Origin of the sequence: Tsuneonella mangrovi, assembly GCF_002269345.1 — a bacterium.
In the GTDB taxonomy this organism is placed as follows: Bacteria; Pseudomonadota; Alphaproteobacteria; order Sphingomonadales; family Sphingomonadaceae; genus Tsuneonella; species Tsuneonella mangrovi.
Map to the genome: position 1 here is coordinate 958,616 of NZ_CP022889.1, position 227,795 is coordinate 1,186,410.

At 63.8% G+C, this 227,795-nt stretch carries 217 protein-coding genes, 4 tRNA genes and 1 riboswitch (2 of these 222 running past the window's edge); of the genes, 95 read left to right on the plus strand and 126 right to left on the minus strand.

Annotated features, from left to right (window positions below; translation table 11 throughout):
- Positions 1–574, plus strand: the 3' portion of a protein-coding gene (locus tag CJO11_RS04810; protein ID WP_095011695.1) for a branched-chain amino acid aminotransferase. 503 nt of this gene lie to the left of the window's left edge; the window shows 574 of its 1,077 coding nt (coding positions 504–1,077); its start codon lies beyond the left edge, outside the window; its stop codon occupies positions 572–574.
- A gap of 13 nt (positions 575–587) precedes the next feature.
- Here the strand turns inward: CJO11_RS04810 and CJO11_RS04815 are convergent, their stop codons facing one another.
- Positions 588–1,493 carry a DMT family transporter gene (locus tag CJO11_RS04815; RefSeq protein ID WP_240504565.1) on the minus strand — a complete coding sequence of 302 codons (906 nt, stop codon included), beginning with the start codon at positions 1,491–1,493 and terminating at the stop codon, positions 588–590.
- Positions 1,486–3,798: an NAD(+) synthase gene (locus CJO11_RS04820; protein WP_095011696.1), complete on the minus strand. Its 2,313-nt coding sequence runs from the start codon at positions 3,796–3,798 to the stop codon at positions 1,486–1,488. Before CJO11_RS04820 ends, CJO11_RS04815 begins: the two co-directional genes overlap by 8 nt.
- Before the next feature lie 168 nt (positions 3,799–3,966).
- Here CJO11_RS04820 and yghU point away from each other — a divergent pair, with 168 nt between their 5' ends.
- Positions 3,967–4,833 (plus strand): glutathione-dependent disulfide-bond oxidoreductase, encoded by an 867-nt coding sequence (yghU, locus tag CJO11_RS04825; RefSeq protein ID WP_095011697.1) that lies wholly within the window; start codon positions 3,967–3,969, stop codon positions 4,831–4,833.
- 18 nt (positions 4,834–4,851) lie between these two features.
- On the opposite strand, the gene CJO11_RS04830 is transcribed toward yghU, so the two are convergent.
- The 3 genes from CJO11_RS04830 to CJO11_RS04840 are packed head-to-tail and all read right to left on the minus strand — an operon-like array spanning position 4,852 to position 6,509.
- Entirely contained in the window at positions 4,852–5,268 is a 417-nt protein-coding gene (locus tag CJO11_RS04830; protein WP_095011698.1) for a cytidine deaminase, read from the minus strand.
- A gap of 22 nt (positions 5,269–5,290) precedes the next feature.
- Positions 5,291–5,992 carry a glycoside hydrolase family 25 protein gene (locus CJO11_RS04835; protein ID WP_095011699.1) on the minus strand — a complete coding sequence of 234 codons (702 nt, stop codon included), beginning with the start codon at positions 5,990–5,992 and terminating at the stop codon, positions 5,291–5,293.
- A gap of 22 nt (positions 5,993–6,014) precedes the next feature.
- Positions 6,015–6,509: a UPF0262 family protein gene (locus CJO11_RS04840; protein ID WP_095011700.1), complete on the minus strand. Its 495-nt coding sequence runs from the start codon at positions 6,507–6,509 to the stop codon at positions 6,015–6,017.
- Between the two features lie 142 nt (positions 6,510–6,651).
- Here CJO11_RS04840 and CJO11_RS04845 point away from each other — a divergent pair, with 142 nt between their 5' ends.
- A complete protein-coding gene (locus CJO11_RS04845) occupies positions 6,652–8,172 on the plus strand; it encodes a replicative DNA helicase (protein WP_095011701.1) in 1,521 nt (506 codons plus the stop codon).
- Between the two features lie 15 nt (positions 8,173–8,187).
- On the opposite strand, the gene CJO11_RS04850 is transcribed toward CJO11_RS04845, so the two are convergent.
- Positions 8,188–9,381, minus strand: a complete 1,194-nt coding sequence (locus CJO11_RS04850) for a phospholipase D-like domain-containing protein (protein WP_095011702.1) — start codon at positions 9,379–9,381, stop codon at positions 8,188–8,190.
- A gap of 108 nt (positions 9,382–9,489) precedes the next feature.
- Between CJO11_RS04850 and rpoZ the strand changes: the two genes are divergently transcribed.
- The 3 genes from rpoZ (at position 9,490) to CJO11_RS04865 (ending at position 11,842) form a co-directional block, all read left to right on the plus strand.
- A complete protein-coding gene (rpoZ, locus tag CJO11_RS04855) occupies positions 9,490–9,834 on the plus strand; it encodes a DNA-directed RNA polymerase subunit omega (RefSeq protein ID WP_095011703.1) in 345 nt (114 codons plus the stop codon).
- A gap of 151 nt (positions 9,835–9,985) precedes the next feature.
- Entirely contained in the window at positions 9,986–10,717 is a 732-nt protein-coding gene (locus CJO11_RS04860; protein ID WP_095011704.1) for a ParA family protein, read from the plus strand.
- Between the two features lie 54 nt (positions 10,718–10,771).
- A complete protein-coding gene (locus CJO11_RS04865; RefSeq protein ID WP_095011705.1) occupies positions 10,772–11,842 on the plus strand; it encodes a DUF3667 domain-containing protein in 1,071 nt (356 codons plus the stop codon).
- Positions 11,843–11,906: 64 nt separating this feature from the next.
- On the opposite strand, the gene ftsH is transcribed toward CJO11_RS04865, so the two are convergent.
- The 7 genes from ftsH to CJO11_RS04900 all read right to left on the minus strand — a co-directional run bounded on the left by ftsH (position 11,907) and on the right by CJO11_RS04900 (position 22,582).
- Positions 11,907–13,865, minus strand: a complete 1,959-nt coding sequence (gene ftsH, locus CJO11_RS04870) for an ATP-dependent zinc metalloprotease FtsH (protein ID WP_095011706.1) — start codon at positions 13,863–13,865, stop codon at positions 11,907–11,909.
- 102 nt (positions 13,866–13,967) lie between these two features.
- On the minus strand, positions 13,968–14,744 hold the full coding sequence (locus CJO11_RS04875) for a class I mannose-6-phosphate isomerase (RefSeq protein WP_095011707.1): 777 nt from the start codon (positions 14,742–14,744) through the stop codon (positions 13,968–13,970).
- A 26-nt stretch (positions 14,745–14,770) separates the two neighbouring features.
- Positions 14,771–15,805: a mannose-1-phosphate guanylyltransferase gene (locus tag CJO11_RS04880; protein ID WP_240504566.1), complete on the minus strand. Its 1,035-nt coding sequence runs from the start codon at positions 15,803–15,805 to the stop codon at positions 14,771–14,773.
- A 95-nt stretch (positions 15,806–15,900) separates the two neighbouring features.
- A complete protein-coding gene (locus CJO11_RS04885) occupies positions 15,901–16,611 on the minus strand; it encodes an energy transducer TonB (protein ID WP_095011709.1) in 711 nt (236 codons plus the stop codon).
- Between the two features lie 134 nt (positions 16,612–16,745).
- The gene (locus CJO11_RS04890; protein ID WP_095011710.1) at positions 16,746–20,150 is read right to left on the minus strand and encodes a TonB-dependent receptor; all 3,405 of its coding nucleotides are present in this window, start codon (positions 20,148–20,150) and stop codon (positions 16,746–16,748) included.
- Between the two features lie 244 nt (positions 20,151–20,394).
- Positions 20,395–21,324, minus strand: coding sequence for an isopenicillin N synthase family dioxygenase (locus tag CJO11_RS04895; protein ID WP_095011711.1), 930 nt, complete (start codon positions 21,322–21,324; stop codon positions 20,395–20,397).
- 10 nt (positions 21,325–21,334) lie between these two features.
- Positions 21,335–22,582 carry a NupC/NupG family nucleoside CNT transporter gene (locus CJO11_RS04900; RefSeq protein ID WP_095011712.1) on the minus strand — a complete coding sequence of 416 codons (1,248 nt, stop codon included), beginning with the start codon at positions 22,580–22,582 and terminating at the stop codon, positions 21,335–21,337.
- A 138-nt stretch (positions 22,583–22,720) separates the two neighbouring features.
- Between CJO11_RS04900 and CJO11_RS04905 the strand changes: the two genes are divergently transcribed.
- From CJO11_RS04905 to CJO11_RS04920, 4 genes are all read left to right on the plus strand, one after another.
- Positions 22,721–23,392, plus strand: coding sequence for a queuosine precursor transporter (locus CJO11_RS04905; protein ID WP_095011713.1), 672 nt, complete (start codon positions 22,721–22,723; stop codon positions 23,390–23,392).
- 77 nt (positions 23,393–23,469) lie between these two features.
- Positions 23,470–24,762 (plus strand): acyl-CoA dehydrogenase family protein, encoded by a 1,293-nt coding sequence (locus tag CJO11_RS04910; RefSeq protein WP_095011714.1) that lies wholly within the window; start codon positions 23,470–23,472, stop codon positions 24,760–24,762.
- A 64-nt stretch (positions 24,763–24,826) separates the two neighbouring features.
- Positions 24,827–25,804 carry an NAD(P)H-dependent flavin oxidoreductase gene (locus CJO11_RS04915; protein ID WP_095011715.1) on the plus strand — a complete coding sequence of 326 codons (978 nt, stop codon included), beginning with the start codon at positions 24,827–24,829 and terminating at the stop codon, positions 25,802–25,804.
- Between the two features lie 16 nt (positions 25,805–25,820).
- On the plus strand, positions 25,821–26,123 hold the full coding sequence (locus tag CJO11_RS04920; RefSeq protein WP_095011716.1) for a YdeI/OmpD-associated family protein: 303 nt from the start codon (positions 25,821–25,823) through the stop codon (positions 26,121–26,123).
- Positions 26,124–26,139: 16 nt separating this feature from the next.
- On the opposite strand, the gene CJO11_RS04925 is transcribed toward CJO11_RS04920, so the two are convergent.
- The gene (locus CJO11_RS04925; RefSeq protein ID WP_095011717.1) at positions 26,140–27,165 is read right to left on the minus strand and encodes a helix-turn-helix transcriptional regulator; all 1,026 of its coding nucleotides are present in this window, start codon (positions 27,163–27,165) and stop codon (positions 26,140–26,142) included.
- An 86-nt stretch (positions 27,166–27,251) separates the two neighbouring features.
- On the opposite strand from CJO11_RS04925, the gene cysD reads away from it, so the two are divergent.
- The 4 genes from cysD to CJO11_RS04945 are packed head-to-tail and all read left to right on the plus strand — an operon-like array spanning position 27,252 to position 31,140.
- Positions 27,252–28,166, plus strand: a complete 915-nt coding sequence (gene cysD, locus CJO11_RS04930; RefSeq protein WP_095011718.1) for a sulfate adenylyltransferase subunit CysD — start codon at positions 27,252–27,254, stop codon at positions 28,164–28,166.
- Complete coding sequence (cysN, locus tag CJO11_RS04935; protein ID WP_095011719.1) at positions 28,166–30,076, plus strand: sulfate adenylyltransferase subunit CysN; 1,911 nt, start codon at positions 28,166–28,168, stop codon at positions 30,074–30,076. The genes cysD and cysN overlap by 1 nt, the downstream gene beginning before the upstream one ends.
- 27 nt (positions 30,077–30,103) lie before the next feature.
- Positions 30,104–30,397 carry a DUF2061 domain-containing protein gene (locus tag CJO11_RS04940; RefSeq protein ID WP_095011720.1) on the plus strand — a complete coding sequence of 98 codons (294 nt, stop codon included), beginning with the start codon at positions 30,104–30,106 and terminating at the stop codon, positions 30,395–30,397.
- Positions 30,394–31,140: a 3'(2'),5'-bisphosphate nucleotidase CysQ gene (locus CJO11_RS04945; RefSeq protein ID WP_169829136.1), complete on the plus strand. Its 747-nt coding sequence runs from the start codon at positions 30,394–30,396 to the stop codon at positions 31,138–31,140. Before CJO11_RS04940 ends, CJO11_RS04945 begins: the two co-directional genes overlap by 4 nt.
- A gap of 7 nt (positions 31,141–31,147) precedes the next feature.
- Here the strand turns inward: CJO11_RS04945 and CJO11_RS04950 are convergent, their stop codons facing one another.
- Complete coding sequence (locus CJO11_RS04950) at positions 31,148–31,705, minus strand: winged helix-turn-helix transcriptional regulator (protein WP_095011721.1); 558 nt, start codon at positions 31,703–31,705, stop codon at positions 31,148–31,150.
- A gap of 156 nt (positions 31,706–31,861) precedes the next feature.
- Here CJO11_RS04950 and CJO11_RS04955 point away from each other — a divergent pair, with 156 nt between their 5' ends.
- A complete protein-coding gene (locus CJO11_RS04955; protein WP_150124976.1) occupies positions 31,862–32,194 on the plus strand; it encodes a CC_3452 family protein in 333 nt (110 codons plus the stop codon).
- 83 nt (positions 32,195–32,277) lie between these two features.
- On the opposite strand, the gene CJO11_RS04960 is transcribed toward CJO11_RS04955, so the two are convergent.
- From CJO11_RS04960 to galE, 3 genes are all read right to left on the minus strand, one after another.
- Positions 32,278–32,901: an HAD family hydrolase gene (locus tag CJO11_RS04960; RefSeq protein WP_095011723.1), complete on the minus strand. Its 624-nt coding sequence runs from the start codon at positions 32,899–32,901 to the stop codon at positions 32,278–32,280.
- Between the two features lie 72 nt (positions 32,902–32,973).
- Positions 32,974–33,099 (minus strand): type B 50S ribosomal protein L36, encoded by a 126-nt coding sequence (gene ykgO, locus CJO11_RS04965; RefSeq protein WP_050599643.1) that lies wholly within the window; start codon positions 33,097–33,099, stop codon positions 32,974–32,976.
- A gap of 88 nt (positions 33,100–33,187) precedes the next feature.
- The gene (gene galE, locus CJO11_RS04970) at positions 33,188–34,192 is read right to left on the minus strand and encodes a UDP-glucose 4-epimerase GalE (protein WP_095011724.1); all 1,005 of its coding nucleotides are present in this window, start codon (positions 34,190–34,192) and stop codon (positions 33,188–33,190) included.
- Positions 34,193–34,305: 113 nt separating this feature from the next.
- On the opposite strand from galE, the gene CJO11_RS04975 reads away from it, so the two are divergent.
- The gene (locus CJO11_RS04975) at positions 34,306–34,917 is read left to right on the plus strand and encodes a DUF4136 domain-containing protein (RefSeq protein WP_095011725.1); all 612 of its coding nucleotides are present in this window, start codon (positions 34,306–34,308) and stop codon (positions 34,915–34,917) included.
- Complete coding sequence (locus CJO11_RS04980) at positions 34,914–36,071, plus strand: M14 family metallopeptidase (protein WP_095011726.1); 1,158 nt, start codon at positions 34,914–34,916, stop codon at positions 36,069–36,071. The genes CJO11_RS04975 and CJO11_RS04980 overlap by 4 nt, the downstream gene beginning before the upstream one ends.
- Before the next feature lie 39 nt (positions 36,072–36,110).
- On the opposite strand, the gene CJO11_RS04985 is transcribed toward CJO11_RS04980, so the two are convergent.
- Positions 36,111–36,839: a hypothetical protein gene (locus CJO11_RS04985; RefSeq protein WP_095011727.1), complete on the minus strand. Its 729-nt coding sequence runs from the start codon at positions 36,837–36,839 to the stop codon at positions 36,111–36,113.
- A 157-nt stretch (positions 36,840–36,996) separates the two neighbouring features.
- Here CJO11_RS04985 and CJO11_RS04990 point away from each other — a divergent pair, with 157 nt between their 5' ends.
- Positions 36,997–37,737 (plus strand): hypothetical protein, encoded by a 741-nt coding sequence (locus CJO11_RS04990; protein ID WP_150124977.1) that lies wholly within the window; start codon positions 36,997–36,999, stop codon positions 37,735–37,737.
- 99 nt (positions 37,738–37,836) lie between these two features.
- Here the strand turns inward: CJO11_RS04990 and CJO11_RS04995 are convergent.
- A tRNA-Arg gene (locus CJO11_RS04995) sits at positions 37,837–37,913 on the minus strand.
- 60 nt (positions 37,914–37,973) lie between these two features.
- Here CJO11_RS04995 and CJO11_RS05000 point away from each other — a divergent pair.
- Positions 37,974–38,714: a queuosine precursor transporter gene (locus CJO11_RS05000; protein ID WP_095011729.1), complete on the plus strand. Its 741-nt coding sequence runs from the start codon at positions 37,974–37,976 to the stop codon at positions 38,712–38,714.
- Positions 38,715–38,791: 77 nt separating this feature from the next.
- Here the strand turns inward: CJO11_RS05000 and CJO11_RS05005 are convergent, their stop codons facing one another.
- Positions 38,792–41,803 (minus strand): TonB-dependent receptor, encoded by a 3,012-nt coding sequence (locus CJO11_RS05005; RefSeq protein WP_095011730.1) that lies wholly within the window; start codon positions 41,801–41,803, stop codon positions 38,792–38,794.
- A gap of 428 nt (positions 41,804–42,231) precedes the next feature.
- Here CJO11_RS05005 and CJO11_RS05010 point away from each other — a divergent pair, with 428 nt between their 5' ends.
- Positions 42,232–43,146, plus strand: coding sequence for a sulfotransferase domain-containing protein (locus tag CJO11_RS05010; protein ID WP_095011731.1), 915 nt, complete (start codon positions 42,232–42,234; stop codon positions 43,144–43,146).
- Positions 43,147–43,168: 22 nt separating this feature from the next.
- On the opposite strand, the gene CJO11_RS05015 is transcribed toward CJO11_RS05010, so the two are convergent.
- From CJO11_RS05015 to pyrC, 9 genes are all read right to left on the minus strand, one after another.
- Positions 43,169–43,843 carry a response regulator transcription factor gene (locus CJO11_RS05015; RefSeq protein WP_095011732.1) on the minus strand — a complete coding sequence of 225 codons (675 nt, stop codon included), beginning with the start codon at positions 43,841–43,843 and terminating at the stop codon, positions 43,169–43,171.
- A gap of 93 nt (positions 43,844–43,936) precedes the next feature.
- On the minus strand, positions 43,937–46,708 hold the full coding sequence (locus CJO11_RS05020; protein ID WP_095011733.1) for a phosphoenolpyruvate carboxylase: 2,772 nt from the start codon (positions 46,706–46,708) through the stop codon (positions 43,937–43,939).
- Entirely contained in the window at positions 46,705–47,322 is a 618-nt protein-coding gene (eda, locus tag CJO11_RS05025) for a bifunctional 4-hydroxy-2-oxoglutarate aldolase/2-dehydro-3-deoxy-phosphogluconate aldolase (RefSeq protein WP_095011734.1), read from the minus strand. The genes CJO11_RS05020 and eda overlap by 4 nt, the downstream gene beginning before the upstream one ends.
- The gene (glk, locus tag CJO11_RS05030) at positions 47,319–48,293 is read right to left on the minus strand and encodes a glucokinase (RefSeq protein ID WP_095011735.1); all 975 of its coding nucleotides are present in this window, start codon (positions 48,291–48,293) and stop codon (positions 47,319–47,321) included. Before glk ends, eda begins: the two co-directional genes overlap by 4 nt.
- On the minus strand, positions 48,290–50,095 hold the full coding sequence (gene edd, locus CJO11_RS05035; RefSeq protein ID WP_095011736.1) for a phosphogluconate dehydratase: 1,806 nt from the start codon (positions 50,093–50,095) through the stop codon (positions 48,290–48,292). The genes glk and edd overlap by 4 nt, the downstream gene beginning before the upstream one ends.
- 6 nt (positions 50,096–50,101) lie before the next feature.
- Positions 50,102–51,544, minus strand: coding sequence for a glucose-6-phosphate dehydrogenase (zwf, locus tag CJO11_RS05040; protein ID WP_095011737.1), 1,443 nt, complete (start codon positions 51,542–51,544; stop codon positions 50,102–50,104).
- Positions 51,545–51,711: 167 nt separating this feature from the next.
- Entirely contained in the window at positions 51,712–52,599 is an 888-nt protein-coding gene (locus CJO11_RS05045; RefSeq protein ID WP_095011738.1) for an HpcH/HpaI aldolase/citrate lyase family protein, read from the minus strand.
- 22 nt (positions 52,600–52,621) lie between these two features.
- On the minus strand, positions 52,622–53,848 hold the full coding sequence (gene kynU / locus CJO11_RS05050; RefSeq protein ID WP_095011739.1) for a kynureninase: 1,227 nt from the start codon (positions 53,846–53,848) through the stop codon (positions 52,622–52,624).
- The gene (gene pyrC / locus CJO11_RS05055; RefSeq protein WP_095011740.1) at positions 53,845–54,891 is read right to left on the minus strand and encodes a dihydroorotase; all 1,047 of its coding nucleotides are present in this window, start codon (positions 54,889–54,891) and stop codon (positions 53,845–53,847) included. The genes kynU and pyrC overlap by 4 nt, the downstream gene beginning before the upstream one ends.
- Positions 54,892–54,930: 39 nt before the next feature.
- Between pyrC and ygfZ the strand changes: the two genes are divergently transcribed.
- Positions 54,931–55,659: a CAF17-like 4Fe-4S cluster assembly/insertion protein YgfZ gene (gene ygfZ / locus CJO11_RS05060; protein ID WP_095011741.1), complete on the plus strand. Its 729-nt coding sequence runs from the start codon at positions 54,931–54,933 to the stop codon at positions 55,657–55,659.
- A gap of 9 nt (positions 55,660–55,668) precedes the next feature.
- Here the strand turns inward: ygfZ and CJO11_RS05065 are convergent, their stop codons facing one another.
- The 3 genes from CJO11_RS05065 to CJO11_RS05075 are packed head-to-tail and all read right to left on the minus strand — an operon-like array spanning position 55,669 to position 58,265.
- On the minus strand, positions 55,669–56,130 hold the full coding sequence (locus tag CJO11_RS05065; protein WP_240504567.1) for a COG3650 family protein: 462 nt from the start codon (positions 56,128–56,130) through the stop codon (positions 55,669–55,671).
- Positions 56,123–57,103: an acyl-CoA dehydrogenase family protein gene (locus CJO11_RS05070; RefSeq protein ID WP_095011743.1), complete on the minus strand. Its 981-nt coding sequence runs from the start codon at positions 57,101–57,103 to the stop codon at positions 56,123–56,125. The genes CJO11_RS05065 and CJO11_RS05070 overlap by 8 nt, the downstream gene beginning before the upstream one ends.
- Positions 57,104–57,113: 10 nt before the next feature.
- Positions 57,114–58,265: an acyl-CoA dehydrogenase family protein gene (locus tag CJO11_RS05075; RefSeq protein ID WP_240504568.1), complete on the minus strand. Its 1,152-nt coding sequence runs from the start codon at positions 58,263–58,265 to the stop codon at positions 57,114–57,116.
- Between the two features lie 307 nt (positions 58,266–58,572).
- Between CJO11_RS05075 and CJO11_RS05080 the strand changes: the two genes are divergently transcribed.
- From CJO11_RS05080 to CJO11_RS05090, 3 genes are all read left to right on the plus strand, one after another.
- Positions 58,573–59,373 (plus strand): crotonase/enoyl-CoA hydratase family protein, encoded by an 801-nt coding sequence (locus CJO11_RS05080; protein ID WP_095011745.1) that lies wholly within the window; start codon positions 58,573–58,575, stop codon positions 59,371–59,373.
- Complete coding sequence (locus CJO11_RS05085) at positions 59,370–60,599, plus strand: CaiB/BaiF CoA transferase family protein (RefSeq protein ID WP_095011746.1); 1,230 nt, start codon at positions 59,370–59,372, stop codon at positions 60,597–60,599. Before CJO11_RS05080 ends, CJO11_RS05085 begins: the two co-directional genes overlap by 4 nt.
- Positions 60,600–60,785: 186 nt before the next feature.
- Positions 60,786–61,703, plus strand: coding sequence for a formylglycine-generating enzyme family protein (locus tag CJO11_RS05090; RefSeq protein ID WP_095011747.1), 918 nt, complete (start codon positions 60,786–60,788; stop codon positions 61,701–61,703).
- Positions 61,704–61,756: 53 nt separating this feature from the next.
- Here the strand turns inward: CJO11_RS05090 and CJO11_RS05095 are convergent, their stop codons facing one another.
- A complete protein-coding gene (locus CJO11_RS05095; RefSeq protein WP_169829137.1) occupies positions 61,757–62,983 on the minus strand; it encodes a L,D-transpeptidase family protein in 1,227 nt (408 codons plus the stop codon).
- 25 nt (positions 62,984–63,008) lie between these two features.
- On the opposite strand from CJO11_RS05095, the gene CJO11_RS05100 reads away from it, so the two are divergent.
- Both CJO11_RS05100 and CJO11_RS05105 read left to right on the plus strand, forming a co-directional pair.
- Positions 63,009–63,701, plus strand: a complete 693-nt coding sequence (locus tag CJO11_RS05100; protein ID WP_240504569.1) for a murein L,D-transpeptidase catalytic domain family protein — start codon at positions 63,009–63,011, stop codon at positions 63,699–63,701.
- Positions 63,702–64,025: 324 nt separating this feature from the next.
- Positions 64,026–65,813 carry a DEAD/DEAH box helicase gene (locus CJO11_RS05105; RefSeq protein WP_095011750.1) on the plus strand — a complete coding sequence of 596 codons (1,788 nt, stop codon included), beginning with the start codon at positions 64,026–64,028 and terminating at the stop codon, positions 65,811–65,813.
- A gap of 20 nt (positions 65,814–65,833) precedes the next feature.
- Here the strand turns inward: CJO11_RS05105 and CJO11_RS05110 are convergent.
- The 8 genes from CJO11_RS05110 to CJO11_RS13265 form a co-directional block, all read right to left on the minus strand.
- Positions 65,834–65,910: transfer RNA gene (locus CJO11_RS05110), tRNA-Met, on the minus strand.
- Positions 65,911–65,977: 67 nt separating this feature from the next.
- Entirely contained in the window at positions 65,978–66,544 is a 567-nt protein-coding gene (locus CJO11_RS05115) for a 2'-5' RNA ligase family protein (RefSeq protein ID WP_095011751.1), read from the minus strand.
- Positions 66,505–67,467 (minus strand): endolytic transglycosylase MltG, encoded by a 963-nt coding sequence (gene mltG, locus CJO11_RS05120; RefSeq protein WP_095011752.1) that lies wholly within the window; start codon positions 67,465–67,467, stop codon positions 66,505–66,507. The genes CJO11_RS05115 and mltG overlap by 40 nt, the downstream gene beginning before the upstream one ends.
- A gap of 1 nt (position 67,468) precedes the next feature.
- The gene (gene fabF, locus CJO11_RS05125) at positions 67,469–68,728 is read right to left on the minus strand and encodes a beta-ketoacyl-ACP synthase II (protein WP_095011753.1); all 1,260 of its coding nucleotides are present in this window, start codon (positions 68,726–68,728) and stop codon (positions 67,469–67,471) included.
- Positions 68,729–68,827: 99 nt separating this feature from the next.
- Positions 68,828–69,064 (minus strand): acyl carrier protein, encoded by a 237-nt coding sequence (locus tag CJO11_RS05130; RefSeq protein WP_095011754.1) that lies wholly within the window; start codon positions 69,062–69,064, stop codon positions 68,828–68,830.
- Between the two features lie 118 nt (positions 69,065–69,182).
- Positions 69,183–71,012 carry an aspartate--tRNA ligase gene (gene aspS / locus CJO11_RS05135; RefSeq protein WP_095011755.1) on the minus strand — a complete coding sequence of 610 codons (1,830 nt, stop codon included), beginning with the start codon at positions 71,010–71,012 and terminating at the stop codon, positions 69,183–69,185.
- A 68-nt stretch (positions 71,013–71,080) separates the two neighbouring features.
- Positions 71,081–72,217, minus strand: a complete 1,137-nt coding sequence (locus CJO11_RS05140; protein ID WP_169829138.1) for a GNAT family N-acetyltransferase — start codon at positions 72,215–72,217, stop codon at positions 71,081–71,083.
- Positions 72,214–73,089, minus strand: a complete 876-nt coding sequence (locus CJO11_RS13265; protein WP_169829139.1) for a cupin-like domain-containing protein — start codon at positions 73,087–73,089, stop codon at positions 72,214–72,216. Before CJO11_RS13265 ends, CJO11_RS05140 begins: the two co-directional genes overlap by 4 nt.
- A 131-nt stretch (positions 73,090–73,220) precedes the next feature.
- Between CJO11_RS13265 and rnd the strand changes: the two genes are divergently transcribed.
- A complete protein-coding gene (gene rnd, locus CJO11_RS05145) occupies positions 73,221–74,429 on the plus strand; it encodes a ribonuclease D (protein ID WP_095011757.1) in 1,209 nt (402 codons plus the stop codon).
- Positions 74,426–75,322, plus strand: coding sequence for a hydrogen peroxide-inducible genes activator (locus CJO11_RS05150; protein WP_095011758.1), 897 nt, complete (start codon positions 74,426–74,428; stop codon positions 75,320–75,322). Before rnd ends, CJO11_RS05150 begins: the two co-directional genes overlap by 4 nt.
- A gap of 9 nt (positions 75,323–75,331) precedes the next feature.
- Here CJO11_RS05150 and CJO11_RS05155 read toward each other — a convergent pair whose 3' ends face one another.
- Together CJO11_RS05155 and CJO11_RS05160 are read right to left on the minus strand one after the other, a co-directional pair.
- Positions 75,332–76,741: a DEAD/DEAH box helicase gene (locus CJO11_RS05155; protein WP_095013225.1), complete on the minus strand. Its 1,410-nt coding sequence runs from the start codon at positions 76,739–76,741 to the stop codon at positions 75,332–75,334.
- Between the two features lie 137 nt (positions 76,742–76,878).
- Positions 76,879–77,526: a hypothetical protein gene (locus CJO11_RS05160; protein WP_095011759.1), complete on the minus strand. Its 648-nt coding sequence runs from the start codon at positions 77,524–77,526 to the stop codon at positions 76,879–76,881.
- Positions 77,527–77,585: 59 nt separating this feature from the next.
- Here CJO11_RS05160 and CJO11_RS05165 point away from each other — a divergent pair, with 59 nt between their 5' ends.
- Together CJO11_RS05165 and CJO11_RS05170 are read left to right on the plus strand one after the other, a co-directional pair.
- Positions 77,586–79,061 carry an FAD-binding oxidoreductase gene (locus tag CJO11_RS05165; protein WP_095011760.1) on the plus strand — a complete coding sequence of 492 codons (1,476 nt, stop codon included), beginning with the start codon at positions 77,586–77,588 and terminating at the stop codon, positions 79,059–79,061.
- Positions 79,062–79,141: 80 nt separating this feature from the next.
- The gene (locus CJO11_RS05170) at positions 79,142–79,939 is read left to right on the plus strand and encodes a SapC family protein (protein ID WP_095011761.1); all 798 of its coding nucleotides are present in this window, start codon (positions 79,142–79,144) and stop codon (positions 79,937–79,939) included.
- 223 nt (positions 79,940–80,162) lie between these two features.
- Here the strand turns inward: CJO11_RS05170 and CJO11_RS05175 are convergent, their stop codons facing one another.
- Complete coding sequence (locus CJO11_RS05175) at positions 80,163–81,098, minus strand: N-formylglutamate amidohydrolase (RefSeq protein ID WP_095011762.1); 936 nt, start codon at positions 81,096–81,098, stop codon at positions 80,163–80,165.
- A gap of 108 nt (positions 81,099–81,206) precedes the next feature.
- Here CJO11_RS05175 and cpdR point away from each other — a divergent pair, with 108 nt between their 5' ends.
- From cpdR to CJO11_RS05190, 3 genes are all read left to right on the plus strand, one after another.
- Positions 81,207–81,596: a cell cycle two-component system response regulator CpdR gene (cpdR, locus tag CJO11_RS05180; protein WP_095011763.1), complete on the plus strand. Its 390-nt coding sequence runs from the start codon at positions 81,207–81,209 to the stop codon at positions 81,594–81,596.
- Between the two features lie 69 nt (positions 81,597–81,665).
- Positions 81,666–81,740: transfer RNA gene (locus CJO11_RS05185), tRNA-Val, on the plus strand.
- Between the two features lie 116 nt (positions 81,741–81,856).
- Complete coding sequence (locus CJO11_RS05190) at positions 81,857–83,080, plus strand: NADP-dependent isocitrate dehydrogenase (protein ID WP_095011764.1); 1,224 nt, start codon at positions 81,857–81,859, stop codon at positions 83,078–83,080.
- A gap of 61 nt (positions 83,081–83,141) precedes the next feature.
- On the opposite strand, the gene CJO11_RS05195 is transcribed toward CJO11_RS05190, so the two are convergent.
- A complete protein-coding gene (locus CJO11_RS05195) occupies positions 83,142–84,347 on the minus strand; it encodes an FAD-dependent oxidoreductase (protein WP_095011765.1) in 1,206 nt (401 codons plus the stop codon).
- Between the two features lie 38 nt (positions 84,348–84,385).
- Here CJO11_RS05195 and CJO11_RS05200 point away from each other — a divergent pair, with 38 nt between their 5' ends.
- Complete coding sequence (locus CJO11_RS05200; protein ID WP_095011766.1) at positions 84,386–86,146, plus strand: cation:proton antiporter domain-containing protein; 1,761 nt, start codon at positions 84,386–84,388, stop codon at positions 86,144–86,146.
- Between the two features lie 6 nt (positions 86,147–86,152).
- Here the strand turns inward: CJO11_RS05200 and alaS are convergent, their stop codons facing one another.
- The 6 genes from alaS to smpB form a co-directional block, all read right to left on the minus strand.
- Positions 86,153–88,819, minus strand: coding sequence for an alanine--tRNA ligase (gene alaS / locus CJO11_RS05205; protein ID WP_095013226.1), 2,667 nt, complete (start codon positions 88,817–88,819; stop codon positions 86,153–86,155).
- Between the two features lie 74 nt (positions 88,820–88,893).
- Positions 88,894–89,718, minus strand: coding sequence for a class I SAM-dependent methyltransferase (locus CJO11_RS05210; RefSeq protein WP_095011767.1), 825 nt, complete (start codon positions 89,716–89,718; stop codon positions 88,894–88,896).
- Positions 89,719–89,947: 229 nt separating this feature from the next.
- A complete protein-coding gene (gene recA / locus CJO11_RS05215; protein ID WP_095011768.1) occupies positions 89,948–91,018 on the minus strand; it encodes a recombinase RecA in 1,071 nt (356 codons plus the stop codon).
- 267 nt (positions 91,019–91,285) lie between these two features.
- Entirely contained in the window at positions 91,286–93,715 is a 2,430-nt protein-coding gene (locus tag CJO11_RS05220) for a response regulator (RefSeq protein WP_095011769.1), read from the minus strand.
- Between the two features lie 2 nt (positions 93,716–93,717).
- Complete coding sequence (locus CJO11_RS05225; protein ID WP_095011770.1) at positions 93,718–94,254, minus strand: DUF2062 domain-containing protein; 537 nt, start codon at positions 94,252–94,254, stop codon at positions 93,718–93,720.
- 127 nt (positions 94,255–94,381) lie between these two features.
- Positions 94,382–94,864, minus strand: a complete 483-nt coding sequence (gene smpB, locus CJO11_RS05230; RefSeq protein ID WP_095013227.1) for an SsrA-binding protein SmpB — start codon at positions 94,862–94,864, stop codon at positions 94,382–94,384.
- Positions 94,865–94,992: 128 nt separating this feature from the next.
- On the opposite strand from smpB, the gene CJO11_RS05235 reads away from it, so the two are divergent.
- Positions 94,993–96,954 carry an alpha/beta hydrolase family protein gene (locus CJO11_RS05235; RefSeq protein WP_095011771.1) on the plus strand — a complete coding sequence of 654 codons (1,962 nt, stop codon included), beginning with the start codon at positions 94,993–94,995 and terminating at the stop codon, positions 96,952–96,954.
- Between the two features lie 314 nt (positions 96,955–97,268).
- Positions 97,269–99,011: an alpha/beta hydrolase family protein gene (locus tag CJO11_RS05240; protein WP_240504570.1), complete on the plus strand. Its 1,743-nt coding sequence runs from the start codon at positions 97,269–97,271 to the stop codon at positions 99,009–99,011.
- Between the two features lie 24 nt (positions 99,012–99,035).
- On the opposite strand, the gene dapA is transcribed toward CJO11_RS05240, so the two are convergent.
- Entirely contained in the window at positions 99,036–99,917 is an 882-nt protein-coding gene (gene dapA, locus CJO11_RS05245) for a 4-hydroxy-tetrahydrodipicolinate synthase (protein WP_095011773.1), read from the minus strand.
- A gap of 113 nt (positions 99,918–100,030) precedes the next feature.
- Here dapA and CJO11_RS05250 point away from each other — a divergent pair, with 113 nt between their 5' ends.
- From CJO11_RS05250 to CJO11_RS05300, 11 genes are all read left to right on the plus strand, one after another.
- Positions 100,031–101,992 (plus strand): lytic transglycosylase domain-containing protein, encoded by a 1,962-nt coding sequence (locus CJO11_RS05250; RefSeq protein ID WP_240504571.1) that lies wholly within the window; start codon positions 100,031–100,033, stop codon positions 101,990–101,992.
- Positions 101,993–102,158: 166 nt separating this feature from the next.
- A complete protein-coding gene (locus CJO11_RS05255; RefSeq protein WP_150124978.1) occupies positions 102,159–102,671 on the plus strand; it encodes a hypothetical protein in 513 nt (170 codons plus the stop codon).
- Positions 102,672–102,728: 57 nt separating this feature from the next.
- On the plus strand, positions 102,729–103,205 hold the full coding sequence (gene greB / locus CJO11_RS05260) for a transcription elongation factor GreB (RefSeq protein ID WP_095011776.1): 477 nt from the start codon (positions 102,729–102,731) through the stop codon (positions 103,203–103,205).
- On the plus strand, positions 103,198–103,689 hold the full coding sequence (locus CJO11_RS05265) for an invasion associated locus B family protein (protein WP_095011777.1): 492 nt from the start codon (positions 103,198–103,200) through the stop codon (positions 103,687–103,689). Before greB ends, CJO11_RS05265 begins: the two co-directional genes overlap by 8 nt.
- A 69-nt stretch (positions 103,690–103,758) precedes the next feature.
- Entirely contained in the window at positions 103,759–104,991 is a 1,233-nt protein-coding gene (gene rlmN / locus CJO11_RS05270; RefSeq protein WP_095011778.1) for a dual-specificity RNA methyltransferase RlmN, read from the plus strand.
- 144 nt (positions 104,992–105,135) lie between these two features.
- A complete protein-coding gene (locus CJO11_RS05275) occupies positions 105,136–105,489 on the plus strand; it encodes a glycine zipper 2TM domain-containing protein (RefSeq protein WP_095011779.1) in 354 nt (117 codons plus the stop codon).
- Positions 105,490–105,734: 245 nt separating this feature from the next.
- Positions 105,735–106,499 carry an SDR family oxidoreductase gene (locus CJO11_RS05280; RefSeq protein WP_095011780.1) on the plus strand — a complete coding sequence of 255 codons (765 nt, stop codon included), beginning with the start codon at positions 105,735–105,737 and terminating at the stop codon, positions 106,497–106,499.
- Positions 106,496–107,173, plus strand: a complete 678-nt coding sequence (locus CJO11_RS05285; RefSeq protein ID WP_095011781.1) for a cytochrome b/b6 domain-containing protein — start codon at positions 106,496–106,498, stop codon at positions 107,171–107,173. Before CJO11_RS05280 ends, CJO11_RS05285 begins: the two co-directional genes overlap by 4 nt.
- Positions 107,170–107,910, plus strand: coding sequence for a molybdopterin-dependent oxidoreductase (locus CJO11_RS05290; RefSeq protein WP_095011782.1), 741 nt, complete (start codon positions 107,170–107,172; stop codon positions 107,908–107,910). Before CJO11_RS05285 ends, CJO11_RS05290 begins: the two co-directional genes overlap by 4 nt.
- A 56-nt stretch (positions 107,911–107,966) precedes the next feature.
- Positions 107,967–109,220 carry a class I SAM-dependent methyltransferase gene (locus tag CJO11_RS05295; protein ID WP_205651109.1) on the plus strand — a complete coding sequence of 418 codons (1,254 nt, stop codon included), beginning with the start codon at positions 107,967–107,969 and terminating at the stop codon, positions 109,218–109,220.
- Positions 109,217–110,548, plus strand: coding sequence for an MATE family efflux transporter (locus CJO11_RS05300; RefSeq protein WP_095011783.1), 1,332 nt, complete (start codon positions 109,217–109,219; stop codon positions 110,546–110,548). The genes CJO11_RS05295 and CJO11_RS05300 overlap by 4 nt, the downstream gene beginning before the upstream one ends.
- Here CJO11_RS05300 and CJO11_RS05305 read toward each other — a convergent pair whose 3' ends face one another.
- The gene (locus CJO11_RS05305) at positions 110,549–110,980 is read right to left on the minus strand and encodes a DUF2147 domain-containing protein (RefSeq protein ID WP_095011784.1); all 432 of its coding nucleotides are present in this window, start codon (positions 110,978–110,980) and stop codon (positions 110,549–110,551) included.
- Between the two features lie 145 nt (positions 110,981–111,125).
- Between CJO11_RS05305 and CJO11_RS05310 the strand changes: the two genes are divergently transcribed.
- Positions 111,126–112,343 (plus strand): argininosuccinate synthase, encoded by a 1,218-nt coding sequence (locus CJO11_RS05310; RefSeq protein WP_095011785.1) that lies wholly within the window; start codon positions 111,126–111,128, stop codon positions 112,341–112,343.
- An 814-nt stretch (positions 112,344–113,157) separates the two neighbouring features.
- Positions 113,158–113,697, plus strand: a complete 540-nt coding sequence (locus CJO11_RS05315) for a septal ring lytic transglycosylase RlpA family protein (protein WP_095011786.1) — start codon at positions 113,158–113,160, stop codon at positions 113,695–113,697.
- 182 nt (positions 113,698–113,879) lie between these two features.
- Here the strand turns inward: CJO11_RS05315 and CJO11_RS05320 are convergent, their stop codons facing one another.
- Complete coding sequence (locus CJO11_RS05320) at positions 113,880–114,809, minus strand: hypothetical protein (RefSeq protein WP_095011787.1); 930 nt, start codon at positions 114,807–114,809, stop codon at positions 113,880–113,882.
- 245 nt (positions 114,810–115,054) lie between these two features.
- Here CJO11_RS05320 and CJO11_RS05325 point away from each other — a divergent pair, with 245 nt between their 5' ends.
- On the plus strand, positions 115,055–115,621 hold the full coding sequence (locus CJO11_RS05325) for an SLATT domain-containing protein (RefSeq protein ID WP_150124979.1): 567 nt from the start codon (positions 115,055–115,057) through the stop codon (positions 115,619–115,621).
- A 1-nt stretch (position 115,622) separates the two neighbouring features.
- Positions 115,623–116,984, plus strand: coding sequence for a reverse transcriptase domain-containing protein (locus tag CJO11_RS05330; RefSeq protein ID WP_095011789.1), 1,362 nt, complete (start codon positions 115,623–115,625; stop codon positions 116,982–116,984).
- Positions 116,985–117,116: 132 nt separating this feature from the next.
- Here CJO11_RS05330 and uvrA read toward each other — a convergent pair whose 3' ends face one another.
- Complete coding sequence (uvrA, locus tag CJO11_RS05335; RefSeq protein WP_095011790.1) at positions 117,117–120,068, minus strand: excinuclease ABC subunit UvrA; 2,952 nt, start codon at positions 120,066–120,068, stop codon at positions 117,117–117,119.
- A 267-nt stretch (positions 120,069–120,335) separates the two neighbouring features.
- Between uvrA and CJO11_RS05340 the strand changes: the two genes are divergently transcribed.
- The 3 genes from CJO11_RS05340 to CJO11_RS05350 all read left to right on the plus strand — a co-directional run bounded on the left by CJO11_RS05340 (position 120,336) and on the right by CJO11_RS05350 (position 125,913).
- Positions 120,336–121,679 (plus strand): MFS transporter, encoded by a 1,344-nt coding sequence (locus CJO11_RS05340; protein ID WP_150124980.1) that lies wholly within the window; start codon positions 120,336–120,338, stop codon positions 121,677–121,679.
- A 149-nt stretch (positions 121,680–121,828) separates the two neighbouring features.
- Positions 121,829–123,871 (plus strand): calcium-binding protein, encoded by a 2,043-nt coding sequence (locus CJO11_RS05345; RefSeq protein WP_095011792.1) that lies wholly within the window; start codon positions 121,829–121,831, stop codon positions 123,869–123,871.
- Positions 123,872–124,071: 200 nt separating this feature from the next.
- Positions 124,072–125,913, plus strand: coding sequence for a calcium-binding protein (locus CJO11_RS05350; RefSeq protein ID WP_095013229.1), 1,842 nt, complete (start codon positions 124,072–124,074; stop codon positions 125,911–125,913).
- A 12-nt stretch (positions 125,914–125,925) separates the two neighbouring features.
- Here the strand turns inward: CJO11_RS05350 and CJO11_RS05355 are convergent, their stop codons facing one another.
- Positions 125,926–127,641, minus strand: a complete 1,716-nt coding sequence (locus CJO11_RS05355; RefSeq protein WP_095011793.1) for a thiamine pyrophosphate-dependent enzyme — start codon at positions 127,639–127,641, stop codon at positions 125,926–125,928.
- A gap of 185 nt (positions 127,642–127,826) precedes the next feature.
- On the opposite strand from CJO11_RS05355, the gene CJO11_RS05360 reads away from it, so the two are divergent.
- From CJO11_RS05360 to CJO11_RS05375, 4 genes are all read left to right on the plus strand, one after another.
- Positions 127,827–129,869: a M13 family metallopeptidase gene (locus tag CJO11_RS05360; protein WP_240504572.1), complete on the plus strand. Its 2,043-nt coding sequence runs from the start codon at positions 127,827–127,829 to the stop codon at positions 129,867–129,869.
- A gap of 41 nt (positions 129,870–129,910) precedes the next feature.
- Positions 129,911–130,456 (plus strand): RNA 2',3'-cyclic phosphodiesterase, encoded by a 546-nt coding sequence (gene thpR / locus CJO11_RS05365; RefSeq protein WP_240504573.1) that lies wholly within the window; start codon positions 129,911–129,913, stop codon positions 130,454–130,456.
- Between the two features lie 94 nt (positions 130,457–130,550).
- Positions 130,551–131,063: a Csu type fimbrial protein gene (locus CJO11_RS05370; protein ID WP_095011794.1), complete on the plus strand. Its 513-nt coding sequence runs from the start codon at positions 130,551–130,553 to the stop codon at positions 131,061–131,063.
- Between the two features lie 135 nt (positions 131,064–131,198).
- Positions 131,199–133,460, plus strand: a complete 2,262-nt coding sequence (locus tag CJO11_RS05375) for a M3 family metallopeptidase (protein WP_240504574.1) — start codon at positions 131,199–131,201, stop codon at positions 133,458–133,460.
- Positions 133,461–133,463: 3 nt separating this feature from the next.
- On the opposite strand, the gene CJO11_RS05380 is transcribed toward CJO11_RS05375, so the two are convergent.
- The 4 genes from CJO11_RS05380 to CJO11_RS05395 are packed head-to-tail and all read right to left on the minus strand — an operon-like array spanning position 133,464 to position 137,801.
- The gene (locus CJO11_RS05380; protein ID WP_095011795.1) at positions 133,464–134,192 is read right to left on the minus strand and encodes an ABC transporter ATP-binding protein; all 729 of its coding nucleotides are present in this window, start codon (positions 134,190–134,192) and stop codon (positions 133,464–133,466) included.
- Entirely contained in the window at positions 134,189–135,142 is a 954-nt protein-coding gene (locus tag CJO11_RS05385) for a FecCD family ABC transporter permease (RefSeq protein ID WP_095011796.1), read from the minus strand. Before CJO11_RS05385 ends, CJO11_RS05380 begins: the two co-directional genes overlap by 4 nt.
- Entirely contained in the window at positions 135,139–135,939 is an 801-nt protein-coding gene (locus tag CJO11_RS05390; protein ID WP_240504575.1) for an ABC transporter substrate-binding protein, read from the minus strand. Before CJO11_RS05390 ends, CJO11_RS05385 begins: the two co-directional genes overlap by 4 nt.
- 2 nt (positions 135,940–135,941) lie before the next feature.
- On the minus strand, positions 135,942–137,801 hold the full coding sequence (locus CJO11_RS05395; protein WP_095011797.1) for a TonB-dependent receptor plug domain-containing protein: 1,860 nt from the start codon (positions 137,799–137,801) through the stop codon (positions 135,942–135,944).
- A gap of 96 nt (positions 137,802–137,897) precedes the next feature.
- Positions 137,898–138,083: riboswitch (cobalamin riboswitch) on the minus strand.
- Between the two features lie 297 nt (positions 138,084–138,380).
- Here CJO11_RS05395 and CJO11_RS05400 point away from each other — a divergent pair.
- From CJO11_RS05400 to CJO11_RS05445, 11 genes are all read left to right on the plus strand, one after another.
- On the plus strand, positions 138,381–139,391 hold the full coding sequence (locus CJO11_RS05400; RefSeq protein WP_240504576.1) for a cell wall hydrolase: 1,011 nt from the start codon (positions 138,381–138,383) through the stop codon (positions 139,389–139,391).
- 154 nt (positions 139,392–139,545) lie between these two features.
- Positions 139,546–139,860 (plus strand): hypothetical protein, encoded by a 315-nt coding sequence (locus tag CJO11_RS05405; RefSeq protein ID WP_095011798.1) that lies wholly within the window; start codon positions 139,546–139,548, stop codon positions 139,858–139,860.
- Positions 139,861–139,994: 134 nt separating this feature from the next.
- Positions 139,995–141,926 (plus strand): putative bifunctional diguanylate cyclase/phosphodiesterase, encoded by a 1,932-nt coding sequence (locus CJO11_RS05410; RefSeq protein ID WP_095011799.1) that lies wholly within the window; start codon positions 139,995–139,997, stop codon positions 141,924–141,926.
- Positions 141,927–141,974: 48 nt separating this feature from the next.
- The gene (locus CJO11_RS13270; RefSeq protein ID WP_169829140.1) at positions 141,975–142,133 is read left to right on the plus strand and encodes a hypothetical protein; all 159 of its coding nucleotides are present in this window, start codon (positions 141,975–141,977) and stop codon (positions 142,131–142,133) included.
- Positions 142,134–142,338: 205 nt separating this feature from the next.
- A complete protein-coding gene (gene mdh, locus CJO11_RS05415; protein WP_095011800.1) occupies positions 142,339–143,313 on the plus strand; it encodes a malate dehydrogenase in 975 nt (324 codons plus the stop codon).
- A gap of 38 nt (positions 143,314–143,351) precedes the next feature.
- Positions 143,352–144,242: a succinate--CoA ligase subunit alpha gene (gene sucD, locus CJO11_RS05420; protein WP_095011801.1), complete on the plus strand. Its 891-nt coding sequence runs from the start codon at positions 143,352–143,354 to the stop codon at positions 144,240–144,242.
- A 27-nt stretch (positions 144,243–144,269) separates the two neighbouring features.
- Complete coding sequence (locus CJO11_RS05425; protein WP_095011802.1) at positions 144,270–147,128, plus strand: 2-oxoglutarate dehydrogenase E1 component; 2,859 nt, start codon at positions 144,270–144,272, stop codon at positions 147,126–147,128.
- A gap of 15 nt (positions 147,129–147,143) precedes the next feature.
- Complete coding sequence (gene odhB, locus CJO11_RS05430) at positions 147,144–148,409, plus strand: 2-oxoglutarate dehydrogenase complex dihydrolipoyllysine-residue succinyltransferase (RefSeq protein WP_095011803.1); 1,266 nt, start codon at positions 147,144–147,146, stop codon at positions 148,407–148,409.
- Positions 148,410–148,419: 10 nt separating this feature from the next.
- Positions 148,420–149,817, plus strand: a complete 1,398-nt coding sequence (gene lpdA, locus CJO11_RS05435; RefSeq protein ID WP_095011804.1) for a dihydrolipoyl dehydrogenase — start codon at positions 148,420–148,422, stop codon at positions 149,815–149,817.
- 82 nt (positions 149,818–149,899) lie between these two features.
- Complete coding sequence (locus tag CJO11_RS05440; RefSeq protein ID WP_095011805.1) at positions 149,900–151,228, plus strand: amidase family protein; 1,329 nt, start codon at positions 149,900–149,902, stop codon at positions 151,226–151,228.
- Between the two features lie 32 nt (positions 151,229–151,260).
- Entirely contained in the window at positions 151,261–151,863 is a 603-nt protein-coding gene (locus tag CJO11_RS05445; protein WP_095011806.1) for a trimeric intracellular cation channel family protein, read from the plus strand.
- Between the two features lie 12 nt (positions 151,864–151,875).
- Here the strand turns inward: CJO11_RS05445 and CJO11_RS05450 are convergent, their stop codons facing one another.
- The 34 genes from CJO11_RS05450 to rpsL all read right to left on the minus strand — a co-directional run bounded on the left by CJO11_RS05450 (position 151,876) and on the right by rpsL (position 174,191).
- Complete coding sequence (locus CJO11_RS05450) at positions 151,876–152,598, minus strand: hypothetical protein (RefSeq protein ID WP_095011807.1); 723 nt, start codon at positions 152,596–152,598, stop codon at positions 151,876–151,878.
- Positions 152,599–152,710: 112 nt separating this feature from the next.
- Positions 152,711–153,295 (minus strand): hypothetical protein, encoded by a 585-nt coding sequence (locus CJO11_RS05455; RefSeq protein ID WP_095011808.1) that lies wholly within the window; start codon positions 153,293–153,295, stop codon positions 152,711–152,713.
- Positions 153,296–153,503: 208 nt separating this feature from the next.
- Positions 153,504–153,926, minus strand: coding sequence for a 50S ribosomal protein L17 (rplQ, locus tag CJO11_RS05460; RefSeq protein WP_095011809.1), 423 nt, complete (start codon positions 153,924–153,926; stop codon positions 153,504–153,506).
- Positions 153,927–154,077: 151 nt separating this feature from the next.
- Entirely contained in the window at positions 154,078–155,130 is a 1,053-nt protein-coding gene (locus CJO11_RS05465) for a DNA-directed RNA polymerase subunit alpha (protein ID WP_095011810.1), read from the minus strand.
- Positions 155,131–155,233: 103 nt separating this feature from the next.
- Positions 155,234–155,623 carry a 30S ribosomal protein S11 gene (gene rpsK, locus CJO11_RS05470; protein WP_090478760.1) on the minus strand — a complete coding sequence of 130 codons (390 nt, stop codon included), beginning with the start codon at positions 155,621–155,623 and terminating at the stop codon, positions 155,234–155,236.
- A 61-nt stretch (positions 155,624–155,684) separates the two neighbouring features.
- Positions 155,685–156,053 (minus strand): 30S ribosomal protein S13, encoded by a 369-nt coding sequence (gene rpsM, locus CJO11_RS05475; protein ID WP_095011811.1) that lies wholly within the window; start codon positions 156,051–156,053, stop codon positions 155,685–155,687.
- A 330-nt stretch (positions 156,054–156,383) separates the two neighbouring features.
- Positions 156,384–157,118 (minus strand): SRPBCC family protein, encoded by a 735-nt coding sequence (locus CJO11_RS05480; protein WP_240504577.1) that lies wholly within the window; start codon positions 157,116–157,118, stop codon positions 156,384–156,386.
- Between the two features lie 55 nt (positions 157,119–157,173).
- On the minus strand, positions 157,174–157,821 hold the full coding sequence (locus CJO11_RS05485; RefSeq protein WP_095011813.1) for an adenylate kinase: 648 nt from the start codon (positions 157,819–157,821) through the stop codon (positions 157,174–157,176).
- 31 nt (positions 157,822–157,852) lie between these two features.
- Positions 157,853–159,217 (minus strand): preprotein translocase subunit SecY, encoded by a 1,365-nt coding sequence (gene secY / locus CJO11_RS05490; RefSeq protein WP_095011814.1) that lies wholly within the window; start codon positions 159,215–159,217, stop codon positions 157,853–157,855.
- 120 nt (positions 159,218–159,337) lie between these two features.
- Positions 159,338–159,829, minus strand: coding sequence for a 50S ribosomal protein L15 (gene rplO / locus CJO11_RS05495; RefSeq protein WP_095011815.1), 492 nt, complete (start codon positions 159,827–159,829; stop codon positions 159,338–159,340).
- A 67-nt stretch (positions 159,830–159,896) separates the two neighbouring features.
- A complete protein-coding gene (gene rpmD, locus CJO11_RS05500) occupies positions 159,897–160,082 on the minus strand; it encodes a 50S ribosomal protein L30 (protein ID WP_095011816.1) in 186 nt (61 codons plus the stop codon).
- Between the two features lie 5 nt (positions 160,083–160,087).
- A complete protein-coding gene (gene rpsE / locus CJO11_RS05505) occupies positions 160,088–160,858 on the minus strand; it encodes a 30S ribosomal protein S5 (RefSeq protein ID WP_095011817.1) in 771 nt (256 codons plus the stop codon).
- Positions 160,858–161,202 (minus strand): 50S ribosomal protein L18, encoded by a 345-nt coding sequence (gene rplR / locus CJO11_RS05510; RefSeq protein ID WP_095011818.1) that lies wholly within the window; start codon positions 161,200–161,202, stop codon positions 160,858–160,860. The genes rpsE and rplR overlap by 1 nt, the downstream gene beginning before the upstream one ends.
- 1 nt (position 161,203) lies before the next feature.
- The gene (rplF, locus tag CJO11_RS05515; RefSeq protein WP_095011819.1) at positions 161,204–161,737 is read right to left on the minus strand and encodes a 50S ribosomal protein L6; all 534 of its coding nucleotides are present in this window, start codon (positions 161,735–161,737) and stop codon (positions 161,204–161,206) included.
- A complete protein-coding gene (rpsH, locus tag CJO11_RS05520) occupies positions 161,737–162,132 on the minus strand; it encodes a 30S ribosomal protein S8 (RefSeq protein ID WP_095011820.1) in 396 nt (131 codons plus the stop codon). The genes rplF and rpsH overlap by 1 nt, the downstream gene beginning before the upstream one ends.
- 11 nt (positions 162,133–162,143) lie before the next feature.
- Positions 162,144–162,449, minus strand: coding sequence for a 30S ribosomal protein S14 (gene rpsN / locus CJO11_RS05525; RefSeq protein ID WP_095011821.1), 306 nt, complete (start codon positions 162,447–162,449; stop codon positions 162,144–162,146).
- 26 nt (positions 162,450–162,475) lie between these two features.
- Positions 162,476–163,057: a 50S ribosomal protein L5 gene (rplE, locus tag CJO11_RS05530; RefSeq protein ID WP_095011822.1), complete on the minus strand. Its 582-nt coding sequence runs from the start codon at positions 163,055–163,057 to the stop codon at positions 162,476–162,478.
- Complete coding sequence (rplX, locus tag CJO11_RS05535) at positions 163,050–163,370, minus strand: 50S ribosomal protein L24 (protein WP_095011823.1); 321 nt, start codon at positions 163,368–163,370, stop codon at positions 163,050–163,052. The genes rplE and rplX overlap by 8 nt, the downstream gene beginning before the upstream one ends.
- A complete protein-coding gene (rplN, locus tag CJO11_RS05540; RefSeq protein WP_095011824.1) occupies positions 163,370–163,738 on the minus strand; it encodes a 50S ribosomal protein L14 in 369 nt (122 codons plus the stop codon). Before rplN ends, rplX begins: the two co-directional genes overlap by 1 nt.
- Positions 163,739–163,825: 87 nt before the next feature.
- Positions 163,826–164,116, minus strand: a complete 291-nt coding sequence (rpsQ, locus tag CJO11_RS05545; RefSeq protein WP_095011825.1) for a 30S ribosomal protein S17 — start codon at positions 164,114–164,116, stop codon at positions 163,826–163,828.
- A 9-nt stretch (positions 164,117–164,125) separates the two neighbouring features.
- Positions 164,126–164,359, minus strand: a complete 234-nt coding sequence (rpmC, locus tag CJO11_RS05550) for a 50S ribosomal protein L29 (protein ID WP_276270990.1) — start codon at positions 164,357–164,359, stop codon at positions 164,126–164,128.
- On the minus strand, positions 164,356–164,790 hold the full coding sequence (gene rplP, locus CJO11_RS05555) for a 50S ribosomal protein L16 (RefSeq protein WP_095011827.1): 435 nt from the start codon (positions 164,788–164,790) through the stop codon (positions 164,356–164,358). Before rplP ends, rpmC begins: the two co-directional genes overlap by 4 nt.
- A 15-nt stretch (positions 164,791–164,805) precedes the next feature.
- Positions 164,806–165,501 (minus strand): 30S ribosomal protein S3, encoded by a 696-nt coding sequence (gene rpsC / locus CJO11_RS05560; protein ID WP_095011828.1) that lies wholly within the window; start codon positions 165,499–165,501, stop codon positions 164,806–164,808.
- Between the two features lie 3 nt (positions 165,502–165,504).
- Positions 165,505–165,882 (minus strand): 50S ribosomal protein L22, encoded by a 378-nt coding sequence (rplV, locus tag CJO11_RS05565; protein ID WP_095011829.1) that lies wholly within the window; start codon positions 165,880–165,882, stop codon positions 165,505–165,507.
- Complete coding sequence (gene rpsS, locus CJO11_RS05570) at positions 165,882–166,157, minus strand: 30S ribosomal protein S19 (RefSeq protein WP_095011830.1); 276 nt, start codon at positions 166,155–166,157, stop codon at positions 165,882–165,884. The genes rplV and rpsS overlap by 1 nt, the downstream gene beginning before the upstream one ends.
- 6 nt (positions 166,158–166,163) lie before the next feature.
- On the minus strand, positions 166,164–167,000 hold the full coding sequence (rplB, locus tag CJO11_RS05575; RefSeq protein ID WP_095011831.1) for a 50S ribosomal protein L2: 837 nt from the start codon (positions 166,998–167,000) through the stop codon (positions 166,164–166,166).
- A 14-nt stretch (positions 167,001–167,014) separates the two neighbouring features.
- On the minus strand, positions 167,015–167,326 hold the full coding sequence (locus CJO11_RS05580; RefSeq protein ID WP_095011832.1) for a 50S ribosomal protein L23: 312 nt from the start codon (positions 167,324–167,326) through the stop codon (positions 167,015–167,017).
- A complete protein-coding gene (gene rplD / locus CJO11_RS05585; RefSeq protein WP_095011833.1) occupies positions 167,319–167,942 on the minus strand; it encodes a 50S ribosomal protein L4 in 624 nt (207 codons plus the stop codon). The genes CJO11_RS05580 and rplD overlap by 8 nt, the downstream gene beginning before the upstream one ends.
- Before the next feature lie 2 nt (positions 167,943–167,944).
- Positions 167,945–168,832 (minus strand): 50S ribosomal protein L3, encoded by an 888-nt coding sequence (gene rplC / locus CJO11_RS05590; RefSeq protein WP_095011834.1) that lies wholly within the window; start codon positions 168,830–168,832, stop codon positions 167,945–167,947.
- 182 nt (positions 168,833–169,014) lie between these two features.
- Positions 169,015–169,326, minus strand: coding sequence for a 30S ribosomal protein S10 (rpsJ, locus tag CJO11_RS05595; protein ID WP_034905023.1), 312 nt, complete (start codon positions 169,324–169,326; stop codon positions 169,015–169,017).
- A gap of 319 nt (positions 169,327–169,645) precedes the next feature.
- Positions 169,646–170,836: an elongation factor Tu gene (tuf, locus tag CJO11_RS05600; protein WP_095011835.1), complete on the minus strand. Its 1,191-nt coding sequence runs from the start codon at positions 170,834–170,836 to the stop codon at positions 169,646–169,648.
- A 97-nt stretch (positions 170,837–170,933) separates the two neighbouring features.
- Positions 170,934–173,027: an elongation factor G gene (gene fusA, locus CJO11_RS05605; RefSeq protein WP_095011836.1), complete on the minus strand. Its 2,094-nt coding sequence runs from the start codon at positions 173,025–173,027 to the stop codon at positions 170,934–170,936.
- A 154-nt stretch (positions 173,028–173,181) separates the two neighbouring features.
- Positions 173,182–173,652, minus strand: coding sequence for a 30S ribosomal protein S7 (gene rpsG / locus CJO11_RS05610; RefSeq protein ID WP_095011837.1), 471 nt, complete (start codon positions 173,650–173,652; stop codon positions 173,182–173,184).
- A 167-nt stretch (positions 173,653–173,819) separates the two neighbouring features.
- Positions 173,820–174,191, minus strand: coding sequence for a 30S ribosomal protein S12 (gene rpsL / locus CJO11_RS05615; protein WP_006831873.1), 372 nt, complete (start codon positions 174,189–174,191; stop codon positions 173,820–173,822).
- 638 nt (positions 174,192–174,829) lie between these two features.
- Here rpsL and CJO11_RS05620 point away from each other — a divergent pair.
- The 6 genes from CJO11_RS05620 (at position 174,830) to CJO11_RS05645 (ending at position 179,912) form a co-directional block, all read left to right on the plus strand.
- Positions 174,830–175,744: a hypothetical protein gene (locus tag CJO11_RS05620; RefSeq protein ID WP_095011838.1), complete on the plus strand. Its 915-nt coding sequence runs from the start codon at positions 174,830–174,832 to the stop codon at positions 175,742–175,744.
- Positions 175,741–176,349: a GTP pyrophosphokinase gene (locus tag CJO11_RS05625; protein WP_095011839.1), complete on the plus strand. Its 609-nt coding sequence runs from the start codon at positions 175,741–175,743 to the stop codon at positions 176,347–176,349. The genes CJO11_RS05620 and CJO11_RS05625 overlap by 4 nt, the downstream gene beginning before the upstream one ends.
- A 47-nt stretch (positions 176,350–176,396) precedes the next feature.
- Positions 176,397–177,200: a hypothetical protein gene (locus tag CJO11_RS13350; protein ID WP_240504578.1), complete on the plus strand. Its 804-nt coding sequence runs from the start codon at positions 176,397–176,399 to the stop codon at positions 177,198–177,200.
- Positions 177,201–177,284: 84 nt separating this feature from the next.
- Positions 177,285–178,553, plus strand: coding sequence for an LptF/LptG family permease (locus CJO11_RS05635; RefSeq protein WP_205651110.1), 1,269 nt, complete (start codon positions 177,285–177,287; stop codon positions 178,551–178,553).
- Positions 178,554–178,557: 4 nt separating this feature from the next.
- Complete coding sequence (lptG, locus tag CJO11_RS05640; RefSeq protein WP_095011840.1) at positions 178,558–179,655, plus strand: LPS export ABC transporter permease LptG; 1,098 nt, start codon at positions 178,558–178,560, stop codon at positions 179,653–179,655.
- Positions 179,656–179,699: 44 nt separating this feature from the next.
- Positions 179,700–179,912, plus strand: a complete 213-nt coding sequence (locus CJO11_RS05645; RefSeq protein WP_095011841.1) for a hypothetical protein — start codon at positions 179,700–179,702, stop codon at positions 179,910–179,912.
- Between the two features lie 24 nt (positions 179,913–179,936).
- On the opposite strand, the gene CJO11_RS05650 is transcribed toward CJO11_RS05645, so the two are convergent.
- Entirely contained in the window at positions 179,937–181,025 is a 1,089-nt protein-coding gene (locus CJO11_RS05650) for a fatty acid desaturase family protein (protein WP_095011842.1), read from the minus strand.
- A gap of 124 nt (positions 181,026–181,149) precedes the next feature.
- On the opposite strand from CJO11_RS05650, the gene CJO11_RS05655 reads away from it, so the two are divergent.
- The 3 genes from CJO11_RS05655 (at position 181,150) to CJO11_RS05665 (ending at position 184,034) form a co-directional block, all read left to right on the plus strand.
- A complete protein-coding gene (locus CJO11_RS05655) occupies positions 181,150–182,307 on the plus strand; it encodes an N-acetyltransferase (RefSeq protein ID WP_420823149.1) in 1,158 nt (385 codons plus the stop codon).
- Between the two features lie 211 nt (positions 182,308–182,518).
- The gene (locus CJO11_RS05660; RefSeq protein ID WP_095011843.1) at positions 182,519–182,977 is read left to right on the plus strand and encodes a response regulator; all 459 of its coding nucleotides are present in this window, start codon (positions 182,519–182,521) and stop codon (positions 182,975–182,977) included.
- A 256-nt stretch (positions 182,978–183,233) separates the two neighbouring features.
- Positions 183,234–184,034 (plus strand): response regulator, encoded by an 801-nt coding sequence (locus CJO11_RS05665; protein ID WP_095011844.1) that lies wholly within the window; start codon positions 183,234–183,236, stop codon positions 184,032–184,034.
- A 12-nt stretch (positions 184,035–184,046) separates the two neighbouring features.
- On the opposite strand, the gene CJO11_RS05670 is transcribed toward CJO11_RS05665, so the two are convergent.
- On the minus strand, positions 184,047–185,696 hold the full coding sequence (locus CJO11_RS05670; RefSeq protein ID WP_095011845.1) for a CHASE domain-containing protein: 1,650 nt from the start codon (positions 185,694–185,696) through the stop codon (positions 184,047–184,049).
- Positions 185,697–185,928: 232 nt separating this feature from the next.
- On the opposite strand from CJO11_RS05670, the gene CJO11_RS05675 reads away from it, so the two are divergent.
- The 3 genes from CJO11_RS05675 (at position 185,929) to CJO11_RS05685 (ending at position 188,010) form a co-directional block, all read left to right on the plus strand.
- On the plus strand, positions 185,929–186,123 hold the full coding sequence (locus tag CJO11_RS05675) for a NepR family anti-sigma factor (RefSeq protein ID WP_095011846.1): 195 nt from the start codon (positions 185,929–185,931) through the stop codon (positions 186,121–186,123).
- Positions 186,123–186,734, plus strand: a complete 612-nt coding sequence (locus CJO11_RS05680) for a sigma-70 family RNA polymerase sigma factor (RefSeq protein ID WP_095011847.1) — start codon at positions 186,123–186,125, stop codon at positions 186,732–186,734. The genes CJO11_RS05675 and CJO11_RS05680 overlap by 1 nt, the downstream gene beginning before the upstream one ends.
- 73 nt (positions 186,735–186,807) lie before the next feature.
- The gene (locus tag CJO11_RS05685; protein ID WP_240504581.1) at positions 186,808–188,010 is read left to right on the plus strand and encodes an AI-2E family transporter; all 1,203 of its coding nucleotides are present in this window, start codon (positions 186,808–186,810) and stop codon (positions 188,008–188,010) included.
- A gap of 77 nt (positions 188,011–188,087) precedes the next feature.
- Here CJO11_RS05685 and CJO11_RS05690 read toward each other — a convergent pair whose 3' ends face one another.
- Entirely contained in the window at positions 188,088–188,699 is a 612-nt protein-coding gene (locus CJO11_RS05690; protein WP_095011848.1) for a superoxide dismutase, read from the minus strand.
- A 63-nt stretch (positions 188,700–188,762) separates the two neighbouring features.
- Positions 188,763–190,037, minus strand: coding sequence for a dicarboxylate/amino acid:cation symporter (locus CJO11_RS05695; RefSeq protein ID WP_095011849.1), 1,275 nt, complete (start codon positions 190,035–190,037; stop codon positions 188,763–188,765).
- Positions 190,038–190,162: 125 nt separating this feature from the next.
- Here CJO11_RS05695 and glmM point away from each other — a divergent pair, with 125 nt between their 5' ends.
- From glmM to thiD, 3 genes are read left to right on the plus strand one after another with little or no spacing between them, the layout of a single operon-like run.
- Positions 190,163–191,500 (plus strand): phosphoglucosamine mutase, encoded by a 1,338-nt coding sequence (glmM, locus tag CJO11_RS05700; RefSeq protein WP_095011850.1) that lies wholly within the window; start codon positions 190,163–190,165, stop codon positions 191,498–191,500.
- Positions 191,500–191,724, plus strand: coding sequence for a DUF1272 domain-containing protein (locus tag CJO11_RS05705; RefSeq protein WP_095011851.1), 225 nt, complete (start codon positions 191,500–191,502; stop codon positions 191,722–191,724). The genes glmM and CJO11_RS05705 overlap by 1 nt, the downstream gene beginning before the upstream one ends.
- Entirely contained in the window at positions 191,721–192,527 is an 807-nt protein-coding gene (gene thiD, locus CJO11_RS05710) for a bifunctional hydroxymethylpyrimidine kinase/phosphomethylpyrimidine kinase (protein ID WP_095011852.1), read from the plus strand. The genes CJO11_RS05705 and thiD overlap by 4 nt, the downstream gene beginning before the upstream one ends.
- Before the next feature lie 764 nt (positions 192,528–193,291).
- Here the strand turns inward: thiD and pgsA are convergent.
- Complete coding sequence (gene pgsA, locus CJO11_RS05715; protein WP_095011853.1) at positions 193,292–193,900, minus strand: CDP-diacylglycerol--glycerol-3-phosphate 3-phosphatidyltransferase; 609 nt, start codon at positions 193,898–193,900, stop codon at positions 193,292–193,294.
- Positions 193,901–194,034: 134 nt separating this feature from the next.
- Here pgsA and CJO11_RS05720 point away from each other — a divergent pair, with 134 nt between their 5' ends.
- Positions 194,035–195,390, plus strand: coding sequence for an MFS transporter (locus CJO11_RS05720; RefSeq protein WP_095011854.1), 1,356 nt, complete (start codon positions 194,035–194,037; stop codon positions 195,388–195,390).
- A 13-nt stretch (positions 195,391–195,403) separates the two neighbouring features.
- Here the strand turns inward: CJO11_RS05720 and CJO11_RS05725 are convergent, their stop codons facing one another.
- Positions 195,404–195,598 (minus strand): hypothetical protein, encoded by a 195-nt coding sequence (locus CJO11_RS05725; RefSeq protein WP_095011855.1) that lies wholly within the window; start codon positions 195,596–195,598, stop codon positions 195,404–195,406.
- 147 nt (positions 195,599–195,745) lie between these two features.
- On the opposite strand from CJO11_RS05725, the gene CJO11_RS05730 reads away from it, so the two are divergent.
- A complete protein-coding gene (locus tag CJO11_RS05730) occupies positions 195,746–197,413 on the plus strand; it encodes a thiamine pyrophosphate-binding protein (protein ID WP_095011856.1) in 1,668 nt (555 codons plus the stop codon).
- An 8-nt stretch (positions 197,414–197,421) separates the two neighbouring features.
- On the opposite strand, the gene CJO11_RS05735 is transcribed toward CJO11_RS05730, so the two are convergent.
- Positions 197,422–197,814 carry an EVE domain-containing protein gene (locus tag CJO11_RS05735; protein WP_095013238.1) on the minus strand — a complete coding sequence of 131 codons (393 nt, stop codon included), beginning with the start codon at positions 197,812–197,814 and terminating at the stop codon, positions 197,422–197,424.
- 191 nt (positions 197,815–198,005) lie between these two features.
- Here CJO11_RS05735 and CJO11_RS05740 point away from each other — a divergent pair, with 191 nt between their 5' ends.
- The 7 genes from CJO11_RS05740 to CJO11_RS13470 all read left to right on the plus strand — a co-directional run bounded on the left by CJO11_RS05740 (position 198,006) and on the right by CJO11_RS13470 (position 205,947).
- The gene (locus CJO11_RS05740) at positions 198,006–199,649 is read left to right on the plus strand and encodes a putative bifunctional diguanylate cyclase/phosphodiesterase (RefSeq protein ID WP_240504582.1); all 1,644 of its coding nucleotides are present in this window, start codon (positions 198,006–198,008) and stop codon (positions 199,647–199,649) included.
- 51 nt (positions 199,650–199,700) lie between these two features.
- On the plus strand, positions 199,701–200,513 hold the full coding sequence (gene dapF, locus CJO11_RS05745; RefSeq protein WP_095011858.1) for a diaminopimelate epimerase: 813 nt from the start codon (positions 199,701–199,703) through the stop codon (positions 200,511–200,513).
- Positions 200,510–201,685, plus strand: coding sequence for a MiaB/RimO family radical SAM methylthiotransferase (locus CJO11_RS05750; RefSeq protein WP_095011859.1), 1,176 nt, complete (start codon positions 200,510–200,512; stop codon positions 201,683–201,685). Before dapF ends, CJO11_RS05750 begins: the two co-directional genes overlap by 4 nt.
- Entirely contained in the window at positions 201,682–202,605 is a 924-nt protein-coding gene (ftsY, locus tag CJO11_RS05755) for a signal recognition particle-docking protein FtsY (RefSeq protein WP_095011860.1), read from the plus strand. Before CJO11_RS05750 ends, ftsY begins: the two co-directional genes overlap by 4 nt.
- The gene (locus tag CJO11_RS05760) at positions 202,605–203,255 is read left to right on the plus strand and encodes an inner membrane-spanning protein YciB (protein WP_095011861.1); all 651 of its coding nucleotides are present in this window, start codon (positions 202,605–202,607) and stop codon (positions 203,253–203,255) included. Before ftsY ends, CJO11_RS05760 begins: the two co-directional genes overlap by 1 nt.
- 152 nt (positions 203,256–203,407) lie before the next feature.
- Positions 203,408–205,111: a serine hydrolase domain-containing protein gene (locus CJO11_RS05765; protein WP_169829141.1), complete on the plus strand. Its 1,704-nt coding sequence runs from the start codon at positions 203,408–203,410 to the stop codon at positions 205,109–205,111.
- A gap of 272 nt (positions 205,112–205,383) precedes the next feature.
- On the plus strand, positions 205,384–205,947 hold the full coding sequence (locus CJO11_RS13470) for a PilZ domain-containing protein (RefSeq protein ID WP_095011863.1): 564 nt from the start codon (positions 205,384–205,386) through the stop codon (positions 205,945–205,947).
- Positions 205,948–206,079: 132 nt separating this feature from the next.
- On the opposite strand, the gene CJO11_RS05775 is transcribed toward CJO11_RS13470, so the two are convergent.
- From CJO11_RS05775 to CJO11_RS05815, 10 genes are all read right to left on the minus strand, one after another.
- Positions 206,080–208,011 (minus strand): potassium transporter Kup, encoded by a 1,932-nt coding sequence (locus CJO11_RS05775; protein ID WP_095011864.1) that lies wholly within the window; start codon positions 208,009–208,011, stop codon positions 206,080–206,082.
- A 118-nt stretch (positions 208,012–208,129) separates the two neighbouring features.
- Positions 208,130–208,771, minus strand: coding sequence for a tetratricopeptide repeat protein (locus tag CJO11_RS05780; RefSeq protein WP_240504583.1), 642 nt, complete (start codon positions 208,769–208,771; stop codon positions 208,130–208,132).
- Complete coding sequence (locus tag CJO11_RS05785) at positions 208,768–209,211, minus strand: cytochrome c-type biogenesis protein (protein WP_095011866.1); 444 nt, start codon at positions 209,209–209,211, stop codon at positions 208,768–208,770. Before CJO11_RS05785 ends, CJO11_RS05780 begins: the two co-directional genes overlap by 4 nt.
- Complete coding sequence (locus CJO11_RS05790; protein ID WP_095011867.1) at positions 209,208–209,738, minus strand: DsbE family thiol:disulfide interchange protein; 531 nt, start codon at positions 209,736–209,738, stop codon at positions 209,208–209,210. Before CJO11_RS05790 ends, CJO11_RS05785 begins: the two co-directional genes overlap by 4 nt.
- Entirely contained in the window at positions 209,735–211,690 is a 1,956-nt protein-coding gene (locus tag CJO11_RS05795; protein WP_095011868.1) for a heme lyase CcmF/NrfE family subunit, read from the minus strand. Before CJO11_RS05795 ends, CJO11_RS05790 begins: the two co-directional genes overlap by 4 nt.
- Before the next feature lie 13 nt (positions 211,691–211,703).
- Entirely contained in the window at positions 211,704–212,156 is a 453-nt protein-coding gene (gene ccmE / locus CJO11_RS05800; protein WP_095013239.1) for a cytochrome c maturation protein CcmE, read from the minus strand.
- A 23-nt stretch (positions 212,157–212,179) separates the two neighbouring features.
- Positions 212,180–212,320: a heme exporter protein CcmD gene (locus CJO11_RS13175; protein WP_150124981.1), complete on the minus strand. Its 141-nt coding sequence runs from the start codon at positions 212,318–212,320 to the stop codon at positions 212,180–212,182.
- A complete protein-coding gene (gene ccmC, locus CJO11_RS05805) occupies positions 212,320–213,066 on the minus strand; it encodes a heme ABC transporter permease CcmC (protein ID WP_095011869.1) in 747 nt (248 codons plus the stop codon). Before ccmC ends, CJO11_RS13175 begins: the two co-directional genes overlap by 1 nt.
- Positions 213,067–213,153: 87 nt before the next feature.
- Positions 213,154–214,215: a Leu/Phe/Val dehydrogenase gene (locus tag CJO11_RS05810; protein WP_095011870.1), complete on the minus strand. Its 1,062-nt coding sequence runs from the start codon at positions 214,213–214,215 to the stop codon at positions 213,154–213,156.
- A gap of 48 nt (positions 214,216–214,263) precedes the next feature.
- A tRNA-His gene (locus CJO11_RS05815) sits at positions 214,264–214,340 on the minus strand.
- Between the two features lie 324 nt (positions 214,341–214,664).
- Between CJO11_RS05815 and CJO11_RS05820 the strand changes: the two genes are divergently transcribed.
- On the plus strand, positions 214,665–214,982 hold the full coding sequence (locus CJO11_RS05820) for a TraR/DksA family transcriptional regulator (RefSeq protein ID WP_095011871.1): 318 nt from the start codon (positions 214,665–214,667) through the stop codon (positions 214,980–214,982).
- Positions 214,983–215,068: 86 nt separating this feature from the next.
- Here CJO11_RS05820 and rpmE read toward each other — a convergent pair whose 3' ends face one another.
- The 12 genes from rpmE to rpsB all read right to left on the minus strand — a co-directional run bounded on the left by rpmE (position 215,069) and on the right by rpsB (position 226,353).
- Positions 215,069–215,293 (minus strand): 50S ribosomal protein L31, encoded by a 225-nt coding sequence (gene rpmE, locus CJO11_RS05825; protein ID WP_095011872.1) that lies wholly within the window; start codon positions 215,291–215,293, stop codon positions 215,069–215,071.
- A gap of 106 nt (positions 215,294–215,399) precedes the next feature.
- Positions 215,400–215,855, minus strand: a complete 456-nt coding sequence (fabZ, locus tag CJO11_RS05830; RefSeq protein WP_095011873.1) for a 3-hydroxyacyl-ACP dehydratase FabZ — start codon at positions 215,853–215,855, stop codon at positions 215,400–215,402.
- A 25-nt stretch (positions 215,856–215,880) separates the two neighbouring features.
- Positions 215,881–216,573 (minus strand): OmpH family outer membrane protein, encoded by a 693-nt coding sequence (locus CJO11_RS05835; protein WP_095011874.1) that lies wholly within the window; start codon positions 216,571–216,573, stop codon positions 215,881–215,883.
- On the minus strand, positions 216,573–219,284 hold the full coding sequence (bamA, locus tag CJO11_RS05840) for an outer membrane protein assembly factor BamA (protein WP_095011875.1): 2,712 nt from the start codon (positions 219,282–219,284) through the stop codon (positions 216,573–216,575). The genes CJO11_RS05835 and bamA overlap by 1 nt, the downstream gene beginning before the upstream one ends.
- A gap of 170 nt (positions 219,285–219,454) precedes the next feature.
- Positions 219,455–220,588: an RIP metalloprotease RseP gene (gene rseP, locus CJO11_RS05845; RefSeq protein ID WP_095011876.1), complete on the minus strand. Its 1,134-nt coding sequence runs from the start codon at positions 220,586–220,588 to the stop codon at positions 219,455–219,457.
- 1 nt (position 220,589) lies between these two features.
- Complete coding sequence (locus CJO11_RS05850; protein ID WP_095011877.1) at positions 220,590–221,756, minus strand: 1-deoxy-D-xylulose-5-phosphate reductoisomerase; 1,167 nt, start codon at positions 221,754–221,756, stop codon at positions 220,590–220,592.
- Positions 221,753–222,451 carry a phosphatidate cytidylyltransferase gene (locus CJO11_RS05855; protein WP_095011878.1) on the minus strand — a complete coding sequence of 233 codons (699 nt, stop codon included), beginning with the start codon at positions 222,449–222,451 and terminating at the stop codon, positions 221,753–221,755. Before CJO11_RS05855 ends, CJO11_RS05850 begins: the two co-directional genes overlap by 4 nt.
- Positions 222,438–223,124 (minus strand): polyprenyl diphosphate synthase, encoded by a 687-nt coding sequence (gene uppS, locus CJO11_RS05860; RefSeq protein WP_095011879.1) that lies wholly within the window; start codon positions 223,122–223,124, stop codon positions 222,438–222,440. The genes CJO11_RS05855 and uppS overlap by 14 nt, the downstream gene beginning before the upstream one ends.
- A gap of 20 nt (positions 223,125–223,144) precedes the next feature.
- Positions 223,145–223,702 carry a ribosome recycling factor gene (gene frr / locus CJO11_RS05865; protein ID WP_095011880.1) on the minus strand — a complete coding sequence of 186 codons (558 nt, stop codon included), beginning with the start codon at positions 223,700–223,702 and terminating at the stop codon, positions 223,145–223,147.
- A 2-nt stretch (positions 223,703–223,704) separates the two neighbouring features.
- Positions 223,705–224,427 (minus strand): UMP kinase, encoded by a 723-nt coding sequence (gene pyrH, locus CJO11_RS05870; RefSeq protein WP_095011881.1) that lies wholly within the window; start codon positions 224,425–224,427, stop codon positions 223,705–223,707.
- A 152-nt stretch (positions 224,428–224,579) separates the two neighbouring features.
- Positions 224,580–225,506 (minus strand): translation elongation factor Ts, encoded by a 927-nt coding sequence (gene tsf, locus CJO11_RS05875; protein ID WP_095011882.1) that lies wholly within the window; start codon positions 225,504–225,506, stop codon positions 224,580–224,582.
- A gap of 91 nt (positions 225,507–225,597) precedes the next feature.
- Positions 225,598–226,353, minus strand: a complete 756-nt coding sequence (gene rpsB / locus CJO11_RS05880; RefSeq protein ID WP_095011883.1) for a 30S ribosomal protein S2 — start codon at positions 226,351–226,353, stop codon at positions 225,598–225,600.
- A 354-nt stretch (positions 226,354–226,707) separates the two neighbouring features.
- Here rpsB and CJO11_RS05885 point away from each other — a divergent pair, with 354 nt between their 5' ends.
- Positions 226,708–226,986: a hypothetical protein gene (locus tag CJO11_RS05885; RefSeq protein ID WP_095011884.1), complete on the plus strand. Its 279-nt coding sequence runs from the start codon at positions 226,708–226,710 to the stop codon at positions 226,984–226,986.
- Here CJO11_RS05885 and CJO11_RS05890 read toward each other — a convergent pair.
- Positions 226,949–227,770, minus strand: coding sequence for a CDP-alcohol phosphatidyltransferase family protein (locus CJO11_RS05890; RefSeq protein WP_095011885.1), 822 nt, complete (start codon positions 227,768–227,770; stop codon positions 226,949–226,951). The genes CJO11_RS05885 and CJO11_RS05890 overlap by 38 nt on opposite strands.
- Positions 227,770–227,795, minus strand: the end of a protein-coding gene (locus CJO11_RS05895) for a phosphatidylserine decarboxylase (protein WP_095011886.1). It continues 724 nt past the right edge of the window; only the last 26 of its 750 coding nucleotides appear in the window; its start codon lies beyond the right edge, outside the window; the stop codon is at positions 227,770–227,772. Before CJO11_RS05895 ends, CJO11_RS05890 begins: the two co-directional genes overlap by 1 nt.

Sequence of the window (227,795 nt, forward strand, 5' to 3'; positions counted from 1 at the left end):
CAACTACTTCAAATCTGGCGTCCCGGCAGTGAGCATCTGGGTCAGCCGCGATTATGTCCGCGCGGCACCGGGCGGCACCGGTGCTGCCAAGACCGGCGGCAACTACGCCGCCAGCCTCGTTCCGCAGGCCGAAGCGATCGCCAAGGGGCACGACCAGGTCGTGTTTCTCGACGCGGTCGAGCGCAAGTGGATCGAGGAGCTGGGCGGCATGAACCTGTTCTTCGTGATGGACGACGGCAGCGTGATCACTCCTCCGCTCGGCGGCACGATCCTTCCGGGCATAACCCGCGACAGCCTGATCCAGTTGCTGACCGAGCAAGGCCTGAAAGTCCGCGAAGAACGCTACTCGATCGACCAGTGGCGGGCCGACGCCGAAAGCGGCAAGCTTGTGGAAACGATGGCCTGCGGCACCGCCGCGGTGGTGACCCCGGTAGGCCGGGTCGAAGGACCCGAAGGCGCATTCACGATCGGCTCCGGCGGTCCTGGCCAGCTGACGCAGGCGGTGCGCGAAAAGCTCGTCGGCATCCAGCGCGGAACAATGGCGGATACCCACGGCTGGGTCACCGCCGTTTGATTCCGAAGCGAAATTAGAGTCTGCTGCGCACGAGGTAGCGCCTGGTCATCTTGACGCTCGGCCGCAGCACGATGATCGCAACACCAGCGATCGCGATGCCACCGCCGATCAGCAAGCGCGCGCCAATCGGATCGCCGGTGAGCCAAGCGCCCAGCGCGATAGTTAGCAGCGGCGTCATCAATGTAAGCGGAACCACCTCGTTGGTCTCGTGCAGCTGGAGCATCCTGTAATATGCCGAGTGCGCGCCGACCGAAACGATCAGCGAGGCGAACAGCAAGCAACCTGCAAGCTCGAGCGGTTGCGATGCCATGACGTGCATCTGCCCGGTCTCCGTAACGAGCGAGAGCGGCGCAAGCAGGATCGACGAGGCGACACCCGCCCACGCCTGCAAACGGACCGAACTGATCTTCAGCTGCTTGACGAACACCGAGCCCAGCGCGCCGACAACCGCCGCGAGGAAGACCAGCCACAGTCCGCTCGCGCTCTGCATCCCGGCGGGTGATGTAACAGCGACAATAACTCCGGAAAACGTCAGCGCGATCCCCAGGCCGCGCTTCCAACGCACCCGTTCGCCAAGGAACAGAATCGCAAAAAGGACCGTGAGCGGCGCACCGGACAAGCTGACGATCCCGGCAGCCGACGGGCTCGCCGACTTGAGGCCGAGGAACAGGAGCGCGAAGGAACCGCCGCTGATGGCGATCCCGACCAGCATCACCTTGCCGAGTTGCTTCGGGATCGGCCGCAACAGCGGAAACAGAAACAGCGCGACCAGCAACGATCGACCGAAAGCATAGGCAAGTGGCGGCATCCCGAGATCGTCAACTGCGATCTTGCTGACGATGACATTGAGTGCCCAGACCACATTGCACAGCATCAGGATGGCGATGCTGCCTGCACTCAGGCTTCGCTGTTCATGCATCGGGCACGTTTTCGCGCAATTCGGCAAGCCACAGGTCCGCCACGGCATCGCTCGGCGCGCGCCAGTCGCCCCGCGGGCTCAGCGCACCGCCGGCGCTGACTTTCGGCCCGTTGGGAATCGCGCTGCGCTTGAACTGGCTGAACCCGAAGAACCGCTGGAGGAACTTCTCCAGCCAGCTGCGGATCGTCGCGAGATCGTATTCGTTTTTCGCGTCCTCGGGAAATTCGTGCGGCCACAGGCCGCGACCTGCATCGCGCCACGCGTGCCATGCGAGGAACGCAACCTTGCTCGGCTTCTGCCCCCAGCGGATCGTGTGGTGGAGGAAGAAGTCGTTGAGCTCGTAGGGTCCGATGATGCTCTCGGTGCTCTGGATCGCCCCATCCGCCCCGGGCGGGACCAGTTCGGGGCTGATCTCGGTCGAGAGGATTTCGCCAAGCACCGCGTGCGTCTTGGAATCGAATTGCCCGCTGCGGATCGCCCAGCGGATGAGGTACTGGATCAGCGTCTTGGGTACGCCCGAATTGACAGCGTAATGGCTCATCTGGTCGCCTACGCCGTAAGTGCACCAGCCGAGCGCGAGTTCGCTGAGGTCGCCGGTGCCGACCACCCATCCGCCGTGCTGACCCGCGAGGCGAAACAGGTAGTCGGTGCGCAGGCCCGCCTGCACGTTTTCGAAAGTGGTGTCGTAAACAGGGTGCCCACCCGAGAACGGATGCCCGATGTCCTCCAACATCCGCGTTGCGGCAGGGCGAATATCGATCTCTTCGGCGTTCATCCCGAGCGAGCGCATCAGGTGCCAGGCATTGCCCTTGGTTTCGTCCGACGTCGCAAAACCGGGCATCGTGTATCCGCGGATCGTCTTGCGCGGCAGCCCCAGCCTATCGCAGGCCTTGGCGGTGACGATCGCCGCGTGCGTCGAATCAAGCCCGCCCGAGATGCCGATGACCAGCGACTTCGGCTTGGTCGCCTCGATCCGGCGCATGATCCCGTCGACCTGGATGTTAAAAGCCTCGAAGCAGTCGGCGTCGAGCTTTTCGGAGCGATTGGGGACAAACGGGAAGCGCCTGACCGGGCGCTTGAGGCCGATATCGTGCGTCCCGGCACCGAGCGCAAATTCGACTGTGCGGAACCGGTCTTCGGGCCGCCCATGCGCCTCCGCCGCGTCGTTGAAGGTCTGCATCCGCGAGCGTTCGGACAACACGCGATGGCAGTCGACGTCGGCGATACACAGCTCGGCATCGAGGCTGAAGCGTTCGCTTTCAGCCATAAGCTCGCCCAGCTCGTAGATCATGCCCTGCCCGTCCCAAGCGAGGTCGGTGGTGCTCTCTCCATGCCCCGACGCGGAATAGATATAGGCTGCGACTGCACGGCTCGATTGCGCGCTGGCAAGCATATGCCGTTCGTCGGATTTGCCGATGGTGATGTTCGAGGCGGAAAGGTTCGCCAAAATTGTTGCCCCAGCCATCGCCGCGAATGTCGACGGCGGGATCGGAGACCAGAAATCCTCGCAAATCTCCAATCCCAGCTTGAAGACGGGCAAGTCGCTGGCGGCAAAGATCAGGTCGGTCCCGAATGGCACACTCTGCCCGTTCACCACGATCTCGAGCCCGCTGATCGAGCGGCCGTTGGCGAACCAGCGCTTTTCGTAATATTCACGGTAGTTCGGCAGGTAGCTCTTAGGAACCACGCCCAGCAACCGCCCGCGATGGATCGCGAGGGCGCAATTGTAGAGCCGCCCGTTGTGGCGCAGCGGCGCGCCGATCACCAGCAGCGATCGAAAATCGCGGCTCGCAAGAACAATCTCGCCAACTGCCATCTCGACCGCGTCGTGCAACGCTGCCTGCAGGTGCAGGTCGTCGATCGCGTAGGACGAGACGCACAGCTCGGGATACACCACCAGGTCGACATGGGCGGCATGGGCACGGCGCGCTTCCTCCAGGATTGCGTCGCGATTGAAGGCGACATCGGCGGTGCGCACCTTGGGCGTCGAAGCGGCGACGCGCACCAGGCCGTGTGCGTGGATCGAGTAGAACGGGTGCGCTTCGCCCTTGGTTGCAGGTCCGCCTTTGTGAATACTCCTCTGATTTCTCGCCGGCACCAGCCAATCGGCCGGATCGGCGATGCCCAGCTCTGCAAGCCGACGTTGGATTGCCGCGCGCGGGATCTTGCCCTTGGTTTCCCAGCCATATACGGTGCGGCTGGGCCACGGCTTCGGCAAGCCGAACAAGCGCCCGAATTCCCCCGCAGTGAGCGGAGGATCGCGATTCTCGCGCCATTCGCGCAATTTCCGTCCGGCTTCGTGCATTACGTTTTAGTATCCTTTTTGGATACTCATGGCAAGGCGATTGCCGATGAAAATCGCACAAGACAAGTTGCGCTTCTAGGTAACGAAGCAGGAAGCGTGGCTCGAATGGTTGCGTTTGCGAACCCTTCGCCCCACCTCCCCTGCAACCAGTGATCAAGGAGAAGTGCGTTGGCCGAAGCCACTTATACCCCGCCCAAGGTCTGGACCCCGGAGGGCGCGAACAGCGGCCGCTTCGAAGGGGTAAATCGCCCGACCGCAGGACCCCGGTTCGAACGGGAGCTCCCGGTCGGCGAGCATCCGTTCCAGCTCTATTCGGTCGGCACCCCAAACGGGCAGAAGGTCACCATCATGTTCGAGGAGCTGCTCGAGGCGGGACATCCGGGCGCGGAATACGATGCGTGGATGATAAAGATCATGGAGCAGGACCAGTTCGGGTCCGGCTTCACGGCGCTCAACCCGAACAGCAAGATCCCCGCGCTGGAGGATCGTAGTGGGGCGACGCCGTTCCGGGTGTTCGAGAGCGGAGCGATCCTGCTGCACCTGGCGGAAAAGTTCGACTTCCTGCTTCCGCGCGAGAATCCGGCCCGTGCGGAAGTTCTCAGCTGGCTGATGTGGCAGATGGGAACGGCCCCGTTCATTGGCGGCGGGTTCGGGCACTTCTATGCCTACGCGCCCGAGAAGTACGAATACGCGATCAACCGCTACACGATGGAGACCAAGCGCATCCTCGCGGTTGCTGACCTGCGGCTTGCCGAGACCCGCTTCCTTGCAGGAGACAAATACACGATCGCGGACGTCGCCAGCTACCCGTGGCTCGGCATCCTCTCGCGCGGCGAGGCCTACAACGATTCGGGCACCTTCCTGTCGGTTCACGAATACAAGAACCTTGCTCGCTGGGTCGACGAGATCGATGCACGCCCGGCGGTGCGGCGCGGCAGGCTCGTCAACCGCGCGGTTATGCCCGAACGCCACTCTGCCGCCGACTTCGATGCACTCGACCCGGAAGTTCTGGCAGTCAAACCCCGAAAGAGCTGATCGCGGGCGCCTGCCGCCTCAGTCGAGGCTTCCCGGCCCGAATGCGTGCGGCAGCAGCGCGCTCAGCCGAACAGTGCGCACCTCATCCGGCGCGACGCACAGCACTTCCGGATCGGTCCCACCGAGCTGGGCGAGCTCGTTGAGCACCTGGCGGCAACGCCCACATGGCGTGATCGGCGCACCCCCTCCACGTTCGTGAGGCCCGACGACCACAACCTTGACCAGGCCGCCGCGCACCCCGCCGTCCATTGCCTTGGCAACCGCGACGGTTTCCGCACACAGCGCAAGGCCATAGCTGGCGTTCTCGATGTTGGTCCCGGTCACCACCGAGCCGTCGGCAAACAGCAGCGCCGACCCCACCGCGTATTGCGAATACGGTGAATACGAACTTTCGGCAGCGGCACGCGCGGCGTTGATCAGGTCTGCGTCGGTCATCGCTCCTCCCTACCCCAATTGCTCACGGCTGCACCACTACCCAGCGAATCGGTTCGCCCGCAGCGGGGGTTTCGAGGCGCCCGTTTGCCGTCCACAGCAGCCAGGGACGCCCGGCGTATGTCGGCTGGAACCGCGTGCCGACGACCCACAGGCTGCGATCGAGCCTTCCGGCGAGGTGATAGCGATCCTCGAATCTGCGCGAGACTTTGAGGATCGCGCGCTTGCCGGCGTGCGCTTCGATCTGGTTGATGAGCGTCATCAGTTCGCTCTCGACTGCCGCATCGCGCACCTTCTTAGGGCACTTGTCGGCCGTGCGGTCGAGCGCAATCACCGGCGGCAGCAGCCGCGGTTCGCGCGGAACGATCGTGACGAAGTTGGCCGATTGCGGATCGGCAGTCAGGCACGGGTCGAAATCGTGCACCGCCCCGACCTTGAGTCCGGCAGCCTGTGCAGCATCGATGTTGGAAGCAAACCTGGCGTCGGTCCGGTTCGCGCCGCTGCTGGCGTCGAGATAAACGAATTCGGCTCCCAGCGCCCGCAAGGTGCGGAACTTTACCGCGCCGTCCGACGCACCGATCTCTGCGCCCTGCTCCGGATAGTCGGCGGTCGACGGAGTCCAGTGGAGCAACTGCCACCACAACCAGCCAGCCCCGATCAGCCCGGCAAGCAGCACTGCCCCGGCAAGGCGTCCACGCCAGCCAAAGCCTTTCTTCCTGCGTGCCACGATTCGCGATCCCTGTTCTTGCTCAGCCCTTGATATGGAGCACGCAGATCAGCGTGAACAGCCTCCGCGCGGTCGCATGGTCGGTCTCGACCTTGCCCTCCAGCCGTTCGATCAACAGCTCTGCGGCATCGTTGTGGATCGCCCGGCGCGCCATGTCGATGGTCTCGATTTCCTGCGCGGTCGCCTTGCGGATTGCCTGGTAATAACTGTCGCAGATCGCGAAATACTCGCGGATCGGGCGGCGAAACCGTGCAAGGCCGAGCACCAGCGTCTCGAGCGGCTCGCCAGCTTCCGTTGCGATCGCCATCGCCAGCCTCCCGTCGGGCACCGACAGTGCCAGGTTGTATGGCCCGTCGTGCCCCGCCTCCACCGAACGGATGGGCTTGAACGCGTTTTCCTCGATCAGGTCGTAGATCGCGACCCGCCGTTCCTGCTCGACATCGGCGTTGCGCCACAGGATCGTGTCCTCGTCGAGCGAGATGTGGGCGATACGCCAGGAGGGCTTGAATTCGGACATTGTCGCAGCCCAGCCTTTCGCAGACCTGCACAGGCTGCGGCAAGGCCTAACCGCGTTCATCCCCGCTATCCACAGACGTGAACACCCGGCTCGGACGGCACCACACTTGCCAAGACTCAACGGGCGTGCGCAATAGACCGACATGCCCGACCAGAACCTGCTCACGCGCCCAGACCACACCGCCGCCACCAGCCCGGCGATTCGCGCGTTGCCTGCCAATATCGAGGCCGAGGCGGCCTTTCTCGGGGCAATCCTGATCGACAACCGCGTGCTGGAAGAGCTGGCGACCCCGCTCCACGCATCCCATTTCTTCGAACCCGTCCACCAGCGCGTGTTCGAACGTATCGTCGCGCTGCTCGATCGCAATGCAGTGGTCACGCCGGTGACGCTCAAGCCCTATTTCGAGGCCGACGAAGCGCTCAAGGAACTCGGCGGGATCACCTATCTCGCGCGCCTGACCGCCGACGGGCAGGGGCTGCTCGCCCCGCGCGAACTGGCCGAACAGATCTACGACCTCGCGTTGCTGCGCGAACTGGTGACGGTCGGTCGCAACCTCGTGGAAGGCGCGCTCGATACCAGCGAATCGGTCGCTCCGCTCGAGCAGATCGAGAACGCGGAGGCCGCGCTGTTCCAGGTGGCCGAAGGCGCATCGAGCCAGAACGAGGCATCAAGCTTTGGCCAGGCGACCACCAAGGCGCTGGGGCAGATCGAAAAGGCGATCAGCTCGGGCGGCCACATCGCCGGCAAGACCACCGGCTTTACCTCGATCAACGACAAGATCGGCGGCCTGCACGATTCCGACCTGGTGATCCTCGCCGGGCGCCCGGGCATGGGCAAGACCTCGCTGGCAACCAACATCGCGTTCAACTGCGCCAGCCGCCTGCTGCGCGACCGGTCGGACGGGATAGACGAGAAGGCCTCGGTCGGCGCGGGCGTCGCCTTTTTCAGCCTCGAAATGAGCGCAGACCAGCTCGCTACCCGCATCCTTGCAGAAGTCGCGGAGATTTCCAGCGAAGCGCTGCGCATGGGCAAGCTGAGCCGCGACGAGTTCCAGCAACTCAGCTTCGCCAGCCAGAAGCTCGCCGACCTGCCGCTCTACATCGACGACACCCCGGCGCTGTCGATCGCCGCGCTGCGCACCCGCGCCCGCCGCTTGAAGCGACGCCACGACATCGGTCTGATCGTGGTCGACTACCTGCAATTGCTGCAAGGATCGGGTCGCGCAAACGACAACCGGGTGAACGAGATTTCGGAAATCAGCCGCGGCCTCAAGACGCTGGCGAAAGAGCTCGAGGTACCTGTGGTAGCGCTGTCGCAGCTCAGCCGCGCGGTCGAACAGCGCGACGACAAGCGCCCGATGCTGTCCGACCTGCGCGAATCCGGCTCGATCGAGCAGGACGCTGACATGGTATGGTTCGTCTTCCGCGAGGACTATTACATCGCCGCGAAAGAACCCAAGGTCCCGCAGGCCGAAGACGATGCCAGCGTCCACGATGCCCACGCATCATGGGCAAGCGAAATGGAACGGGTGCACGGGATTGCCGAACTGATCGTCGCCAAGCAACGTCACGGCGCGACCGGCAAGGTCCGCCTGAAGTTCGAGGCGAAGTATACCAAGTTCTCCGACCTTGCGCAGGACGATCGGCGCTACGGCTACGACTGATCGGTATTTGCCCTGCTATTCCCCCAGGTCGAGCCGCCGGGTAACCGTGTAATCGACTACGGTCACGAGGAACCACGCCAGCCACCAGCGCACGCGGCTGAACACATTGGCCCGGCGTTTATGGAGCGATGGCGTGATTTCTTCCGAACCGGAGCGGTGGAATGCGATATGCTCGCGCATCCGCTCGGCCAGGGCGGGATCCTCGATCCGCAGCATGATCTCGAGATTGAGATAGAGACTGCGCATGTCGAAATTGGCACTCCCGACATAGGTCACATCGCCGACCACGATCAGCTTTTCGTGCAGCTTGCACGCTGTGAATTCCCAGATCCGCGCGCGCCGCTTGAGCAGGTAGTTGTAGAGCGATCTGGCTGCACCGATGGTCGCGCCGTTGTCGCTCTTGCCGGCCAGCACCAGTCGCACTTCGCCGCGACGGGCGACGTGCCCGATCCGCCGCATCAGCCAGTAAGGCGGCGAGAAATAGGCCATCACCATGTCGAGACGATCCGCTTCAACCATGTCGCGCGCGACATGGCGGGCCCAGGTGGACAGCATGCGCGTGGGTCCACCGATCACCACGCTGACCGCGCCGGACCCGGGCTGCCACTCACGCACCATGCGACGGATGGCGAGCCAGTTTCCGCTCGGGCTGGCGACCCATTTTTTCAGCTCGCCGAACCAGCGCGAAAGGTCGGCGACGACCGGGCCGCGCACAGTCACTCCAAGGTCGTTCCACCCGTCATCGGCGGCCGACGCGAAATAGTCGTCTTCGATATTGAACCCGCCGAGCATGGCTTCCCGCCCGTCGGCGATTGCGATCTTCTGGTGGTTGCGGATAAGGTAGCGCTGGCCCCATCGCGGCGAAAACTCGAAGAACCGCCCACCTGCCTCCACCAGTGGTGCGAAGAAGCGCGGGCCGGCGTCCGCGCCGAATCCGTCGACGATCAGCTGCACGTCGACCCCGCGCCGCGCCGCTGCGACCAATGCGTCGCGTACCGCCTGCCCCGAAGCATCCTTCGCAAAGATGTAGAAGCACAGCCGCAAGCGCTCTTCAGCCGAATCGATCAGCGATATCAATGCCTCGCGCCGCTCGGGTCCGCCGGGGTGAAAGACCAGGTCCTGCCCCTTCGCGGAGACCGCAAACGATCGCTCCGCGTGATAGGAAGCGGACGCGGCGCGCACGCCAATCGGGTTGCTGGTTCCCTCCATCGTGACACCAGATTACGCGAGCGGGCGAACGGCGCAATTCCTTGACTTGGCGGCGATCGGCACCTAGATGCTGCGCTCTTCCTGAAACCTGACTATCCGGAGTGCCCGATGGCGCGCGTTACCGTCGAAGATTGCGTCGACAAGATCCCCAACCGTTTCGACCTCGTGTTGCTGGCTGCCCAGCGTGCGCGCGAGATTTCGGGCGGAGCGGAGCTGACCATCGAGCGCGACCGCGACAAGAACCCGGTTGTCGCCCTGCGCGAGATCGCCGAAGAATCGATCAAGCCCAAGGAACTGCACGAATCGGTCGTTCTCGGCCTGCAGAAGATCCTGCCCGACGACGAAGACGAAGCGGACGAGGTCGGCTCGCTCAGCCAGTCGGCCGAAGCGCTGCGGATCACCGCTGCCGCTCCGACCCGCACGACCAACGTCGCCTCGGACTACGACGGCTGACCCCAAGCAAGCCGTTGAAAGCCAATGCGGGCCGCTCCAACACGGGGCGGCCCGCTTGCTTTGGTGCATGACCGGAACCTGACCGTATGCGGGACAGCATTGCCAACGGTCATTGAATTGTCACATCCCCTCCGCCAGCTTCGGAGGCACGATGGCGGTAATTGCAGTCTACAGCGTGAAAGGCGGGGTCGGTAAGACAACCCTCGCGGCGAACCTTGCGTGGTGTTCGGCGGCGATTTCGTGCCGCAAGACCTTGTTGTGGGATCTCGACGCGGCGGGCGGCGCGGGCTTCCTGCTCGGCCTCGATCCCAAGCCCAAGAGACGCGCCGACGCGGTCATCTCCGCCGAAAAGGACCCGGCCAAGCTGATCCGCAAGACCGCTGTCGGCAACCTCGACCTGCTGCCCGCCGACGAATCGATCCGCGCGCTTGAAGTACAGCTGCTCTCGCTGGGCAAGCGCAAGCGGATCGCCAAGCTCGCCGCTGGTCTTGGCAAGACATACGACCGGATTGTGATCGACTGCCCACCGATCCTCGGCGAGACGAGCGCGCAGGTCATGCGTGCGGCGGACTTGGTGATCGTGCCGCTACCTCCCTCGCCGCTTTCCGCGCGTGCGTTTGGCCTGGTGGCAGAGGAAGTCGCTGCCCACGCCAGGCCGCACCCGCCGATCCTGCCGGTGTTGTCGATGCTCGACATGCGCAAGACGCTGCACAAGGATGCCCGGGAAGAGCATCGCGGATGGCCCGCGATCCCTTATGCCAGCGCAGCCGAACAATGCGCGGTACGGCGCCAACCGGTGGGGGCGTTTGCACCCAACGCGCCGGTCGCGCGCGCCTATTCCAAGTTGTGGACCGCAATCGAGCGCAAGCTGGCGAGCAAATAGGTTCGTTTCGCGGAGCGCGTTCCAAATTCGTCTGCGCACGGTATAGTGCACCCCATGACGGGGGATTTCGGTGAAGTGGCCGAGGGTATCGGCAGCGCAGTGACCGGGGCCGCTGCGGCGCGTGCAGTCGAACCGGCAGCGGGCGAAGGCAAGCCGGGCGCGGGACGACACACGTGCCACAATTGCGGCACCGAACTGGTCGGTCCGCATTGCCACAATTGTGGCCAGAGCGCGCACCTTCACCAGTCGCTCGCCGCGATCGGACACGACCTCGTCCACGGGGTGCTGCACCTCGACGGAAAGTTCTGGCGGACCTTGCCGATGCTGGCATTCCGGCCGGGCCAGCTCTCGCGCCGCTACATCGACGGCCAGCGCGCGCGTTTCGTCTCGCCTATGGCGATATTCCTGTTCAGCGTCTTCCTGATGTTCGCAGTGTTCCAGCTGGTCGGGATCACCGCTCCGACCGAGATCAATAACTCCAACGACATCGCCAAGCCGCTCTCGACGCTGCAACAGCAGGTGGTAACCGAGCGCGACGCTGCGCGGGCGAAGCTCGACGCGATGAAGCCGTCCGATCCCGGCTATACCAAGGCGAAGGAAGATCTCGGCCAGCTCGACCAGGCAGTGTCGACGTTCGGCAAGGTGAAAGTCCCCGTGGCAGGCAAATCGGCGACCTTCTCGATCGACAATCCCGGCTTCGCCTGGCTGGAGAAGGTGGTCGACAAGTGGCGCTCGAACCCGAGCCTGATGCTCTACAAGCTGCAATCGAACGGATACAAGTTCAGCTGGCTGCTAATCGTGCTGTCGACCCCCTTCGTGTGGCTGCTGTTCGCGTGGAAACGCCGCTTCCATGCCTACGACCACGCCGTATTCGTAACCTATTCGCTGGCGTTCATGTCGCTGCTTTTCATCGCGCTTTCACTGCTGTCGGCGGCGGGGCTGGGAAGCGGCTGGGTGTTCCTCGCACTCGCGGTTATCCCGCCGATCCATATCTACAAGCAGCTGCGCGGCACTTACGAACTGACGCGTTTCTCGGCGGCGTGGCGCCTGGTAGTGCTCAGCGCGTTCATCGTGGTCGTGCTGCTGCTGTTCCTGCAGGTGCTGATCCTGATCGGAGCATTCTGACACGCCACAACGCAGAAGGGCGCCGGATCGCTCCAACGCCCTTTTAGCACTTCGGAAAGGTGGATCAGGCCCCTTGCGGGGCCGCCCCCCCTTCGCCGCCGAACCGCTTGCCGGCCTTGGGAATGGCCGAACCGTGGACGGGGCGGGTCGTAGGCGTCGAGGGCGCGTCGGGCCGATCGATCTTGCCGTTGTCGAGCAACTCCTTGATCTCGTCGCCGGTCAACGTCTCGTATTCAAGCATCGCTTGTGCGAGCAGGTGCAGCTGGTCCTCGTGCTTCTTGAGGATGTCGGTGGCACGCTTGTGCGCCCCGTCGACCAGCGTCCTGATTTCGGCGTCGATCTGCTTGTTGGTCTCGTTCGAGCCCATCGTGCGCGCGCTGCCGCCCATGCCGAGGTAGCCTTCCTGCTGCTCCTCGTATTGCAGCGGCCCGAGCTTGTCGCTCATGCCCCACTTGGTGACCATGTTGCGCGCAAGGCTGGTGGCATACTGGATGTCCGACGAGGCTCCGCTGGAAACCTTGTCGTGTCCGAAGATGATTTCTTCCGCCACGCGGCCGCCCATGCTGACCGCGAGGTCGGCGTGCATCTTGTCGCGGTGGTACGAATAGTTGTCGCGTTCCGGCAGGCGCATAACCATCCCCAACGCCCGGCCGCGCGGGATGATCGTCGCCTTGTGGATCGGGTCCGACGCCGGTTCGTTGAGGCTCACCAGAGCATGGCCCGCTTCGTGATAGGCGGTCATCTTCTTCTCGTCGTCAGTCATTACCATCGAGCGGCGCTCGCTGCCCATCATGACCTTGTCCTTGGCGTCCTCGAACTCCTGCATCGCAACAAGCCGCTTGTTGCGCCGCGCGGCGAGCAGCGCCGCCTCGTTGACGAGATTGGCAAGGTCCGCGCCGGAGAATCCCGGAGTGCCGCGAGCGATCGTGCGCGCATTGACGTCGGGCGCCAGCGGCACCTTCTTCATGTGCACGCCGAGGATCTTCTCGCGCCCTTCGATATCGGGCACCGGCACCACCACCTGGCGGTCGAAGCGGCCCGGGCGCAGCAGCGCCGGATCGAGCACGTCGGGGCGGTTGGTCGCGGCGATGATGATGATGCCTTCGTTCGCCTCGAACCCGTCCATTTCGACCAGCAGCTGGTTCAGCGTCTGCTCGCGTTCGTCGTTCGAATTGCCGAGTCCGTGGCCGCGATGGCGACCGACCGCGTCGATCTCGTCGATGAAGACGATGCACGGGGCGTTCTTCTTGGCCTGTTCGAACATGTCGCGCACGCGGCTGGCGCCGACGCCGACGAACATCTCGACGAAGTCGGAGCCGGAAATGGTGAAGAACGGCACGCCCGCTTCGCCCGCGATCGCGCGGGCCAGCAGGGTCTTGCCGGTGCCGGGGCTACCGACCAGCAGCGCGCCCTTGGGGATTTGTCCGCCGAGCTTGGAGAACCGGCTCGGGTCCTTGAGGAACTCGACGATCTCCTCCAGCTCCTCGCGCGCTTCGTCGATACCGGCAACGTCTTCAAACGTCACTTTGCCCTGGCGCTCGGTGAGCATCTTGGCCTTGGACTTGCCGAAGCCCATCGCGCCGCCGCCGCCGCCCTTCTGCACCTGCCGCAGCGCGAAGAACGCGATCCCGAGGATCAGGATGAACGGCAAGGCATTGATCAGCAGGTAGAGCAGGACGTTGGGCTGCTCGGCCGGCTTGCCGGAGTATTCCACTCCGGATTTCTGCAACAGCTCGGGCAACTGGGTGTCGTTCTGGATCGGAACGGTGGTGAACGCTTCACCGGTCTTGAGCGTACCGACAATCTTGTCGGGCGAAATCGTGACCTGCTTCACCGAGCCTTCCGCCACTGCCTGCCGGAAATCGGAATACTGCATTGCGTTGCCGGTCGGCTGGCTGGCTTCGCCGAACAGCGAAACGGCAAGGATCAATGCGACAAAGATCCCGCCCCACATCAGCAGGGTCTTGAGCATCGGGTTGGGGCCACCCGAATCGGGTTCGCGCGGGTCCTTGTCCTGGTTCATCGGCAATTGGGTCCTTTCACCGCCTGAATGTAGGCACACCCGGGTGAATGGCAAGATAACAGCACCCGTCCGGGTCGACGGACGAGAACGCCCCGTCGCCGGCTAGGTGGGCTGCGTCAGCAGGGCGCGACCACCCTCCGCGAAACGAATCTCGCTAATTCCGCTCGCCAGGGCGCATTCTCCGGGCTCGATCGTGGTTCCAGCGACCGTGAGCGGCGCGTCGAGCGGGATCGCCAACAAGGCCGCTTGCGAATAACGCGCAGCAGTGGCCCCGTCGGGGCTTCCCACCAGCCGGTCGAGCCGGAAATGCGGCCCATCGACCAATGACACGCAGCCGTGCTCCGGCACCTTGCGGCGAAGCGCCGGTTCGTGCGGCCCGCCGTCCGCCACCGCAATTGCTTTGTCGAGATGCAGTTCGCGCGGGCGACCATAATCGTAAAGGCGATATGTCGTGTCGGAATTCTGCTGGATCTCGATCAGCGACAGGCCTCCGCCGATCGCATGAACCGTTCCGGCGGGCAGATAGATGAAATCTCCCGGGGCAACATCGTGCCAAGCGAGCAGGTGTTCGATCGAACCATCGAGCGCGGCAGCGCGCATTGCTTCACTATCGACCGCCTCCCTGAAGCCCACCGCCAGCTGCGCGCCCGGATCGGCAGCAAGCACCAGCCAGCATTCTTCCTTGCCGTGCTCGCCTTCCGCAGCCTGCGCGTCGGACGGATGGACCTGGACCGAGAGCTTCTCGCTAGTGAACAGGTATTTGACCAGCAGGTCGGGCAGTTCGGGTGGCGGTTCGAACCAGATCTCGCCTATCCGCTTGCTTTCCGGTGCAGCAAATGGCGGAGGCAGGCTATCCCGCCCCCAGACTTTCTCGACCATGCGGGTCGGCAAGGCACGACTGACGGTCACTGGTTGGCTGCACCCGACAACTTGCCGACGAGCTGTGCGCCATCCGCCGAAGTGACCAGCACTTCGTCGCCGTCGACGACGACAATCACATCATCGAGACCGATCACGGAGACGCGCGGTCCGTCACTATCGACCAGCACATTGTGGCAATCGACCAGCTCGGTCGGGCCCGAAACGCGGTTTCCATCCTCATCGCCGTTCCGCGCATCGCGCAGCGCCTGCCAGTTGCCGATATCGGACCAGCCCATATCGGCCGGGACGACCGCGGCATGGTCGGCATTCTCCATCACGGCATAATCGACGGATTCGGCTTCAATCGCGGCGAACGGTCCGGCGGCGGGTCTTACGAGCTGACCCTCCTTCAGAGCGTCGGTCACCGCTTGGCGTACAGCATCCGCCATGGCCGGGCGATGCTTTGCCAGCTCGTCGAGGAATGCCCCGGCGCGAAATGCGAAGATGCCGCCGTTCCAGCTATAGCCGCCTTCAGCGAGGAACCCTTCGGCGGTCGCGCGATCGGGCTTTTCGACAAACCGCGCAATGCGCCGCCCGCCATCGATCGGATCACCCGCAAGGATGTAGCCGTACCCGGTCTCTGGTCGATCGGCGGCGATCCCGAATGCGACCATCCAGTCGTCGGCCGCGAGGCTTGCAGCAGCCTGCGCGGCTGCGACAAAGGCATCGGTTCGTGCGATATGATGATCGCTCGGGCACACGAGCATGATCGCATCGGGCGGCAAGAACGCCGCAGCCAGCGCAATCGCCGGAGCGGTGTTCTTCGCAGCGGGCTCGACCACCACTGTCACGCCTTCGCCAGCTTGCGCAGCAATATCTGCCACGTGCGCTTTGCCTGCCACGACCATCGAAGCGGCAAAGACGGCCGGATCGGCGCAGCGATCGAGCGTCGCCTGAAACAGCGTGCGGTCCCCCACCAGCGGCAGGAACGGCTTGGGCCGCGACTTGCGGCTGCGCGGCCACAGGCGGGTGCCGCTGCCGCCACACAGGATTACAGGCTGGATCAAACGGTCTGGCACACGTTCTCCCTCCGGCCCCGAAACGCAGGCCTCTCAACCCCATGCCATAGCACGCAATCCCTTGCCACTTCGCAAAGTTCCTTTGGCAGGTGCAATCAGAACCAGCGTTGACGCCAGTAGAATGGCGCCGGGACCGGGTTGCCTGCGTAGTCGGTCGCAGGCTTGAAGCGCAGTCGCTCGAACACCAGACGACAGACGATTGCGTCGGCCTCGGGATCGGGGCTGGGCTTGTAGATCGAACAATCGTGCGCGCGCCCATCGACGCCCACGATCACCCGCACGATCACTTCGGTCCCGATCCGCACTTGGCGGCCGCCGGGCGGTGTCGGGAAATCGCGCGCGTTGTCGATCGCGCCTGCAATCCATACCGGCTTGGTCGCGATTGCGCCCTGGCTCATTCCTCCATTGCCGCTTCCGGTGCCCGGTCCAGTGCCACCCGCGCCGGTTCCAGCACCCGATTGCGTTGCGCCTGAAGCATCGGCCGCGCCGGTCGATGTGGCCTTCGGTGCGGGCGCAGTCGGGCGGATCGGGATCTTGGCGGGTGGAGCCGCAGTCGGCTTGGGAACGGCCTTCTTGCCCTTGTCTCCCGCTGCACCGGCATCGGTTTCGGCCTTGGGCGGTTCCTGCTTGGTCTCGACGGTGACGGTGAATGTCGTCAGCACCTGCTGCTCGACCGAAGCGGTGAAGTCGGGCGCAAAGGCGCGGGCGAGCAGGTAGATCGCGAGCACGTGAAACAGCACGATCGCCGCCAGCATCGCCGGGTGGGGACGGCGCTTTGCATTGGAGAAGTTGCTATCGGCGTCCATCCAATCTCCGCAGCAGGAGGCACGCCGATGCTAGCCCGTTTCCACCCGCACGCAAGGATCGCCCCGCTCAAACGAACGGCGGCGCCCCATCGCTGGAGCGCCGCCGCAGGTTGTTCTCGCTTCGGATCGACAGATCAGAAGTCGTAGCTGACGCCCAGCTTGATGCGCCACACCGAACCGATCGAGTCTACATACCGGTAATCATTGGCAGCCGTGTTCGCCTTCGAGATGATGTAGCGGCCAGCGCTGTCGACACCGCTGATGTCACCGATCGAAACCGATCCGTAGGACGTGTTCCGGCTCAGTTTGTTCCAGTTGTTGTCGAGCATGTTCAGGAAGTTGTCGACCATGGCGTAAACCTTGATCTTGTCATCCTTCCCAAAGAAGTGGCCCGGACCCGGCAGTTCCTGCGAGATCTTCAGGTCCATATCCCAGTACCACGGGTTGGTGCAGGTGTTCTTGACGATCGACTTTCCGACATAGTTCCTCAGGCACTTTGTGGCGTTGGCATAGTCGGCCAGTTCCTGCACCGCAGTCATGTTCGAACTCGGCGAGATATTCGGATCGCTCGTGCCGGTCGGCAGGTAGATCAGCGAATTGTCGTAACCGTAGGCGATCGCGAACAGGTTACGGCTGCTGAAGGTCGAGCTGTAGGGATTACCCGACGTACCGTTGAAGGTGATGCCAAGCTGGGTCTTGTTGTCGCCGAAGAACTTTTCGGTGAACTTGAGGTTCATCGAGATGTTGTTCTTTTGCGAAAACTGACTGCGACCTTCTGCCGGGTCCTGGATATTGAACGTCGGCGGGTACTTAAAGTTCGAAGTCGCCTGCGAACTCGTGAATGCACGGCGATCGTGCGCGTCGGTGTAGGCATAACCGATGGTGAAATCGACCGAACCGCCTTCGGTTAACACGCCGCGATCGAAGTGCTTGGCGAGGAAGATCGACGCGACCTGGCTGTGGTAGCCAGCCGAGTTGGTCAGGTCGATCGCGCCATTGCGACCGGTAGCAAAGCATGCTGCCGTCACGTTCGTGTAGGTCGGTGTCGGACTCGAACTCTGCAGTTGTGCGTCACAGCCCGCGAGCAGTGGATCGATCGAGCGATAAATCGGACGACCGTCAATCGTGTAACCGTTGAGGCCGAGCGCCGGGTTTACGACCTGGGTCAGGTCGGCAACTGCAAACGGATTGATGTACTTGCTATAGATGTAATCGAGCTTGAGCTTCCAGTTGCTGAAGAACCCGCTCGACGCGAGGTCGAGGTTGCTCTCTAGCCCGAAGTTTGCACGGAGCACGGTCGGCATCTTGATGTTCGGGTCGATCGACTGGACTGGCGAGCTGCCGACGGCAGCTTTCGCGGCTGCTGCGGAAACGACACAGCTGGGGAAGCCGGTGAACGACCCGCCGCTGAGCACGTTGGTCGGCACGGAGGCGCACTCGTTCGATGCAGCCGAACCCGAACCAAATCCATCGTTTCCGAAGGCATTCGAGAACCACACCAGCGGGTCACCGCCAGTGAACATGCCAACACCGAGGCGCAGCTTGTTGTTCGACAGCGGACCGAAATCGCCAGCATCCAACGTGAACGCTACGCGCGGCAGGACCTGGATCGGGATATTGCCGAAACCGATTGCGTTCGAGCGGCCATAGCGCGCCATGAAGTTCGGATTGAATTTCGGCGAATCGCCAGCGTACCAGTTGGCTCGAACACCGGCGACCATGTTCAGGTTTCCGGTAATCTGCCAATCATCCTGCGCGAAAGCAGAATAGATTGTCCGCTTGAACTGGGCTGCCGCATCGTCCGGGTTGCCTGTCGAAGAGAAGCTGCCGAAGGCGCCGACATAGTTCCCGGCGACTACGTCACTCGTGTTGAGGCGCGATCCACCACCAGAAGTCCCGCTAGACAAGACACCGTTCGCAAAATCGGTCGCGTTCGCGAAAACCAGCGTCCCAGTACCGTTCGGGATGAACAGGTTGTAGATCTCGGCCTGGTTCATCTGCACGCCAAACTTGAACTTGTGATCGCCCGCAGTGAGCTTGGCGATCGCCGATGCCTGCTGGATCTTCGTGTTCAGCTGGTTTGCCGAGCGATAGTAACCAGGGCCGAGCAGGACCGAAGCGGTGGAACCACCACCATTGTCGATGCCGATGACCATGCGCGGGATAACCGTCGGATCGGTCGCTTCGCCGCCACCGACCGGGCCCTGGATATCGTCGACCTTCGAATACGAATACCGTAGTTCGGTCGAGAAGTTATCGGTCCAGTTCGAAAGCAGGCGACCCGAATAGTAGTCGGAGTCAGTTCCGTACTGAGAGAAGCTGTTCAGGCCGGTAATGGCCTCCTGACCCGAGCGAATGTAGAGGTCATCCGCGCTGATCGAGACTTCCTTAAGGTGTTGGTAGGTCGCCTCGAGGCGGTGCTTGTCGTTGATCTGCCAATCGAGACGGGCGAAATACCGGTCGTTCTTGTATGGCAGGTTCGACACCAGCGGGCCGGGATCGATACCGTAAACGTTCTTCGCGATGGTCGCGATGTCGTTAAACTGGGTTGCAGTGATGTCGGCTGCCTCGTTCGGATAGCCTGCACCCGACGGACCGTCGTCCTGCGCCTTTGCGGTGGAGATGTGAGAATACGCGCCAAAGAAAAACAGGTGGTCGGGGATGATCGGCCCACCGAGCGAAACACCCCAGCGCTTCTCCGGATCGATCTTGGCAACCGGCACACCGGCAACCTTGGTGCCGCGCAGGCCGTTGTCGGCATATTCATAGAAGCCGCTGCCGTGGAACTTGTTGCTGCCCGACTTGGTAACCGCGTTGACTTGGCAGCCGGTGAAACCGTCATACTCTACGTCGTAAGGCGCGAATTGCACTTGGATCTGGCTGATCGCATCGTAAGGCAGCGGAGCGCTCGTACGCGATGCGTAGGCGGTTCCATTGAGGCCGAACACGTCACCCTGCTGGATACCGTCGACCGTGAAGCTGTTCGACCGGTTGCTGCCGCCAAGGCACGAATAGTACACTTGGCCGCCGCTGTTAAACAGTGTGATGCGTGGATCGTAGCGGATCACGTCCTGAATATCGCGACCGTAGGTCGGCGCACTCTCGATCGCTTGAGTTCCGAACGACGTCCCCGGGCCGACGGCGAGCTGCGTAACCGCCACGCGCGCGCCGGTCACGACGATCACGCCCGAACCGCTGGTAAGCGAAAACCCGAGGTTCGTTGCACCCTGCAGGCTGGTGTAGATGTCGTTGATCGTCTGGCCTTCGAGGCCGCTCGCGCTTGCGGACACCGAGTAGGGTCCGCCCGAAGTCAGGTTGGTCGCGTTGAAGTTGCCGTCGGTGCCAGTCGTCAGGGTGCGTGCGGCACCGGTACGCGTATCAGTCACAACGACAGTCGCGCCGGCGACCGGCTTGCCTGCGTCGTCGGTAACCGTACCCTGGATGGACGAGGTGATCTGCTGTGCGGCGACCGGCGCCGGGAGGATAGCAGTGGCGGACAGGCTGACGACGCTCGCAGCCAGAAGATACTTGAGCTTCATGGATTACTGATCCCCAATAGAGTGCGACGTTTCATCGCCAAGAAATGGTCTGAAGCAAGGACCGGAAAGGTGCCCCCCCGCTCGGACCGATTGCTTCCACACAGGTATCTTTTGTTACCGCCCCATGACAAGCGGTGCGGATTTTATCCACACCCACACCTTGCAGATTAACCTGCTGTTTTTCAGATGCTTAAAGTGTTGCTGCGATGCAACAACCCGTCAAAAATTGTGAATCGATGGCAACTTAGGCGAGATTGATCTCGCGCAGGCGCTGCAACAGGAAGTCGTGGCTCGAAATCGATTCGGGATGCGCTTCGGGCGATTCCAGATCGATACAGCTGGGCAATGTCTCGATCGTGAAGTCGGGGCGGAAGTGCAGGAAGAACGGCATCGAGAAGCGACTGCGGTAGGCCGCTTCGCCGCGCGGGTTGACCACCCGGTGGGTGGTCGAGCGCAGCTTGCCGTTGGTCAGCCGATCGAGCATGTCGCCGATGTTCACCACCAGCGCGCCATCGGGCACTTCGATAGCCTTCCACTGGCCGCTCGCGGTCAGCAGTTCCAGCCCCGCCTCCTCCGCGCCGAGCAACAGGGTGATCGTGTTGATATCGCCGTGCGCCGCTGCACGGATCGCGCCTTCGGCATCGGCGCCGGTCAACGGCGGATAATGCAGCAAGCGCATCACCGAGTTGCCATCCTCCACCGTCTTGGCGAACCATTCCTGCGGTAGGCCCAAGTGCAGCGCGATCGCCTCGAGCACCCGCGCGCCGGCCTTCTCGAATGCGGCATAAAGCGCCTCGAAGGTCTCGCGGAAATCGGCAATTTCACTTGGCCAGACGTTTGGCGCCATAAACTCGGCCAGAGGGTGCCCTTCGGGCAAGCTGCGCCCGACGTGCCAGAATTCCTTGAGGTCGTGGACCGCGGCGTCCTTGGCCCGCTCGGTCCCGAACGGCGTATAGCCGCGGGCACCGCCGCCGCCTTCGATGTGATAGGTCTGCTTGGTTTCCTCGGGCAACGCGAAGAACGCTTTCGAGAGCCCTTCCGCCTTGGCGATCAGCTCGGCCGGGATGCCGTGGTCGCGGATGACCGCAAAGCCGAATTCCTCGAAGCTCTTGCCGATCTGTGCGGACACTTCGGCCAGCGGGCGGGCGATAGATACGGAAGCGATTTCGGGCATTGCGGGTTACTCAGTAAGGCAGGAACAGGCCGGCGAGCGCGGCGCTCATCAGGTTGGCAAGCGAACCGGCGGCAAGCGCGCGCAGGCCCAGTTTGGCGATCGCGTGGCGCTGGTTGGGGGCAAGCCCACCGGTCACCGCCATCTGGATCGCGATCGAAGAGAAATTGGCAAAACCGCACAGCGCAAAGGTTACGATCGCGCGGCTGCGTTCGCTCAGCACCGCCGGGCCCATCTGGCCCAAGTCGATGAACGCGACGAATTCGTTGAGCACCACCTTGGTGCCGAACAGCCCCCCGGCCGCTGGCGCCTGGTCCCACGGAATGCCGATCAAGAACATCACCGGCGCAAAGATCGCTCCGATCGCGGCCTGGAAACTCCAGCCTTCGAACCCGAACAAGTGCCCGATCCAGCCAAGGATACCGTTGGCAAGCGCGACGAGGGCTACGAACGCCAGCACCATCGCGCCCACAGCGACGGCCAGCTTGACACCGGTCTGTGCACCTTGCGCGGCCGCTTCGATTACATTGGCGGGACGCTGCCCTTCCTCGAACGTCTCCGCGACAGAAATCTCGACATCGCCTTCTGCGGCTGCCGACGGATCGTGATCATCGGGCATGATGATCTTGGCCATCAGGATCCCGCCCGGGGCGGACATGAACGCGGCGGCAAGCAGGAACGGCAGGTATTTCGCACCCAGCAACCCGGCGTAGGCGGCTAGGATCGTCCCCGCGACTCCCGCCATGCCCACCGCCATCAGCGTGAACAGGCGGCTCGGCGCGAGCCCGGCAAGATAAGGCCGCACCACCAGCGGGCTTTCCGATTGGCCGACGAAGATGTTGGCCGCGGCGCCCAGCGCCTCGACCCGGCTGACCCCGGTCACCCAGCCGATCGCTCCACCGACCCAGCGCACGATCCGCTGCATGATGCCGAGGTGATAGAGGATCGAGACCAGCGACGCGAAAAATACGATTACCGGCAGCGCGCCGAGTGCGAACGTGTTCTTCAGCGGGTTGTCCTGCCCGAACAAGAACGCGGTGCCTTCGTTGGCATAGCCGAGCAGCGCCGCGACACCGTCCGCCATACCCTGGATCGCCGCCACGCCCCACGGTGTGCGCAGGACGAGGAACGCCATGAACGCTTGCAGCGCGAACGCGGCGCCGACGATCCGCAATCGGATGCGGCGCTTGCCGGTCGAGAGCAGGAAGGCGATCGCCAGAATCGCAACGATCCCGAGCAGGCTGGCAAGGATTGGTGGCATGGACCCCCGATACGGTTGCAAGTGAAACCGAACTGAATGCGCGGCGCGCTTTGGCCTTTTGCGTCTCCACAGTCAAACGCGCAAGTCCGGTACCGTCCGGCTTCCCTTTTGCGCACAGCAATGCCAGATCACGCGACCATGACCCAGCGCGCTTCTCTTGCCGTGCCCGCGATCCCACGCGGCCTGTTCCTGTTATCGGTGCTCTACGGCGGCATGGTCCCGCTCGGCGGGTTCCTCGGTGCCAAGCAGGTTGCGCTCGGACCGCTGGCGGTGGAGGCGGGGATATTCCCGTTCCTCACACTCGTCGCGCTGTCGAGCGCGTTTGCCGAACTTTACGGAAAACCCGCCGCCGATCGGCTCGTTCGCCTCGGCTTCGTCCCGTTGGTGGTGGCGATCGCACTCGCACTGTTCGTTCTGCAATTGCCCACCGATGCGGGCATGTATCCCCCTGCTAAGGAGGCGTTCCCGATCATCGTAGGCCAGTCGTGGCGGATGATGGCGGCCGGAATTGCAGCGTACGGCGTGTCGGTAACGCTCAATATCTGGCTGTTCGACCGGATGCGCGGGGCAGCAGGATCGTCAGGCCTTGGCGCGGGGGTGCGCGGGTTCATCGCTGCAGCATTGTCGCAAATCGTCGACACGCTGATCTTCATCACGGTTTCATTTTACGGGGTACGACCGATCGGCGATCTCATGCTTGGCCAGATGCTCGCCAAGGTCGTGCTGTCGCTGGTCCTGGTGCCGGTGCTCATCGCGATCTTCACGCGGCTGGCACGGACCCTCGACGCGAAGGACGTGCCCGGCACCTGACCCTTGGCAAATCGATAGGGTGACAAGCGCACTCCCGCAGTGCAATCGTTGCAAAACGAAACCGGGAGAGTCGAAAGATGGACTTCGCCATTCCGCGCGAACTTGAGGATTACTTCGCCGAGCTCGAGGCGTTCATCGCTGCCGAGATCGAGCCGTTGACCGCGCAGGACGACAACATCCGCTTCTTCGACCACCGGCGAGAAGACTCACGAACCGACTGGGATCGAAAGGGCCTGCCCAACGAGGAATGGGAAGCACTTCTGCGCGAAGCCACTCGCCGGGCCGACGAAGCGGGGCACTGGCGCTTCTCCGCGCCGAAGAAGTACGGCGGCAAAGACGGATCGAACTTGTGGATGGCAGTGATCCGCGACCGGTTCGCGGCGCGTGGGCTCGGGCTGCACAACGATCTGCAGAACGAACACTCGATCGTCGGCAACTTCCCATTCGTGGCAATGTTCGAGGAATTCGGCACCGAGGAGCAAAAGCAGGAATTCATCCTCGGTGGGTTCGCGCGTGAACGCCGGGTCGCGTTTGGATTGACCGAGCCCGAGCATGGCTCCGACGCGACATGGATGGATACCCACGCGGTTCCCGAGACGCGCGACGGGGTACCCGGCTGGCGGATCGACGGAGCCAAGATGTGGATCACTGGAATGCACGCCGCAACGCACTGCGCGGTGTTCGCCCGCACCCACGGCAACGATGGAGACGCGCAAGGGATCACCTGCCTGCTGGTGCCGGTCCCCAGCGAAGGGTTGGAGATCGACGAATACGTGTGGACCTTCAATATGCCGACCGACCACGCGCGGTTCTATCTCAAGGGCGTTTGGGTCGCGGAAACGGCTGTGCTGGGTGATGTCGGACGCGGCCTCAGCCTCGCGCAGAGCTTCGTCCACCAGAACCGCATCCGGCAGGCCGCATCGAGCCTCGGCGCGGCTAGTTTTTGCGTCGAGGAAAGTGTCAAATATGCCCGCCAGCGCAAGCCGTTCGGGCAAGAGTTGGCGCGCAACCAGGCGATCCAGTTCCCGCTGGTCGAGCTGGCCACACAGTGCGAAATGCTGCGCACACTGATCTACAAGACGGCATGGGAGATGGACCAGATCCCGCACAAGCAGATCGAGCGCCAGCTGTCGGACAAGATCTCGATGTGCAACTACTACGCCAACCGGCTGGTGTGCCAGGCCGCCGACCGCGCGATGCAGGTCCACGGAGGGATCGGCTACAGCCGCGAGAAGCCGTTCGAGCATATCTATCGCCACCACCGCCGTTACCGCATCACCGAAGGCGCGGAAGAGATCCAGATGCGCAAGGTCGCCGCCTACTTGTTCGGCTATCTCGGACCGCGCAAGGCGATGTTCGAGGATGCCTAAACCTGCGCGCTGCCCGGCAATCCTGCTACAACAACCCGGAAATACCCTGGAGGGGAACTGACCAATGGCATTGAAGACCCGTTTCACCGAAACTTTCGGCATCGAGCACCCCATCGTCCAGGGAGGGATGCAGTGGGTCGGCTACGCCGAGATGGTCGCGCCGGTCGCCAATGCCGGCGGACTGGGCTTCCTCACCGCGCTGACCCAGCCGACGCCCGACGACCTGGCCAAAGAAATCGCCCGCACCCGCGAAATGACCGACAAACCGTTCGGCGTGAACCTGACGATCCTGCCGGCGATAACCCCGCCGCCCTATGCCGAATATCGCCAGGCGATCATCGAAGGCGGCATCAAGATCGTCGAGACCGCCGGCTACAAGCCGCAGGAACACGTCGATCATTTCAAGCAGCACGGCATCAAGGTGATCCACAAATGCACCGCCGTGCGCCATGCCCTTTCGGCCGAGCGGATGGGGGTCGATGCGATCTCGATCGACGGGTTCGAATGTGCCGGCCATCCGGGCGAGGATGACATCCCGGGCCTGATCCTGATCCCGGCGGCAGCCGACAAGATCAAGATACCGATGCTCGCGTCGGGCGGGTTCGGCGATGGCCGCGGGCTGGCCGCCGCGCTCGCGCTGGGCGCGGACGGGATCAATATGGGCACACGCTTTTGCGTGACACAGGAAGCCCCGATCCACGAGAACTTCAAGCGCCAGATGGTCGAGAACGACGAGCGCGACACCAAGCTGATCTTCCGCACGCTCCATAACACCGCGCGAGTGATGAAGAACGCGGTGAGCAGCGAAGTCGTCGAGATCGAGGCGCGCGGCGGGGCCGAGTTCAAGGACATCCAGCATCTCGTCGCCGGGGTGCGCGGGCGCAAGGCGATGGAAGAGGGCAATCCCGATGGCGGCATCTGGTCGGCCGGGATGATCCAGGGGCTGATCCACGATATCCCGACGGTCAAGGAACTGATCGACCGGATTGTCGCCGATGCCGAAGCGATCATCCAGAAGCGGCTCGAAGGAATGATCGCCTAGCAAAGGATATCTGCAAATGTCCGGCTTCGCTCACGGAACGGTCCATACCGCCCAGGCCGATATGCAGGTTGCAATTCGTTCCGACCCGGCGGTGTTCGCGCTTTGGCAGGACCTGACACCGCTGGGCCGCAACGAATTCATCTGCTGGGTCGAAGATGCCAAGCGCCCCGCCACCCGCGAACGGCGCATCCGGCGCACCTGCGAGGAACTGCTCGAGGGCAAGCGCCGCCCGTGCTGCTGGCCCGGCTGCATCCACCGCGACGACAAGCCGCCGAGCCGCTGGCAGCAGGATGTGCTGATCGACAAGAAAGCGAAGTAGCCCATTCCAAGCAGTCCTAGGCCAGCGCGAGCACCCCGGTGAGGATATGGCGCACGAGGTCCGCTTGCCCGCGCGCGCCGGTCTTTGCATAGATTTTCTTCGAATAGTTGCGCGCGGTTTCAACGGTCAGATGATGTTCGGCAGCGGCTTCCTTGATCGACAGGCCTTGCGCCATCGACCACGCCAATCGCGCTTCACTAGGGGTCAGGTTGAACAGGCTCACGAGTTGCTCGTGCCGGTCAGACAGCGAAGAACGGTCGCCGCGCAGGTAGACCGCCGCCACCGGTGCCGATCCGCCTGCCAATGGCCGCACGCGCAGCGGCGCGACAAGGATATCGACCCACGGATCGTGGCTGAGGTTTATCGCCTGGGGGCGCGCATCGGGATCGGCGGCGAATGCGCGCACGAGCGCCATCAACGGGCGATCTGCCTGCGGAGCGGCGGGTACGAGTCGGTCGTAGGCACCGCGTCGCAGGAGGCCCGAGCTGCGCAGCACCTCTTCCGCCTGGGCGTCGCAATCAACGATCCGACCCTTGGCGTCGAGCGAGATCGAACCGAAATTCATCCGTCGCATCGCTTCGGCGCTGAGGATAGTGCGCGCCCGCTCACGCTCGATGGCGGCAAACGCCCGCAGCGCCACGCGCAAGTGCGGCGCAAGTGCAGAAAGAAGCGCCGACGCCGGCGCGCCGGGATCTCGAGTACCGCCAACCGCAAGCCACGCCTCCAGCCCCCCTGGCTCGCTTACCCGGATCGCGCGAAGGCCTGCGATAGTGCCCAGTCCCGCAAGTTCGAGATCACCCAGCGCATAGGTCCGCCCTTCGCGCATCAGCCTTGCCGTTTCACTCGACAAGAACGCGCCGAGCGCGCCCTCGCCGAAAACCAAAACTCCGCCTTCGCCCTCTCCCCGGATGACCAGCGCCGCGCAGTCTGCCCCGGCTTCCTTGCCAAGGCGATCGAGGAAGGTGCGCCACATCGGCTGTTCGAACAGCCCTTCGTGTAGCGGCACGAGCAGTTCGGTATCTCCGGGCGAGGGAATTCGCATATTGCCGTCATAATACCTCCCATTTGGGAGGTCCAGTATCGATCCAACCCTGTCACACGCCCCGGCTCAGAGAGGACAGACCAGGCATGAGCGAACCCCTCACCCATCTCCAGCGCCTCGAGGCCGAGGCGATCCACATCATCCGTGAAGTCGCCGCCGAAGCGAGCAAGCCGGTGATGCTCTATTCGGTGGGCAAGGACAGCGCGGTGATGCTGCACCTAGCGCGCAAGGCGTTCTTCCCCTCCCCGCCACCCTTTCCGCTGCTCCACGTCGATACGACGTGGAAATTCCAGGCGATGTACGAGCTGCGCGACCGGATGGCTCAGGAAGCCGGGATGGACCTGCTGGTCTACCAGAACCCCGAGGCCAAGGAACGCGGGATCAATCCGTTCGACCACGGCCCGCTACACACCGACATGTGGAAGACCGAGGGGCTGAAACAGGCGCTCGACAAGTACGGCTTCGACGCCGCGTTTGGCGGCGCCCGGCGCGACGAGGAGAAGAGCCGCGCAAAGGAGCGCGTGTTCAGCTTCCGCACCGCCAGCCACGGGTGGGATCCGAAGAACCAGCGGCCCGAACTGTGGAACCTCTACAACGCGCGCAAGAACAAGGGTGAGAGCATCCGGGTCTTCCCGATCTCGAACTGGACCGAGCTCGACGTGTGGCAATACATCCAGCTCGAAAAGATCGATATCGTCCCACTCTATTTCGCTGAACTGCGCCCGACCTTCGAGCATGAGGGCCAGCTGCTGATGGCCGACGATATCGAGCGGTTGGAGAAGGTGATGGGATATCGCCCCGAGATTACCGAACGCTCGATCCGCTTCCGCACGCTGGGCTGTTTCCCGCTCACCGGTGCGGTGGAAAGCGAAGCATCTACTTTGTCCGAAGTGATCCAGGAGACGCTGCTCACCACTACCAGCGAGCGGCAAGGCCGGGTGATCGACAAGGATGCCGACGGCGCGGGCATGGAAGTCAAGAAGCAGCAGGGGTATTTCTGATGAGCGACCAGATCTACCAGACCGACGCGCTGATCGCCGAGGATATCGACACCTACCTCGCGACCCACCAGCACAAGACGATGCTGCGGTTCATCACTTGCGGCAGCGTCGATGACGGCAAGTCCACCCTGATCGGACGGCTGCTCTACGACAGCAAGATGATCTTCGAAGACCAGCTCGACGCGCTGTCGAACGATTCGAAAAAGCAAGGCACGCAGGGGCAGGAACTCGACTTCGCGCTGCTGGTCGATGGGCTCGCTGCCGAGCGCGAGCAGGGCATTACGATCGACGTCGCATATCGCTTCTTCAACACCGAGAAACGCAAGTTCATCGTCGCCGACTGCCCCGGGCACGAGCAGTACACCCGCAACATGGTTACCGGCGCATCGACCGCCGACCTCGCGGTGATTCTGGTCGACGCGCGCAAAGGGGTGCTGGTGCAGACCCGCCGCCATTCGTATCTCTGCCACCTGCTGGGCATTCGCAACATCGTGCTGGCAGTGAACAAGATGGACCTGGTGGACTACGACCAGTCCACTTTCGAACACATCGTCGCCGATTATCGCAAGTTCGCGCGAGACATCGGCATCGAAGCGTTTACGGCGATCCCGATTTCGGGCTTCAAGGGCGACAACATCACGTCGGCTCCAAGCGAAAACACCCCTTGGTACAAGGGGCCCAGCCTCGTCGAACACCTCGAGAGCGTGGAGGTTCGCTCGGCGGTCGACGCCGACAAGCAATTCCGCATGCCGGTGCAGTGGGTCAACCGCCCCAATCTCGATTTCCGCGGGTTCTCCGGGCTGATCGCGACCGGCGTGGTGCGACCGGGCGATGCGGTGAGGGTGCTGCCCTCGGGCAAGACTAGCAACGTCAAGTCGATCGTCACGATGGATGGCGAACTCGACCATGCGCAAGCGGGCCAGTCGGTGACGCTTACGTTCGCGGACGAGATCGACTGCTCACGCGGAGACGTGATCGCCACCGCCGACGCGCCCCCCGAGTCCGCCGACCAGTTCGAAGCGACATTGGTTTGGATGGCCGACGAAGCGCTGCAGGTCGGCCGGGCCTATTGGCTCAAGCTCGGCACGCAGACAGTCTCGGCGACGGTCCAGCAACCCAAGTACGAGATCAACGTCAACACGATGGACCAGCTCGCGGCCAAGACGCTCGAGCTCAATGCCATCGGGGTTGCGGAAGTGACCACCGACAAGCCGATCGTGTTCGAACCATTTGCAGACAGCCGCGCGCTGGGCGGGTTCATCCTGATCGACAAGATCACCAACGCCACTGTTGCAGCCGGGATGCTCCATTTCAGCCTCCGGCGCGCGCAGAACGTGCACTGGCAAGCGACCGACATCGGCCGCGAGCATCATGCGAGCCTCAAGAACCAGGCACCGCGGGTGCTGTGGTTCACCGGGCTCTCCGGCTCGGGCAAGTCGACCATCGCCAACGAAGTTGAAAAGAAGCTGGCGATGATGAACCGCCACACCTTCCTGCTCGACGGCGACAACGTGCGCCACGGGCTCAACAAGGATCTCGGGTTCACCGAGGCCGACCGGATCGAGAACATTCGCCGGATCGGCGAGGTTGCCAAGCTCATGGCCGACGCCGGCCTGATCGTGCTCACCGCGTTCATAAGCCCGTTCCGCGCCGAGCGGCAGATGGTCCGCGAGATGCTACCCGAAGGCGAATTCGTCGAGATCTTCGTCGATACCCCGCTCGAAGTTGCCGAAGCGCGCGACGTCAAGGGGCTCTACAAGAAGGCCCGCAGCGGTAAGCTCAAGAACTTCACCGGGATCGATAGCCCCTACGAGGCACCCGAAAACCCCGATATCGTGGTCAACACGGTCGAGATGAGCGCCGAAGAAGCAGCCGACCATATCGTCCGCCAGTTGCTGCCGCTCAAGTAGCGCACAGCGGTCGGGGGAACACGGACGATGTTGCTGTTCAATGGGCCTGAGCGGCACTCGCGCTCGCTCGTCAAGGCGATCAGCTGGCGCGCGCTCGGCAGCATCGATACGTTCGTGCTGAGCCTGCTGTTCACCCACAACGCCAAGGCGGCAGGGGCGATCGCCGGCACCGAAGTGGTGACCAAGATGGTGCTCTACTACTTCCACGAGCGCGCGTGGCTTCGCATCGGGTGGGGCAGGTTCGCCGAAACGGGTCTGGACACGGCGGATACAGGCGGGCAACCGGTTGCCACGCAACCGCGCGAAGAGGATTACGCATGACCGCCGCGATGACCGACGCCGAACTGGCCGCCGACCTGGCCGAAGTCGCCGGACGCATCCTGCTCGAAGTGCGTGGCTCGGGGATGTTCGCGGGCAAGGCGCTGGGCAAGGCAGGCGACCAGACCGCCAACCAGTTTCTCGTCCATGCCCTGCGCGAGCAGCGGCCCGATGACGGGTTGCTTTCGGAAGAGAGCAAGGACACGCAAGAGCGGCTCGGCAAATCGCGCGTGTGGATCGTCGACCCGGTCGACGGCACCCGCGAATACGGCGAAGAGCGAGCCGACTGGGCCGTCCATGTCGGGCTGGCTATCGACGGCGTGGCGACGATCGGCGCTGTGGCGCTGCCCGGCGCTGACGCTGTGCTGCGCACCGACGAGCTGGTATCGGTGCCGCCTGCGCCGGATACCTTGCGGATGGTCGTCAGCCGTACCCGTCCGGCCAAGGAGGCGGTAGCGGTCGCCGAAAAGCTCGGCGCGGTATTGCTGCCGATGGGCAGCGCGGGAGCCAAGGCGATGGCTATCGTGCGCGGCGAGGCGGACATCTACCTGCACTCGGGCGGACAATACGAATGGGACAGCTGCGCCCCGGTCGCGGTAGCGCTGGCGCACGGGCTGCATTGCTCGCGGATCGATGGCAGCCCGCTGGTCTACAACCAGGCCGATACCTATATGCCGGACCTGCTGATCTGCAGGCCCGAACACGCGCAGTTCGTTCTGCGCGAAGTGGCGGAAATCGAAAGCTAGCGCGCGATCAGCGAACAGCCGCCAGGTGCGGCGCGCGGCCATCGCCGCTTTCGCGACGCACGCGATCGAAACCTGCCGACAGTTCCGCCACTGTGCCGTCAGCCCGCTTTCCGACGTCGGCGGCAGCGACAAACCGCAAATCCTTGCCGGTCAGCAAACGCCCGTCGTGCGCAACGATCGCGATCGGGCTGATCGGCAGCCGATCCTGCTCGTCAACCAGCACCGGATCCTCGACCACGTCTGCGCCGTAGCGCTGGCCCCATTGGCGCAAGGCGATCATCGCGGGCAACAGGTCCATCCCCTTGGCGGTCAGGCGATATTCGATCCGACGGCGATCGTCCGCGCATGGCTGGCGATCGAGGATGCCGTGACCCACCAGCCGGGCGAGCCGGTTGGAGAGGATATTGCGCGCGATCCCCAGCTCGGTGAGGAACTCCTCGAAGTGGTGCAGCCCGTTGAAACTGGCGCGCAGAATCATGAACGACCAGCGTTCTCCCATGACTTCAAGAGCTTCCGGAAGCCCGCAAGCGGTCAGTTCGTTCAGAGGTTCGCGAATGTCGCCCATTTCTTTCTCGCTTTCAGGTCCTCTCTACCCCCTTTCCGCACTGTCACAAAAGCGAAACTAAGTTTCCTATTGCAACTGAAGTGCGAATCAGTTAGGTAGCAATTCGCAACCAGTATCGAATCACAACTGGTATTGGCAAGTCGAAAGGACAGTACCATGACCCTCTCCCTCCCCGCCGCCACCCGGCCACTCGCAATGATTGCTGCTCTCGGCTGGACCGTGCTCAGCTTCGGCGCAGCGCTTTCCCCCGCGCATGCCGCGCAGGGCCCTTACTACCAGGCCCAGCTCGCCGCACCGGCAGCCAAGGCAAGCTACATCTCGAGCAACCTCGCGTGGTCGTGTGCCGATACGAGCTGCGTCGCCGGCCGCGGCACCAGCCGCCCGGAAATCATCTGCGGCCACCTCGCGCGCGAAGTCGGTGACATCACCGCCTTCGTCGCCAACGGCAAGGCACTCGATGCCGATCAACTGGCCAAGTGCAACGGCTAGCAAGTTCCCGAACCGTCCCTCCTCTCCGGTAACAGGACGGTATTACTGGGCCCTCGGCGCGACCCGCCGGGGGCCCATTTTTTTTACAGCAGGCCGAACCGGGAAAGGTCCTCGACCAACGCATCGTGTCCATCGAAGTGATGGACCTGCCAGCCTAGCGCCGCCGCAGCATCGGTATTGGCCTTGTTGTCGTCCACGAACAGCATTGCGCCGGGATCACGGCCGAACCGGTCAGCGGCAAGCGCGAAGATCGCCGGATCGGGCTTCACCAGCTTCTCCCGGCCCGACACGACTACGTCGCGCATATGCCGCAACGGCGCAAAGGCCGGAGCGAACTGCTCCCAAAACTCGGCTCCGAAATTGGTGATCGCATACAGCGGCACGCCGCGCACCGCGAGCGCATCGACCAGTTGCGGCATTCCCGGAACCGGACCGGGGATCGTCTCGACGAACCGCGTCGCATAAGCATCGATCAGGTGTGCATGGTCGGGAAATTCGGCCTTGCGGGCAGGCACCATTTCGCTGAGGGATACCCCCGCATCGTGCTGGAAGTGCCATTGTTCGGTGACGACATTGGCGAGAAACCAGTCGAGTTCCGCCGGATCGTCGATCAGCTTGGCGAACAGCGCGCGCATGTCCCACTGGACAAGCACTCGGCCGATATCGAACACCACCGCTTCGACCGGCCGATCACCTGCGTCAGACATGCAAAAAGCCCCCGCTTTCGCAGGGGCTCCCGGTTGTATCATCGCCGCGACCGAATCGCGGCGCGAGCGTCATCAGCCCTGGCGCGCCTTGAAGCGGCGGTTGGTCTTGTTGATGACATAGGTCCGCCCACGGCGACGAATCACGCGGCAATCGCGGTGACGGCCCTTGAGCGACTTGAGGCTGTTGCGGATCTTCATGGTTCAGGCTTTCAAAAAGTTCGGCACCGGAGGCGGGCCCCGATGCCGCAAAATCAAGCCGCGCCACTAAGGGCGACGCGCCGCCAAGTCAACCGTTGCCGCGGATTTCGCCGAGCTTTCGCTCCCACGCGAGCGCATGCGCCACGATCGTATCGAGATCGGCGTATTTCGGCTCCCACGGCAGGGTGCGGCGAATCAACGAAGGATCGCTGACCAGCATCCCCGGATCGCCCGCCCGGCGCGGCTCCATTCGCCGATCGATCGTCATGTTGGTCACCCGGTCCACCGCGTCAAGCACCTCGAGAACCGAAAATCCGCGGCCATAGCCACAGTTCATCGTCAGCGAACGCTCGGGTTCCGCCACCAGCGCTTCGAGCGCCAGGACGTGCGCGGCAGCGAGGTCGGATACGTGGATATAGTCGCGTACCCCGGTGCCGTCGGGCGTGTCGTAGTCGGTGCCGAACACCGCGACATGATCGCGCTTGCCCAACGCCGCTTCCACAGCGACCTTGATCAGGTGCGTCGCCCCGGCGGTCGACTGGCCGCTGCGCGCCTGCGGATCGGCGCCGGCGACGTTGAAATAGCGTAGCGCGCAGTAGTTGAGCGGATGGGCGAAAGCAGTGTCGGCCAGCATCCGCTCGGTCATCAGTTTCGACCAGCCGTAGGGATTGATCGGCACGGTCGGCGTTTGCTCGGTGACCGTTTCGGTCGCGGGCATCCCGTAAGTCGCCGCGGTCGAACTGAAGATCATGTGCGGCACGCCCGCGCCCACCAGCGATGCGATCAGCGCACGGCTGCGCGCGGTATTGTTGTCGTAGTACTTGAGCGGGTTCTCGACCGATTCGGGCACGATGATCGAACCCGCGAAATGCATCACCGCGCGGATGTCCTGCTCGGCCACGATGCGGGCGACCAGATCGCCGTCGGCAATGTCGCCTTCGTAGAACGGCACGCTGTCCGGCACAGCGAAGCGAAAACCGGTCACCAGATTGTCGATCACTGCAACCGGATAACCCGCATCGCGCAGCGCGAGCACGGCATGGCTGCCAATATACCCGGCACCGCCGGTCACGAGTACGGGAAACTTGCTCATATCTGCGGCCTCTAGCAGTCGTTCGCACAAGGGTGGTTAACGCGCATCATTCAGCGCGTCGACAGAAGCGCTCGCCTATTCCATAGTGGCATCCAAGGGGAAAGGTATTCGCCATGCGAGGAAAGTTCGCTGCAGTCGCCGCCGCCGCGCTGGCGCTATCGCCGATTGCCGCGTCGCCAGCCCATGCGGGCAACGTTGAAGTCTCTCGCTTCCACACGCCCGAATCGATGGCGAACGCCCAGCCCGGCCCGATCGCTCTGGTTATGGGGCCGAGTTTCAAAGGTAGCGAACTGGAAGGACAGGCGTGGCTCGATGCGGTCGGTGCCGCAATGACCAAGCAGGGCTTCACCGTCGACCCGACCGCTTCGCGGGTCGCCGAAGTCTCGCTCGAGCAGCAGGTCGTTGCCGACAATGCTCCGCGCACGCGCAGCGGGGTCAGCGTCGGGGTCGGTACGGGCAGCGGCTACTACGGAGGCAGCGGGGTGAGTGTCGGCGTTGGGCTCGGCTTCCTGTTCGGCAAGAAGAAGCCGCGCGGAAGACTGGCCACGACGCTCGAGGTCACGCTCAAGGACGAGCACGGCAACCACCTGTGGGAAGGCCGCGCCCAGGCCGACCTGAAATTGAGCTCGAAAGATGCCCAACCCGCACGGCTTGCGCCTGAAATGGCCGATGCGCTCTTCAAAGACTTCCCAGGCGAGTCTGGAGCGACTATCGGGGCGCGATGATTGCACCTGATACTACCTCACCCGCCATCCGCATCGATAGCCAGTTCGACAGCGGCAACATAGAAATCCTCGAGATCGACGGCGCGACTGCCCGCCTGGCCGTGCCTCACGACCACATGAGCGAGTTTCGCCAGTGGTTCCATTTCCGCGTCTCGGGCGCGGCCGGGCGCGAATTGGTGCTCAAGATCGTCGATCTGGAATCTTCGGCCTACCCCCAGGGCTGGCCCGGATACCGTGCCTGCGTGAGCGAAGACCGCGATTTCTGGGGCCGCGCCGACACCAGCTACGACAAGGCAACCGAAGGCGGGACGCTGACGATCCGCTACACTCCCGCGAGCGATATCGTGTGGTTCGCTTATTTCGCGCCTTATTCGATGGAGCGGCACCACGACCTTGTCTCCGAGGCCGCCGCAAGCGAAGGCGTATCGTGCCGCACGCTCGGCACTACGCTCGACGGTCAGCCGCTCGACTGTCTCGAATTCGGCGATGGCGAGACGCAGGTCTGGCTCTACGCCCGCCAGCACCCCGGCGAATCGATGGCCGAATGGTGGATGGAAGGCGCACTCGAGTGCCTGACCGATCCGACCGATCCGGTCGCCCGCGCATTGCGCCAGCGGTGCGCGTTCCACGTCGTGCCCAACTGCAACCCCGACGGCAGCCGCCGCGGGCACCTGAGGACCAACGCGGTCGGCTCCAACCTCAACCGCGAATGGGACACGCCGACCTCCGAAAAGTCGCCTGAAGTGCTCGCGATTCGGGGCGCGATGGACGCGACCGGCGTCGACTTCGCGATGGACGTCCACGGCGACGAAGCGATCCCGGCGGTGTTCCTCGCCGGGTTCGAAGGCATCCCTAGCTGGACCGACGCGCAAGGCGAGAAGTTCTACCGCTATCGCTCGATCCTCGAGCGGCGCACACCCGACTTCCAGACCGCCAAGGGCTACCCGGTGTCGAAACCCGGCACCGCGAACCTCTCGATGAGCACCAACCAGGTCGCGGAGCGTTTCGGTGCCTGCGCGATGACGCTGGAAATGCCGTTCAAGGACAACGACGACCTGCCCGATCCCGAGCAGGGCTGGAGCCCGGAACGCTGCAAGATGCTCGCCCGTGACTGCATGGCGAGCCTGCTCGAGTGGCTGGACGCTTCGTCCTAGCTTGTACGATCTGCGGACCGCTCGGATTCGGGAGTGGTTTTAACAGTCGAGACGAGAAGGCCCCGCTGGCCAATCGGCCGGCAGGTCTTGGACGCAAGACCCATAGTGGGACCTAGCATCGGACATGAACATTTTCACGCGATCCGCGTCCGGCTTGCCAATCGCCTTGAGGTACCCAAAATTGATCTGGGCCGACTGGAACATCAATGCATCTTCGCTTCGAAGTGCTTCGATCGCACCGAGCAATCGATCGGCCTCTGCGTCTGAAATCGGCCCGCCGATGCGTCGGAACGCCCGAAGTCGCGCGCCATCCACTGCTTCCTCGAAGTTGTTCTTTTGCATGATCGGCATCGAAAGATAGGCGGCGCGAAAGCGGTCGAACCTTCCCGGCGACATATGTGAAGAAACGTCCGACGCATTGGCCGAGTCGAGCGCAAGTTGGTCATAGGTCCTGATCGGAACCCAATATCGATCGATCAGGCGAGCGATGTCTTCGCGGCTTTTTCGAGCTTCGACAGCGGTGCGTATCGAATCGAGAGCGCCAACGACGCAAGGGTGGATAACCGCTCTCTGGTAGATCTGCGGCTCATCGTCCCACAGCAACTCATGTTCCATCGAAGCTTCTGCGACTTCGACTTCGTGCCGCCAATGCCAGCTCTCGACCGCCTGCTCGAGAGCGAGCGCGGTGAGAACACCAAGCACAATGATGCCATATTCCTTGAGGAACTCGCGCCAATTGTGAAACGGCTTGGGCTTGTGGATTTCCATGTAACCTGATCCTCAAATCCGCGTCGAGCGTATCAGATGATCCAACATTCGCAATTGGATCGTTAGCTGACATGCGGCTCGGCGATTGCGAGAACTTGTTCTGCGATGCTAGGATGTTCGCAGGTCGTGGCTTTGCTTGAGGAAGGCAATGGTTACTTTGACCGAAGAGCGGCTCTCGGCTTCCCCGCGTGCACCACGCAACCAGTTCTTTGCCCGTGCGGCATTAGTGATGCTTGGGTGCGTACTTATTAGTTTCCCGATGACGTATTACGCGCCGGTCATTGCCGGATCGAGGCATTGGCCGCTTATCGTGCATATCCACGGCTTGTTCTTTTTCAGCTGGATGTTTCTTTATGCCTGGCAGACCCGGTTGGCAGCAACAGGCCGAGTAAGCGCTCATCGCGAATTGGGGCTGGCGGGCGTTGCCCTGTCGGCGATCATGATCCCCCTGGCAGTGTCAGTGGTAGTCGTTCAGGTTCACAGGATGACTGCCAATGGGACAAGCGCCCCTTTATGGCTCCCGATACTCAACCTCATGGCGATTGCGACCTTCGCCGGCTTGATGATCGCATCGATTGCCAGCGTGACCCGGCACAAGGAATGGCACCGGCGATTCACATATGCCGCCGCTTTGGTGCTGGTCCAGTTTGCGGGATCGCGATTGTTCTCGATGATTGTGCCACCCGGACCGGACAGGGCCTATTTTATCCTTCTGGTACCCGACCTCGTTTTCCTGGGCGCCCTGTTTCTTCACGACCGCCGCACACTTGGCCATGTCCATCCGGCGACAAAATGGATCGCGGCGACAGTGGTCCCGCTGAATTTGCTGGGACCGACGATCGCCCAGAGCATAGCATCTACCGGCATGGTGCCCGCCATCCTTCATTTGTCCGGCTGAAGCAGCGAACCAAGAGCATATTGTCCGCTGACCGGTTGGAGCAAGGTTCGGCGGAGAAGCGCAATCAAGCGGCTGCTCCCTGCGGACCTGGCCGGTTGATGGCGCGCCCGGCAGGACTCGAACCTGCAACTCCAAGCTTAGAAGGCTCGTGCTCTATCCAGTTGAACTACGGGCGCGCGCTGGGTGAGGCGCATAGCGTGCTTTTCGCGAGGCGCAAATCGCGATAACCGGTGCGAATGGACGAGAACCTCACCCGCGTCGAAGGCGCCGCAGTCGCGCCGCGACACTTTCGCTACTACGACTTCATCATGGCGGCGTTCGTCGCCATCCTGCTGCTGTCGAACATAATCGGGGCATCGAAGCCGAGCTACGTGACGCTGTCCGGCGGCACCGAATGGTCGTTCGGCGCAGGCGTGCTGTTCTTCCCGATCAGCTACATCATCGGCGACGTGCTGACCGAAGTATACGGCTATGCCCGGGCCCGGCGGGTGATCTGGACCGGGTTTGCCGCGCTGGTGTTCATGGCGTTCATGGCGTGGGTCGTGGTCAGCCTGCCGCCCGCCAAGGGATGGCCCGGCCAGGATGCCTACGAGTTCGTGTTCGGCAATTCATGGCGGATCGTGCTTGCGTCGATGACCGCTTTCTGGGCGGGCGAGTTCGCCAACAGTTTCGTGCTCGCAAAAATGAAGGTCTGGACAGGCGGCAAGATGCTGTGGACCCGCACGATCGGTTCGACGATCGTAGGCCAAGGGCTCGATAGCGTGATCTTTTATCCGCTGGCGTTCTATGGCCTGGCGGGATGGCCGCCCGAACAGCTGATGGAAGTCGTGCTGTCGCAGTGGTTCATCAAAACATCGTGGGAAGCGCTGCTGACGCCCGTGACCTACGTTGTAGTGAACTTCCTCAAGCGGCGAGAAGGGGTCGATGTGTTCGATACCGAAACCGACTTTTCCCCGTTCGGTCATAGCAAGGGTTAATCGGCGAGCTTGCCCAAAACGGAAAGGGCCGGACCTTGCGGTCCGGCCCTCTCGCCCTCCTCAAACTCGCGCTGGCTTCAGAACTTGAAGCCTGCCGCTACGCCGTAGCGACGCGGATCGAGCGTGAAGATGTTGGTGAAGTTACCCGACGACTGGTCGGTCACATAGAGACCCGTGATAGCGTTCACGTTGCCCAGGTTCTGGACGTAGGCCTTGATGTACCAACGCTTGTCCGGCCCGTCGAGTTGCACCTGTGCATTGACCTGCGTGTAGCTGGGAATGCGGTTGATGTAGCCGTTGAAAATGCTGCCGTAGGAAGTCCCAGTCATCATGACATCGACACGTGGGGTGAAGGTCAGGTCACCTACCGGGAATTCGTACTGTGCACCTGCGGCAACCTTGAAGTTAGGTGCGCCGGGCAATTGGTTGCCCCTGATATTCACCGGGATACCCGAAGTATAGACAGTAATCCCGTTTGGATCGAACAGGTTGCCAGCCACCGCAGCCACGTTCTGAAGGACGCTGCAGACGCTGAAAGCACCAGTCGAGGCGATGCCGCCACCGGACGGGAACGAGGTCGTCCCCTGCAACCCGGTACCCGGATTGATCAGGTAGGAACCCGGGTTTGCAGGATCGGGAATACCCGGATTGATAACATTGGCGTTAACGTAGTTCACGAACGCGTTGGAGCCGGCGGCATTGCCCGCGGAATTCGGGGCGACGGCACAGTTCGCGGCGTTGGTGATATCCTTGATGATGACCGCATCCGAGCGACCACCGCCGAAGTCACGTGGATTGGACAGGTATTTGTCCTGCGAAACCTCAGTGTGTAGGTAGCTCATCGTCAGGTTGACGGTCATCTGACGGACGGGCTTGGCAATCGCCTCGGCCTCGATACCGTAAATGTTCGCGCTGACGTTGTCGTTCACCGAGGTACGCGCGACAATACGAGACAGCTGCAGATCCTTGTACTTGTAGTAAAAGGCCGTGAGGTTCAGCGTCAGCGGGCCGAACTGGTTCTTCGAACCAATTTCGAAGGCGTTGACGTATTCCGGAGTGAATGTCTCAGGCACCGCGAAAATCGGCGACAGCGGCGGGTTGATACCGCCCGACTTGTAGCCACGCGAATACGATGCGTAGAGCAGGTTGTCCGGGGTGATCTGCCAATCGAGCACCGCCCGACCCGTGACCGCGCTAAATGTCGCGTTGCGGATATCGTATTCCTGAGCCCCTGCCATACCGACATCGTAATCGAGCGCCGAATATCCATAGGCATCGGTGATCGAGCTCGATCCGATTGGCACCAGCACGCTTGCGCCTTGCGAATCCACCCACAGGCTCGTGCGCGCCTTCACATACTTCTTGTCATGGTTGTAGCGGGCGCCGAGCGTGAGCTTGAGGTTGTCGGCAAGCTGGAAATAGCCCTCACCGAAAATCCCGTAACTATTCAGAGTGAAGGCAGAGGTGTTGTTGCGATAGAATGGCGTCGCGAGGAACGAAGGCGCGAGACCCGCACCTGCCGCACCAAGCGTACCTGCTACGCCTGAGAAATAGTCGAGTCCGAACGTGTCGACATAATAGTCGCCATCCCTGACTTTGACCTTCGCATAGATGCCACCAAGCAGGAAGTTGAACATCCCGTCCCAATCGGAATCGACGATCCCTTCAGCGCTCCAGCTGCTGTTGAACTGGACCGAGCGGTCGAACGTCAGCGGCACATCGGAGCAAACCGATTTGCCGCCGTAGACGCCAACCCCGTTCGGATCGGGTGCAGAGGTGCAAAGCGGGCCGGTCGGTCCGCTTGGCATCAGGGCATTGGCCACCGGTGCAAGATAGGCAGCATAGCCGGGCCCGAACGCGCCGTTCGCGCCGGCATACAAGTAGTTGAGGCCCGATTGCATCGTGGCGCGATCCTGGATCGCATTCCAATAGTCCTGTTCGGAATCGACCCGAACCCGCTCGTAGTTGCCCGACAGCTGCAGGTTAAGACCGTTGCCCAGTTCCTGCTTGAGCTGGCCGGTCACGATCCATTCGTCGGTGAAATACTGTGGCGTGAACGCCGTGTAGACCTGACGAGGATCGGTCGGGTTGATCGAGTTGTGATAGACGTCGTTGGTCCCGTAAATGCTGCCGAGTGCCAGCACGTCGGGAATGCCATTGAGCCTGAAAAACTCTTGGGACGCAAAGATCGAACCCAACGTATTGTTGCCGTTGGTCGTATCGTGGGCACGGCTGCCCGAAAGGCATCCCAAGACACCGGTAGGATCACGCTGACACAGCTGCTTCTGAATACGCATACGCGTGTCGCGCTCGTGGAAATACTGCGCCATCAAGTCGACGGTAGTGCTCGAAGTCGGCTCCCACCGCAGCGACCCGCGGAACGCATACATGTCGCGACCGTCGATCCGCGTGTTGTTGTACAGGTTCTCGGTCAGACCATCGCGGCGGTTGTAATATCCGGCGAAGCGCACCCCTAGGGTATCGCTGAGCGGGATGTTCAGCATCCCCTTGCCCTTGAACATGTTGTAGTTGCCGTATTCGACCTCGCCGGATGCAGCGAGCCCGGTCAAGTCGGGCTTGGCGGCGATAATATCGACCACGCCGGAAGTCGCGTTACGACCGAACAGAGTGCCCTGCGGACCGCGCAGAACCTGGATCTGGCCGACGTCGAAAAACTCGCTCTCGAACAGGCGGGTGCCGAACAGCGGAGTATCGTTGAACGCGATGGCGGTGGCCGCATCGCACGTGATGCCAACGCAAAGATCACCGATGCCGCGGATGGTAAAGCTCGATCCGCTGAAGTTCGTCTTCGTGAAAGTGACGTTCGGAAGCGAGAGTTGCAGGTCGCTGGTGGTCTTGATCTGCTTTTCCGCGAGGGCTTCGCTGCTGAATGCGCTCACCGCGATCGGAACCGTCTGGAGGGCCTGCGCACGGCGCTGGGCGGTCACGATGATCACCGGCTCGCCATTCGCGGCAGCCGACTGCGCGCTGGTGCTGGCCTGGGAGGTGTCCGTGGTATCCTGAGCAAAAGCCGGGAAGGCAGTAGCTGTAGCGCAGATTCCCGCAAGCAGGGCGAATTTGGCCCTCATAGTTCCTCTCCTTGTTACGCGAGCCGTCTCGACGCGGCTTCATCCGTTTGCAGAAACTAAGGCAACAGCACGATCTAGGGCAAGAGCCTGATTGGTTACGAAAGAAAATTACCGCGCCTGCCGATCCAGCAAACCGATGGTTACGTTACGGAATGCAGCGGTTTGCTTGCTGTTGTATGATTGCAACAAACTTCCAATAATCCGCCAGAACACGATCATGGCAGAGCCGCAGGACCAAATTTCGCGGCAGGAGTTCGCCCGACTGGCTTGGCAGCCTAGACGAATCCGGCCGATTGGCCCGAGCTTGTGATGATCACTGGAAATCTGCGATCATCAATCGTAGCGATTGATGGTCCAGTGGAGCCCAGCGGTCAAACGGCACACCATTGGGCAGCAGGGTCCGATCCAGCCAAGAGGTGACCTCGACTATGGAAGCAGAAGCGCAACACTCCGGCCCGCCGTTTATCCAGCCCGGGATCCAGCAGTTGATCAAATGGCGCGACGGCGATGTCGTCGTCTCGGTTCCGCCCAAGAGCGGGACGACCTGGACGATGAATATCGTCCACCAGCTGCTGACCGGAGGCACAGCGGACTTTCGCGACATCTACGAAGAAGTTCCGTGGATCGAGCTACTCAACTACCCCGGCGAAACGTTCGAGCAAGTCGCTTCGAGGGTCGACGCGATGCCGCACGGTGTGAGGCGGGGTTTCAAATCCCACTCAGCGCCGCCTGCACTGCCCTACCTCGCTGCCGGAAGCGATCCGAAGGTCAAATACGTCGTCGTATTCCGCAATCCGGAAGAAGCGATGGTCTCGTTCTGGCCGTTCATGGCCAAGCATTCCGACGAGTGGTTCAACCTTTGGGGGATTCCGCCCGGCGCAATGACGCGACCCGATTTTCCCAGCTTCTTTGCCGACTTCATCGAGCCGCAGCTAGCGCAGGATACCCGCTTCTTCGGGTTTCTCGAGGCCTGGTGGCCACTTCGCAACAACGACAATGTGATGTTCATCCACTTTGCCGACATGAAGCGCGACCACGAAGGATCGATCCGCAAGATCGCCAAGTTCCTCGAAGTCGAGCCGAGCGAAGAGCAGTGGCCGAAAATTCTCGAATACACTTCGTTCGCGTGGATGAAGGCGCACGAGGACAAATTCGAAGCGATCCATGCGGCCAGAGTGCCGGTTCTCTCGCGCGGGGCGATGATCCGGCAGGGAAAGGCGGGCAAGGCAAAATCCGACGGAATGACAGACGAGATTGCGCAAAAGGTGCGCGCCGCTGGCACGGCAATCTGCTCCGATCCAGCTGCATTGGAGTGGTTCTACAACGGCGGCGAATGTCCTTGATCGCGGTGCGAAAGGCCGCGCGCTACGGCGCGTCGAACGCATAACCTATCGAGCGAACCGTGCGCAGCGGATTGCCTGCCCCGGCACCCTTGAGCGCGCGGCGCAAACGGCCGACCCATACGTCCACCGTGCGCTCATCGATCACCGGTTCCTGCTTGCCTAATCCTGCGATGATTTCCTCGCGGGCCATCACCCGGTCGGGATTTTCGGCGAAAAACCGAAGCAAGCGAAACTCATTGGGCCGCAGGTCGATCAGATTGCCGTCCCAGCGCGCCTGCAATGCTGCAAGATCGATTGTCAACGCGCCGAGCTGGAGCGTGCTCGCCACGGTCGGATGACGGTGATGCGCCTGCACCGCCAGCACTCGGTCGAGAATCATGGTCCGGTCGACCGGCCCGACAATGTAGTCATCCGCACCGGCTCGCAGCGCGCGGCGCCTGTCCTCAGGATCGTCTTCTTCGAGCACCATCGTCACATGGGCATCGGACAACCGCGCATCGGCACGAAGGCGGCGACACATCTCGAGCCCCGCAAGGTCTTCCAGAACCCAGTCGACAAAGATGCGCGCCGGCCCTTCGACCAGCCGTTTCGGTCCGTCCGCGCCGAGCCGGGCAAAGGTGAAGCGGACCCCGTCATGCTCGAAGTCCGACATTGCCTCGGCTGCCGTGCTGGTCGTGAAGATATTGACGACATCCATGCGGTGCAAACCTCCCAGGTTCGCCCCTCGATTGCCGCGCCAATGTGACTTGTTCGTGACGAATGTTACGCCGCGCCCGACGCGGGTTTGCGCCTAGCCGTGCGCACCGAACTGGTTGGCGATTGCCGCGCTGATCCGCAGGTTCAAAGCGTGCGCGGCTTCGATCGGATCGATGTAGTCGCGGTGGATCGCGCTGTAGCCTTCATTCTCTCCGTCGGGGTAATCGCTCGCCTCGTCCACATTGTAGTCGGACAGGGTGGCAACCTGCGCCGGATAGGCGCGCCGGAGCTGCGCCAGCGCGTCCTCCACCCGCAGCGAGAATACCATCTCCAGCACGTCGTCGCGGCTGATGTCGTTCGCCCGCGCGAACGCCGGGATGCTTACCGCCTTGAGGAACATGTGTTGCAGCAGCGCCAGTCGCAGCGCCTGCAGCACGCCGATCTCGCGGCGAACGTGCTCGCGCCCTTCCATCGGCGCATCGTCCGGCACCTGGCTCAGCAAGCGGTGGAGCTTCAGCGCATCGACCCTGAGGCGCGAAGCCAGGCGGCGGAACACGCCGTTGCGATCGTCCTTGGTGAGATAGCTCGCCAGTGCCTCGCACGCCGGGGCGAGCGCGGTTTCGGTCCCGCGATAGGTCCGGCTGGCCCAATAGGCCGAATTGAAAAGTTCGCCGTAGGCGGCCACCGTCTTGATCGAAGCGAGTGCGTTGGCCGCGCGCACCAGCCGCACCATCTGACGTCCGCGCGGGCTGGCAGCGAGCAATGCGCCGAGGTCTTCGTAATTGCCCTCCGCCGCACTGCCGAAACCGGAGATCACGTTTACCGGATAGCCGAGTTGCTGGAGGATCGCGTTGTGCGGGATCGCGCGGATCTGCCGCAGGCTCATGTCGCGATCGGCGGAGAGGTCCGACTGGCGGCGACTTTTGCGGCTGCCGGTCTCGTTGAGCATACCCAGCCCGAACGCAGTGATCGCCCGGCTGTAGGTCTTGCTCTCAAGATGTTCGCGCTGGTTGTCCTTGATCGCGCGGTAGAAATCGAGGCTGAGGTCGGTCCGGCGATAGAACGGATCGGCCGCGACATCGGCGTCGGTTTCCGCCGGGCGCAGTGCAGCGATCCGCGTCAGCGTCGCCAACGCCAGTTCCGACGTCATGAAGAACATGTAGCCGTCGCCGCCCTGGAAGCTGACCTCAGGCTCCAACCGGATTCCTGCGCGCACGAACCGACGCCGAGCCCACGGGCTAAGCGGCCATTCAAGCCTGTCGGCCATGCTCGACGGGTGTGCGCCGCGGCCCATGCTTTCGCCGTGGGTGTCGAAGATCAACGCGGCAACGTCGGCCAGACCGTTAGCCTCCATCGCGTTTGCCAGCCGCCCTTGGAGACGCTCTATGGCAAGGCTTGCGGGAATCTGGCCGACGAACCGGCCAGCATCGGAAAAGCCGGTCTGGATACACACCCGCCCGCGCGAGCGCGCATAGTCGGCATACGCCTCCTCGCGCAGCAGAGCGTCCAAGAACCGACCGCCGTGCTCGAGCGCGCTCTCGGTTTCGAACAGCGGCGATACGTCGACCTTGTCGGCGATCCCGAACAACCTGGCGAAATAGAGTGCGGCGAGCACAGTCGCGGGCTGTTCGCACTCGGCGATCAGCATCCGGATCGGTGCATCGGCATCGACGTGGTGGAGTATCTGCGCCATCGCGAGGAACTGGCGGATCGCGGTCGAGCTTTCGATCGCCAGCGCCGCGAAGTTCGACCGCAGCGGTTCGACCTCGGCCAGCATCTGCCTGAGAGTCGCGAGCGCGCCGCGGCTGGCGACTTCGATTTCGTGTCCTTCGGGCAAGCGGCGGCGGATCGCGTTGTGCAATTGGCTCGAATTCACCCGGAAGTGGATCCACCCCATGCCCAGCCCGTCGGCACGCATGGCGGCGGCCAATGTGCGGAGCGAGACCGCGCGGGTTCCTTCCGTATCACGCGCTTCGGCTTCGAGCGCATCGATGATCGGCGCGAGCGAGAGCAGCTTGTCCGGATCGCTAGCGGTCAAACGGTTTGCAGCAGCAGACAGCGCAGCTGGATCGGACAGCTCCCGCGCGAAATCGCCCGCCCGGGCGGCGGTGTAGGCCTGCGCCTTGCAAAGCGTATCGAGCAGCAGATGGGCGGGATCGATTTCCGCGAGCGAAGCTGCGTAGCGTTCGAGCCGTTCGGCCTTTTCCTGCAGCCGGAACCCTACCGATGTGTGCCACTTGATGTCGGTCCGCCCGTCCATATCGTAGCCGACCCACGTCGCCAGCCGGAACGGTAGCGCATCGAGTTCGTGCCAGCGATCAGGCCACATCGCCTGCGCATGGCCGAGCAACTGCCTCACGATCGTATCGCGCGCGCCTTGCGCATTGGCCATCGCCCGCATCGCCCGCCCATGCTCGTAGGGCAGCGTGATCTCGGGCCGTTCGGAAGCAGGAGGACATGCGCTCTCGTCGATCGCGTCAGTTCGGCTTGCCGCGCGAGCGACTGCATCCGACTGCGCCGGGGTCATCAGGAACGTCGGGTGTGCGGTGAACACCGCGTGGAGTTGCGGATGCTGCCAGCGCGCGGCGAACGCATCGAAGTCCGCATCCTCGGCGATCATGTCCGCCAGCGCCGCGGGTGCGCTTGCCGGATCGACCAGCCGCCGCAGCCGTGCAGCGCGACTCTGCAAGGCGTCGCATTCGAGTTCGCTGACCAGTCCGGCTACGTCGTCGAGCGAGATTTCACCTGCTTCGAGCCGCCGCGACAGATCGAGCGAAAGCTGGAATACCGGGTTGTAGAGCGGGGTCTGCGCGGTGAGCTGGTGGAATTCCTGGAGGCGGGCGACAAGATCGGCGACCTTGGTCATCCGGCCAACCCCGCCGCTTGGCGTGCCAACACTTCGATTTTCGCCTTGTCAGGAGCGCCCTTGGGCGAGACCCAGCTACCGCCGACGCACAGCACCGGATCGAACCCAAGCCATTCGGCGGCATTGTTCAGCCCGATCCCGCCGGTGGGGCAGAAGCGGCACTGGCCGAAGGGGGCCGCCAGCGCCTTCAGCGCAGGCAAGCCGCCCGCTGCCATCGCCGGGAAGAACTTGAAGTGCGTGAGGCCCATATCGAGCCCGCGCATGATGTCGCCCGCGTTGGCGATCCCCGGAAGGAACGGCACGCCGGACGCGACCGCCGCCTTGCCCAGCGGTTCTGTCAGGCCAGGCGAGACGATGAATTCGCTACCCGCTGACAGCGCTGCATTGAGTTGCTGGGCGTTGGTCACAGTTCCCGCACCGACGATTGCGCCGTCGACCGCCTTCATCGCTTTGATCGCCTCGAGCGCAACCGGGGTCCGCATGGTCACTTCGAGCACTCGCAGCCCGCCTGCGACGAGAGCCTCGGCCAGCGGCACGGCATGGTCGATCTCGTCGACGACGATCACCGGGATCACCGGCGCGGTGCGCATGATCTGTTCGATGGCGGCGGTCATGCGTGCTCCGATGCGAAGGCGGCAGCAGCGCCGAACAGGCCCGGCTGCGGGTGGATGATCAGCTTGACGGGGATCGAGGCCATCAGTTCCTGGAACCGCCCCTTGTCCTTGAAGCGTTCGGCAAATCCCGACTTGAGCAGCGTCTCGCGGATTCGGTATCCGAGACCGCCCGCGATCACGACGCCGCCAAACCCGCCCTGCGCGAGCGCGATGTCGCCTGCGACACTGCCGAGCGACATGCAGAAACGATCGACCGCAGCGGCGGCAAGGCTGTCGCTGCCGTCCTGCCCGCGGGTCCAGATGGCGATGTCGTCTTCTTCCGCGACCGGCTTGCCCTCCATGGCGGCGAGCGTCTGGTAAATATCGGAAATCGCCGGGCCGGCGACCACGCGTTCGACCGAGACCCGCCGATGCCGCTTGCGCAACCGAGCAAGGATCGCATCGTCGATCTGGTCGAGCGGGGCGAAATCGATGTGCCCGCCCTCTGTCGCCGAGACGCGGTAGGCTCCGTCGGGCTCGCGATAGAGGTGCGCAACACCGAGTCCGGTTCCGGGCCCAAGCACGCTGAGGCGTCCGGTGGGAGCAAGCGGCTTGTCGGGGCCGGTCAGGTGGATGAACTGGTCCTCCCCCGCCCGCGCCACGGCGTGTGCAACGGCCTCGAAATCGTTGACCACTGTGTAGCGATCGCAACCGAGTTTTTCCGGGATCATTTTGGGCCGGATCACCCACGGGTTGTTGGTGAAGCGGATCACGTCGCCGCCGACCGGGCCGGCGATCGCCATCGCGACGTTGGTCGGCAGAGTGCCGCCCATGATCTTGCGATAGTCCTCCCACGCGGTCTGGAAGCTGGCGTGGTCGGCGGTGTGCAAGGTCTCGATCTCGCCAAGCTCGATCGTGCCATCGGCGCCGATCGTGGCGATCGTGAAGCGGGCGTGTGTGCCTCCGATATCGACGCTGACGACTTCGGTCATAGCCCAGCCAGTGCCAGCATCGAGCTGGCGCCTTTCTCCGCAGAATCGGCGTTGGCACGAAACATCGCGAACAGCTCGCGGCCCATCCCGTGCTCGTCTTCGGTTCCTTCAACCGGTTCACGCGACGCGAGGTCGGCGGTCGTCGAGAGCGTTCCGTCGCGCGCACACAGGCGCACCACGTCGCCATCGCGCAGGCGCGCCAGCGGGCCGCCACCAAGCGCTTCGGGCGTGCAGTGGATCGCCGCCGGGACCTTGCCGCTCGCCCCGCTCATGCGCCCGTCGGTGACGAGCGCGACGCGGTAGCCGCGGTCCTGCAATACGCCGAGAGGCGGGGTCAGCTTGTGCAGTTCGGGCATCCCGTTGGCACACGGCCCCTGGAACCGGACCACCACGACGACATCGCGATCGAGTTCGCCCTTGCTGAACGCTTCGGCCACGGCAACCTGCGTCTCGAACACCCGGCACGGCGCTTCGATGGTCCAGCGTTCGGGATCGACCGCGCTGGTCTTGAAGCACGCTCTGCCGAGGTTGCCTTCGACCAGCCGCATCCCGCCGTCGGCCTGGAACGGATCGCTCGCCGGGCGGAGCATTTCGGGGTCGCCGCTCTCGCTGACGTCACGCCATTCGAGCGTTGCGCCATCGAGCCACGGTTCACGGGCATAATCGGCAAGATCCTCGCCGCCGACTGTCACGATGTCGCGGTGGGCCAACCCTTCATCGAGCAATGTCCCGACAACGTAGCCCATCCCGCCAGCATCCTGGAAATGGTTCACGTCGCCCGAGCCATTGGGATAGACCCGCGTGACCAGCGGCACGACCGAGGACAGCTCGGCAATGTCGTTCCAGTCGATCGCGATCCCGGCAGCGCGTGCCATTGCCGGGATATGGATCGCGTGGTTGGTCGATCCCCCTGTCGCAAGCAGGCCTACGGCAGCGTTGACGATCGCCTTTTCGTCGATGCAGCGAGCGAACGAATAGTCCGGGTTGTCGGCGATTTCGGCCAGCCGGTGGACTGCCGCGCGGGTCAGTGCCTGGCGCAGCGGAGTGCCCGGCTGGACGAACGCAGCGCCGGGCATGTGCAGCCCCATCATCTCCATCATCATCTGGTTGGAGTTGGCGGTACCATAGAACGTGCAAGTGCCGGGCGAGTGGTAGCTCGCGCTTTCGCTGTCGAGCAGTTCGGCGCGGGTCGCCTTGCCCTCGGCATAGAGTTGGCGGATCTTCTGCTTCTGCTTGTTGGCGATCCCGCTCGGCATCGGGCCGCTGGGAATGAATATCGCCGGCAAGTGACCGAACCGCGCCGCGCCCATGAACAGGCCCGGCACGATCTTGTCGCAGATGCCGAGCAGGAACATCCCGTCGTACATCGCATGGCTCATCGCGACGGTGGTGCTGAGTGCGATCACGTCGCGGCTGAACAGCGACAGTTCCATCCCGTCCTGCCCCTGCGTCACACCGTCGCACATCGCCGGGGTGCCGCCGGCGACCTGCGCGGTCGCGCCCACTTCGCGCGCCCAAACTTTCATCTGCGGCGGGTAGGCGCCATACGGCTGGTGGGCCGAAAGCATATCGTTGTAGGCAGTAACGATCGCGAGGTTGGGCCCGCGATTGGTCTTGATTGCTTGCTGGTCTTCAAGCGCAGCGGCGAACCCATGCGCGAGGTTGGAGCACGACAGCGAATTGCGATCAGGTTGCCGCTCGCGCTCGCGGTCCATAAGGTCGAGGTAGCGGCGGCGGGTATCGCGGCTGTTGGCCACGATCCGCTCGGTCACGCGATGGACGGTGTCATTAAGCGTCGTCATCTCAGGTTACTCATCGTGCCAGGTCACGCCGTCGCGCTCGGCCAGCGCGATTGCCGCGCTCGGCCCCCAGCTTCCGGCGGAATAGGTCTTTGGCGTCAGCGATTCATCGGCCCATTCGGCGCGGATGCCGTCGATCCATTCCCATTGCGCCTCGACCTCGTCGCGGCGAACGAACAGAGTCTGGTGGCCCACGATCAGGTCGAGCAGCAAGCGCTCGTAGGCGATCCGCCGTACTGCCCCGGCAAAGGCATCGGGCATCGAAATGTCGAGCGGCACTGGGCGCAAGCGAATCCCATCGCGATCGAGCCCAGGCACTTTCGCCATCAGCGAGAGGTTGACGTTCTCTTCGGGCTGGATGCCGATCACCAGCCGGTTGGGCTGGGTCTTCGCGCCCTTGCCCTCGAAGATCGAGAACGGGATGCAGCGAAACTGGATCACGATTTCGGTTACCCGCTTAGGCAGGCGTTTGCCCGTACGCAGGTAAAACGGCACCCCGTTCCAGCGCCAGTTGTCGACGTGCGCCTTGATCGCAACGAAGGTCTCAGTGTCCGAATCCTTCCCGAGTTCGTCGTCGTAACCTGGCACAGCCTGTCCATCGATCGCCCCGGCGCGATACTGGCCGGTCACGGTCTCGCCCGCCGTCACAGGGCGCAGCGCGCGAAGGATCTTCACCTTTTCGTCGCGCACCGCAGTCGAATCGAAGCTCGTCGGCGGCTCCATCGCGACCAGCGCGAGCAGCTGGAGCATGTGGTTCTGGACCATGTCGCGCAGCGCACCGGAATCGTCGTAATAGGCCACCCGCGATTCCAGCCCGACAGTCTCGGCCACGGTGATCTGGACATGATCGATGTAGTTCGAGTTCCAGATCGGCTCGAACATGATGTTGGCAAAGCGCAGCGCCAGCAGGTTCTGCACCGTCTCCTTGCCGAGATAGTGATCGATACGGAAAATCCGGTCTTCGCTGAACGCGGACGCGACCGCGTCGTTGATCTCCTCGCTGGTTTCGAGCGAGGTGCCGAGCGGCTTTTCGAGGCCGATGCGCACATTGTCGCCCGCGAGACCGGCCGATTGCAGACCCGCGATGGTCGGCTCGAACAGGCTCGGCGCGGTCGACAGGAAAATCGCCAACCCCTTTTGCGGAGTGCCGACCTTCTTGGCGAGGGCATCATAGCCTTCGATAGTGGTGGCATCGAGCGCCTGGTAGGACAGCCGATTGAGGAAGTCCGCCATACCGCCGCGGCGACCCGCCGGCAGGAACCTTTCCAGCGCTGCACGCGCGAAGTTGCGGAACTCCGCATCGCTCATCTCCGAGCGCGCGGTACCCACGATCTTCAACTCGGGGTCGAGCAGGCCGTCATGATCGAGCGCACACAGCGATGGCAGCAACATCCGTTGCGCAAGGTCGCCGGTGGCACCGAACAGCAGCAGGCGGTCCGCAGTGAAGCTCATAGATCAAGGCCTTCGGTCATGACGCTCCGGCAAACAGCGATCGCACGGCAATCGTGTTGCGCCGCAGCATCGAGGTAGCAATCAAACGCACCGCGGCAAAGGGGTGCGGATAGGTATTCGTTGCGCATTCAGGCGCAAACCGATGCCGGACCGCACCCGGCTCGCGCTCATCCAAGCTCTGCGAGTTCGAGCAAGCGGCGCGCGGCCTTGAGGTGCGGGATATCGAACATCTTGCCGTCGATCCCGACTGTTCCGGCCTCGGGGTTGGCTTCGAACGCTTCGACCACTCGCCGCGCGAAAGCGACCTCCTCCTCGCTCGGCGTGAAGCACTCGTTGATCGTCGCGACCTGCCCAGGATGGATCGCAAGGCGCCCGGTGAACCCTTCGGCGCGGGCCGCACGGCTGCTCGTGCGCAAACCGTCCTCGTCGCGGAAGTTTGCGTGGAGCGTTTCGATCGCGGGGACCCCGGCGGCATGGGCGGCCATCAGCGTCAAGGATCGGGCGAGTTTGAAGGTGAACAGCCATTCGCCGTCTTCGTCACGGTTGCCGGTTGCACCCAGTGCCGCAGCGAGATCCTCCGCGCCCCAGGTCAGCCCAGCCAGCCGCGCGAGGCCCGCCGTGGCGTACTCGCCCAGTCGGAACGGAGCGATCGCGGTTTCGGTCGCGACAGGCACGATCTTGATCGAGCCCGGGGTCACGTTGTGCGCCAGTTCCATGTGGTCGAGCAGGCTGGAAAGCCGTGCGACGCAATCCGCGCCGTTGGTCTTGGGCTGGACGATCCCGTGCGGCGCGGCGGGCACAATCGCGGCAAGGTCAATCTCGGTCAGTTCGGTGTCGAACGGATTGATCCGCACCCACAATTGAGGCGCACCCTTCGCCTCGCGGTCGAAATCGCGCAAGAACGAAGCGACCAGTTCGCGCGCGGCAGGCTTCGCAGCGGGCGCAACCGCATCCTCGAGGTCGAGGATCACCGCGTCCGCACCGCAGCCGGCAACCTTGGCGAGCTTCTTCTCGCTGTCGCCGGGTATGAACAGGAACGATCGCAGGGGCTTCATCGCTTCATCCTTTTCGCATTCGTCAGGTAACCGCCGCGCGGACCTTGTAGTCGGCGCAGTCCCATGCACCCGATTGCATCACTTCGCCAAGGATCGCCACCGCGCGCGCAATATCGGCGTGGCTGAGATAGAGCGGCGTTATCCCGAAACGCATCACGTCGGGATCGCGAAAGTCGCCGACCACGCCGCGCACCTTGAGCGCCTGGACGATCGCGTAAGCCTCCGGGTGGCGATACGACACGTGGCTGCCGCGCTTCGTCGGATCATCAGGCCCAATCCGCTCGAAACCATAAGCCTTGGCCAACTGTGCCATCCGCTCCTCGAACAGGGCCGCAAGCGACAGCGACTTGGCGCGGATCGCGACGATGTCCGCTTCGCGCATCAGGTCGATCCCGCATTCCAGCCCCGCAAGTCCGACGATCGAGGGGGTTCCGGCAAGGAACCGCTCGATCCCCGGCGCGGCCTCGTAATCGTCGCGGAAAGCGAACGGAGCGGCATGGCCGAACCAGCCGGAGAGCGCGGGCAGTGCAGCCGCTTGGTGCCGCTTCGCTACGAAAATGAAGGCCGGAGCGCCGGGGCCGCCGTTGAGAAACTTGTAGCCGCAACCGACTGCGAAATCGGCATTTGCGCCGTTGAGATCGAGCGGCACTGCCCCGGTCGAATGGCTGAGGTCCCAGATCGTCAGCGCACCCTTCTCCTGGATCGCGTTCGTGGTCGCCGCCATGTCGCGCATCGCACCGGACTTGTAGTGGACATGGGTCAGCAGAACAGCGGCGGTGTCGCTGTCGATTGCGTCGAGCACATCTTCGGGTGAAACCGCGCGCGCCTTGGTGGCCCCGCCACTTAACCGCTCGAGCCCGTGCATCATGTAGAGGTCCGTCGGGAAGTTGCCTGTCTCGCTGAGCAGAGTCGCGCGGCCCGACCTGAGCGACAGCGCCGCGGCGAGCGCCTTGAAGATATTCACTGAAGTCGAATCGCAAGCGACCACTTCGCCTTCGTCGGCGCCGATCAGGCCTGCGATCTTGTCGCCGATGCGCTGCGGTGCCCTCACCCAATCCGCATCGTTCCACGATCCGATCAACCCTTCGCCCCACTCGCGCTCAACCACTGCGGCGATTGCTGTCGGCGTAGCTTTGGGCAATGCGCCGAGCGAGTTTCCGTCGAGGTAGATCGTGCCTTCGGGCAAGGCGAACCGCTCTCGAAAATGCGCCAGCGGATCGGCAGCGTCGAGCGCGGCGGGGTGGATCATTCGGCCAATCGCCAGTGCAGCGTTTCGCCCGCATGGAACGGCACCAGCTCGGTTCCGCCCGCCTCGAACGTGTCGGGAACCCGGTGATCGACCTGTTCCAGCGTGATCGTGCCTTCGTTGACCGGAAGGCCGTAGAATGCGGGGCCGTGGAGCGATGCGAACCCTTCGAACTGCTCCAGCGCATCTTCCTCCGCGAACACCTGCAGGTAGCTTTCGAGCGCAAACGGCGCGTTGAAGATGCCCGCGCAGCCGCACGCGCTCTCCTTGGCTTCGCGAGCGTGCGGCGCGCTGTCGGTGCCAAGGAAGAACTTTGCCGAACCCGAAGTGGCCGCCTTGCGCAGCGCCAGCCTGTGTTGCTCCCGCTTGGCAACCGGCAGGCAATAGGCGTGCGGGCGAATTCCGCCGACCAGCATCGCATTGCGGTTGATATGCAAGTGTTGCGGGGTGATCGTCGCCCCGACATTCTCCCCCGCACTTTCCACGAACTGCACCGCATCCTCGGTCGTGACATGTTCGAACACCACCTTGAGCTCGGGGAAATCCTTGACGATCCGGCTCAGGTGCCGGTCGATGAACACCGCCTCGCGGTCGAAGATGTCGATCTCGGCATCGGTGACTTCGCCGTGGACGCACAGCACCATGCCGATGTCCTGCATCCGCTCGAGCACCGGGGCGAGCTTCGCGACATCTGTCACGCCATGCGCGGAATTGGTGGTGGCGTTCGCCGGATAGAGCTTGGCGGCCGTCAGCGCCCCGCTGGCATGGCCCGCTGCAAGGTCGTCGGGGTCGGTGCTATCGGTGAGATAGGCGGTCATCAGCGGCGTGAAATGCGTGCCGAAATCAAGCGCGGACAGGATCCGTTCGCGGTATTCCTCCGCCATCGCCGCCGTCGTGACCGGAGGCGTCAGGTTGGGCATCACGATCGCGCGGGCGAACTGGCGCGCGGTGATTTGCGCCACTGCCTGCAGCATCGCGCCGTCGCGCAAGTGGACGTGCCAGTCGTCGGGGCGGCGGATAGTGATGGAATCAGGCGCGTCGCTCATGGGGCTTCCCTTAGTCCGGCAAGCGCCTATCTGTCACCCATGCCTGCAACCCGCCTTGCCGATCGCGCGATCGTCCGCGTTTCACCCACCGCCGAAGGGGAGGATGCCGCCGCGTTCCTCCAGGGCCTGCTGACCAACGACGTTACCGGCGATCTGCCGGTTTATGCCGCACTTCTGAGCGCGCAGGGCAAGACGATGTTCGACATGATCGTGTCGCGTGACGGGGAGGACATCCTGCTCGATTGCGAGGGCGAGGTCGCGGAAGATCTGGCCAAGCGCCTTTCGCTCTATCGCCTGCGCCGCAAGCTCGACATCGCGGTCGACGATGCGCTGGCCGTGCACTGGTCGCCCGATGGCGAACAGGGCACGCCCGATCCACGGCTCGCCGCGCTCGGCAATCGCTGGATTGCCGCCATCGACGATGGCGCCTCTACTGACAGCGAATGGCTCGCGCATCGCCTTGCACTCGGCGTTCCCGAAGGACGCGAAGAGCTGGGCGATATCCTGTGGCTGGAGACCAATGCCGTCGAGCTCAATGGCGTGAGCTTCACCAAGGGCTGCTACATCGGCCAGGAAAACACCGCGCGGATGAACTGGCGGCAGAAGGTCAACCGACGCTTGGTGGTTGTCCCGCTCGACCGTTCGGACGAAAAGCGCCGCAAGGCCGCCTACCCGGATCTTGGGCTTGCGGTCGATCACTTGCGGATTGACAACATCGCGCCTGAATGGGTCCCCGACTGGTTGACGCTCGAAGCAAGCGAGGGTTGAGCCCGCTTCTTACGGCTCCGACGGGCCGCTGAATGGCTGGCGATCGGTCCAGGCGCACCCGTTGCGCTGTGTACCTTCGACCGACAGCGTAGCGACGTAAGGATAGGTCCGGTCGCTCATCCCATCCGAACACTTGCCCGGCGTAACCGCCAGCACGAATGGCTGGCCGCGGTAAATCCCGTGCCACGAAAGTCCTCCGCGCCCGGCGAACCGTTCGACCGCAATGGTCGAACCCGCGGCATTGTCGGGCGTCGAGTAGACCAGCGTATCGCCCACGACGTTGCCGCCCCAGAACGGTTCGGTGCCGGTGAAATGCGCCGTCTCGCTTTCCGCGATGCCCGAATAGGGGCGTTGGTCGCCCGGATCGCCGGGGACCGGCCCGGCCGAATGCCCCCCGCCCGAGCAGCCCGCGAGTGCCAGCAAGCCGAGCGGTACGATCAGGCGACGCTTCAACGAGACGCGCTCAGGCAAACAGGTTCTCCCGAACCCAGTCGATCGATCGCTCCGCCGAGCCAAGCCGCGCGGTTCCCAGCAGGCGATTCCAGTAGGTTTCGGAACCACACGCAAAGCGCCATTCGTGCAGCCGTCGGGTGTAGAGTTGCAGATCGAATTCCTCGCTGATCCCGATTGCGCCATGGATCGCATGCGCGGTCGCAGCCACCCGCGGGGCCGAACTGCTGGCAATCGACTTGGCGGTGGCCGCAGCCAGCAAGTCTACCGGGAAGCCACCTGCGCAAGCCAGCTGCACAGCAAGCCGCATCGCGATGACATCTTCCGCCATCACTGCGATCTGCTGCTGGAGCGCCTGTTGCCGCCCGATCGGCTTGCCGAACTGGACGCGTTCGTTGGCGTACGACGTGGTCATTTCGAGCAAGTGCTCCGCCGCACCCGCCATCGATACCGCGCGCAGCAGCGCTCCGACCGGACGCAGGCCCTCGGCCGGACGCTCGCAGCGCACAGCGCCAGCTGCAACGCCAAGATCGCAGACGGCATCGACACTGCCACGCACCCCGGTCGGGGTGGGGTGCACGTCGCCAGCGCCGACCAGCTCGATGCAGTCGCCGCGATCGACCAGCAGGTGCTCGCACACCATTCCGAACGGAAGCGGAACTCCCGCGCCATTGTCCGCCACGGCAAGTGCGATTGCACCCGATGGCGGTTCGTGACCGGCGGCGGCGAGCAGCGCGCGCGCCACCATCGTCTCGCCCACCGGCAGCGGCACGGCATGGCGGCCGAGCGCCTTCAGCAGCGGCTCGATTTCGGCCAGCGGGAGGCCGAAGCCGCCCGCCTCCTCGCTCACCAGCGCATCGAGGAAACCGGATTCGGCGATCGTCCCCCACATCGCGGCGAAGCTTTCGCCCTGTTCCACCGCGCGGATTGCATCGGGCGGACAAGCCGCCTGCAGCATCCGGTCGAACGGTTCGAGTAGCTCGTTTGTATCCATGGCGCGCTCCTCAGCGAAGGCCCAACCCGCGGGCGATGATACCGCGCAGGATTTCACGCGTGCCGCCGCGCAGCGAAAAGCTCGGCGCGACTTGTGTGACATAGGCCAATGCACGGTAGAGTTCAGGGTCGATCGCTTCGCCGGGATGGCTGGCAAGGTCGTCGCCGATCGCGACCGGCAGTTCCTGTTCGAAGCTGGTCCCGAGATCCTTGATGATCGAGGCTTCCACCACAGGGCTTTCCCCGGCTGCAAGCCGCGCGGTGCAGGCGATCGACATCGCGCGCAGGGTGGCAAGCCGCGCGGTAAAATCGCCGACCAGCGCAGCGGCCGCCTCGTCCATCCGGCCGTGGCCGCGCAAGTGCGCAATCCAGCCGTCGAGCACGATCACGCTCGAATAGATCCGCTCCGGCCCGCTGCGTTCGAACGCCAATTCGGCAGTAACCTGCCTCCAGCCGTCCCCTTCGGCGCCGATCAGTGCATCGGCCGGCAAGTCGACGTCCTCGAAGAATATCTCCGAAAAATGCGCGTCGCCCGCGAGGTCGGTGATCGGACGGATCGAAACCCCCGGTGCCTTCAGGTCGATGATCAGCTGCGAAAGCCCCCTGTGGCGATCATCCGGCCCACCCGATGTCCGCAGCAATGCAATCATATAGTCCGAATGGAGCGAATTGCTGGTCCAGATCTTCTGCCCGTTGACCCGCCAGCCGCTGTCGGTGCGCTCGGCACGGGTGCGCACGCTGGCAAGGTCGGATCCGGAGCCAGGCTCGCTCATCCCGATGCAGAACAGCGCCTCGCCCTTGCAGATGCGCGGGAGATAGAATTGCCGCTGCTCTTCGGTCCCGAAGTTGAGGATCAGCGGCGCGCTCTGGCGGTCGGCGATCCAGTGTGCTGCCGGCGGTGCACCGGCATCGAGCAATTCCTCGACCACCACGAAACGCGCGAACGGCCCACGCCCGCCGCCGCCGTATTGCTTGGGCAAAGTAAGGCCGAGCAACCCCGATTGGCCCAGCTTGCGGCTGAATTGGGCATCGAAGCCGCTCCACGAACGCGCTCGCACGTCGAGCGGCAAGCTCGCCACGGCCTCCTGCGCGAGCTGCCGCACAAGCGGGCGAAGCGCCTCGTCTTCCTCGGGCAATCGGGCAAGGGTCAGGTTGTCGAACACGCCGGTCATCCTGTCTGGATAGTTTGGTCTATCCCTGAAGTATCCGGTCGGCAGATCAAAATTGAATTTGCATATTTTGATAGGCGACCAATTTCGCGCGCGGGAACAATCGCCATTCTTCCACCGCGCTATGCAATTCGAGCATCCCGGCGAACACACAGAAATGGCGCAGGCAGCGAAAATTCATGTTAGCCACGACCTGGCGATCCTAGTCGATTTAACATTAGCAACGCGGCGGCAAAGCGCATAGCCCGCCAACGTGGGCCAGCGAAAGGCCCCTGTCCGCGGTAGAGAGGAGCGAGCATCCATGGACCCATTCCTGATAGTGGAGCGCCACGGCGCCATCGTCGTGGCAAAACTCAATCGCCCCGAGCAGCGCAACGCAATTTCCGGAACCGCCCACAGCGAAGAAATCCGCGACTTCTGCGGAGAGATGACGCGCGATACGAGCGTGCGCGCAGTGGTGCTGACCGGTGAAGGAAAGGCGTTCTGCGCCGGCGGCAACGTCAAGGATATGGGCAGCAGGGCCGGCATGTTTGCCGGAACTCCATATAGCCTGCGCAATGCATATCGCACCGGTATCCAGCTGATTCCGACAGCGCTCTACGAACTGGAAGTGCCGGTCGTCGCTGCGGTCAACGGGCCGGCCATCGGTGCGGGACTGGACCTTGCCTGCATGTGCGACATCCGCATCGCATCGGACAAGGCGCTGTTCGCCGAAAGCTTCGTTAAGCTGGGTATCGTACCTGGCGATGGCGGTGCGTGGCTGCTGCCGCGCGTGATTGGCATGGCCCGTGCCAGCCAGATGACGCTGACCGGCGAGACGATCGACGCCGCCAAGGCGCTCGAGTTCGGACTGGTCAGCGAAGTAATGGCACCCGAGAAGCTGATGGAGCGTGCGATGGAACTGGCGGGCGCAATCGCCGCCAATCCCGGCCATGCAACCCGCATGGCCAAGCGCTTGCTACGCGAAGGGCAGGACATGAAGCTCGCCCCGCTGCTCGAACTCTCGGCTGCCTACCAGTCGCTGGCGCACCACACCGAGGACCACAAGGAGGCGGTGCATGCATTCCTTGAAAAGCGTGCGCCGGAGTTCCGCGACCGATGAGCGAAGCGCAGGCCAATAGGGGCCCACTCGCGGGATTGACCGTGCTCGACTTGTCGCGTGTGCTCGCCGGACCGTGGGCCACACAGATGCTCGGCGACCTCGGAGCGGACGTAATCAAGGTCGAACAGCCGGGCATGGGCGACGACACGCGCCGCTGGGGGCCGCCTTTCCTGCCCGACGGGTCGAACGATTCCGCCTACTACCTGTGCACCAACCGCAACAAGCGTTCGATCGCAGTGAACATGGCCGATCCCGAGGGTGCCGAAGTGATCCGCCGGTTGGCGGAAGGTGCCGACATCGTGGTCGAGAACTTTCGCGTCGGCGGCCTCGCCAAGTATGGCCTCGATTATGAATCGCTGCGCGCGATCAAGCCCGACCTGATCTACTGCTCGGTCACGGGTTTCGGCCAGACCGGACCGCTCAAGGACAATGGCGGCTACGACTTCCTTATCCAGGGTATGAGTGGGCTGATGAGCGTAACGGGCGCGGCCGATGGTGGGCCGACCAAGGTCGGCATCCCGATCAGCGACCTCGTGACCGGGATGTACGCCACCATCTCGATCCTCGCTGCGCTCAACCATCGCAACGCGACCGGCGAAGGGCAGCACATCGATGTGGCGCTGCTCGATTCGCAAGTGGCGCTGCTTGCCAACCAGGCTTCCAACTTCCTCAATGGCGGCATGGTGCCCAAGCGAATGGGCAACCAGCACCCGAGCATCGTCCCCTACCAGGATTTCGCCTGCAGCGATGGCGACGTGCTGGTCGCGCTGGGCAACGACAAGCAATTCCGCTCGTTCTGCACCATGCTCGGGCGCAGCGACCTGGCCGCAGACGAAGCCTATGCCAGCACAGCGCTGCGCAGCCGCAACCGAACCCCGTTGCTCAGCGAACTGGCAGGCGAGCTTGCAAAGTGGAAATCGGGCGACCTCATTGCAGAGATGCGCAAATTGGGTCTGCCCGGCGGGCGGATCAACGAAATCCCCGAAGTGCTCTCCCACCCGCAGATCGAAGAGCGAGGAATGGTGCACGAGATCGCCCGCAGCGACGGGACGGCAGTTAAGTTTCTCGGCTTCCCCGGCAAGTTCTCTGCAGCTCCTGCCACCTATCGTTTTGCGCCGCCCCGATCGGGCGAAGACACCGCTGACGTCTTGCGTGCCGAGCTGGGATTGAGCGAGCAAGAGATCGCGCGCCTGCGCGAAGCGGGCGTGATTGCAGAGGAATTGTAGAGCATGGCTTGAACGCGCCGGTCGGCGTGTCGGCGGAGAGATTTTCGGTGCGGCGCGAAATTGCGTCGGATCGCATCCGCCCCGGGGTTCGCGCGGTGAATTGACGCTGGCTCCTGCGCCCAGGTTTATCGTAGTGTCCGCCGCGTGGACCGGATCGCCCGCCCTGCTCGATCGACTGCCGATGGTATGCTCCACCTCGAAGGCGGGACCTTCACGATGGGGTCGGAACGCTTCTATCCCGAGGAACGTCCGCTGCGCCGGGTGAGGGTCGGCGGATTCCGTATCGACCCGGCTCCCGTCACCAATCGCCAGTTTGCCGAATTCGTCGCGGCCACCGGTCACATCACCGAAGCGGAGATCGCGCCCGACCCGAAAGACTATCCCGGCATGGACCCGGCCCTGGTAGCGCCCGGTTCGCTGGTCTTCCGCAAGACATCGCAGCCGGTGGCAGTCGATGATGCCTCGCAATGGTGGGAGTTCTGCCTCGGCGCGGATTGGCGCCATCCTACCGGGCCTGGCAGCTCGATCGAAGGGCTCGAAGACCACCCCGTAGTGCACGTCGCCTACGGGGATGCGCTGGCTTACGCCCACTGGGCCGGCAAGGCATTGCCGACCGAAGCCGAGTGGGAATATGCCGCGCGCGGCGGGCACGAAGGGCGCGAATACCAGTGGGGAGACGAGCTGGCCCCGGGCGGCAGGATGCTGGCCAATTACTGGCAGGGGCTGTTTCCCTTCGCCAACACGCTCGAGGATGGGTGGGAGCGGACCAGCCCGGTCGGATCCTTTCCGGCCAACGATTTCGGCCTGTTCGACATGATCGGCAACGTCTGGGAATGGACTTGCGACTGGTACGCCCAGCCCAAGGGTGCCCACAAGCGAAAGCCCGGCGCCTGCTGCACGATCGACAACCCGCGCGGCGGCCGCAAGGCGGAAAGCTTCGATCCGGCCAACCCCGGTTCGAAGATCGGTCGCCGGGTGCTCAAGGGCGGCAGTCACCTGTGCGCCGTCAGCTATTGCCAGCGATACCGCCCAGCCGCCCGGCAGGGTGAGGCCGTAGACACCTCGACCAGCCACATCGGGTTTCGCTGCATCGTGCGCGACTAGAGCTGGCGAGAATTGTGGGGGATCGACGCCGACGAGTCTGCGCTACGCGCTTCCTAGCACTCTATCCCGGTGAGGAGATCGCGACGTACACCTGTCGCTTCGCTTGAAGATTGTGGGCGCGCAAGCACAGCTGGATCGGCTCGCAGCGATCGCGGGCTGTAATTCACCGAACTAAGTTTGATGCGCCCATCTCGGTCGTAGATGTCGGGCAGTACCGCGACATCGCCCTGACCGTCGCCGACTGCAGTGAAATACGTCACGTAGATCGGGATCGGACGAGCGAGCGCGACCTCGGTCGTCGCCCCGGATGACACGATCGCGTCGACTTCTTCGCGCGTCTTCACCCCTTCGAGCAAGGTCGCTGCAAAGCCGATCGCATCCCCGGTCCGGATGCAACCGTGGCTGAATGCGCGCACGTCGCGCTCGAACAGCTGTTTGGAAGGCGTGTCGTGCATATAGACCGAGAAGCGGTTCGGCATCACCAGCTTCATCTGGCCGAGCGCATTGTTCGGCCCCGGTCGCTGCCGGTATCGGCCATCTGCCCAGACATATCCCCTTGATCGCGCCAACGCGGGGTTGCGCCTTATCAACGCTCCCACACTCTCGCGAACGATGCTGGCCGGAATTTCCCACCAGGGATTGAGGATCACCCCTTCGATCGTGGTGTCGAAGACTGGCGTCGGCGTGCTCTTCTTGCCAACGATGACCCGCCAAGTTCCGACTTCCTTGCCGTCTCGCCAGAGGTAGGCTTCGAAATCGGCGGCATTCACCAACACATAATCGTCGCCCAGACTGCGCGGCATCCAACGCCATCGCTCCATGTTGCGGGCGATTGTCCTGCGGCGGCCGCGGTCGGTTTCGACGTCGTAGGCTGCCTTGAGAGCAGCATATTGGGGGCTCGCCGGACGCATCCAGGCGAAAAAGCTGTCGAGCGTTTCGGTCGTAATCGCCGTATCGAGCAGCGACTCGACCGGAAGGTTGCGGTCGGTATCGACGATGTTCCACCCTGCCTTTTCGGCCGAACTGGCATCACCCAACAGGTGCATCCGCGCTAGCCGAAGCGCGAGCTTGGTAGCCTCACGGTCGATGACCATCGGATCCCCACCACGGACCGCCGCATCGAACGCCTTGGTGGACGGACGTGGCAGGGCGTCGGCAGGCGCAGCATCGACCCAGCGATCGAGCACTGCAAGGTCGGTCTCCGTCCAATGTGCGCCACTGCTCGCGAGTGCAGGTGAAGTCAGTAGGGGTAGAAGAAATGCGACGATCAGACTTCGCAACCGGGCCACCTGACACCTCCTGACCTTGATTTTCGCCATCACTGGCCCACATTTGAACCGAAAACAAATCGGGTCCAAAATGAAATTAAACAGACGAAGCTTTATCGGCTCGTCGGTGGTTGCCGCAGGGACACTATTCGTGCCCCGCACCTTTGTCGACCAATCGGCGGCCCAGGCAATGGCTCCGCTATCGGCGGAGTCCGGCGGCACGAATTCGCCAGCCGTAATCGATTGGGCGTTGGCGGCGCTCGATCGGCACAGCGCGCGCATCACCAACCGCGACAGGATCGGGATCGCCGATTTTTCGGCTCCGTCAGGAGATTTCCGTTTCCACATAGTTGATGTGGCGAGCGGAACGATCACGCATTCCCTGCTTGTCGCCCACGGGAAGGGTTCCGACCCGACCAACAGCGGAATGGCCAAGCGATTCTCCAATCTCCCCGGTTCCAACGCTTCTTCGCTAGGCAGCTTCATGACTGGCGACGAATATTTCGGGAAACATGGACGCTCCCGGCGGTTGCATGGCCTCGATGATCAGAACAGCCTCGCCTACGAACGCGCGATCGTTATTCACGGTGCGCGTTATGTCGATAGCGCCATGGCGAAGAGGCAAGGGCGGGTCGGTCGCAGCTTTGGTTGCTTCGCCTTCGAGCAGGACAAGATCGACCAAGTCCTCGATCTGCTCGGGCCGGGCCAACTCCTGTTCGCCTCGAGCTGAACTACGGGTCCGCCGACGCTGCAAATCATACGTGCGTGAGCAAATGAAAAGCATCGTGCGAATGGTAACGGAGGAAGGACTTGAACCCCCGACATGCATTGGCGACCAACAATGCCGATCGGGACGCATTGCCGTTCGTCATCATGAAACCGGCAGAGCCAGTGTAGTTCGACAGAATTTCCCTTTTTCGCAAGCCAAGGGCGAGATCTTGGCCTATGGGCGCGACATATACGCAACCGCGATTGCGTCAGCGCTCAAATATCAGACCACGATTGCGCCGTTGGCAGAGAACTGGCGTGCACCTCCATCTATTAGGCCGTCGCCATGAGATTTCCTTCCCTTCCGTCCAGCCTTGAGGCTGCCCTTGTCGAGCGTGGCTACGAGACAGCTACGCCGGTGCAGGCCGAAGTCATGCAGGCCGAAGCAGCCGGACGAGACCTGATCGTTTCTGCCCAGACCGGTTCGGGTAAAACAATCGCCTTCGGCCTCGCCATGGCCCAGCAACTCCTGGAAAATCGCGACACCATTCCATTCTCGGAAAGACCGCTTGCCCTGATCATCGCGCCGACGCGAGAACTGGCTCTGCAGGTCAGTCGCGAACTGGCTTGGCTCTACGGCAAGGCAGGTGGGCGTATCGCAACCTGCGTCGGCGGGATGAACCCACAGCAGGAACGCAAGACCCTGCGCTCAGGCGCAAGCATTGTTGTTGGAACACCTGGCAGGCTTCGCGACCATCTCGAGCGAGGTGCGCTCGATTTGTCCGGGTTGAAGGCAGTGGTTCTCGATGAAGCGGACGAAATGCTCGACATGGGCTTTCGTGAAGAACTGGAAGAAATCCTCGAGGCGACACCGGAAACGCGAAGGACCTTGCTGTTTTCCGCCACTATGCCACGTCCGATCGAAGCGCTTGCCCGTCGATACCAACGTGATGCGTTGCGGATTGCCACGATCAGCGAGGGGCGCGGTCATGGCGATATTGCCTACCAAGCCGTCACGGTTTCCCCGCCCGAGATCGAAAATGCCGCAGTCAATCTCCTGCGCTATCACGAGGCGGAAACCGCCATCCTGTTTTGCGCGACCCGCGAAAAGGTCCGCCACCTGCACGCTACGCTGCAGGAGCGCGGATTTGCCGTGGTTGCACTTTCGGGGGAACATTCGCAGTCGGAACGCAACCAGGCGCTTCAGGCGTTACGCGACCGCCGCGCACGGGTGTGTGTCGCCACCGATGTCGCCGCGCGCGGGATCGACTTGCCGACGCTGAGCCTCGTCATCCACGTCGAAATTCCGCGTGATGCCGAAACGCTGCAACATCGTTCGGGACGGACGGGCCGGGCGGGGAAGAAGGGCACTGCCGTGCTTATCGTGCCGTTCTCACGCCGCAAGCGCGTGGAATCCATGCTTCGCCATGCGAAGATTGCAGCGGATTGGACCGACGCGCCCGACCGCGATGCCATCAAGACAAAGGATCGCGAACGACTGCTGGCAAAGTTGCTCGAGCCGGTCGAAGTGGACGAAGCCGATCGCGATCTAGCCGAACGTCTTTTGGCCGAACGCACTCCGGTGCAAATCGCCACGATGCTGGTGCGGGCTCATCGGGAGAGGATGCCGGAACCTGAAGATTTGATCGCCAACACTCGCGATGCCCGGCGCGAAGCACAAAAGGAACGGCACCGTCCGGGATTTGAGGATATCGTCTGGTTCCGCATGGCGTTGGGCCGTCGCCAGAACGCCGATCCGCGCTGGATACTTCCGTTGCTTTGCCGTCGCGGTCACATCACGCGCAACGAGATTGGCGCGATACGAATTGGTCCCGACGAGACATATTTCCAAGTTCCGCGCCAGATCGCCGAAAAATTTGCCGATTCCGTATTGCGAACAGCCAGGGGCGACGGCGATGAGGAGCCCGCAGTGATCGAAATGTCGGCTAGAGGCCCGCGCGATGCCGCGAAGGGCAATCGCAAGCGTCACCATGTTCAAAGCAATGAAGATGCGCCGCGGGGTAAGGCAAAGACTTCATTCAAGAAGTTCGATAGGACCAAGGTTAGGAAAGCCGGCGGGCCTGGCAAGCCTCCAAAGGCGGCAAAGGATATGCGCAAAAGCAAGAAGCCCTAGCCGATTTCAGAAGATCGAAATGGTAGCGGAGGAGGGACTTGAACCCCCGACACGCGGATTATGATTCCGCTGCTCTAACCAGCTGAGCTACTCCGCCCCATCGGGCGCGCGGCGCGCGAAGGGCACCGGGCAGGCGGCGCATTTAGGGCGGGGTGGCGGCGCGGTCAACCGCGGAATGACCACCGCTTCGCGAACTCCCACGGCCCGCCGCGATAGCGGTGCAGCGCGAGCCCCGCGAAGGCGAAATCGCGCGGCTCGATCTGCCCGGAAAGCTCCGCCTGCAGCGCCTTGGCCGCAAAGGGGCTGACCTTGTTCTGGATCGTCACGTGGAGCCGCGGTGCGTGCATGTCCTGCGGGGTCAGCAACCCGTGGAAGCGATCCGCCAGCCGTTCGCGCAAGGCAAGCATGGCCGGGCTAGACAGCCGGAGCGCAGTGCCTCGCCCGAGGTTCATCAGCCCTTCCAGCCGCGCCGGGGCCGGAGCCGCGCGAGCCTCTTCAGCCAACGCGTCGCAGACTTCATCCTCCACGCTTGGCGGCAGGGCATGGAGCAGTGTGACGTGCGCGGAAAGGAAGTTGCGCTCGGGAGGGAAGTGCGCCTTGCGCAATTGGTCGGCACGCGACTGGAGCGCCTGCGGCAATTCGGCGGTGACGATCAGCGGCGCCGGGCCGGAAGCCGGTTGCCCCTCGCCGCTCAGTTCATTTCCCCGCGCGCGCGGCGGATCGCGAACCATTTCTGCACGTTGGCGTTGTGCTGCTCCAGCGTGTCGGCAAACCAGTGCCCGCCCTTGCCGTTGGCGACCATGTAGAGCGCCTTGGTCTTCGCAGGGTGCAACACCGCCTCGATGCTTTCGCGTCCTGGATTGGTGATCGGTCCCGTGGGAAGCCCGGTCATGGTGTAGGTATTGTAGTCGTTGACGGCGGCGATCTCGCTCTGGCGGATCCGGCGGCCGAGCGGCTCGCCCTTGGTGATCGGGTAGATGATCGTCGGGTCGGCCTGCAGCGGCATTCCCTGCTTCAAGCGATTGGAATAGAGCCCGGCGACCAGCTTGCGTTCGCTCTCGATCCCGGTTTCCTTCTCGACGATCGACGCGAGGATCACCGCCTGTCCAGGGGTCTTGACGGCGATATCCTTGCCCCTCTCGGCCCATGCGGCAGCGAGGAACTTGGTCATGGCCGCCTGCATCCGGGCAAGCACCTTGATGCGCGATTCGCCGCGTTCGTAATTGTACGTATCGGGCAGGACAGAGCCTTCGTCCGGCACCGGGATCGGCCCGGTCAGCATCGGATCGGCCATCAGCCGGTCGTAGACCATGATCGAGGGCATCCCTTCAGGGATCGTCACGAACCGGCGAATCACGTCGCCGCTCTGGAACTGGTCGAGGATCGACGACGCGCTGGCCCCCTTGGGGATCAGGAATTCGCCGGCCTGCACCGGCTCGCGTCCACCGAACACCTTGGCGCGCAGCAGGAAGCTGTCGGCCGACTTGATAAGGCCCTTGTCCTGCAACTGGTGAGCGACCTTGGTCAGCGTGGACCCGTCGGCGACGATGAAAGTGGTATCCTTCCCGACCTCGGCCGGACCATACCAGCCGTAAGCGAACCACCCGAGCGCCAGCGCGGCGACAAGCGCCAGCGCTGGCAGCAGTTTCTTCACGTCAGTCGACCTTCTTCATGATCAGCGAGGCGTTTGTCCCGCCGAACCCGAAGCTGTTGTTGAGCACGGCCCGCACTTCGCGTTGCTTGGCCTTGTGCGGCACGAGGTCGACGCCTTCGGTGCCTTCGTCGGGATCGTCGAGGTTGAGCGTCGGCGGCACGACCTGGTCGCGCATCGCGAGGATGCAGAAGATCGCTTCGACCGCGCCCGCGCCGCCGAGCAGGTGCCCGATCGCGGACTTGGTGCTGCTCATCGATGCACCGCTGAGGTCGTCGCCGAGCACGCGCTTAACCGCGGCGAGCTCGATCGTATCGGCCATCGTGCTGGTACCGTGGGCGTTGACGTAGTCGATGTCGCCCGGCTCCATCCCCGCCTTGCGCATCGCCATGCGCATCGACAGCTCGGCACCCTTGCCTTCGGGGTGCGGCGCGGTGACGTGGTAGGCATCGCCCGACAGGCCATAGCCGACGACTTCGGCATAGATCTTCGCGCCGCGCGCCTTGGCGTGCTCGTATTCCTCGAGCACGACCACGCCCGCACCTTCGCCCATTACGAACCCGTCGCGGTTCTTGTCGTAGGGGCGGCTGGCTTCGGTCGGCCGGTCGTTCATGCTCATGTTGAGCGCGCGCGCTTGGGCGAACCCGGCGACACCGAGCGGGTTGATGGTGCTTTCCGCCCCACCTGCCAGCATCACGTCGGCATCGCCGTCCTTGATCATCCGCGCGGCATCGCCGATCGAATGCGCGCCGGTCGAGCACGCGGTCACCACCGCATGGTTCGGACCCATCAGGCCGTACTTGATCGAGACCTGCCCGCTGATCAGGTTGATCAGCCGCCCGTGGACGAAGTGCGGACTCACCCGACCGGGGCCGCGTTCGTGCAAGTTGACCGATTCGATCTCGATCCCCGGCAGGCCGCCGATGCCCGAACCGATCGAGCAACCGGTGCGCAGCTTGAGGTCGTCGTCCATATCGACGAGCCCGGCGTCTTCCAGCGCCTGCCCCGCGGCATCGATGCCGTAGACGATGAACGGATCGACCTGGCGCTGGACCTTGAAATCCACCCGCTTGTCCGGATCGAAGCCGTATTCGTGATCCTTGGGCTTCACCTCGCAAGCGATGGTGCATTTCTGCCCTTCGGTATCGAACCGGGTGATAGTGCCCGCACCGCTCTTGCCGGCAATGAGGTTCTTCCACGAAGTTTCGACGTCACCGCCCAGCGGGGTGACGAGACCCAGTCCGGTTACGACCACACGGCGCATATTACTCTCCATATGTGCAACAGGCCCGGCCCCGCGCGGGGACGAGCCTGTCAGTGCCCCGCCGACTGGCCGTCTGGCGAGCGCGGCGGGATGGGCGGGTTAGCCCTTGTGCTCTTCGATGTACTTGGTCGCGTCACCGACAGTGGTGATCTTTTCGGCGGCGTCGTCCGGGATTTCGACCCCGAACTCTTCCTCGAACGCCATCACCAGCTCGACGATGTCGAGGCTGTCCGCACCGAGATCGTCGATGAAGCTGGCTTCCTGGGTGACCTTGTCGCTCTCGACGCCGAGGTGTTCGACGACAATCTTCTGCACGCGGTCGGCGGTATCGCTCATAATGGTCCCTCTTCGAACTGTGTTTTGGGCAATTGCCTTTCGCCCTAATGAACGGGCGGCGGGCTGGCAAGTGCCCGCACGGCCCCGTTCGGGCCGATTTCTCGGGTTGTCCGCAGGCCTAGCCCGCCGCGGGATCGACCAGCTTGTCCGGGTTCGCTGCCGATTCCTGCTGCGGAACATCGATCGTGCGGATGTGTACATCGCGCAGCTGGCGAGCCGAAACCGCGCTCGGCGCACCCATCATCAGGTCCTGAGCGCGCTGGTTCAATGGAAATGCGATGACCTCCCTGATGTTGGGCTCGTCGGCCAGCAGCATTACGATACGGTCGATACCTGGCGCGGATCCGCCGTGCGGCGGGGCACCAAGCTTGAACGCCTCGATCATGCCCGAGAAGTTCGCATCGACATCGGCCTGCGAATAGCCGGCGATCTCGAACGCTTTGTACATGATGTCGGGCCGATGGTTCCGGATCGCACCCGAAGACAGCTCGTAGCCGTTGCAGACGATGTCGTACTGCCAGGCCTTGATCTCGAGCGGATCCTGCGTCTCCAGCGCTTCCATCTCGCCCTGCGGCATCGAGAACGGGTTGTGGCTGAAGTCGATCTTCTTCGCGTCTTCGTCGTATTCGAACATCGGGAAGTCGACGATCCAGCAGAACGCGAACCGGTCATCGGGGATCAGGCCAAGCTCCTCGCCGACGCGGGTCCGCGCTGCACCGGCAAGCTTGGTTGCATCCTTTTCCTTGCCGGCGGCGAAGAACAGGCCGTCATTCTCGCCCAGCCCGAGTTCGGCGTAGAGCTTCTCCATGCCCTCAGTGCCATGGTTCTTGGCGATCGGCCCACCGAACTCGCCCTGCTTGCGGGTGACGTAGCCTAGCCCTGCGAAGCCTTCGCGCCGCGCCCAGTCGTTCATGTCGTCGAAGAACTTGCGGCTCTTCTCGTTGGTGCCCGGCGCTGGAATCGTGCGCACGACACCGCCACCGCCAACGATCTTCTCGAACAGGCCGAAGCCCGAAGTCAGGAAGTGCTGCGAAACGTCCGAAATCTCGATCGGGTTGCGCAAATCCGGCTTGTCGGTGCCGTATTTCAGCATCGCTTCGGCATAGGGGATGCGCGGGAAAGTGCCCGCCGGGGTCACGCTCTTGCCGTTCGCGAACTCCTCGAACACGCCCGCGAGCACCGGCTCGATCGCCTGGAACACGTCTTCCTGCGTGACGAAGCTCATCTCGAAGTCGAGCTGGTAGAATTCGGGGCTGCGGTCGGCGCGCAGGTCCTCGTCGCGGAAACACGGCGCGATCTGGAAATAGCGGTCGAACCCGGCGACCATCAGCAGCTGCTTGAACATCTGCGGCGCTTGCGGGAGCGCGTAGAACCGGCCCGGGTGCAGGCGGCTGGGCACAAGGTAGTCGCGTGCGCCTTCGGGGCTCGATGCGCCGAGGATCGGGGTCTGGAACTCGGTGAAACCCTGGTCGGTCATGCGGCGGCGGATCGAAGTGATCACCCGGCTGCGCAGCATGATGTTGTTGTGCACTCGCTCGCGCCGCAGGTCGACGAAGCGGTACTTGAGGCGGGTTTCCTCCGGATAGTCTTCCGCCGAATTGACGATCAGCGGCAGGTCGTCGGCCTTGCTCTGGACCGTCACTTCGCGCGCGAAGACTTCGATCTCGCCGGTCGGCAGGTTCGGGTTTACCGCCTCCGCATCGCGGGCCTTCACGTCGCCATCGATGGTGACGACCGATTCGAGCCGCAGCGCGTCGAGCAGCGGCAACGCCGGGCTGTCTTCGTCGGCAACGATCTGGGTCAGGCCGTAGTGGTCGCGCAGGTCCACGAACAGCACGCCGCCGTGGTCGCGCTTTCGGTGGACCCAGCCCGACAGGCGGACAGGCTGCCCCACGTCGGCCTTGGTCAGCTGGCCGCAGGTGTGAGTGCGATAAGTGTGAACAGTCATTGTCTCGGGCCGCTTCTATTTCGAACGTGGCGGGAAAGCGCGGCCCCTAGCGCCTGTCGCGCGGCGCGTCACCCCCCGACAGCAGCGAGTTGTTCGTCGTTTGCCGGCGCGCCGCGGATCACGCGCGCATGAAACCCTTCGAGCGCAAGGATCGAGCGGAAGGCCAATTGGCGGATCGGTCCGTTTAGCGCGACGCAGACATCGACCAACTGCGTCCGCTCGGGCCACAGCCTCGAGATCGGTTGCTGGTTGGGTGCCGAGCAGCTGTCGACCAGCCCTACCCCGCGCTCGACCAGCGACTGCGTGTAACGCGTCATCAGCACCAGCCCGGGGCCGAACTGTGCGTATTGCCCATCGAACGCCATCTTGAAGCCGAAGCAGCCGTGCCTTCCGGTCAGCAACGTCGTCTGGGCGATCGGACGGTCCCCGGCATGAAGCTGGGCCAGTTCGAACCGGCCAAGCGCGCTTCCCTCCTCGACGACGGCGCGAAAAAAAGCCTCGGTTTCCGGATCGCACGAAAGCGCGGAACCATTTTTGCCCTTCCAGCCAGAGCGCTCGAGCGCAAGGAACCCGTCGACCTCGGCCGCGATTTTGTCCGGATCGCGGGTGACAGTGAAACGCAAAGGGCCCAGCTCGCGCTCGATCTTGCGTTCGAGCGAACGGATCCTCGCTGCTTGCTTGGTGCCGATCGGAGGAACTTGCCCGCCGGGATCGGCCCTCAGGATCGCACGTTCGTAGCTCTGGTCGATCGCGACCGTCCGCCCTTGTTCGCGGCAAACCGCAAGCAACGCTTGTGCCCCCGGGTAGTCCGTCGCAAGGCATTGCAGGCCGATCGCGATTCGTCCGGGAAAATGCTCTTCGAGCCCGTCGAGCATGGCCTCCCAGAAGGATATGGCCATGCCCTCTCGCACCAGCGCGGCGACCTGGAACTGGTTGGGGTGGAACCAGGCGCGCACATGAGGCATCGGGGCGCGGCCATGGCGCCCTGCCCGGGCCAGCGGCAGCATTCCGATCCATTCGCCGTCGCCGTCTTCGACTACGGCCAGGCTGACCGCCTCGTCAGCGCGGCAATGGGCGAGCGACTGGCGCATGAACCACGGCTCGGTAAACGCCGGATGGCGGCCTGCAGACGCGCCCAATCGATCCCAAGCGGCGTGATCCGCCGGCGTCAGTGTCGCGGGATCAATGAGGCGCAGCCTCGTCATCCGTTCACACCCAGCCGTTTGAGCGCATGCCAGGCCAACGCGCGAAGCCGAGGCGAAGCAGGTTGCGCAGGCGGAGTGGGCGGCGACAGCCCGAATCCGCGCAGCCAGCGGTTGAGCCGGAAGGCGTCGTCCTGCGCGTAGCTCGAGGCCGAACGCCAGGTGATCGAGATCGAGATCGACGCTTCGTCCCCGACGGTGACCCAGTGCGGCGAACGATACGGCACGAACAGTGCATCGCCCGGCAGCAACCGCTCGTGCTGCCCTTGCTCGGCGAATTCCTCGCGCCATTCGAGCATGTTGTCGCCGGTCGCATGGTATTTCTCGCTCGCTTGCGGCGAAAGCCACGGCGCCCGCGGTTCGTAGGCGGCGAACACCTTTTCGCCCGCAACCTGGAACAGCACATTGAATTCGGGATCGAAGTGGAAGGGGGTCAGCGTGCCCGGTCCGGACACGAAGATGAAAACGTGCGGCGTCAGGACCTCCCCCAGCACAGGGCGCGTCACCGGGTCGAGCGCATCGAGCACCTCGCGCATCAGCGCTGCATACTCGGGCAATTGCTCGGCGAAACGCAGCATGACCCAGCGCCCTGCGGTCTCGATTTCGCGGATCACCGCTGCTGCGCCACCGTCGAGCCGGTCGGCGAAGGCGAATTCCTCGCCATTGCGGTTATCCGCCCGGCGGCACTCGACCAACGTCGGGTCCATTCGCATCGCGGCCTCGGCCAACGCCGCGCGGGTCAGCAGCGGATGGTCAACCAGCGCATGGCGCAACCGGTGCGGGCGGAGCGGAAAGCTCTCCGCCAACCCGGTCAATTCGACCAGTCCCGCCGGTCCAACCTGTGGGCGGGTAAGTGTTGCGACTTGCGCGGTCATGCGCGCGGGCATAACGCGATAACGTTAAGACAACCCTTTTCGGCCGGGCATCGTCGCTTGCCGCGACTTCGCGCCATTCCGGGGGGCCGGGAAGTTCGACGGGTACCAAAGACATAACCGACTGCCAGCAGATGAAAATCCACCCCCTGATCAGCACCACCGAAGAACTGGCCGAATTGTGCGAACGGCTGGCGAAGAGCGACTTTGTCACTGTCGACACCGAATTCATGCGCGAAAACACCTATTGGCCCGAACTGTGCCTGGTGCAGATCGCCAATACCGAGGAAGCGGCGGCGATCGACCCGCTGGCCGACGGGATCGACCTTGCCCCGCTGCTCGACCTGATGTGCGCCAACGAGGACGTGCTCAAGGTGTTCCACGCTGGCGGGCAGGACGTGGAGATCATCTACAACCTCACCCAGCGCACACCCCATCCGATCTTCGACACGCAGATCGCGATGATGGCGATCAGCCAATCCGAACAGATCGGCTATGCGAACCTGGTCGAGGCCTGGCTCGGCCTTACGATCGACAAGGGCGCGCGGTTCACCGACTGGAGCCGCCGCCCGCTGACCGAACGGCAGATCGAATACGCGATCGGCGACGTCACTCACCTATCGAAGATCTTCCCCAAGATCCTCAAGAAGCTGATCAAGACGGGGCGCGGCGCGTGGCTCGATGCCGAAATGGACAAGCTCGCCGATCCGGCGAACTACGCCAACGATCCCGGCAATGCCTGGCATCGCATCCGCGCACCCAGCCGCAATGCCACCGTGCTCGGGCGGCTGAAAAGCCTTGCCGCGTGGCGCGAAGGCGAAGCGCAGCACAAGAACATCCCGCGCGGCCGGATCATGCGCGACGAGACGCTGGCCGACCTTGCCAGCCACCCGCCGAAGAAGCAGGCCGACCTTGCCAAAGTCCGCGGCCTGTCCAACGCGTGGAAGGACAATGACATCGGCAAGCGGCTGATGAAGGTGCTCGACGAGGCCGAGCCGCTCGACAAGAGCGAGATGCCCGACAAGCCCAAGCGCGGCGCACCGCTGGGCAAGGAAGGCGCGCTGGTGGCCGACCTGCTCAAGCTGCTGCTCAAGATCCGCTCACGCGAGATCGACGTCGCCGCCCGCCTGCTGACCCGCAGCGACGAGATGGAAGCGCTCGCTGCCGGGGTGCGCGACCTCGCGGTGCTCGACGGCTGGCGCTACGAGGTGTTCGGCAAGGACGCACTCGACCTGGTCGAAGGCAAGCTGGCCTTCGCGGTCGAGAACGGACGTCTGAAAATGACCCATATCGACGATGTCGACACCGATGACGTGACCCAGGGCGCACTGGCTGCGGAGTGAGCACTTACCTGCCCACTATCAAGCAACTGCAATACCTCGTTGCACTCCACGAACACGGGCATTTCGGCAATGCGGCGGAAGCGAGCTTCGTGTCGCAATCTACCCTGTCGGCGGGCATCCGCGAGCTCGAATCGCTGCTCGGCGTAACCTTGGTCGAACGTAGCCGCCGGGTCGTGCGGTTCACTCCGCTGGGCGAACAGGTGGTGGCCAAGGCGCACCGCCTGTTGCGCGAGGCCGAGGAGCTCTCCGACCTGGTACAGGCCAGCGGCAAGCCGCTGGCGGGCGAATTGCGCATGAGCGTCATCCCGACGATCGCTCCGTTCCTGCTTCCGCGCATCCTGCCGCGGCTGCGCAAGGAACGTCCGGCCCTAAAGCTGTTCCTGCGCGAAGAAACCAGCGACCATGCGATCGAGAGCCTGCATCACGGCCGCGCCGATTGCGTGCTGCTGGCGCTACCCTTCGCGACTGGCGAAGTCGAATACGAGCACATCGGAGACGATCGGCTGTTCGTCGCTTTCCCGAAAAACGATCCGCGCGATCCGCCCGAGAGCATCCCGCCCTCGATGATCGACGAAGGTCGGCTGCTGCTGCTCGAGGACGGACACTGCCTCAAGGATCACGCGCTGGCAGCGTGCAACCGGCCCGAACTGCGCGCGAGCGCAACGATGATTGGAACCAGCCTGCACACGCTGGTGCAGATGGTCGACAACGGATTGGGCCTGACGATGCTACCCGAAATGGCGCTCGAGGCGGGGATCCTGCACGATACCGACGTCGTCGCGCGTCCACTCAAGGGCAAGGCGCCGAGCCGCGAAATCGCGCTGGTGTGGCGCAAGAACTCCCCGCGCGGCGACGAGTTCAGGCTGCTGGCGGAAGAATTGCGGGCCGGCTGAACCGTCCGGTCAGTTACCGAGCGCCGACACCCCGAGGAAGCCGGGCTGCGGGCCGTTCCATTCGCCCGCCGGCACCGATTCCTCATCGGCATCGCGGCGCCGCGATGCGCGCGCGGGCTTGGTCGCTTCGCTGCGAGCCTTGGGCTCCCGCTTCGGGCTCTCGGCCTTGTCCGGAGCGGCCTCGACCGACTCTTCGGAATTCTTCCGGCCGCGACCGCGCTTGGGCCGCTCGTCGGCCTCGTTCTTGTCCTCGACTTCGCGGTCGGGCTGCTTTTCGGGAGCGGCGGCCAATTCGACGCGCACGTCCTTCTTGCCGAACACCGGGATCGCACTGCCGGTCAGCTTCTCGACGTTGGCGATCGCTTCGGCATCATCCTCGGCCACGAACGTGAATGCGCGCCCCTTGGCCCCGGCGCGGCCCGTGCGGCCGATGCGGTGGACGTAGTCGTCGGGGTGCCACGGCGTGTCGTAGTTGAATACGTGGCTGACGCCCTTGATATCGAGCCCACGCGCGGCAACGTCGCTGGCGACGAGGATGTTGACCTCGCCCGCCTTGAACCGGTTCAGTTCGGCGATGCGGCTTGACTGGTCCATGTCGCCGTGGATTTCGCTGCTGGCGAAACCTTCGCGCTGCAGCGCCTTGTTGAGTTCGCGCACCGTCGTCTTGCGGTTGGAAAACACGATCGCGGTTTCGACCAGGTCGTGGCGCAACAGCCAAGTCAGCGTCTCGCGCTTCTGGCGGCTCTTCACCGGGATCTTGAACGCGGTGATATCCTTGTTGGTGGTCGCCGCGCGGCTGACCTCGATCCGCTTGGGATTGTTGAGGAACTTCTTCGCCAGCTTCTCGATCGGCGGCGGCATCGTCGCGCTGAACAGCATCGTCTGGCGGGTTTCGGGCAGCTTGGAGCAGATGAACTCGATATCGGGGATGAACCCCATGTCGAGCATCCGGTCAGCCTCGTCGATCACCAGCAGTTCGCAGCCGTTGAGCAGGATCTTGCCGCGTTCGAACAGGTCCATCAGCCGGCCCGGGGTCGCGATCAGCACATCGACACCCTCGTCGAGCGCCTTGAGCTGGTCGCCCATCTGCACCCCGCCGATCAGCAGCGCGAGCGTGAGATCGTGGTTCTTGCCGTACTTCTCGAAGTTTTCCGCCACCTGCGCGGCGAGTTCGCGGGTCGGCGCGAGGATCAGCGAGCGCGGCATCAGTGCGCGGCGCCGACCGTGATTGAGGATGTCGATCATCGGCAGCACGAAGCTGGCAGTCTTGCCGGTGCCCGTCTGGGCGATGCCGATCAGGTCCTTCATCATCAAGACCGGCGGGATCGCCTGCGCCTGGATCGGGGTCGGCTCGGTATAACCGGCGTCCTCAACCGCCTTGAGCAATTCGGGAGAGAGGCCGAGATCGGCGAACGTCATAAAGCCAGTGTGTTTCCGGGTTGTGCGGGCACGATCGCCCTTCGATGGATTGCGGTATTCCGCCATCCGTAATTTCGCGCGAGCCTTGCGCACGCACGGCGGCGAAAGTCAAGGAATTGCGGCGTGAAAGTGGCGGATCAGTTGCCGTCGTCTTCCACCAGTCGACGCATCCGGCTGATCGTACAGTTGCTTCCGGCCCGCGAATGGATTCGATCGCGGCCCACGCACATCTGCCCGTCCCCGGTCCGCTCGAGATAGAACCCGGCGTAAAAATCGCGCGCGTCACAGCTCTTGTCGAGGTGCGCCGCAACCAGCCGGTTGTCGCGCATGAACAGCAACAACTCATCGGGGCCGCGCGGCTGAGCGGCGGCGATTCCCGCAACCGAGACGCATTTGCCCATCGGCCGTTCGACCAGCTGCGGCGGTGGCGGTGGCGGAGGAGGCATAGGGACATCCATGTCGGCAAAACTGCTCGGCCGCACGGCGCTTCCACGTGGTGAAATACGAATGATCACGCGCTGTTCGATCCGCACTTGGCGAGCGACCGGAGTTGCTTCGACAGGCTTCATCGGGAGCCAGGATTCCGCACTCGCCTGGATCGCCTGTTCTGTCGCGGCAAGCTGTGCCGACGGCACCTGAGCGCCATCGCCGACCATCGTCGGGACGAGCAACGCCAGCGGCGCGGCAAAGGCGAACAAGGCATTCATGGCAACCGTCGGGCGCATGCCCGACTTCGATTCCCCGTGTTTCTTCCCTTGCGTCCCATAGTTCGCGCGGTTGAACATCGCCTTAATCCATCCGGGCTGGCGCGGCGGGGCATCGATGTGCGATAGGCTCGCCCACGATGGTGGATACTGCTCGATTCCTCTCCGAAGCGGAGGCACTGCTCGGACCGCGCGGCCTGACCCGCGACCCGGACCTCGTCGATCCGTGGCTGACCGACTGGCGCGGGCGGTTCACGGGGAATGCGCTGGCGCTTGCCTCTCCCGCTTCGACCAAGGAAGTGTCAGAACTGGTCAAGCTCTGCGCCCGACACGGCGTCCCGATCGTACCGCAAGGCGGCAACAGCGGGATGTGCGGCGGCGCAACGCCTGACCGGACTGGCAAATCGGTAATCCTTTCGCTGCGCCGGATGGACGCGATCCGCAAGATCGATTGCGAAGCCGGGGAAGCGGTGTGCGAGGCCGGTGTGATCCTGCAATCGCTACACGAAGCCGCCGAAGCGCAAGGCGTGCGGTTCCCGCTTACGCTCGGCGGCAAGGGATCGGCCACCGTTGGCGGGCTGGTCTCGACCAACGCCGGCGGCACCCAGGTGTTGCGCCACGGGTCGATGCGGGCACAAGTACTCGGTCTCGAAGCGGTGCTGGCCGACGGTGAAGTGTTCGATGCGCTGACCGTGCTCAAGAAGGACAACCGCGGGTTCGACCTCAAGCAGTTGCTGATCGGGTCAGAAGGGACGTTGGGGATCGTAACCGCTGCAACCCTGAGGCTGCTGCCCGCAATTGCCGAGCGGCGCGTCTTGTGGGCCGGGGTCACCTCGCTCGAAGGCGCCCGCGAGCTGCTGCTGCACTGCCAGAAGGTTGCCGGGGCGGCACTGGAAGGATTCGAAGTGATCCCGCAAGGCACGCTGGCCGACGTGGTGCGTCACTTGCCGGGATCGCGCGCGCCGCTCGCTGGCGACCATGCGTGGCACGCGCTGATCGAACTGGTCGCCGAGCGTGGCAATGACGCGGAGACGCTCGGAACGCTGGCAGAAACCTTGCTCGAAAGCGCGTTCGAGGCCGGTTTGCTGGAAGACGCAGTGATCGCCGCCAACGAATCGCAAGCCGAAGCCTTCTGGCTGCTGCGCGATTCGATCGCACCTGCCGAGCGCGAGAAAGGTCCCGCAGTACAGCACGACATTTCAGTGCCGGTCGACCGGATGCCGGCCTTCGTTGCCGCGGCAGTCCCGCAGATCGAAGCGGCGTGGCCCGGAACCGAAGCGATCGCATTCGGGCATCTGGGGGACGGCAACGTCCATTTCCATGTCATCGCTCCGCCCGGGGTCGACCCGATCGGGTGGCAGGAAGGCGACGGCAAGAAAATCAGCCACCAGGTCTATGCGCTGGTGACCCAATGGCACGGCTCGATCAGCGCAGAGCACGGAATCGGCCAGCTCAAGCGCGAGGAATTCGCCGAATTCGGCGACCCGGTGGCCATCGCGATGATGCGCCACGTCAAACAGGCGCTCGACCCGCAAGGGCTGCTCAACCCGGGCAAGCTTGTCCCGCCAGGGCACCTTGCCGAACGCCAGCTTGCACAAGGGAGCGACGCTGCCTAAAGCGGCGCGCATCTTGCGCGGCGGTGCCTGGCGCATCGCAGCGTTTTCGACTTTCGCATTTTTGACACTGGAGACATTCAATGGCCAGCGCGCCGCAACCCGAACTGCCCCTGTTCTACAAGGACCTCATGCCGCTCAACAGCCGCGATCACGTCAAATGGAGCAGTAAGCCCTTCGATTCACTCAACTGGGCGGACAACCAGCACGCGATCCCGCTGACGGTCGATGAGTTCGTGCAGGCACAACGCGATTTCCCGATCGTGTTCAGCTCGGGCGACAACCCGGTTCCGCTCGCGCTGATGGGCCTCAATGAGAACGTCAACGTTTTCATCGATGAAAACGGCAAGATCAACGAGCCGGTGTACATCCCGGCATACATCCGCCGCTATCCCTTCATGCTCGCCCGGTTGCAGGCCGATTCCAACGAGCTGTCGCTGTGCTTCGATCCGACCGCCGGCGTGGTCGGCGAATTCGACGAAGGCGAGCGCCTGTTCGACGACGAAGGCAAGGTTTCGCCTGCCGGCCAGGCAGCGCTCGATTTCTGCGAGCAGTTCGAGCAGGCCGGTGCCCGCACACAGGCTTTCGTCGACGAAATCAAGAAGCATGATCTGTTGATGGAAGGCGAGATCGCCATCACCGATCCTGCCAAGCCCGACCAGCCGTTCGTCTATCGTGGATTCCAGATGATCAACGACGAAAAGGTTCGCGAGCTTGACGAAAAGACTGTGACCGAATGGACCAAGAATGGGCTGCTCGCCCTTGTCTACGCCCACATCTTCTCGCTCGACCTCATGCGCGCGGTCTTTGCCCGGCAAATGGGCCAGGGCAAGGTCCCGCAGCCGAGTGCGCTCCAGGCTGCTCCGGTCGCCGGCGCCTGACGATCCGCAGGGCATCCGGCCGCAATCCCGGAAGGATGCCCTGAGTTCGACCCGCGGGCGGCACTTGAATTGAGCCGCCTCCCGTCCTATTTCTGCTTTGTCCGGTGTGTGCTTCCCTCATGGCCGCCCCGGGCGGATGCACTTCGGTGCATCACCTCCCTGAACCTTGGCCACCTCGTGCGTTGCACGAGGTGGTTTTTTCTATCGGTCGTTCGCTTCGCGCCTATTCCGCAGCCAGCGCAAAGGCCGAGCCGCGTCCCAGCGCGGCCACCTGATCGGCCAGCTCGCGCACCATCCCTGCCAGCACCCCGGCAACATGCGGCAAATTCGCCGAGGGCTCGCGCAAGTGCCTGTCGAGATAGGTGGAGCGGCACACTTCGACCTGCATTGCGTGGATTCCGCGTGCAGCGGCGCCGTGACGATCGAGCACAAATCCGCCCGCATAAGGGCGATTGTGGGCGATCGGTCGGCCTTGCCGCTCAAGATAGGCCAATGCCACCGACGAGAGCGCCGGATCGCAGCTGGCACCGAACCTGTCGCCGATCACGAATTCTGCCGGTCGGTGCCCTGGATGGCGTGGCTGGAGCGGCGGCATGGAATGCAGGTCAACCAGCAACGCCGCCCCCCAGCGATCGCGGAGCGATTCGAGGGTTTCGGCCAGTGCGCGATGATACGGCCGGTGAATCCCGTCGACCCGCGCCTCGAGATCGGCTTGTTCGATCCGGCCGGTCCACAGATCGCCAATCCCGGCGAGTCTGCTCGGCACAAGGCCAAGACCGCCGCGCGCGCGGCGATTGGTCAACGAATGGCGCACAGAACGCGGAGCGCTGCCATCGACCACCGACCAGTCGATGTCATCGACCGAGCGATTGAGGTCGAGCATCGCCCGCGGTGCACGGGCGACCAGCAACGCAGCTCCGGTCTGCTCGGCGACGATCTCCGCCAGCCGGTCGACAAGCCGATCCTCGAGACGCAGCTTGGCGTCTTCGGCGTGGCGCATCCGCTGCACCAGGTCCGGGGGATACGAACGGCCGCCGTGCGGCGCGGCGATCAGCACCGGGATTGGCGCATCGGAATGCACCGAAAGTGCAAAGGCAGCCTCCTTGCTGCCGGGAATCGACCCTCCGGACCGGACTGTGCGTGGACTGGCGGCGGACATCGCTGCCAGCGTTAACCAACCGCGGCGCGCTGTCAAAGCCTGTCTCAAAGCAGGCCAGTGGGCGCGTCGGGAAAGATTTCTTAAGCAGCAGCGGCTATAAATCACGCAATGGACGGACCGGGTAAATATCGAATCCTCCTCGCCGAGGACGACGACGCCATGCGCACGTATCTGTCGCGTGCGCTGGAGAACGCCAACTACGAGGTTGTTGCGGTAGACCGCGGCACCGCGGCCGTTCCGCTGCTCGAAAGCGAAGAATTCGACCTGCTGCTGTCCGACATCGTGATGCCGGAAATGGACGGGATCGAACTGGCGCAGCGGTGCAACGAAGTTTCGCCGACGACCAAAGTGATGTTCATCACCGGCTTCGCTGCAGTGACACTCAAGGCCAGCCGCGAACAGCCGCGGGCCAAAGTCCTCTCCAAACCGTTCCACCTGCGCGACCTCGTGCTGGAGGTCGACCGGGTGTTCGAAGGCGATGCGCAAGCGAGCCTTTGAGGCTCTTGCGCGCTGCCCAAGCACTCGCTACATGGCCGCCTCGCCGCGCAAGCGGCTGCTCGATGGTGTGGGCGTATAGCTCAGTGGTAGAGCACTATGTTGACATCGTAGGGGTCGGAAGTTCAATCCTTCCTACGCCCACCATCGAAGGCTAATGCAAGGGCGTCGCGCAAGCGGCGCCTTTTGCAAATGGGGGCAAACTTGCGCGCACGCGCCCACCTGCTAAAGCGCGCCCGATTATCCATACGAACAGGACGGACATGGCCAAGATCAAGGTGAAGAACCCGGTCGTCGAAATCGACGGCGACGAGATGACCCGCATCATCTGGCAGTGGATCCGCGAACGGCTGATCCAGCCCTATCTCGATATCGACCTGCTCTACTACGACCTGTCGATCGAAATGCGCGACCAGACCGACGACCAGATCACGGTCGATGCGGCCAATGCGATCAAGCAGCACGGCGTGGGCGTGAAGTGCGCCACGATCACCCCGGACGAAGCGCGGGTGGAGGAATTCCACCTCAAGAAGATGTGGAAGAGCCCCAACGGCACGATCCGCAACATCCTGGGCGGCGTGGTGTTCCGCGAACCGATCGTGATCGACAATGTGCCGCGGCTGGTGCCGGGCTGGACCGATCCGATCGTGGTCGGCCGCCACGCGTTCGGCGACCAGTACCGCGCCACCGACACGCTGATCCCGGGCAAGGGCAAGCTACGGCTGGTGTTCGATGGCGAGGACGGGAAGACCATCGATCTCGAGGTGTTCGATTTCCCGTCGAGCGGCGTCGCGATGGCGATGTACAACCTCGACGATTCGATCCGCGACTTCGCCCGCGCGAGCTTCAACTACGGGCTCAACCTCGGCTGGCCGGTCTACCTGTCCACCAAGAACACGATCATGAAAGCCTACGACGGGCGCTTCAAGGACCTGTTCCAGGAAGTCTACGACACCGAGGGCTTCGCCGAAAAGTTCAAGGAAGCGGGCATCCACTACGAACACCGCCTGATCGACGACATGGTCGCTTCGGCGCTCAAGTGGAACGGCAAGTTCGTGTGGGCTTGCAAGAACTATGACGGTGACGTGCAGTCCGACGTGGTGGCGCAGGGCTTCGGTTCGCTCGGCCTGATGACCTCGGTGCTGATGGCACCCGACGGCAAGACCGTGGAGGCCGAGGCCGCCCACGGCACCGTCACCCGTCACTATCGCCAACACCAACAGGGCAAGGCGACCAGCACCAATCCGATCGCCAGCATCTTCGCGTGGACCCGCGGGCTGATGTATCGCGGCAAGTTCGACGATACGCCCGATGTGGTGAAGTTCGCCGAAACGCTCGAGAGGGTCTGCATCAAGACCGTCGAGAGCGGCAAGATGACCAAAGACCTCGCGCTGCTGATCGGCCCCAACCAGAGCTGGTTGACGACCGAGCAGTTCTTCGAAGCGATCGTGAACAACCTGGAGACGGAAATGGCCAACTGGGCCTGATCCGCACTTTAGCGAGACGACAATGAAGCCCCCGCATCGCCGGGGGCTTTTTTTGTACCCGTCAGGCGGCGATTGGCGCGGTTAGCTTCTCACGCCGGAACCCGAAACCGATCAGCCGTGCCGGCAATTGGCGGAGCATCGGGAAGCGGTCGGCAATCCGCAGCGGCAGCGGTGCCTTGCGCCCGGTGCTGTCCGATTCGAGAACCGGCTCGATCATCGCTTCGTGCGCGAGTTTCTGCACGCCCTGCACGATCCGCACCGGCAGTGCCCGGCGATCCTGCACCTTGTGCAGCAGTGCATCGACATTCTCGCCTGCGGCCAGCGGCGCGGCGAGAAAATTGGCGGCGCAAACCGCATCCTGGATCGCAAGGTTGATCCCGACCCCGCCGACCGGGCTCATCGCGTGCGCGGCATCGCCGATCGCCAGCAGGCCCGGCCTGTGCCAGCACTCGAGCCGGTCGAGCGAGACCGACAGCAGCTTGACCTTGTCCCAGTCGGAAAGAGCCTCTGCAAGATCGGGCAAATCGGGCGCGGCCTCGAGCACCCTGGCGCGGAAATCGGCAATCGGCTGCTGCCGGAGCGCGTCCGCGCCGCCCTTGGCGATAATGAAGGCCGCTTGCCAGTAGCTCGCGCGGTCAAACAGCACGAGCATCTGCCCGCCCTTGATTTGCCCGCGTAGCCTTGAACCGGGCGCGGGCTTGGGCACCTTGAACCACAACACGTCGATCGGCACGCCCAGATCGTGGAGGGGCAGGATGTGCTGGCAGCGCACGAGCGAGCCACGCCCGTCGCACATCAGCACCAGCTTGCGCGCGACGTGGCGCGTCCCGTCGGCCATCGTTACGCCGGTGAAGCGCCCGTCCGTCTGGTCGAGACCCGTGACTTCACCCGGCATCGCGAGGTGGAATCCGGGAAAGCCGCGCGCCTTTTCGCGCAGGAAATCGAGGAAGTCCCACTGCGGCATCATCGCAATGAACGGCGCCGGAGTGTCGAGATGGGTGAAGTCGGCGAACTGGTAGGTCCGATCTTCCCAAGTAAACTCTGCACCGTCCATCCGGTTGTGCGGAAGCTGCAGGAATTCCTCAAGCCAACCAAGTTCCGACAGGATCTCCATCGTCGCCGGGTGAACCGTGTCGCCGCGAAAATCGCGAAAGAAGTCGGGGTGCTTTTCCAGCACCATCACGTCGACCCCGCTGCGCGCCAGCAACAGTCCTGCCATCATGCCCGCCGGACCGCCGCCGACGACGATTACGTCGTGCTCTGCCATTTGGTGACAATGCGCCGTTCGCCCGATACTTTCAACGCATGGCCGCCGAACTCGATGCCCCGATGCTGTCCGACGCGCTGGTGATCCTAGGGGCCGCCGGGATCGTGATCCCCGTGTTCCACCGTTTCCGCATCACCCCGGTCATCGGGTTCATCCTGATCGGTATCGCTGTCGGCCCATTCGGCCTCGGCACTCTGGTGCCCAGCTATCCGTGGCTCGCGCACTTCACGATCACCGATTCGACGGGGCTCACCCCGTTCGCCGAGTTCGGGATTATCCTGCTGCTGTTCACCATCGGGCTGGAGCTGTCGTTCGGCCGCCTGTGGACGATGCGGCGGCTGGTGTTCGGCCTCGGCGCGATGGAATTGCTGATAACCGGCACGTTAGTGGCCGCATTCCTCATGGCGCTTGGCCAGCACTGGACCGGGTCAATCGGGCTCGGGCTCGCGCTTGCGCTGAGTTCCACCGCGATCGTGTTGCCGATCAGTGGGACGACCAGCCCGGTCGGTCGCGCGGCGCTGTCGATGCTGCTGTTCGAAGATATCGCGATCGTGCCGATCATCTTCATGCTCGGCGCGATGGCTCCGTATGCGGGTGAAGCGGGTTGGTCGGGCTTGCTTGCCACGCTGTGGCAAGGCGGGCTGGTGGTGCTGGTCCTGTTGGTGCTCGGTCGCCTCGCCCTACCCCGCCTGTTTGCACAAGCGGCAAGGACGAAGAGCCCTGAACTGTTCCTCGCCGCCAGCCTGCTGGTGGTGATCGGAGCCAGCCTTGCGACTGCCGCCGCCGGCCTTTCACCGATTGTCGGAGCGTTGATCGCCGGATTGCTGATCGCAGAGACAGAATACAGCGGCGAAGTCGAGGGAATCACCGAACCCTTCAAGGGGCTGGCGCTCGGCATTTTCCTCATCACCGTGGGGATGAGCATCGACCTCGCGACGATCTGGGACAACCTCGGCACGCTGGCGATTGCGGTCACCGGGGTGCTGATCCTGAAGGCCTGCGTCACTGGCGTTCTGTTGCGGCTGATGGGTGCCCGGCGCGGAACCGCAGCAGAGACCGGGGTGCTGATGGCCAGCCCCAGCGAAACGACACTGATCGTGCTGACCGCAGCCAGCGCAGCCCAGCTGATCGAGCCGCAAACCGCGCAGTTCTGGCAGATTGTCACAGCGATCGGCTTGACGGTGACCCCTCTGCTGGCGCGGCTTGGCCGGGTGATCGGACGGCAGGTCGATCCGATCCCCGAGTTGCCCGAGGAAGATCGTGGGGTTCCACGCGTCATCATCGTCGGCGCTGGACGGGTCGGGCGGCTGGTAGCCGACATGCTTACGGTGCACGGCAAACCCTACATCGCGATCGATTCCGATGCGGACCTGATCGAACGGGCCCGGCGGATGGGCTACCAGGCGACTTTCGGCGATGCCGCGCGCGGCCATGCGCTCGACCGGCTCGGGATCGACCACGCGCTGGCCGCTATCCTGACGATGGACGAGCCGGTGCTGGCGCAGCGCCTGACCGCCAAGCTGCGCGCGGCACACCCCGACCTGCCGATTATCGCCCGCGCGCGCGACACGGCTCACGCTGGCGAACTCTACCGCGCCGGGGCGACCCACGCAGTGCCAGAAACGCTGGAGAGCTCGCTTCAACTGTCGGAGGCTGTGCTAGTCGATCTTGGCGTGGCGATGGGGCCGGTGATTGCCTCGATCCACGAAAAGCGCGACGAATTCCGCGCGCAGATCCAGCAGGACGCGCAACTCGAGCACAAGCCCAAACTGCGCACCTCGACCGTCGAAAGCGACTGAGCGGGTTTACGCCGCAGCGGTTTCCCCGGCGAGGATGCGCCGCACTGCGGTGATCGCCTCCTCGGCCTTGCTACCGTCGGGTCCGCCGCCCTGCGCCATATCGGGCCGCCCGCCGCCGCCCTTGCCGCCGAGCGCCGCCACGCCAGCGCGCACGAGATCGACCGCACTGAACCGGCCCGTCAGGTCGTCGGTTACGCCCACCGCGAACGCCGCCTTGCCGTCGTTGACCGCGCAGATCGCGGCGACGCCAGAGCCCATCCGCTGCTTGGCTTCGTCGAGCAGACCGCGCAACTCCTTCGCTTCGAGCCCGTCGATCACCTGTCCGCTGAAGGTCACGCCACCAACATCCTCGTCCGCCGGGCCGCTCGCGGTACCGCCACCGCCCAGCGCCAGTGCCTTCTTCGCTTCGGCCAGTTCGCGCTCGAGCCGCTTGCGCTCATCCATCAGCGCAGCAATCCGCCCAGGAACCTCTTCCGGCGTCGCGCGAATGACCGCGGCAGCATCCTTGAGCGCGTCTTCGCGGTGGACCAGCCAGCGGCGCGCAGCTTCGCCGGTCAACGCCTCGATACGGCGCACGCCTGAACTGACCGCGCTTTCCGAAACGATCCGGAAGATCCCGATATCGCCGGTCGCGCGCACATGGGTGCCGCCGCACAGTTCGATCGAATAGCTCTTTCCGTCGCTGCCTGCATGGCCCATCGACAGCACGCGCACTTCGTCGCCATATTTTTCGCCGAACAGCGCCATCGCGCCCGCCGCGATTGCATCGTCGGGGCTCATCAGCCGGGTCAAGACTGTATCGTTGTGGCGGATCTCGGCGTTCACTTCGGCTTCGACCGCCGCGATATCCTCGTCGCTCAGCGCCTTGGGATGCGAGAAGTCGAACCGCAGGCGGTCTTCCGCCACCAGTGAGCCCTTCTGCGTCACGTGATCGCCCAGCCGGTTGCGCAGCGCGGCATGGACGAGGTGCGTTGCCGAATGGTTCGCACGGATCCGGTCGCGCCGGTCGGCATCGACCCACAGGTGGACAGTGTCGCCCGCCTTGATCGCACCCGCCTCGATTTTGCCGTGGTGCGCGTGCAAGCGACCGAGCGGCTTCGACGTATCGTCGACCGCGATCTGGAGTCCGTCCGGCGTCGTGATCGTTCCCGCGTCGCCCGCCTGCCCGCCGCTTTCGCCGTAGAACGGGGTCTGGTTGACGAGGACGATGACCTCGTCGCCAACTGCCGCGCTGTCGACTTCCTTGCCATCCTTGACCAGCGCGACGACCCGGCCTTCGCCTTCGGTCGAGGAATAGCCGGTAAACTCGGTCCCGCCTTCGCGCTCGGCAATGTCGAACCACAGCTCGCCGTCGGCGGCCTGCCCGCTGCCCTTCCACGCAGCGCGCGCGGCGGCCTTCTGGCGGTCCATCGCTGCGTCGAACCCGGCGCGATCGACCGCGATGCCGCGGCTGCGCAGCGCGTCTTCGGTCAGGTCGTAAGGAAAGCCGTAGGTGTCGTAGAGCTTGAACGCTGTTTCACCATTGAGGCTCGCGCCCTCGCCCATCCCGGCGGTCGCTTCCTCGAGCAGGCCGAGACCCTTTTCGAGCGTGCGGCGGAACTGGGTTTCCTCGCGTTCGAGGGTTTCCTCGATCAGCGGCTGTGCGCGGCCAAGCTCGGGATAGGCCTGGCCCATTTCGGTCACCAGCGCAGGCACCAGACGGTGCATCAGCGGCTGCTTCGCGCCCAGCAGGTGCGCGTGGCGCATCGCGCGGCGCATGATCCGCCGCAGCACGTATCCGCGCCCTTCGTTCGATGGCAGCACGCCGTCGGCGAGCAGGAAGCTGGTCGAACGCAAATGGTCGGCAATCACGCGGTGGCTGGCCTGTTGCTCGCCTTCGGCCTTCACTCCGGTCAGGCTCTCGCTTGCAGCGATCAGTTCCTTGAAGGTATCGGTGTCGTAGTTGTCGTGCACGCCCTGCAGCACCGCCGCGATGCGCTCGAGCCCCATGCCGGTGTCGATGCTCTTCTTGGGCAGGTCGCCGACGATCTCGCCAGCCACCTGCTCGTTCTGCATGAACACGAGGTTCCATACTTCGACGAAGCGATCGCCATCCTCATCCGGGCTGCCGGGAGGGCCGCCGAAGATGTGATCGCCATGATCGTAGAATATCTCCGAACACGGGCCGCACGGGCCATCGTCGCCCATCGCCCAGAAGTTGTCCTTCGTCGGTATGCGGATGATCCGCTCTTCGGGCAGGCCGCTGATCTTGCGCCACAGGTCGAATGCTTCGTCGTCGGTGTGGTAGACGGTCGCGGTCAGCCGGTCGGCCGAAATGCCCCATTCCTTCGTGAGCAGGGTCCAGGCGTGGATGATCGCCTGTTCCTTGAAGTAGTCGCCGAAGCTGAAGTTGCCGAGCATTTCGAAGAACGTGTGGTGCCGAGCGGTGTAGCCTACGTTGTCGAGATCGTTGTGCTTGCCGCCTGCTCGCACGCATTTCTGGCTGCTGGTAGCGGTCGGGCTGGGCGGGGTTTCCAGCCCGGTGAACACGTTCTTGAACGGCACCATCCCCGCGTTGACGAACATCAGCGTGGGATCGTTGTAAGGCACCAGCGGTGCGCTCGGCACTTCGCGGTGTCCGGCACCCGCGAAATAGTCGAGGAAACTGCGGCGGATTTCGTTGGTCGACGTCATAACCACCCGCAGTTAGTTGCTGCGCGCCGAGGCGACAAGCGCAATTGGTGCGCCAGAGCGATCGCCGTGTGCGATCAGCCGTTTCGGGCTGATACGATCCACGCGGCGGCGGGGAACAGCACCATGTTGCCGTCACGGTGCCTTTCGAGAAATGGCTGCAAGCGCGCGCGGAAGGCCTCGCGTTCCTGTCCTTCGAGTGAAGCGGCTATGCGCGCTGCCGGCCCGATCAGGAAGAAGAACTCCTCTGCATCGGCCACTGGATCTTCTCCCGATCCGGCAACGAACGCGTAGTCGACCGGCTCGAATGCGATGTCGCTCCAGCCGGAACGCGCGAGGATCGATTCAACCCGCGTGGTATCGGCGAACGCGAACGGACCTGGGGCATCTGGCTGAGGCGGCGCCCCTCCGCTACCGGGCAGGAGCGCGGCCAAGCCGCTTGCCCACTCGTTGTCTTCCGGGGTGCGGAAGCACGAGAACACCAACCGGGCACCATCAGCCGCTATGCTACGCAAGTGGCTGAATGCTGCGACCGGGTCGGGAAAGAACATCACGCCGTGGCGCGACACCAGCAGGTCGGGCCGGGCACCCTCCGGCTTCCATTCGGCAGCGTCGCATTCCACGAACTTCACACGGTCCTGTTGCGCTCCGCGTTCGCGCGCCGCAGCCAGCAAGTTGCTGCTGATGTCGATGCCGGTGACGCGCGCTTGTGGGTGGCCGCGGGCCAGCGCGAGCGAGACCTCGCCCGCTCCGCAACCGATATCGAGCACGCTTGAGAAATTGCCTGCGTTCGCCCGACCCAGGAGCCTGTCGGTGAGGCCGCTGAAGCTGCGGTCGGTCCGCCGCCATTCGTCGGCCCACTTGCTGCCCACCTTGCCGCGCCAATCGGCTCCATCGGTCATACGCTGGTCTCCTTGCGCTGCATGCCGATCGGTTCGGCGCGCATATGTTTTCGCTGTAACCCGAGGCGCGGAGCTAGCATGGCATGTTGCAGCAAAAAAGAGAGCGGCGCATCGAGGGCAAAGAAAAGCCGGTGCGGACTCCTCGGGCAGAGGGAGTACTCGCACCGGCTTCCCGGGTTCATCGGGTGCGCCGGGGAGGTTCGGGGTTGGCGCACCCAGGGGGTGAGGATCAGTCGTCGGATTCCGCGTCCGGGCCCGTCATCATTTCCTCGGCGACAGCATCGGTCCGGCCGCGGATCGCGGCTTCCAGCTGGTCGCAAACTTCGGGATTTTCCTTGAGGTATTGCTTGGCGTTCTCGCGGCCCTGCCCGATGCGGATACTGTCGTAGCTGAACCAGCTGCCCGACTTCTCCACCAAGCCGGCCTTGACGCCGAGGTCGAGGATCTCGCCGATCTTCGAGATGCCTTCCCCGTACATGATGTCGAATTCGACCTGCTTGAACGGCGGAGCGACCTTGTTCTTGACGACCTTCACGCGGGTCGAGTTGCCGATGATTTCGTCGCGATCCTTGATCTGCCCGGTGCGACGGATGTCGAGGCGGACCGAAGCGTAGAACTTGAGCGCGTTGCCGCCGGTGGTCGTTTCCGGGTTGCCGTACATCACGCCGATTTTCATGCGCAGCTGGTTGATGAAGATCACCATGCACTTGCTGCGGTTGATCGAGCCGGTCAGCTTGCGCAGGCTCTGGCTCATCAGGCGGGCCTGGAGGCCGACGTGGCTATCGCCCATCTCGCCTTCGATTTCCGCCCGCGGCACCAGCGCAGCGACCGAATCCACCACCAGTACGTCGATCGCGTTCGAGCGGACCAGCGTGTCGGTGATTTCCAGCGCCTGTTCGCCGGTATCGGGCTGCGAGACGATCAGTTCGTCGATATCGACGCCGAGCTTCTTGGCATAGACCGGGTCGAGCGCGTGTTCGGCATCGACGAACGCGGCGGTACCGCCAGCCTTCTGCGCTTCGGCGATCACGTGCAACGCGAGCGTGGTCTTGCCGGAGCTTTCCGGCCCGTAGACCTCGATCACGCGGCCTTTGGGCAAACCGCCGACGCCGAGCGCGATATCGAGGCCGAGCGACCCGGTCGAAATCGATTCGACGTTCATCGCTTCCTTCTGGCCCAGCTTCATCGCCGAGCCCTTGCCGAATGCGCGATCGATCTGCGCGAGTGCGGCATCAAGTGCCTTCTGACGGTCCGTATCCACGTTCTTGCCTTCTACCAGCTTCAGGTTCGCTGCCGCCATGACATATGCCTCCGTCGTTTGCCTAGGCCCCCTGCCCGGTCATCAACTGTGGCATTATGTATCTGGTTTGTTCCACAAGAACAAGTATGGAACAAAATTTTTTCAATTCGCCAGCAAATCACTGTAATTATTGCGATACGTCACCCGCAAGGTTAGTCAAAACCAAGCCAGCAGACACGTTCACCGGCGGCTCGTTCTCCAATCGGCGAATCCGGCAAGACCCGATCGATTCCCTGCCGAACCAGCCTGCTAACAGCCGATGCAGCCCTATTTCGCGGCGTGTTCGCCAAGGATCGCGGCCACGGTGTCGGATATCTGCTGGACGCTGAACGGCTTGGGCATGAAGTGCATCGCTTCGATGTCGATCTCGTTGCGTAGTTGCTCTTCGGCATAGCCCGACATGAACAGGATCGGCAGGCGCGGCTTCACCTTGCGGATCTGCCTGGCCATTGCCGGTCCGTCCATGACCGGCATCACGACATCGCTCACGACGAGGTCGAAATCGCCGCCATTGGCAACCGCCGCCAGCCCTTCCTCGCCATCACTGCAGGCGGTGATCGTGTAGCCGGCGCGGCTGAGCGCACGCTCGGCGACGGCGCGGACCATGTCCTCGTCTTCGACCAGCAGCAGCTTGCCGCCGCCCGACCACGCCTTGGCGGGTTCGGCCGGCTTGTCCTTGCGCGCGGGGGACGCTTCGGCGTGGTGAACCGGGAAATAGATGCTGAAGCGCGCGCCTTCGGGCGGGCCGACCGCGGGGATGTTGTCGGCAAAGATGAACCCGCCCGATTGCTTGACGATGCCGTAGACGGTCGACAGCCCAAGGCCGGTTCCCTTGCCCAGCTCCTTGGTGGTGAAGAACGGCTCGAAGATCTTGCCCAGCAGGTCAGGCGGGATCCCGCCGCCGGTATCCTGCACCACCAGCACGGTATAGTCCGCCTCGGGGATTATCTCGCTCGCCATCTTGCGCACGTCCTTGGCGGTGACGCGGCGGGTCGCGAGCGACACCTTGCCGCCGTTACCCTTTGCCAGCATGGCGTCACGCGCGTTGACCACGAGGTTGACGATCACCTGTTCGAGCTGTTGGGGATCGGCACGGACCGCGCCGAGGTCGCGGTCATGGCGCACCACCAGTTCGATCTTCTCGCCCAGCAGCCGCTTGAGCAGCATCGCCACTTCGCTGATCACGTCGGGCAACTGGAGGACTTCGGGCCGCAGGGTCTGCTGGCGGCTGAACGCGAGCAGTTGGCGGGTCAGCGCGGCAGCGCGGTTCGAATTGGCCTTGATCTGCTGGATGTCGTCGTAGTCGCTGTCACCCGGGGTATGGCGCAGCAACATCAGGTCGCACGTGCCGATCACCGCGGTCAGCACGTTGTTGAAGTCGTGCGCTACCCCGCCCGCCAGCTGGCCCACCGCCTGCATCTTGGTCGCTTGTGCCACCTGCCGTTTGAGCCGGGTTTCCTCGGTCGAATCGACCAGGCTCAGCAGCACCGCGACTTCGCCCAACCCGCGCACCCCGGCGATGCCCAGCGAAACCGGATCGTCGGGCGTACCGCGCAGGCGGATCGCCATGTCGCCGCTGGTCGCGGGCCCCTTGCCGAACCGTCGCACCGCGTCGGACACCGCGCCCTTGTCTTCGCGCGCGACGAGGTCGGAGGGAAATTGCGGCAATTCGCCATCCTCGATCCCCGCCGCCCGCCGGAACGCCGCGTTAGCGAACAAGAAGCGTCCGTCGCGATTTGTCACTGCAAGCCCAAGGGGCAACGCGCCGAGTAGCGATTCGAGCTGCGGAGTGGATTGCCCGCTGCCCTCGCTCGCGCCAAGCCCGACCGCGCTATCGACCAGCAGCATCAATGACGGGCCTTCGTCCGGCCCCGGCACCCGGGTGGCTTGCGGATCGCCCAGCGGGACATGGACGAGCGTCTGCGGGCTGCCGCTTCGTCCCTCGCGGGCGAAGTAGATCTGGTCGCGCTCGTCGGTGCGCAGCAGCGCGGCGAAGTCCTGCCCGGCAAGAGTCGCCTTGGCATCGCCGGTCGCCCGTTCGGCGAAACCGGGGCCGCTGGCCGTGACCGTGCCGTCGGGAGCGACGATCGCCGCTTCGATCCCCGCGCGCGAAAGAAGTTGCCCGAGCTGGCCGGAAATCCGGCTGGACATTTCGGTCAGCGCATCTTCCTGCGCCACCGGGCGAAACCGCCAGACAAGGTAGTCCTCGCCGCGCCCTGCGCGTTCGGCGGTCACTGTCCAAGTGGTTTCGCCGTCGGCTGATACAACGTCGTCCGCCGCGCCCGTGCCGTCACGCCAGGCTTCGCGGGCGGCACGCGTGAGTGCCTCGAGCCCGGCCCGGTCGAGCGCAAGACCCGGCGGGGCAGCACCGATCCCGAACCATTCGGCGTAGGCGGCATTGGCACATACCAACCGATTGGCCCGATCGGCAATCGCCACCGCTACGCCTGACTGGTCGAGCGCAGCGACCGTCACCGACCAGTCGGGCGGCGCCAGCTCCTGCCGGTCGCTCGCCGGGCGCATCCGCGAAAACGCGAACCCCGCCGCCAGCAGGACCGCTAGGCCTCCCGCGAACGCCAGCGTAACTATCGTCTCGCCGCTGGCCAGCCACAGGAGCAGCACACTGGCAGCCAGCGCGGCAGCCACCCCGCCGAGCAGCAGCGGAGCGCGCAACGTTTCCGCCTCGCCCCCCTTCACGCTCACTTGCCTGCACCCAGCCGCTGGTCGAGCCGCGCTTCCATCTTCTTCAGCCGCGCCCTGCGCCTGCTGGCGACGATGAACCGCCAGGCGACGTTGGTCGCGAAATAGCCGAGCACCGAAAACACGATCGCCATGACCAGGAAACCGACCGCGGCTGCTCCGGCAAGCTGGAAGAATTCGGTGAACCACGTCCACGGGCCCGAAGCGATCGACGAATGCGAGGCATCGACCGTGGCGGCGTCCAGCTTGAGCATGAAACGCCCGATCTTGGTCGCCAGCACCGCCCAGAACGGGAATGTGAACGGGTTGGTGATGAATGTCACAAGCGCCGCGAGCGGCACGTTGGCCCGCGTCGGTAGTGCAAGGAAGGCTGCGAGGAAAATCTGCCCGACCGGCACGATGAACCCGGCGAACAGTCCCAGAGCAACCCCGCGCGGGACCGAGCGGCGAGTGAAGCGCCACAGCTCGGGGCTCAGGAAACGATGCGCGATAGGGGCGAGAAAGCGGTTCTTCGCCATGCCTTCGCGCGTCGGCATGTTCCTGTTGGCCCAACGGGAGAAGGGATTGGACATTTGCCGTCCAGATACACCTTTTGCTTGGCCTTTAAAGGGGCAGCCCGACGAAGCCGCGCGATTGTTCGGCCAACTGCCGAAAGCAACCGACTCAGCCGCGCTCCCGCATCAGCCGGGCCTTGTCGCGCTTCCAGTCGCGCTCCTTGATCGTCTGGCGCTTGTCCTGCGCCTGCTTGCCCTTGGCGAGTGCAAGCTCGACCTTCGCCCGCCCTTTCGCGTTGAAGTAGATGCTGAGCGGGACCAGCGTCATCCCCTTGCGTTCGACCGCCCCTGTCAGCTTGTCTATCTCGCGCGCATGGAGCAGCAGCTTGCGCGGGCGGCGCGGCTCGTGGTTGAAGCGGTTGCCGTGGCTGAATTCGGGCACGTTGGCGTTGACCAGCCAAACCTCTCCGCCGCGCACTTCGGCATAGCTTTCCGCGATCGACGCTTCGCCCGCGCGCAGGCTCTTCACTTCGGTCCCGGTGAGCATCAGGCCCGCCTCGAACGTGTCCTCGATAAAATAGTCGAACCGCGCGCGCCGGTTTTCGGCGACGGTCTTTTGCTTGTCGAACGTGGCGGGTTTCGGGCGGGCCATGGTGGCGGGGATGTAGGCGGTGAGCGCCACAAGGGAAAGGGCAACCCGTAAGGCTTGCCCAACATCGCGAAATCGTTAGGAATAAATCCCGATCGCGCAATTGACTCGGCTTTGGGGGGCCGGTGACCATGCTACGCGCCGCATGTCTTGTACTGACTAGTCTGGCCTTCCTTGCTTCGCCGGTTCAAGCGGCCGATAGCAAGCCTTCGGTCGCGGCCGACATTCCACTTGATGCATACGGCGAGTTGCCCGAGATCACAGACGTCACGATCTCACCGTCCGGCGGCCACACCGCGATGATCGCAACGGTGGATGGCACCCGCGAACTTTTGGTCCTTGACCAGAACAACGTCGTGCAGCGCCGGACGAGCGCAAACGGGATCAAGGTCCGCGGACTGCGGTTCATCAGCGATTCCGCGATCCTGTTCCAGACCAGCGCGACGGTCGATGCACGCGGATTTTCTGCCGACAAGTATGAGCTTTCGCAGGCCATTGTCATTCCGATCACAGGTGACGGGATAGCACGTTCGGTGCTCGGAAAGTCGCGCCGTTTCGTCAATGCAGTCTTCGGCAACTACGGAATCCGCCATACCGACAAGGGTTGGCAGGGTTATTTCGGAGCAGTCGAGTATCGCCATACCCTTGGCGGCGGTTATGTCATGGAGAGTGGCAGGCCGGCGTTGTATCAAGTGGACCTGTCAACCTTCGATCGCACCCGGGAAGCAACCCCGGCCGAAAATGGTTTCTATCGCGACTGGCTGGTCGACGCGTCCGGCAATGTCGCCGCCACATTCGACCTCGCCGACAACAACGGTGGTTGGACCATTCGCAATGCCGACGGAACTGTCCTCGCGCGGGGCTCGAATCCGGATGGCGGGGCAGGAATGCTGGGCTTCGGCGCGCTAGGGAAGTCGTTGATCTATGAGATGGACGATCCCAAATCCGGAGAAGTCGACTGGTACCAAATTCCCTTGGCCGGAGGCGAGGCCAAGCCATTCCTCCCGGATGTAGAAGTCGAGCGAACTTATTGGGATCCGACCACCGGCGATTTCCTCGGCTACCTGAAAGGCGGGGCGAAGGGAGTGCCAGTCTTCGTCAGCCCAGACCACCAGCGAGTTGCCGATATTGTCCGCTCGGCATTCGATGAATCCCAAGTGCAGCTGGTGGCATGGTCGGATGACTTTTCGCGCGTGATCGTGCGGACCGACGGCAACGGCGACAGCGGCAGTTGGATGTTGGTCGACCTGAAGAAACAGAGCGCCGAACTTCTTGGCTTTGAAAGACCGGCAATCGCCCGGCAGATGGTCGGCCCCATTTCGGTGTTTGATTACAAAGCGCAAGACGGGCTGGCACTGGACGGCATCTTGACCCTGCCGCCGGGTGGCGCGAAAAAGAACCTGCCCGTGATCCTGTTGCCGCACGGTGGCCCCCACAGCCAAGATACCGAGCGGTTCGATTGGTGGGCGCAAGCATTCGCGTCGCGCGGCTACGCCGTGTTCCAACCCAACTTTCGCGGCTCGACCAATCGCGATGCCGCATTCGAGCGCGCTGGCTACGGCGAATGGGGCAAGAAGATGCAGACCGACATCTCCGACGGTCTGGCCGCGCTGGCTGCCGAGGGCATCGTCGATCCGAAGCGCGCCTGTATCGTTGGAGCAAGCTATGGCGGCTACGCAGCTCTTGCTGGCGTAACACTTCAACACGGCCTGTATCGTTGTGCAGTCTCGGTCGGGGGAGTTAGCGACATCGGGCTGCTGTACCAGTCAGAAAGTATCAGTTCTGGCGATTCGCGCCTTATTAAGCGATCGCGTCTCTCCGAGCTCGGCCCGAAAAGCGATTGGGACGCGATTTCTCCTCGTGAACAGGCAGCCCATGCCGATGCGCCGATCCTCTTGATCCACGGCAAGGACGATACCGTGGTGCCGTTCGTGCAGAGCGAGAAGATGGCCGACGCACTGAAGGACAACCACAAGCCCTACGAAATGGTCGTCCTCGACGGCGAGGACCACTGGCTGTCCTCTTCGGATACCCGCAAGCAGATGCTGAAGGCGGCGGTCGCCTTCGTGGAAAAATACAACCCATCGAACTGAGCAATACGATGCAAGCAACCGTCATGGCTCGCGCCAGCATACCGATCGAAAGGTTTGCAGACTGGTTTTCACGGGAATTCAAATGGAGGGGCGCAAGAATGAAGAGACTACTCAAGGCATCGCTCGTGGCTTTGGCGTTGGGCTCGATACCCGCACATTCGGCGGACAAGTCCGGGAGCCCCGATCCGGTGCCACTTTCTGTCTATGGCGCGCTACCCACCGTGGAGGACGCGGCAATCTCGGATAGCGGGGACTACTTCGCGCTGGTCCAGGCGCTCAACGGCAAACAAACGGTTTGGCTAATCGACAAGGACATGAAGCCGGTCCGCAAGCTCGATGCCGGAGAGGTCAAGTATCGCGACCTGAGCTTTGCCGGGGATGACGGGCTTTTGTTCTTCACCAGCTCGACAGCGGACGCATACGGATTTCTCGCCCAAAAATACGAACTGACCCAGGCGTTTTACATCCCGATCGATCCGACCGGGGAAATTGCTCCTGTTTTCAGTAAGAACCGCAAGCTCAATTCTTCGATCTTTGGGCGCTTCGGCATCCGTCATGTTGGATCGCAGTGGCTCGGATATTTCGGTGCTATGGAATTCGCTCTCGACCGGACGGGGCACTACGTCTTTGATCGCGGCAACCCTGCGCTCTACTCAGTCGATTTCAGTTCTCTCAAGACGAAGCGCGTTGCTTCATCGGCTGGAAGCGATACGGACCGCTCCTGGCGAGTCGGGGCTGACGGATCAGTGGCAGCGATCTTCAATCTCAATCGAGACACAGGGGACTGGGAAGTTCGCAACGGTCGCGACGACATCATCCAGAACGGGAATAGCCCCGATGGATCCGTGGGCCTGATTGGTCTGGGCAAGACCGGAAAGACTGTAATTTATGGCATCGAGGATCCGAATGACGATAAGACTCACTGGTTCGAAATTCCCTTGGCTGGCGGCGAACCTAAGCCGTTCCTCGAAGACGTTGAAGTCAATCGGCTCTACTGGGACCACGACACCGGTTCGTTGCTCGGCTACCTAGAAGACGGAGTGCAGAAGAAGCCGGTTTTCTTCGACCCGGGCAAGCAGAAGGTCGCCGAAATGGTGCGCCAGGCATTTGCCGGCCGCAATCCCAGACTGATGGGGTGGTCGCGGGACTTTTCGCGCGTCATCGTGCGCACCGACGGAGGTCGCGACAGCGGCACCTGGTTCGTCGTCGACATGGCAACCCTGCATGCCAAGGCAGTGGGATTCGAGCGTCCGCAGCTTCCCCCTGAAAAAGTCGGCCCTACTTCGGATTTCGACTATTCCGCGCAGGACGGTTTGGAGCTGGACGGCATCCTGACACTGCCGCCCAGCGGGGCGAGCAAGAACCTTCCGGTCGTTGTCCTGCCTCATGGCGGCCCGCACTCCTACGACGGACTCGGATTCGACTGGTGGGCGCAGGCATTCGCCTCGCGCGGTTACGCCGTGTTCCAGCCCAACTTTCGCGGCTCGACAAACCGCGACGACGCGTTTGAACGGGCCAGCTACGGCGAGTGGGGTCGCAAGATGCAGACCGATATCTCGGATGGGGTCGCAGCCCTCGCAACCAAGGGGATAGTCGATCCCAAACGGGCGTGCATCGTCGGCGCGAGTTACGGCGGATATGCCGCTCTGGCCGGAGTGACGATCCAGCACGGGCTCTATCGCTGTGCGGTCGCTGTCGCGGGCGTGAGCGACATCGCGGCGCTTTACAACACGGAGGTGAATCACGCCGACGGTGCCCAGCTTATCTCTCGAAACAGGCTGGAGGAGTTTGGCCCGAAGAGTGGTTGGGATGCGATCTCGCCACGCAAACAGGCAGCAAATGCCGATGCGCCGATACTGCTGATCCACGGCAAGGACGATACCGTGGTCATGTTCAAGCAAAGCACTCTTATGGCCGATGCGCTCAAGGCTGCCGGCAAGCCCTATGAATTCGTCACGCTCGACGGAGAAGATCACTGGTTGTCGCGTTCAGAGACCCGTGACAAGATGCTCGAAGCGGCCATGAAGTTCGTGGAGAAATACAACCCATCGAACTGAAGCCTGCGGGCGCGTCGAGCGGGATTATACCAGGCCGGCGTGCTCCAGCGCGGCATCTACGGCCTTCTTCGCGGCATCGTTGCATTCGACCATCGGCAGGCGGATATCGGGCAGGATCCAGTTGTGGACCCGGCTGAGCGCGTATTTCACCGGTCCCGGGCTGGCATCCTCGAACATTGCATAATGCAGCGGATAGAGCCGGTCGTTGAGCTCGCGTGCCTTGACCAGGTCGTTGTCGGCACAGGCTTGCTGGAATTCGGCGCACAGTGCAGGGGCGACGTTCGCGGTCACCGAGATGCACCCGACCGATCCCGCTGCATTGGCGGGCAGCGCGAGCTCGTCGTCGCCCGAAAGCTGGCAGAAGTCCTTGCCGATCCCCATCCGGTGATCGGTTACCCGCGACAGGTCGCCGCTGGCATCCTTGATCGCCACGATTCGGTCCGGGTAGCGCTTGGCCAGCTCGCACACCGTCTCCGGCTCGATATCGGTCACTGTACGCCCCGGCACGTTGTATAGTACGATCGGCAGGTCGCTGTTTTCCGCTAGGAAGCTGAAGTGTGCGATGATCCCGGCCTGGCTCGGCCGGTTGTAGTACGGCGCAACGCACAGTCCGGCTGCTGCCCCCGCCTTTTTTGAGAAGACCATGTGGAGCAGCGCGTTCTGCGTATCGTTGCTTCCGCACCCGGCGATCACCGGCACGCGTCCCGCGGCCTGTTCGACGCACACTTCGATCACCCGGTGGTGCTCGGCATTCGACAGGGTCGAGGCTTCGCCGGTGGTTCCGCACGGCACCAGCGCACTGCTGCCCGAATCGATTTGCCAGTCGACGAGCTTGCGAAATGCGGCCTCATCGAACGAACCGTCGCGAAAAGGAGTCACCAGAGCGGGAATCGAGCCGGAAAACATTGCGATTGGGCCTTTTCATGCGTCATAAGGGAGCAGCGCAAGAACCCGAACAGGGTCGGCGTGTTCCCGAGGGGGGAAATCATTCAGCGCCTGATAAGGAGCCGTGGGCCAGAATGTCCAGTATGGTTGCCGTCCGTATCTTTGCTCTGGGCATCCTTGCGCCTGGCGCTCTCAATGCGTCGTCGCCGCTGGCTGCGCAAGCGGAACAGGTGCAAGACGGCCGTGCGCAACTGGTGGCCAGCCAGCCAGCTCAGGCTGCTCAGGCGGTGTTTCGCTGGCAGCAACTCATCGCCAACGACCGGATGGCGTTCGAGGACTACGCCGGGTTCCTGCTCGCCTATCCCGATTATCCGCGCGCCGACCTGATCCAGAAGCACGCCGAGGATGCGCTCGACAGCTCGACCGCATCGCCGGGCGAGCTGGTGGCGTTCTTCGAGCGCTTCCCGCCGATCGGCAATCCCGCGCGGGCGCGCTACGCACTCGCGCTCGCCGCGGTCGGCCGGCCCGAAGCGGCAGAAGCGGCGCGGCTGGCGTGGCGCGGCGGCACGATGAGCAGCCCGTCCGAAGCCTACCTCTCTTCGATGTTCGGCAACCAGTTCACGCCCGACGACCAGGACGCGCGGATGAACGCGCTGCTGTGGCAGGGCGATGTCGAGGCGGCGACCCGGCAGATCAACCATGTCAGTTCCGACAAGAGCCTGGTGTTCATGGCCCGGCTGATGCTGCTGCAAGGGATCGACCCGGCAACCGACGGCCTGGTTGTCCCGGCGACCGCCACCAGCGACCCGGGCTACGTCTACAACCTCGTGCGCTATTACCGGAAAACCGGACAGCGCGATGCGGCGCAGCAACTGCTCGCCAACCGCCTGCCCTTCACGCATCCCGCGTTCGATGCCGAAGACATGGTCGGCGAAATGCTGCTACTCGCCCGCTCGGCCGATCCGCGCACCGCAATGCAGATCGCGAGCAAGGTCGACGACCTGTTTGCCCCTGGAACCGATATTTCCGCGGCTAGCTATCGCTTGCGCGACGACTACACCTCGCTGATGTGGCTCGGCGGAACGAAGGCACTGTGGTCGCTCGGCGATGGGCACGATGCCGCGCCGCTGTTCTACCGCTATGGCAGCGCCGCGCGCACGCCGCAGACGCGCTCGAAGGGCTTTTTCTGGGCCGGGCGCGCATTGGCTCGGGCGGGCGAGGCAGGGATCACCAAGTATCTCACCATGGCTGCGGCCTACCCGGAATACTTCTATGGCCAGCTTGCGCTCAAGGCGCTCGGTCAACCTCTTCCGAAATTCGCTAATGATCCTGCCGATCCGGTGACACCCGCGCAGCGCGCAGCATTCGCGCAAAAGCCGCTCGTGCAGGCGGTGGTCGCAACCGCGCGCAACGGGACCGACTGGCGAACCGAGCGCTATTTCTTCACCGCGTTGGCCGAACAGGCGCAAAACGCCGGACAGATGGACCTGGTCGCCGACCTCGCCCAGCAGCTGAACCTGCCCGAGCTCGCGGTGGTGGTCGGCCGGATCGCTCCCGAAAAGGGCATGGATCAGTTCACCAACATCGGCTTCCCGGTTGTCGCGAACCCGCCCGGGACCGACTTCACGATGGTCCATGCGATCGCCCGGCAAGAGAGCGAATTCGACGAAACCCGCACCAGCCACGCCGGCGCGCGCGGGTTGATGCAGCTGATGCCGGGGACAGCGCGCGAGCAGGCAGACAAGCTCGGCATGACCTACATGAGCGCCAACCTGACCGGCGATCCGCAATACAACCTGCAACTGGGCGATGCCTATTTCGCGCGAATGATGGACTACTTCGGGGGCAGCTATCCGCTGGCCGTCGCTGCCTACAATGCGGGGCCCGGCAATGTGAACAAGTGGCTGCGGATCAACGGCGATCCGCGCAATGGCGATGTCGACTGGCTCAAGTGGATCGAGGAAATCCCGATCTTCGAGACCAAGAACTACGTCCAGCGGGTGCTCGAGAATGCGGTGGTCTACGAATCGCTGCACCCGGGCCGGGTCCAATACGGCAGCCCCAAGTCGATCGACCAGTTCATCGGGATGCGCTGATCCAGCAACCATCGTGACGGATGGGCCTGTCATTCCCAAGAGTCGTTTGATACTCCTTACCCTTCAACTGCGGAGGAGGCGAAGGATGTTTGGACGACTGATGACAGTGTCGGTAGCGGCGATTGCGTTTGCAGGAACCGCCCATGGCCAAGATGCCGATTATGCGATGAAAGCCGTTGCGATGGCATTGCCTGAAACGCTGGTTTCCCAAGCGACGGTGGAACTGACGCAAGCAGACGGAACGACGACGACCGTCCAGCAAGGTTCGGGCGAACTGACCTGCACTGTTTCGAGCAGCGATCGCAGGGGCATAAAGAACCGGCTTCTGGTGATTTGTCCGCCAGAGAGCGTCAATGAACTCAGGCCGCAACTGAAGGCCATAAAGGACAAGTCGGCAGATGAGGATGCCTACCGCGCAGCCGTTGCAGCTGCGGTGAAGGATGGGACCATCAAACTGCCGAAGCCGGGGACCACCGGATACGGATTCATGGGCGGGGCCGACAGTTGGGGAAAGGATCCCGCACAGCTCAAAGACGCGGTAAGTTGGCAGTACGTCCTCGAACCGATGATGACAGGCGCCGACCTTGGCCTCCCGGAAAAGCGTGACGGTACCATGCCATGGCTCATGGCAAGCGGTAGGCCGTTCGCGCACATCATGTTGTCCGGAAAGCCGGAATAACTGCCAAGATCGGAAAGGGGTTGGCCTACCCTGCGAAGGCATTCAAGATAGCATGGAATGTCATCCGCCAACCCCATAACCGCCGAGGGCTTTGCCGCTTTGAGGGCACGTTACGACCACCTGCTCGGTACCGAGCGGCCCGAAGTCGTGGCGATTGTCAGCTGGGCTGCAGGCAACGGCGATCGTTCGGAGAACGGCGACTATATCTACGGCCGCAAGCGGATGCGCGAGATCGACCGCGAACTGGCGCACCTTGCTCGCCGGATGAAGGCCGCGCGGGTGATCGACCCGGCTGAACAGCCCGACAAGGGGCGGGTGTTCTTCGGTGCGAAGGTCGAGATTGCCGACGAGGACGATGCGCGCAAGACAGTCACCATCGTGGGCGACGATGAACAGGACGCCAGCAATGGGCTGATCGGCTGGTCAAGCCCCCTGGCGCGCGCGCTGCGCGGGGCGTCGGTAGGTGACCTGCGGACGGTACGCCTCCCCGGTGGCGAGAAAGAGTGGGAAATCACGGCAATCGATTATGCGTAGTTTGCTCGCCAGTGCCATCTTGCTTGCTTTGCTTGCCGCTCCCGTTTCGGCGAAAGACAGCCTCGGCGTGTTCAGCAATTGGGGCGCGTTCCGCGATCCCGCCACGCCGCGCTGCTATGCGATTGCGATGGCGGAAAAGTCCCGCCGCTCGCGCGACCAGCAACCATTCGCGACAGTCGCCACCTGGCCCACCCGCGGAGTGCGCGGCCAGGTCCACTGGCAGCTTTCGCGCAAGCTGGGGAAAGGCAGCAGGGTCAATCTGCAAATCGGCACGCACCGCTTCGACCTGACCGGCAGCGGCGCGAATGCCTGGGCCAAGGACAAGGCGATGGACGCCGCCATCGTCGCGGCGATGCGCTCGGCATCGAGCATGACAATCTATGGCCGCGATTCACGCGGGGTGCTGTTCTCCGACAGCTACAATCTCGACGGGGTAGCAACCGCGATGGACGCGGCGACCGTAGGCTGCGCACGGCAGGGCTGACACCGAGCGACTCACTCCGGAACTCGGCCTTTGCCTTGGCGCACCCCGCACCCTATATGCGCCCGCGCAATGCCCGATACACCGCTCATGCCCATTCCCGGACAGATCGATCCGGTGCCCGTCGCGCGCGACATCACGCCGCGCGCCGATGGCCGCGTGGACCTGATCGGCCTGCCCAAGAAGCGCATCACCGAACTTTTCGCCGAGGCCGGGCTCGACGCGAAACAGGCCAAGCTGCGCGCCAAGCAGGTGTTTCACTGGCTCTACCATCGCGGCGTGACCGATTTCGAGGCGATGACCGACATCGCCAAGACGATGCGCCCCTGGCTGACCGAACGCTTCGTCATCGGGCGGCCCGAAGTCGTCGAGGCGCAGCATTCGACCGACGGCACCCGCAAGTGGCTGCTCAGGACCGCCGACGGGCACGAATTCGAGATGGTGTTCATCCCCGATGCCGATCGCGGGACGCTGTGCGTCTCCTCGCAAGTGGGCTGCACATTGAACTGCCGGTTCTGCCACACCGGCACGATGAAACTGGTGCGCAACCTGACCCCAGGAGAGATCGTCGGACAGGTGATGCTCGCGCGTGACGCGCTGGGCGAGTGGCCCAAGGGCAGCATGGCCGGCCTCGATACCGACGAGGACAGCGCGCAATACACCTCCGACGGGCGCCTGCTGACCAACATCGTGATGATGGGCATGGGCGAGCCGCTGTACAACTTCGACAACGTCAAGGGCGCGCTCCAGCTGGTGATGGACGGCGAAGGGCTCGCGCTCAGCAAACGCCGCATCACCCTCTCGACCAGCGGCGTCGTGCCGATGATGGCGCGCTGCGGCGAGGAGATCGGCACCAACCTTGCCGTCTCGCTCCATGCGGTGACCAAGGAGATCCGCGACGAGATCGTGCCACTCAACAAGAAATACGGTATCGAGGAACTGCTCGCCGCCTGCGCCGCCTATCCCGGTGCCAGCAATGCACGGCGGATCACGTTCGAATACGTGATGCTGAAGGGCAAGAACGACAGCGACGACGATGCCCGCGAACTCGTGCGGCTGATCAAGCAGTTCAAGCTGCCCGCCAAGGTCAACCTGATCCCGTTCAACCCCTGGCCCGGCGCGCCGTATGAATGCTCGACGCCCGAGCGGGTCAAGGCGTTTTCCAACATCGTGTTCGAAGCGGGGATCAGCGCCCCGGTGCGCACGCCGCGCGGGCGCGACATCGATGCCGCGTGCGGCCAGCTCAAGACTTCGGCCCAGAAGAAAAGCCGCGCCGAACGCGACCGCGAGGCGGCTGGGACCTGACTTGGGCCAAACAGCCGATCGCTCGGCAACCACGCTTCATCGCGCGATACGGATATGAAGAGCCCGTTAATCGCAGGTTGTGGAGCTTTTGGTCATCTTGTGCGTCAACAAGGGTACCAAGCTAATCAGGGAAAGGACGCTCCCATGAAGAAGACCATTCTCGCGGTTGCCGCCGCTGCGCTTACGCTGCCGATGGCAACGCCTGCCTCTGCCGATCCGCCACGCCATGCACCGGCCCACGGCTGGCGTGAAAAGCAGGCAGAACGCCACTACTACACTTCGCGCAACGGCATCCGCTATTGGCGCGACGATGATGGCAGGTACCGCTGCCGCCGTTCGGACGGCACCACCGGGCTGATCGTCGGTGCCGCCGCCGGTGCCCTCATCGGTCGGTCGATCGATACCGAAGGCGAACGCACGACCGGCACTATCCTCGGCGCCGCAGCGGGAGCCTTGCTCGGCAAGAAGCTCGATAGCGGCGAGGTCCGCTGCCGCTGAGTGAGAGACCGGCCAAGGATTGAACGGGCGTCGGGTGTATCTCCGGCGCCCGTTTTCTTTGGCACATCCATTTGGGTTTCCTACCTTCGCGCGGATATGCTCTAATTCGCCGCGATGATGCGTCAGCCAGACTCTCTCCAGCCGCCGCTAGCAAATAGCGAAATCGGACTACGTTGGGCCTCGATGGAATTTGGTTCAGGACAGTGTTCCATGTGTTCCATCGGCTCGGTTCGAGAGGCAGTCGGATGAGCCGGCCTGCGATCCTCGTCACCGGCGGAGCCAAGCGACTCGGGGCCGCAATCGTCCGCGCGTTCGCGGAGGCAGGCTGGCATGTGATTATCCACTACGGCCAGTCGCAAGACGAAGCCGAAGCACTCGCCGCGACGCTGCCTTCAGCCGAGACCGTTTCCTGCGACCTGGCCGATGGCGATGCTTCGGTGGCGTTGGTCGAGCATTTAGCCCGGCGGCTCAGCGACTGGCGAGTGTTGGTCAACAGCGCGGCGGTGTTTGATGCCGATAGTGTAACCGCACTCGATCCGGCGACGAACCGGGTCGCGATGCAGGTCAATGCGACAACCCCGGCGCGCATGGCGCAAGCTTTCCTTGCACGCGCGCGCGCAAACGGCGGGCGGCGGGTAATCCAGTTCACCGACCAGAAGTTGGCCAACATGAACCCGGATTTCTTCAGCTACACGATGAGCAAGGCGGCCACTGCGGCAACGGTGCAGATGTTGGCGATGGGTGCAGCAGGGCCGGAAGACAGGATCTACGCGCTCGCCCCCGGCGCGATCCTTGCGAGCCATGACCAGACCGAGGAAGAAACCGAGGTTTCGCACCGCCTCAACCTGCTCAAGCGCAAAACCTGCGCGGAAGAGATCGCCGAGGCCTGCCTGTGGCTTGCGGAAGGCCACCTGGCGAGCGGCGAGACGCTGTTCGTCGACAGCGGGCAGCACTTGCTCAGCCAGTCGCGCGACGTGATTTACCTCGCCCGCGAAGGCGTGCGACCGTGAGCAAGCCCGCCCGGCGCCATGCCCTCTCCACCCGGCTGTGGCACTGGCTCAACCTGCTGTGCGTGGCGATCCTGTTCATGAGCGGACTGAACATCTCGAACGCCCACCCGCACCTCTATTGGGGCCAGTGGGGTTTCGATCCGCGCACCGCGTGGCTGAACGTCGCCCGCTTCCCCGGCTGGGCGACGATCCCGGGGTATTACAGCCTCGCCGGCGCGCGCGACTGGCACTTGCTGATGGCATGGCCGTTTGCGCTCGGGCTGCTGTTCATGTGGGCCGCGATGCTGGCCAACCGCCATTTCAGGCGCGACGTGATGACCACCCGCAAGGAATGGCGCTTGGGCGCGATCCGTGAAGACATCGCCGCGCACCTGCGCTTCGATTTCGATCACGGCGGCGGCAAATACAATTTTCTGCAGAAGCTGGCCTACGGGATCGTGCTCGGCGTGCTGCTGCCGGGAATGATCGTGACCGGCCTCGCAATCAGTCCGGGGATCGAGCCGAGCCTGGGCTGGCTGGTCCAGTTGCTCGGCGGGCGGCAGACCGCGCGTTCGCTGCATTTCCTGTTCGCATGGGGGCTGTTCGGCTTTTTCATGCTCCACGTCGCACTGGTGCTGGCGTCCGGCCCGATCAGGCAGCTGCGCGACATGATCACCGGAGGGCCGAAACGATGAAGCGCCGCAACGTCATCGCAGGGCTCGGCGCATTATTCGCTACCGCTTGTTCCAAGGTCGGCGACAGCAAGGCGGGCAAGGCGCTGTTCAAGGCCGCCGACGAATGGCACCTCAAGGCGCAGCGCGCGCTGACGGGTCGCCAGGCGATGGCACCCGAATTCGACCGCTCGCAGATCTCGCCGTTCTTTCGCGGCAACGGCTCGCAGACGGTCCGCACCCCGCAATATGCCGCTGCGCTCGCCAACGGGTTCGCCGACTGGCAGCTGCAAGTCACCGGGCTGGTCGAGCACCCGTTGAGCCTGACGCTCGACAATATCCGCAAGCTGCCGCAGCGCACCCAAGTAACCCGGCACGACTGCGTCGAAGGGTGGAGCGCAATCGGCGAATGGACCGGGCCGCAGTTGTCGGTGCTGCTCGATGCCGCCAAGCTCAAGCCCGAGGCGCGCTTCATCGTGTTCCACTGTGCCGACCGGCTCTATGGTGCGCCGTACTACGAAAGCATCGATCTCGACGATGCGTTCCACCCGCAGACAATCGTCGCGCACAGCCTCAACGGAAAGCCGCTGCCTGAACGCAACGGTGCGCCGCTCAGGATGCGGATCGAGCGCCAACTGGGCTACAAGCACGCCAAGTACCTCACCATGATCGAAGCGGTTGCCACGCTGGGCGGAATCGGCCGCGGACAGGGCGGCTTCTGGGAGGATAGCAACGGATACCAGTGGTACGCCGGGATCTGACTGGCCCCGCGCGCTTTGATTGACAGGTCACGGACAACATAGGCATTCGTTCGCACATGACGATCAGCGAGAAGATTTTCGACCGGGTGATCGGCAGGGCCGTTCGCAAGGGCGTGTTCGAAGTGGTCCACTCGGATGGATCGATCGCGCGGTTCGGCGAGCCTGCAGAAGGCTTCCCAGACGTGCGGGTGCGGTTCGCTGACGACAAAGTCGCGCGCGACATCATCCGTGATCCTGCGCTCGGTGCCGGCGAAACTTTCATGGATGGCCGCTTGCTGATCGAGCAGGGCGACGTGATGAACATGGTCGCGCTGCTGAGCGCGAATTCGCCGTGGGACCACGGGCAGGCAATCGCACCGCCGGGATTGCGCCAGCGCGCGCTCAATGCGCTGGGCGCGACCTATGAAGCGGTCAACCGGCAGGCCAGCTCACGCCGCAACGTCAGCCACCACTACGACATCGGCAACGATCTCTACCGGATGATGCTCGATGCGGAATACATGCAGTATTCGTGTGGCTATTGGCCGCGTGACGACATAACGCTGGAGGAAGCGCAAGTCGCCAAGCTGGCGCACATCGCCGCCAAGCTGAAGGTCGGGGCCGGCGACCACGTGCTCGATATCGGGTGCGGCTGGGGCGGAATGGCGATCTTTCTCGCCCGCCATGCAGACGTGACCGTCACCGGGATCACGCTCAGCAGCGAACAACTCGCGCTGGCCCGCGAAAATGCCGAGCGCGCGGGCGTTGCCGACAAGGTCAACTTCGAACTGGTCGACTACCGCGACATGGCCTCGCGCGGCGACACGTTCGACCGGATCGTGTCGGTCGGCATGTTCGAACACGTAGGCGTGCCGCAGTTCGAGACTTTCTTCCGCGCCTGCGCCCGGATGCTCAAGCGAGACGGGGCGATGCTGCTGCACACGATCGGTCGGATGGGATCGCCCGGCAAGACCGACGCATTCACGCGCAAGTACATCTTCCCCGGCGGCTATATCCCCGCGCTCAGCGAAACGCTCGAGCGTAGCGAGAAGGTACGGCTGATCGCCAGCGACATCGAGACGTTGCGACTGCACTACGCCAAGACGCTGCGCGCCTGGTATGCCCGCTGCATGGCCAATCGCGAGGTGATCGAGGCCACGTACGGCGCGCGATTCTTCCGCATGTGGACCTTCTACCTTTCGGGAGCGACGTCCGCGTTCGAAGCTGGCGGCCTGTGCAACTACCAGATCCAGTTCATCCGCGACCGCCGCGCGCTTCCGCTGACCCGCGATTACCTTGCAGCGGAGGAAGCCCGCTTTTCCGCGCCGTGAGCGCTTCGACCGGGACACTCACCCGCAAGTCGATCTTCTCCCAGGCATGGCCGATCATTGTCGGGCAGGCTTCGGTCCCGCTCGTCGGGATCGTCGATACTTTCGTGATTGGGCGCACCGGAGACGCGGTGGCACTGGCCGGGGTCGCATTGGGCTCAGTGGTCGTCACCTTCATCTTCTGGGCATTCGGCTTCCTGCGAATGGGGATAACCGGGCTGACCGCGCAGGCAGTCGGCGCCGAGGACCAGGGCGAGACCAATGCTCTGCTAGTTCGCGGCGTCGCAACGGGCCTTTGTGTCGGGCTGATCCTCACGGTGCTGCAATGGCCGCTGGCAGCAGGTGCCTTCGCCCTGCTCGCAGGAAGCGAGCAGTTGACCGACGCGGCGCACGGCTATGTTACCATGCGGTTCTTCGGTGCGCCCGCCGCGCTGGCCGGGTTTGCGGTGCTCGGGTGGCTGTTCGGGATTGGTCGCACGCGCGCTGCGCTTACCATGCAGCTGGTGATGAACATTGCGAACATCGGGCTCGATATCGCGTTCGTGTGGGGCCTTGGTTGGGGCGCGAAGGGGGTCGCGGCGGGCACGGCCATCGCCGAATGGATCGCGCTTGGCACCGGGATTGCGATCGCGTTGCGGATCGGCGGGCTTGGTGCGTTCACCGCGCTGCGCGGCGATCCGCAACTGTTTGCCCGCGCTGCGTTGCGCCGCCTGTTCGCGGTCAATTTCGACATCATGGTGCGCACACTCGCGCTGCTGTTCCTGTTCGCCTGGTTCGCCAACGGCGGCGCCAGGCTCGGCACGATCCAGCTTGCTGCGAACGCCGTGCTCAACCAGTTCATCGCGGTTGCCGCCTATGTTCTCGACGGGTTCGCCTTCACCGCAGAGGCGCGCGTGGGAGCGGCACTGGCTCGCGGATCGATGCGCGAGGTGTTGCACGCTATCCGCCTGACGGGAGAGTTCTCCCTCGCCGCCGGCCTCGCCTTTGCTGTCGTGATCTTCGCGGTTGGGAGCGGCCTGGTCGCTCTCATGACGACCAACCGGGATGTTCAGGAAGTCGCGCTGACATACCTGCCATTCGCTGCCTTGGTTCCACTTCTCGGCGTGCCGGCGTGGTTGCTCGACGGGGTGTTTATCGGAGCAACGTGGTCGCGCGCGTTTCGCAACGCAGCGATAGCTGCCACCGCGCTCTACGTGGTTACAGACCTTGCCCTGCGCCCGCTGGGCGCAGCGGGGCTATGGACGGCGATGCTCGTCAGCTATCTCTACCGCGCCGGAGCGCTCGGGATCGTCCTCCCGGCGCGCCTGCGCAGTATCGAGCCCGACCCTTAGTCAAGACTTGGGTTCTGCCGGTTTCGCAGCTTCGGCTGGCTTGGGCGCTTCGGAAGGCTTTGCTTCGGGCGGCGGTAGCTTGGTCCAGATTTCGGAATCGCAGAAGGCCTTGCCCATTGCGCAACCTTTGATCTTCATCGAGGTGTCGTTGCTGGTAACGGTCCCGTTGAAGGTCATGAAGCCGGGCATGCCTGGGTGCTTCATGTGCTTGCCGAACCAGTCTTCGCCCTGCGGCCCCATCCCATGGCACATTTCGAACCCAACCTTCTTGCCCTTCTCGATCTTGCAGTAGAGCTTGTTTTCGTTGACCCAGACCTTCACGATATCGCCGTTGGGCCGCTTGTAGGTTCCGCTGGGGTCGCGAGCCAAAGCGGGGGTCGCTGCAATACCTGCCAGCACCAGACCCATCGCGATGCGATGCATTGCCTTCATTGTCCTCTCCTCCTGTCTTATTAGTATCTGCGCATATTAGCAGGTGCTGATGCGGAGTCGAGTACCGACATCGGACATCTGAATCGATTGCCCCGCCGCCGCTGGCCTGATACCGGCGCGCGCAACTGCCAGCGGAGCTTCCCCAATGTCCGATATCAAACGCGTGGTCCTTGCCTATTCGGGCGGCCTCGACACCAGCGTGATCGCCAAGTGGCTCGAAACCGAGCGCGGCTGCGAAGTGGTGACCTTCACGGCCGACCTGGGCCAGGGCGAAGAGCTCGAGCCCGCCCGGCAAAAGGCGCGCGCAATGGGCATTCCCGACAACCACATCTTCATCGAGGACCTGCGCGAAGAATTCGTGCGCGACTACGTGTTCCCGATGATGCGCGCGAACGCCCGCTACGAAGGCGACTACCTGCTCGGCACCAGCATCGCCCGTCCGCTGATCTCCAAACGACTGGTGGAGATTGCTCACGAAACCGGGGCCGATGCCATCGCCCATGGCGCGACTGGCAAGGGCAACGACCAGGTGCGGTTCGAACTCTCCGCCTACGCGCTCGACCCCGACATCAAGGTCATCGCTCCTTGGCGCGAATGGGACCTGACCAGCCGCACCGCGCTGATCGCCTGGGCCGAAGCGCACCAGATCATGGTGCCCAAGGACAAGCGCGGCGAAAGCCCGTTCTCGACCGACGCGAACCTGCTGCACACATCTTCGGAAGGCAAAGTGCTGGAAGATCCTTGGCAGGAAACGCCCGGCTACGTCTATTCACGCACGGTCGATCCGGAGGATGCGCCCGACACGCCCGAATATATCGAGATCGACTTCGAGCGGGGCGACGGCATCGCACTGAATGGCGAAGCGATGTCGCCCGCCACGCTGCTCACCGCGCTCAACGAGCTCGGCCGCAAGCACGGCATCGGCCGGCTCGACCTGGTCGAAAACCGCTTCGTCGGCATGAAGAGCCGCGGGATGTACGAGACCCCGGGCGGCACGATCTATGCGGTCGCGCATCGCGGGATCGAACAGATCACGCTCGATCGCGGCGCGGCGCACCTCAAGGACGAGCTGATGCCCAAGTACGCCGAGCTGGTGTACAACGGGTTCTGGTTCAGCCCCGAGCGCGAGATGCTGCAGGCGGCGATCGACCACAGCCAGGCGCGGGTGAACGGCACCGTCCGGCTCAAACTCTACAAGGGCAGCGCGCAGGTGGTCGGCCGCAAGAGCGCCGACACGCTCTACTCCGAAGCGCACGTCACCTTCGAGGACGACGCCGGGGCATACGACCAGCACGACGCGGAAGGCTTCATCAAGCTGAATGCGCTGCGGTTGAAGCTGCTGGCGAAGCGCGACCAGCGGTAATTTTCCGCCCCAGCGCAGCGTTCCCGCGCAGCAATGCGACGAACCGTTGAGTTATCCACTCGCGTCCACAGCGGAATCGGGGACAAGTGGATAACTCGCCCTTGCAAAGCTTGAACCGAATCGCCTCGCGGCGCAGTCTCAACCTTGTCGAAAGGACGGGGAGACTTTCGGAATTGACGGCCTAACAGCCTGAAAAACCGAAGACATTCCAGACCAATCGATATGGCGGCTTCTGTCCGCGCGGTCTCTGAGACCGGCCATGAACAAAGCTTCGGCGGAGTGCAAGGCAGGTTGTTCGAGGGGAACGCGAAGCAAAGCAACCATGGCCGCTCTTAACGGCGGGAAGTCGAGGAATCGCGAAGAGGTTTCGGCCAGGACGCGAAGCCGATCGAGACGGACCGAACGGGGAATGGCCTCGGGACCAAGAGGGAAACGCGAAGCAAGCCTTCGGGCAAGTGGAACGAAGAACTGGAGGAACCGGATGCCGGTGCGAGCACCGGTGAAAGCGCCGCAACCGGCCCCCGGCCGCTGCGGTGAAATCACGGGGTGCCAAGCGTCTCTTCGGAGAACCACGCGCCGGTGAGAGTGGGGTCGACCTTCGGGTCGGCCCCATTTCTTTTGCGCCGCCGACCCCTGCCGCACGTCTGCCGCCCCCCGCTTCGCCCGCCTCTGCGCCACCATCACCCGCTCCCTTCCCGCACCATCGAATCCTCCTTCAGCGCCACCGAATCCGCGCCCGAATGTGGCGGAATCGGGGCAAAACGCCTCCGAAGGGGTGCCACGGGGGCTCCAACAGGCGTAAGGCGGCCCCGCTATGGACGGAACCGGTATCAAGCGGCGGCGCGCCACGTTGCGCACCCTCGCCCTGGCGGCGGCGCTGGCGATCCCGGCGTCGGTTTCCAGCCCGGTGCTCGCCGACGACGCAGCGGATGCCTTCGCCGCCAGCTTCGACACCGTCCCCGCCCCCAGGCTCACCGTGATCCCTTCGGCCAAGGCGGTCGACCTCTCGACCTTCCAGCCCCCGATCGAAGGGCAGGCCGACGACAGCGCCACCGGGGAGGATCTCGGCACCGGCGTCGCCTCCTATTACGGCCGCAAGTTCAACGGCCGCTCGACCGCCAGCGGCGAACGGTTCGACATGAATGCGATGACCGCCGCCCACAAGACACTGCCGTTCGGCAGCCGCGTGCGCGTCACCAACCTCAGCAACGGCAAGTCGGTGGTGGTGCGGATCAACGACCGCGGGCCGTACGTGAAGGGCCGCACGATCGACCTCAGTCGCGCCGCCGCGACCGAGATCGGCCTGGTCGGCCACGGCCACACCCAAGTCGAGCTCGCGTTGCTCGACGACTGAGCGAATCCAACCTTCCCCAATTCGCCATCCCCAGCCCGTTCGTGTCGAGCGCAGTCGAGACACGCCGCAGCACCTTCCCCAGCCCGTTCGTGTCGAGCGCAGTCGAAACACGCCGCGTCGCACCTCTCGACTTCGCTCGAGGCGAACGGGAGGCGCAGGACGAAGCCCCCAGCCCCCGCGCTTCACTCGCCATCGGGTGCGGCAAACACCCATTCGTCGTCCGGGTCGCCCGGGCCGGGCGGGACGACGCGCCACCATTCCTCCACCCCCGCCTCGAACGCGGCCATCTGCTCGGCCTCCACGTCGTCGAGGTTCCAGCCGGTGAACTCGTGCGGCGCCTTCGCCCGGCGCGGGCGCGCGGCCTCCATCGCGTTGAGGATGCGCGAGACCGGCGGGATATAGCGCCCCGCGTCCCAGTGTTCGGGATCGTCCATGTCGGGGATCCACTCGCAATAGCCGTCGGGCGGGATGCGGCGGTACCACGATCCGTCGGGAAAGCGATCGTCGGGCAGCCCGTCGCTGGTCGCCCACGCGGGGTCGGCACCCGGCGGCACCGGGCGTGGTGGAACACATGGAACACTGTCCTGCGAATAATTTCCCGCCCCCGTACGAGCGCCTGTGTGAGCGCCGGTGTGAGCGCCCGCGCCAGCGCCCTCCGGCACCGCGACTTCGGGCAGCGGGGTGCCGTCGCGCAAGGCGTCGATCGCATCGTCGAGCTGGGATAGCGCAGCGGCCACGTCCGCCCGCTCGGCCAGCTTGTCGAGCCGCGCCAAGTGCGCGAGCAGCAGCCGCGCATCGTAGCGCCGCCGCGTGGCGACCTCCTCGCCGTGGTAATAGACCGCCTCCTCCACCCCGTTGATCGCGCGGTCGGCGAGCACCTCCTCGGCCACGTGGCGGGCAGAGACCAGCGCCGCATCCCACGCCTCCGCAAAGGCGGGCTCGCGCCGCCGCTGGCGATAGGCGGTCTGCGGGGAAACCCCCGCCGCGCGCACCGCGAGGCGGACATTGCCGAACTCGGCCAGCGACTGGAGGAACGCGGCCTGGCGGGCGGGCGTGAGGAGCAGCGGGCGCTCGACTTCGACGAAGTCGGCGTGTTCAACGATGGCGTTCATGGTTCGCTCCTGAGCGAGAGGGAGAGAACCGGGTTAGTTATATTGGAATTGGGGTGTAGGACAGCTTTGGCTGACGCGGCAATTCAGAAGGTTGCTGAATTGCGATCCCCGCAGTACTCTGTACTTCGGTGGGCGGAACAGCTTAGGCTGTTAGCTTCTTTGAGGCTGTCCTTACAGTTGAGTTTTCTGAGCTTTGCTGTCTTCGAAAGAGGAACTAGTGTTACATTGTATGCGCCCACCAACTTATGACTGACGTCAGACCATCTAATCGAATTTACCTCACATATAAGGCTCGCATCAAAGCGGAGTCTCGCTATCGATTGTATTCGATGTTGGCGAACAGCCTCATCATTTGGTACTCATTCTTAATGATCGTCGCTACCATCGCCGTCTCTTCAGACAAAGTTGGGATTGCGCATTTCGAGACTATCCTAGCAGCGCTATCCATAGCAATTTTTGCTTCCTCGGTGTTTCTTGCGACCGGCGTTTTGCAGAAGCGCGCAGACGAATATCGCGCATGCTACCTTGAACTCCAAGAAATTTGGGAGTCCAATGTAAAAGAGCAATTAAAATTAAAGCGATATAGCGAAGCACGAAAACGGTATCCGAACCACTCGTCCCGTGATGACAGCGATGTCATACTCTCTACGTGGCTACGAAAGGGAGAACTCATTGACACTCAAGGCAAGGTGCCCGCCTCTTTTTGGACGCTCACTACCGCCATCCTGCGGAAAGTGCTTTTTTGGCTAGCCATTGCCATCATTTTCGTAGGGCCGATTTGGTATGCTCCGCTGTACGTAAAGATGCAGTAATTTGGCGACCATTCTTACTCTTGAAGACCTGTTAGCATTTCCAACTGAGCGCAGTCCGGAGCAGCATTTCGAAATAGACCATCTGAGACGCCTATTCGTTGAAAAAATAGCTCGCTCACGTGCGACAGGAAAAGACGGTATTCGGGTGGGCGCTTTTGAAGAGAATCTAACAGAAAATGCCCAGACCATCCGGCGTAAGGTTCTCAACGGGACCTATGCCTTTACTGCCTACAAAGAGAGGCTTCTGCTGAAAGGAGCCGGAAAAGCTCCCCGCCAAATTTGCATTCCCACCGTGCGCGACAGATTGGTGCTACGCGCGGTCTGCCAAATCCTTCATTCGGCAATACCGCAGTCGACAGGTTTTTCGCCACACGCCGTCGTAGATCGAGTTGCAACTCAACTTCGAATGAGTCCCCGAGATAGCTCATTCATCCGAATTGATGTCAAAGAGTTTTTCCCGAGCATTCGCCATGACATTTTGCGAGCGGAATTGACGCGTTTCGGCCTGGATGAAATGACTTGCGGACTGTGCATGAGCGCGGTGACAAACCGCATTGGAAGTGCCGAAGATCCTCAAGTTCGAGGTGTCGCGCAGGGTCTGAGCATTTCTGGAGCGCTGGCGTGTATCTATCTCCTTCGGTTCGATGATCGCCAGACAAGACGTTTTCGGCAATACTTTCGTTATGTAGATGATATTCTCCTTATCTCTCCAACTGCGGAAGCATCAGCGCGCCTAAACAGTATGAGAAGAGCCTTAGGTCGCTTGGGTTTGACCATCCATGCAGTTGGCACATCTGGAAAGACTGAGATCCATGATGTCTCCGACGGGGTCGATTATCTGGGATATCATATCCAGCGCGAAATGATTTCTGTGCGAGAGAGTTCATTTCGTCGAATGTTTAATAACCTTCTAAAGGTCATCACAGATTACAGATATCGTGGTAACGTTGAGAGACTTATCTTTCGGCTAAACCTTAAGATTACTGGATGTATTTCCGACGCAAAGAGGCGCGGATGGATGATGTTTTTCTCAAGAACAGAGAATATGAGGCAACTCTCGCACTTAGATAGTTTTGTGCAAAAACAATTAGATAGAGTCGGACTTCCTGAGGAAAACCGATCAAGGATCAAGCGTTTTATTAAGAGCTATCATGAAATTTGCTTCAACCTTGATCAAACCATATACATTCCTAACTTCGATGCATATGATTTAGATTCTAAAGCTGAAGTTGTCGCTATCTTATTGGATCGATCTCTTGAGGAGGTGTTGACGTTCGACGCAGAATCTATCGAGCGGAATTTCAGCCGTTTACTCGGACAAGAAGTGCACGACCTTGAAAATGATGTAGGTAATCCTTCGTAAACCTACTCCGCCGCTTCCCTCGACCCATCGTCACGTCTCAGGGCAGGCTTCCCCAACATCGCCGCTAGGTACTGCCCGGTATAGGAGCGCGGGTTCTCCGCCACCGCCTCCGGCCCTTCGACTACACCGCTGCTACGCATCGGTTTCGCTCAGGACAGCCTTGTCCCGGGTCGCTCTGTCCAGCAAGGGTTTCAGGTATTGGCCGGTGTAGCTTCGCTCGTTGCAAGCGATGTCTTCCGGGACACCTTCCGCCACAACCTCGCCGCCCCGCACGCCGCCATCCGGCCCGAGGTCGAGGATATGGTCCGCAGTCTTGATCACGTCGAGGTTGTGTTCGATCACCACCACCGAGTTGCCCTGGTCGACCAGCCGGTGGAGCACCTCGAGCAGCTTGCGCACGTCCTCGAAGTGCAGGCCGGTGGTCGGCTCGTCCAGGATATAGAGCGTCTGCCCGGTGGAGCGGCGGCTGAGTTCCTTGGCGAGCTTCACCCGCTGCGCCTCCCCGCCCGATAGCGTGGTCGCCTGCTGGCCGACCTTGACGTAGCCCAGCCCCACCTCGTTGAGCATATGCATCTTGTCGCGGATCGGGGGGACGGCCTTGAAGAACTCCTCCGCATCCTCGATCGTCATGTCGAGCACGTCGGCGATCGAGTGGCCCTTGAACTTCACCTCCAGCGTCTCGCGGTTGTAGCGCTTGCCGCCGCATTCCTCGCAGGTCACGTAGACGTCGGGCAGGAAGTGCATCTCGATCTTGATGAGGCCATCGCCCTGGCACGCCTCGCACCGGCCGCCCTTGACGTTGAAGCTGAACCGCCCGGGCTTGTAGCCGCGCGCCTGCGCCTCGGGCAGGCCGGCGAACCAGTCGCGGATATTGGTGAACGCGCCAGTGTAGGTCGCCGGGTTGGAGCGCGGGGTGCGGCCAATCGGGCTCTGGTCGATCTCGATCACCTTGTCGCAATATTCGAGGCCGGTGACACGCTCGTGCGGGCCGGCGACCACACGCGCGCCATTGAGCTGGCGGGCGGCGGCGGCATAGAGCGTGTCGATCGTGAAGCTCGACTTGCCGCTGCCCGATACGCCGGTGACGCAGGTGAAGGTGCCGAGCGGGATGCTGGCGGTGACGTCCTGCAAATTGTTCGCCCGCGCGCCGTGGACGGTGAGCCGGTGGCCGTTGCCCTTGCGGCGCTTGGCCGGCACCGCGATCTCCCGCCGCCCGGTGAGGTAATCGGCGGTGAGCGAGTTCTTCGCCCGCAGGATCTCCTCGAGCGTGCCCTGCGCGACCACTTCGCCGCCGTGGACCCCCGCGCCGGGGCCGAGGTCGACAATATGGTCGGCGCTGCGGATCGCGTCCTCGTCATGCTCGACCACGATCACGGTGTTGCCGAGATCGCGCAGCCGCTTGAGCGTCTCGAGCAGCCGGTCGTTGTCGCGCTGGTGGAGGCCGATGCTCGGCTCGTCGAGCACGTAGAGCACGCCGCTGAGGCCCGAGCCGATCTGGCTGGCCAAGCGGATGCGCTGGCTCTCCCCGCCGCTCAGTGTTCCGGAGGTGCGATCAAGGTTGAGGTAGTCGAGCCCGACGTTGTCGAGGAAGCCCAGCCGCTCGTTGATCTCTTTCAGGATCGCGCGGGCGATCTGGTTCTGCTGGTCGGTGAGCTTCTCCGGCAGCGCGAGGAACCAGTCCTTCGCGGCGGTGACGCTCATCTTCGTGGGCTCGGCGATGTCAGTGCCCGCGATCTTCACCGCCAGCGCCTTGTCATTGAGCCGCTTGCCGCCGCACGCCTCGCACGGCTGCGCGGTCTGGTACTTGCCCAGTTCCTCGCGCATCCACGCGCTCTCGGTCTGCATCATGCGCCGGTTGAGGTTGCCGATCACCCCTTCGAACGGCTTGGTGACGGTGTATTCCTTGCGCCCGTCCTTGAAGGTGAGCGCGACCGGCATCCCGCCGGTGCCGTGGAGGATGATGTCGCGCTGATCGGGTGCAAGCTCGTTCCACGGGGTCGTCAGGTCGAAGTCATACGCCTTCGCGAGGCTGGTGAGCACCTGCATGTAATAGGGCGACGGCGGGTTGGACTTGGCCCACGGCACCACCGCGCCCTGTTTCAGCGTCAGCGCCTCATTCGGGACCACCAGCTGCGGATCAAACAGCAGCTTCTCGCCGAGGCCGTCGCACGTCGCGCAGGCACCCTGCGGCGCGTTGAAGCTGAACAGCCGCGGCTCGACCTCCTCGATAGTGAAGCCGGAGACCGGGCAGGCGAACTTTTCGGAGAACACGATGCGGTTGGGCGGGAGCCCCGCGCCCTTCAATTGCCCGCCGGTGACGTTGGCCCCGCCCTGTTCCTCGCCCTCGCGCCCCGGCACAACTCCATCCGCCAGATCCACATAGGCCAGCCCGTCGGCGAGCTTGAGCGCGGTCTCGAAGCTGTCGGCCAGCCGCGTCTCGATCCCTTCACGGACCGCAAGACGATCGACCACCACTTCGATGTCGTGCTTGTACTTCTTGTCGAGCGCGGGCGCTTGCTCGATCTCGTGCATCTCGCCGTCGATCCGCACTCGGGTGAAGCCCGCCTTCTGCCACTCGGCCAGTTCCTTGCGGTATTCGCCCTTGCGCCCGCGCACCACCGGGGCGAGCAGGTAGAGCCGCGTCCCTTCGGGCAGCGCCATCACCCGGTCGACCATGTTGGAGACGGTCTGCGCCTCGATCGGCAGGCCCGTGGCGGGCGAATACGGCACGCCCACCCGCGCCCACAGCAGCCGCATGTAGTCGTAAATCTCGGTCACCGTGGCGACGGTCGAGCGCGGGTTGCGGCTGGTGGTCTTCTGCTCGATCGAAATCGCAGGGGAAAGCCCGTCGATATGCTCGACATCGGGCTTCTGCATCATCTCGAGGAATTGGCGCGCATAGGCCGAAAGGCTCTCGACATAGCGCCGCTGCCCCTCGGCATAGATCGTATCGAACGCGAGCGACGACTTGCCGCTACCCGAGAGCCCCGTGACCACGATCAGCGCATCGCGCGGCAGCTCGATATCGAAGCCCTTGAGGTTGTGCTCGCGCGCGCCTTTGACGGTAATAGTGGTGAGGGCCATGAAGCGCTGTGTTCCGGTAATGTTCGCATGAGTCAAGAGGGCAGGCATCCCCCTCCCCCGCCACACCGGGCGGCTGCGGACAAGGTGGGGCGAGAGGCGCAAATTGCAATCGATCGATCCGGCAGCAATCGCTTCGTTGCTCGCTCATTGACTAGTAGCGACAAAAACCATTCGCATTTTGCGACAGGATTTGGTTAGTCGCTGCCATCAGATCCGCATCATCCAGCAAGGGGGGAGGTTGCGGACGCGCAATGCAAGGAGCACTTCGTGGCTGCCATCCCCCCGTCGTCGCCTGACGAAACCGCCGTCGCATCCACCCAGCCAGACCCCGCCGCCCGGAAGCGCGAGATGATCTTCGCGTTCCTCGTGGTGTTCATGGGGATCACCGCGGTCACGCTCAGCCAGCTGCAGGCGATCGGGCTGATCCCGCTCAAGAACCTGCTCAAGAACGAATTGCACGAGAGCAAGGAAGCGACCGCGGCGTTCTTCTTCTGGATCGGGCTGGCGTGGTACTTCAAGCCGTTCTTCGGCATCTTCACCGACGCCTTCCCGCTCTACGGCACCCGGCGGCGCAGCTATATCCTGCTCGGCGCGGTGCTCGCAGTGCTCGGGTTCGTCGCGCTGATCTTTACCCCGCACCACTACGGCGCGCTGCTGACGGTGTGCATCCTGATCAACGTGGCGATGGTGATCACCAGCACTGCGACCGGCGGCTACATGACGCAGAAAGCGCAGGAGTTGAAGGCATCGGGCAAGTTCGCATCGGTGTTCCAGATCGCCTACCAGATGGCGGGCGTGGTCGGCGGCCCAGTGGGCGGGCTGCTGGCGGCGATGGCGTTCGGCTATACCGGCGCAGCCGGTGCGGTGATCATGCTGTTGCCGATCCCCGCAGCGATCTTCTTCCTCAAGGAAAAGCGCATCGAGGTCGATTCCGCGCGGTTGCTGAGCGATGCCGGAGCGCAATTGAAAAAGATCGCGGCTGCCAAGACAATGTGGGCGGCGGCCGGTTTCAGTTTCCTGTTCTATTTCGCGCCGGGCATCCAGACCGCTCTGTTCTATCGCCAGCAGAACGTGATCCACATGACCACCGAACAGCAGGGGCTGATGCTGCTGCTCAACGGGGCGTTCGCTATGCTGACCGCGACGTTCTACGGCACATATGCCGCCAAACGCTGGAACCTGCGCAAGCTGCTGTTCTGGTTCATCCTCGCCGGCGGGCTCGCGCAGATGAGCTATGCGTTCTACAATTCGATGCACCAGGCGATCGTGATCGAAAGCCTGTGGGGCCTCGGCTGGGCGGCGGCCGACATGGCGCTGAGCGACCTCTACATGCGCTCCGCCCCCGCGGGCAGCGAAGCGCTCGGCTTCGCGCTGATGGTCAGCGTACGCAACCTTTCGCTGTTCGGGGCAGACTGGCTGGGTTCAGCGGCGATGGACAAGTTCCACCTCCAGTTCAGCACGATGGCGATCACTAACGGCCTTATCTCGATGGTGGCACTGCCGTTCGTGTTCCTGCTGTCGGGCAAGATCGTCGACCGGACCGATTCGGCCGCCGAAGCGGAAGCCATCCCGCCCGTCCCCAGCGGCAAGGCGGTGATCGACGAGGGGTAACCTTGGCGCCGTTGGCGGGGGTTTGACCGTTCGCGCTAGCGACCTGAAAGAAAAGCCCAATCGATCGATTTCAGGATTGTCTTTCGGTTTAGCGAGATTAAGTTGCGGACTCTGGAAGGCAGTGGGGAGCTGCCTTTGGGAGTATCCGAATGACCGAACTTCTGGCCGCCGGTGACGGCAGCGAAAACTACGCCGTGCGCGCAAGCACCGGCATCGTCTACGTCGCGGGCAACGACGGCGTCCTGCGCGGATACGACGGGACCACCGGGCAACTCGTATCGAGCTGGCACATCGGCAACGATCTCGACGCCATCGCCATTTCGCCCAACGGGCAATACGCGCTGGTTACCGAAGCGACCCCGGTCAGCTTCGTCGAAGGAGCCGATGGAAACTGGCCCGCAAACGAGACGGTGGCCGCAGTTTACAAGGTCAACCTGGCGACCGGCGAAACGACGACGCTGACCTACACCAACCACGGCAGCGACTACACTTTTGCCGATGTCGCGTTCACCGACAACGGCCACGCGATCATCAGTCAGAACATCCTGCCTGGATGGAGCGGCTGGGCACCGCTGGTGACGCTCGACCTGCAGAACAATACCTTCGCCACAACCGGATCGTACTACGCCGGGCTCGGCTATGCCGCGTCGCTCACCCAGGCCAAGACCACCGGTGATATCCTGCTCGGCCAACTCGGCCTGTCCTCGGCCGAATATTACCTGATCGACAGCGCAGGCCAGCAGGACGGGAACAACGGGATCTACGAAAACGGTGTGTATGGTTATGCTGCCGGGGTCGAAGCGTTCTACGGCACCAGTGCCAGCGGGTTTATCGCCATCGTAACCGGCGGCGGGTTCCATCTCTACGACGGCAACTTCAACTACATCGCAAACCTGGCGGACACTTACGCGTTTCTCGCCAACAGCCCCGGCCTCACATTCAGCAACGATGGGACCAAGCTCTACGCGATCGATCCCGATAGCGACCGGATCGTGACCATCAACACCGGCGACCTGTCGCTGACCAACACCTTCGCCATCGGGAATTATGACTACAACGTCCTGCAATGGGGCGAGGAGCTGACGCTTTCACCCGACCAGACGGTGTTCTTCGTCAACACTACTCACGGCATCGTGACGGTCGACAATCTCATCGAGACACTCGGCACCGCCGGTAACGACCTGATGGAAGGAACCGCCGGGAAGGACTGGCTCAACGGGCTCGCCGGGGACGACATCCTCTACGGCTTCGATGGGAACGACCTTCTCGTCGGCGATGCCGGCAACGACTTGCTGGTTGGCGGCGCAGGGGCAGACAAGCTGGTGGGCGGAAATGGTGACGACACCTACCGGGTCGACGATGCGTTCGACACGATCGTCGAAGGCATCGACGCGGGCAACGACACGGTCGATTCCTACACCGAACAGGTCGTGCTGTCGGCCAATGTCGAAAACCTCAATTTGATGACCGGCGCGGTCACCGGGATCGGCAACGACGAAAACAACGTAATCGCCGGCAACGCGATTGCCAATTCGATCTACGGACGCGGCGGAGACGACATCCTTCTCGGCAACGGCGGTGCCGACGAACTGCGCGGTCAAGCCGGGGCGGATTCACTCTATGGCGGCGGCGGCAACGATGCGCTCTTTGGCGGCGCCGGAAACGACGCGCTCTTTGGCGACCAGGGTAGTGACCGGCTCTACGGAAACGGGGGCGACGACGCGCTCTACGGCGGCGGGCTCAACGACACCCTGATCGGAGGTGCAGGAAACGACAACCTCAATGGCAGCGTTGGCGCGGACCTGCTCAACGGCCAGACCGGCGATGACCTGATTGTCGGCGGGCCGGGTATCGACACGCTTGTCGGTGGCCTGGGCGCTGACAGGTTCCTGTTCGGTGAAGGACACCTGGGCGCGGGCCTCTCAGTAACCGACAGGATCACAGATTTCAGCCAGTCTGACGGCGACGTGATCGATTTCCACAATATGGACGCGGATACGACCACCGCAGGCAACCAGGCGTTCAGCTGGATCGGCGCCGATGCGTTCAGTTCGACGGCAGGCGAACTGCGCGCCGAGATCGTCGGCAACACGACCTACATCTATGGCGACACGAATGGCGACGGCACCGCAAACTTCGTGCTGTGGCTCACCGGCCAGATCGACCTGCAGGCAACCGATTTCGTGCTCTGACCGTCGGCCAAGCACGCGGCGTCGAGACCTTGTCAGCTCTCTTCCGTCCAGCCGTGCTCATCCGAGCGCGGTTGGCGGAGCGCGCTCCTCGGCGCATGATTGATGCTGGACTCGCCGAACTTTCCCGATAAAACAATAAGCAACGATCGCGCAGGCTGCAGCGGAGATACTGTTCCGCCAGCCGTAGGGGGCTTTGAGCGATGGCGACAATCACCGGAACTACCGGCAACGACACCCTTCAGGGGACGACCGGCAACGACACGATCGATGCGCTTGATGGCGACGACGTCATCGTCGGCAGCCCGGGCAGCGATACGGTCGATGGCGGCGGCGGATTCGATGTCCTGCTCTTCCCGCTTTACTACCAGCCGTGGTTCCCGGAGCCATCAGGCGGACTGACCATCTCGGTTTCGGGAACGCATGTCTACGACAGCCTCGGGATATTCAACACCACGTACTCGAACATCGAGGAACTCGCCATCTGGGCGCGGGACCCTAGCTACACCTACTCGGTCGACATCACCGTAAACGCCTCGCAGTTCGTGTCCACGCTGGCCGGTTACGGCAACGTGTGGATCAAGACCGGCAGCGGCAACGATCACCTCATCGGCTCGCAATATCCCGACACTTTCGACGTCTACCTGGGTAACGACGTGGTCACCGGAGGAGATGGCCAGGATACTGTCGTCAAAGCGCTCAATCCGGACGGAACCACCGCCTTTGTTACCGGCGGCACGTTACCGAACGGCGATTCCTCGGTCCAGGTGAAGCAAGGTTCCGCGACAACGCTTTCCGCTACCTCGATCGAATACCTGAACCTGGGCCAATACGATGCGCAGTTCGACCAGACGGTCGATGCGTCCGGGTCCCCGATCCACGTCGGCCTGCTCGACGGTGCCGGCAACGACACCTTCATCGGTTCGGTTTTCAATGACCTGTTTTCGAGCAGCAGCGGATCGGGCGGGACCGACACCTACACCGGCGGCGGCGGCCCCGATACGTTTAGCTGGGACGGCACAGCCGACGCGATCGACGGGACGACCATCACCGACTTCGATCGCGGCGATACGATCTCTCTCGAAAACAACACGACCGGTTCGTACCTTGTCACCACGTTCATAGGCAGAGCGACATTCAGCGACACAGCGGGCGAATACCGCTATGTGAAATCGGGCGATCAGACGATCCTGCAGTTCGATTTCAACGGCGACAGTTTATCCGATGCATCACTCTTGCTCGCGTCCCGCTGGCTCGAGCTTTCCAACCCATACAACCAGCACATTGTAGTCGCCCCGGCGACCCAGATAAACGGGACAACCGCTTCCGAGACGATCAACGGGACGTCGTGGGACGACATCATCCACGGCAACGGCGGCGACGACATCATCTATGGCCTGGGCGGGTACGACACGATCGATGTCGGAACGGGCAACGATACCGTCCGCGCCGGCCCGGGCAATGACTCGGTAACCGGCAGTGGCGGCGACGACTTCATTTCCGGCGGTGGTGGCGACGATACGCTCGACGGCGGACCCAACAACGACCATGTCTACGGAAATGCGGGTGTCGACTATGTCAACGGCGGAGGCGGCGACGACCACGTCTACGGCGGAAGCGGCAACGATCGGGTATACGGATCGAGCGGGAATGACATCGTCAACGGCCAGGCGGGCGACGACCTGGTCGTGGGCGGACAGGGAATCGATATACTCGTTGGCGGGCTGGGATCGGACCAGTTCCTGTTCAATACCGCCGACGTTGGAACCAGCACGGCTAGCGCCGACAGGATCCAGGACTTCAACCAGTCGCAGCACGACCTGATCGACTTCCACCTGCTCGATGCCGACACTACGACTGCCGGAAACCAGGCGTTCGACTGGATCGGCAGCTCGGCATTCTCCGGCCATGCAGGCGAGCTGCACTACGAAATCGTCGGCAACACGACCTACGTTTCCGGCGACACCAACGGCGATGGCGGGGCAGACTTCTACCTTCTGCTGACGGGCCAGATCCATCTGGACGCGGGCGACTTCGTGCTCTGAACCAAACCGCGCTTAGCGCAGGAAGTTGTCTCGCAGCAGCGAGACGACTTCCTTTGTCCGCCCGCTGAGTACCGCTTTCACGCCGAACAGCGCGGTGCTGGCAACCTGCCCGGCCTTGACCTCGGGCGGCATCACCAGTTCGACCCGGTTGACCTTCACATCGAGCAGCGCGGGGCCGGGTTCGGCCAGCCATGCGTCCATCGCCCCGGCAAGGTCGGACGCGTTCTCGACCCGCCAGCCGGCGATCCCGATCGCTTCGGCCACCTTGGCGAAATCGGGGTTCTCCAGCGTGGTGTAGTGGTCGACCAGGCCCTCGACGCGCTGCTCCATCTCGACGAAACCGAGCGTCGAGTTGTCGAACACCAGCAGCTTGAGCGGCACTTTCTCCTGCACCAGCGTGATGAGGTCACCCATCAGCATGGTCATCCCGCCATCGCCGCACATCGCGATCACCTGTCGCTCGGGGTAGGCGAGCTTCGCCCCCATCGCTTGCGGATAGCCGCTCGCCATCGTCCCATGCAGCAGGCTGTTGAGGAACCGCCGCTTGCCGTTGGCGGTGATGTGCCGCAGCATCCACACCATCGAGGTGCCGACGTCGGACACGAAGATTGCATCGTCAGCGGCTCTCTTGTCGAGCATGTTGGCGACGAATTGCGGGTGGATCAGGCTGGAGTCGGGCTCGCGGCCCGCCTCCTGGTATCCGGCCAAGTCGTCCTTCCACTGCGCCAATGCCCGGTCGAGATGCGCGCGATCTTCCTTCGCCGTCACTAGCGTGATCAGCGCGTCGAGCGTCGCCGCACAGTCACCGACCAGCCCCATGTGGATAGGCGAGCGGCGCCCCAGGTGCGTCGGGTCGATATCGACCTGCACCACTTTTGCCTGTTCGGGCCAGAACTGGCCGTAGGCAAAATCGCACCCTAGGCACAGCACCAGGTCGGCAGTATGGATCGCTTCGACCCCGGCCTTGTTGCCGAGGATGCCATTGACCCCGACATTGTAGGGATTGTCCGGTTCGAGCCATTCCTTCGCCCGGGTAGTGTGAACCATCGGTGCGTTGAGCTTCTCGCACAGCGCCACGATCTGGTCATGCGCATCGCGCGCGCCGATCCCGGCATAGACGGTCACGGATTTCGCAGTGTCGATCGCCTGCGCCAACTCCGCCATTTCCGCATCGTTGGGCCGGGCAATCGGGTGAGGTCGATAAATCCGCCAGTCGGCACCGTCGGCATCGGTTTCGGTGAACATGTCGCCGTTGACGATCACGACCGCCACGCCGCGCTTCGTGAGAGCAGCCTGCGCCGCCTTGGCGACGATCCGGCGGGCCTGCGCCGGATGCGAGATCGCTTCGCAGAACACAGAGTGCTGCTCGTAGATCTTCTTCTGGTCGACCTCCTGCGGGAAGTCGAAGCCCTTCTCGCGCCGGTCGACGTCGGAAGCGATCAGCAGCACCGGCGCGCCGTTGCGGTGGGTTTCATAGATGCCGTTGACGAAGTGCAGGCTGCCCGGCCCGCAGGTGCCCGCGCAGACCGCCAGTTCGCCGGTCATGTAGGCCTCGCCCCCGGCAGCGAACGCGCCGACTTCCTCGTGCCGCACCTGCACCCAGCGCAGGCTTGAACGCGAGACAGCGTCGGTGAAGTGATTGATCGTGTCTCCCGGGATCCCGTAAATCCGCCTGGCTCCTGCCTGTTCGATGGCATCGACAACGATTTCGGCAACGGTTTTCGCCATTGGCAGGCCTTTCGGATTGGAACTGGGAGTATGAGAGGAAGCGTCCGCTAGTGCTACGGATAAACCCGCCCTCCGGTTCCGCTTTTGTCGTTTGCCGAACGATAAACATCTTCCGTCGAATGTTCTGCGACAAAAGGAAAAAGCTGCTACGCGGGCACCACGACAGACCCTGACAGGAGACTCCCATGGCATTTCGTTCGATGCTGGCCGCCGGTGTGGCCGGGCTGGCACTTGTGGTAACCGCCCCCTCGCTGGCCGAGGATGCACCCGCTGCCGCCACCCAAACCGCCGAAGGCAACACCCCGTTCTACGCGCCGTTCGGCATCGACCTGAAGGCAATGGACAAGTCGGTCAAGCCGGGCAACAATTGGGACGAATATGCCTGGGGCACCTGGCTCAAGTCCGCCGAAATCCCGGCCGACCGTGCTTCGATCGGTGCGTTTCGCGACACCTTCGACCGGGTCCAGAAGGAAACCCGCGACATCATCATGAACGCGCCCGCCGGCAGCAAATACGGCGATTTCTACAAGAGCTTCATGAACACCGACCAGGTCAATGCTCTGGGCTGGACCCCGCTGAAGGCCGACCTCGACCAGGTTGCGGCGATCGACAGCAAGTCCGGGATCGCCCGCTTCATGGGTGCAAGCGGCGGCAAGTTCGGTATCTCGGCGGTCGGTACGTTCGTCTATGCCGACACCGATAACCCCAACATCAATGTCCTTTATATCGGCCAGGATGGGCTGGGCCTGCCCAACCGCGACTACTACCTCGACGAGAAGTTCGCCAAGCAGCGCGCAGCCTATCGCGCATGGGTGCAGAAGGCGCTCGAACTGACCGACACGCCCGATGCCGCCGCCAAGGCAGACGCGATCCTCGCCCTCGAGACCAGCATCGCCAAGGCCAGCTGGACCCCGGCGGAATCGCGCGACATCGACAAGACCAACAACCCGATGAGCTCGGCCGAATTTGCCGCCTACGCTCCGGGCATCGACTGGGATGCGTTCTTCGCCGGTGCCGACGTGCCCGCGCAGCAGCGCATGATCATCGGCGAAACGACCGCCATCAAGGCGATCGCGCAGATCGTCGGCGATACCCCGCTCGACACGCTCAAGGCGTGGGAGCGGTTCCACGTGATCAGCCAGGCCGCGCCATATCTCTCGGACAATTTCGTCAACGCCCGGTTCGATTATACCAAGACGCTTTCGGGCGTGACCGAACTCGATCCCCGTTGGAAGCGCGGCGTGAACCTCGTCAACGGCGCGGTCGGCCAGCTGGTCGGCCAGCAATACGTCAAGCTGTACTTCCCGCCCGCGGCGAAGGCCGAAATGGAAAAGCTGGTCGTCAACGTGAAGGCCGGAATGGCCGATCGCATCCGCACCAATACCTGGATGTCCGACGCGACCAAGGAGCAGGCGCTGCTCAAGCTGAAGAACATGATGGTCATGGTCGGCTATCCCGACATGTGGCGCAGCTGGGACGGCCTGACGATCAAGCCCGATGACCTGCTCGGCAACGTCGAGCGCGCCGGTGAATTCAACCACGCCTATGCGATGGAAGACCTCGGCAAGCCGGTCGATCGCAAGAAGTGGGGCATGAACCCGCAGACGGTGAATGCCTACAATGGCTTCAACCAGAACAAGATCGTGTTCCCGGCCGGCATCCTGCAGGCACCATTCTTCGACCTGCACGCCGATCCGGCGGTCAACTATGGCGCGATCGGCGTGGTGATCGGCCACGAGATCAGCCACGGGTTCGACGACCAGGGCCGCAAGGTCGATGCCACCGGCAAGGTGCGCGACTGGTGGACCCCGGAAGACGCCAAGCGCTTCGTCGCGGAATCGAAGGTGTTCGGCGACCAGTACGCCAGCTACGAGCCGGTCCCCGGCAGCCACGTCAATCCCGACCTGACGATGGGCGAAAACATTGCCGACTTCGCCGGGGTCGAGGTGGCCTACGACGCCTACCATCGCTCGCTCGACGGCAAGACGCCGCCGGTGCTCGACGGGCTGACCGGCGACCAGCGCTTCTTCCTCGGCTTCGCGCAAGTGTGGCGCACCAAGGCGCGTCCGGCAGCGGTTGCCAGCCAGATTGCCACCGACCCGCACAGCCCGGGCGCGATCCGCGCGTTCGCCCCGCTGCGCAACGTCGATGCATGGTACGATGCGTTTGGCGTGACCCCCGACCAGAAGCTCTACATCGCGCCCGACAAGCGCGCGCGCATCTGGTAAGCTTGGCGTGAGCCGGGCGGCGGCGTATCGGATCAGCTCCGATGCCCGCCGCCCTGCCCCGCCTGTTCGTTGCGCTCCGCCCCCCGGCGGAAATTCGCGAAGTATTGTACGCGGCAATGGGCGGGGTCGAAGCCGCCCGCTGGCAAGGCGATGACCAACTCCACCTGACGCTGCGCTTCATCGGTGAAATCGACCCGCATCGCGCCGACGACCTGCTGGTCGCTCTCCAGCGGATCGACGCGCACAAGTTCGACCTGGCGATCCGCGGGGTCGGTCACTTCGAACGCAAGGGCCGCGCTACCGCGCTGTGGGCGGCAGTCGCGCCCAGCCCCGCTCTCGATACGCTGCAAAAGAAAGTCGAGCGTGCCTGCCAGTCGGTCGGCCTGGAGCCGGAACACCGCAAGTTTACCCCGCACGTCACCCTTGCCCGGCTTGCAGGGGGTGCAGGGCCGATCGGCCGATGGTTGGCCGACCACGCCAACTTGTCGGCACCCGCATGGCCGGTTGCGTATTTTTCCCTATTCGAGAGCACACTGGCAATTACCGGATCGCAGTATGATGCGATCGCCGAATGGCCGCTTCGATGACCAGGTTTACGTTATTCGCGGATAGTGTCCGATTTTGCTCCACAGCCCGCCAGCGCGATTGATCGCTTTGTTCGCCTGGCGGATCACGCCCTCCATGGCGCACGCGAAAAACCGTCGGAAGATTTGCAGGGCTCTTGGCCTGGTGCTGGCCGGTCTCGCGGGCATCGCTCCGCTGCCGGCATTCGCAGGCACCGCGACGGCGACCGTCGATGTATCGCTGACCATCCAGTCTTCGTGCTCGGTCCAGGCCAACCCGCTGACCTTCACCGGACAGGCGAGCCAGACGATCGACGCGAACTCGAGCGTCACCGTCTCGTGCTCCGCCGTACCCACCGGAAACGCGGTCAGCCTGTCGCTCGACCAGGGCACCAATGCACAAGGGACCACGCGATACCTCGCCGCTGCCGACGGCACACTGGTTCCCTATGCGATCTACAGCGACGCCGCGCACACGCAGGTATGGGGCAGCGGCGGGCAGTCCGTGAGCGTGCCAGTCGATTCCGGGAGCCAGGTCTCCGTGCCGATGTACGGCCAGGTTCCAGCCAGCGGATCGTCGGTCGCCACCGGCACCTATAGCGACACGGTGGTGGTCACGCTCTCGTTCTGACGCCGGACGGATCGAAGCGCGATACGCTCGACCAACGCCGTATTGCCTCGGCCAACGCCCGCAATCCGGTTGCAATTGCAATCGAATCCCGCTTGAATTGCCCCAGTCTCATATTGCTCGCCGTGGTCGCTAATCGTGCGTGCCATTCAGGGGGAGCAAAACGTCGCACTGGGAGTTTCCACATTGATCAAGACCCGTTTCTTCGCCGCCGCGGCGCCTGCCGCGCTGGGTGCCGCACTGCTCGGAGGTTGTGCCACGATGCCCGACGATACCGCTGTCGCCAGCACTGACGATACTGCGACCAACACCGCGCCCACAGTGCCGCAAGCCACCGGCTATTTCGCCACCGAATCCAGCCTGCCGTTCCACGCACCGGACTTCAGCAAGATCAAGGACGCCGACTTCGCGCCCGCGTTCGAACAGGCGATGAAGGTCCACTCGGCCGAAGTGCAGGCGATCGTCGACAACCCGGCCCCGCCGACCTTCGACAACACGATCGTCGCGCTCGAGAAGTCGGGCCGGATGCTGACCCGAGTCTCCTACGTGTTCTACGCACTGACCGGGGCCAACACCAACGACGTGCTCGACGCGACCGATGCCAAGGTCAGCCCCGAGCTGTCGGCCCACTCGGACGCGATCATGCTCAATCCCAGGCTCTTCGCGCGCGTGAAGGCGGTCTATGACGAACGCGCTTCGCTCGGGCTCGACGCCGAAGACGCCAAGTTGCTCGACATCACCTACAAGAACATGGTCCACGCCGGCGCGCTTTTGACGCCGGACCAGAAGGCGAAGGTCAAGGAAATCAACACCGCGCTTTCCACCTTGACTACCGAATTCAGCCAGCGCCTGACCGCGGCCAACAAGGCCCGTTCGCTGGTGATCGATGACAAGGCCAAGCTGGCGGGCATGACCGACGGCGAGATCACCGCCGCTGCCGATGCCGCCACCGAACGCGGGATGCCCGGCAAGTACGTGATCCCGCTGCAGAACACGACGCAGCAGCCCGCTCTCGCCGAGATCGAAGACCGCCCCACCCGCCAGGCGCTGTTCGAGCATAGCTGGACCCGCACCGAGCAAGGCGATGCCAACGACACCCGCGCGCTGGTCGCCAAGATCGCTCAGCTGCGGGCCGACAAGGCCGCGCTGTTCGGCGATCCCGACTGGGCGACCTACGTGATGTACGACCGGATGGCGAAGAACCCCAAGACCGCGCTCGATTTCATGCAGCAGATGGTCCCCGCGCTTGCTGCCGCGCAGCGGTCCGACGCGGCGATGCTCAACGCCGAGATCAAGGCCGAAGGCAAGGACTTCACCGTCAAGCCATGGGACTGGTACATGTTCGCCGACCGGGTGAAGGCCAAGAAATACGCCTTCAACGAAGACGAAGTGAAGCAGTACTTCGAGATCCACCGGGTGCTCGAAGACGGCGTGTTCTACGCCGCGAACAAGCTCTATGGGCTGACCTTCAAGAAGCGCACCGACCTGCCGGTCTACAATCCCGACGTGTGGACCTACGACGTGTTCGACGCCGACGGCAGCGAGCTCGGGATCTTCTATTTCGACCCCTACAAGCGCGACAACAAGCGCGGCGGGGCGTGGATGAGCAACTTCGTCGACCAGAGCCACCTGTTTGGCGACAAGCCGGTGATCTACAACGTGCTCAACATCCCCAAGGCACCTGCAGGCGAACCGCAATTGGTCAGCTTCGACAACGTGGAGACGATGTTCCACGAATTCGGCCATGCGCTTCACGGGTTCTTCGCCGATGGCCGCTATGCCTCGCTGTCGGGCACTGCTACCGCGCGCGACTGGGTCGAATATCCCAGCCAGACCAACGAAATGTGGGCCAGCTACCCAGATGTCCTGGCGCACTATGCCAAGAACTGGAAGACAGGCGCGCCGATCCCGCAAGAACTGATCGACAAGATCGAGGCGGCCAAGAAGTTCAACCAGGGCTACGACTTCGGCGAAGTGGTCGAAGCCGCACTGCTTGACATGAAGTGGCACGCGCTGAGCCCCGAACAGGCAGCGGCGATCGATACGCCCGCAGCGGTCGATGCGTTCGAGGAGAAGAGCCTGAAGCAACTCGGCCTCGAGACCGACCTCGTGCCGCCGCGCTATCGCAGCAGCTACTTCAGCCACATCTTCTCGGACCCGAACGGCTATTCGGCGGGCTATTACTCGTACCTGTGGACCGAGATGCTCGACCGCGACAGCCAGAAGTGGTTCCTCGACCACGGCGGACTGACCCGTGCGAACGGTGATCACTACCGCCAGACCGTGCTCAGCAAGGGCGCGACGGTCGACTACTACAAGATGTTCGAGAACTTCACCGGGCACGACCCCAACGTCGAGCCGATGCTCGAAGCCCACGGGCTGGTGGCGGACAAGAAGTAGCGCTTAGCCAGCAATCAGTGCCCGCGCGCCCGGCTCGCCCAGCCAGCGCGCGGGAACGCCCCAGACGCGGGATATGATCCCGGCCGACAGCGCCTCTTCGGGAGCGCCGTCGGCTGCGATCGTTCCGCGATCGAGCACCACCACCCGGTCGGCATGGTTCATCGCCAGCGCAAGGTCGTGGAGCACCAGCACCACGCCCGCGCCATTGTCCGCCGCCGCCCGCAAGTGGCCGATCAGCGCGACCTGGTGAGCGATATCGAGCGCGGCGAGCGGTTCGTCAGCAAGGATCCAGCGCGGGGTTCCTGCCAGCACCCGTGCCAGCAGCGCCCGCGCGCGCTCCCCGCCCGAGAGATGCGACACCGGGCGATCGGCCAACGATGCGAGATCAAGTGCGTGGATCGCTGCGGCAACGTGCGCATCCCCCCGATCGCGATGCGGCAAGCGGCCGAGTTCGACGAGGGTCCTGACCGCGACATCCCACGCCACTTCGCCGTCCTGCGGGAGGTAGCCGATCGCCTGCGCGCGGCTTCGCGGAGCAATCTCTGACACGTCGACTCCATCGAGCGCGACCGACCCGGCTTCGGGCTGCAGCAAACCGGCAAGGCATTGCAGCAGGCTCGACTTGCCCGCCCCGTTCGGCCCACAGATCGCGGTGACCTCCCCCGGTCGCAGCGCCAGAGAAACCTCGGCAAGGCGACCGTTGAGCGAGAGGTCTTGCGCGGCGAGCGTCATGTTAACCCCCTCCTCATCCGCAGCAGCAGCCACAGGAAAAACGGTGCGCCGACAAGGCTCAGCGCGATCCCGAGGCGCAGCTCGGTGACCAGCGGCAATACGCGGCACAGGCAGTCCGCCACCAGCACCAGCAGCGCGCCCGCGAGTGCACTCGGGACCAGCAGCGAACTCGGCTTGCGGTCGGTCAGCGGGCGCACGAGGTGCGGCACGATCAGTCCGACGAATCCGATGATCCCTGCGACCGCAACCCCGCTTCCCACCGCCAGACCGACTCCGGCAATCAGCCAGAACTGAAGTCGCCCGGGCTCCATTCCGAGGCTGCGCGCCGCCGCATCGCCCAGCACCAGCGCATCGAGCCCGCGCGCGGCCATCAGCAGGCAGGCGATCCCCGCCAGCGTCAGCGGCGCGGCGAGCCACACGTCGCTCCAGCTGCGGTCGGTCAGCGCGCCCATCAGCCAGCTGACGATCTCGCTCATCGCGAAGGCATTGGGCGCAAGGCTGATCGCGAGGCTGGTGAGTGCACCCGCAAGGCTGGCGATCATCATCCCGGCAAGCGTGAACAGCGCGATCCCTCCGGTGCGCCCGGCGATAGCCGCGAGCAACGCCATCGCGCCCGCCGCTCCGGCCAGCGCGAACAGCGGCAGCAGGTAGGGCGAGGCGGCATAGCCGAACCACAGGCTGACCACCGCACCGAGCGCGGCACCCGGCGCGATCCCGAACAGCCCCGGATCGGCCAGCGGGTTGCGCAAGTAGCCTTGCATCGCGGCCCCGCTCGCGCCCAGTCCCGCACCGATCACGATAGCGAGCATCGCGCGCGGCAGGCGCAGCTGCATCAGGATCACCGCCGCGTTGGGCGTGCTGGCGGGATCGATCCACACGCGTCCGGCGAGAAGCGACAGCGGCAGCGCGATCGCCAGTAACGCGAGCAAAAGCGGGACCGGGCGGGTCATGACTCCTCCCGGCGGATTTCAGCCAGCCGGTCGGCGGCGCGAATGATCGTCGGCCCGCCGCAAAAGAGCAGCGCGGGATCGAACTTGGCTTCGATCACGCCGTGCAGGTCGCGCAGTGCCGGGTGATGCTGCCCACGCTGGTTTCCGGCGACCAGCAGGACCTGCGGCGGATCGGCCAGCAGCCGTTCAAGCGACAGGTAATCCGCCTGTCCCATCCCGCGCGCGGCGCTCTGGCTGGAAAGACCCGCGTTCGCCATCAGCCTTGTAACGAGCGCACGCTTGCCCGGCACGATCCCGTCGGGCTGCCACAGGATCGCCGAAGCGGGCTTGCCGCTCCAGTGTGCCCGCTCGACCGCTGTATCGATCCGCCTGACCAGCGCCTCGCCTTGCGCGCGATGTCCGGCGAGCACGGCCAGCCGCCGCACCTGCGCTTCGCTTTCGGCGACGCTCGAGGCGATCCCGAAAGTCTCGACCTTGATCCCCAGCCGCGCGAACGCGGCGCGGGTGGCAGGCGGCATGAAGCTGCCACCCACCACAATATCCGGATCGAGCGCGAGCACTTCTTCGACTGTCCCGCCGGTGGTCGCGAACCGGCGCGCTGTGGCCACGTTCATCGAGCTTGCGCGCGGATCGCGGCTGTAGTGGCTGAGCGCGAGCACCTGGCGCGGCCCCGCCAGCTCGGCAAGGATCGCGTCGGTGCATGGGTTGAGGCTTACGATCGTCGGGTGGATCACCGGCGTGCGCGATACCGGAGCCGGAGCGCATCCGGCCACCAGCAACGCAAGGGCTGCCAGCACCCTCACAGCCGCAAGCGCGCCCCGATGTAGGCCGCACGGCCTTGCGTGCCGTAGCCCGCGACCTCGACGTAGCTGGTATCGGTCACGTTCTCGATCCGGCCGTAGAGCTCGATCCGATCGCTTACGGGGTAGCTCGCGCGGAGATCGCCCACAGCATACCCAGCGAGCCGCACGGCGTTGGCCGCATCGTCGTAGCGCACGCCGACCAGCCGCATATCCCCACCGATGGTCAGCCCGAGCGACGTGGTCCAGTCGACCGACGTGGTCACCGCATGGCGCGGGCGGCGAGCGAGCCAGTTGCCGGTCGCGCGATCGGTCGCCTCGACGTAGCTGTAGGCAAGCTGCGCGCGCAGGTCGCGAAACGGCGAGACACCGAGCGCCACTTCGACCCCCTGTGCTCGCGCGCGGCCGACATTGTCATAGGTGCCGTAGGGTCGCCCGGTGCAGATCCCGGTCGTCACACCGTAGCACGAGACATAGTCGATCAGGTCGGAGCTTTCGCGGCGAAACAGCGTGAATTCGGCATATGTCGGCGCAGCGCGGGTGCGCCAGGCGAGACCGAGGTCGTAGCTGGTCGCCCGCTCGGGCCGCAGCGACATGTTGCCGTAGTCGCTCAGCAACTGGAACAGCGTCGGTGCCTTGAAGCCCTCGCCAATACTCGCGCGCAGTCGGAGCTCGGGCACGAGCGCGAAGCTGGCGTCCGCCCCGAACGTGGTCTCGCCGCCGAAGCGGGCGTGCTCGTCGTGCCGCAAGCCGAGGTGTGCAGCGTAGCGCGGGGTTTCGATCCCCAGCTGGGCATAGCCGCCCCAGGTGCCGGTCGACTGGTGCGCATCGTAGAGGCTGACAAATCGGGTCCATTCGCCGTCGCTGCCGAAGTTGACCACCACCGGCCCGATCGCGCGCCAAGTGCCGCGCAGGTCCAGCCGGTCGGAGTGGCCCGCTACGGTGTAGGTCGGCGCAGTTCCTTGCGCAGGGTCGAAGTTCGCCCGGCGCGTATCGGCGAACGACCAGCTGCCTTCGAGCAGCACCACGCCGCTGTCGAACCGTGCACCCGCCGCGCCCGAGTACTGCCGGGTGCGCTGCCATTCAGCGGTATCGGCGAACGTGTAGTTCGGCGGCGGGTAACCGTCGAGCGACAGGTCGCCTTGCGCGTAGCGACCGCGCACGAACAGCTCGAAACTGCTCGACAGGTAAGCCCGCGCCTGCCCGTTGGCGGCGACTTGTTCGAACCCGTCGGGCTCGGTCCCGAGCCTAGCTGCCGAGTACCCGTCGGTGCGGTACCAGCTGGCCGACCCGCCGAGATAATAGGCATCGCTGCCGGTGCCGCCGTTCGCGACGAGGTAGCTGGTGTTGTCAGCACCGTATTCGCCGCTTGCAGTCAGGCCCCGGTCGTAACGGGTGGTGATCGCCACGACCCCGCCGATCGCGTCGGAACCCCAGATGGTCGAATTCGCCCCGCGTAGCAGGTCGAGCTTGGCGATGTTTCCCGCCAGGAGGTTGCCGAAATCGAACCCGCCCGCGGGCGATGCGGGATCGGCCACCCGCACCCCATCGACCAGCACCAGCAACTGGTCTGCTGCCGCGCCGCGCACGTTGACGCCGGTGTAGTTGCCGGGCGGGCCGTTGCGGGAAATCGTTACGCCGGGCGCCCGGGCGAGCACCCGGGTAAGGTCGGCACCCTGGATGGAATCGATCTCGGCCCGACCGATCACAGTGACCGGCTGTCCGGTATCGACGACATTGCCCTGCATGCCGGTGGCAGTGACGGTAATCGTATCGGGATTGGACGAGGCACCCGCATCCTGCGCCAGCACAGGCGACGATACGGCAACCAAACTACATAAAATCAGATATTTGCGCATTTTACCTCCGACGATGAACGACAGTGCCGCTCATCGACGGGAGGCGCGGGGATTCGCGCTTTTCCGCCTGTGCTCCCGGTACACCCCGCCCGACAGCGCGAACGACCATCGCAGGCAGGTCTCCTGGCTCCCGGATCGTCGCTCGCGGCCGCCTTCCCGATCGCATGATCAGTGGCGCGTGGCCGTTCGCTCCCCGGTCACAGTTGCGGGGGCAGCGGAGGTATTGCACCCCCTTCCCTCTTCGGCCCGGCTTCCCGGACAACCCATGACGTCGAGTGGAGCGCTACACCGGGTCGCTTCGCAGGGCAAGTTTACCGCTCCGCAAGCATGGCGTTTAACCTCGCCTTGCAAGCTGTTCCGCCAAGGGACGGGAGGTGCCAAGCGCCTCGCGGTAACGCTTTCCGGCAGGTACGCGCCGTCAGGCGCGGTCGGGAATGGCCGTGCAGCAACCGCACGTTCGCAAGGGAATTTCCAATTCTGCCACGCGCCGCCACGAACCGGACAAATGCACGCCGCATTCAAGCCCGGCGCGAATGGTCGCTGGCGAGCCTGCTCGAAGGCAAGCATCGCGGGCGGCGATTGCTGGCGCTTGCCGCCGCAGTGGCGGTCCCGGCGATGGCTGCACCGGGTGACTGGCGCGCGTTCGACCTGCATCCAGCGCCGAGCGCGCAAGCCAAGCCGATGCCGTTCGAAACACCGGGTGAGAGCTTCCCGGGATCGGCGTTCTTCTACCTGCAGGACACTCCGCAATCCCTGCCGCTCGATACCGGCGCGCATTGGGACGGCGATCCCGCTCCTGCTGCATCGAACGATGTGCGCTTTGCCGCGCGCCCGTTCCGCGACGCCGGCACCGGGGTGAGCAAGGCGCGCGCACTGCAGTGCCTGGCGATGGCGGTCTATTACGAAGCGGCGAACGAAACTACTGACGGCCAGCGGGCAGTGGCGCAAGTGGTGCTCAACCGAGTGATGCATCCCAGCTTCCCCGACAGCGTGTGCGGGGTGGTGTTCCAGGGCAGCGAGCGGCAGAGTGGATGCCAGTTTACCTTCACGTGCGACGGATCGCTCGATCGGCGTCCGATGGCGGCAAAATGGGCAGAGGCGCGCACAGTCGCCGAGGCAGCGCTCAATGGATTCGTGTTCCAGCCGGTCGGCCTCGCGACGCACTACCATGCGACCTACGTGCGACCCTATTGGGCGAGCAGCCTCGACAACGTGCTCACTATCGGGCTGCACACCTTCTACCGCTGGCGCGGAGCTGCCGGTATGCCGCAGGCGTTCGCGGCGCTCTATCGTGGCGGAGAACCTGTGGCCGCCCCGCACCCCAAGGTGTTTGCTCCCGCACCCGATTCCGCACCCGATCCGGTGGTGTTGGCACAGGCCTATGACGCGACGCACCGCGCAACCGCGATACCGGTGCCGGCCATCGAGCATGCGCAGCCCAGCACTGCCACGTATGCACCGCCTGACTACAGCGCGGAAATGCGCGCGCGCGGCGGTGATCGGGCCTTCACTGCGCAAGACCTGCCCGATGCCAGCGGGGTCAAGGCCGAATACGCCAATTCCGGGCGCTGGATTGCCCAGCCCAACTAGGCCATTCGACACCCCCTTCCCTGAACGTGGTAAACGAGCCGGAAAGCACGCCTTTTAGAATCTGGACAACCGTGAATTCGCACCAGTTCTTAGAAGGCACCGGGTTAGGGGAAGAGCTACCGCCCGTACCCACCTTCGATCCAGGAATCGCCCCATGACCATCCAGACCGCTCTTGCCCGTTCGAATGCATGTTCGCCGATCGCGCGGGCGATGGCACGCAAGGCGACTGGTCGGGCGGCGAACGACAACGGGATAGTGGGGCACGCCGGGACCGACGACCAGTTGCTCCACGCTGCGCTGCGCCACTTCGGCGAGCACGGCTTGCGTGCCGCAGACGAAGCCCGCAAGTTGGCGGAAGCGGCGTTCTTTTCCGGCGACCGCCAATCGTACAATTGGTGGCTGGGAATCTGCAGCACACTCGATCGTCGGCTGGCGTCGCGAACGATGCGAAAACTGACCCACATCTGACGCCTGCAAGCAAACCAGCTTAAGACGCGGTTGCGGCTAGGTAATCCGGGTTAGCGCGTCTTAACCATCCAGTGACGGAATTGTCCTACAGCAGGCTCGTGGAGGAACGTCCAATCTCCCGAGCTCGCAGGCTCATGCCCGGCAAGGGGCGGCGCGACGCATTGAGCGATCGTGTCCGACGGATGCTGGTCAGTTCGCTGTATGCCCAGCCGAGCTCGCTGGCGATCGGCGCGATCAACGGGTTGGTTTCGAGCAGCATTGCGGCCTACGCCTCGGGCAGCAAGCTGCTCTACGTTATCAGTCTCGTGATCGGAGTGGTTGCGATCGTACGCGTGATTGCGGCGGTCGCGCTCAATGCCAACCGCGACAACACCAGCACACGCAAGCTTGAGCTCGTCTACGAAATCGGGGCGTTCAGCTACGCCAGTCTGCTCGGCATGTTCGCCGCTCTGACGATGGTTCTGCAGACGGGAACCGGCGTGCAGGTACTGATGCTGGCAAATGCGATCGGTTACGGCATCGGGATCTGCGCCCGCAACGCGGGCCGACCGATGATCGCGATGGGCCAGCTGACCCTTTCCACCGTGCCGATCGTGTTCGGTGCGCTGTACGTCGGAGACGTGACCTTCGTCGCCATGGCGGCAACGCTGTTCCTCTTGCTGCCGGCGATGGGCACGATCGTGAACAACCTGTTCAAGGTCCTGCGCGATTCGATCGCTTCGGCGGAAACCAGTTCAAAGCTCGCCGAACGCATGAAGGTCCTCGCGGAAACCGACGTCGTGACCGGGTTGGCCAATCGTGCGGGGCTCAACAACGCGCTGGTCGAGCAGCTCATGGCGCTACCGGCCGAACGGTCGCTGGCGCTGTTCTGGCTCGATCTCGATCGCTTCAAGGAAGTCAACGACCTGCTGGGCCACCCGGTTGGCGACCGGGTGCTGGGCGAAGTCGCCGAACGACTCTGCAACATTGCCCCTGAGGGTTCGACGATCGCCCGGTTCGGCGGCGACGAATTCATTCTCGTTTGCCCCGTCGACAACCGCAAGCGCTGCGAACAGCTCTCGGCCGACGTGCTCGCGGAGATCCAGCGCCCGATGCGGATCGATGGCGAACTGCTCAACGTTCCCACTTCGATGGGCGTGGCGATCCTGCCGGAAGACGCGCACGATGCCGACAGCCTGATGCAGGCGGCCGACCTCGCGCTCTACCAGGCCAAGGTCGGCGGGCGGAACCAGGTCCGGTTCTACGACACTTCGATGAGCCGCGACCTGATGCGTCGACGCGAGATCGAGGCGGAACTGCGCGCCGCGATCCAGCGCGACGAACTGTCGATCTATTTCCAGCCGATCGTTGACCTCCAGAGTGGACGGATCCGCACCTTCGAAGCGCTTGTGCGCTGGTTCCACCCCGAAAAGGGTGAACTGCGCCCCGACGAGTTCATCCCGGTGGCGGAGGAAACCGGGGTAATCGTCACGCTCGGCAACTGGATCACCCGCCAGGCGGCGATTGCCGCCGCGAGTTGGCCCGAGGACGTGACGATCGCCGTCAACCTTTCGCCGCTGCAGATTCGTGCGCCGGGTGCTGCACTGGGTATCCAGTCGGCACTGCGCGAAGCGGGGCTCGATCCGCACCGGCTCGAACTCGAAGTGACCGAAAGCCTGTTCCTCGACGACAACGAGTCGACCGCGGCATTCATCGAAGAGCTGTCGGCGATGGGTGTCCGCTTCGCGCTCGACGACTTCGGGACCGGCTATTCCTCGCTCGGCTACATCAACAAGTTTCCGTTCAGCAAGATCAAGGTCGATCGCAGCTTCGTGTCCGGTCCGAACGTCGGCAAGAAGAGCGACGCGATCATCCGCGCGGTCGCCGAGATGGGCAACCGCCTGGGTATGGACATCGTCGCCGAAGGGCTCGAGACCCGCGAGCAGGTCCACACCGTTGCCGACGCGGGCTGTACGCTCGGGCAAGGCTACTACTTCAGTCGCGCGGTACCCGACTATATCGCGGCCACGCTGCTGGCACAGGAACGCAGCGAGGGCGAAACCAGAGCGCGCGCCAACGGACGCTAGGCGGAACCGGGCGCATCATTCAGGAGTTGATCCCAGGAGGAGCTTGCCATGGTCGGAAAATTCGTCGTTGCGACAGCGGTTGCGCTCGGCGTCCTGTGGATGCTCGGCTACCGCATGAACGACATTACCGAAGTAGCCAACCGCGTCTCCAACTGGGCCGGATCGTCGATCGCCACAGGCGATAACGGGGGTTGGGGAACCAACTGATATCACGCTTTCCCAGTAATTTGCCTCTCGTATTTGCAAATGCGAACTATTTGCAAATAAACTTGCTTCCAATCGCTCGATTGACGGTTGCAATCCCCCAATACCGCGCCTAGGTCGCATCCCATCGACTGGCCGCCCTCGCCCGCGGGACGGGAGCTACAGCCATTTGCCGGTTCCCGCGCGCACGAAGGGAAGTATCGCACCCATGGCCCAGACCGTTGGACGCAAGAAGATCGCGCTGATCGGCGCCGGGATGATCGGCGGCACGCTCGCCCACCTCGCCGCGAAGAAGGAAATGGGCGACATCGTCCTGTTCGACATCGCCGAGGGCATTCCGCAGGGCAAGGCGCTCGACCTGTCGCAGTGCGGCCCGATCGAAGGGTTCGACGCGAAGATCACCGGCACCAACGATTATGCCGATATCGCCGGGGCGGACGTGATCATCGTCACTGCCGGCGTGCCGCGCAAGCCGGGCATGAGCCGCGACGACTTGCTGGGCATCAACCTCAAGGTGATGAAGTCGGTCGGTGAAGGCATCAAGGCCAACGCACCCGACGCATTCGTGATTTGCATCACCAACCCATTGGACGCGATGGTCTGGGCGCTGCGCGAATTCTCGCAGCTTCCGCACAACAAGGTGGTCGGCATGGCGGGCGTGCTCGACTCCGCGCGCTTCGCCACCTTCCTCGCCTTGGAATTCGGCGTCAGCGTCAAGGACGTGAACGCCTTCGTCCTCGGCGGCCACGGCGACACCATGGTCCCCGTCACCAGCTACACCACGATCAGCGGCATACCGGTCAACGACCTGGCCAAGATCAAGGGCATCGACCCTGCGCGCATCGACGAAATCGTCCAGCGTACCCGCTCTGGCGGCGGCGAGATCGTCGGCCTGCTCAAGACCGGCTCGGCCTACTACGCCCCGGCCACCAGCGCCATCGCCATGGCCGAAGCCTATCTCGGCGACCAGAAGCGCATCCTGCCCTGCGCCGCATATGTCGAAGGCAAGTACGGCCTCGACGGCCTCTACGTCGGCGTCCCCGCCGTGATCGGCGCGAACGGCATCGAGGATGTGGTCGAAATCGAACTATCGGACGAGGAAGCGAAGAACCTCAAGGTCTCGACCGACGCGGTCGAGGAACTGCTGGTGGCCTGCAAGGGGCTGGATAGCTCGCTCGCTTGATTGCCATTCTGGCACCCTATTTCACAAGAGGCTGATCAATGAGCATTCTCGTCGACAAGAACACCAAGGTCATCACCCAGGGGATGACCGGCGACACCGGCACGTTCCACACCCAGCAGGCGCTCGATTACGGGACCCAGATGGTTGCCGGTGTGACCCCGGGCAAGGGCGGCACCGAACACATCGGGCTTCCGGTCTACGACACGGTGAAGGAAGCCAAGGATGCGACCGGCGCGACCGCCAGCTGCATCTACGTGCCGCCGCCGTTCGCCGCGGACTCGATCCTCGAAGCGATCGACGCGGGCATCGAGCTGATCGTGACCATCACCGAAGGCATTCCGGTGCTCGACATGGTCCGCGTGAAGCGCGCGCTCGACGGATCGAACAGCCGCCTGATCGGCCCGAACTGCCCCGGCGTGCTGACGCCGGGCGAATGCAAGATCGGCATCATGCCCGGCTCGATCTTCAAGAAAGGCTCTGTCGGCGTCGTCAGCCGTTCCGGCACGCTGACCTACGAAGCCGTGCACCAGACCACGATGGTCGGCCTCGGCCAGACCACCGCCGTCGGCATCGGCGGCGACCCGGTCAACGGCACCAACTTCATCGACGTGCTCGACCTGTTCCTCAAAGACGACGAGACCAAGTCGATGATCATGATCGGCGAGATCGGCGGCAGCGCGGAAGAAGAAGCCGCCGAATTCATCGCCCACAAGGCCAAGCAGGGCATCCGCAAGCCGATGGTCGGGTTCATCGCCGGACGCACGGCACCTCCGGGCCGCCGGATGGGCCATGCGGGCGCGATCGTATCGGGCGGCCAGGGCGGCGCGGAAGACAAGATCGCTGGGATGGAGGCGGCGGGCATCCGCGTGTCGCCTTCGCCCAGCGAACTCGGCACCACGCTCGACGCGCTGCTGAAGGAACTCGCGTAAACACTCTCTCCTCCCCGGAGGCCTGATATGGGCAACGAAGCACACGATTTCCTCCCCGAGCTCACCGACCAGGACGGGCCGCAACCCGGCCCGAGCTGGAGCAACCCGCGCTGGCCGCTTTTCGGCGGCGAGAGCGAGGACGAGCTGACGCAGGCGCTCGACCCGACGGCAATGAAGTTGGCGGTGAAAGCCGCGGCGGCAAAGTCGGGCAAGGCGATGGACGAGAAGGCGGTCGAACAGGCGGCCGACGATTCGATCCGCGCGATGATGCTGGTGCGTACCTACCGCGTGCGCGGACATCTTGCCGCCGATCTCGACCCGCTGGGCCTGTCGACCCACGAACTTCCCGCCGACCTTACGCCAGAATACCACGGCTTCACCGGCGCGGCGCAGCAACGCCCGGTCTATGTCGGCGGCACGCTCGGTCTCGAATGGACGACGATTTCCGAGCTCGTCGCGATCTTGCGCCGCAACTACTGCGGCAAGGTCGGCTTCGAATACATGCACATTTCCGACGTGGAGGAGCGGCGCTTTATCCAGGACCGGATCGAAGGTATCGACGCGGTCATCACCTTCACCCCCGAGGGAAAGCGCGCGATTCTCGCCGCCGTGATCCGCGGCGAGCAGTACGAGGATTTCCTCGGCAAGAAGTACGTCGGCACCAAGCGTTTCGGCCTCGACGGCGGCGAATCGATGATCCCCGCGCTCGAAGCGGTGATCAAGTACGGCGGCCAGCTCGGCGTGCGCGAGATCATCTACGGCATGGCGCACCGCGGACGGCTCAACGTGCTCGCGAACGTGATGGCCAAGCCCTACAAGGTGATCTTCCACGAATTCTCGGGCGGCAGCGCCAATCCGGAAGATGTCGGCGGGTCGGGCGATGTGAAGTATCACCTCGGCACCAGCACCGATCGCGAGTTCGACGGGATCAAGGTGCACATGAGCCTGGTCCCCAATCCCAGCCACCTGGAAGCGGTCGACCCGGTTGTGCTCGGCAAGACCCGCGCACAGCAGGCAATCCGCGACGACCTGAAGAAGCACGAGCAGGTCCTGCCGGTGCTGATCCACGGCGATGCGGCGTTCGCGGGCCAGGGCATCGTGTGGGAATGCTTCGGCTTTTCCGGGGTGCGCGGCTACAACACCGGCGGTTGTTTGCACTTCGTGATCAACAACCAGATCGGGTTCACCACAAGCCCGAAATTCGCCCGGTCGAGCCCTTACCCGTCCGACGTCGCCAAGGGCGTCCAGGCACCCATCCTCCACGTTAACGGCGACGACCCCGAGGCGGTGACCTTCGCCTGCAAGCTGGCGATCGAATACCGCCAGCTGTTCGGCCGCGACATCGTGATCGACATGTGGTGCTATCGCCGCTTCGGCCACAACGAGGGCGACGAGCCGAGCTTCACTCAGCCGCTGATGTACGACCGCATCCGCCAGCACCCCAAGGTCAGCGTGCTCTATTCGGGCCGCTTGCTGCAGGAAGGCATGGTCAAGGAAGGCGATGCCGACACCATGCGCGAGGAGTTCCGCGCGCATCTCGACGAGCAGTTCCAGGCGGCCGACAACTACGAACCCAACCATGCCGACTGGTTCGGCGGGCGCTGGGCGGGGCTGAACAAGCCGGTCGATCCGGAGGAGGCGCGACGCAACGTCGACACCGCGATCTCGCGCAAGCTGCTCGACAGCCTCGGGCGGACGCTGACGACGGTCCCCGACGACCTGACGATCCACAAGACGCTCGGCCGCGTGCTCGACGCCAAGCGCAAGATGTTCGACGATGGCGAGGGGTTCGACTGGGCCACCGCCGAAGCGCTCGCTTACGGAAGCCTCGTGACCGAAGGATACGGCGTGCGCCTGTCGGGCCAGGATTCGGGCCGCGGCACATTCAGCCAGCGCCACGCGGTGTGGGTCGACCAGACCGACGAGCGCAAGTACATCCCGCTATGCCAGCTGCCGCACGGCAAGTTCGAGGTCTATGACAGCCCCTTGAGCGAATACGGAGTGCTCGGCTTCGAATACGGCTTTGCGCTCGCCGACCCGAAAACTTTGGTGCTGTGGGAAGCGCAGTTCGGCGATTTCGCCAACGGCGCGCAGATCATCATCGACCAGTTCATCGCCAGCGGCGAAGCCAAGTGGCTGCGCGCCAACGGCCTGGTGATGTTGCTGCCGCACGGATACGAAGGCCAGGGTCCCGAACACAGTTCGGCCCGGCTCGAGCGCTACCTGCAGTTGTGCGCCAACGATAACATCCAGGTGTGCAACATCACCGTTCCGGCGAACTACTTCCATGTGCTGCGCCGCCAGATGCTGCGCCCGTTCCGCAAGCCGCTGATCATCATGACTCCCAAGAGCCTGCTGCGCCATCCGATGGCGAAGAGCAGCGTCGAGGAGTTTATCGGCGAGAGCCACTTCAAGCGGATCATGTCCGACACTGCCGAGATCGCGGACAAGAAAGTCCGACGGTTGGTGCTGTGCAGCGGCAAGGTCGCGTATGACCTGATCGAGAAGCGCGACGCGGAAGGGCTCGACGATGTCTCGATCGTCCGGCTTGAACAGCTCTATCCTTTCCCCGGCGAACCGCTGGCAATCCGGCTCAAGCGGATGACCGGCCTCAAGGAAGTGATCTGGTGCCAGGAAGAGCCGAAGAACAACGGTTCGTGGTTCTTCGTCGAGAGCAAGATCGAAGCTGCGCTCGATGCGGCGGGCCACAAAGGCATGCGTCCGCACTATGCCGGGCGCGACGTGGCCGCTTCGCCTGCCACCGGCCTCGCCAAGCGCCACGCCCAACAGCAGGCCGCGCTGGTCAATGCCGCACTCGGCCTCGAGGGCGGTGAACAGCCACCACGCCCCAAGCGCAAGACCGCGCCCCGCAAGAAACCCGCCTGAGGAACAGGAAGCACGATGTCACAGGAAGTCAAAGTCCCCACGCTGGGTGAATCGGTCACCGAAGCGACGATCGGCGAATGGCTCAAGCAGCCGGGCGATCCGATCGCGGTCGACGAACCGATCGCCAGCCTCGAGACCGACAAGGTCGCGGTCGAAGTGCCCTCCCCCATCGCGGGTGTGATGGGCCAGCAGAAGGTCGCCGTCGGCGATACGGTCGAAGTCGGCGCGGTGATCGCCACGGTCGAGGAAGGCGGCGCGGCTGCTGCCCCGGCGAAGGCCGCCGCTCCCGCGCCAGCTCCTGCGGCTCCCGCGAGCAGCGACAACGAGACGATCGAGGACACCGTGCCCGCACAGGCCAAGATCCACGATCCGGAAAGCACCCAGACGCTTTCGCCTGCGGTGCGCCGCGCAGTGCTCGAACACGGGGTCGACCCGACGCAGATCAAGGGCACCGGCAAGGACGGGCGGCTGACCAAGGAAGACGTCATCGCCGCCGCCGAAGCCAAGAAGGGCGGCAGTGCGGCGCCCGCTGCGGCAGCTGCCTCCGCTTCGGCCCCTGCAGCAACCGCGACCGCTCCGGGCCGCAACGAGGAACGCGTCAAGATGACGCGGATGCGCCAGACGATCGCCAAGCGCCTGAAGAGCGCGCAGGACACTGCTGCCCTACTGACCACCTTCAACGACTGCGACATGAGCGCAGTCATCGAAGCGCGCGAGAAGTACAAGGACGTGTTCGCCAAGAAGCACGACATCAAGCTCGGCTTCATGTCGTTCTTTGCCAAGGCGGCATGCCTTGCGCTGAAGGACATCCCTTCGGTCAACGCCCAGATCGACGGCGAGGAGATCGTCTACTTCGACTACGTCGATATCTCGGTGGCGGTGAGCGCGCCCAACGGGCTGGTCGTCCCGGTGGTGCGCGATGCCGACAAGAAGGGCTTCGCGCAGATCGAGAAGGACATCGCCGATTTCGGCAAGCGCGCGCGCGACGGCACGTTGACGATGGAAGACATGAAGGGCGGCACCTTCACGATCTCCAACGGCGGCGTGTTCGGCGGCCTGATGAGCACCCCGATCATCAACCCGCCGCAGAGCGCCGTGCTCGGCCTCCACCGCATCGAAGACCGTCCGGTCGTGCGCAATGGCGAGATCGTGATCCGCCCGATGATGTACATCGCGCTATCCTACGACCACCGGCTGATCGACGGCCGCGAAGCGGTGACTGCACTCAAGACCATCAAGGAAGCGATCGAAGATCCCACCCGGATCCTGATCGACCTCTGAGGAACGAATAATGGCTGAATACGACTACGACGTCCTCGTCATCGGTGCCGGGCCCGGCGGCTATGTGGCCGCGATCCGCGCGGCGCAGCTGGGGCTGAAGACCGCCTGCGCCGAGGGGCGCGAGACGCTCGGCGGCACTTGCCTCAACGTCGGCTGCATCCCTTCGAAGGCGATGCTCCATGCCAGCGAGTATTTCGAAGCGGCGAGCGGCGGCGCGATGGCGGCGATGGGGATCGACGTGACCCCCAAGCTCAACCTGCCCAAGATGCACGAGCAGCGCCTCGACGCGGTTGGCGGGCTGACCAAGGGCATCGAGTTCCTGTTCAAGAAGAACAAGGTCGACTGGAAGAAGGGGTACGCCAGCTTCGTCGATGCGCACACCGTCGAAGTCGGCGGCGAGAAGGTCACGGCCAAGAACGTGGTCATCGCCACCGGTTCCTCGGTCGCCCCGCTACCAGGGGTCGAAGTCGACAACGCCAAGCAGGTCGTGGTCGATTCGACCGGCGCGCTCGAACTGGCGAAAGTGCCCAGAAAGATGGTCGTAATCGGCGGCGGCGTGATCGGGCTCGAGCTCGGCTCGGTGTGGCGGCGGCTCGGGGCGGAAGTGACCTGCGTCGAATTCCTCGACCAGATTCTGCCGGGCATGGACGGCGACGTGCGCAAGGAAGCCAACAAGATATTCAAGAAGCAGGGGATCGTGTTCAAACTCGGCACCAAGGTCACCGGCTGCACCGTCAAGGGCAAGAAGGCGACGCTGACGCTCGAACCGGCCGGCGGCGGCGATACGGAAACGCTCGAAGCCGACTGCGTGCTGGTCTCGATCGGGCGCAAACCCAACACCGAAGGGCTCGGGCTCGACAAGATCGGCCTCGAAACCAACCGGCGCGGGCAGATCGAAACCGACCACGATTTCCGCACCAAGGTGGACGGCGTGTGGGCAATCGGCGACGTGATCCCCGGCCCGATGCTGGCGCACAAGGCCGAGGACGAAGGCATCGCCGTGGCGGAGAACATCGCCGGGCAGACGGGCATCGTGAACCACGACGTGATCCCCAGCGTCGTCTACACCTGGCCCGAGATCGCCGGGGTCGGCCTGACCGAGGAAGCAGCCAAGGATCGCGGTGCGGTCAAGACCAGCAAGTTCCCGATGATGGCCAACAGCCGGGCGAAGACCAACCACGAGCCCGACGGGTTCGTGAAGGTCATCGCCGATGCGGAGACCGACCGTGTGCTGGGCGTGTGGTGCATCGCAAGCGTTGCCGGAACGATGATCGCGGAAGCCGCGGTAGCAATGGAATTCGGCGCGACCAGCGAGGATATCGCCTACACCTGCCACGCACACCCGACGCATTCCGAAGCGGTCAAGGAAGCCGCTATGGGCGTGCAGGGCAAGCCGATCCATATCTGAGCGAACACAGGGACTGCGACAACGGGTTTGACGTAGCGGGCGGATTGCGCCCATTCCTGCGACAAAAGCAGGAGAGAGATGCGTGATTCCCAAACTGACCAGTGAACCCGGCGCGAGCGAAGTCGCCGCCCAGGTCCGTTCCGGCGCGCTGTCGCCGCTCGAAGCGGTGGAGGCGTGCATCGCCCGGATCGAGGAACTCAACGGCCCGCTCAACGCGGTGATCGTGAAGGACTACGACCGGGCGCGCGAAGCCGCGAAGGCGCTGGACGGTCAATCGGCCGAAGATCGTCCGCTGTTCGGCGTGCCGATGACCGTGAAGGAAAGCTTCAATGTCGCCGGGCTGCCAACAACCTTCGGGCACCTTGAATTCAAGGACTACGTCGTCGCAAACGATTCCCGCGTGGTCCGGCTTCTCAAGGACGCAGGGGCAATCATCGTCGGCAAGACCAACGTCCCGCCCGATCTTGCAGACCTGCAATCGAACAACCCCGTTTATGGTCGCACCAACAACCCGCACGACCACTCGCGCGTTTCAGGCGGCTCGTCGGGCGGCTCAGCGGTCGCGCTGGCATCGGGCATGGTACCCGCCGAATACGGCAGCGACATCGGCAGCTCGATCCGCAACCCGGCGCACTTCAACGGGGTGTTTGGGCACAAGCCGACCTTCGGGTTGATCAGCCGCCGCGGGCACGCACACCCGGCTGCGGGCGGGCGCGACGTGCACGACGGGCCGCTCTCTGTGGCCGGGCCGCTCGCGCGCTCGGCGAAAGATCTTGAGCTGCTGCTCGACGTGACCGCCGAACGACCCCTGCTGCGCAAAGCGAAGGCGCTCAAGGACATGCGCTTCCTTGCCCTGATCGAGCACCCGGTGAGCGAAGTCGATGCGTCGGTGCGCGATCCGATCGAAGCTGCGATTGCAATGATTGAAGCCGCCGGGGCGACGGTCAAGCGCAAGAGCGACCTTCTGCCCGACCTTGCCGAGCAGCACGCCAACTATATGCGGCTGCTCAACACCGCGATGGCGCGCGGGCGACCGGGGCCCAGCGGCCAAACGATGACGCTGGCCGATTACTACCTGCTGCTCGATGAGCAGGCGCGCAATCGCTACGCCTGGGCAGACCTGTTTACCGAATACGATTTCGTCCTCGCGCCGCCGCTGCCGTTCGTCGCCTACGAACACGATGCCACTCCGATCACCGAGCGGCGGATCACGATCAATGGCAAGGACAGCGCGTTTGCAGATGCGCTTGCGTGGGCGGGCCTTGCGACCTTTCCCCACCTGCCGTCGACCGTCGTTCCCGTCGGCGAAACCGGCGGGCTCCCGTGCGGGATGCAGGTGATGGGTCCCGAATGGGGCGATCTCGATTGCATCGCGGCTGCGGGTGCAATTGGCGAACTTACCGGCGCCTAAGGCACGCAGTGCTCGCCCCTGCCCTGCCCCCGATGCTCGATCTTGCAGGGACAGCCGTGTTTGCGCTGACCGGTGCGCTACTCGCCGCGCGCTTGCGGCAGACGTTCGTGACGATGGCATTTTTTGCGCTGGTCACCGGCGTAGGCGGCGGCAGCTTGCGCGACATGCTGCTGGGCGCACCGGCGTTCTGGCTTCGCAGCCCCTACGCGGCGGGCGTTATCTTCGCCACGGCATTGGTCGCATGGTTTACCCCGCGTCGGTGGTGGGAAGGCGAACTGCTCGAATGGGCCGACGCGGCGGGACTCGCCGCGTTTGCGGTGCTGGGTGCGGCCAAGGCGCTGGCGTTCGGGGTCGCGCCGCTGCCCGCTGCCGTGCTCGGAGTTGTCACTGGATGTGCCGGCGGGGTGATCCGCGACGTGATCGCCGGCGAGCCGTCGATCCTGATGCGGCCCGAACTTTACGTCACCGCCGCGGCGCTATCCGCGGTGCTGACGGTGGCCGGCGCGATGCTCGGGTTGCCCAACGCGCTCACCTGGGGTGGTGCATGGATCGCCGGGTTTGCCTTGCGCGGGGCGGCGATCCACTGGCGGCTCGCGCTGCCCGCCTATCGCGAGCCGGACGAACCGCCAGCCTGATCGAAGGCGGGTTCAGCCGCTGATATCGCCTTGCGCAGACTGGTCGCCCACCGGGCCACCGGGATAGGCCGGCATTGCGTCCGCGTTGGCCGGGGCATTGTCCTGCGCGCGCCGTGCCTCGGCATAGCGCTCGTTGCTCCATTGGCGATCGTTGAGCGCGCCGCGATTGCCGTAGTCGACCCCGTCGATGCGCCCGTCGGAGCCGACGGTGCAGGTGAACGTGCCGCCGGTCCGCAAGCGACCCTCGACCACCCAGCCTTCGCCGTTGCGCGAAGCCGAATCGACAGAGTCGACTACCCCGTCGCGGTTGACCGTCCCGGTGCAGGTGTCGATTGCCTGGCTGAGGCCATTGCCGCTGTCATAACGCTGGCTGTCAGGCTGGCTGCGGTATTCCGGTGTTCGATCGTCGGGATAGCGATTGTCCGGGTAGCGGTAATCGTTGTTGGGCCGATCCTTGTTCTTCGACGAATTGCCGATCGAGGTAGCGATCGCAGCGACGATCCCCACCGCCAGCAGCCCGCCGATCACGTCGCCGGCATCGATCCGGTCGTGGTGGCGATGGCCCCAGCGGCCGTAGTCGTGGGCGTTGATCGAAGCGGCATCGAACGCGCCGATGGCGGCCAAGTCATGGTGTTGCGGCGCGCGCGGCAGCTCTGCCGCCAGCGCCGGGGTGGCGGCGAGCGATGCGCTGGCCAGCAGCGCACCCGCCGATGCGAAACGAAAGAATGTGCTCATTTACAAAAACTCCCCAAGCGGAGGCGAGCGGCACGAAGCCGTATCATGCGGCGAGACTAGGCGGTCCAGGCTTGCACCAGCCTGAACCGCCCGCCCCCGGTGTGGATGAGCCTCAGAGGCCACGAATCCCGCGGTAGTCGAGGTTTACCACCCGGCCATAGCGCACATCGCACCGGAACTTGCCGCTATCCCAACCCCGATAGCGATTGTCGTAGCCGCGATAGTCGTTGCCCCAGCCGCGCCGCCAATCGGCGTTGCGGGTGTTGACGGCAATGCGGCCTTCGATGCGGTAGCCGTCGCGGTTGCGCTTGACCTTGCGGATGTCGGTCACCCGCGCATCGCCGCGATACCGGCTGGCGTTGCGCTGCGCGGCATATACGCACTGCTGCACGGCATCGCGCGAGCCGTAGCGACTATGCCCGCTACGATCGCCATAGCCGCGATCGTAGCCGTAACCCTGGTTGTAGCGGTAGTCGTTGTAACGATAGTCGCGGTTGTGGCTCTTGCCGGCCGAGGACGCAATCGCTGCGATCCCGCCGATGATCAGCGCTCCGGCAATCACTTCACCGGCACCAATGCCGTCGTGGTGTCCGTCGCGGTCGCGCGCTGTTGCCGGGGTTGCCGAAGCCAGCGCCATCGCGCCAGCCGCGACGGTCGCAATCGTACCCTTGGCCAGTGCCTTGGTCGTGGTCTTCATGGGTCTGTCCTCACGTTCGGACGGCAAGGGATTCGCCGTCTTGTGAGGTTTGGTTAGGCGCTGGGCGGTGTGGCGACGCTGAATTGCCAGTGCAGCGATCGTTCAGGTTTGTAACCATTTTTCTGAACGTCAGGATGGAGACCAAACAAAGGGCCGCGAAAGTCTCCCTCCGCGGCCCCACTTGTCTGGTTTGCCCTGAGCGCTGGCGTCAGGCGTCTTCGAAGTCTTCCTCGTCGCTCATCACCGGGCCCGAATCCTGGCCCTTGGCGTCGATGTCGCGGTCGACCAGTTCGATGATCGCCATCGGGGCCGCGTCGCTGCCGCGAATGCCGGCCTTGATCACGCGGGTATAACCACCGTCACGATCCGAGTAACGCTCGGCAAGAACCTCGAACAGCTTCTTGAGCTGGGTTTCGTCGCCGAGGCGACTCATCGCCAGCCGGCGATTGGAGAGCCCGCCACGCTTCGCCAACGTGATCAGCTTCTCGACATAGGGGCGCAGTTCCTTCGCCTTGGGCGTGGTGGTGAGGATCTGCTCGTGCTTGACCAGCGCAGTGGCGAGGTTGCGCAGCAGCGCGGCGCGGTGGCCGGATTTACGCTGCAGCTTGCGGCCTGAAATCTTGTGACGCATTTCAAATCTTCCTTCTTTGCCGACCCATCCGGGCGGGAAACCGGTTCCCACTTTCCCTGATGGGATCGGACGTTCGAAAAGGGCCCGTCCTAGGTAGCCCAGTGCTGGCGGCGCTTTCCCGTTACTTGGGAGGTGCGCCGCCGGAACCCGTTCAGCCCAGCAGCTCCTGTTCGAGCTTCTTGGCCATTTCCTCGATGTTCTCCGGCGGCCAGCCGGGGATGTCCATGCCGAGGCGCAGACCCATCGAGCTCAGGACTTCCTTGATCTCGTTGAGGCTCTTGCGGCCGAAGTTTGGCGTGCGGAGCATCTCGGCCTCGGTCTTCTGGACCAGGTCGCCGATGTAGATGATGTTGTCGTTCTTGAGGCAGTTCGCCGAACGCACCGACAGCTCGAGCTCGTCGACCTTCTTGAGGAGGTAACGGTTGAGCTGGTTGGTGTCGCTCTCTTCGGGCTGCGCGGCCACGCCGATCATGGCGCTCTGCGGCTGCGGGATGCCGTCTTCGAAGTGGACGAATAGCGTCAGCTGGTCCTGCAGGATGCGTGCGGCATAGGCGATCGCATCTTCCGGGGTGACGGTGCCGTCGGTTTCGATCGTCAGGCTCAGCTTGTCGAAGTCGAGTTCCTGCCCCACGCGAGCATTCTCGACCTTGTAGCTGACCTGGCGGACCGGCGAATACAGCGAGTCGACCGGGATCAGGCCGATCGGCGCGTCGACCGGACGGTTGCCGACCGCGGGGACGTAGCCCTTGCCGGTGTCGGCGGTGAGCTCCATGTTCAGCGTCGCACCTTCGTCGAGGTGGCAGATCACGAGGTCCTTGTTGAGAACCTCGATGTCACCCGACACGGCGATGTCGCCGGCGGTGACTTCACCAGGGCCGGTGGCCGAAAGCTGCAGGCGCTTGGCGCCTTCGCCTTCCATCTTGAGGGCGATCTGCTTCACGTTGAGCACGATGTCGGTCACGTCCTCGCGCACACCGGCAAGCGAAGAGAATTCGTGCAGCACGTTCTCGATCTTAATCGAGGTGATCGCGGCGCCCTGAAGGCTGGAGAGCAGCACGCGGCGCAGCGCATTGCCGAGCGTCAGGCCGAAGCCCCGCTCGAGCGGTTCGGCAACGAAGGTTGCCTTGCGACCCTTGGCGCCTTCCTTGACGTCGAGGGCATTGGGTTTCTTGAGTTCCTGCCAGTTCTTGGTGTTGACGGACATGGATTTCCCCTGGGTTCAAATGCGGGCAGGACCGGCTGCGCTGGATGGCGCGTCCGGTCCGTGAATGGCGGCGGAGCTCAGCGCCCCGCCGGGCAGGTACGGATCAGACGCGACGACGTTTCGACGGCCGCACGCCGTTGTGCGGGATCGGCGTAACGTCGCGGATCGAAGTGATCGTGAAGCCGACGGCGGCGAGGCCGCGCAGCGCGCTTTCGCGACCCGAACCCGGGCCCTTCACTTCCACTTCGAGAGTGCGCACACCATGTTCGGCCGCCTTCTTGCCGGCATCGTCGGCAGCGACCTGGGCGGCATAGGGCGTCGACTTGCGGCTGCCCTTGAAGCCCATCATCCCGGCGCTGGACCAGCTGATCGCGTTGCCCTGCGCATCGGTGATGGTGATCATGGTGTTGTTGAAGCTGGCGTTGATGTGCGCAACGCCGCTTGAGATGTTCTTTTTGTCGCGACGCCTTACTCGGCCGGGTTCGCGTGCCATGTCGATATTCCTCTAACTAGTCAGCGGATGAAGCAGGTAAGCTGCGGGGCGGGCCCGGGGCTTACTTCTTCTTCCCGGCGATCGGCTTGGCCTTGCCCTTGCGGGTCCGGGCGTTGGTGTGCGTGCGCTGTCCGCGAACGGGCAGGCCGTTGCGATGACGCAGGCCGCGATAGGACCGCAGGTCCATCAGCCGCTTGATGTTCATCGCGGTGTCGCGACGCAGGTCGCCTTCCACCTTGTGATCGGCGTCGATCGTCTCGCGAATCTGCAGCACTTCCGCGTCGGTCAGGTCCTGGACCCGGCGGCTGTGATCGATTCCCAGCTTGTCGGCGATCTTCACGGCGGTCGTGCGTCCGATCCCGTGAATGTAGGTGAGCGCGATAATCACGCGCTTGTTTGTGGGGAGGTTTACCCCGGCAATACGAGCCACTTAGTTCTCCATGCTCCACAGGGACCTGTCCAAAATGGAGGACCCCATCTCATCGCTGTTTGTTTCAACCTGCAGACACCGGAATTCCGGCGACTACCGCGACGGCAAAAAGCCCGGATGGCGTGCAATATGGCTGCCGCCTGCCGGACTCGTCCCGCCTTGTCGAATGATTGGCGCGCTTAAGGGGATTCGCCAGCCCCGTCAACAGCATTCGCGCGCAATCCGACAGCGAGGCCTGATATGGGCTCCGCTGCAGTGGTTGCAAGGGGTGTGATACACCGCAATCGCGGCTTCGTCAAAGCGAGGGCCAACCGGCTTTCCCCTGTCGCGCTAACGGCCCTGTGACTGCGTATCGCTTTCCGGCTGCTTCTTCGCCGCCATCGCGTCGAGTGCGGCCCCGACGTCGGTCGGCCCGCTGGGCTCCTGCGCATCGGGCTTGTCATCCGGCGCGGCGGCCGGTGCCGCCTCCGGTTCGGGCGGCGGTTTGGGCGCATCGACCCTGCCGAGCTTCGCGGCGAGCCCGTCGAGCTGCTCGCTCATCACTCCGTCGACCGCCTTGGAGATGACGTCGACCGGATAGCGCATCTGCCCGCCGACGACGTATTCCCACACGATTTTGGTGCCGCCAGTGTCGGTCGGCTGAAGGGTAATCGTCAGCACTCCCGTCACCGGCTCGCTCTGCAATGGCCCCAGCGCACCGCGCATCCGCAGCGCCTTGAGCGGTTCGGCGAGCACGACCGTCATGTGCTGCGCGCTCCCGGCGAGCCCGGCGCTGTTGGCGGTCGGCTCTTCCGGGATCCGCTCGCAGAAACAGCCGCCGCCCTGCGGGGTGATCGTGAGGTTCGCGGCATCGCCCGACCAGGTATGCGCGCTGTTCCACCACTCGGCGGGCTTGATCAGCATCAGCCAGGTCTCGAGCGGCGCGGCCTTTACCGTCGCGCTGTCGCGCGTGACGAACATATTCGCTTCGCTTTTGATCACCTTTGCGGAGGTCGGCGGTGCGGCAGCGGCTGCCAGCGTTGCCAAGCTACCCAGCAGCGCGCGGTTCATTGTTGTACGGATCATTTGAGAGCCTCCCATTGCCCGGCCTTATTTCATGAGCGGTCGGGAGGGGAAAGTGTCAACCGGCGAGGACGGCCTCGATTTCCTGCGTAACCGCATCAATCTCGCCCATCCCGTCGACCCGAGTAACGATCCCGCGGGCTTCGTAGATCGGCAGGATCGGCGCGGTCTTGGCGCGGTATTCAGCCATGCGGGTCCGCACGGTGTCTTCGTTGTCGTCGGGCCGGCGCTTGAACTCGGTGCTGCCGCACTTGTCGCACACCCCCTCGACCTTGGGCAGCTTGAATGTGTCGTGGTAGCCCTCGCCGCACTTGGCGCAAGTGAACCGGCCAGTGATCCGCTCGACCAGTGCATCCTCGTTCACTTCCAGCTCGATCACATGATCGAGCTTGCGCCCGCGCCCGGCGAGGATTTCGTCGAGCGAGTGCGCCTGCGCGGCGGTGCGCGGATAGCCGTCGAAGATCGCGCCGGTATCGGGACCCATCGCGGCCAGCTCGGCGTCGATCAGCTTGCTGACGATCTCGTCGGAAACCAGCTCGCCGCGCTCCATCACCGCCTTGGCCTCGAGCCCCACGGGAGTGCCTGCCTTGACTGCGGCGCGCAGCATGTCGCCGGTCGAGAGCTGGCGCATTCCGTGGGCATCGACGAGCCGCTGTGCCTGGGTGCCCTTGCCCGCCCCTGGCGGTCCGAGGAGGATGATGTTCACGTCTAGCTCGCCCCCAAACTTGTTTTCGTTGTTACCGCAGCCGCCCTTTGAGCCGCGCCTTCTTGATCAGGTCGCCATACTGGTGTGCCAGCAGGTGCGACTGGATCTGGCTGATCGTATCGACCGTGACATTGACCACGATCAAAAGGCTCGTGCCGCCGAGGAACAGCGGGATGCCCGTCTGCGCGATCATGTATTCCGGGATGACGCAGACCAGCGTCAGGTACAGCGCGCCGACCACGGTGATGCGGGTCAGCACGTAATCGAGATAGTCCTGCGTGCGCTTGCCGGGGCGGATGCCGGGAATGAACCCGCCGTTCTTCTTGAGGTTCTCAGCAGTCTCCTCGGGGTTGAACACCACGGCGGTGTAGAAGAAGCTGAAGAAGATGATGCCCGATGCGTAGAGCAGCATGTAGAGCGGCTGCCCGTGGCGCAGGTAGAAATTGAGCGTGTTGATGATCGTGCCGGCCGTCGAATCGGCATTGATCCCCTCACCCGCGAACTGAGTGATCGTCAGCGGCAACAACAGCAGCGAGCTGGCGAAGATCGGCGGGATCACGCCAGCGGTGTTGAGCTTCAGCGGCAGGTGGCTGCGATCCGCCTGCATCATGCCCTTGGCGCTCGCGCGCTTGGGATATTGCACCAGCAGGCGCCGCTGGGCGCGCTCCATGAAGCATATGAACACCACCAGGCCGACGATCATCCCGACAAAGCCGATGATCACGAACGGCCCGATCGAACCCGACCGACCGCCTTCGAACAGGTTTGCGGTAAAGCTCGGGAAGCGGCTGATGATGCCCGCCATGATGATCAGCGACACGCCGTTGCCTATCCCGCGCGACGTGATCTGTTCGCCCAGCCACAGCAGGAACATCGACCCGCCGACGAGGCTGATGACCGCGACGATACGGAACGTGATCCCCGGGATGACGACCGCTTGCAGCCCGCTCGATGCGCCGTAGGCTTCGAGGCCCGAAGCGAGGAACCAGCCCTGGATCGCGCACAGGAACACCGTGCCGTAGCGGGTGTACTGGTTGAGTTTCTGCCGACCGGTCGCGCCTTCCTTCTTCAGCGCGGCAAGCGCGGGATGGAGCGAAGCGGCCAGCTGAACCACGATCGAGGCGGTGATGTATGGCATGATGCCGAGCGCAATCAGGCTCATGCGCGAAAGGCTGCCGCCGGAGAATGTGTTGAACAGGTCGAGGATGCCGCCCTGTGTCTGGCTGTAGAGCTGCGACAGCACCAGCGGGTTGACGCCCGGCAGCGGCACGAAGCTGAGGAAGCGGAAGACGATCAGCGCGCCGATCGTGAACCAGATGCGGTTCTTGAGTTCGGTGGCCTTGGAGAAGTTCGCGAGGCTCAGGTTGCTCGCAATGTTGTCGGCGCTGGATGCCATCGAAAAACCCGCAATTCCTGCTCTACGCCAAGGGACTTTGCAGGTCCCTCCCGGCTTGGGAAGGTTACATAGGGAGCGCAGGACCCGATGTCGAACCCTGCACTCGCTATTTTGTCGGTATTATTCGCCCTTGTCGGCGGCAGCTTCGGCCTTCGGCGCGGTCACGGTGACCGAACCGCCAGCCTTTTCGACCGCTTCGATCGCGCCCTTGCTGGCACCGGCGACGACGAACTTGCACTTGGCCTTGAGTTCGCCCTTGCCAAGCAGGCGGACGCCATCCTTGCCGCCGCGTGCGAGGCCGGCGGCCTTGAGCGCAGCGTGGTCGATGTCCTTCTTGGCGTCGAGCTTCTTGGCGTCGATGAACTTCTGCACCATGCCAAGATTCACTTCGGCATAGTCCTTGGCGAAGGGGTTGTTGAAGCCGCGCTTCGGCAGGCGCATGTGCAGCGGCATCTGGCCGCCTTCGAAGCCCTTGATGGCCACGCCCGAGCGAGCCTTCTGCCCCTTCTGGCCGCGACCCGAGGTCTTGCCCTTGCCCGAACCGATGCCCCGGCCCACGCGCATCTTGCGGTGACGGGCGCCTTCGTTGTCGCGGATGTCGTTCAGTTTCATTGTGTGCACTCGCTTTCGCTTTGTTTCGCGCTAATGTCGCACCCGACCCTGCGGGATGCGACGGAGATTATTCGACCACTTCCACCATGTGCGGCAGCTTGGCGATCGCGCCGCGGGTCTCGGGCGTGTCCGCCACTTCGACTTCGCGGTGCATCTTGCCCAGGCCCAGACCGATCAGGATCTTCTTCTGGGCTTCGGGCCGACGGATCGGCGAACCGATCTGGCGGATCTTGATGGTTTTACCCTTGGCCATCTTGCTTACTCCGCAATCGCGGCGGCGTCGGCTTCAGCCTCGGCCTCCGATGCGCCGCCGCGACCGAGCAGGTCGGCGACCTTCTTGCCGCGACGCTGGGCAACAGACTTCGGCGAAGTCTGGTCCTGCAGCGCGGCGAAAGTGGCGCGGATCATGTTGTAGGGGTTGCTGGTGCCGACCGACTTGGTCACCACGTCTGCCACGCCCAGGCTCTCGAACACGGCGCGCATCGGACCACCGGCGATGATGCCGGTACCCGGAGGCGCGGTGCGTACGGTGACCTTGCCGGCGCCGAAACGGCCGTTGCCGTCGTGGTGCAGCGTGCGGCCTTCCTTGAGCGGAACGCGGATCATCTTCTTGCGCGCCGAAGCGGTCGCCTTGGTGATCGCTTCCGGCACTTCGCGGGCCTTGCCGTGACCGAAGCCAACGCGGCCCGAACCGTCACCGACAACAACCAGTGCAGCGAAACCGAAGCGCTTGCCGCCCTTCACCGTCTTGCTGACGCGGTTGATGTGGACGAGCTTCTCGATGATGCCGTCGTCTTCCTCCTCGCGGCGGTTGCCACGGCGGTCGTCACGACCACGGCCACGACCGCGACCTTCACCGCGCTCGCCACCGCGACCACGGCCACGGCGCGGCTGCTCGGCCTCTGCCGCAGGAGATTCGTCAGCCGGAGCAGCTTCTGCCGCCGGAGCCTCGACGGTTTCCGCCGGTGCTTCGGTCGCTGCGGTCTCTTCGACCTGCGGTTGTTCGTTGTTGTTTTCGTCAGCCATCATCAGAACTCCAGCCCGCCTTCGCGGGCGGCATCGGCCAGCGCCTTCACGCGGCCGTGGAACAGGAACCCGCCGCGATCGAACACGACGGCGGTTACACCGGCCTTCTTGGCGGCGGCGGCGATGTCCTTGCCCACCTTGACGGCAGCATCGACATTGGCGCCGGAGGCCTTGGCCCCGAGCGTCGACGCGGCGGCCACGGTGCGGCCTTCCTTGTCGTCGATGATCTGCGCGTAGATGTGCTTGCCGGTGCGATGCACCGACAGGCGCGGACGATCGCCCGCACGGCTCTTGATCGCGGTCCGCACGCGGCGGCGGCGACGTTCGAAGAGGGAAAGCTTGGCCATCTTACTTCTTCTTCCCTTCCTTGCGGAAGACGTATTCGCCGCGGTACTTGATGCCCTTGCCCTTGTAGGGTTCAGGCTTGCGCCAGCGGCGGATTTCGGCGGCAAACTGGCCCACGGCCTGCTTGTCGATGCCGGAAATCTCCACGGTGGTCTGGTCGGGCGTCTTCACTTCGAGACCTTCGGGAACCGGGAGGTCGACGTCGTGCGAATAGCCGAGCTGGAGCTTGAGCATCTTGCCCTGCGCCTGCGCACGGTAGCCGACACCGGTGATCTCGAGGACCTTGGTGAAGCCTTCGGTCACGCCTTCGACCAGGTTCGAGACCAGCGTGCGCTGCATGCCCCAGTAGGACCGCGCCTGCTTGGTGTCGTTGGCCGGGTTGACCTGGATTTCGCCTTCTTCGACCTTGTAGTCGATGAGGTCGCTGAGCCCCAGCGAGAGGGTGCCCTTGGGCCCCTTCACGGTGAGCGTGTCACCCTCGATAGCGGCGGTCACGCCACTCGGGATAGCGACCGGCTTTTTGCCGATGCGGCTCATCAGAACACCTCCGCCAGCACTTCGCCGCCGACGTTCTGGGTGCGTGCTTCGGCATCCGAGAGCACGCCCTTGGGCGTCGAGACGATGGTGATGCCAAGGCCGTTGCGTACGGTCGGGAGCTCCTTGCTGCCCGAATAGACGCGGCGGCCCGGCTTGGAGACGCGAGCGACATGCTTGATCGCCGGCTCGCCTTCGAAATACTTCAGTTCGATCCGCAGCGCCGGGTGCTTGCCCGATGCGTCCTCGCTGTAGCCACGGATGTAGCCTTCGCGCTGGAGCACTTCGAGCACGTTCGCACGCAGCTTGGACGCGGGCGAAAGGACGGAGTCCTTCTTCGCCTGCTGGCCGTTGCGGATGCGGGTGAGCATATCACCCAAGGGATCGGTCATAGCCATTCGTCAGATCCTCACCAGCTCGACTTTGTCACGCCCGGGATCATGCCCTTGTTGGCAAGATCGCGGAGTTCGACGCGGCAGAGGCCGAACTTGCGGTAATAGCCGCGCGGGCGGCCGGTGGTGGCACAACGGTTGCGGACCCGGGTCGGGTTCGCGTTGCGCGGGATTTCAGCCATCTTGAGACGCGCAATCAGGCGCTCGGACTCGTCCTTGGACTCGTCGTCAGCAATCGCCTTGAGCTTGGCATACTTTGCAGCATACTTCTGCACGAGCTTCTTGCGCCGCTCGTTCTTGTTGATGGAACTCAGTTTCGCCATGGACTTAAGCTCTCTTCCTTAGCGGCTCACGCCGCTTCCTTCTCTTCCGACTGATCAGCCGGGAATGGGAAACCGAACAGGCGCAGCAATTCACGTGCTTCCTCGTCGGTCTTCGCCGTGGTGGTCACGATGATGTCCATCCCCCGGACCTTCTCGATCTTGTCGTACGAGATTTCCGGGAAAATGATCTGTTCCTTCAGGCCCATGGCGTAGTTGCCACGGCCGTCGAAGCTCTTCGGGTTCAGCCCGCGGAAGTCGCGGATGCGCGGCATCGCGATCGTCACCAGACGATCCATGAATTCGAACATCCGGTCGCGGCGCAGGGTCACCTTGCAGCCGATCGGCATGCCTTCGCGCAGCTTGAACTGGGCGATCGACTTCTTGGCCTTGGTGATCACGGGCTTCTGCCCGGCGATCAGGGCCATTTCCTCGGCCGCAGTCTGGACCTTCTTCTTGTCCTGGCTCGCCTCGCCAACGCCCATGTTGAGCGTGATCTTCTCGAGCTTGGGGACTTCGAGCGCGTTCTTGTAGCCGAACTTGGCCGTCATCGCCTTGGCGATCTCGGCTTCGTACTTGGCCTTCAGGCGCGGAGTGTAGGTGTCAGCCATCGATGGTTTCCCCCGACTTCACGGCAACGCGGACCTTCTTGCCGTCCTTGGTTTCGAACCGGACGCGGGTCGGCTTGCCGTCCTTGGGATCGGCCAGCGCCACCTTGGAGATGTCCATCGCCGCGGGAACGCGGTCGATGCCACCCTGCGGGTTGGCCTGGCTCGGCTTGCGGTGACGAGCCATCACGTTGATGCCCTCGACAACGACCTTGCCGTCCTTCGGCATCACGGACTGGACGGTGCCGCTGCGGCCCTTGTCCTTGCCCGAGAGCACGACGACGGTGTCGCCCTTCTTGATCTTCGCGGCAGCCATCACAGCACCTCCGGAGCGAGCGAGATGATCTTCATGAACCCGCGGCCGCGCAGTTCGCGCACCACCGGGCCGAAGATGCGGGTGCCGATCGGCTCCTCGCTCTTGTTGACGAGCACCGCGGCGTTGCTGTCGAAGCGGATCACGCTGCCATCGGGGCGGCGGACGTCCTTCTTGGTGCGCACGATCACCGCACGGTGAACGTCGCCCTTCTTCACGCGGGTGCGCGGGGCAGCTTCCTTGACGGAGACGACGATAACGTCGCCCACGCCGGCAAAGCGACGCTTCGATCCGCCCAGTACCTTGATGCACTGGACGCGCTTGGCGCCGCTGTTGTCGGCGACGTCGAGCGTGGATTGCATCTGGATCATCGATCCGGTTCCTTCTTGCTCGGCTTGCCGGAACCAGTCCGGCAGTTCCTAAAAATCACTCCCCGCCCGACCGGGCGGAAAACCTGCTCAGTTACCTGCTTCCTCGACCTCGAGATCGGCCTCGACGGCCTGGACCCCGCCAGCCTGGACGCGATCCTTCACGGCCCAGGTCTTGGTCTTGGAGATCGGCTTGGTCTCCTCGATCCGCACCACGTCGCCCGGCTTGTATTCGTTGGCCGCGTCGTGGGCGTGATACTTCTTCGAACGACGGATGATCTTGCCGTAGAGCGGGTGTTTCACCTTGCGCTCGACCAGCACGGTCACGGTCTTGTCGGTCTTGTCGGAAACAACCGTCCCGATCAGGATACGCTTGGGCATATCGGTTCCTTACTTCGCTTCGGCGGCGCGAGCGCGCTCGCCCTGCAGCGTCTGGATGCGCGCGATGTCGCGGCGGACTTCCTTGATCCGCGCGGGACGCTCGAGCTGGTTGGTCGCGGCCTGGAAACGCAGGTTGAACGCCTCGCGCTTCAGTTCGACGAGCTGGGTCGCCAGCTGGTCGTCGGTCTTGACGCGCATGTCGGCGACCTTGCCGGAGTTCTTGACGGGCTGCTTGGCCATCATTCGCCTCCCAGGTGGGATTGGTCGCCCAGGCGAGCGACAACCTTGGTCTTGATCGGCAGCTTCATGGCTGCGCGGCTGAACGCTTCCGCGGCGAGCGGGCCGGGGACACCGTCGAGCTCGAACAGGATGCGGCCCGGCTTCACGCGGGCGGCCCAGTATTCGATCGCGCCCTTGCCCTTACCCTGACGGACTTCGGCAGGCTTCTTCGACACCGGCACATCGGGAAACACGCGGATCCACAGGCGCCCCTGGCGCTTGATGTGGCGGGTGATCGCCCGGCGAGCGGCTTCGATCTGGCGCGCGGTGACGCGTTCCGGCTCGAGCGCCTTGAGCCCGTACGAGCCGAAATTCAGCGCGGTACCGCCCTTGGCGTCGCCCTTGATCCGGCCCTTGAAGGCCTTGCGGAACTTGGTTTTCTTCGGTTGCAGCATTGCTCTTACCTAGTCTCAGCGAGCCGGCCGGACGCCGGAGGTCTGGGCCTCCATCATCAGGCGGTCCTGCGCGGTCGGATCGTGGCCGAGGATCTCGCCCTTGAAGATCCACACCTTGATGCCGATGATGCCGTAGGCGGTCAGCGCTTCGGCTTCGGCGTAGTCGACGTTGGCGCGCAGGGTGTGCAGCGGCACACGGCCTTCGCGGTACTGCTCGACGCGGGCGATTTCTGCACCGCCGAGGCGGCCACCGCACATGATCTTGATGCCTTCGGCACCCAGACGCATGGCGGACTGCATCGCGCGCTTCATCGCCCGGCGGAACGCCACGCGGCGAACCAGCTGGTCGGCGATGCCCTGGGCGACAAGCTTGGCATCGATTTCCGGCTTGCGGATCTCGACGATGTTCAGCTTCACTTCGCTTTCGGTCATCGCGGCGAGCTTGGCGCGCAGCTTCTCGATGTCGGCGCCCTTCTTGCCGATGATGACACCGGGGCGGGCTGCGTAGATCGAGATGCGGCACAGCTTGGCCGGACGCTCGATCACGACCTTCGAGATCGCCGCCTGCGGCAGATTCTCGACGATGTACTTGCGGATCTCGATGTCCTCGGCGAGCAGCTTGGCGTAGTCGCGCCCTTCAGCGTACCAGCGGCTGTCCCACGTGCGGTTGATCTGCAGGCGCAGGCCGATCGGGTTGGATTTATGACCCATTGATCAGGCCTCCTCAGCTTCGCGAACCACGATGCGCAGCCGGCTGAACGGCTTGAGGATGCGCGTGGACTTGCCACGGCCGCGCGTGTGGAAACGCTTCATGGTGATCGACTTGCCGACCGATGCCTCGGCAACGACGAGCGCGTCGACGTCGAGGTCGTGGTTGTTCTCGGCATTGGCGATGGCCGAAGCGAGCACCTTGGAGGCGTCCTTGGCCATGGCCTTCTTGGAGAAGGAGAGGATGTTCATCGCATCTTCCGCCTTCTTGCCGCGGATCAGCTCGGCGACGAGGTTGAGCTTCTGCGCGGAACCACGGATCATGGTTCCGACAGCGAGCGCTTCGTTGTCGGCGACGCGGCGGGGAGCTTTCTGCTTGCCCATCAGCGCTTACCCTTCTTGTCGGCGGCATGGCCCGGGAACGTGCGCGTGGGCGCGAATTCGCCAAGCTTGTGGCCGACCATGTCTTCGTTGACGGAGACCGGAATGAACTTCTGGCCATTGTAGACGCTGAACGTCAGGCCGACGAACTGCGGCAGGATCGTGCTGCGGCGCGACCAGGTCTTGATCGCCCCACGGGCACCGTTTTCCTGGGCGTCTTCTGCCTTCTTCAGCAGGTGCAGGTCGACAAACGGACCTTTCCAGACGGAACGAGCCATTTTCGCTTACCTCTTCTTCTTCGCGTGGCGCGAACGGATGATCATCTTGTCCGTCTGCTTGTTCTTGCGGGTGCGGGCACCCTTGGTCGGCTTGCCCCACGGGGTAACCGGGTGACGACCGCCCGAGGTCCGGCCTTCACCACCGCCGTGCGGGTGGTCGACCGGGTTCTTGGCGACACCGCGGGTCAGCGGGCGACGGCCCTTCCAGCGGGTGCGGCCGGCCTTGCCGAAATTCTGGTTCTGGTTGTCCGGGTTGGACACGGCACCGACGGTGCCCATGCAATCCGAACGCAGGTAACGCTGCTCGCCGCTGTTGAGGCGAACGATCACCATCCCGCGGTCGCGACCGACGATCTGGACGTAGGCACCGGCTGAACGAGCGATCTGCCCACCCTTGCCCGGCTTCATCTCCACGTTGTGGCAGATGGTGCCGACCGGCATCTGGCCCAGCAGCATCGCGTTGCCCGGCTTGGTATCGACCTTCTCGCCCGCGATCACCTGGTCGCCGACGGCAAGCCGCTGCGGCGCGATGATGTAGGCCAGTTCGCCGTCATCGTACTTGACGAGCGCGATGAACGCGGTGCGGTTGGGATCGTATTCGATCCGCTCGACCGTGCCGGCCACGTCCCACTTGCGACGCTTGAAGTCGATGAAGCGGTACTTCTGCTTGTGGCCGCCGGCGATGCCGCGCGAAGTCACATGGCCCTTGTTGTTACGGCCGCCGGTCTTGCGCTTGCCTTCGGTAAGCGCCTTGACCGGCTTGCCCTTCCACAGGCCGGACTTGTCGACCAGGATCAGGCCGCGACGGGCCGGGCTGGTCGGTTTGTAGTTCTTGAGTGCCATTGTCCTGGTCCGCCTCAGATACCGCTGGTGATGTCGATCGAATCCTGGCCTTCAGCCAGCGTCACGACCGCTTTCTTCACGTCCGAACGCTTGTAGGGCTTGCCCTTCCAGCGCTTGGTCTTGCCCTTCATCACGACGGTGTTCACCGCAGCGACCTTGCGATCGTAGATGGCCTCGACGGCCTCCTTGATCTGCGGCTTGGTCGCATCGCCCGCCACCTTGAACACGACGGCGTTGTGCTCTGCAGCCAGCGTCGCCTTTTCGGTGATGTGCGGGGCGATGATCACGTCGTAGTGACGCGCGTCGATTTCCTGCTTCTTAGCCATTGAAGCGCGCCTCCAGCTTTTCGACAGCGGCCTTGGTAAGGACCAGCGTGTCGTGCTTCAGGATGTCGTAAACGTTGGCGCCGATCGCGGGCAGGACGTTGACGCCCTTGAGGTTGCCCGAAGCCTTCTTGAAGCCTTCGTCGACCGCGTCGCCGTCGATCACCAGCACCTTGCCGTTCCAGCCGTTCTTGCCGAACGCAGCGGCGAGCGCCTTGGTCTTGGCATCCTTGAGCGTCAGGCTGTCGACGACCACGAGACCGTCCTTCGCCTTGCTCGAAAGCGCCATCTTCAGGCCGAGCGCACGGATCTTCTTGTTCAGCGAAACGTCGAAATCGCGCTTGCGGGCACCGTGGGCCTTGCCGCCGCCGATGAAGATGGGGGCTGCGCGGTCACCGTGACGAGCCGTGCCGCCACCCTTCTGGCGACCCCACTTCTTGCCGGTGCGGGCCACGTCGCTGCGCTCGCGGGTCGGGCGAGCGGTGCCGCGCCGGTTCTCGAGCTGCCAGGTGACGACGCGGTGCAGGATGTCGGCGCGCGGCTCGACGCCGAACACGGCATCACTCAGCTCGACATCGCCGGCCGCCTTGCCGTCGATTTTCTGGACCTTGACCTTCACGATCAGGACTCCTTGCTTTCGTCCGAAGAGCCTTCGCCCTCGGCCGTGTTGTCTTCGCCGACCGCCGGGGTCGTTTCGTCACCGGCGCCAGCCTTCTGCTCCTTGAGCAGTTCGGCCTGGTGCGCAGCGTCGACCTGCGTGTGCACTTCATGTTCGGCAGCGGTCTCGACCAGGCCGGCATCGGCCTCTTCGTGTGCGGGCGCGGAGCCCTGCTTTTCGAGGATCGCGGCCGGGAACGGCAGGTCGTCGGCGTGCTTGAGCTTGACTGCGTCGCGGACAAGCAACCAGGCGTTCTTCGCACCCGGGACCGAGCCCTTGACGAAGATCAGCCCGCGGGTAGCGTCGGTGCGCACGACTTCCAGGTTCTGCTGGGTGCGCTGACGGTCGCCCATGTGGCCGGCCATCTTCTTGTTCTTGAACACGCGGCCCGGATCCTGGCGGTTACCGGTCGAACCGTGCGAGCGGTGCGAAAGCGAGACGCCGTGGGTGGCGCGCAGGCCCCCGAAGCCCCAGCGCTTCATCGCGCCGGCAAAGCCCTTGCCCTGCGTGTGGCCGGTGATGTCGACCTTCTGCCCGGCGATGAAGTGTTCGGCGCTGATGTGCGAACCGACGGGGATGAGTGCATCCTCGCTCTCGACGCGGAATTCCGCGACGCGCATCTTCAGGCCTACTTCCGCCTTGGCAAAAGCTTCGCGCTGCGGCTTGTTGACGTTCTTCTGCTTGGCTTCGCCTGCGCCGAGCTGGACAGCGTAATAGCCGTCACGGTCAGCGGTACGATGCGAAACCACCTGGCAGTCTTCCAGTGCAAGGACGGTAACCGGCACATGGCGGCCGTCCTCCTGGAACAGGCGGGTCATCCCGACTTTCTTTGCGATCACGCCTGAGCGCATGACCAGATCTCCTAACAGAGGCACACGGGACCATTCCCGGGTGCTTGCCAGCCCAAATTGTCATGCATCGCCCCGTCCGGGCTGAAACTGCCATTCCTCGCGGAGCGGCGAGACGGGGGACGCTGCCCGGCAGGTGCCGGAGGTATCCCTGTGTCCGCGAGGCCGGAGCCCCGCAGCCGAAATCAAGCCAGCTTGATCTCAACGTTGACGCCAGCCGCCAGATCGAGCTTCATCAGCGCATCGACGGTCTGGGCGTTGGGCTGCACGATGTCGAGCAGCCGCTTGTAAGTGCGCACCTCGAACTGCTCGCGCGACTTCTTGTCGATGTGCGGGCCGCGGTTCACGGTGAACTTCTCGATGCGCGTCGGCAGTGGAATGGGTCCCCGGATCAACGCACCCGTACGACGGGCGGTATCCGCAATCTCGCCAGTCGCCTGGTCGAGCACGCGGTGATCGAACGCCTTGAGGCGAATGCGGATATTCTGAGCTTCCATGTCCACTTACCGATGCGAAAGAGCCAAGGAGCTCGCGCTCCCCAAAAAAGAAAGGCCCGCCCCGCTTGCCCGGTTTCCCGGAACGGGCGGCCTCCCCGAAATTCTATTGTCGAACACCCGCCGGTCCGGCGAATCTCCGTCTGTGGGCGCGCCTATACGGAGGAGCCGGGTCGCTGGCAACCCCGAAATCGGCGATTTTTGGCCGCGCCGCGAAAGTTTCCGATGAAACCGGCACGACGCCTTCGCGAAGAAAAAGGAAAGGGCCCGCCTCTCGCCAGGAGAGACGGGCCCGAATTCCGTTAGCTGTCGCTAGCGAAGATTACTTGGTGATCTTCGAAACGACGCCCGAGCCGACGGTGCGACCGCCTTCGCGGATCGCGAAGCGCAGGCCTTCGTCCATCGCGATCGGCGCGATCAGCTTGACGCCGATCGAGACGTTGTCGCCCGGCATGACCATCTCGGTACCCTCAGGGAGGACAACCTCACCGGTCACGTCGGTGGTGCGGAAGTAGAACTGCGGGCGGTAGTTGGCGAAGAACGGCGTGTGACGGCCACCTTCGTCCTTCGACAGCACGTAGACTTCGGCTTCGAAATCGGTGTGCGGATTGACCGAACCCGGCTTCGCGAGAACCTGGCCGCGCTCCACCTCTTCGCGACCGACGCCGCGGATCAGGGCACCGATGTTGTCGCCCGCTTCGCCGCGATCGAGCAGCTTACGGAACATTTCCACGCCGGTGACGGTGGTCTTCTTGGTGTCCTTGATGCCGACGATCTCGACTTCGTCACCCACGTTGACAACGCCAGTCTCGACGCGGCCGGTAACAACCGTACCACGACCCGAGATCGAGAACACGTCTTCGATCGGCATCAGGAACGCCTGGTCGACCGGACGGTCGGGCTGCGGGATGTACTCGTCGACGGCATTCATCAGCTCGATGATCGAGTTCTTGCCAATCGCTTCGTCGCGACCTTCGAGAGCGGCCAGCGCCGAACCCTTGACGATCGGAATGTTGTCGCCGTCGAAGTCGTAGCTCGAAAGCAGCTCGCGGACTTCCAGTTCGACGAGCTCGAGGATTTCCTCGTCGTCGACCTGGTCGACCTTGTTCATGTACACGACCAGCGCCGGCACGCCGACCTGGCGGGCAAGCAGGATGTGCTCGCGGGTCTGCGGCATCGGGCCGTCGGCAGCGTTCACGACCAGGATCGCGCCATCCATCTGGGCGGCACCGGTGATCATGTTCTTCACGTAGTCGGCGTGACCCGGGCAGTCGACGTGCGCGTAGTGGCGCGCAGCGGTCTCGTACTCGACGTGGGCGGTCGAGATGGTGATCCCGCGCTCACGCTCTTCCGGAGCCTTGTCGATGTTGGCGAAGTCGACAGCTGCACCGCCGTGCTCTTCAGCCATCACCTTGGTGATCGCCGCGGTCAGCGTGGTCTTGCCGTGGTCGACGTGACCGATGGTGCCGATGTTGCAGTGCGGCTTGTTCCGCTCGAATTTTTCCTTGGCCATTTTACTCGTAACCTCTGTCTGTCTGGAAATGAATTTCACCAAGCCTCGAGGTCGGCACCCGGTGAATCAGGCGCCGCCCCTAGACGCTTGCCCTCTCTTAGGCAAGCTTCTCCTTGACCTCTTGCGCGACGTTCGCCGGCACTTCGTCGTAGTGGCTGAACTGCATCGTGTACTGGGCGCGGCCCTGGGTAAACGAACGCAGCTCGTTCACGTAACCGAACATGTTGGCCAGCGGCACGTTGGCCTCGACCACCTGGGCGTTGCCCCGGCTATCGGTGCCCTGGATCTGGCCACGGCGGCTGTTGAGGTCGCCGATGACGTCGCCGAGGTAATCCTCGGGTGTCACGACCTCGACCTTCATGATCGGCTCGAGCAGCTTGATGCCCGACTTCTCGGCGACTTCGCGCATCGCGCCGCGACCGGCGATTTCGAACGCGATCGCCGACGAGTCGACGTCGTGGTAAGCACCGTCGTAGAGCGTGATCGTGAAGTCGATGATCGGGAAGCCGACGAGATAACCGCTCTCGGCCTGCTCGCGCATGCCCTTCTCGATCGCGGGGATATATTCCTTCGGAATGTTACCGCCCTTGATCTCGTCATTGAACACGATGCCCTGGCCGCGCTCACCCGGCTCGACCTTGACCTTCACGCGACCGAACTGGCCCGAACCACCCGACTGCTTCTTATGGGTGTAGTCCACATCGACCGGACGGTTGAGCGATTCACGATAGGCCACCTGCGGCGCGCCGACGTTGGCTTCGACCTTAAATTCGCGCTTCATGCGATCGACCAGGATGTCGAGGTGAAGCTCGCCCATGCCCTTGATGATCGTCTGGCCCGACTCGTGGTCGGTGCTGACGCGGAAGCTCGGATCCTCGGCGGCCAGGCGGTTGAGCGCAACGCCCATCTTTTCCTGGTCGGCCTTGGTCTTGGGCTCCACCGACAGCTCGATCACCGGTTCGGGGAATTCCATCCGCTCGAGGATGATCGGGGCCTTCTCGGCGCACAGCGTATCGCCGGTGGTGGTCTCCTTGAGGCCAGCCAGCGCGACGATGTCGCCCGCAAATGCCTCGTCGATGTCCTCGCGGTTGTTCGAGTGCATCAGCAGCATGCGGCCGATCTTTTCCTTCTTGTCCTTCACCGAGTTCAGGACCGAACCCTTAGAGAGCTTGCCCGAATAGATGCGGGTGAAGGTCAGCGAGCCGACGAACGGGTCGTTCATGATCTTGAACGCCAGCGCCGCGAACGGCTCGTCATCCGAGCTCGGACGGGTCGCTTCGGTCTCGCCGTCGAGCAGCACGCCCTTGATCGGCGGCACGTCGAGCGGGCTCGGCATGTAGTCGACCACCGCGTCGAGCAACGGCTGGACACCCTTGTTTTTGAACGCCGAACCGCACAGCACCGGAACAAACGCGCGCTCCATCGTGCCCTTGCGGATGAGCCGCTTGAGCGTCGCCGCGTCGGGCTCTTCGCCTTCGAGGTAGGCTTCCATCACGTCGTCGTCCTGCTCGACGGCAGTCTCGATCAGCTTCTCGCGATATTCGGCGGCCTTGTCGGCGAGGTCGGCGGGGATGTCGACGTAGTTGAAGTTCGCGCCCAGGCTCTCGTCTTCCCAGACGATGCCGCGGTTGTTCACCAGGTCGACGACGCCCTTGAGGTCGCTCTCCGCACCGATCGGCAGGTAGAGCACCAGCGGGTTCGCGCCGAGGCGGTCGATGATCGACTGCACGCAGTAGTAGAAGTCGGCACCGGTACGGTCGAGCTTGTTGATGAAGCACATCCGCGGAACACCGTACTTGTCGGCCTGGCGCCACACGGTTTCGGACTGCGGCTCCACGCCCGCGACGCCGTCGAACACCGCGACCGCGCCGTCGAGCACGCGCAGCGAGCGCTCGACTTCGATGGTGAAGTCGACGTGCCCGGGGGTGTCGATGATGTTGATGCGGTGCTTGGGGCCCTGGCCGTCTTCGGCCGACCAGAAGGTGGTCGTTGCCGCCGAGGTGATGGTGATCCCGCGCTCCTGCTCCTGCTCCATCCAGTCCATCGTCGCGGCGCCATCGTGCACCTCGCCGATCTTGTAGGACTTGCCGGTGTAATACAGAATGCGCTCGGTCGTGGTGGTCTTGCCGGCATCGATGTGCGCCATGATGCCGATATTGCGATAGCGCTCCAGCGGATATTCGCGGGCCATGGAAAATTCCTCGGTTCGTGCGGGGAGCCCTCTTGCGGAGGGTCGCGCCCCATATAGTTAAGAATGTGACCGGTTAAAGTCGGTCGCCCCGCCTGTCCCCCGCCCGGTGTCTCGACCATGCTCGACACGAACGGGGCAAAGACGAAGCATCAGATCACCAGCGATAGTGGCTGAACGCGCGGTTGGCGTCGGCCATGCGGTGGGTATCTTCCCGCTTCTTGACCGCGTTGCCGCGATTGTTGGCCGCATCCATCAGCTCGCCCGAAAGGCGCGCCGCCATGGTGGTTTCCGGGCGACCGCGCGCAGCGGTGATCAGCCAGCGGATGGCCAGCGCCTGGGCACGCTCGGGGCGCACCTCGACCGGCACCTGGTAGGTGGCACCACCCACGCGGCGGCTGCGGACCTCGATCTGCGGCTTGATGTTGTTCAGCGCATCGTGGAACACCGCGACCGGATCGGTCTTGGCCTTGGCTTCCACGGTATCGAGCGCACCATATACGATGCGTTCGGCGACCGACTTCTTCCCGTCGAGCATGAGGTTGTTCATGAACTTCGACAGCACCTGATCACCGAACTTCGGGTCAGGCAGGATTTCCCGCTTCTCGGGACGACGACGACGTGACATTTTATCCGTACTCCTTCGGAGTTCGGGGTTCGGCTCCGGCCCGTCTCCCCCTCCCAACCACCCGATAGCCTACCGGGGATCATATCGGGTGGTTGGGAGGGGGAGTCGGGCTGGCACCGCAAGGTCAGCACGGATGTGCTGACCGCACCCCACAAAAACCTAAAACCTTACTTCGGACGCTTGGCGCCGTACTTCGAACGGCTCTGCTTGCGGTCCTTCACACCCTGCGTGTCGAGCACGCCGCGCAGCACGTGGTAGCGCACGCCGGGAAGGTCGCGCACACGCCCGCCGCGGATCAGCACGACGCTGTGTTCCTGCAGGTTGTGGCCCTCGCCGGGGATGTAGGAGATGACCTCGCGCTGGTTCGTCAGGCGGACCTTGGCCACCTTGCGCAGCGCCGAGTTCGGCTTCTTCGGGGTCGTGGTATAGACGCGGGTGCAGACGCCGCGCTTCTGCGGGTTCTGCTCCATCGCAGGGACCTTGCTCTTGGCCTTCTGCGGAACGCGGCCCTTGCGGACCAGCTGGTTGATCGTCGGCATAGATTCTCTTCTCTTCACCGTGTGCCCGACCCGGATGGGTCAAGGCGTTAATGGCGGCGACTAGCGGGATGCCGATGGAATGTTCGATGGTCCGGGCGAGCCACGCGCGGCGCAGCGATGCGCCATTGCGTAGATATTCGCACGAGCCTGAAACGCTCCACCAGGCAAGCCGCACGGCCACCGGGTTACTTTGACGGCTGCCCCAAGGTTCCCGGAAGGCGCCCCTTTCGGGGACCGCAGCCCCGGACCTGATCCGGGGCCGTTCGCCTCCTGGTCTGCCTCAATAGAAAAGAGCCCCTCGCATGGTGTGAGGAGCCCCGGGACATGACCGGCAATGTTCAGCTCTATCTGCCCGGTGTTGGACGAATCCTACGCCGGATGGGCGCGCCCTTAGGCGGGAAAGGGGTGGGGGTCAAGGGCTTGCGTTAGGCGCAGTTGATCGACAAGTTTCGCCAAAATCTGCCTGGAAATCTGTTTTCAATGATTTCACAAACAAAATAGATGGATTAAGTGCAATCTATTAGCCGTTGGCGGAGGGTCGAGTGCCAATAACAAATGTCCACACATACCTCGTCCATGCAAATAAGGGCATAGACCCACCAGCCGCTATTGGTGGAGCAGAAGTTCCCCTGCAAGGCATGGTCTATGAGCTGTTGCGGGATATCTACGACAATGCAGAGAATGAGTGCGTAATTGACATTGCATTTAACGTCTCAAACGATGGCCAACAGTTAAACCCTTGCCGCAGCCTTCTCCAAGATTATCTGACGAATCCGACCACAGCCAACGGAAGGACCCTTGCAGAACGCCTTGGAGGTGTCACGACAAAACGCTCGGGTTTGGGCCTATTATTCCTAGTTAAGGGACAAGATGAAGCAAACCACAAGATTGTGGTCGCGCGGTTCCCCGCAAAAAGCGGAATCTTGGCCGAGGAGGGGCAGAATCAACTAAGCATCGAATATCTCGAACGCGTATTCATGCGTAGCGCCACGGCATACAAGGCCGTTTTGTTCGCCGGCACTTCGATCAGAAACCAGTTTTGGATTGGCAAGGCGGTCGACCGACAAATAAATAGCCGAGACATTGAGACTTCGGCCTATTGGATCGTCGATTTCCTTGATGCCGATCTTCGAACAACTTCGGCACTTGGAACTCGTAGGCTCGCAATTGCAATTCGCGACGCCGCGAGACACGCCGCTGATCTGACGGTTAAGCAGGAAATCGTATCGGCTGTCACATTAGCGGCAGGACTTAACAATCAAGTCCTAAGCCCAAGACAGTTTGTTCAAAATTTTGCTCTTTCAAATGCCGCATCGCAGGCAATATTTGATGGCATTCCCAACAACCTCCTTGACGAAACATTTCGCTTCGACCGGGCTGAGTTCATGCGACAGGTTCCCGTCAAGTCTGTTAAACTCGACAATGGCGCACTGTTGATGGGCCAAACCGACGAATTTGAGGAATTATTCGACCGCGAGGAAGTCGGTGAAGGACAAGTTAGATTTTCGACTACCGGCAGGATAATTTCCGAGAAGCTTGAGAAAATAAAATGACCCTATCAGAAGAGTATGCGGATCGCTTTGCCTCCGTTCTCACGCCTTCGGCCAGCCTTATTCAGAAGGATTTGGTGGAATGGCTGGACGGAGAGCCGCGAATTGATCGCATTTCGGCCCGAGCTAAGAGTGTAGACCGATTTGTTGCGAAGGCATCAAAGATGTCGAGCGGCAAACCCAAATATGATGACCCACTAAACGAAATTCAGGACCAGATCGGTGCCAGAATTATCGTGTTTTATGAATATGACGTTGATCGAGTATCAGATATTATAAATCGATATTTGAAACCTATCGAATTCAAGATGATGTCACCTGAAAGTCAATGGACATTTGGTTATTTTGGCAAGCATTTTATCTACCTTACGCCAACTCATATAGTTGAGTCTGCTGGTGAGAAAAGAGAAGAAGTTCCATTCTGTTTCGAACTTCAGATCAAAACTCTCTTTCAGCACGCGTGGTCAGAGGCCAATCACGATCTTGGGTACAAACCGGGAGAGCAAGAGCTTGACCCGGAACACGAGCGAATGCTCGCATTTGCCTCTGCCCAAGCATGGGGAGCAGACAAAACCTTCTCCCAACTAGTGAAAGAGCGGGCTGGTTAGTTATTGAATTTCCTACACTCTAAATTTTTGCAATCTACCTGCGGGTTATGTCCGACCCAACCCCCACCCGAAAAATCGCCCGCCAGGCCACCTCCGCCGTCGCCTTTACCGCCGAGCCGCCGGAGGACGACAATCCGCTGCTCGCCTTCCCCCCCTATCGCCACGCCGCTCCGCGCCGCAACTCGATCACGCCCGAGCTGCAGCGCCGATTCGTCTCCACCCTCGCCGCCACCGGCATCGTCACCCAGGCCGCCAAGTCCATCGGCAAGAGCATGGAGGCGCTCTACAAGCTGCGCGCGCGGCCCGGCGCGGAAGGGTTCGCCGCAGCATGGGACGCGGCGCTGGAGCGCGGGGTCTCCCGGCTGGAGGATTGCGCGCTCGAACGCGCGATCCAGGGCACGCCCACCCCGATCGTTTCGGGCGGGGAGCTGCTGGGATACTGGGACAAGCCCGACAACAACCTGCTGCGCTTCCTGCTCCAGCATCGCCTGTCCGAAAGATACGGCGTGCAGAAGCTCAAGCCCGGGCACCCGGTGTACGAAAGCATCCGCGCCGAAGTGCTGGCCGAGGAAGCCAAGAAGCGCGACGAAAGCGAGGAAGACGTGATCCGCTCGCTGACCGACCGGCTCGAGCGGATGCGCCAGCGGCAGGTGGAACAGGGCACGCTGTGGATCGACGAGAACGGCCGCGGGCACGCGGTGCCGCCCGAACACTGGCCCGACAAGCCGTGGGAATACTGGCCCGAGCGCGCGCCCGACGGCAGCCCGCACATGACCCGCAGGGAAGCGGGCGATGGCGAGGGCTGGGGTGATGACGACGACGATGATGACGACGATGGTTGGGCCGTCTGACCGGCGCACAAGGGGGCATGACCTGCGCCGAAATTCCCGCTAGGGCCGGTAGCCACGCTTTCACCCGGACGCCGCGCACCGCCCTTGTTCAAGTTCCTCCCTGCCATCGACCGCTACATCCTGCGGCTGACGATCGTGCCGATGATCGGCGTGTTCGTGCTCGCCGCGTCGCTGCTCACGCTCGACCAGATGCTGCGGCTGTTCGATTTCGTCGGCACCGAGGGCGGGCCGATCGACGTGGTGCTCAAGATGCTCGGCGCGCTGATGCCCGAATACGCCAGCCTGGCGATCCCGCTCGGCCTGCTGCTCGGCGTGCTGCTCGCGTTCCGCAAGCTGGCGACCAGCAGCGAGCTCGACGTGATGCGCGCGGTGGGGCTGAGCTATGGCCGGCTGCTGCGCGTGCCCTATGCCATCGCGGTGGTGCTGGTGGCGGTGAACATCGCGCTGGTGTTCTATGTCCAGCCGATCAGCCAGTATTACTACGCGCGGCTCAACTACGAGCTGCGCTCGGGCGCGCTGGGGGCCTCGATCAAGGTCGGCGAGTTCACCACGCTCAAGGACAAGATGGCGCTGCGGATCGAGCAGAGCGAGGACAACGGGCAGAAGCTGCTGGGGATCTTCGCCCGCGTGGCGGACGGCAAGGGCAACGTGCTGTCGATCTCCGCCAACGAGGGGCGCTTCCTCGCCACCAGCGACAATCCCAACACGATCATCCTGCGCCTGCGCGACGGGACGGTGGTGCAGAACCTACCCGACACGACCTCGCGGGTGATGAACTTCACCGAGCAGGACCTGCCGATCGACCTGCCCGCGGTCGAGGCGTTCCGCAAACGCGGCGCGGGGGAGAGCGAATACATCCTGCCCGAGCTGCTGCGGATCGGGTGGAGCAATTCCTCGCCGCTCCCCGCGCGCGACGCCAGCCAGGCGAGCTTCAACTACCGCACGGTCGAGGTCGTGATGATGCTGCTGATGCCGCTGCTGGCGGTGGCGCTGGCGATCCCGCCCAAGCGATCGAGCAGCGCGCTGGGCGTGTTCGTGTCGATCGTGATGGTCGTCGCCTATCACAAGGTGAACCAGTACGGGCAGGACGTCGCCACGCTCGGGCGGATCGATCCGGCGATCGCCTTGTGGGGGCCGTTCGTCATCTTCGGGGCGCTGATCATCTGGATGTACTGGCGGGTGGCGCACGTGCCCGGCGGGCAAGCGATCGGCGCGCTGGAAACGATTTTCGCGAAGATCTCCAAGCGGCTCGCCAAGCTGTTCAAGCGCCAGCGCAAGCTGGTCGGCATCCTGCCGGAATCCAATTCGGACGAGGACGAAGACGAAGACTTCGCGACCGAGGGGGCTCGCTAGCGCCGTGCAGCTCGAATTCTTCCCCAGCCGGACGCTGACGATGTACCTCGCCAAGCTGTTCATCGTGCGGATCGTCTCCGTGCTGGTGATGCTGGTGATGGTCCTGCTGATGCTCGACCTGCTGTCGCACAGCGGCGCGGTGCTGGCCGCCCCCGGCAACGGGCAAGCGCAAGTGTGGCACTATGCCGCGTTGCGCGCGCCACAGCTGGTCGCCCGGTTCCTGCCCTATTCGGTGCTGCTGGCGACGATCATCACGCTCGCCACACTCAACCAGAACTCCGAAGTGATCGCGATGAAGGCGGCGGGGCTGTCGGCGCACCAGGTGCTTGCGCCGCTGCTGCTCACCGCGCTGGTCGTCTCTTTGCTCAGCTTCGGGTTCAACGAGCGGGTGGTGACCCGCGCGACCGCCACGCTCAACGCGTGGGAGGCCAACGACTACGAGCGGCTGCCGACCGATTCGGGCGTGCGCGCCAACGTCTATGTGACCGACGGGACCAACATCCTCTATGCCACCAACGTCGAGGGCCACGGCGCGAAGATGACGATGGAGGGCGTGACCTTCTATCGCCGCGCGCCGAGCGGAGCGATAGCGGACGAAGTGCGGGCCGAGCGTGCGGTCTATGCGGCTCCCGGCTGGCGGCTGACCAACGCGATCCGCTTCAACGTCGCTTCGGCTACGTCGAGCAAGCTTGCCACGGTGGTTGTCGGGCCCGACCTGACCCCCGGCCAGGTCGATCTCGGCAGCGTCAATCCCGACACCCAGCCACTGTGGGAGCTGTCGAAATCGATCGCCGACTATCGCGACGCCGGGCGACGCACCGCGGAGCTCGACGCGAAGTGGTGGCACAAGATCTCCGGCCCGCTGTCTGCGCTGCTGATGCCGCTGCTGGGCGCAATCGCTGCGTTCGGGCTCGCCCGCTCGGGCCAGCTGTTCCTGCGCGCGATCATCGGCATGGCGCTGGGCTTCGCCTACTTCGTGCTCGACAACGCCGCGCTGGCGATGGGCAACTTCGGCGGCTACCCGCCGCTGATTGCCGCTTGGGCACCGTTCTTCCTGTTCCTGCTGATCGGCGAGACGGTGCTGATCCGCACCGAGGAATGATCGCTTCGCGGAACCGCGAACCGGCCCGAGGATTACCCCTTGTGATGCACAACACTCTCCTGCTCGCCGCTTCCGCCACGCTGCTGATCGCGCTGGGGGGCTGTCACAAGGCCGAGCGCAAGGGTGTCGCCAAGTCCGACGCTGCCGTGATCAAGGAAATGGATTCCGAAGACGGCCCGGCACCGCCGCCCGAAGAAGGACGCGGCCAGATCGAGGATAGCGGGGTTGTTGCAGGCAACGCAAGTGGGGGAAGCTGAGCTGGCCGTTCAGGCTTCGGCAGGCTACTTGCGCGCGACCATGGTGCTCGCGGCAATCCGCCCGACCAGCGGGATCATCCCGCGATAGTTGGCCTTGAGGTAAGTCGAATCCGCCCCTAGCTCGCGTGCGAGGCGGCGGTGCGCTTCAGCCAGCGAATGGTACGGCATCGAAGGCATCAGGTGGTGCAGCGCGTGATAGCGCAGGCCCACCGGCGCCCACAGCTCGGCCATCAGGCCGGGCGGCGGGACGTTGACAGAATCGAGGTATTGCGCGGTCACCGTCATCGGTTCGCCTTCGTTTTCCCACAAATGCGCGACGAGCGTGCGCAACTGGTTGAGCACCGCGACGGCGGAGAACACCGCCAGCGCAACCAGCAACGGACGCCAGCCGAGCCACCAGATGCTGGCGAACAGCACCAGGGCCCAGATTGCCGCGCCGGCCTCGAGCAGGATGAACCGCCTGCGGTTGGCCTCGCTCGGCGGGCGGCGGCGATAGTCGGGGTTGATCGCCAGCGTCGAAAACCGCTCCCAGTTGATCCGCCGCAGCGGAGGGACCAGCAGACCGAGCGGCGTAAGCAGGCCGTAACGGATCATCAGCGCAGGCGGTGCGAGCAGCGAAACCAGCAGGAACGCCGGCAGGCTCCACGGTTTCATCAGCGCCAGCGGCAGGTATTCCGGATCGTCGGGCGTGCCGTACTTGGTTCGCGCGTGGTGGATCGTATGCCCGTCCTCGTACATGAACGACGGGACCAGCATCGGGATGCCGACCAGCAGGTTCCACGTGGTGCGAAAGCCCGGCAGGGCGTCGCGGTGCATGTGCGAGATCTCGTGGATGAACAGCAACGCGCGATAGAGCGCCAGCACCGCAACCACGCCCAGGCCCAGCGCGACCCAGCCGTTGTCGGTCACGATCGCCCCCGCCAGCAAGGCATAACCGACCAGCGCCGAGCCGAGCATGTCGGGCCAGTAGATCGAGCCCTTGGCGGTGTTGAGATCGCGCGTCAGGTCGACCGCAGCGCGCAGCATCGCCTTGTCGTCGGCAATCGGCGCGCGTGCGGTGGCGGCGGAGCCGGTTTCCGGTGCGGTGAAGGTTGCAGGCTGGCTTGCGGTCATAATTGGCTTTTCCGAAAGGTGGACAGGTCCTATCTGCGCCCTTCCCGTGGCGGCATTCAATGGCCTAGGTCAAATTTGCCCCAAACACCCCTGCGCGCAAGACGCGATGAACGAGGCGATGGCCGTGTCCGACCGACAGATAGAGATAGTACCCGTCACGAACAAGCGCGAGCGCGCCGAATTTGTCGATCTCAGTTATCGGCTCAATGCCAGCGACCCGCACTGGGTGCCGCCCTTGCGGATGGAAGCGATGGAGCTTGTCACCCCGGGCAAGAACCCGTTTTTCGAACACGCCGACGTCCAGCTGTTCCTCGCCCGCAGCGGTGGGCAAGCGGTCGGGCGGATCTCGGCCCACATCGACCACCTCGCGATCGCCCAGCCGCCCGAGCAGGGAATGGGCCCCGGCACGGGCAACTGGGGGCTGCTCGAGGCCGAGGACGCGGCAGTCGCTGCTGCACTGATCGGCCGGGCCGAACAATGGCTGCGCGAGAAGGGCATGACCCGCGTGCTCGCGCCGCTGTCGATGTCGATCTGGGAAGAACCCGGCCAGCTGGTGCGCGGCCATGACCATTCGCCCACGGTGATGATGGGCCACCAACCCGAACGTTATCGCGACTGGATCGAGGCGCTCGGCTACGCCAAGGCCAAATCGCTGCTCACCTACGAGCTCGACATCACGCAAACCTTCCCGCCGCTGATCGAGCGGATCGTCGCCTCGGGCGAGAAGAACGCGAAAATCCGTATCCGCAACGTCGACAAGTCGAAGTTCGATGCCGAAGCGCGGCTGATCCTCGACATCCTCAACGATGCATGGTCGGACAACTGGGGTTTCGTGCCGTTTACCGAGACCGAAATCGCCTATGCCGGAAAGAAGTTCAAACCGATCGTCCACGAAGACCTGATCATGGTCGCCGAATACGACGGCGAGCCGGTGGCGTTCATGATGACGCTGCCCGACCTCAACGAAGCGATCAAGCCGATGCGCGGCAAGCTGTTGCCGTTCAACTGGATCAAGCTGCTGATGTGGCTGCGCGAGCCGCGCGGACGGACCATGCGGGTGCCACTGATGGGTGTGCGCAAGAAGCTGCAATCCTCGCGCATGGCGAGCCAGCTGGCTTTCATGATGATCGAATACATCCGTCGCAACGCCACTTCGCGCTACGGCGCGACGCGCGGCGAGATCGGCTGGATCCTCGACGACAACCAGGGAATGGTCGCGATCGCCGAAGCGATCGACAGCCACATCAACCGCGAATACGTGATCTACGACAAACCTCTCTGAGCGGCCGCAGGCGGCGTTCTTCCAACCCGCTTTGCGTGGCATTTCGGCAACGGGCCGGGCAATTCGATGAGCGGCGGGAACAGCGAGCGGCACCGGCTCGTTCGATTGTCACAACCGGTTCATCTCGCATCCGGCATTGTGCCCACCAGAGACAGCGCCATCGCCGCCGACGCAACGGCCCGGCGACCGGCGCATAGGAGCGACGCGTCACATGTCCATCACCCGTGAATTGCCCCGCGAGCAGGCTCGGCCCCTGCCGCCGCTGGGGCGGATCCTGGTGGTGGAGGACGATCCGATCCTGGCCATGTCGATCGAGCTTGCCTTGGTCGATGCCGGGGCCAGCGCTGTGGTCGTGTGCCGCACGAGCGGAGAAGCGTTGGCGGCGCTGCGCGCGCACAAGCCCGACGCGATCGTGCTCGACGTCCACTTGGCCGATCGGAGCGACGGCTGGGCGATCGCCGAGCTCGCCAGTTCGGTCGGGCCGCGGCCACCGCGGATCGTCTTTTCGACCGCTGCGCCGCAGGAAATCCCGCCAGATATCGCGCAACTCGGACCGATCCTGGAAAAGCCCTACGAACCCGAACAGCTGGTCGAAGTGCTGCGCGCCCAGCGCGGCGCCTCCGGGCTGATATCCCGGCTGCGCAAGGCCTTGCCGCACCTCGCAGGCTGACACTCTGCCCGCTTCCTGGCTTCGCGACGAAAAAAGGCCTCCGCGGCATTGCGCCTGCGGAGGCCCTTCGGGATCGTGTCACCAGCCGTTTGGACGGGAGGGGGGGTCTCGGTGGTGACAATGATGAAATGCTCGAGCCGAATTCGGGTTCCCGCGAATCGAAAAAAATTGCTGCGAATGGACTGCTGGCAATTCAGGTGCGGAACTTTAGGTTTCGCGTAACGTTGGAATCGCGATTGCTACGGGAAGGGAATCGATGTCACTAGGTGAAAAGGTTGCCGCCAACCTGCCGTACTTGCGCCGCTATGCGCGCGCGCTGACCGGCTCGCAGGCCACCGGCGATGCCTTCGTGCGCGCCACGCTGGAAGCGGTGCTGGCCGATCCGTCGCTCAAGGCTTCGCTCGATCAGGGGCGCGTGCCGCTCTACCGCGCGTTCAACAAGGTCTGGTCGAGCGCCTATCTCGAAGTCGCCGGCGAAGGCCAGGGCCGCGCGGAAAGCAGCCACGAACTCGCCGCCGCCGACCGCTTGCAGGCGATCACCCCGCTCAACCGCCAGGCACTGCTGCTGACCACGCTCGAAGACTTCTCGATCCCCGATACCGCTGCGATCATGGATCTCGAGGCGGCGGAGGTCGAACACCTGGTGCAGGACGCGATCGAGGAGATCGACCGCGAATCCGCCACCAGCGTGCTGATCATCGAAGACGAGCCGTTGATCTCGATGCAGCTGGAAGACCTCGTCCGGGCACTCGGCCACGATATCTGCGGCACCGCCGCCACCCGCACCCAGGCGCAGGAAGTCGTCGCCGAGGCAACCCCGGGCCTGGTGCTGGCGGATATCCAGCTGGCCGACGGCTCTTCCGGGCTTGATGCGGTCGACGATATCCTGGCGATCGATTCGGTGCCGGTGATCTTCATCACCGCCTATCCCGAGCGTCTGCTGACCGGCGATCGGCCCGAGCCGACCTACCTCGTCACCAAGCCGTTCCAGGAATCCACCGTGCGCACCGCGATCAGCCAGGCGTTGTTCTTCAGGTCGGGTCGCCAGCCGAACTGACACCGGGCGCCATTATTCGGCGTCGCCTTGCGTATCTTCGCCGGAAAGACCCAGCACACGCCGCCGTGCGCGGATTTCGAACTCGCTCGGCCGCCGCACCGGCACGCGCAGGGTGCAGCGAACCCCTTCGGGCGCAAAGTCGATTTCGACCGGATGGCGCAGCTCGTGGGCGACGATCTTCTCGATCAGGTCGGTGCCGAACCCGCGGGGGCGGGTTGGCGGCACCGGCGGCCCCCCGGTCTCGACCCAGCGGATCGTCGCGAGATTTTCGTTCTCGAGCACCCACGTGAGGCGAACCCTGCCTTCATCGGTGCTCAGCGCGCCGTATTTGGCGGCGTTGGTCGCCAGCTCGTGGATCGCAAGGCCCAGCGACAAGGCATCGTTCGGCGCAAGTTCGACGTGAGGGCCGGCCAGCTCGAGCGCGGCTTCGGACCGGGCGTAAGGTGCAAGTTCGACCTCGAGCACCCGTTGTAGCGGGGTCGTGCTCCATTCGGACCTGGTCAGCAGGTCGTGCGTTGCTGACAATGCGCGAATGCGGCCGTCGATCCCGTCGGCGAATTCGTCGATATCGCTCGCCCGGCGGCGGGTCAGGTTGATGATCGACAGGACGTTGGCGAGGGTGTTCTTGACCCGGTGGTTGAGCTCGCGCGTCAGGTTGTCGCGGATCGAGTTCTGCTCGGCGAGCCATTCGAGCGAGGCCTGGTCCTCCATCGCCTGCTGGGTCAGCAGACGCGCGACGATCATCAGCAGGCAGGCCACCAGCAGCCCGAACAGCAGCGTCAGCATCGACAAGGTCGACAGGCCCTGCCCGCGCGCCGATTCGATAACCAGTTCCATCGATCGATTGGCAACCGTCACGGTCTCGCGCACGGTGTGCCCGGTGCGTTGCTCGGGCGGCAACTCGGCGAGCAGGTTGGTCTTGCTGGGCGGACCATCATACAGCCGCACACCCATTTCGCCGCGATTTTCGAGCTCGAGCGCCGAACTGAGGAAATCCTGCGCGTTGAACGGACTGTAGATGAATCCGCGCAGCGTGCGCCCGTCGATGCCCCCCTTGAACACCGGCATGTAGATCAGGAACCCCGGCTCCGGCTTGCTGCCTTCCTGCACCAGCACGACCTTGCCGCTGGCGGTCGGGCGGACCGAGCGCAAGGCTTCGTCCATCGCCGCCCTGCGGACCGGTTCGGAGTACATGTCGAACCCCAATGCACGGCGATTGCGCGCCGTATCCGGCTCGAGGTAGGTCACCGGCGTCACCAGCCGCTGGCTCGCCGGAGGAGACGGGTGAACCGCCGGCATCGAAGGGTCGATTTCCTGCATCGCCTTGTCGAACGAACCGACCTGGCTTGGCGGGATCGCAGCAGCCCAGCCGATCCCTTCCGCGCCGCGATAATCCGAATCGAGCCTAAGTTCGCCGATGAACCGGCGGAACAGCGGTTCGGGTACGGCATTGACCGAGCCAAACAGCGCAGCGCCTGCCCTGAGGTATGACGATGACGTGTTGCCGCGCCGTTCGATCGCGGAAGCGACCGCCTGCGCGGTTTCGCCCAGCTTGGCCTGTTCACGCTGGCGTTCGCCGCGCTCGATCGCGAACACGCTGAGCGCGCTGACTGCCGCGATCAGCAGGAATATCGCCAGCGGTGCGGCACGCGGGTAAAGCACCAGCCAGTGCCGGGCACGACGCCTTGGTTTTACCCCACTTTCCAACTACAACCCCCCAGATCGCCCAAGGCGGACCGGCCGGTTGTTACTCCGGCGGCATTGGGGGAACAAAGCGCCGCCCGCTTCGTTCCCCGAATGTAGCATCCGGACCGCCGATATTCCCGTTCTGTTATACGGATAGGGATACGGTGGCGTTCGGGTTTGCATGGCGGAATTTCCAGTCGGGGCATGAATGGCGGATCAGGATAAGGCCAAGCGGCCGGACGAAGAAGGGGGCGGGAAGAACAAGCGCGACGTAAAGAGCGGCAAGAGTGCGCCGCCGCCCGGTTGGGCAGCGGGGCTGCGCGAACTTTACGATTCGGTCGTCGAAGAGCCTTTGCCCAAGAGTTTCGAGGAACTCTTGTCCAAGCTGGATGACCAGGACTGATGGCCGACCGCAAGCGCACGGCTGCCGAGAAGGCCGACTTCAAGCGCGAACTTACCGAGGTCGCCCCGCACCTGCGCGCATTTGCACGCGGGTTGTGCGGGCGTCCTGACATGGCCGACGACCTGGTGCAGGAAACGCTGCTCAAGGCATGGGCCGCGCAAGACCGGTTCGAGCCCGGCACGAGTATGCGGGCATGGACCTTCGTGATCCTGCGCAACGCCTACCTCACCGAAATGCGGCGCAACCGTTTCCGCGGAGATTTCGACGAAAACGTCGCCGAACGCATCCTGACCGCACCCGCCGGACAGGAGGAGCCGATCCACCTGTCCGACATGCACCGTGCGCTGCTGACCCTGCCCGCCGAACGGCGCGAAGCCTTGCTGCTGGTGGGGGCCGGGGGCTTCTCCTACGAGGAAGCGGCCAATATCTGCGGCTGCGCGGTCGGCACGATCAAGAGCCGCGTGGGCCGCGCACGCGCCACGCTCAGCGCAATGCTCGAGGAGGGTGACGTCCCCAAACGGGCGATCGACGACGCAAGGGCGCATCGCGCGATCCTGGAAGAGCTCGACGAAGTCGCTGCCGGCCACGGCCAGAGCGAACCGACCCGCTGAGCGCTACCCGCTTGAACAGACCCACAGCCTGCGGCACAATCGCCGCACGCAACTCTATCGAGGCCTTCAGGAGATGAACGAGCAAAGTCCGCCCGATCCGCTCCGGCTGGAAGCGCCGGACACGGATTCGGCCGACGCCAGCGACGGCATCGCGACCGCACAGATGACGTTCGCGGCGCAGGAATTGCGGCTGATTTCCGCGCTCGTCGTGATCCTGGGGATTGGCCTGTTCCTCGCGCTGCCGTTCGTGCTGTCGATCGGTGCGGTGGTGTTCCTCCCGCTGGTGACCGCGCTGATCCTGACGATCGTGCTGGCTCCGCTGGCCGACAAGCTCGCCGCGTGGGGCCTGCCCAACCTGATTGCATCGCTGCTTGCGTTGATCATCCTGTTCGCGGTGCTGATGCTTGCCCTCGGGCTGATCCTGCAACCGGCGGTTTCGCTGTTCGAAACGCTCCCGGCGATTGCCGACAAGGTCGCGATGCGCTTTGCCGAGCTGCGCAACAATTTCGAATGGCTGGCCCGTGCCAACCGGCAGATCGCGCACTTGACCGGCCAGACCGGGCGCGAAGTCGTGCTCGCCAGCCCGTCGGTTATCGAACAGCTTGCGTTTGCTACCCCGAGCGTGATCGTCGAGATGCTGCTGACCTTCCTGATGACCTTTTTCATGGTCCTCTCGCGGGTGCGCCTGCGCCAGCACCTGCTGCTCGATCGCCGCGACTTCGGCACCAGCATCAAGGCGGCCCGGGTCATGCGCGAGGTCCAGGACCGGGTGGCCGCCTATGTCCTGACAGTGACCGTTATCAACGCCGGGATCGGGGTGATCGTGGCGCTCGGCGCGTGGGCGCTGGGGGTCGATGCCCCGGTGATGTGGGGCGGACTGGCGGCACTGCTCAATTTCGTGCCCTATATCGGCCCGCTGGCGATGACCGCGCTGCTGGCTCTCTATGGCGTGGGGACCGCGGAGACTGCGCTGCTGGGGATTATCCCGGCTGCGGCATACCTCGGGCTCCACACGGTCGAATCGAATGTGATCACCCCATCGATCCTCGGCGCGCGGTTCACCATGAACCCGGTGATCATCCTCATTGCGCTCAGCTATTTCAGCTGGATCTGGGGCGTGTTCGGCGCGCTACTGTCGGTGCCGATCCTGCTGATGCTGACCGCGTTTTTCGACCACGTCGGCAAGCCCAACCTGATCGGGTTCGTGTTCGGCGAGCCGCTGTTTGCGGGCAACCCGCTGGGCGAGCTTGGGCGAAGTCCGCCGCCCGACGCCTGACCACGGACTGCCAGACACGAAAAAGGCCCGCCCCGGCATCCCGGAGCGGGCCTTTCGCTATATTGCGTTCGCCGTGATCAGCCGGGGTAGGCCCAGGTCGATCCGCGTGCGAGGTTTTCGGACGCGAAGCGCCAGTTGAGCTTGGTATCGACCACCGCGTCGAGGTAAGCCGGGCGCGCATTCTGGTGATCGAGGTAGTAGGCGTGTTCCCACACGTCGATCGTCAGCAGCGGGTTCACGCCCTGGTCGGCCACTGTGTCGCCGTCGTGCGTCTCGGCGATCGCCAGCTTGTCACCGTCGACCACCAGCCACACCCAGCCGCTGGCGAAATGGCCTGCACCGCGCGCCTTGAGTTCGCCCTTGAGCGCGTCGAGCGAGCCGAACGAGGCATCGATCATCGCCGCCAGCTCGTCCGACGGGTTGCCGGTATCGGCCGCCAGCGAGTGCCAGTAGAATCCGTGGTTCCAGCTCTGCGCGGCGTTGTTGAACAGGCCCTGGTTGCTGCCGCGAGCGGCGGCGATCACCTCTTCGAGCGTCTTGCCGGCAAGGTCGGTGCCGTCGACCGCGGCGTTGGTCTTGTCGATATAGGCCTTGTGGTGCTTGCCGTAGTGGTACGACAGCGTTTCGGCGGAAATCGCCGGTGCCAGCGCGGTATCGGCGAATGGCAGGGGAAGAAGATCGAAAGCCATGGTTGTCTCCACTGGTCGGATTGGAAGGGATAAAGGGTTCACTACACCAATGCGCGAGGAAGGCTAGGGTTGCAGATCGCCGCCAGATTCTTGTCGTGAGCGGTCGACCGCAGTGGCGAGCGCGACGTCCATCGTCACGTTGCCGACCGTGCGCATGATGTCGGGCAGCATTTCCACCGCCACCAGCAGCGCAAGTGGCGCAACCGGCACGCCCATCGCCAGCGCGATCGGGCCGATCGAGATCACGAAGCTGATCGATCCGGGCAGGCTGACCGAACCGACCGAAATCACCAGCGCGACTGCGATCCCGGCGGCGAGCGTCGTCGCGGTCACCGGCACGCCCGCAAGGTGCGCGACATAGATCGCCACTGCCAGGTTCATCGCCGGGCTGGTCGCGCGGAAGATCGCGACGCTCAGCGGCAGGACGAATTCGGATGTGGTTTCGCTCAGTTCGAGCCGGTCGGCAGTGTCGAGCATCGCGGGCAGGCTGGCGAGCGAGCTTTGGGTCGACAGCGCCACCGCCTGCGCGGGGAACAGCGCACGGGCGAATCGCAGCGGCGAAATCCCGCCGGCAAACCACGCCAGCAGGTATCCGGCGATGAGCACGATCCCGCCCATCGAAGCGACCGCGACGATGTAGTGTGCCAGCGTCGTGAACGCCGATCCGCCGCTCTTTGCCGCCACCCCGACCGCGAGCGCGAACACCCCGACGGGCGCGAGCCACAGCACCCAGCCGATGATCAGCAACATCGCGTTGGCGAGCGCGCGGAAGAAACCTATCATTGTGTCGCGCTGCCCTGCAGGGAGCTTCACCAGCGCAAGCGCGAACACTGCAAAGAAGAGCGTCAGCGGCAGCATCGAGGTATTCGCCGCCGCTTCGACGATATTGGGCGCGACCAGCGATTCGATGAACGCTCCGATCCCGGGAACCTGTTGCTCGGGCCCGCCGGCGGCGGACAATACTCCGGCAGCGGCGGCAGGTGGCGGAAACGCCTTGAGCAGCAGCGGGAACAGGATCGCCGTTACCATCCCGCTGAACACCAGCACTGCCCCGAGCCAGCCGAGCATCCTCCGCGCGGCGACCCCTGCCCGCGCGGCCTGCGCCATCTGCGATATGCCCAGCACCAGCAATGCGGCGACCAGCGGCACGATCGTCACCTGCAATGCCCGCAGCCAGAGCGAACCGACCGGCTTGGTGACCATCAGCAGCAGGTCGATCGCGTGCGTCCCGGCGAGCACCCACCCCAGCACCAGCCCCGCGACCAGCCCGGCCAGCGTCTTGCCGGCGGGCAAATGAACCGTGACCAGCTGCTTTTCCGCGATCGTATCTGTGCTCACCCGTGACCCTCGCTTCTGCCTTTCGCGCGAGGATAGCGTGTTTATGGTTTCGCGCTAGGTGGTGACATCACCGCCGGTTCGCGCCATGGCGACACGCGCAGTCCGACGAGAGGCGAGAAATTTACATGGGACGCAAGTTCTTCGGCACCGACGGGATCCGCGGCCGCACCAACAAAGGCGTGATGACCGCCGCCACCGCGATGCGGGTGGGCCAGGCCGCGGGGCACCACTTCCTGCGCGGCAGCCATCGCCACCGGGTCGTGATCGGCAAGGACACCCGCCTGTCAGGCTACATGATGGAAAGCGCGCTGGTCGCGGGCTTCACCAGCGTGGGGATGGACGTGATCATGACCGGGCCGCTGCCGACCCCGGCAATCGCGCTGCTGACCCGCGAAATGCGCGCCGATCTCGGCGTGATGATCTCCGCCAGCCACAACCCGTTCGAGGACAACGGGATCAAGCTGTTCGGCCCCGACGGGTTCAAGCTGTCCGATGCCGACGAAGCCGCGATCGAGAAGCTGCTCGAAAGCGACCTGCCGCTGGCCGACGCGCCGAATATCGGCCGCGCGCGCCGCATCGAGGATGCCCGCGGGCGCTATATCCACGCGGTCAAGCAGACCGTTTCCAGCGAAATCCGGTTCGACGACCTCAAGGTCGTGGTCGATTGCGCCAACGGTGCGGCCTACCAGGTCGCCCCGTCGGCGATCTGGGAACTCGGCGCGGACGTGATCACGCTCGGCGTCACCCCCAACGGCACCAACATCAACGACAAGGTCGGCTCGACCTCGCTCGATGCGATCAAGGCCAGGGTGGTCGAGGAAGGTGCCGATATCGGCATTGCGCTCGACGGCGATGCCGACCGGCTGATCGTGGTCGACGAGAAGGGCCAGACGGTCGACGGCGACCAGATCATGGCGCTGATCGCGCTGCGCCTGCGCGACAAGGGCACGCTGAAGGGCGGCGGGATCGTCGCTACGGTGATGTCGAACCTCGGGCTCGAGCGGTTCCTCGGCGGGCACGGGCTGACACTGGAGCGGGCCAAGGTCGGCGACCGCTACGTACTCGAAAAGATGCGCGAGGGCGGGTTCAACGTCGGTGGCGAACAGTCGGGCCACATGATCATGCTCGATCATGGCACCACCGGCGACGGCACGATCGCCGCGCTGCGGGTGCTCGCCAGCCTGGTGCGCTCGGGCAAGCGCGCGAGCGAGATGCTGCACCAGTTCGATGCCGTTCCGCAGCTGCTCAAGAACGTACGCTTCGACGGCGGCGCACCGCTCGACGATGCGCACGTCAAGCAGGCGATTGCCGATGCCGAAAGGGAGCTGGGCGGCCACGGTCGGCTGGTGATCCGTCCCTCAGGCACCGAGCCGGTGATCCGGGTTATGGCCGAAGGCGACGATGCAGCGCAGGTCGAACGGGTGGTCGATGCGATCTGCGACGCGGTAAAGGCGGCCGCCTGATGCTCGAAATGCGGCCCGATTGCGAACGCTGCGGGGTGGACCTGCCCGCCGAAGCGCCCGGCGCGTTCATCTGCAGCTTCGAATGCACGTTCTGCGCGACTTGCGCCGACGAGCTCGACGATCGCTGCCCCAACTGCGGCGGCGAGCTGATGGACCGCCCGACCCGCGCGAAGGCGCTCCACGCCAAGCACCCGCCCTCGGCCGAGCGGAAGCACAAGCGATGATCGACCGACCGCCCCCGCGCATTCTGGCGATCGCCGGATCCGACAGCTCGGGCGGCGCCGGGATCCAGGCCGATATCAAGACGATCACGATGCTCGGCGGCTACGCGATGAGCGCGGTCACTGCTGTCACTGCGCAGAACAGCGTCGGGGTGCAGGCGATAGCGCCGCTCTCGCCCGACATGGTTGCGGAGCAGATCGCCAGCTGCGTGAGCGACATCGGGGTCGATGCGATCAAGATCGGAATGCTGCACGATGTCGGGATCGTCGAAGTGGTCGATGCCGCGCTTGCCGAGCAAGACGCCGCGCTACCGGTGATCCTCGACCCGGTGATGATTTCCACCAGCGGCGCGAACCTGATTGCGCCCGACGCCGCTGCGGCGATCCGCGACAAGCTGTTCTCCCGCGCAATGCTGATAACCCCCAACCTGCCCGAGCTCGCGCGCATCAGCGGGATGGACCTCGACGATTCGGGTGCGATGATCGATGCGGCGACCGAACTGGCCGACCGATACGGCTGCAGCGTGCTCGCCAAGGGCGGCCACACGGACGACGCGCGGGTGATCGACATCCTGATCCGCCCGGGCGGCCGGGCGGTCCAGTTCGACCACGCGCGGATCGACACGCCGCACACCCACGGCACCGGCTGCACGCTATCGTCCGCCATCGCCACGCTGGTCGGCCACGGGCAAGCGCTCGAACACGCGGTGCGGCTCGCCCGCAAGTTCGTCCACTCGGCGATCGAGAAGGCACCCGGATTCGGCGCGGGCAACGGCCCGCTGGGCCACCAGGCGGTGCGGAACTAGGTCGAGCCTAAGGTAGGCGCTCGACGAGCGACCGCTTTTCAAGATTTTCGCGACAAAGCAGTTGGTCTGCTAACGACCCGATTGCGGACATTTGGCCAATCGCGCATCATGATCCGATGTCCGAAGCTCGCGCACAACTCTTGCAGGGATTAGGAGAAATCCTGGATGGCCGTGATGATTGAAGTCTTAGTAGACATTTATTTGGGGATTCATTGGCTTGGGCGCGGAGCGTACTTTCTACTCCCGGGCTTAAAGATGAACAGGATGGATAACAATCAATATAGCAAAAGATATATTACTTCACTATGGAGCACCGCAGGAATATCACTTAATGTTTTTGTGAAACTACAAGCGAAATATCCAAACGCACTACCATTTAATGCTGATTATATGTATTTCAACGCTCTAATTTTAGTTCTAATATTTTCCATTATCGACATAAAAATATTTTATAGTCTTACAAGCTGTGAAGATGCAATGCTATCATTTGAAAAAAGAAGTCTATCATATAAGATTATAATTTCAACAACATCATTTATTCTATTTTTTGCTATTCCCATAATGTGCACCCAAATCTCTTAGGATCGTATGAAGGTCTTTCGCGCGCAACGATTTTAAGACGCGGCATGTTTTGGATCATCGAAGTCACTGCTCGATCACGAGTTCTCCTGACTCCAGGAGCGACCTCGTGATGTCCGCTTTCCACCCCTGAGCGGACCTTCGAACAATATGCAGCACTCCCCGAAAGCCGCCTTCCGCGCGGTTCACTCCATGTGCTTGAGGCCGACCCGCAAGTAGTCCCAGCCGGTGATCAGCGTCAGCACCGCAGCGGCCCACAGGCAGGTGAGGCCGGTCAGGTGGATCCAGTTCTGCGCCAGCGTGCCGCAATCCTCGTAAACCGAATGGCACGGCGGTCCGTCGACCGCGCCGCCGAGGATCAGCGCGCCCAAGCTGATCAGCTGGAACGTCGTCTTCCATTTGGCGAGCTTCGACACCGGGACCGAGACCTGCAGCGGCCCGAGAAATTCGCGCAGGCCCGAGACGGCGATCTCGCGCACCAGGATGATCAGCCCGGCAATCACGTGCAGGTCGCCGACATACGGCCCGCGCATATAGCCTTGCGCCGCCAGCACGAGGATAACTGCGGCGACCATAATCTTGTCGGCGATCGGATCGAGGAAAATGCCCAGCTTGCTGACCGTCCCCTGCGCGCGGGCGAGGTAACCGTCGAGGTAGTCGGTAAAGCCGATCACGCTGTAGAGCGCGAAGCCCAGCGCGTAGCCCAGGTGCCAATCGGGCCACCACAGCAGGAACGCCAGCAGCGGCACTGCGAAGATGCGCGAAAGCGTCAGGATATTGGGCAGCGTCAGCATCGCCGGGACCGTCGATCTCCTCCTGCCAACAGCCCCTAGCCCATCGCGCGGCCGGGAAAAAGGACAGGTTTGCCCTTGTCCCCGCCGCCCCAGACGCTAGGGCATGGGGCAGTGAGAAGCTGCCGGCAGGATAAATGACCACTTCCACGCATATGCTGCGCCGCCGGCGTTTCCTGCCGCTGTTCGTCACCCAGCTGCTCAACGCCTTCAACGACAACCTGTTCAAGACCGTGATGGTCCTGTTCGTGGTCTATTCGATCTATTCCTCGCCCGCCGCCGAAGGAACCTTCTCGGCGGTTGCCTCGGCGCTGTTCATCCTGCCGTTTTTCCTGCTGTCCGCGCTCGCCGGGCAACTCGCCGATATGCGCGACAAGGCAAAGATCATCCGCATGATCAAGGCGGCCGAGATCGGCATCATGACGGTTGGCGCGGCAGGCCTGCTGATCGCGTGGCAGGATGTCGCGTGCACCAAGGGGACTGTCCATTGCTACCTCGCGCCGCATCCGGCGCTGGCAGCCCTGGCGATCCCGCTGATGCTGCTCGCGCTGTTTGCGATGGGCGTCCATTCGACGTTCTTCGGCCCGATCAAGTACGCCATCCTGCCGCAGCACCTCAACGATCACGAAGTGCTCGCGGGGACCGGGCTGGTCGAGGCGGGGACCTATATCGCGATCCTGTTCGGCACGATCCTCGCGGGCTGGATCCCGGTCGAAGCAGGTGCGGCGGGCGTGATGATCACGGCAATCATCGGCTACATGGTATCGCGACAAGTGCCGCCGGCTCCGCCGCAGAGCGAGCCCGAACCACTCGATTTCCATTTCGTGCGCAGCTCGATCGCCTTGGTACGCAACACTATGCACGACAGCCGCGTGTTCCTCGCGATCATGGCGATCAGCTTCTTCTGGACCATCGGTGCGGTGCTGTTCATCGTGTTCCCGCCGCTCGCCAAGAACGTGCTCACCGCCAGCAAGGAAGTCGCCAGCCTGTTCCTGGTGATCTTCTCGGTCGGGGTCGCGATCGGCTCGGTCTCAGTCAACGCGCTGCTCAAGGGCAAGGTATCGGCACGCTATTCGCCGGTTTCGGTGATCGTGATGGGCCTGTTCGTGCTGGCGTTCTATTTCGTGTGCGAAGCATGGACCCCGTCGACCGACGGCACGCTGATGCACGTCCACGCGTTCGTTTCCCACCCCTTGGCGGTGCCACTGCTGCTGTGCCTGCTGGGGATCGCGGTGTCGGGCGGGATGTTCGTGGTGCCGCTCTATGCGTTCCTCACCACCTTCGTGCCCAAGACGCAGACCGCGCGCACGATCGCGGCCAACAATATCGTCAATTCGCTGGCGATGGTGATCGGATCGCTGGTTGCGACGGGCCTGAGCATGATGGGGATCGATATCGTCCACCACCTGCTGCTGAGCGCAGCGATGTGCCTCTATTCGGCGTGGCTGGGGTGGAAGCTGTTCAAGGCGGAGACCGCCGTCGAAGCGGCCTGAGCCGGCAGCGCGATTACCAGAAGAACGCCACCGCCATCGTGAAGCATGCGATATAGGTCGCGGCAAAGGCTGTCACGTCGCCGCGGGTCAGCCGCCAGCTGGTCCGCACGGGAACCGGCTCGGCTTCGCGCAATACGAACGGCGGAAGATTGGCCCGGAACGGATGGCGGGCGGTTTCGTCGGTGAGGACCAGTGCGCGTCTTTGCATGGCCCCGGGCTTAACCTTTCGGCAACCATAGCTCACGCGCGGAATCGGGCGTGTCGCGGCGCGGGACATTAAGCCTATCCGGCAACCGTGTTTGGCAACCAGGATGGCCGATTGCCGCCATGCCCGGCGCGCGCTAGAGGCGGCGCTATGGTTTCAGACGATACGGTTTCCGCCGCCCGCCTGCTGGTCGATTGCCTGCGTGTGCAGGGTTGCGACCGCGTGTTCACCGTGCCGGGCGAGAGCTTCCTGCCGGTGCTCGACGCGCTGCACGATTGCGGCGACGTCGATCTCGTCACTTGCCGGCAGGAGGGCGGAGCGGCGTTCATGGCCTGCGCCGACGGGGCGATGACCGGCAAGCCGGGCGTCGCGTTCGTCACCCGCGGCCCGGGTGCGACCAACGCCAGCATCGGGGTCCACGTCGCGCACCAGGATTCGCAACCGATGATCCTGTTCGTCGGCGACGTGGGCCGCGAAATGCGCGACCGCGAAGGGTTCCAGGAAGTCGATTTCTCTGCCTTCTTCGGCCCGATCAGCAAGTGGGCCGCGCGGATCGACGATGCGGCCCGGATCCCCGAATACGTCGCCCGCGCATGGTCCGTCGCGATTGCCGGGAGGCCCGGCCCGGTGGTGCTCGCATTGCCCGAAGATATGCTGTCGGACATGGTTTCGGCCATGCCGCGCCCGCCGGTCTCTCGCCCAGCCCAGCCGCTGTGCCCCGATGCGATGCAGGCACTCGATGCGATGATCGCCGACGCCGCCAGCCCGATCGCCATCATCGGCGGCGCGGGCTGGAATGCCAAGGCGCGCGACCACTTCGCCGAATGGGCCGAGCGGCTCGGTCTGCCGGTGGCGACCGCGTTCCGGCGGCAGGACGCAATCCCGCCCTCGAGCCCGGTCTATGCCGGCAACCTCGGCTACGGTCCCAACCCCAAGCTGCTGGACAGGGTGCGTAATGCCGACCTGGTGATCGCGGTCGGTGCGCGGCTGGGGGAAGCGACCACCGACGGCTACACGATCCCGACGCCGGATCATCCGGGCCAGCTGCTGGTCCACATCCATCCCGATCCGGAGGAACTGGGCCGGGTCTATCGCACCGATCTCGCGATCTGCGCGGACATGGCCGAATTCGCCGAAAGCGCCGCGCTGTGGGCCGATGGCAGCCTGATCCCGTTCGATGCCGGGGCCGAGGCGCACGCCGAATGGGAGGAGTGGGCCACCCCCAAGCCTGCCGATTTCGCGCTCGACCTCGCCAGCTGCGTCGGCTTCATGCGCGAGACCCTGCCAAGCGATGCGATCGTGTGCAACGGCGCAGGCAACTTCTCGGGCTGGTGGCACCGCTATTGGCGGTACGACGGGTTCCCGACCCAGCTCGCCCCCACCGCCGGGGCGATGGGCTACGGCGTGCCCGCAGCCGTCGCCGCCGCGCGACGGTTCCCCGAGCGCACCGTGGTCGCGCTCGCGGGAGACGGCGATTTCCTGATGAACGGGCAGGAACTGGCGACCGCAATCCAGCACGGCTGCGACATGCTGGTGATCCTCGTCGACAACGGAGCCTACGGTACGATCCGGATGCACCAGGAGCGCGAATTCCCGGGACGAGTCTCGGGCACCGAACTGGCCAATCCGGACTTCGCCGCGCTTGCCCGTGCCTATGGCTGCTGGGCCGAACGGATCGAGACGACCGAAGCGTTCGAGGCAGCACTGACCGATGCGAAGGGACGCATCGGGGTGCGCCTGCTGCACTGCGTGATCGAGGTCGAACAGCTCGCCGCGAGCGGTGCGACCGTCTCCGGCTTGCGCGCGAGGAAGCGTTAGGCCGCGGCTTACGCCTGCGAGAGCTTGAGGATGTAGTCCCACTCCTTCGGAGTGATCTCCGCAACCGACAGCCGCGAGAGCTTGATCAGCTCGATCTCGGCCAGCTTGGGATCGGCCTTGATTTCCTTGAGCGTCACCGGGCGCGGCAGCTTCTCGACCGGCTTGACCTTGACCGCCGCCCACTTGCCTTCCGGGTCGGTCGGATCGGTGATCCCGGCGACCGAAATCTCAACGATCCCGACGATTTCCTTGCCGATATTCGAGTGGTAAAAGAACGCCTTGTCGCCCACTTCCATCGCCGCGAGGTTGTTGCGCGCGCGGTAATTGCGGACCCCGTCCCAGGTCCCTTCCTGTTCCGCGACGAGGTCGTCCCAGCTGTAGGCATCGGGTTCGGACTTCATCAACCAGTAGCGCGGCACACATAACTCCCGGGGTCTGAGCGACCGCAGGAAAGTAATCCTACGCAGGCCGCTTAACACTATTTTCAAACACTTTGCGCGATAAGGCACCGATTAACAGCGAACAAGGGTCCGTCGCACAGCAATCGATTTGGGGAAGCATGGCTCAGGCGAGCGACACCGAGGACAACAGGATGGCGCGTGCAGAGCGTGACCTTGTCGCGCTCGGGATCGCTGTTGCCGCAATCCTGCTGTTTGTCGGCACTGGCGGCCTGGTTTTGCCGCAAGTGGTTCGTGCCTGGGCCGGCCACGGAACCGGCCCCGCACCGGTGCTGGTCTCCACATTGCTGCTCAACATTGCCCTGGTGATCTTCGCGTGGCGGCGATACTCCGAGCTGACTCTCGAGATTGCCGAGCGTCGCAAGGCGGAAGCTCTCGCGCGCCAACTGGCCGAAATCGATCCGCTGACCGACACGCTCAACCGTCGCTCGATCACGTCCGCTTCTGAAGGCCTGCTCGAGCGCACGCGCAATGACGGTCGAGCGCTGGCGGTGATCGTGGTCGATCTCGACAACTTCAAGATGATCAACGACCTCAACGGTCACAAGGCCGGCGATACCCTGCTGCGGACCGTGGCCGAACGCATCACCGGCCTGCTGCCGAAGGGTTCGCTGCTGGCGCGATTGGGCGGCGACGAGTTTGTCTGTATCGTTCCATTCGACGTGAATGCCGCGGAACGCATCGATCATTTGGCGGCACGGCTGATCAATCGTGTGGCGATGCCGGTGCCCTGCGATGGGCTGCAGGTGGAAGTAACAGTTTCGCTGGGGATTTCCGTCAATCGGGGCGATCACGCAAACGGCCCTGAAACCGACGTGATCGAAGACCTGATCCACCGCGCCGATATCGCGATGTATCATGCCAAGAAGCAGGGCAAGAACCGCTACTTCTGGTTCGAGCAGTCGATGGAAAACGACCTGCGGCTGCGTGTCGAACTCGAAACCGGCATTCGCAAGGGGATCGCGAACGGAGAGTTCGTTCCGTATTACGAGCAGCAGGTCGACCTCGAAACCGGCGAGATCGGCGGATTCGAAATGCTCGCACGCTGGCATTCGCCCACGCTCGGCCTCGTGATGCCCGACGTGTTCATCCCGATCGCCGAGGAAATCGGCGTGATTGCGGAGCTCAGCGAAGGGCTGATCGACCAGGCGTTGCAGGATGCCCGGGAATGGGATCCGAAGCTTTCGCTGTCGGTCAATATCTCGCCGGTCCAACTGCGTGATCCGTGGTTTTCGCAGAAGTTGCTCAAGCTGCTGGTCAAGCACAGTTTCCCGCCACAACGGCTGGACATCGAAATCACCGAATCGTGCCTGCATGAGAATATCGGGGTGGTTCGCTCGATGATCACCAGCCTCAAGAACCAGGGTGTGACGATCAGCCTCGACGACTTCGGAACCGGGTATTCGAGCCTCGAACAGCTGCGCACGCTGCCGTTCGACCGGCTCAAGATCGATCGCAGCTTCGTGAGCGAACTGAGCGAAGCGGGCGCCAGCAACAAGATCGTTCGGGCAATCGTTTCACTGGGTGACGGGCTCGATATGCCGCTCACCGCAGAGGGAATCGAGGATGACCAGATCCTCGCCGCGCTCAAGGAAATGGGGCATCTCAAGGGCCAGGGGTATCACTATGGGCGGCCCGAACCGGTCGAGTTGCTGCGCAAGCGGCTGGCTTCGGCCAACCTGCTGCGATCTTCAAACGCCATGCCCGAAGCCGCCGACAGCGAACCGGCGGGAGAGGAACCCGCGCAAGTTCGCGACCAGCGACGCAACGCCGGCTGATCGCGCCGCCACTGGACGTTCGCCCGGTGCGCGCATAGATGCGCTTGCACCATGCGCGTCCCCTTCACCAAGATGCACGGCCTCGGCAACGACTTCGTCGTGCTCGATGCGCGCGCCGAGCCGCTGCCGCCAATCGACAGGGCAATGGCACGTGCGCTGGCGGACCGGCGGATCGGGATCGGTTGCGACCAGCTGATCCTGCTCGAAGGGTCGGACTGCGCCGATTTCCGGATGCGGATCTTCAACGCCGACGGCGGCGAGGTCGAGGCCTGCGGCAACGCCAGCCGCGCGATTGCGCTGCTCCATGGCGCGAAGGCACAGGTCGAGACCAGCGGCGGGACGATCACCGTCGAGCCGATGGACGGCGGCGCACGGATCGACATGGGCACTCCGCGGTTCGGGTGGGAGGAAATCCCGCTCGCCTACGCGATGGACACGCTGTCGATGCCGGTCGGCTGGGAAGGACTGGAAGGCCCTGCCGCGGTCAACGTCGGCAATCCGCACGTGATTTTTTTCGTCGAAGATACCGGCATCGTGCCGCTCGACCGGCTGGGGCCGCTGATCGAGCGCGATGCGCTGTTTCCCGAGCGGGTCAACGTCAACGTCGCCCACGTCGCCGGTCCGGAAACGATAGACCTGCGGGTGTGGGAGCGCGGTGCGGGCCTCACGCGCGCGTGCGGCACCGGGGCGTGCGCCACCGCGGTCGCGGCGATGCGGCGCGGCCTGGTGAGCGGGCGCAAGGTTGCCGTGAACCTGCCCGGCGGTACGCTCGACATCGAATGGACTTCGGGCGATCGCATTCTGATGACCGGCCCCGCCGCAACCAGCTTCACCGGCAGCTTCGAATGGAGCGACTACGCGTGAGCGCAGAAGTCATTTCGCTCGGTTGCCGCCTGAATATCTCCGAAAGCGAACGCATCCGCGCGCTTCTGGCGAGCGAGCCGCGCGAGACGGTAGTGGTCAATTCGTGCGCGGTCACCAGCGAAGCGGTGCGCCAGACCCGCCAGGCAATCCGCCGCGCCCGGCGAGAGCGCCCCGATGCCCGCCTGCTGGTGACAGGGTGCGCCGCCGAGATCGAACGCGAGCAGCTCGCCTCGATGCCCGAAGTCGATGGTCTGGTGCCCAACGCAGCCAAGCTCGACGCGCGGGCGTGGAATGCCCCGACGGATCATCCGGAGGTCATCCCGCAGCACAGCCGCGCGTTCATCGCAGTGCAGAACGGGTGCGACCATGCCTGCACTTTCTGCGTGATCCCGCAGGGGCGCGGCGCCAGCCGGTCGCTGGCTATCGCCGAAGTGCTGAACCTGGTCGAACATGACCTGTCGTTCGGCGCGCGCGAAGCGGTGCTGACCGGGGTCGATCTGACCAGTTGGGGCCACGACCTGCCGAATGATCCGCGACTGGGTAAACTGGTGCAGGCGATCCTCGATGAGTTCCCGCAGCTTTCCCGGCTGCGCCTGTCCTCGCTCGACGGGATCGAGATCGATCCACTGCTCGAGGACTTGCTGGCGAGCGAGCCGCGGGTGATGCCGCACGTGCACCTCTCGCTCCAGCACGGGCACGATCTGATCCTCAAGCGGATGAAGCGCCGCCACTTGCGCGCCGACGCGGTCGCGCTGGTCGAGCGGCTCAAGGCGCGCCGACCGGAAATCGCCATCGGCGCGGACCTGATCGCCGGGTTCCCGACCGAGACCGACGAACATCACGCGGCGAATCTCTCGATCGTGCGCGAACTCGGGATCGTCCACGGGCACGTGTTCCCTTACTCCCCGCGCCCCGGCACCCCTGCCGCGCGGATGCCGCAGGTCGACCGGCAAGTGATCAAGGCGCGTGCCGCTCAGCTTCGCGCGGCGGTGCGCGACGTGCGCGCGGCATGGCTCGCCGCCAAGCTCAGCCAGCCGCTCGAAGTGCTTGCCGAACGCGACGGATGCGGCCATGCGCCTGACTTCGCCCGGGTCCGCCTGCCAAACGGCGTCGCGCCCGGAACCATCGCAACCGTCACTCCCACCGCAATCGAGGAAGGCCTGCTGGCATGAGCGAACCGAGCTGGACCGAGCGCGTGTTCGGCGGCTTCCGCAAGACCTCCGAACGGCTGTCGAGCAACCTCACCGGGGTTGTCGGCACGGCAAAGCTCGACGACGCGACGCTCGATGATGTCGAAGATGCGCTGATCGTTTCCGACCTCGGCCCGGCTGCCGCGCGCCGCATCCGCGACCGGCTGGCGGAAAAGCGTTTCGGGCTCAACATCACCGAACAGGAATTGAAGGAAGCAGTCGCCGAGGAAATCGCCGCGATCCTGCGCCCGGTGGCCAAGCCGCTCGAGATCGTTGCCTTCCCGCGCCCGCAGGTGATCCTGGTGATCGGGGTCAACGGCAGCGGCAAGACGACCACCATCGCCAAGCTCGCGCACTGGCTGCAGGAAGACGACTACGGCGTGATGCTGGCAGCGGGCGATACCTTCCGCGCTGCCGCGATCGGCCAGCTGGCGACCTGGGCGGAGCGGATCGGCGCACCGATCGTGCGCGGCCCCGAAGGCGGCGACCCGGCAAGCATCGTGTTCGACGGGGTCAAGGCCGCAACCGAGCAGGGCATCGACGCGCTGATCGTCGACACCGCCGGGCGCCTGCAGAACAAGCGCGAGCTGATGGAAGAGCTCGCCAAGATCCGCCGCGTGCTCGGCCGCCTCAACCCCGAAGCGCCGCACGACGTGATCCTGGTTCTCGATGCGACCAATGGGCAGAATGCGCTTAGCCAGATCGAGATATTCAAGGAGGTTGCAGGTGTGACCGGGCTGATCATGACCAAGCTCGACGGCACTGCGCGCGGCGGCGTGCTGGTGGCTGCAGCAGAGCAGTTCGGGCTGCCGATCCACGCGATCGGGGTGGGCGAAAAGCTCGACGACCTGCGCCCGTTCGACCCCGACCTTGTCGCGCGCGTGATTGCGGGAGTGGCCTGATGAGCGAGCAGAACCCCCAGAAGAAGCCCTCCGGCTGGCTCAATGTCGCGGTCGACTACGGCCCATTGCTGGTGTTCCTCGGCGTGTACTGGTTCTACGCGCCGGCGGACAAGCAGGACATGGTCGGCGTGCTGTTCGCGGTGATCCGCAGCACCGGGGCGTTCATGGTCGCGGCGATCGTCGCGCTGGGCCTGTCGAAATGGCTCACCGGCAAGGTCTCGCGGATGCTGATGCTCTCGACGATCCTGATCGTCGGGTTCGGCGGGCTGACGATCCTGCTGCGCGACCCGGTCTACGTGCAGATCAAGCCGACGGTGCTTTACCTGTTCTTCGGCGTCGTGCTGCTGATCGGCTGGCTGCGCGGCAAGGCGCTGTTGCAGTGGCTGCTCGAGGCGGCGTTCGAAGGGCTGAGCGACGACGGCTGGCTCAAGCTTTCCCGCAACTGGGGCGCGTTCTTCCTGGTCCTCGCTGCGCTCAACCAGACGCTGGTCCACTTCCTCAGCTTCGGCGATTGGCTGTGGGCCAAGCTGTGGGTGTTCATGCCGCTGAGCTTCCTGTTCACCTTCAGCCAGATCCCGATGCTGCTGCGCCACGGCTTGGGCGAGGAAGGCGTGGAGGAAGAGGAAACAACCCCGCCTCCGGTCAGCTAGCTAGGTAGCGCCCGCAAGTTGATACGGCGCGTGACCGCAACGGGGTAGGAAGCGGACCTCTTTCCCTCAGTTGCTTGCACTATCGCAAGCTGCAGCTAACCTCTTTCAATTGCCTAGTTCCGCAACTTGGGGGGATCATGATTTTTCGACGCTTGGCGACATTCGCACTCGGCGTGAGTGTGCTGGGTCTTTCTCCGTATCAGGCGGTGTCAGCAAGCGTCGCCAAGATTGATAGGGAGGCGCTGCTTCAGACTCAAACAGTGCCGCAAAGGGCGTGGCCAACTTCGGTTTTCGCTCCGCCAGCAGATGCGCTGCCGCCTTCCCACACCATTGACGGCGAGCTGACGATCAAGGGAGAAGCCGCCGATCACTATACGCTGCTGCATGATCCCTATGACTACGACACCAATGTGCCGCAGACCCGAGATTTGCCCAAAGTAGGTGTTACGCTGGTGTCGAAAGGCAATGAGGTAATCCCGGTCCAGCGCGGCCCGATCCTCAATGGTGATCCCGCTTGGGACTGGATTTTTGAACCTGGGCGAGCGTGGGACAGTGCGAGCCGTCCCGGCATGACCTTCGTAGCGCTGCCGTTCGCGCTGATGCAGCACAATTCCAATTGCGAGCATAACGGGTTGGCACTGTTTGCAGTTGGCGCGGATGGCAAGGCGACACAGCTGGCCTATCAGATCGGTTCGGAGACATGCGAGTATCTCCAGTTCGATATGTGGGGTCTGGCCAAGGCGCAGTTTGCCGCCAAGCCGGTGCCTGAAAAGCTGGCAACGCTCACGGCCTACGCCAATGAAGTGGCGGCGCGGCTGCCGATACGGCCGATTGCGGATCTGGGCGATGTAGCAAAGGGCTTCGGATCACCCAAAGAAGTCAAACCTGAATATTTGACGACCTTCGGCTTCGTTCACGATGGCGTGCTGTACGCTGGTTCGTGCCCGACCCGCTATGGTCCCTATCCCTATTGCGAAGTGCTCGATATCCCGTCTTATTCTTGGGCTAAATCTATCGCCGGCGGGATCGGGTTGATGCGCCTGGAAATGCTCTTCCCTGGCGCAAAGGACGCGCTGGTGAGGGATTACGTGCCCGAATGCTCCGACCCCAAATGGGACGGCGTCACGTTCGAAAACCTGATCGATATGACGACCGGTCTTTTTAACTCACCGGGCAATCAGGACGATGACGAGGCCGATAGCCTCTTCCCCTTTCTCTTCGCCGAGACCCATGCGGAGCATGTCCGCATGGCATGCACACTTTACCCGCGCAAACTCGCACCCGGAGTCCGAAGTGTGTATCACACAACTGACACCTATTTGCTCGGCACGGCGATGACAGCCTTCCTCAAGGCACGTGGGTATAAGGACCCCGACTATTACCGCGCGCTGGTTGTACCCATTCTCAAGGCGATCGGGGTGAGCCCGCTGCTGCTCGATACGCGTCGGTCAAGCGACGATGTCCGCATGCCATTCAGCGGGTGGGGCCTGGTGCTCCACCGCAATGACGCAGCGCTGCTCGCGCAATTCTATCAGCGCGATGGCACAATCGGCGGCGAGCAGATGCTTGATCTACCAATGCTTGCTTCGGCAATGCAGCGTGATCCGGCCAATACTGGGCTCAATATTTTCGACAGCAAGAATTGGCGCTATCAGCACTCGCTCTGGGCGCAGAATATCGGCGAGGTCATCGGCTGCTCACACGATGTTTGGGTGCCGTATTTTTCGGGCCATGGCGGCCTCAGCGATGTGATGTTTCCCAATGGTGATATCTATTTTCGCGTTGGCGACGGGTTCGATTATGACTGGCGACCGTCGGCAAAGGCGGCGAATGAGGTTGGATCTCTCTGCAACTAGCCACGTAGCTTGGGAGCAATCTGGCGATGCGAATGTCCGCAATCGGGTCGTTAGCAGCCGGTCTGCCATTCTGCTGTCAGTCGCAAGGTCCCGTCGGCGTGCAACCGGCCGCCCGAAGCGATTGCCGAACGTACAGACAAATTGCGCAAGACGGTGCTCAAGTGCCCAACCTGCGGGTTTGCCTGCGCCTAAAATAACCCTGTTTGCTCAGACGAAATTCACCTTCTTGCGATGTAATATCCTAATTGCTCGGAGTCTGGGAACTCGCGCCAATGACCGATGGAACGGAACTGAGGCCAGCCTGCAACATCTGTTGCTTTTGGGCTCCTAACCTTCGAGGCGAAGCTGCCCAGGAAGGTGTTTGCCGCAAATTGGCAGAGAACCCCAGGTACTATGGTTCACTGGTAACCGAAGAGACCGATAGTTGCGACCAATGGGCGCGCCTGGGTATCTACGAAGATCCGGACGGGCAAACGAAGCCGGAGCGTCGGTCTGCTCTTCGGACTCGCATAAATCTCCCTGCGCGCCTGCATACCGTGCGAGGCGACCAGGCCGTCTGGCTGGCTGACATATCGGAGCATGGAGCTGGTATCAGCACGAGCAATCCGCCCTTGGTCGGAATGCCAGGAGTCCTGAAATGGAGTTCTTACGAGGTCTTTGTAACCGTGGCTTGGGCAAGCGACGATTCGTGCGGCGTGCAGTTCGATGCCCCTGTCTCAGGTGAAATCGTTCTTGAGGCGATTCGCGAGGGCGCTTTGAAGAACGATCGTTGGGCCAAGCCGTCGAGAATTGTTCAGGGGCACAAGCGCGCTCGCTTGCATCACGGTCTCGACTAAGATTGGCAGCGCCGACCGCGAAAACCTTAGGCCACAACGTGTCCCGATCAGGTCGCGTTCGAGAGTTCGCCTCCTTTGCGACAAATGGCCAGCCGTAGCCAGGTCCGCCATCGGGCCTAAGCGAAGCGCCTGCTAGATCTCGACCTGGCTACCCAATTCGACCACGCGGTTGGTCGGCAGGCGGAAGAATTCCATCGCGGTGGCCGCGTTGCGCAGCATCCAGGCGAAGATCTTCTCGCGCCAGATCGGCATCCCCGGGTTCTTCGATGGCAGCAGCGTCTGGCGACTGAGGAAGAAGCTGGTCTGCATCATGTCGAACTTCCCGCCGCAGACCGCGCAGTTCTTCAGCGCATGGGGAATGTCGGTTTCCTCCATGAAGCCGTAGTGGATGATCATGCGGTAGATGCCATCGCCCACCTCGTGCGTTTCGATCCGCTTGTCGGTATCGACATAGGGTACGTCGGCGATCGCCACGGTCAGGATGATCACCCGTTCGTGCAGCACCTTGTTGTGCTTGATGTTGTGCAGCAGCGCGCTCGGCACCCCGCCGGTGTTGGAAGCCATGAAGATCGCCGTGCCCGGCACCCGGCTGGCGGAATTGCGCGCGCTCTTGGCGAAAATCTCGATCGGCAGCGCGACTTCGCTCATCCGCTCGCGCATCAGCTTGCGCCCGCGCGCCCAGGTGGTGAGGAAGGTGAACGCAATTGCGCCGACCAGCAGCGGGAACCAGCCGCCATCGGGCACCTTGGGCAGGTTGGCGGTGAAGAACCCGCCATCGACCATGAAGAACACCCCGGCGATCGGAATCGCCTGCCACGCCTTCCACTTCCACACCGCGATAAACAGCACCGCCATCAGGCAGGTATCGATCACCATCGCACCGGTCACCGCGATACCATAGGCGCTGGCGAGGTTCGACGAGTTGCGGAAGGTCAGCACCAGCAGGATCACCGCGATCATCAGCACCCAGTTGACGAACGGGATGTAGATCTGTCCGTGCTCGGTCTCGCTGGTGTGGAGGATCGACAGGCGCGGCACGAAGCCCAGCTGGATCGCCTGCTGGGTGACCGAGAACGCGCCGGAGATCACCGCCTGGCTGGCGATGAAGGTGGCGCAGGTCGCCAGCAGCACCAGCGGCAGGCGGTAGGCTTCCGATGCCATCACGAAGAACGGGTTCTGGATTGCCTGTGCGGCCGCGGCGGCTTCCATGTTGAGGATCATCGCCGCTTGCCCGAAATAGTTGAGCAAGAGGCACGGCATCACGAACCCGAACCAGCTGATCCGCAGCGGCCCGCGGCCGAAATGGCCCATGTCGGTGTAGAGCGCCTCGGCGCCGGTCACCGCCAGCACCACCGATCCCAACGCGAGGAAGCCAAGCGTCTTGTCGGTCATGAAGAACTGCACCGCATACCACGGGTTGAACGCGGCCAGCACTGCGGGATGGTCGAAGATATGGATGATCCCGAGCACCCCGAGGACCGAGAAATAGGTGATCATCACCGGCGCAAACAGCTTGCCGATCACCGAGGTTCCGCGGCGTTGCAGCAGGAACAGCGCGATCAGCAGGGTGAGCGCGATCGGGATGACGAATTCGCCGAGGCCCGCCTCGACCGTGGTCAGGCCCTCGACCGCCGACAGCACCGAAATTGCCGGGGTGATCATGCTGTCGCCATAAAACAGCGACGTGGCAAACACGCCAAGCACGACCGCGACCCAACCGTAGTTCGACCGGCCCAGCTTGCTCGAAATCAGCGCCACCAGCGCCAGCGTGCCGCCCTGCCCCTTGTTGTCGGCGCGCATCAGCACCGCGACGTATTGCAACGAGACCACGAAAGTCATCGCCCAGAAGATCAGGCTGACGACCCCGAGCAGGTGCAGGTTGTCGAGCGTGAGCGGATGCGGCCCGACGAAGGTTTCGCGAAACGCGTAGATCGGGCTGGTGCCGATGTCGCCGAACACGATCCCGACCGCACCCGCGGCGAGCTTGACCTTGGCGCTGACCTTGCGGTCACCGCCATTGCCGTGTCCACCACCATGTCCGGTATCTACGACCGCCTCGGTCATCCGGGCTGCACCTCATCGTCGATTGTCGCCAGCCACCTGGGCTGCGCGAAACCGCGCGCGCTTAGCACTGCGCAGCGCACCCCGCAACGGGCGTCCCGCGAGGGGGCGGGTCGGGGTGTCACTGGCGCGAAGCCCCTGCGCGCAACCGCGCGATCAGCATATCCAGCGCCTCGACCCGGTCTGCCAGCATCGGTCGCCACGGGGCATCGGCCGGGGCGTTCTTGAGCATCTCGGCCCACAGGCCGCGCGCCTTGTCGAGCTGGCCGGTGCGAATGAGCGCGACCCCGAGGAAAAATCCCGGTCCTGGATTGTCCGGCGCGAGCGTCTGCGCGCGCTTGTAGGCGTAAAGCGCCGCCGGGGTCACCTTGCCCTCGGCCTGTTCGACCAGCGCGTTGGCCAGCGCCAGCCACGCCTCGACGTCGTTGGGATCCTTATCTACTCCCGCGCGCAGGATCCCGGCAGCATCAGCAAACTGGCCGCGCCGGGCGAACCCGTCGGCCATCGTGACGTAGCTGCTCGGCGGCACGGGCCCGAACAGTTCGCGGCGCCCTTCGACCATCGCGGTCCCGGTCTTGGTTTCGTTGGTGGTTGCGGGTCTTGGCGAACCCGCAAGGCCGGGAGAGCCCTGGTGCGCGTAGCCCGCCAACCCGAACACCAGCGCAGCGGCAAACAGCGTCCAGCCCCCGCGCGGCAGCCGCAGGACAAGCACCGCCACTGCGAAGGCCAGCACGGCAAGCGCGACGATCGGCAGGTAGCTCACGACCGCTTGCCCCCCAGCCGCCGCCACAAGACCGCGCCGACGATCAACAGCAGCAGCAGCGGCCCGGCGAACAGCGGCCAGGTCGTGCGGCTGATTTCGGGCTTGTAGCTGACATAGTCGCCGTAGCGGTCCATCAGCCAGCGGCGGATCTGCTCGGGGCTTTCGCCCGCTGCAATCCGGGTGCGGACTTCGCTGCGCATATCGCCCGCGATCGGCGCATCCGAATCGGCGATCGACTGGCTTTGGCACATCAGGCAGCGCAGCGTTTCCATCAACGCCTGCGCCTTGGCCTCCTGCGCCGGATCGGGCAGCTGGCGATAGGCATAGGGAGCGGGCGGGACATCGTCCTGCGCGCGCAGCGGGTTCGCGAACACAAGGCCGCAGGCAGCAACGGCGAGGATCGCCGAAACCAACAGTCGCTGCCACGCGGAACGGATCATGCTCCCGCCTCCTCCAGCTTTTCCAGCAACAGCGGGATCGTTTCGGGCCGCACGTCGCCGATCAACTGGTAGCGGATCACGCCGTTGCCATCGATCACGAAGGTTTCGGGCACCCCGGAGCTGCCGATCGACAGCTGGACCTTGCTGAGGTCGTCGCTCCCGATGCGGGTATAGGGGTTGCCGTACTGGGCGAGGAACGCGGCGACCTGGTCGGGCTTGTCGCGGATCGCGATGCTGTCGATCGTCACCCCCATCGCCTTGAGCTTCGCCAGCTGTGCCGCCTCGGCAGCGCAGGGCACGCACCAGCTGGCCCAGAAATTGAGCAGCTTGGGTTTGCCGTCCTTCAAGTCCGCCAGCGACAGGCCGGGGCGATCCTTGGTTGCAGGCGGCAGGCTGAACGGCGGCACCGGCTTGCCGATCATCGTCGAATGCACGTCGTTGTCCTGCGGCTGGGTCAGCTGCCACGCAGCCACACCGACAAACGCGAGGAACACTGCCAGCGGGAGGAAATAACGCCATTGCTTCATGTCGCTGCGTCCGCCTTGCGCTCGGCGATCCGTCGCTGTGCCGAACGGCGGCGCAGGTCGGTGGCGACCCGCCCGACCAGTGCCAGCGCGCCGCCCAGCGCCACCAGCAGTCCGCCAAGCCAGATCAGCGGCACGAACGGCTTCCACCACAGCCGCAGCTGCCAGCGCCCTTGCCCGGCCTCTTTACCGATCACTGCGTAGAGCTGCCCGTTCCAGCGGGTGACCAGCGCGCTTTCAGTGGTTTCCTGCGGCGGGGCCCAGAAAGTGCGGGCTTGCGGGGTGACGACGATCGGCGCCCCGCCATCATAGCGTGCAGACATCACCCCTTCGAGAGCAGTCCAGTTGGGCCCGGCGATCGGATCGACCCGCTCGAGCGTGATCTTCCACGGTCCCACCTGTGTCGTTTCGCCGACGTTGACCGCCGCGAGCTTTTCCTGGTTGAAAGCGCTTTCGCTGGCCATCCCGAGCAGCGCGACCGCGATCCCGAAATGCGCAACGACCATGCCCCAGGTCGCCAGCGGCAGCAGCCGCAGGCTGCGCCCCTTGAGCGGCAGGACGCTCGCCACCAGCAGCGCTGCGCCGAACACCAGCCCGAGCGACGGCAGCAGCCCTGCCCCGGCCAGCAGCAGAACCGCGACTGCCGCCGCCAGCGCGACCGTGCCGATCACCGCCAGCTGCCAGCGGACCCGGCCCAGCCGGTCGCTTCGCCAACGCAGCAGCGGCCCGACCGCCATCACCACAAGCATCGGCAACGCGAAGATCGCCGAAACCGGATCGAAGTAGGGCGGGCCGACCGAAACCCGCACGCCCATCGCTTCGGTCAGCAATGGGTAGAGCGTGCCAAGCAGGACAACGCCGAGGATCGCCGAGAGCATCACGTTGTTGACCACCAGCGCACCTTCGCGGCTGACCAGCGCAAACCGCTGGCCTTCGCTGACGCTGCCCGCGCGCAAGGCGAACACCAGCAGCGCGCCGCCGATGTAGATCGCCAGCAGCGCGAGGATGAAAGTGCCGCGTTCGGGATCGACCGCGAACGCATGGACACTGGTGAGGATGCCCGAACGCACCAAGAACGTGCCGATCATGCTCATCGAGAAGGCGATCACGCCGAGCATGATGGTCCAGGCACGCAGGGCATCGCGTGCCGCGAGCACGCTCGCCGAATGGAGCAGCGCGGTCGCCGCGAGCCACGGCATCAGCGAGGCGTTCTCGACCGGGTCCCAGAACCACCAGCCGCCCCAGCCGAGTTCGTAATAGGCCCAGTAGGAGCCGGCGGTGATGCCCACGGTCAGGAATATCCACGCCCCCAGCACCCACGGGCGCATCGCGCGGGCAAAGGCCGGGGTCACTTCGCGGGTCAGCAATGCCCCGACCGCAAAGCTGAACGCCACCGACAGCCCGACGTAACCGAAATAAAGCGTCGGCGGATGGAACGCGAGGCCGATGTCCTGCAGCAGCGGGTTGAGCCCGAGGCCTTCAAGCGCGGGCGGGTTGAGCCGCTCGAACGGGTTCGAGCTGAACAGCAGGAAGGCGTAGAAGCCGAGCCCGACGAATGCCTGCGCAGCGAGCGTCGCGCGCATCGTGCGCTCGGGCAAGCGCCGCTCGATCAGCGCGATCAGTGCCCCGGCGATCGACATCACCGTGACCCACAGCAGCATCGATCCTTCGTGGTTGCCCCATGCGGCAGCGACCTTGAACAGCATCGGCTTCATCGAGTGTGAATTTTCCGCGACCAGCTTCACCGACAGGTCGGTGCGGGCAAACAGCCATAGCAGCATCGTGAACGCGAACACGCACAATATGCCCTGGACCACCGCCGCCGGGCGAACCACGCTGCCGAGGTCGCTATCGTCGCCGGCCTCGGTACGCAGCGACAGCGCGCCGGCTGCCAGCTGCAGCCCCGCCAGCGCCGCCGCCAGCCACAAAGCCGCAAGGCCGAGTTCGGCAATCACAGGGCGCAAGACCTCATTTGGTAGTGTCTTCGACCACGGCCTGCTTTTGCGCCGCGGTCATGTCCTGCAATTCGCGCGGGACGTAGTTCTCGTCGTGCTTGGCGAGCAAAGTATCGGCCTTGAACACGCCGTTGGCCTGCATCCGCCCGTCCGCCACGACGCCCGAACCTTCCTTGAACAGGTCGGGCACGATGCCGCTGTATTCCACCGGTACACGGGCCTTGCCATCGCCCACCACGAAATCGATCGTCACGCCGTCGGGCCTGGTGACGACCGACCCTTGCTCGACCATCCCGCCCAGCCGGACCGCGCGGCCCGGGGCCGGCGGATCGGAGACCAGCTGGCTCGGCACGTAGAACAGGCTCGCCTCGCCGCGCAGCGCCCAGGTGGCGATCAGCGATGCTGCGATCAGCACGACAACCGCAATCACGACCAGCGCCAGGCGCTGGTGCTTGGGTTGGTGCATCGAATGGGATGTGGTGTCGTCGCTCACTTGCGCCGTATCTCCTCGCGCCGCCGTTCGGCCCGGCGCATCGCACGCCAGCTGAGCCAAACAAGCAGCAATGTCGCCCCAACCGCCACCGCGTAGGCAGCGATCACGAAAGGCCAGGGGTCGAGTCCCGCGCGCATCAAGCCTCCCCTTGCGCCGGTGCGCGTTCGCTGTCGAGAGCCTTGCGCCGCAGCCGCGCCTCGGCCTGGGCATCGGCCAGCAACGTACGCATCCGCATCAGCACGATCGCTCCGAAAATCAGCGAAAATCCCAGCGTCGAGACCAGCAGCGGCCACATGAACACCGGCGCCATGGCGGAACTGCCCATGCTGAGGCTCGGCGGCTGGTGGATCGAATACCACCAGATTACCGAGTAGTGGATCACCGGGATGTTGACGATGCCGACGATGCCGAAAATTGCCGGGATCCGGCTCGAAACGCCTTCGCGCGCGGTCGCCTCGGCCAATGCGATATACCCGAAATAGAGGAACAGCAGCACCAGCATCGACGTCAAGCGCCCGTCCCACACCCACCAGGTGCCCCACGCCGGGCGGCCCCAGAGCGATCCGGTGATCAGGCACACGGCGGTAAACACCGCGCCTGGCACCGCCGCCGCGCGGCCTGCGATTGCCGCGAGCGGGTGCCGCCAGACGATCTCCGAAATGCTCGCCGCCGCGATCACCGTCCATCCACCCATGCCCAGCCATGCAGTCGGGACGTGGATAAACAGGATCCGCACGGTCTGGCCCTGCAGCTGCTCGGCAGGAGCGTAGAACAGGCCGAAGACGAGCGCCCCGCCCGCGATCAGCAACCCGAACACCAGCAGCACCGGAGTCAGCGGCCGGGCGATCGACAGGAAACGCGTGGGATTGGCAAAGCCGTGCATCGAAAGCGGTATATTCCTCGGACGGGTTCGCTTTGGCAGGACCGGCGGCGCGCCACAAGGGGGACGTTTGTCCCTCCTGGCCAAAGCCTAGCGGCCGATGCGTTCCTGCGCCATGCGATCGGCCACGACATCCGACGGGGTGCCGCTTGCTTCGCTCTCGTTCCAGATCCGCTTCAGGCGCTCGGGAATGCGGGCAACCAGCGCATCGACTTCGGATACGTCGGTGTGCTTGCCTTCGACCCGTGCGAAATATTCGGTGGCGACCGAGATGATTCCGCCGGCGTTGATCACGTAGTCGGGCGCATAGAGAATGCCGCGTTCGGCCAGCAGCGCTCCGTGATGCGCACGCGCGAGCTGGTTGTTGGCACCGCCTGCCACGATCGCGCAATTGAGCGCCGGAATGGTCCGATCGTCCAGGATCGCACCCAACGCATTGGGGCTGAGCACATCGCATTCGGTGGTCAGGATCGTGTCGGGCGCAACCGCCTCGGCGCCAATCTGTTCGGCCAGCGCCCTGGCCCGCGCGGCATCGACATCGGCGAGGACCAGCTTGGCACCGTCTTTCGCCAGCAGCCGGGCAACCCCGCCACCAACCGAGCCGGTGCCCTGGATCGCCACGCGCACCCCGGCCATCGAATCGGTGCCGAGCTTGTGCACCACGGCCGCCTTGATCCCGAGGTAAATGCCCATCGCGGTAAACGGGCCCGGATCGCCGCCCGCCTTGCCGTCGCTCGACGGCAGGCCGGATACGAACGACGTCCGCTGGCTGACCGCGACCATGTCGGCTTCGGTGATGCCGACATCCTCGGCGGTGACGTAGCGCCCGCCGAGCGCATCCACCGCATCGCCGAACGCGGCCATCAGTTCAGGCGTCTTGGTGCGGTTTTCGTCGGCCAGGATCACCGCCTTGCCGCCGCCCATCGGCAGGCCCGCCATCGCGTTCTTGTAGCTCATCCCGCGGCTGAGGCGCAGCGCGTCGCGCATCGCCGCCTTGGGCTCGCCATAGTGCCAGAAGCGGGTGCCGCCGCCAGCCGGGCCAAGATGGGTCGAATGGAGCGCAATAATCGCGGTAAGGCCCGATTTCCGGTCATGCACGAGCTGGACCAGCTCGTGATCGTCGAAGTCGGGTTCGGTCCAGAAAGCCGTCATGTCGTGCCCCGCTATGCGCTGGTGTAGTGTCGGCACAAACGGGGGAAATGGGGCGATCGAGGGGTCTCGAACCCCCGACCTCCGGTACCACAAACCGGCGCTCTAACCAACTGAGCTACGATCGCCACATGCCCCGGTGCATGCCGTAAGGCGGGGCACTTAGTGCCGCACGCGCACCCGTCAAGCGGGTTCCGGCACGGGCGAGCGCCTGTTGCATAGCGTAGGCGGATTGGGAAGCGAAAACTGCGCGAGGAAGTGTCACACGCAAGAATGTTTCGCGCCGCTTGCAAGCCCAAGGCAGCAGAATCGCGCCCCGATCGCGAGTCTGTTGCGAGCAAACGATACCTGCGATTGCCTGCATCGGCCCCTCCGCCTGCGAATTTGCGATTGATCAAGGTAAGTGCAAGCGACACTCCCTATTCTTCGATCCAAAGCTTGGGGAGATAGCGATGGACAATTTCGACGACCTGCGTGAGCAACTCGAGGCCCGATTGGCCGAATTGCTCGAACGCGCAGACGAGATCGAGGACGACTTGCGACATCCGCTTGAGGCCGATTCGGCAGACCAGGCCATCGACCTCGAAGACGACGATGCGCTGGCAGGTACCGACGATGTGCTGCGCAACGAGATCACGCAAATACGCGCCGCCATGAGTCGCATCGCCAATGGCAGCTACGGCTTCTGTGCAGTGTGCGGAAAGCCGATCGATCGCAAGCGGCTGGAAGCACGCCCGATCGCAACGCGGTGCATCGAGCACGCCCGGTAGGAAGAGCGAAGCCGGAACCGAAAAGGGCGGCCCCGTCGGACCGCCCTCCTCCTGCGACCCGAAGGCCGCAAAGCTCGCAAATTGCGTTACTTCTTGAGGCTGAGCCCGCCGAAACGCTTGTTGAACGCTGCCACGCGGCCGCCTTCCTGGATCTGCTGCTTGCCGCCGGTCCACGCCGGGTGGCTGGTCGGGTCGATGTCGAGCGTGAGCGTGTCACCCTCGGCGCCCCAGGTCGAGCGGGTCTGGAATTCGGTCCCGTCGGTCATCTTGACGGTGATCGTGTGGTAATCGGGATGGGTATCGGCCTTCATGGCATAAGTCCTTGCTAGCTAGTGTCCGGTTCCGACCGGACGTGCTGTGTGCGGGAAAGGCGCGCGCCTAGCGGGGCAGGCGGCGATTTGCAAGCGGTTTGCGCCCCTAGGCGGGCGGGTCGGCGATCATCGCGGTAAATTCGCACTCGCAGGTGGTCTTGCCCTCGACGCTGGCGACACCCTTGAACTTGTAGACCCGGCTACGCTTCTGGAGGAACGACACGTTGAGGTCGAGCAGGCAGCCCGGCTCCACCGGCGCGCGGAACTTGGCGCCGTCTATGCCCATGAAATAGACCAGCTTTCCTGTCCCGGCGAGTTCGAGCGTTTCGATCCCGAGAATCGCCGCAGCCTGCGCCAGCGCCTCGATCTGGAGTACACCCGGCATGATCGGACGGCCCGGGAAATGACCCTGGAAAAATTCCTCGTTGAAGCTGACCGCCTTGACCGCGTGGATCTCCTCGCCGAGCGTCAGCGAGCGGACGCGATCGACCAGCAGCAGGGGGTAGCGGTGGGGCAGCGCGGCAAGCACGCGACGGATGTCGAACGCGGTTTCATTGCTCATTGCGCTGCCCCCGGCTTTCCTTGTCTCAGCGACCGCCGGACGCTTGCGGCTGGTTCTGCGCTGCGGTGGCGGCAGCCTGCGCTTGCGCCTGCTGCTCCTGCTGCTGGCGCACTTCGCGCGGCACCCAGCCCTGCGGCGGGACGAGCTGCGCGGTCGGCAGCATGCTGTTGAGCGAGCTCAGCACATCTGCGGTGATGTTGTAGGCACCCTCGGCGTACACTACCGCACCCTGAGACGCGTCGAGGATCAGCGAGACGCCCTTGGCCTGCGCGGCAGCTTTGACCGCATCGTCGAGCTTGTCTTCGATCTGTTCGGTCACGTAGGCGCGGCTAAGGGCGATCGGCTGCATGATCCGTTGCAGTTCCTGCTTGCCGGATTCGTTGATCTGCTGGATCGTCTGCGCTTCCTTGGCCAGGGCCGGATTGTTCGGGTTGGCCTTCTGGTCGGCGTTGAACTTGTCGACCAGCGGCTTGAGCTGCGCGGCGATCTGGTCGCGGCGCGTCGTCGCTTGGTCGATCTGCGCCTTGTAGGTCACTTCGCGCTGCTGCTCGGCAGTCTTGAATGCGCTGGAGTTCTGCACCACCGCCGGGAGGCTGACGATGCCGATACCCTTGACAGGCGCAGCGGCGGTCTGGGCGGCAGCCGGGGTGACTGCCATCGGAGTAGCCATGCCTGCGGCAAGGCCAAGTGCGATCAGGGACTTGGAAAAGTATTTCATCAGAATTGCGTTCCTACGTTGAAGGAAAATTCTTTGACTCGGTCGCCGGGGACCTTCCTCAGGACCTTGGCGAAATCGAGCCGGAGCGGCCCGAATGGCGAATTCCAGTTCACACCGATGCCAACGGCCACGCGCGGGCTGGCCGAATCCCCCAGGAAAACCTCCTGGAACGGAGCGATATTACTGGTGAGGGCGGTGTTGGCCGAACCGTCAGGCGCGGTTGCGCTGGTGACGATCGTCGTCGTCGTCGTACCATCAGTATTGGTCACGGTCTGGGTATAGAGCGGGTTGCCGTTGGCGTCGCGCTGCGGGAAATTGATGCCGTTGGGGTACGGGCTCGAATTGAGCACCGGCCGGCCAACGTGCCAGAGCGAGCCGACATCGAGGAAAATCGATGGCCTGAGGCCCATTTCCTTGCCGCCGCTGCCGAGCGGAATCTCGAGCTCGGCATGGCCAATGTAGTAGGCGTTGCCGCCGAGCGACTCGTCGCCAACCTGGTTGCGGTCGGTGATGACGGTGGTGCCGCCATTGCCGTCGCTGATAATCGGTTCGCGCAACACGCGCGGGCCGACACCGCGGATATCGAACCCGCGCAGTTGCGGCTCGCCGAGGAAGTAGCGATCGGTCAGGTTAACGAAGCCGCCGTTGTTGAGGCCGCGGATCGCGCCACCTTCTCCACGCAACGAGAACACGAAGCCCTTGCCGATCGGCCAGTAGCGCGCAACCTTGCCCGATACCCGCATGTACCGCACCGAGCCGCCAACACCCGAGAATTCACCGGTCAGCGAAGCGAGCGTGCCCATCGTCGGATGGTAGGTGCTGTCGAGGTTGTTGTACGCCAATGTTGCACCGACGATCGAACTCGTCCGGCGTCCCAATGCTTCGCACAGGTAACGCCCGGCGAGCAGCGGATCGCACTCGAAGTTCGGCGGGTTTTGCCGGTCCGAATAGTACTGGTTCGGATCCAGCGTCACATCGTCGAGGTTGAAGGTGTAGCTGCCGATCAACGACATGTACTCGGTCAACGGAACACCAACCCGCAGCGAAGCGCCGGTGGTCGACTGCGAGAACGTGGTGTTGCTGCGGTTGTAATTGAAGCTGTTGATATCCCGCCGGTAAATGCTCACGCCGGCCGAGATATTGCGATCGAACACATAGGGTTCGGTGAAACTCAGGTTCACGCTGCGCGAATACGACGACCAGTTGACCCCGATCCCCACGGTCTGGCCGCGGCCGCGGAAGTTGCGCTGCTGGACCGACGCGGCGAGAATGAATTTCTCGATCGAAGAGAACCCGGCCGAAAGCTGCAGCTGACCGGTCGGCTGCTCTTCAACATTGGCTTCTAGCAGGATCTTGTCGGGCGCACTGCCCTGCTTCTGGTTGACTTCGAAGTTTTCCTGGAAATAACCCAGCGACTTGATCCGGTTGGTCGACCGTTTGACCGCCAGCGAGTTGAACGCATCGCCTTCTGCGAGGCGGAATTCGCGGCGCACAACCTTGTCCTGCGTCAGCGTGTTGCCGTTGACGTCAACCCGCTCGACATAGACGCGCGGGGCCTCCCTGATGTTGAACGTGACGTCCATGGTCAGGTCGTCGGGGTTGCGACGAAATTGTGGTTGGACGTCGGCGAAAGCATAGCCGAACGTGCCCGCGAGGTCCGTCAGGTTGTCAACCGTATCTTCGACCTGCTTGGCGTTGTACCAGTCGCCGGAATGCATCGGCAGGTTCTTGGTCATCAATTTCGAGTCGAAATCGCGGATCTGGCTGTCGACGTTGACCTTGCCGAACTTGTAGCGCTTGCCCTCTTCCACCACGTACGTGATGATGAAGTCCTTCTTGTCCGGCGTCAGCTCGGCAACGGCGGACACCACCCGGAAATCGGCATAGCCGTTGGTCAGGTAGAACTGGCGAAGCTTCTGCTGGTCGAACGCCAGGCGATCGGGGTCGTACGTGGTGCGGCTGCTGAATATGCGGGAGAAACGCGCCTGCTTGGTCAACATCTGTCCGCGCAGCTCCCCGGCGGAAAACGCGTGGTTGCCGATGATGTTGATCTGGCGAACCTTGGACTTGGGACCTTCGTGGATGTCGAAGATCACGTCGACGCGGTTCTGGCTCAGCTTGACCATCTGCGGATCGACGGTCGCCGCGAAGCGACCTTGCCGCTTATACAGTTCGATAATGCGGGCAACGTCCGCGCGAACCTTGGACCGGGTGAAGATCTGCCGTGGAGAAAGCTTGATTTCCTTGGTGATCTTGTCGTCCTTGAGGCGCTTGTTGCCCTCCAGGATGACACGGTTGATGATCGGGTTCTCGGTCACCGTGATGGTGACGATGCCGTCGTTGTTCTGGATCGAATAGTCGCTGAACAGTTCGGTCGCAGCGAGATCCTTGAGCGCCTGGTCGGCCGCTGCGGCGGTGTAGACCTGACCCACCCGCAAACGGATGTAAGAGATAATCGTGCTCGGCTCGAGCCGTTCGGCCCCGACGACGTTGATCTGCCGGATCACGTTTGCCTGGGGCGCGGGTGCAGCCGCCGGGGCGCTAGCAACCGTCTGGCCATCGCTGCCGGCTTGCGCCGCGGCATCGGTGCCGGCGTCCTGCGCAAACGCCGGACTGGCAATGCCGCCCAGCATAGTGCCGCACATCAGCACCAGCGCCAGCTTGCGATAACCCGATCTGGCCACAGGTGCAGCCGCTTCCCGTCCACTCATTTGACGTGGAACTCCCGTCATAAAATCGTTGCGCGGTCGACCCGCTGCCAGCCGAATCCGGTTCATTCCACGAACGCGGGGCGGGCATCGCAAGCCCTCTGCCCGATTGCCGGATTTCGATCAAGCGGCGGAAACTGGCTGTGCCCCGCGCGATTCTCCAAGTCTGGCTGCTAGCGGCCGAAGATCGGCAACGTCAGCAGGTCGTTCACGGTCACGAACAGCATCAGTGCCAGCACTACCGCCACACCGGCGCGGAACGCCATTTCCTGTCCACGCGGGTTGACCGGCTTCCGGCGGATCGCTTCTGCCGCGTAGAAAGCCAGGTGCCCGCCGTCGAGAGCAGGGATTGGCAAGATGTTGATGAATGCCAAATTAAGCGAGACGAAGGCAACGAACGCCACGAACGCCTGCGGCCCGAGGCTGAGCTGTTCGCCCGACCACTTGGCCATCTTGATCGGCCCGCCGAGCTCCTCGACCGAGCGCTGTCCAACGAAGATCTGGCCGATCCCCGTAACCATCATGCGCACCATGTTGGTGCATTCGCCCCATGCAAGGCCGATCGACTGCAACGGCCCGACCGGCTTCATTACGTAGGGGCTCGATTCGATCCCCAGCAGCCCCAACTTGGCGGTGTTGCCGAATTCGTCCTTCTGTTCGAACGAACCTGTGGTGACGGGGACGCGGATGCGATCGCCGTCACGCTCGATCCCCAGCACGATATTCTCGTCGGGGTGCATGATCACGTAGTTCCTGAGAGCGGAGAAATTGGCGACCGTTCGTCCGTCGACCGATACGATCTTGTCGCCCTTCGCCACCCCTGCAGCCTTGGCCGGCGAATCGGCAGGAAATGCGACCACGACGTTGGTCTGGTCTGGTCCTCCCTGGACCGGCTGGCCATAAGCCATGAAGAACCCGGCGAAGATCGCGATTGCGACGACAAGATTGGTAAAAGGTCCCGCAGCGACGATCAGCGCGCGTTGCCACAGCGGCGTAAACTGGAACGCACCGTCGCGTTCCTCCGGCGTCATCTTCGCCAGAGTATCGTGGTCGGGAATGCTGGCCGGGTTCATGTCGCCCTTGAACTGGACGTATCCGCCAAGCGGGAGAAGCGAGAGCTTCCAGCGCGTCCCGAGCTTGTCGGTCCGCCCGAAAATCTCCCTGCCGAAGCCGATCGAAAAGGCTGTCGCCCGGACCTTGAACAGTCGCCCTACGAGGTAGTGGCCGAGCTCGTGCACGGTCACCAGCGGACCGAGCAGCAGCGCAAAGCCTACGATATAAAGCCAGAAAGGCGGATCAGCGGTCAATTCAGGCAATCTCCAGCAGTTCTCTTGCCCGCGCCCGCGCTTCACCGTCGATTGCCAGCACCTCGGCCAGCGAGGTCGGCGCAGGAGGGATCGCGCGTTCGAGGATGCGCTCCACTACTACCGCAATACGGGTGAACACAATGTTGCCGGCCAGAAACGCCGCCACCGCCGCTTCGTTGGCAGCGTTGAGCACAGCGGGGGCGGCCCCGCCTGCCTGCGCCGCTTCGCGCGCCAGCCGGGTCGCGGGAAAACGTTCCTCGTCGGGCGCAAAAAAGGTCAGTTCGCCGAGCGCCGCCAGGTCAAGCGGCGCGAGCGGAGTGTCCATCCGCTGCGGCCATGCGAGGCAGCTGGCGATCGGCACCCGCATATCGCTCGGGCCCAGCTGAGCGAGCGTCGACCCGTCGCGATACTCGACCATCGAGTGGATCACGCTCTGCGGGTGGATCACGATGCGGATCCGCTCGAGTTCCACCGGGAACAGGTGGTGCGCTTCGATCAGTTCGAGCCCCTTGTTGAACATCGTCGCCGAATCGACGCTGATCTTGGCACCCATGTCCCAATTAGGGTGCGCGATAGCCTGCGCAGGGGTAGCCGCTTCGAGTTGCTCCGCGTTCCAGGTGCGTAGCGGCCCGCCGCTGGCGGTGAGCGTAATGCGCGCAACGTCCTCGATCCGGTTGCCGTGGAGGCACTGGAAGATCGCGTTGTGCTCCGAATCGACCGGCAGCAAGGTCGCGCCATGCCGGGCGACCGCTGCAGTCATCACTCCGCCTGCGGAAACCAGCGCCTCCTTGTTGGCGAGCGCGATCGTGCCGCCTTGCTCGATCGCCGCCATTGTCGGGGCGAGCCCAGCGCAGCCGACGATCGCAGCGACCGTCAGGTCCGCCGGGCGCGCCGCAGCATCGCATAGCGCCTGCGTACCGCCAGCCGCTTCGATCCCTGAGCCGGCGAGCGCCTCGCGCAGATCGGGCAAGCAGCTTTCGTCGCCGACCACCGCGATCTCGGCGCCGAATTCTCGGGCCAGCGCGGCCAATTCGGCCACGTTGCAGTTGGCGGTCAGCGCGACGACCCGCCAGGCATCGCGGTTGCGGCGAATCAGGTCGAGCGTCGAAGCACCAACCGAGCCGGTCGCGCCAAGAATTGAGATCGAACGGCTGGCCCCGGCGCTCACAGCAGGTTCCGCGTCAGCGTGAGCACGAAAAACACCGCGATCATCCCGTCAACCCGATCGAGCACGCCGCCGTGGCCGGGGATCAGAGTGCCCGAATCCTTCACGCCCGCGCGCCGCTTCATCCAGCTTTCGAAGAAATCGCCTGCCTGCGCGATAACCGCGACCACGGCCCCCAGCGCAAGCGCGCCGAACACGGTATGCCAGCCGAAGCTGCCGATCCGGGTGACGAACCGCGCGTCCGCCCAATTGAGCGAGATCAGGATATAGACCAGCGTCGCGCCGAAAATTCCGCCCAGCAGCCCCGCCCAGGTCTTCGACGGGCTGATCTTGGGCGCGATCTTCGGGCCACCGATGGCCCGTCCAGCGAAGTACGCGCCGACATCGACCGCGATAATCGGCAGGATGAACCCGGCGGCGAAGAAAATCGGCAGGTAGAATTCGCGCAGCTGTATCATCCCCAGCGCGGCAATGCCGATGTAGAGCACGCCGAAAAACAGCCACGCGACTTCGCTGGGGCCACTTCCCGCGAAGGCTTTCGCCAACCCGTTCCATTCCCACAGCGCGGCAAGGGCAACGGCCACGACGAACGCGGTCCATACCCAGCCGCCGAGCATCAGCGCGATCCCGGCGACGGCGACCATCACTACCGCCGAGACGACCCGCGTGCCCAGGTCCGCCGGCTTACCGTCCGCCATAGCGCCGCTCCCTCCCCGAGAAGTCTTCGAGCGCCTGCTTGAGGTGCCCGGGCGTGAAATCGGGCCACAGGGTATCGACGAACATCATCTCCGCATAGGCCGATTGCCACAACAGGAAGTTGGACAGACGCACTTCACCGCTGGTGCGGATCAGCAGGTCGAGCGGGGGCAGTTCAGCGGTATCGAGGTGCGCTGCAATGGTATCGGTGGTCACTTCGCCTTCCGCCGCTGCCTTGGCGGCAGCCCGCGCGATTTCCTGCTGCGAGCCGTAGTTGAGCGCGACTGCCAGCGTGCGCGAACCGCCCGCGGTCCGCTCCAGCGCGTCCTCGAGCATCTCGACGATATCGGGCGCGAGCCCGCGCCAATTACCGAGGATATGCAATTTCACGCCGTTGGCGATGAATTCGGGCAAGTCCGACTTCACGAACTTGCGCATCAGGTTCATCAGGTCGCCGACCTCGTCTTCGGGCCGCTTCCAGTTTTCCGAACTGAACGCGTAGAGCGTGAGGCACTCGATCGAGGTTTCATTGAGCGAACGCACCAGCTCGCGCACCGCCTCGACCCCGCGCTGGTGGCCGATCGCGCGCGGCAGGTGCCGCCGCTTCGCCCAGCGTCCGTTGCCATCCATGATGATGGCGACGTGGCGCGCGCGGGGTGTCTCGTCAGGCTGCATCGGCTGCGATCATGGCGCAATCACTGCGTCATGATCTCCTTTTCCTTGTGCTCGGCAGCGGTGTCGGTCTCGGCGACGTACTTGTCGGTCAGTTTCTGGACCTCGTCCTCGGCGCGCTTGCGCTCGTCTTCGGAGATTTCCTTCTTCTTTTCGTCTTCCTTGAGCGCTTCCATCCCGTCGCGACGGACATTGCGGATCGCGATCTTGGCCTTTTCGGCATACTGCCCGGCGAGCTTGGCGAGTTCCTTGCGGCGCTCCTCGGTCAGGTCGGGGATCGGCAGGCGGATCGTCTGCCCGTCGATCATCGGGTTGAGGCCGAGGTTGGCGTGGGCGATGCCCTTCTCCACCGCGATCAGGTTGGACTTGTCCCACACCTGCACGCTGAGCATCCGCGGTTCGGGTGCGGATACGGTCGCGACCTGGTTCAGCGGCATCATCGCGCCGTAAACCTCGCACACCACCGGATCGAGCAGGCTGACGTTCGCGCGCCCGGTCCGAAGGCCCGAAAGGTCGCTCTTGAGCGAATCGACCGCGCCTTTCATCCGCCGCTCGATGTCGGCCTTGTCGTACTTTGCCATTGTCAGGCTTCCTCTTGCACTATCGTCTGGACGCCCTCGCCCGCCAGCACCCGCGCGAGGTTGCCCTTCTCGCGGATCGAGAAGACCACGATCGGGATCCCGTTATCGCGGCAAAGCGCCACGGCGGAGGCGTCCATTACTTTGAGATTATCGGCCAGCACCTTGCCGTAGCCGACCGTGTCGAACCGTTTGGCACTCGCGTTCTTCTTGGGATCGCTGTCATACACGCCATCGACGCTGGTGCCCTTGAGCAGCGCGTCGCAGCGCATTTCGGCGGCACGCAGCGCAGCGCCCGAATCGGTGGTGAAATAGGGCGCGCCGACACCGGCAGCGAAGATCACCACGCGGCCCTTCTCGAGATGGCGCTCTGCACGGCGGCGGATCACCGGTTCGCACACCTGGTCCATCTGGATCGCCGACTGCACGCGGGTCGGCACGCCGACTTGTTCGAGCGCGCTCTGCATTGCCAGCGCGTTCATCACCGTGGCGAGCATTCCCATGTAATCGGCCTGCGCGCGGTCCATGCCCTGCGCTGCACCTGCCATCCCGCGGAAGATGTTGCCGCCGCCGATCACCAAGCAGATTTCCAGCCCGGTGTCCTTGGCCGCCTTCACTTCCTTGGCAAGCTCCATCACGAACGAAGGATCGATCCCGAACTGCTGGTCCCCCATCAGCACCTCGCCCGAAAGCTTGAGCAGGACGCGTTTGAACTGAGGGAGAGCCATGGAAGAAGTGTCTCGCGCAACTATCGGGTAATCGCGCGCCCTTATAGGGTGAAGGCCCTTTGCGGCAAGGGCGAAGGCACTCGGCACTTCACACGAAAACGGTCACCGAACGCTTAGTCCGGCGACCGCTTGTTTCGTATCGGCGAGTGCGATCAGCCGGCGACGGCGGCAGCAACCTCGGCAGCGAAGTCGCTTTCTTCCTTCTCGATGCCTTCGCCGAGCTGGAAGCGGACGTAGTCCTTCAGCACGATCGCTGCGCCGGCATCCTTGCCGGCCTTGGCGATCACGTCGGCCACCGGGGTCTTGTTGTCCATCACGAAGACCTGGCTGAGCAGCGCGTTTTCCTTGGCGAACTTCTTCACCGCGCCTTCGACCATCTTGGCCTGCACTTCCGCGGGCTTGCCGCTTTCGGCAGCCTTTTCGGCAGCGATCTTGCGCTCGCGCTCGATCGTGTCGGCATCGAGGCTATCGGCGTCGAGCGCCTGCGGGAACGCGGCGGCGATGTGCATCGCCAGCTGCTTGCCGAGCGGCTCGAGTACGTTGGCCGGGGCATCGCTTTCGAGCGCGACGAGCACGCCGATCTTGCCGAGGCCGTCACCGGCGGCGTTGTGCATGTAGGGCACGACGACGCCGCTCGACACTGCGACCGACTTCATCCGGCGAACCTGCTGGTTCTCGCCGATGGTGGCGACATTGTCGGTCAGCTTGTCCGCCACGGTGCCGCCATCGGGATAAGCAGCGGCCTTGAGCGCGTCGATGTCGTCAGCCGCGAGGCCGAGCGCGACCGCGGTGGTCTTGCGCACGAAATCCTGGAACTTGTCGTTCTTGGCGACGAAGTCGGTTTCCGAGTTCACTTCGACGGCAACGCCCTTGGTGCCTTCAACCGCGACACCCACGAGGCCTTCGGCCGCGGTGCGGCTGGACTTCTTGGCGGCGGTGGCGAGACCCTTGGCGCGCAGCGCGTCGACGGCGGCTTCGATGTCGCCGTTGGCCTCTTCGAGCGCCTTCTTGGCGTCCATCATGCCCGCGCCGGTCTTCTCGCGCAGGGCCTTCACGTCAGCGGCAGTAAATGCAGCCATTGTTCGTATTCCTTCTGGTCAAATTGAAATGCGGGCACCGGGCAGGACTGCTGTCCGCCCGGCACCGTGAAGTCGCGTTAGGAAGCGCGTGTTACGCTTCGGCGGCGGCTTCCGCCGGGGGCTCGTCCATCGCGCCGATATCGGCACCCGAATCGGCCACCGCGGCGCCCTGGCCCTTGGTCGCGGCCTCAGCGAAGGCATCGCAGTAAAGGCGCACAGCGCGGCTGGCGTCGTCGTTGCCCGGGATCGGGAAAGCGATGCCGCTCGGGTCGACGTTGCTGTCGAGCACTGCGACCACCGGGATGCCGAGCACGCCGGCTTCCTTGATCGCGAGGTCTTCCTTGTTGGCGTCGATCACGATCATCACGTCAGGGATGCCGCCCATGTCGCGGATGCCGCCGAGCGAAAGCTCGAGCTTGTCGCGTTCGCGCGTGAGCTGGAGGATTTCCTTCTTGGTCAGGCCCATCGTGTCGCCCGAGAGCTGCTCTTCGAGCGTCTTGAGGCGCTTGATCGACTGCGAGATCGTCTTCCAGTTGGTGAGCATCCCGCCCAGCCAGCGGTGGTTGACGAAGTGCTGTCCCGAAGCGCGGGCGGCCTGTGCGATCGGCTCCTGCGCCTGGCGCTTGGTACCAACGAACAGAACCTTGCCGCCGCTGCGGACGGTGTCCTGCACGAATTCGAGCGCGCGCGCCATCAGCGGCACGGTCTGCGACAGGTCGATGATATGAACACCGTTGCGGGCGCCGAAGATGTACGGCTTCATCCGCGGGTTCCAGCGGTGGGTCTGGTGGCCGAAGTGTGCACCGGCCTCGATCAATTGCTGCATGGTGACGACAGGAGCCGCCATAGGTATTTCCTTTCCGGTTGTGCCTCTGGAAAGCTGGAACCCGTGCGGAGACCCCGCTGCGGGCACCGGTTGTCAGTGCCTTCCATGTGGATTTGGACCCGAGTTTCCGAGGGCCGGAAGGCCATCGAAGTCCCGCGAACGGCGCGCCCTTAGCGTTGGGGGAAGCGAAAATCCAGCCTCAATTCATCGCGGGGGACACGCAATATGCCGCAAAATCCGCTTGACAAGCGGAACAAAAAGAGAACATAAGTTCCTTACCGACCGAATCAGGGGAACCAGTCGGGCGGAGAGTGATTATCACCACGTTGTCCACTGGTTGTCCACAGCCTTACGGACCTTGAAGGATAGAGTTTCATGATCGCAGCATCGATCCCGTTCCTGTTCGCCGCCGTCGCGATTGCGGCGTTGGCAGTCCTGACCGACGGGTTCGTGCGGGGACGCAACGCATGGCGCAGCTTGCAGGCGGATCTCGCGCGACTCGATTCGGTGTACGAGATCATGGTGCGCTTTGAGAGCGGAGTGGAAACCGGCTGCAGCCGAATTCCCGAACTGCGTCGGGTCCCCGGCCATGCAGGTCGCGCATCTCGCCGTCCGGCTAGTGCGCCTGTGCTGGGGCAGCGCGTTGCCGCTTGATCCGCGCATAGCGAACGATCGATAGTGGCATCAGCGCAAGGTAGCCCGCGCAGATTACGATCAGCGTCCACCACGGCTCCATCAGCAGCGCGCCGCACAGCATCCCGATCACCGCGATCAGCTCGAGCCGCACGTTGCGGCGCGGACGCAACGAAGTCCAGCTGAACGTCGCCATGTTCGAGATCATCAGCACCGCGATTGCCGACAGCCACAGCGCGACGGCAACCGGCTCGCGAAACTCGTCGCGCCCTGTCGCGATCCACAGGTAAACCGGCAGGAACGCCAGCCCCGCCCCGACCGGCGCAGGCACCCCGGTCAAGAACCCGGCCGACTTGTGCGGTTGCTCGTCGACGTCGATCATCGCATTGAACCGTGCGAGGCGCAGCGCGCAGCAGATTGCAAACGCCAGGCTGGCGAACCAACCGAGCCGCGGCAAGTCCTGAAGCGACCACAGGAACAGGATCAAGGCGGGCGCCATCCCGAAGCTCAATGAATCGGCGAGGCTATCGAGCTCGGCCCCGAACCGCGACTGCGCCTTGAGCAGCCGCGCGATCCGCCCGTCGATCCCGTCGAGCAGTCCGGCGAGCAGGACCGCGAGAATCGCTTCGTGCCACATCCCGGCAATCGCAAATCGGATCCCGGTAAGTCCAGAGCACAACGCCGCTGCGGTGATCGCGTTGGGCACTACGGCCCGCAGGCTCAATCCGCGCGTTCGCCCCGCTGGCCCAAGCGGGACTTCGTCTTCGGCGGCCTTGGGGCCGATCCGCGGACGGTCGTCGCCCATTACTGGCTGACGCCCTCGATCATCA

Bases quoted from the DNA above. Each gene is read 5' to 3' on its own strand.
- glk (WP_095011735.1), bottom strand. From the start codon at position 48,293: ATGACCGAAGTCGTCAGCGTCGATATCGGAGGCACACACGCCCGCTTC.
- CJO11_RS05680 (WP_095011847.1), top strand. From the start codon at position 186,123: ATGGCCGACCGCAAGCGCACGGCTGCCGAGAAGGCCGACTTCAAGCGC.
- CJO11_RS13175 (WP_150124981.1), bottom strand. From the start codon at position 212,320: ATGCGCGCGGGACTCGACCCCTGGCCTTTCGTGATCGCTGCCTACGCG.
- CJO11_RS04960 (WP_095011723.1), bottom strand. From the start codon at position 32,901: ATGTCTGACGCAGGTGATCGGCCGGTCGAAGCGGTGGTGTTCGATATC.
- rplO (WP_095011815.1), bottom strand. From the start codon at position 159,829: ATGAAACTGAACGACATCCGCGACAACGAAGGCGCCCGTCACCGCAAG.
- thpR (WP_240504573.1), top strand. From the start codon at position 129,911: ATGCCCGCCGCCCTGCCCCGCCTGTTCGTTGCGCTCCGCCCCCCGGCG.
- CJO11_RS13270 (WP_169829140.1), top strand. From the start codon at position 141,975: ATGGTCGGAAAATTCGTCGTTGCGACAGCGGTTGCGCTCGGCGTCCTG.
- CJO11_RS05785 (WP_095011866.1), bottom strand. From the start codon at position 209,211: ATGATCCGTTCCGCGTGGCAGCGACTGTTGGTTTCGGCGATCCTCGCC.
- sucD (WP_095011801.1), top strand. From the start codon at position 143,352: ATGAGCATTCTCGTCGACAAGAACACCAAGGTCATCACCCAGGGGATG.
- CJO11_RS05410 (WP_095011799.1), top strand. From the start codon at position 139,995: ATGCCCGGCAAGGGGCGGCGCGACGCATTGAGCGATCGTGTCCGACGG.
- odhB (WP_095011803.1), top strand. From the start codon at position 147,144: ATGTCACAGGAAGTCAAAGTCCCCACGCTGGGTGAATCGGTCACCGAA.
- CJO11_RS04860 (WP_095011704.1), top strand. From the start codon at position 9,986: ATGGCGGTAATTGCAGTCTACAGCGTGAAAGGCGGGGTCGGTAAGACA.
- CJO11_RS05000 (WP_095011729.1), top strand. From the start codon at position 37,974: ATGGACGAGAACCTCACCCGCGTCGAAGGCGCCGCAGTCGCGCCGCGA.
- CJO11_RS04940 (WP_095011720.1), top strand. From the start codon at position 30,104: ATGTTGCTGTTCAATGGGCCTGAGCGGCACTCGCGCTCGCTCGTCAAG.
- alaS (WP_095013226.1), bottom strand. From the start codon at position 88,819: ATGACGTCGACCAACGAAATCCGCCGCAGTTTCCTCGACTATTTCGCG.
- CJO11_RS05720 (WP_095011854.1), top strand. From the start codon at position 194,035: ATGACCACTTCCACGCATATGCTGCGCCGCCGGCGTTTCCTGCCGCTG.
- CJO11_RS04925 (WP_095011717.1), bottom strand. From the start codon at position 27,165: ATGCGAATTCCCTCGCCCGGAGATACCGAACTGCTCGTGCCGCTACAC.
- CJO11_RS05395 (WP_095011797.1), bottom strand. From the start codon at position 137,801: ATGCGCAAATATCTGATTTTATGTAGTTTGGTTGCCGTATCGTCGCCT.
- CJO11_RS04905 (WP_095011713.1), top strand. From the start codon at position 22,721: ATGACCCAGCGCGCTTCTCTTGCCGTGCCCGCGATCCCACGCGGCCTG.
- CJO11_RS04915 (WP_095011715.1), top strand. From the start codon at position 24,827: ATGGCATTGAAGACCCGTTTCACCGAAACTTTCGGCATCGAGCACCCC.
- CJO11_RS04865 (WP_095011705.1), top strand. From the start codon at position 10,772: ATGACGGGGGATTTCGGTGAAGTGGCCGAGGGTATCGGCAGCGCAGTG.
- ccmE (WP_095013239.1), bottom strand. From the start codon at position 212,156: ATGCACCAACCCAAGCACCAGCGCCTGGCGCTGGTCGTGATTGCGGTT.
- CJO11_RS05010 (WP_095011731.1), top strand. From the start codon at position 42,232: ATGGAAGCAGAAGCGCAACACTCCGGCCCGCCGTTTATCCAGCCCGGG.
- CJO11_RS05070 (WP_095011743.1), bottom strand. From the start codon at position 57,103: ATGGATACAAACGAGCTACTCGAACCGTTCGACCGGATGCTGCAGGCG.
- glmM (WP_095011850.1), top strand. From the start codon at position 190,163: ATGGGACGCAAGTTCTTCGGCACCGACGGGATCCGCGGCCGCACCAAC.
- ftsH (WP_095011706.1), bottom strand. From the start codon at position 13,865: ATGAACCAGGACAAGGACCCGCGCGAACCCGATTCGGGTGGCCCCAAC.
- bamA (WP_095011875.1), bottom strand. From the start codon at position 219,284: ATGAGTGGACGGGAAGCGGCTGCACCTGTGGCCAGATCGGGTTATCGC.
- uvrA (WP_095011790.1), bottom strand. From the start codon at position 120,068: ATGGCCCTCACCACTATTACCGTCAAAGGCGCGCGCGAGCACAACCTC.
- rpsL (WP_006831873.1), bottom strand. From the start codon at position 174,191: ATGCCGACGATCAACCAGCTGGTCCGCAAGGGCCGCGTTCCGCAGAAG.
- rplP (WP_095011827.1), bottom strand. From the start codon at position 164,790: ATGCTGCAACCGAAGAAAACCAAGTTCCGCAAGGCCTTCAAGGGCCGG.
- CJO11_RS04875 (WP_095011707.1), bottom strand. From the start codon at position 14,744: ATGGTCGAGAAAGTCTGGGGGCGGGATAGCCTGCCTCCGCCATTTGCT.
- CJO11_RS05045 (WP_095011738.1), bottom strand. From the start codon at position 52,599: ATGAAGCCCCTGCGATCGTTCCTGTTCATACCCGGCGACAGCGAGAAG.
- CJO11_RS13470 (WP_095011863.1), top strand. From the start codon at position 205,384: ATGACCGATGGAACGGAACTGAGGCCAGCCTGCAACATCTGTTGCTTT.
- CJO11_RS05170 (WP_095011761.1), top strand. From the start codon at position 79,142: ATGGCCAGCGCGCCGCAACCCGAACTGCCCCTGTTCTACAAGGACCTC.
- CJO11_RS04830 (WP_095011698.1), bottom strand. From the start codon at position 5,268: ATGACCGACGCAGACCTGATCAACGCCGCGCGTGCCGCTGCCGAAAGT.
- CJO11_RS05320 (WP_095011787.1), bottom strand. From the start codon at position 114,809: ATGAACGCCATCGTTGAACACGCCGACTTCGTCGAAGTCGAGCGCCCG.
- CJO11_RS05235 (WP_095011771.1), top strand. From the start codon at position 94,993: ATGCTACGCGCCGCATGTCTTGTACTGACTAGTCTGGCCTTCCTTGCT.
- CJO11_RS05155 (WP_095013225.1), bottom strand. From the start codon at position 76,741: ATGACGTTCGCCGATCTCGGCCTCTCTCCCGAATTGCTCAAGGCGGTT.
- rplE (WP_095011822.1), bottom strand. From the start codon at position 163,057: ATGGCTGACACCTACACTCCGCGCCTGAAGGCCAAGTACGAAGCCGAG.
- mdh (WP_095011800.1), top strand. From the start codon at position 142,339: ATGGCCCAGACCGTTGGACGCAAGAAGATCGCGCTGATCGGCGCCGGG.
- zwf (WP_095011737.1), bottom strand. From the start codon at position 51,544: ATGAGCTTCACTGCGGACCGCCTGCTGCTGTTCGGTGCCACCGGCGAC.
- CJO11_RS05325 (WP_150124979.1), top strand. From the start codon at position 115,055: ATGACTGACGTCAGACCATCTAATCGAATTTACCTCACATATAAGGCT.
- rpmE (WP_095011872.1), bottom strand. From the start codon at position 215,293: ATGAAGGCCGATACCCATCCCGATTACCACACGATCACCGTCAAGATG.
- CJO11_RS04895 (WP_095011711.1), bottom strand. From the start codon at position 21,324: ATGCCCGAAATCGCTTCCGTATCTATCGCCCGCCCGCTGGCCGAAGTG.
- rpsQ (WP_095011825.1), bottom strand. From the start codon at position 164,116: ATGCCCAAGCGTATCCTGATCGGGACGGTTGTTTCCGACAAGACCGAC.
- CJO11_RS05385 (WP_095011796.1), bottom strand. From the start codon at position 135,142: ATGACCCGCCCGGTCCCGCTTTTGCTCGCGTTACTGGCGATCGCGCTG.
- CJO11_RS05090 (WP_095011747.1), top strand. From the start codon at position 60,786: ATGCTCCACCTCGAAGGCGGGACCTTCACGATGGGGTCGGAACGCTTC.
- CJO11_RS05855 (WP_095011878.1), bottom strand. From the start codon at position 222,451: ATGGCGGACGGTAAGCCGGCGGACCTGGGCACGCGGGTCGTCTCGGCG.
- pyrH (WP_095011881.1), bottom strand. From the start codon at position 224,427: ATGGCTCTCCCTCAGTTCAAACGCGTCCTGCTCAAGCTTTCGGGCGAG.
- lpdA (WP_095011804.1), top strand. From the start codon at position 148,420: ATGGCTGAATACGACTACGACGTCCTCGTCATCGGTGCCGGGCCCGGC.
- CJO11_RS04820 (WP_095011696.1), bottom strand. From the start codon at position 3,798: ATGCACGAAGCCGGACGGAAATTGCGCGAATGGCGCGAGAATCGCGAT.
- CJO11_RS04910 (WP_095011714.1), top strand. From the start codon at position 23,470: ATGGACTTCGCCATTCCGCGCGAACTTGAGGATTACTTCGCCGAGCTC.
- ccmC (WP_095011869.1), bottom strand. From the start codon at position 213,066: ATGCACGGCTTTGCCAATCCCACGCGTTTCCTGTCGATCGCCCGGCCG.
- rpsE (WP_095011817.1), bottom strand. From the start codon at position 160,858: ATGATGGCTGACGAAAACAACAACGAACAACCGCAGGTCGAAGAGACC.
- galE (WP_095011724.1), bottom strand. From the start codon at position 34,192: ATGAGCAAGTTTCCCGTACTCGTGACCGGCGGTGCCGGGTATATTGGC.
- CJO11_RS04885 (WP_095011709.1), bottom strand. From the start codon at position 16,611: ATGGACGCCGATAGCAACTTCTCCAATGCAAAGCGCCGTCCCCACCCG.
- CJO11_RS05730 (WP_095011856.1), top strand. From the start codon at position 195,746: ATGGTTTCAGACGATACGGTTTCCGCCGCCCGCCTGCTGGTCGATTGC.
- CJO11_RS05305 (WP_095011784.1), bottom strand. From the start codon at position 110,980: ATGAAGGCAATGCATCGCATCGCGATGGGTCTGGTGCTGGCAGGTATT.
- rplF (WP_095011819.1), bottom strand. From the start codon at position 161,737: ATGAGCCGCATCGGCAAAAAGCCGGTCGCTATCCCGAGTGGCGTGACC.
- CJO11_RS05740 (WP_240504582.1), top strand. From the start codon at position 198,006: ATGGCGCGTGCAGAGCGTGACCTTGTCGCGCTCGGGATCGCTGTTGCC.
- CJO11_RS05020 (WP_095011733.1), bottom strand. From the start codon at position 46,708: ATGACCAAGGTCGCCGATCTTGTCGCCCGCCTCCAGGAATTCCACCAG.
- CJO11_RS05725 (WP_095011855.1), bottom strand. From the start codon at position 195,598: ATGCAAAGACGCGCACTGGTCCTCACCGACGAAACCGCCCGCCATCCG.
- CJO11_RS05280 (WP_095011780.1), top strand. From the start codon at position 105,735: ATGAGCCGGCCTGCGATCCTCGTCACCGGCGGAGCCAAGCGACTCGGG.
- CJO11_RS05445 (WP_095011806.1), top strand. From the start codon at position 151,261: ATGCTCGATCTTGCAGGGACAGCCGTGTTTGCGCTGACCGGTGCGCTA.
- CJO11_RS05890 (WP_095011885.1), bottom strand. From the start codon at position 227,770: ATGGGCGACGACCGTCCGCGGATCGGCCCCAAGGCCGCCGAAGACGAA.
- CJO11_RS05290 (WP_095011782.1), top strand. From the start codon at position 107,170: ATGAAGCGCCGCAACGTCATCGCAGGGCTCGGCGCATTATTCGCTACC.
- CJO11_RS04980 (WP_095011726.1), top strand. From the start codon at position 34,914: ATGATTGCACCTGATACTACCTCACCCGCCATCCGCATCGATAGCCAG.
- rpsN (WP_095011821.1), bottom strand. From the start codon at position 162,449: ATGGCGAAACTGAGTTCCATCAACAAGAACGAGCGGCGCAAGAAGCTC.
- CJO11_RS04945 (WP_169829136.1), top strand. From the start codon at position 30,394: ATGACCGCCGCGATGACCGACGCCGAACTGGCCGCCGACCTGGCCGAA.
- CJO11_RS04845 (WP_095011701.1), top strand. From the start codon at position 6,652: ATGCCCGACCAGAACCTGCTCACGCGCCCAGACCACACCGCCGCCACC.
- CJO11_RS05625 (WP_095011839.1), top strand. From the start codon at position 175,741: ATGACCCTATCAGAAGAGTATGCGGATCGCTTTGCCTCCGTTCTCACG.
- eda (WP_095011734.1), bottom strand. From the start codon at position 47,322: ATGACCGCCGCCATCGAACAGATCATGCGCACCGCGCCGGTGATCCCG.
- uppS (WP_095011879.1), bottom strand. From the start codon at position 223,124: ATGCAGCCTGACGAGACACCCCGCGCGCGCCACGTCGCCATCATCATG.
- CJO11_RS05115 (WP_095011751.1), bottom strand. From the start codon at position 66,544: ATGGTTCGCGATCCGCCGCGCGCGCGGGGAAATGAACTGAGCGGCGAG.
- CJO11_RS05200 (WP_095011766.1), top strand. From the start codon at position 84,386: ATGGCCGCCGAACTCGATGCCCCGATGCTGTCCGACGCGCTGGTGATC.
- CJO11_RS05810 (WP_095011870.1), bottom strand. From the start codon at position 214,215: ATGACGGCTTTCTGGACCGAACCCGACTTCGACGATCACGAGCTGGTC.
- CJO11_RS05195 (WP_095011765.1), bottom strand. From the start codon at position 84,347: ATGGCAGAGCACGACGTAATCGTCGTCGGCGGCGGTCCGGCGGGCATG.
- CJO11_RS05480 (WP_240504577.1), bottom strand. From the start codon at position 157,118: ATGATCCGTACAACAATGAACCGCGCGCTGCTGGGTAGCTTGGCAACG.
- CJO11_RS05650 (WP_095011842.1), bottom strand. From the start codon at position 181,025: ATGACCGCAAGCCAGCCTGCAACCTTCACCGCACCGGAAACCGGCTCC.
- CJO11_RS05085 (WP_095011746.1), top strand. From the start codon at position 59,370: ATGAGCGAAGCGCAGGCCAATAGGGGCCCACTCGCGGGATTGACCGTG.
- rnd (WP_095011757.1), top strand. From the start codon at position 73,221: ATGAAAATCCACCCCCTGATCAGCACCACCGAAGAACTGGCCGAATTG.
- pgsA (WP_095011853.1), bottom strand. From the start codon at position 193,900: ATGCTGACGCTGCCCAATATCCTGACGCTTTCGCGCATCTTCGCAGTG.
- CJO11_RS05820 (WP_095011871.1), top strand. From the start codon at position 214,665: ATGGACAATTTCGACGACCTGCGTGAGCAACTCGAGGCCCGATTGGCC.
- CJO11_RS05310 (WP_095011785.1), top strand. From the start codon at position 111,126: ATGTCCGATATCAAACGCGTGGTCCTTGCCTATTCGGGCGGCCTCGAC.
- smpB (WP_095013227.1), bottom strand. From the start codon at position 94,864: ATGGCCCGCCCGAAACCCGCCACGTTCGACAAGCAAAAGACCGTCGCC.
- CJO11_RS05355 (WP_095011793.1), bottom strand. From the start codon at position 127,641: ATGGCGAAAACCGTTGCCGAAATCGTTGTCGATGCCATCGAACAGGCA.
- CJO11_RS05105 (WP_095011750.1), top strand. From the start codon at position 64,026: ATGAGATTTCCTTCCCTTCCGTCCAGCCTTGAGGCTGCCCTTGTCGAG.
- CJO11_RS04815 (WP_240504565.1), bottom strand. From the start codon at position 1,493: ATGCATGAACAGCGAAGCCTGAGTGCAGGCAGCATCGCCATCCTGATG.
- frr (WP_095011880.1), bottom strand. From the start codon at position 223,702: ATGGCAAAGTACGACAAGGCCGACATCGAGCGGCGGATGAAAGGCGCG.
- rplN (WP_095011824.1), bottom strand. From the start codon at position 163,738: ATGATCCAGATGCAATCCACGCTCGACGTCGCCGACAACAGCGGCGCC.
- rplV (WP_095011829.1), bottom strand. From the start codon at position 165,882: ATGGGCAAGCAGAAAGCTCCCCGCCGCGTCGCCGACAACGAAGCGCTC.
- CJO11_RS05315 (WP_095011786.1), top strand. From the start codon at position 113,158: ATGGACGGAACCGGTATCAAGCGGCGGCGCGCCACGTTGCGCACCCTC.
- CJO11_RS04900 (WP_095011712.1), bottom strand. From the start codon at position 22,582: ATGCCACCAATCCTTGCCAGCCTGCTCGGGATCGTTGCGATTCTGGCG.
- CJO11_RS05165 (WP_095011760.1), top strand. From the start codon at position 77,586: ATGGTGGATACTGCTCGATTCCTCTCCGAAGCGGAGGCACTGCTCGGA.
- CJO11_RS05360 (WP_240504572.1), top strand. From the start codon at position 127,827: ATGGCATTTCGTTCGATGCTGGCCGCCGGTGTGGCCGGGCTGGCACTT.
- CJO11_RS05450 (WP_095011807.1), bottom strand. From the start codon at position 152,598: ATGAGCACATTCTTTCGTTTCGCATCGGCGGGTGCGCTGCTGGCCAGC.
- tuf (WP_095011835.1), bottom strand. From the start codon at position 170,836: ATGGCCAAGGAAAAATTCGAGCGGAACAAGCCGCACTGCAACATCGGC.
- CJO11_RS05690 (WP_095011848.1), bottom strand. From the start codon at position 188,699: ATGGCTTTCGATCTTCTTCCCCTGCCATTCGCCGATACCGCGCTGGCA.
- rpoZ (WP_095011703.1), top strand. From the start codon at position 9,490: ATGGCGCGCGTTACCGTCGAAGATTGCGTCGACAAGATCCCCAACCGT.
- rpsG (WP_095011837.1), bottom strand. From the start codon at position 173,652: ATGTCACGTCGTCGTCGTCCCGAGAAGCGGGAAATCCTGCCTGACCCG.
- CJO11_RS04950 (WP_095011721.1), bottom strand. From the start codon at position 31,705: ATGGGCGACATTCGCGAACCTCTGAACGAACTGACCGCTTGCGGGCTT.
- CJO11_RS05160 (WP_095011759.1), bottom strand. From the start codon at position 77,526: ATGTTCAACCGCGCGAACTATGGGACGCAAGGGAAGAAACACGGGGAA.
- greB (WP_095011776.1), top strand. From the start codon at position 102,729: ATGTCATCCGCCAACCCCATAACCGCCGAGGGCTTTGCCGCTTTGAGG.
- CJO11_RS05240 (WP_240504570.1), top strand. From the start codon at position 97,269: ATGAAGCCGGTCCGCAAGCTCGATGCCGGAGAGGTCAAGTATCGCGAC.
- rplQ (WP_095011809.1), bottom strand. From the start codon at position 153,926: ATGCGTCACAAGATTTCAGGCCGCAAGCTGCAGCGTAAATCCGGCCAC.
- CJO11_RS05130 (WP_095011754.1), bottom strand. From the start codon at position 69,064: ATGAGCGATACCGCCGACCGCGTGCAGAAGATTGTCGTCGAACACCTC.
- rpsS (WP_095011830.1), bottom strand. From the start codon at position 166,157: ATGGCTCGTTCCGTCTGGAAAGGTCCGTTTGTCGACCTGCACCTGCTG.
- cpdR (WP_095011763.1), top strand. From the start codon at position 81,207: ATGGACGGACCGGGTAAATATCGAATCCTCCTCGCCGAGGACGACGAC.
- rpsH (WP_095011820.1), bottom strand. From the start codon at position 162,132: ATGGCTATGACCGATCCCTTGGGTGATATGCTCACCCGCATCCGCAAC.
- CJO11_RS05835 (WP_095011874.1), bottom strand. From the start codon at position 216,573: ATGAAATACTTTTCCAAGTCCCTGATCGCACTTGGCCTTGCCGCAGGC.
- ygfZ (WP_095011741.1), top strand. From the start codon at position 54,931: ATGCCTGCAACCCGCCTTGCCGATCGCGCGATCGTCCGCGTTTCACCC.
- ftsY (WP_095011860.1), top strand. From the start codon at position 201,682: ATGAGCGAACCGAGCTGGACCGAGCGCGTGTTCGGCGGCTTCCGCAAG.
- CJO11_RS05080 (WP_095011745.1), top strand. From the start codon at position 58,573: ATGGACCCATTCCTGATAGTGGAGCGCCACGGCGCCATCGTCGTGGCA.
- CJO11_RS05210 (WP_095011767.1), bottom strand. From the start codon at position 89,718: ATGACCGATGGAGCCGATTGGCGCGGCAAGGTGGGCAGCAAGTGGGCC.
- dapF (WP_095011858.1), top strand. From the start codon at position 199,701: ATGCGCGTCCCCTTCACCAAGATGCACGGCCTCGGCAACGACTTCGTC.
- pyrC (WP_095011740.1), bottom strand. From the start codon at position 54,891: ATGAGCGACGCGCCTGATTCCATCACTATCCGCCGCCCCGACGACTGG.
- rplB (WP_095011831.1), bottom strand. From the start codon at position 167,000: ATGGCACTCAAGAACTACAAACCGACCAGCCCGGCCCGTCGCGGCCTG.
- CJO11_RS04850 (WP_095011702.1), bottom strand. From the start codon at position 9,381: ATGGAGGGAACCAGCAACCCGATTGGCGTGCGCGCCGCGTCCGCTTCC.
- CJO11_RS13265 (WP_169829139.1), bottom strand. From the start codon at position 73,089: ATGACCGCGCAAGTCGCAACACTTACCCGCCCACAGGTTGGACCGGCG.
- CJO11_RS05685 (WP_240504581.1), top strand. From the start codon at position 186,808: ATGAACGAGCAAAGTCCGCCCGATCCGCTCCGGCTGGAAGCGCCGGAC.
- rpmD (WP_095011816.1), bottom strand. From the start codon at position 160,082: ATGGCCAAGGGTAAAACCATCAAGATCCGCCAGATCGGTTCGCCGATC.
- fabZ (WP_095011873.1), bottom strand. From the start codon at position 215,855: ATGAGCAATGAAACCGCGTTCGACATCCGTCGCGTGCTTGCCGCGCTG.
- CJO11_RS05005 (WP_095011730.1), bottom strand. From the start codon at position 41,803: ATGAGGGCCAAATTCGCCCTGCTTGCGGGAATCTGCGCTACAGCTACT.
- CJO11_RS05370 (WP_095011794.1), top strand. From the start codon at position 130,551: ATGGCGCACGCGAAAAACCGTCGGAAGATTTGCAGGGCTCTTGGCCTG.
- aspS (WP_095011755.1), bottom strand. From the start codon at position 71,012: ATGACTGTTCACACTTATCGCACTCACACCTGCGGCCAGCTGACCAAG.
- CJO11_RS05425 (WP_095011802.1), top strand. From the start codon at position 144,270: ATGGGCAACGAAGCACACGATTTCCTCCCCGAGCTCACCGACCAGGAC.
- CJO11_RS05735 (WP_095013238.1), bottom strand. From the start codon at position 197,814: ATGAAGTCCGAACCCGATGCCTACAGCTGGGACGACCTCGTCGCGGAA.
- CJO11_RS04975 (WP_095011725.1), top strand. From the start codon at position 34,306: ATGCGAGGAAAGTTCGCTGCAGTCGCCGCCGCCGCGCTGGCGCTATCG.
- CJO11_RS05350 (WP_095013229.1), top strand. From the start codon at position 124,072: ATGGCGACAATCACCGGAACTACCGGCAACGACACCCTTCAGGGGACG.
- CJO11_RS13350 (WP_240504578.1), top strand. From the start codon at position 176,397: ATGTCCGACCCAACCCCCACCCGAAAAATCGCCCGCCAGGCCACCTCC.
- CJO11_RS05660 (WP_095011843.1), top strand. From the start codon at position 182,519: ATGTCCATCACCCGTGAATTGCCCCGCGAGCAGGCTCGGCCCCTGCCG.
- fabF (WP_095011753.1), bottom strand. From the start codon at position 68,728: ATGCGCCGTGTGGTCGTAACCGGACTGGGTCTCGTCACCCCGCTGGGC.
- CJO11_RS04955 (WP_150124976.1), top strand. From the start codon at position 31,862: ATGACCCTCTCCCTCCCCGCCGCCACCCGGCCACTCGCAATGATTGCT.
- CJO11_RS04890 (WP_095011710.1), bottom strand. From the start codon at position 20,150: ATGAAGCTCAAGTATCTTCTGGCTGCGAGCGTCGTCAGCCTGTCCGCC.
- CJO11_RS04920 (WP_095011716.1), top strand. From the start codon at position 25,821: ATGTCCGGCTTCGCTCACGGAACGGTCCATACCGCCCAGGCCGATATG.
- CJO11_RS05140 (WP_169829138.1), bottom strand. From the start codon at position 72,217: ATGACGAGGCTGCGCCTCATTGATCCCGCGACACTGACGCCGGCGGAT.
- CJO11_RS05580 (WP_095011832.1), bottom strand. From the start codon at position 167,326: ATGGCTAAGAAGCAGGAAATCGACGCGCGTCACTACGACGTGATCATC.
- CJO11_RS05190 (WP_095011764.1), top strand. From the start codon at position 81,857: ATGGCCAAGATCAAGGTGAAGAACCCGGTCGTCGAAATCGACGGCGAC.
- secY (WP_095011814.1), bottom strand. From the start codon at position 159,217: ATGGCATCCAGCGCCGACAACATTGCGAGCAACCTGAGCCTCGCGAAC.
- dapA (WP_095011773.1), bottom strand. From the start codon at position 99,917: ATGTTTTCCGGCTCGATTCCCGCTCTGGTGACTCCTTTTCGCGACGGT.
- CJO11_RS05295 (WP_205651109.1), top strand. From the start codon at position 107,967: ATGACGATCAGCGAGAAGATTTTCGACCGGGTGATCGGCAGGGCCGTT.
- CJO11_RS05465 (WP_095011810.1), bottom strand. From the start codon at position 155,130: ATGTCCGTCAACACCAAGAACTGGCAGGAACTCAAGAAACCCAATGCC.
- CJO11_RS05175 (WP_095011762.1), bottom strand. From the start codon at position 81,098: ATGTCCGCCGCCAGTCCACGCACAGTCCGGTCCGGAGGGTCGATTCCC.
- rpsB (WP_095011883.1), bottom strand. From the start codon at position 226,353: ATGGCGGCTCCTGTCGTCACCATGCAGCAATTGATCGAGGCCGGTGCA.
- CJO11_RS05620 (WP_095011838.1), top strand. From the start codon at position 174,830: ATGGTCTATGAGCTGTTGCGGGATATCTACGACAATGCAGAGAATGAG.
- CJO11_RS04985 (WP_095011727.1), bottom strand. From the start codon at position 36,839: ATGGAAATCCACAAGCCCAAGCCGTTTCACAATTGGCGCGAGTTCCTC.
- CJO11_RS05255 (WP_150124978.1), top strand. From the start codon at position 102,159: ATGAAAGCCGTTGCGATGGCATTGCCTGAAACGCTGGTTTCCCAAGCG.
- rpsK (WP_090478760.1), bottom strand. From the start codon at position 155,623: ATGGCACGCGAACCCGGCCGAGTAAGGCGTCGCGACAAAAAGAACATC.
- CJO11_RS05265 (WP_095011777.1), top strand. From the start codon at position 103,198: ATGCGTAGTTTGCTCGCCAGTGCCATCTTGCTTGCTTTGCTTGCCGCT.
- CJO11_RS05885 (WP_095011884.1), top strand. From the start codon at position 226,708: ATGATCGCAGCATCGATCCCGTTCCTGTTCGCCGCCGTCGCGATTGCG.
- CJO11_RS05705 (WP_095011851.1), top strand. From the start codon at position 191,500: ATGCTCGAAATGCGGCCCGATTGCGAACGCTGCGGGGTGGACCTGCCC.
- rlmN (WP_095011778.1), top strand. From the start codon at position 103,759: ATGCCCGATACACCGCTCATGCCCATTCCCGGACAGATCGATCCGGTG.
- rpsC (WP_095011828.1), bottom strand. From the start codon at position 165,501: ATGGGTCATAAATCCAACCCGATCGGCCTGCGCCTGCAGATCAACCGC.
- CJO11_RS05645 (WP_095011841.1), top strand. From the start codon at position 179,700: ATGCACAACACTCTCCTGCTCGCCGCTTCCGCCACGCTGCTGATCGCG.
- CJO11_RS05455 (WP_095011808.1), bottom strand. From the start codon at position 153,295: ATGAAGACCACGACCAAGGCACTGGCCAAGGGTACGATTGCGACCGTC.
- CJO11_RS04840 (WP_095011700.1), bottom strand. From the start codon at position 6,509: ATGTCCGAATTCAAGCCCTCCTGGCGTATCGCCCACATCTCGCTCGAC.
- cysN (WP_095011719.1), top strand. From the start codon at position 28,166: ATGAGCGACCAGATCTACCAGACCGACGCGCTGATCGCCGAGGATATC.
- rplC (WP_095011834.1), bottom strand. From the start codon at position 168,832: ATGCGCTCAGGCGTGATCGCAAAGAAAGTCGGGATGACCCGCCTGTTC.
- rpsJ (WP_034905023.1), bottom strand. From the start codon at position 169,326: ATGGAAGCTCAGAATATCCGCATTCGCCTCAAGGCGTTCGATCACCGC.
- CJO11_RS05345 (WP_095011792.1), top strand. From the start codon at position 121,829: ATGACCGAACTTCTGGCCGCCGGTGACGGCAGCGAAAACTACGCCGTG.
- CJO11_RS05675 (WP_095011846.1), top strand. From the start codon at position 185,929: ATGGCGGATCAGGATAAGGCCAAGCGGCCGGACGAAGAAGGGGGCGGG.
- CJO11_RS05275 (WP_095011779.1), top strand. From the start codon at position 105,136: ATGAAGAAGACCATTCTCGCGGTTGCCGCCGCTGCGCTTACGCTGCCG.
- rpmC (WP_276270990.1), bottom strand. From the start codon at position 164,359: ATGATGGCCAAGCAGCCCGTCAAGAACTCCGGCAAGGTCGCCGACATG.
- CJO11_RS05405 (WP_095011798.1), top strand. From the start codon at position 139,546: ATGACCATCCAGACCGCTCTTGCCCGTTCGAATGCATGTTCGCCGATC.
- CJO11_RS05225 (WP_095011770.1), bottom strand. From the start codon at position 94,254: ATGCCGACGCGCGAAGGCATGGCGAAGAACCGCTTTCTCGCCCCTATC.
- CJO11_RS05790 (WP_095011867.1), bottom strand. From the start codon at position 209,738: ATGAAGCAATGGCGTTATTTCCTCCCGCTGGCAGTGTTCCTCGCGTTT.
- edd (WP_095011736.1), bottom strand. From the start codon at position 50,095: ATGACGACGCTTAATGACACCGTCCATCGCGTGACCGAGCGGATCGTG.
- thiD (WP_095011852.1), top strand. From the start codon at position 191,721: ATGATCGACCGACCGCCCCCGCGCATTCTGGCGATCGCCGGATCCGAC.
- CJO11_RS05015 (WP_095011732.1), bottom strand. From the start codon at position 43,843: ATGGATGTCGTCAATATCTTCACGACCAGCACGGCAGCCGAGGCAATG.
- rplR (WP_095011818.1), bottom strand. From the start codon at position 161,202: ATGGCCAAGCTTTCCCTCTTCGAACGTCGCCGCCGCCGCGTGCGGACC.
- fusA (WP_095011836.1), bottom strand. From the start codon at position 173,027: ATGGCCCGCGAATATCCGCTGGAGCGCTATCGCAATATCGGCATCATG.
- CJO11_RS05760 (WP_095011861.1), top strand. From the start codon at position 202,605: ATGAGCGAGCAGAACCCCCAGAAGAAGCCCTCCGGCTGGCTCAATGTC.
- CJO11_RS05380 (WP_095011795.1), bottom strand. From the start codon at position 134,192: ATGACGCTCGCCGCGCAAGACCTCTCGCTCAACGGTCGCCTTGCCGAG.
- CJO11_RS05775 (WP_095011864.1), bottom strand. From the start codon at position 208,011: ATGACCGAGGCGGTCGTAGATACCGGACATGGTGGTGGACACGGCAAT.
- CJO11_RS05665 (WP_095011844.1), top strand. From the start codon at position 183,234: ATGTCACTAGGTGAAAAGGTTGCCGCCAACCTGCCGTACTTGCGCCGC.
- tsf (WP_095011882.1), bottom strand. From the start codon at position 225,506: ATGGCTGCATTTACTGCCGCTGACGTGAAGGCCCTGCGCGAGAAGACC.
- cysD (WP_095011718.1), top strand. From the start codon at position 27,252: ATGAGCGAACCCCTCACCCATCTCCAGCGCCTCGAGGCCGAGGCGATC.
- CJO11_RS05250 (WP_240504571.1), top strand. From the start codon at position 100,031: ATGTCCAGTATGGTTGCCGTCCGTATCTTTGCTCTGGGCATCCTTGCG.
- rplX (WP_095011823.1), bottom strand. From the start codon at position 163,370: ATGGCTGCCGCGAAGATCAAGAAGGGCGACACCGTCGTCGTGCTCTCG.
- recA (WP_095011768.1), bottom strand. From the start codon at position 91,018: ATGGCGGCAGCGAACCTGAAGCTGGTAGAAGGCAAGAACGTGGATACG.
- kynU (WP_095011739.1), bottom strand. From the start codon at position 53,848: ATGATCCACCCCGCCGCGCTCGACGCTGCCGATCCGCTGGCGCATTTT.
- ykgO (WP_050599643.1), bottom strand. From the start codon at position 33,099: ATGAAGATCCGCAACAGCCTCAAGTCGCTCAAGGGCCGTCACCGCGAT.